The organism is Streptomyces deccanensis, assembly GCF_022385335.1.
Classification (GTDB): domain Bacteria; phylum Actinomycetota; class Actinomycetes; order Streptomycetales; family Streptomycetaceae; genus Streptomyces; species Streptomyces deccanensis.
This window is the reverse complement of the sequence record NZ_CP092431.1, coordinates 7,211,635-7,442,320: the sequence shown is the minus strand read 5'-3', so window position 1 is coordinate 7,442,320 and position 230,686 is coordinate 7,211,635. Positions and strand designations below refer to the sequence as shown.

Genomic DNA, 230,686 nt, shown 5'->3' with positions numbered 1-230,686 from the left:
CGTAGTGAGCCACATCGTCGTCAAGCGCCCACCGCGGGCGCTGCCGAAGGAAGTGCCCACGGACGAGGTCGTGCTGCAGCCTCCGCCGGAGCTTCCGCGTGGGCAGCAGGAGGGTGCACTCATGCAACTCCTGCCCATGCTCGGCATGGGCGGTTCCGTGGTGTTCTTCTTCAACCCTCAGGCCCAGCCCTTCATGAAGATCATGGGCATGGTGATGGTGGCCTCCACGATCGCCATGGGCGTCGCGATGCTGGTCCGCTACCGCCGCGGCAACCAGGGCCAACTGGCGGACATCCGACGGGACTACCTGCGTTACCTGTCGCAGACCCGGCACCAGGCCATGGACACCGCCAAGGCCCAGCGCGATGCCCAGTACTACCTCCATCCTTCACCGGAGCAGCTGTGGGCCCTGGTCGCCGAGGGCAGCCGGGTGTGGGAGCGGCGCACCGGTGACGAGGACTTCGGGCAGGTGCGCGTGGGCCTCGGCCCGCAGGGTCTGGCCACTCCCCTGATCGCACCGCAGACCGCTCCGGTCGACGAGTTGGAGCCGCTGACCGCCGGGGCCATGCAGCGATTCCTGGCCACGCACAGCACACTTGAGGGCCTGCCGATGGCTGTCTCGCTGCGCGCCTTCTACCACGTGACGATCAGTGGCGAACCCGGCACCGCGCGCGGCACCGCCCGAGCGGTCACGGCCTGCCTCGCGGCGCTGCACTCATCCGAGGACCTGGTCATCGCGGTCGCCACCGGGCGGGAGGCGGCGCCCGCGTGGGAATGGGCGAAGTGGCTGCCCCACACGCAGAAGCGGGGCGTCACGGACGGCGCGGGCAGCATGCGTCTGATCACCACCGATCCGATGGAACTGGAGGACCGGCTGACCGACGTCCTCCAGGGCCGCCCGCGTTTCCACCCCGCCGCTCCGCCGGTCTCCGAGCAACCGCACCTGGTCGTCCTGCTCGACGGTGTCTCACTGCCGCCCGCTTCTTTGTTGGCCAGTCCCGAAGGCCTGCAGAGCGTGACGGTCATCGAGATCGTCCCCGGTGACCTCAGTTCCGGGCGCGGCGACCTCTCGATCATCGTGCAGCCCAAGGAACTGCGTCTGGAGTCGGCGCACGGCATGGTCTACGAGGGCACCCCGGACGTCCTGTCGTACGAGGCCGCCGAAGCTCTTGCCCGACAACTGGCGCCGCTGCGCATGGCGTCGGGTGGCGATGACGGCGAACCGCTGCTGGCCAACCTGGATTTCACGGAACTGCTGAACCTGGGCGACGCGGCTTCGGTCGACCCACGGCGCACCTGGCGTCCGCGTTCGCAGTCGGAGCGGCTGCGTGTGCCGATCGGCCTCGGCGAGGACGGCCGACCCGTGATGCTCGACCTCAAGGAGGCCGCGCAGGAGGGCATGGGTCCCCACGGCCTCTGCGTCGGCGCGACCGGTTCCGGAAAGTCGGAGCTGCTGCGCACGCTGGTCCTGGGCCTGGCCGTGACCCACTCCTCCGAAACGCTGAACTTCGTCCTGGCGGACTTCAAGGGTGGTGCGACCTTCGCCGGCATGGCGCAGATGCCCCACGTGGCGGCCGTGATCACCAACCTCGCGGACGACCTGACCCTTGTCGACCGCATGGGCGACTCCATCCGCGGTGAGCTGAACCGTCGCCAGGAGCTGCTCCGCGATGCCGGCAACTACGCCAACATCCACGACTACGAGAAGGCCCGCGCCGCCGGCGCCCCGCTGCAGCCCATTCCGTCGCTGGTCCTGGTGATCGACGAGTTCAGCGAACTGCTCACCGCGAAGCCGGACTTCATCGAGATGTTCGTGCAGATCGGCCGTATCGGCCGTTCTCTGGGTGTGCACCTGCTGCTCGCCTCGCAGCGTCTGGAGGAAGGTCGCCTGAGAGGGCTGGAGACCTACCTGTCGTACCGGATCGGTCTGCGGACGTTCTCGGCGGCCGAGTCCCGAGCCGCGATCGGCGTCCCCGACGCGTACGAGCTGCCGAACGTGCCGGGCTCCGGCATCCTGAAGTTCGGTACGGAGGAGATGGTGCGGTTCAAGGCGGCGTACGTCTCCGGTGTGTACCGCACGGGTTCCCAGCAGGCCGTCGTGCCCGGCGGACCGCTCCCGGTCGACCGTCGACCCGTGTTGTTCACCGCGGCCGATGTCCCTGTGCGGTACGCGCCGGTACCGCAGCAGCGCCAGGAAGAGCCCGACGCCCAGCAGGACGACGCGCTCGCCGACACCGTTCTGGACGTGATCGTCCGGCGTCTGGAGGCCCAGGGGCCGGCCGCCCACCAGGTGTGGCTCCCCCCACTGGACAGTCCGCCCTCGCTCGACTCGTTGCTCCCGGGGCTGGCCCCGGTGCCCGGCCGGGGCATGACACAGCCCGGTTACGAGGGTGCCGGTCGGCTCGTCGTCCCGGTCGGCCTCGTCGACAAGCCGTACGAGCAGCGGCGCGAACCGCTCTGGACCGACTTCGGCGGCGCGGCCGGCCACATGCAGGTCCTCGGCGGCCCGCAGTCCGGCAAGTCGACACTGCTGCGCTCGATCATCGCGTCGTTCGCACTCACCCACACCCCTCACGAAGTGCAGTTCTACGGACTCGACTTCGGTGGTGGCGGTCTGTCGACCGTGGCCGACCTGCCGCACGTGGGAGGGGTGGCCTCACGACTGGACCCCGAGAAGGTCCGGCGTACGGTGGCGGAGGTGTACGGCGTCCTGACCCGCCGTGAGGAGTACTTCCGCACCGCGAACATCTCGTCGATCGCCGAGTTCCGTGCGCGCCGTGCACGGGGGGACATCTCAGTGACCGACCAGCCCTGGGGCGACGTCTTCCTCGCCATCGACGGCTGGGGCAATTTCCGTACCGACTACGAGGCGTTGGATCCGGTGATCCTGGACATCGCGGCGCGCGGCCTCGGTTACGGCATCCACCTGATCCTCACCGCCTCGCGCTCCATGGAGGTCCGTTCGAACCTCAAGGATCATCTGATGAACCGCTTGGAATTGCGGCTCGGCGACCCCATGGACTCCGAGTTCGACCGCAAGGTGGCAGCGAACGTTCCCACAGGGGTTCCTGGACGCGGTCAGACACCGCAGAAGCAACACTTCATGGCGGCGGTCCCGCGTATCGACGGTCTGTCCTCCGACACGGACTTGGCGGAGGCGACGGCTGCCCTCGCCTCCGAGGTCGGCCGCCACTGGCAACAGCCTGGCGCTCCCGAAGTCCGCTTGCTGCCGCGGGAGTTCCCGGCATCTCAGCTGCCCCCGGGCAACCGCTTCCCGAACCGCGGTATCTCCTTCGCCCTCGACGAGGACAGCCTCGAGCCGGTGTTCGTCGACTTCGACCAGGACCCGTTCTTCCTCATCTTCGGCGAGAGCGAGTCCGGTAAGTCGAATCTGCTGAAGCTGCTCATCAAGCGTCTCACCGAGCGCTACGACAGCGACAACTGCAAGCTGTTCGTGGTCGACAACCGCCGCTCGCTGCTGGGTGTCACCCCTCCTGCCCATCTGGCGGAGTACATCCCCATGTCGAACCAGATGCAGCACCATATGGACGCCCTGGCCGACCTCATGCAACGCCGCACCCCCACCGCGGAAGTCACACAGGAGCAACTGCGCAACCGCAGCTGGTGGCGGGGCCCGACGGTGTTCGTGATCGTCGACGACTACGACCTGGTGTCCACGTCGAGCGGCAACCCGCTCTCGGGACTCACGGACATGCTTCCGTTCGCCCGTGACGTCGGCGTCCGCTTCATCATCGCCCGCTCCACCGCGGGCGCCGGCCGCGCAGGCTACGAGGCCTTCACCCAGCGCATCAAGGAACTCGGGGCTCAAGGCGTCGTCCTCGCGGGCGACCCGGGCGAGGGCGACCTGCTGGGCGGTGTACGGCCGCGGCCGATGCCGGCGGGGCGCGGCGTGTTCGTGTCTCGGAAGCGGGGGAAGCCGTTGATTCAGGTCGGGTTGACCGAGGATGGGAATGTGTGAGGGGGAGGGACGGACGGGTGTCGGTCTGCTGATCGTCGGTTGAGGCCCTGATCCAACAACGGGGTGGGCGCCTCCCGCGCGCGCCCACCCCGGAACTGCTCCACGAACCTCGTGCTACTGAAGGTAACTCGCTCCCCGCTTGTCACCTTCCATGTAGGTACCACCCGCCGTGGCCACGACGTGACCGATACCCGTGAGGGCGGTGTGGATGTCGGTGGCTTCCTTGTCCCACCTCTTCAGCTTGGCATCGAAGGCGCTCTGGGACTCACCCTCCCAGTACTGCAAGCTGTTCTCGACGAGCCTCTTCAGCTCCTGCAGGTCCTGCTCAAGGTCCCTGGCCTCATTGGCGATTTTGGTCGCCGTGATGTCGAGCGCGTCATAAGTGACGGAAAGTCCGTCGGTGTAGTTACCGGCCATCTCTACCAACCTCGTCTCACTGGTCCGTGCTGATGCGGCCGTAAGTCCGGCCCTGGTGCAAATATCGGCTCAACTCATGGAACTGAAGGGAGAAACCGTCGGGGCACCGTCCTGGAGGTCGATCCTGTTGACCGCCGCGCGCACCTCGTCTTCCTTGCTGTCGACGATGTTGCGCGCCGAGGTCATCGCGTCGATGACCTCGGCAAGGATGTTGCCCATGTTCCGCAGCGATTCGTTGATCTCGAACTGCTTCTTGTCGAACGCGGCTCGGCCGATTCCGTCCCACTGACCGGTCTCCAGGCTGTCGATGATTCCCTGAAGCCTGTGAACACGCGACTTGACGTTCTCGTACTTCGAGAGCATCTGCTTCTGGAGCAGGATTACCGCATCGTTTTCGAGCTTCTGCTTGCCGGCCATGGTCAGCCGTCCTTTCTGTTTCTGCTTGCTGATCCAACTGTCTTGGCTTGAGCCGAACAGCACAGGGCTCGTGACGGCCTTCCACGGCTGTCGATGTCACCTGGCGCGTCGCGCCCGCATTACGGCCAGGCCGACACCACCGATCACGATGGCCGCGGCGGCTGCGCCGAGCGCGATCCAGAGGGTGTTGCTGTCATCGGTCGACTCCGCAGCTGAGCCGGCAGCCGAGGTACCGCCTGTGGAGGGCTCTTCGGGGGCCGGTGATGCGCTTGACGCAGAGGGGGAGGGCGAGGCAGCGGACGCGGAGTCGGCCAGGAGATCTCCGCCATTGTCCTTTGCGAGAGGGTCGACGTCGGCAGAGCCGGCGTCATAGTCCGGGTCCTTGAGAACCATCCGAGGACGGACGAAGCCATAACCTGCGTACTTGCTCGGTTGGTCCTTCGCCCATGTGCGGCCAGCGGTGTCGATCAGGGCGCGGGTGACCTGGTTCACCGTCCAGTCAGGGTGGGCCGACCAGATCAGGGCCGCGGAGGCGGCGGCAATGGCGACTGCGGGACTCGTACCAGACCTGTCGTCGCAGTACGAGCGGAAGGTCGCATCACACCACCCCGGGAAGCCTTCCCCTGGTGCCGAGAGATCCACGTAATTTCCTGACGAGGAGAACTCTGGCACCGTCAGGGTGGGGTCCACTGCCGCGATCCCGAGTACGTACGGGTATGCGGCCGGATAGCCGATCGCGCCTTTGGTCTGCCCCTTGTTACCAACCGAGGCGATCATCAACTTGCCTTTTGAAGCGGCGTACTCGATGGCTTCCTTCTCCTTGGAACTCGGCCCCACCGATCCGAACGACATGCTGATGATCTGCGCGTCAGTGTCGGCTGCCGCCCTGATCGCTTCTATGAGATCAGGGGTCTTCTCCAGTTCCTCCGCCCCGCCCTTCAGTCCCTCAAGCTCAATGCGATACGGAATGATCTTCGCCCCCGGCGCCAACCCCTGCAGGCCTCCGCCTGCTCCCGTACCTGCGATCAATTCGGCCATGGAGGTTCCATGGCCGAGTTGATCGTCCGTAGCGCCGTACGCAACCGACTTGGGTACTTCGTCGACCAGGACCTGCCCCTTCAGGGACGGGGTATCGGCGTTCACCCCGCTGTCGATGACAGCGACCTTGATGCCCTTGCCTGTGCTGACCTTCCACATCTGTTGGGCCTGCATCGTTTCCAGGTACCACTGCTTGGTCTGGGCGTCGTACGCAGCGGCATCAGAGGCGAATCCCACACTCACGGCCGCCAGGGCACCGACCAGCGCACCCACGGCCCGCACACGTCTACCGCAGCGCGATCCGTGGAACATGGCCTGCTCGGCTCGTCGGCTGGTCCCTGACGTCATCGTGTTCCGTGTCCTCGCTCATACTCGGTCAGTTGACGACCGGCGGCACGTCACGCCGCGGCCTGTTGGGCAGGTCGGTCTCTTCGCCTTCGATCCGGTGGTCGAGGCGCCGCGATCCCTGGGTGTTCCCGTCGTCACCGGGCGTCTCGTGGCCAAGGCCGCGCACGAGTCCGGCGCCGCCACGCGTCAGACCGTTACGCTCGGCTCCTGAAACGGAGTTGCGTGCGGTCGGCCTACCCGTGACAGCCTCTGCTGTTCCCGAAATCCCACGAGGGGGTGTCGCACTTGAACTCGGCCTCGCCCTGGTCTCAGGCGCTCCGAAAACCCCACGCTGCCCCGGCCGACCAGTAGCAGGCCGCGAGTTGGCCGCCGTCCCCTCGCCACCGATGACTGTGCCGCGCGGAATTCTCGCACCACCCTTCGCGGAAGCGCCGCCAGTGCCGGTGGGCTGGCCCCCGACAACTCCATTCACACGACCGGCTCCGGTCACAGGACGGCTGGCGGCCTGCGGAGCAGCCGTACCACCGGCTCGCGGCATACCACCGGTGACCGCGCGGCCCATCTGGGACGAATGCGATCCGGGAGCCACGCCTCCGGCAGTGGGCCGTCCGGTCGGCGTGGGTCGCCCCATCTGGTTCGTGGGCCCTTGTCCCGTAGAGCGTCCAGAAGCCGAACTAGGCGAACCGGTCGAACCAGTGCGCCCCTGCGCCGACGCAGGATTACGGAAATTATTCGATCCGCCCAGGTTCCGGCCTGACGTGCCGTTCGAGACCGGTGTTCTTAGGCCACCCTCGAACATGCCCTGCTGGCCGGGAACAGGGGTACCCGATGACGGCGGCATGTGGCCGGTCACGGGTGTAGTCGTGGACGGTGGCAGTGTGCCGACGCTGTCGATGTTGGTACGGACAGGCTCGTCGGGGTTCGTGATCTTACTGGTGACGTCATTGCTGGTGAGCTGGTTGTCGCTTGCAGAGTGCCTGGAGATGTCGCCAGTCGCCTGAGCACCCACGGAAGGTGTTGTCCCGTGGGTGTGTGAGTCTGTACCGGCCGCCGAAGGACCATAATCCACCTGCGGAGCCACGGGCTTGGGAACTCCGACATCAGGCATGGCCGTGAACTCCGGCGTCTTGTCCTTGGCAGGTAGGGAGGCCAGCACCTCTTCGGACACCGCGTAGTACGAGGCCAACCGGTTCATCTGGTTGATCGCCTCTTGACGGTCCTTCTCCACCCGTACGGCTGCCGCGTACTCGCTCTTGTCCGCGACTTTCTCAGCCTCTGTGAAGTGCTCGGGCCGCTTCCGGCTAGCTTCCGCGTCTCGAGACGGCATGGCGCCGCGCACAGACGCAAGGCCCACGGCGGCTGCGGTGATCTGGTCCCCTGCAGTTCCCGCGAAGTCACTCAAGTGGTGCGTGTTGGTGACGAGCGATCTGCCCCACTTGCGGAAGGCATCACCCGATTCTCCGACCCAGTGGACGTTGTCGATGTGGCCTTCGAGTTCGTCAGCTGCCGCCTTGATGGCGTCGCGCGCATCCCACAGCGCCTTGCCTGAGGATTCCAGGTCCTCCGGGTCCGTTCGCTCGACGAGGTCAATCAGTTGATTGAGGTCGAAGTCACGCTTCTCGAAGTCCGTCCGATCCGCGATGGTCCGCCCCAGCGAACTGTCCACGAAGGCCGAGCGCACCATACGGTTGAGCAAGCCACCTTGCGGATGGTCCTCAAGCCCTCGGACAATATCCGTGACGCCGTTCTGCCCTTCGACGCGGTCGACGTCCGCCTCATGCCGTTTGTCAGTCATCGTCACTTCACCATGGTGCGGCTGTCACCGACGCGTTGCTTGCCGTCCTTGGCATCCTGGATCTCCGTGATCTCTCCTTGGATGGCGTAGAACCGCTGTCGCAGTTCCTCCTCAAGGTTGTCGAATCCCCGATGCGCACCCTGAACAGCGATGGCGGTCGCCTCAATCTGCAGATGCAAGGTCTTGGACAGAGACGTGAGCTCTCGATGGACCCGGTTGTACTGCGTGTACAAGCCGTCGGCCTCAGGGAAGACGCCGTCCGCCCCAGCGCTTAGAGAGGTCGCCCTGATGGTCTGAGCGCCCACCTTCGTCGGGTTGCCGGCCGACGTCTCAAGGTCGTGGAGAACCGCATCCACCCGCTTCACGAACTTGTCCAGGGCCTCACCACTGGCCTCCAGGTTCGCCGCCCTGGCCGCCGACACACCCCCCGCCATCTCTGCCGGAAGCACGATGCCCCTCCCCGTTTCCCCACACACCTGTCAGCCCGACCTTGATCGGACTCGGCCAACCACGCACCGTACGATTCGCAAAGCAAGCCGTGCCTCACGGCGCTTTTGCCACTGTAGTCAACCTGCACAACAGGGCCAACAGCGATGTAGGTCAGCCCGGTTACGAGACCGACCGGCTGTCATCCTTTGCCCTTCTTGCCTGTTCACTGTGAACGGGTGCACATGACGGGCCGTGCACCGGCCCCGCGTGGCTCTACCCCATGATGCAGGGCCACCACGGACGACGGCATCACACTGCTTGCGATCTTCATGAGACTCACGCAGGCGGTCAATCGGATCTCCGCGTCAACTCCTGCGTGTCGTAGCCGAAGCGGCACCCAGCCACGGTTCCCCTCGCTCTTCCAGCCGTCACCCGGGTCCCGAGCACACGTCTCCTGCGAACCTTCACGACCGACAATCTACGTACAGTGGACGTGATCCAAACTCACCATGGGCCGGGTTGCTAACTTGACTCGCACCCACACCATCGGAACAGCAGCGTCTGTACCAGACGGTGGCATGAGGAGCGCTGGCCGAGCACACGGGGGAAGGGTCTACCCATGGCATGGGAAGAGTGGGAGCAACTCAAGGCGGAGGCAGCCGAGCGGCAGTCGACGCACATGCAGTTGAACCAGGTCGAGGGTGGTGGGGGCTCCACTGCGCTTCCGGAGAAGTTCGGGGTCCTCAAGGCCAGTCAGACCGATCTGAGCAAGATCGGCAAGATCGCGCACACCCTCTACAACGATCTCTGGGACAAGGCCCGCGTCGCCATCCCCAGCAGTGACTCGGCGGCCGGGGACTTGTCGAAGCAGGGCTTCGCCCTCGGCGCCGGCCTCAAGCATGTGTCGACCCGCTGGGAAGAGCAGCTCAAGTCTCTGAGGGATGCCGTCGCGCACATCTCGAACCACATGCATGTCACCACGAAGCTGCACACCGGGGACGATGGCTTCATCCAACGCCAGATGAGCAGCATCGACGCACTGGACGCAGGATTCGACGAACGCGTCGGAGCACCTGGTGAAAAGAACCGCGCCTACTACCCGGAGGAGAGCAAGAAGAAGGAGTAGCGCGGCTCGGACCGTCGGCGGCATGGCCCACCGCGCCGCCTACCACCGACATCTGCGCCGTAAGCACCCGACGCCTACTCCCCCTGCTTCCCTGCTCTGAGGACGAAACCCGATGCAACTCGACACTCTCCTCCATGCCAGCTTCAAACTGCTCGACGACGCCGTCACCGACTGGTCGACACTCGTCGATCGCCTCGAAGAACTGAAGAAGGACGCCGAAGACGGGCTGCACCAGGCCGCGAACAAGGCCAACTGGGCCGGTATGAACGCCCAGGTCTCCAAAGAGTTCATCGGCAAGACGGCCGGCGAGTTCGCCGATGCCCACACACAGGCCAAAACCATTCACAACATCCTCAGCGACACCCGGGGCGAGCTGAAGGGTTATCACCGGCAGCTGACCGAGGCCATCGACCGCGGACGGAAGAAGAACCTGAAAGTCATCGGGTACGAGGGCGGATTCACAGTCACCTCGGACGTTCCTCCGGAAGGCCGCGCCAAGGCGGACACGGACAACCAGGGGGACATCACCGCGCTTCGCGACGAGGTCCAGGGAATTCTGGACAAAGCCACCCAGAGCGACGACTCGGCAAGTACCGTCCTCCAAGCAATCGCCGATCAGAGCAGGCTGGGCTTCTCGGACGCCAACTACTCCGACCGGGATTCCGCGGCCGCAGCCGTCAAGGCGGCCAAGGAACTGGCGAAGCTCGCGAAGAAGGACCCCGACGACCTGACGGTCAAGGACTTCGACAGGCTCAACGACGGACTCAAGAAGCACGCGAGCGATGCCCTCTTCGGCGAAACGTTCGCGACGACCCTCGGTCCGCAGAAGACTCTTGAGTTCTGGACCGGTGTCACCGACACCAACAGGGGAAACTACGAACTCACCCACAAGCGCCTCGACCAGTTCGACGACCTCCAGCGCAACCTTGGCACCACGCTGGCCCACGCTTCGCAGAGCGACTCCCTGGCCATGACCGACTGGAAGCGCCAGATGATCGACATCGGCGACAAGCCGATCTACGGCACCAGCGGCGGTCCGATGGGCTTCCAGGTCATGAGCAACCTGATGCGAACCGGCAACTACGACGACCAGTTCCTCCACGACTACGGCACCAAGCTCATGGACACCGAGCGCAAGCTCACCGGAAATGGCGAGCACGGGAACGGTGTCTGGCAGCAGATCGGCAGCAGTCCCCAACTGAACCGGATCGGAGAGGACAGCGGCTCCGACCCACTCACGGGTTACTTGAAGGGCCTGTCCAACAGCCCTGCGGCGGCTACCGATTTCTTCAACCAGCAATACGTATCGAAGGACGATCCGGAAAACCCCTTCGAGTGGGACTCCGATGACGAAGACGAATACATGGCCAAAAAGGAGCTATCCAACTTCCAGTACCTTTTTGAGGAACGGGATTGGCCCCAGGAGACGAGTTCCACCGGAGATGATCTCCACACGGGGAAGAACAATCTGGCACTAGCGCTGGAGGCGGCGACCACAGGGCATCCGGCTGGCGAGCTACCGACAGCGGACACACCTGCCCACAATGAAGAACAGACGCGTCTCTTCGAGAGTCTCGTATCATCCATTTCGGATGATGGCGGACGACTTACCGATAATGGCTACATGTCCGACAGTATTGGACAGATCACATCAGAGTATCTCCCGGATATCAATCGGGCAATGACGGACGACTCCGACGAAGACACAAACAAACTTTTCCCTGTCAGTGGTTCATCCGCTGCCCTCAACCATCGGGACGTGACTGCACTACTCATTGCAGTCGGGCAGAACCCTGAAGGTTATGCAGCCGTCGAAGTAGCGAATAAGTCCTACATGGCAAACCTGATGGACTACCACATGAACCCGGACTTGCCGGCAAGTGCCAGATACTCGAAGGACACGCAATTCGCTGTCGAGCAGCTCGCACACGGTTCGGGCGAGGTCTCGGGGACATTGGCCATCGGACGTCAAGAGGCAGTTGCCGGCCCTGCAGACGAGGACGACAAAGCCTACGACCACTCTGTCGCCCAGTGGAAGAACGGTGTCTCAGGTGTCATCGGAACGGGTATTGGCGTTGGCGCGACGTTCGTCGCAAGCCCGGTTGCCGGTGCTGCCGCTGGCGGCCTAGCCAGCACTGTCAGCAGCATGGTCCTCGAGGAGCTTTTCAAGAACGCAGAGGGGCACGCAAAGGAAAATGCTGGATCCACTATGGGAGAGAACTGGGAGAGCGGACTCGAAGAGAACGCGGCCTACACCGAGCGGGCCGCCGAACTCGCGGCCAAGGCCCACGGTCGCACTGACCTTCAGGACATCAGCATCGATGAGAAGGCGCGCACGGCAGCGCAGCAGGGCTTCCGGGACGCGGGTACAAACACCGAGTACATGACACCACACCTCAAGACCGATATCTGACACTATACGAGGAGGGACTCGTCATGTTCCGTCCCCCACCCAACCACCGTGTAGGGATTGTACGAGCTTCAGCCACTCTCGCCGTGATGCTGGCAGTCACCACAGTAATTGCCGCATGCTCAGGCGGAGGCAGAGAGGATGAGAAGAAATACACGGTCCCCAGCACACTCTGCGGAATTTCATTGAAACCTGTTCTACTCGACGCTTTCCTGCCGGGGGGAGACTCCATCTCCGTGAAGCCCGCCTCCCCAAACGGGGGAACGACACGGTGTGACGTGATCGTCGATGGCGCCGTATCAGTTCGACAAATCCAGACATGGTGGAGTACCGGAGAGAGCGCGTCCACTGTCGCTGCCGCCTACGACAAAATGGACGACGGGCAAGTGACCGCTGACAACCGCTTCCTCTACTCGGGTACTGGCGCTGTAGGGAAGACCTCGGCATCTTGTAAGTCATCGGATCATCCCGATCAGAACATGTACGCCGTGATCCAGGTGTTCACTCCCGAACACTCGGACTCCGATGCAATGAAGAAATTGATCACGGCCTACACCAAGGAACTTGAGGACTCCAGTCGATGCAACTGAGGCGGCAGGGCTAGTTTTTGATCAATATGGCAGTACCAGGTCGCCGCAGCGGCGGTTACGCTGCACCAGTGATGGTGGTCCGCGACAAGTGGACCAGTTCGCGGACACCGAGCGGGATGAGTCGGCCGCAGGCAGCCTGGGCGGTGGTGACCAGGCGTGATGGTTGAAAGAACTTCTCTACTCGCCATCTTGCTCCGGCGACTCGAACCAACGCACTGGGGGCAGCGTCGCGCGGGCGGCGGTCTGACGTACTGGGCTGAACTCGGCACGCAGTCACCAGTGTCTGCCCGGTGATCTCGACGACCACTGCCACTGGCGTGTGGCCGCCGGGGTGGGGTGAGTGAGCCGCGTACCAAGGCGACGAGTCAGGGCCCGGGCCCGCCAACCTCACAATTTGCCGGTGATGACTCCACGCCAGGTCCATCCCGCGTCCAGAACGGCGCCCTGCAGAGGGCGTTTCAGCTCGAAGCTGTCGAAGGTGAACGTCTCGTTTGCTTCGAGGCGGCCGTCTTGGCCCCGGCCGAGCGTCCAGCTCTTGGAGACCGTCTGTCCCTGGCCACGTCGGGCCTCGGCCGCGGCGGCCAGTCTGGGCATGTCGCCGACCCAAGTGACCTCGTATTCCTGATCGACGGAACGAACTTCGTTCTTTTCCGGAACTAGGCGCATCCGCACCTGGGAAACCCGACTCACCTGGGTGCGGCCGAAGAAGGTCTGCCAGGCCGGGTCCAGGATGCGCCACTCGGCCACCAGGCCTGGCCCGTCCTCCCGACCGTCCCGGATCACGTAGGGGACGTCAAAGCGGTTGAGGTCGAGCAGGGCCGCGCGCACCTCGGACTCAGATCGCGGGGTAACACCGCTGGCGGGGCGCTTGGTTCCGGTCAGCTTGTCGAAAAGTCCCATGAAGTCAAGCTATCCGGAGTCGGTTTGCCGGTGCACGCGAGGTGGAGGCCAGCACGCCTCGCGGACGCCGAGCGGCAACGGGTAGCGAGGGGCAGCAGCGCTGTCCCACACTTTCGGGCAAAATGGAGTCCTGAGGATCACGTAGTCGTCGAAGTAGAGGGAGTCGCCGGCCTGGTCGGTCCGGTACGTCCAGCCGTCCAAGCCGTCCGTGGCCCCCCGCACCGCCCCGGTCAGCTCGCTGTAGTCCCACGCCGCGTCATCGGGAGACGCCGAAGCTCTCGACAGCCAGGTAGATGCCCATGCCGGCCATCGTGATGAGGGCGATGCGGGCGACGATGAAGGCGGAGTCGGGCAGTTCCTCGGCCGATGGGTTGACGCGGGAGCGCCAGGCGCGTACCCAGTCCGCCTTGACGCAGGCCATGGCCAGAAGTACCACGGACAAAATCAGGCCCAGTACGGTCAGTTGGGTCAGTGCGTCCATGTGTTGCCTCCCAGTCGTCGTTGCTTGCGCCGCGAATCCCGCACCGCCACCGCCGTGCCGCTCAGCCCCGCCACCAGGACGAGGCCGCCTACGGTCACATACGTCGCCAGGCGCGTGTTGCGTTCCTCCGCGGACTCGCCGAAGTGCAGCGGGGTGACCGAGGGTGCCTCGCCCCTGGCTACTCCGCCCTCGGGCTTCGGGCTCTCGACAGGGCGCTCCGGGTCCACGTTAGTGAGCGCGTTGACGGGGTCGACCACTCCCCACCCCACCAAGGGGTCATGACCGGGGATCGAGCGTTCCGCTGTCTGTTCGATCTGGGCGACGACCTGCTGGGCGGTCCAGTCCGGGTACTTGGACTTCAGGAGAGCCGCCACACCGGCAACGTACGGCGCTGAGAAGCTCGTGCCGTTGTCGGAGCAGTGGCCGCCGTCGGGGACTGTGGAGATCATGTCGACGCCTGGGGCCGCGACTCCTACGAATTCCCCTGATTGTGAGAACGGGGCGCGTTCGTTGTTGCGGTCGGAGGACGCCACCGCCAGGACGCCCTTGTACGACGCCGGGTAGGTGACCTTGACGTTGCCGCCCAGGCCGTCGTTGCCGGCCGAGGCGACGACCACGACCTTGTTGTCGAGGGCGTAGTCGACGGCGTCCTCCAGTCTCGCGTCGGGCCGCACGGCGTTGGCCGTGTCCTGCGAGATGTTGATGACATCGGCTCCCACGTCGACGGCGTGACGGACCGACGACGCCAGAGTGAGGGCCGTTCCGTCGCCCTCCGCGTTGTTCTGCTTGATCGGAATGATCTTGGCGTCCGGGGCCAGGCCCACGAAGCCGGTCCCCTTCAGCGGCCGGGCCGCGATGATGCCGGCCACGCGTGTGCCGTGGCCCACTGTGTCGGTGGTGCCCTGGCTGTTGCCGCGGTCGATCTTCTCGCCCTCGGCGTTCTTCGCGGGGAGGTAGTTCGCGCCCTTGGCGGCGTCCACGGCCTCGGCGAGCTGGGGGTTCTTGACATCCACCCCTGTGTCGATCACGGCCACCTGGACGTTCTTCCCCGTGGACAGCGCCCACAGCTCGTCGAGGTTGACGCGTTGCAGCGCCCAGGGACGGCCCGCATAGTCCTTCGACGGGAACGTGCACTGGCCGGCGTCGGCCCAGGCAGTGGTCGAGGGCAGAGCGAGTACCGAGGTGGTGGCGATCAGCGCGATCGCGGCGGCCCGGGCCGTCGGTCTCGTATCCCAGCCGCTCCGGAGCCCCCACGTCTCTGTGTTCCGCCCGATCCGCCCGATCCGCGCGCTCAGCGCCCTCGCGTTCGCCTTCGACATCGCTTCGCTCCCCTCCACCGCGCGTCTACGAACCCTGCGGCTGCCGCGCAGCCGCCTCCGACAGGCGCGGCCCCGTCGGCAGGAACGTCGACCACTGCGCCGGGATGGGAGAGGGCGTCACCTTTTCGTAGCCGAGCCGGGTCTGGGCGATCCTCGCCTCGTTGAGCTCTTCCTCACGCTGCTCGGCCGAGGTGCCGATGCCCTCGTCCCCGGTGGTGCTGTCGCTGTTGGACTGCAGCGCGTAACGCAGGCCCGTGTCCGTGACCAGGAAGACGCCACCCGCCCTCGTCTCAGCGCCCTTGAACTGACGGTAGAGCTGGCCGGAGCCCGGAGTGACATACGCGCTGGAGGAACCGGTCGGCAGTTGAGCCGGGAAGTCGGTGCCCACCCAGGTGGACAGCTTCGTCTTCCCCTTCGAGCCGACCGACAGCAGGACGTTGCAGACGGTGTTGCGGCCCGAGGTGGCACTGGAGCCGTCGTTCACCGTCTTCGGCTTGAACGCCGGCCAGGTCTTGTCCGCCTCGAAGGTCGTACTGTCGGCGACCGCACTGGGGTGGACCTGTTGTGCCTCGCCGGCCTGTCCGACGTCGACGAGGTCCCCGCTGTTGAGCAGCAGCGTGGCGACGAACTCGGAGATCCGGGCCACCTCGCCCTGCAGCACCACGTAGTACTGCATCCGCCGGCCGTCGTATGCCTTGATGACCTCACCGACCTTGTCGTACTGCTCGAGGCCGGTGGAGGCGTTCGCCTTCGTGCCGGGCGTACCGTCGATCTCCGGGATGGAGATCGGGTCGCCCTTGTGCAGGGTGTCGAGCCATTTCTGGGACACGCGCTGCGGGTCTCTGCCCTGGGTGTCGAGGGCCTTGAGCAGTTCGGTGTCGGTCGGGTCGGCCAGCTGGTACGCCGTGCCCCGCGCGTCGACCACGTACTGCGTCTTGCCGTCCGGGCCGACAACGTACATCAGGTCGCCGCCGGAGAGCTTCTCGGCACCTCCCGTCTTGTCGAACTCCTTCTCGGCGAGGACGAAAGCGGCTTTCTGGATGGCGCGGCCACCGTCACCGGGACGCTCGCACACGGCCCAGCGCTTGGCGACCTCCGCCTCGTCGGGGGAGGGGAGACGGTCGGGGGCGTAGGGGATCCCGATCGTGGCACCGTGCGGCGGCTTGCCGCTGTCGAGGATCTCCTCGTCGACGGTGATGATGTCGGCCTTGCCGGGATCCAGGAGCAGTTTGGCCGACGCCATGTTGAGAACCGGATGCAGCTGCTCGCGACCATTCGTCTTCAGCACCACATATCGGGTGGTGGAATCGCTCGCCACGATGACGTGCTCCTCCGCCTTGGCCCAGCCCTTGGGTGCCTTCGGGCTGAAGACACCGATGCCCCCGAACACCGCGAGAATCACCACACCGACGACAGCGCCGGGCCACAGCGCCCGCAGCGGCTTGGGGGCGCCTTCCTCCGAACCCGACGGAGACGGCTGAAGGAAGGATGCGAGCGTACGGCGCTTCGCGAAGGTGTAGGCGTTGAGTTCGTCCCGCCGTGATGCCATCTGTGTCCGCTCTCTCCCCGTGCGGAGCCATGGGGGGAACTGTGAAGATCCGCCCCTGTCCTCAATTGCCTCTGGCGCCCAGGCTGTCAGAGCCGCCCCCTACTATGCCTGTTGCGTGACTGTGCTGATGGCACGGGCAGGGCGCTCAGGTTGTGCAGGGCCCTGAGTGCATGGGTTTTAGGGAGAGTTCGGGGGTTTTGGAGCAATGGCTTCCGCAACACGCGCCCGGTCGCGATCGCAATCGGGGCCGCGATCAGGCGGCACGCTTCGGTCGCGTTCGCGCGGTTCGTCTTCTCCTTCTCCGACAGCGCGGTCGGGAGCGGCGCCTGACGCCGCCGCGTCTTCCCGCGGGTCCGTGTCGCCCCATCTGAGGTCCCACTCGGGGCACGGTGGCTCGTTCGCGGTACAGCGGCTGGTGATGCTGGAGATGGCGGCCGCCCTCGTGGTCGTCGGATGGCTCGTCGGTACGGCCGCGCTCATTCCGGCCGTCGCGGCCGCCGCCGTGCTGGTCGTGCTCGCTCTCGTACGACGCCGCGGACACTCCCTGCCCGAGTGGCTGGGCTCGCTGCTGGCACTGCGGGCCCGTATGCGCAGGGCCGCGAGCACACCGGCTCCTTCGGGGATCGATTCCGGCCTCGCACCTGCCGTTGAGTGTGATCCCAGCCTGCGGACATACAGCTTCCACCGCGGCGACCGTCGCGATCAGCGACCGGTCGGCATGGTGGGCGACGGAGGATTCCTCACCGCGGTGCTCCAACTGGAGTCGGATGCCGGTGCGCTGCGCGCCGAGCGCAGTCGCCGACCACTGCCCGTCGCGCTCGTGCAGGACGTCCTCGAAGTCGACGGAATCCGGCTGGAGTCGGCGCAGATCCTGGTGCACACCCAGCCGGCGCCCGCGCTGCATCTGCCCCAGCAGTCGGTCGTCGTGAGCAATTACGCACCGCTCCAGGCCCAGACCGGCGCTCCGGCGGTGCGCATCATGTGGATAGCGTTGAAACTCGACCCCGAGTCGTGCCCTGAAGCGGTGGCCGCGCGCGGCGGCGGGCTCCGCGGGGCGCAGAAGTGTCTGGTGCGGTCGGCGGAGCACTTGTCCAGTCGACTGACCGGCGCCGGCTTCCGGGCAACTCTGTTGACCGAGGAGGAGCTGACCGCTGCCATCGCCACCTCCGCGTGCGCCAACCCGATGGTGACCGCGCAGGCCGCACAGACCGGGCGTGACGAGGCACCACAGCGGCGGACCGAGGAGTCCAGCCGCAGCTGGCGCTGTGACAACCGTCGGCACACCACGTACTGGGTGCGCCGCTGGCCGCAACTGGGCGGCTCCGGCACCTCCCTGGCACAGTTGGTGGCGCATCTGACCGCGGTTCCCGCGCTGGCGACGACCTTCAGTCTGACGCTGGCCAAGGGAGGCCGGAAAGACGTCACCCTTGCGGGTCACCTTCGCATCACCGGTCGCAGCAATCAGGAGCTGACCGACGCGCGGCGCGAGTTGGAGCATGCCGCGCGTCAGGCGCGGACCGGGCTCGTGCGTCTGGACCGTGAACAACTCCCCGGCGTTCTCGCCACCCTGCCGCTCGGAGGTACCCGCTGATGGCCATGAGGGCATCGGCATCGCCGTCGTCCGCGTCCGCACCGGAAGGCACTCCGGAGGTCACGGGCCTCGGACAGCGACTGCGCACCGGGTTCGGGCTGTTGGGTCCCCGGCACCCGCGCCACACACTGCCCGTGGAACAGGTGGGGGCACTCTCGCTGCCCATCGGAGACGACGGTGTGGTGGTGGGTGTCAACCAACAGGGCCAGCCCGCCGTTCTCGGGATCAACCGCCCTACCCCGTTCGACGTCGTCCTCATCGGCGGTCTGTGGACGGCCCAGGTCCTGGCACTCCGCGCGGCGGCGACGGGGGCGCGTGTTGCCGTGGAGACGGGACGGGCACAGGCCTGGATGCCGCTGGTGCACGCCGTGGGCGGCGGTCAGAACGGCCTGGCCGTGTACGACGTGGGGCGGGTGCCGCCCCAGGGCGCGTCGGCGGGCACACCGGTGTTGGTGGTGCGTGACTGCGGCATGCGACCGCCCCGCGGACGCGTGGCATCAGCACCCTGGCAGTCCGTACTCACACTTCTTCCCTATCTGAGTCCGGTCGCGCCGCGGTTGATGCGCCAGGCTCGTCTCGTGGGTGTACAGCGGGTGTCGCCGGACGAGGCCACGGAGATCGGGCGAGTGATAGCGCTGCCGCACCCCGAGATCCGGTCTCTGCCCGGACTGCAGGACGGCATCACGCTGTGGTGCACGGAGCGGGACCGGCAGTACGTGATGACCCAGGCCACCGACGCGGAGACCGGTCTCCTGGGCGGAGCACGTCGCGTGGACTGAGCCGTCCGAACGGGGACGAGCCCGGCAGTGAAGATCAGGCAGGGGCATATATCTAAGTTGACACACGATCAAGGCAATTGGGCGCTTCGCGGAGCCGGTCTGGAGAGGCGGGCCTGCTGTGCCCGCGGTTGCGATGATTAGGCTGGGGTACAGCACGTCGCGAGTTGCCCGCGATCGGGTGGTACGGGCTGTGCGGCATGGCCCGGGGCCCGAGGGGGGATCAGCCCGGCGAATCGGACGACAGGAACGGTCGCCCCAGCACGGCATGAGGGTGCTCGACCACACCAGGAGGAATTGTGAGCAGCGATCGGGACGGGATGCGCGGGGGATGGGCCACACCCGACGATGACCAGCCCGACGCGGAGTCCGCCGTCGAGGCGACGGGCGAGTTCACCATCGACTACGCGCCGCCTGCCTGGTACACGCAGAACGCGTCGTCAGGAGGGTCGGCTTCAGGACCCGGTACGGGTACGGGTACGGATCCCCAGACCGGGGCGGGGACGGAACCCGGGGCCCCGTCGGCCGCCGGGGGCGTTCCGGGTGGTGCGCATCAAGCCCCGCCCTGGCCCCCCGTGGCTGCCGCGCCCGAGGCCGGTGCGGAGAGCGGGGACATCGAGAGTGGCGCGACCATGCGGATCTCCGCCGCCGCGTTGAAGCGGGAGATCTCGGGTGCAGATGCGGATGCGGTCGAGGGTGGCTCGGCCGAGTCTGCGGGTGCGGGTGCTCCCGCGCAGCCCGGGGATACTTCCGACGCCGAGGCTGCGCAGGGTGCGCAGGGCGGCGCTGCTCAGGACGGCGACGGTGACGCCGCTGCCACTGCGGACGGTGCGGCTGCTCTGGCTGCTTCCGGCGAGGCCGGATCCGGGGCCGAGGCCGCTGGGGCCGAACCGTCAGTCGTCGGCAGCGCCCCGGACTCCGCTTCCGGCGAGACTGAGCCGACGGGAACGGTCCCGCAGGATGCCGCGTCGCAGCAGGGTTCCGTCCCGCAGGACACCGTGTCCCAGGGGGATGACGCACCTCAGAACGCCGTAGCGCAGGACGCTTCGCCGCAGGGCGTGACGAGCGAGGACATCCAGATCGACGAGGCCGCCTCCTCGGCCGCAGCGCCTGAGCCGGGTGCGCCTCAGCCCGGTGCGCCCCAGGACGCCCCGCCCGCTCCGGGCGCCCCCGATGGTGCGCCGCAAGGGGCCTCCGCCTGGACTCCCCCGCCGGTGCCGCACAGTGCGATTCCGCCGTTGCCGCCCGAGTTCCAGCTCGCGGCGCCTGTCGCGCCCGAGTCGGCGACGCAGTGGCCGCCGTCCGTGCCGTCGGCCGAAGCGGGGCAGGTGACTCCCGGGACGCCCGAGCAGCAGGCTGCGCCCGCGCAGGGGGGACAACCGGCCGTGCCTCCACAGCCGCCGGTCCACCCGCAGGTTCCGCAGAGTGCCCCGGCGGCTTGGGGCGCGCCGATCGACGCCGCGCCAGGCGCCCCCGTCGGGCCGCCCCCTGCGGCTGCCGTTTCTGCGCCCGGCGAGCCCGTCACCCCTGGCGTAACCGGCGCGCCGGAAGTTCCCGTCGCCTCCAACATGCCCGACGCCCCAGGCACGCCCGCAACACCCGGAACCGACAGTGCTCCGAGCGAGCCCGCCGCAACGGGCGCCCCCGACGCCACCGGTGCCCCGGGCCCCTCTGCTGCGCCCACGGTGCCCCCGGCACCCGACGTGCCCGCCTCTCCTGACGCACCCCATTCCGCCCCCGCCACCCCCGGCCCGACGCCTCCGCAGGGACTACCGGCGGCGCCCCCGCAGGACTCCGGCCTCCCCTCACCGGCTGGCTACGGCTTCCCGCCCGCAAGCGCGCCCGTGCCCCCACAGGCACCCATCCCCCAGCAGAGCGGCTACGGCTTCCCCCAACCCCCGGCCCAGCCCGGCCACCCGGGCCAGCCGGCCGCCGCCCAGCCCGTCGCGCCGCAGCCGCCGCACCCCGCCCCCGGTTACGGCTTCCCGCCCGCAAGCGCGCCCGTCCCCCCGCAGGCACCCATCCCCCAGCAGAGCGGCTACGGCTTCCCCCAACCCCCAGCCCAGCCGGGACAGGCGGGACAGCCGGGACAGGCGGGACAGCCGGCCCAGCAGGCGACTCCCGGCGCGCCCGTACCTCAGCAGCAGGGCTACGGCTTCCCTCAAGGGCCGCCCCAGCCCGGCCCCCAGTACCCCACGGCCCCCCAGCCCGGCTACGGGTTCCCGCCAGCAGGAGCCCCGGGCGCTCCGGCGCCGACCCCGCCGGGGCCGCCCAACTCCCCTGCGCCGCAAGGCGGTTATGGGTTCCCCCAGCCCCCGGCCCAGCCGGGGCACCCCGGTCACCCCGGGCAGCCGGGCCACCCCGGGCAGCCCCACGCCCCCTTCCCCGCGCAGCCCGGGCAGCCCGGAGGCCCTGGGCAGCCCGCCCACTCCGGCCAGCCGGAGCACCCCGGTCAACCTCACCCCCCCTTCCCCGGCCAACCCGGGCAGCAGGCTCAGCCCGGCGCGCAGCCCCACCCCTCCGCCCCCGTCGACCCCCGCACCGGCGCCGCCTGGCCGCAGCCCGTGCAGCACGATCACCGGCAGCCCACCAACCCGGGTGTGGCGCCGCTCGGTTACACCGCGGCCGTCGAGCTGTCCTCCGACCGGCTGCTGAACAGCAAGAAGCAGAAGCAGAAGAGCAGCCGTCCGGCCTCCGGAGGCGGGCTCTTCAAGCTGGGCGGGAAGAAGGAGGAGGCCGAGCGGCAGCGGAAGCTGGAGCTGATCAGGACGCCGGTGCTGTCCTGCTACCGCATCGCGGTCATCAGCCTCAAGGGCGGCGTGGGCAAGACCACGACCACCACTGCCCTCGGCTCGACCCTCGCCACCGAGCGGCAGGACAAGATCCTCGCGATCGACGCCAACCCGGACGCCGGCACGCTCGGCCGTCGTGTGCGGCGCGAGACCGGGGCCACCATCCGTGACCTCGTCCAGGCGATCCCGTACCTCAACTCGTACATGGACATCAGGCGGTTCACCTCGCAGGCGGCCTCCGGACTGGAGATCATCGCCAACGACGTCGACCCCGCCGTCTCCACGACGTTCAACGACGAGGACTACCGGCGCGCGATCGACATTCTCGGCAAGCAGTACCCGATCATCCTCACCGACTCGGGCACCGGTCTGCTCTACAGCGCGATGCGTGGGGTGCTCGACCTGGCCGATCAGCTGATCATCATCTCGACGCCGTCCGTGGACGGTGCGAGCAGCGCCAGTACGACCCTGGACTGGCTCTCCGCGCACGGGTACCAGGACCTGGTGGCCCGGTCCCTCACGGTCATCTCGGGAGTGCGCGAGACCGGCAAGATGATCAAGGTGGAGGACATCGTCTCCCACTTCGAGACGCGCTGCCGAGGGGTCGTGGTCGTGCCGTTCGACGAACACCTCTCCGCGGGCGCCGAGTTGGACCTCGACATGATGCGACCGAAGGTGCGGGAGGCGTACTTCACGCTCGCCGCGATGGTCGCCGAGGACATCGCCCGGCACCAGCAGTCGCACGGCCTGTGGACGTCGGACGGCAACCCGCCACCGGTCGTCGCCCCGCCGATGCCGGGTCAGCAGACACCGGGTCAGCCCTATCCGCCGCAGCAGCAACAGGGCCAGCCGTACCCGCCGCAGCAGGGCCAGCAGCCCTACCCCGGCCAGCCCCAGCCCTACCCGGGTCAGCCGGCCCCCGGTCAGGCCCCGGGGCCCTACGGCCAGCCCGGCCAGCCCGGCCAGCCCGGCCCGGGCCAGCCGTACCCGCCGCAGCAGGGGCAGCAGCCCTACCCGCCGGCACCGCCGCAGCAGTAACCGCACGACGAGACGGCTGAGGGCCCGTACCGTTCACGGATCGTGGACGGTACGGGCCCTCTGCCGTGCTTCGGGCACATACGGACGGATGCCTCAGGGCCCGGCGGCTACGGACGCGTCCAAGACCCGGCGGCTACTGCGCCTCGTGCGCCCCGATCAGCTCCCGGCACTTCTTGACGTCCTCGCCCATCGCGACGAGGAGCGCCTCCAACGAGTCGAACTTCGCCTGGCCGCGCACGAAGGCGAGGAAGTCGACGGCGACGTGGAGGCCGTAGAGGTCGAGGCCGACGCGGTCGATGGCGTACGCCTCGACCGTGCGCTCGGTGCCGTCGAACTGCGGGTTGGTGCCGACGGAGATCGCGGCGGGCATGGCCTCGCCGGCGACGTGCAGCCAGCCGGCGTAGACGCCGTCGGCGGGGATCGCGGTGTGCGGGAGCGTCTCGACGTTGGCCGTCGGGAAGCCCAGCTCACGGCCGCGCTGGGCGCCGCGTACGACGACGCCCTCGACGCGGTGCGGACGGCCGAGGATCTCGCCCGCTCCCTCGACATCACCCTCGCCGACCAGCCGCCGGGTCAGCGTCGAGGAGAACGGCTGACCGCCGCCCGCCTCGCCGGTGACGAACAGGTCGACCACCTCGACGTCGAAGTCGTACGTCTTGCCCTGCTCGGCCAGGAACGCCACGTCCCCGGCCGCCTTGTGTCCGAAGCGGAAGTTGGGGCCCTCGACGACGGCCTTGGCGTGCAGCTTGTCGACCAGCACCTTGACGACGAAGTCGGCCGGGGACAGCCGTGAGAACTCCGTCGTGAAGGGCAGGATCAGGACCGCGTCCACACCCAGCTCGGCCATCAGTTCGGCGCGGCGGTGGTGCGGGGCGAGTAGCGGGGGGTGTGTGCCGGGGCGCACGACCTCGCTGGGGTGCGGGTCGAAGGTGACGGCGACGGAGGGAACGCCCAGCTCACGCGCGCGTTCCACGGCGTGCCGGAGGATCAGCTGGTGCCCGCGGTGCACCCCGTCGTAGGAACCGATGGTGACGACGCTGCGCCCCCAGTCCTCGGGGATGTCCTCCAAGCCACGCCAGCGCTGCACTGTGACCGCTCCTCGTCGAACCCGTGTCCGTATTGACGCCTTACCTTGCGCAGGTCTAAGGGTGCCATGCCCGGTGCTCTCCGCCCGCATCGGCATCCGGCCTGTGACCGGGAGCACGGATCCCGGCCCGCGACCCCGTAGGAGCTTCCCTGCTCACGCGGGCACCCGCACGCCCGGCAACCCCGCCAGGTTCTCGATCATCCGACGCGTGCTGGGGCCGACCACCGCCGCCCATTCCTGGGGCGTGCCATTGAGCCACCCAGCCACCAGCTCCGCGAAACCGGGCACGTGGCGGGCCAGGTCGACGAGCGCCCAGTCGAATCGGGTGGCGCCTTCGGGCGTACGGACGAGCAGCAGGCCGATCCGGTGGACCAGCACCCGGACGGCCGCGCCCCTCCCCCCGCCCGCGCCCTCACCCTCGCTCGAACCCGCCCTATCCGTCGTGCCCGCGACGACCGCCCGCAGCAGGGCGTCCAGAACGGACGGGTCCCGCTCGGTCGCCATCAGCAGGTCGAGCAGTTCGCGCCGCAGCGGGCCGGAGACGGGGGTTCCGGGCTCGGCGAAGACGGCCGCGAGGGCCGCGCGCACCTGGACGGGACCGTCGACGATGAGGCCGCTGACCAGCGGAAACAGTACGGCGCGGGTGCCCGGGCCGTGTTCCAGTCTGCGGTCGACGTACACCGCGACGTGCCCGGCCACCTCGGGGCGCTGTGCGACGACCTCCCGTACGAGGGTGGTGACGCGGCGCGCGAGGCCGGGCGTGGTGACCTCGGCGAGCGTACGCAGGGCCTCTCCGTCCGAGCCCTCGGCGCCCGGCGTGCGCAGCCGCGCGCGGAAGGCGTCCAGGACCGGGTCCGGGTCGGTGGCGAGAGCGGTGACCACGGCGCTCGCGGGCAGCTGCGGGTCACCGGCCGCGAAGCGTTCCAGCGCCTGCGGCAGATACCGCTGCCTGGTCAGCGGATCCCGTACGAGCAGGGCGAGCGCGCCACTGTGCAGGGTGACGTCGGCGGGGCGGCCCAGGAGGGCGAGTGCCGCGTAGCGCAGGAGCTCACGGTCGGCGTCCGTGCGCACGTGCGGAGCGGTCCGCAGCGCGTACGCGAGCCCCGCGACGCGCCGGGCCGGACGGTCGTCGTGCGCCCAGCGGTCGACGGCCCGGCACACCGCGGAAGGCTCCTCCTCGGACAGTACGGCGAGGAGCTCGTCGCCACGTCGGTGCGCGCTGTCGACGAGTGCCTCGGTCAGCTCGTCCAGGGCGGAGCGGCGATGGGTGTGCAGCAGCGCCTGCGCGGCCGTCGCCACGGTGGCGTCCGGGGTCGCGACCAAGGGGGTGTCGTCGGGGAACCAGCGGGTGAGCAGCGGTTGTACGGCGGCGGGGTCGGCCGCGAGCAGCCGGGAGACCGCATCCAGATAGCGGGGCCCCTCGCCGGTGGCGGGGTCGGCCACGACCAGGCGTCGCAGCAGGTCGAACCGTTCCGCCTCGGGCAGGGGCAGCGAGGCCCAGAAGTCCGGCCCGAACTCGGCCGGCACGCCTCGGCCCTGGGCCCGCCAGGCGCCGATCCGTTCGGTGAGGAACCGCAGCACCCTGGTGTACGGCGTCGCGTCGGGCACCCGGAGCAGGACCTCGGCCAGGAGACGGGTGGCCCACCAGGTGGGGTCGTCGGGGGCCGGGGTGCCCGGGGGCAGCAGGGCGTCCAGGGCGTCGAGCAACTCCTCCAGGCGTCCGGCGAGTTCGGTGGGGCCCTGCTGCCGGCCGAGGAGGAGCAGGGCGTGGACGACGGGGCCGATACGGTGGCGGGGCACGGGGAGGTTGCGGGTGGCCCGGCGGGCCTGCCTGCGCACGCGGGCCTCCGAGGGCATCGTGCCCCAGCCCCGCCGTGACTCGGCCTGGGCGACCCAGCCGTGGTGCACCAGCGCGTGCAGGGCGGCGTCGAGGTCCAGGTGTGCGCCCTGGATCCAGTCGGCGAGTTCCTCGTGGGCGAAGCGGTAGCCGTCGCCGGCCGGGACGAGCAGGCCCTCGGTGAGCACGGCGGAGGCCCAGCCGGTGGTGCCGCCGAGCCGCCGTCCCGGCACGGGGCCCCAGGGGAAGACGGCTTCGAACGCCGCCCGGTCCAACTCCCCCTGCCCGGGGCCGAGACACCGCCGGGCGGCCTCGTGCACCTGCCCCGACACCTGCGCCGCCAGCCGCCGCACGGCCGCCCCTCGCACCCCGTTCACCGCGGCAAGCCGCACGGCGACCCGCAGACACATCAGATCCAGATAGCCCCCCAACACGTCGTCCCTCCCGGGGCGGGCCGAGGAGGTGGGGGGTGAGGTGGGGGCGCCGGAGGGGTGTGGGGTTGGGCCGGAGGCGGGCGTAGCCGGGCCAGGGGCATGTGGGGTGGGGCCGGAGGCATGCGCAGCGGAGCCAGCGGCATGCGCAGCAGCACCGGAAGCATGCGCAGCAGAGCCGGAGGCATGCGGGGTGGGACCGGAGGCATGCGCAGCAGAGCCGGAGGCATGCGGGGTGGGACCGGAGGCATGCGCAGCACAGCCAGAAGTGTGCGTACTGCCAGAAGCGTGCGCAGCACAGCCCGCGGCATGCGCAGCGGAGCCGGAAGCGTGTGGGGCGGGGTCGGAAGCGTGCGCAGCGGGGCCGGAGGTGTAGGCGGTCGTCGTCGGGTGCTTGGGCTGCGGGGGCTCGGCGGCCGAGCGTGGGGGGCGGAGGCGGTGGTACGCGGAATCGGTCGGGTCCTGGGTGTCCGGGCCAAGGCCGTCGGCCTGAACCCGGGGCTCCGGCTCTTCGTCGGGCCCCGTGGTCCGTGCGGCCGTCCCGGTCAGGTGCTCGTCCGGTGGTCCGGCGGAGGCGGCGTCCTCGTCGGGCCCGCCGTGCGAGGGGGTCGGCAGGGCCGCTCGGATCTCGGACAGGAGGCGCAGGGTGAGGGGGTGGCGGGCGTCCGCGGCGGTGAGCGCGTCCTCGGGGATGCCGTACCGCAGGCGGGCCCGCCGGGCCTCGCTCTCGGTCAGGTCGCCCAGGCGCACACAGGCGGGCAGCAGCTGCTCCTGCGCGCCGGGAGCCTCCCCGTGCAGCAGCTCCGCGGGGAAGTGCGCCCCGGCCCGCTCCCAGTACTCGGCGCGGCAGGCCACCACGAGCCGGGCTCCGTTCGCGCGCAGCCATTCGACCGTGCCCGCGGTCCACTCGGCCAGTCGGTGCGCGAGCGTCGGCGGCATCTCCTCGGGCCCGTCGAGCAGCAACAGCAGCGGGCGTCCCTCCGCCCCCGCGAGCCGCGCGAGCCGCTCCGGCCGGATGTCCCCCAACTCACCCTGGTAGCGACCGGGCAGGCACGGCCGTTCGACCCCGGCCGCCCCCTCTCCCGCAACCCCTGCCGAGGAGCCCTCACCGCCGTGGGCACCCGCGGACGCGGCGAAGGCGGCCGAGAAGTCCGACGCGGCCCACCCGCCCGACGCGGCGAACCCGTCCTCCACCCCGCCCCCGGCGGTCCCGACCGATCCCGGCGGCCCATCCGTCCCGGTGGCCCACCTCGCGTCAGCGGAACCGGCGGCGCGTCCGGCACGCCCAGACCCGCCCCACCCACCGGCGTCGCCCGGATCCGGCGAAGCGCCCCACTCCCCCGAACTCCCCGCGCCCGACCCCGCCGCCGATGCCACTGATGCCGCCGATGCCGACGCGGAGGCCGCCACGATCCGTCCCGCCCGTTCCAGGGCGCGTCGGGCCGCGTCCGCCACGGAGGTGTCGGCGGAGAGGAGGTCGGCGCCGCGGAGCCAGAGCGTGGGGGCGGGGGCGGAGCCCCGGCCGCGTCGGGCGGCGAGGGCGGCCAGTTCCGTCGTACGGCCGCTGCCGGGCGGGCCGACGAGACCGAGAACGGTGGCGGGACCCTCGGCGAAGGCGGTGAACTCCCGTACGACGTCGACTCGTTCGACGGGATCGGCGCCGGCCGCCGCCACGGCCCCGGCACCGGCGCCCGGCCCGTCCGAGCCCACCGTCGTGGCCGTGAGCTCCAGCACCCCCGCCAGGTTCAGATCCGTCCCGTACGCCGGTACGGTCGCCGCGTTGCGTGCGAGCAGTTCGGCCAGTGGCTGTTCGGCCCGCCAGCCGCGCAGGGGCACGGCGAAGCCGGTGGCCCGGTGCTGTGCCTCCAGGGCGGTGCCGAGGACGCCCAGTACGGCGCCCGTGGTCATGTCGAGCACGGGTCCCCCGGCCGCGCCCCCGCCCAGCCGGAGCGCCTCGCTCCCGGCGGTGCCGATCGCCAACTCCAGGGCGCCGCGCAGCAGATGGAAGCCGTCGGTCGCGGTGTACGTGACGTCCGCCGTGCCCAGGACCCGTGCCTCGCGCCAGCCGCCGGCCGCGATACGGACGTACGCGCCCGTCTCGACCTCGTCCCGCAAGGCGAAGGGCAGCGGGTCCACGCACAGGCCCTGGGTGCGGATGAGCGCGAGATCGAGGGCGGGCAGCGGGGTGACCGCGTCGGACGTCACCACGCAGACACGGTCGCCGGTGGCGTGCACCACGATCCGGGCCAGCCCGTCCACCGCCTCGTGGCTGGTGACGACCGTGCCGTGGTGGTCGGCGACGAAGCCCGTGCCGCGTGGTCGTCCCGCCAGGTCGCCGACCCGCACCAGGACTTCGTCCCGCGCCGCCCGGCGGCCGTCGTCGGTCGCCCGACGGCCCCGTACCACCATGTCCTGACCTCCCCGTCGTACCTGTGTTCCGACGGTAGGCACGTGAAGATCAGCGGAACAGATCACGTGGCGAACGCGCCCCCTTCCGCTCCCTCGGTTCACTCCGAGCGCCTGCACGTAGGGGTGAATAGCCCCGAGCAGATGGATACACCTCTGGGTGGGGGAACCGAGGGGGGACCGTGGAGCGGCGGGAACAGCTACCCCGTGACCGCCGCTCCACGCTCCGCCGGGTCGAGCCGTGGGGTGCCGGGTGCCTACGTCACCGGCCCGGCCAAGGGCTGCGCCCCTGAGCCCCGCCTGACAACTCAGGTCTTCGCGCTGGGTTCTGCGGGTGCGGGTCGTGCGCGGCTGATCGCGCAGTTCCCTGCGCCCCTGGAAAACCCGCAGTTGCCCGCGCCCCTGAAATACCCGCAGCGCCCATCGCCCACAAAGCCCGCAGGGCCCCGCGCGCTCGAATGCCCGCAGAGCCCCCTGGAACCCAGCCGAAGTCAGCCGGAAGTCAGCCGAAGACGGCCAGGCTCTTCGCCTTGCCCTTGTGGCTTTCGACCAGGGCCAGGAAGCGGCCCGTGGGGTCGAAGACGGCGGTGGCACCCTGGTCCGTGTACTCCTCCGGCATGTCCAGGCGGACTCCGTTCAGCAGGAGCCGAGCGCGCTTGTCATCCACGTCCCAGCGGGGGAACGCGGCCGCGGCGGCGTCGGCGACCGGCATGACGGTCAACTCCTCCTGGAGCTGGTCGAGGGTCCGCGCGGAGTCCAGCTTGTAGGGGCCGACGCGCGTGCGGCGCAGCGCCGTGAGGTGGCCGCCGACTCCGAGGCCCGCGCCCAGATCACGGGCGAGGGCCCGGATGTACGTCCCGGAGGAGCACACCACCGACACCACCAGGTCGAGAACGGGGGTGCCGTCCTCGGCGACGCCCTCGCGGACGTCGTACACGGCGAAGGAGGAGATGGTCACGGGCCGGGCGGGGATCTCGAAGTCCTCGCCGTCGCGGGCCCGTTTGTACGACCGCACGCCGTCGATCTTGATGGCGCTGACCTTGGACGGCACCTGCATGATCCGGCCGGTCAGCTCGGCCACACCGGCGTCGACCGCGTCCCGGGTGACCTTCGACGCGTCGACCGACGCCGTGATCTCGCCCTCGGCGTCGTCGGTGACCGTCGTCTGCCCGAGCCGGATGGTGCCGAGGTACTCCTTCTCCGTGAGCGCGAGGTGACCGAGGAGCTTGGTCGCCTTCTCCACCCCCAGGACGAGCACGCCGGTGGCCATCGGGTCGAGCGTCCCCGCGTGCCCGACCCGCCGGGTCCGGGCGATGCCCCGCATCTTGGCGACGACATCGTGCGAAGTGAAGCCCGACGGCTTGTCGACGATGACAAGGCCGTCGGGCGTGGTGTTCTGGCGCTGCTGGGTCATTCGGCGGCGGCATCCTCGTCGGCGGCGGCGTCGTCGTCCTCGCCCGGCTTGCGGTACGGGTCGGCCTCGCCGGCGTACTTGGCACCCGAGGCGCTCTCGCGCACCTGGGCGTCCGAGGCCCGCGCCTTGTCGAGGAGGTCGTCGATGGTCTTGGCGGTGTCCGGGAGGGCGTCGGCCACGAAGGTGAGCGTCGGCGTGAACTTCACACCGGCGGCACGGCCGACCTCGGAACGGAGGACGCCCTTGGCGCTCTCCAGCCCCGCGGCGGCGGCCGCCCGCTCCTCGTCGTCCCCGTACACCGTGTAGAAGACGGTCGCCTCCCGCAGGTCCCCGGTGACCCGGGTGTCCGTGATGGTGACGTGGGAGCCGAGCCGCGGGTCCTTGATCCCGCGCAGCAGCTTCTGGGCCACCACCTCTCGGATGAGGTCCGCCAGCCTCTTGGCACGCGCGTTGTCGGCCACTGGTCCGTCTCCTAGCTCGTTCTGCGTGACTACTGCTTGTTCAACTGTCCCCGCGCCGCCGCTTCAGTCGTCGTCGCCGTGCAGGCGCCGCCGTACCGACAGCAGCTCCACCTCGGGACGTGCGGCGACCAGCCGTTCGCACCGGTCCAGTACGTCGGTCAGGTGCCCCGTGTCGCCGGAGACCACGGCCAGGCCGATCACGGCCCTGCGGTGCAGATCCATATGGTCGACCTCCGCCACGCTCACCGCGAACTTGCGGTGGAGCTCGGCCACGATGGGGCGGACGACGGAGCGCTTCTCCTTCAGTGACCGTACGTCGCCGAGGAGGAGATCGAAGGACAGAGTCCCCACGTACATGTGTGTATCCGGTTCACCCGCCGGTACGGGATAGATGGCCCACCCGTAGGCCGGGCGGCAACATCAGAACCGTACATCGAAGCCGGTGGGGGCTCGACAGGATTTGTGTGGCCCCCGCCGCCCCTACCCGTCCCATCCTGAAGGGGCTGCGCCCCTTCGACCCCCAGACGTCCGTCCGGGGGGCTTCTCGCGCAGTTCCCCGCGCCCCTGAAAGGCCTGCGGCCATTTCATGGGGCACGGGGAACCGGGCGAGAACGGCCACACCGGCCGGGGGTGCCGTTCGGCGCCCCCGGCCGGTGTGGACCACCGGCTTACGCCCGCGGCTTCTCGCGCATCTCGTACGTCGCGATGACGTCGTCGACCTTGATGTCGTTGAAGTTTCCGAGGTTGATACCACCCTCGAAGCCTTCGCGGATCTCGGTGACGTCGTCCTTGAAGCGACGCAGACCGGAGATGGTGAGGTTCTCCGCGATGACCTTGCCGTCGCGGACGAGGCGCGCCTTGGTGTTGCGCTTGACCTCGCCCGAGCGGACCAGGACACCGGCGATGTTGCCCAGCTTGGACGACTTGAAGACCTCGCGGATCTCCGCCGTGCCGAGCTCGACCTCCTCGTACTCCGGCTTGAGCATGCCCTTGAGGGCCGCCTCGATCTCCTCGATGGCCTGGTAGATCACCGAGTAGTACCGGACGTCCACGCCCTCGCGCTCGGCCATCTGCGCGGCACGACCGGCCGCGCGGACGTTGAAGCCGATCACGATGGCGTCGGAGCCCATCGCCAGGTCGATGTCGGACTCCGTGACCGCACCCACGCCGCGGTGCAGGACGCGGATGTCGACCTCTTCGCCGACGTCGAGCTGGAGCAGCGAGGACTCGAGGGCCTCCACCGAACCGGACGCGTCGCCCTTGATGATGAGGTTGAGTTCCTGCACCAGACCGGCCTTGAGCGCCTCGTCCAGGTTCTCCAGGGAGAACCGGACGCCGCGCCGGGCGAAGTTGGCGTTGCGCTCGCGCGCCGCCCGCTTCTCGGCGATCTGACGGGCCGTACGGTCCTCGTCGACGACCAGGAAGTTGTCGCCGGCGCCCGGGACGTTGGTGAGACCCAGGACCAGGACGGGGGTCGACGGACCCGCTTCCTCGACGTTGTTGCCGTTGTCGTCGAGCATCGCCCGGACTCGGCCGTACGCGTCGCCGACCACCATCGTGTCGCCGATGCGCAGCGTGCCGCGCTGGACGAGGACAGTGGAGACCGCACCGCGGCCACGGTCGAGGTGGGACTCGATCGCGATGCCCTGCGCGTCCTGCTCCGGGTTGGCCCGCAGGTCGAGCGAGGCGTCCGCGGTCAGGACCACGGCCTCCAGCAGCTGGTCGATGTTGAGACCCTGCTTGGCGGAGATGTCGACGAACATCGTGTCGCCGCCGTACTCCTCGGCCACGAGGCCGTACTCGGTCAGCTGACCGCGCACCTTGGTCGGGTCGGCGCCCTCGACGTCGATCTTGTTGACCGCGACGACGATCGGGACGTCGGCCGCCTTGGCGTGGTTGAGCGCCTCGACCGTCTGCGGCATGACGCCGTCGTTGGCCGCGACGACCAGGATCGCGATGTCGGTCGACTTCGCACCACGGGCACGCATGGCGGTGAACGCCTCGTGACCCGGGGTGTCGATGAAGGTGATCTTGCGCACTTCGTCGTTGACCTGGGTGGCGACCTGGTACGCACCGATGTGCTGCGTGATACCGCCGGCCTCGCCCGCGACGACGTTCGTCTTGCGGATGGTGTCCAGCAGTCGGGTCTTACCGTGGTCGACGTGACCCATGACGGTCACGACCGGCGGACGCGCGACGAGGAACTCCTCGCCACCCTCGTCCTCGCCGAACTCGATGTCGAAGGACTCGAGCAGCTCGCGGTCCTCCTCCTCCGGGCTGACGATCTCGACGACGTAGTTCATCTCGCCGGCGAGCAGCTGGAGGGTCTCGTCGGAGACGGACTGCGTGGCAGTGACCATCTCGCCGAGGTTCATCATCACGGCGACGAGCGACGCCGGGTTGGCGTTGATCTTCTCCGCGAAGTCGGTGAGGGACGCACCGCGCGACAGGCGGACGGACTGTCCGTTGCCGCGAGGCAGCATCACGCCGCCGACCGACGGGGCCTGCATGGCCTCGTACTCCTGGCGCCTCTGCCGCTTCGACTTGCGACCGCGACGCGCGGGACCACCGGGACGGCCGAAGGCGCCCTGCGTGCCACCACGGGCACCGGGACCACCGGGACGGCCACCGAAGCCGGGACGGCCACCGCCGCCGGCACCCGGACCACCGGGACGACCGGCGAAGCCGCCACCGCCACCGGGAGCACCGGGACGACCGGCGAAACCGCCACCGCCGCCGCCACCCGGACGACCGGCGAAACCGCCGCCGCCACCCGGACGACCGCCGCCGCCACCACCGGGACGACCGCCGCCACCGGGACCGCGGCCACCGGGGCCACCGCCTCCGGGACGCGGGCCGGCAGCCGGACGCTGCGGCATCATGCCGGGGTTCGGACGGGGGCCACCGGGGCCACCGCCGGGACGGGGACCGCCGCCCTGCGGACGGGGCATGCCGCCCGGGGTCGGACGGGCGCCGCCCGGAGCCTGCGGACGGGGACCGCCGCCGGCACCCTGCGGACGGGGCGCCTGGCCGGGAGCCGCGGGACGCGGACCGCCCTGGGCGCCACCGGGGCCACCCGGGCCGCCGTGTCCACCGGGTCGAGGCGCGCCGCCGGGACGGGGGCCCTGCGGGCGACCCATGCCGGTGGAGCCACCGGAGGTGAAGGGGTTGTTACCGGGACGCGGACCCGCGGGACGGGCACCGCCCGGCTTGGGCGCACCGGCACCGCCGGGACGCTGGCCGCCGGGGCGCGGGGCCTGGCCGCCACGCTCCTGGCCGCGGTCCTGACCGGGACCACCGGGACGCTGCTGGCCACCCGGACGCGGCGCACCCGGGCCGGGGCGAGCGCCCGGACGCGGAGACGACGAGGGGGCGGCCGGAGCCGACGGGGGCGCCGACGGGGGCGCCTGGAACTCGGGCACGCTCGGGGCCGGGGAGGCCGGAGCGGGCTTCGGCGTCGGCGGCTTGGGGCCGGGCGTCGGGCGCGGACCCGGGGCCGGAGCGGCGGGCCGCTCGGCGGCGGGCGGCTTCGGCGCGGCCGGGCCGGGACGAGGCGCGGCCGGGCGTGCGGCCTGCGCGGGAGAAGGGGCCGCCGGACGGGCCGGGGCGGCCTTGCGCGGGGCGGGCTTGCCGCCGCCGCTGCCCTGCTGGAGGGCGTCAGTCAGTTTGCGTACAACGGGCGCCTCGATCGTCGAGGACGCCGAACGGACGAATTCACCGAGCTCCTGGAGCTTGGCCATGACGACCTTGCTCTCAACCCCGAACTCCTTGGCGAGTTCGTATACCCGGACCTTAGCCACTTCGCTCCTTTTTAGGTCCGGGTGCGTCCGGACCGTCGCTACTTCATGGGCGTACTCATCGCGTGCTCATCGAGTGCTCATCGCAATCTCGACCTACTTCCAACTCGCGGGGTACCAGGGCCGCACGGAGGCTCCGTGCGACACGTCTTACGGTGTTGCCTGCTCGGCAACTGTTGTCTGCTCCACGTATCGGCGCAACGCCTTTGTGTCGAGCGCTCCCGGGGCGCGCAGCGCCCGCGTGAACGCCCGGCGGCGTACGCCCAGGTCGAGACAGACCTGAACGGGGTGTACGTACGCACCCCGGCCGGGCAGCGTACCGCGAGGATCGGGGACGCATTCGTCCTCGATCGCCACGACGCGCAGCAGTTCGGTCTTGGCCGCTCGCTGCCTGCACCCCACACAGGTGCGTTCAGGGCATGCGCGGGCACGCGTCCGGCCAGACACTGCTAAGTCTACCTCCCCGCAGCGACCTCACCCCTTTGGGGCAAGAATCGAACACTTGCCGCGCATATAACTGACGTGATCTAAGCGACCTGCGGCTTGGATCTATTCCCCGCCTGCTCCGACGCCGGCTTCGGCACCTACTCCGACGGCTGTTCGGTGTCCGGTCGGATGTCGATCCGCCAGCCGGTGAGACGGGCGGCGAGGCGGGCGTTCTGGCCCTCCTTGCCGATCGCCAGCGACAGCTGGTAGTCGGGCACCGTCACGCGCGCGGAGCGGGCCGCGAGGTCCACCACGTCGACCTTGGAGACCCGGGCCGGGGAGAGGGCGTTCGCCACCATCTCGGCCGGGTCGTCCGACCAGTCGACGATGTCGATCTTCTCGCCGTTCAGCTCGCCCATGACGTTGCGCACCCGGCCGCCCATCGGGCCGATGCAGGCGCCCTTGGCGTTCAGGCCGCTGCGGGTGGAGCGGACGGCGATCTTGGTGCGGTGCCCCGCCTCGCGCGCGATGGCGGCGATCTCGACGGACCCGTCGGCGATCTCCGGCACCTCCAGGGCGAAGAGCTTCTTCACCAGATTGGGGTGCGTGCGGGAGAGCGTCACGGACGGACCGCGCACGCCCTTCGCCACCCGTACGACGTACGACCTGAGCCGCATGCCGTGCTGGTAGGTCTCGCCGGGGACCTGCTCCTGCACGGGCAGGATGGCCTCCAGCTTGCCGATGTCGACGAGCACGTTCTTCGGGTCGCGGCCCTGCTGGACGACACCGGTGACGATGTCGCCCTCGCGTCCGGCGTACTCGCCGAGCGTGGCGTCGTCCTCGGCGTCCCGCAGTCGCTGCAGGATCACCTGTTTGGCGGTGGTGGCGGCGATACGCCCGAAGTCCGACGGGGTGTCGTCGAACGCGCGTGCCTCCTGCCCCTCCTCCAGGTCCTCGGGGTCCTCCTTCGCCCACACGGTCACATGGCCGGTCTCCCGGTTGAGCTCCACGCGCGCGTGGCGGCGGCTTCCCTCGGTGCGGTGGTAGGCGATGAGGAGGGCCGCCTCGATCGCCTCGACGAGCAGGTCGAAGGAGATCTCCTTCTCCCGCACCAAGCCCCTGAGGGCACTCATGTCGATGTCCACGGCTACGCCTCCTCCTCTTCCGTCATGTCCTTCTGGTCCTTCGTGTTCTTGCGGTTGAACTCGACCTGGACGCGGGCTCTGTCGATCTCCGCGAAGGCGAGCCGGCGGGTGGTGGCCTTGCGGCCCTTCACGCCGGGCACTTCGAGGTCGAGGCCGTCGTCGTCCACGGTCAGGATTCTGGCGATGAGTTCCCCGTCCTCGCGGAGCGCGAACTTCACCAGACGGTCCACGGCACGGCGGTAGTGACGGTGCTCGGTGAGGGCGCGCTCGGCGCCCGGCGTCCCGACTTCCAGGGTGTACTCCGCCTGGCCCATCGCGTCCGTCTCGTCCAGCTTGGCCGAGAGGGCGCGGCTGACGTCGGCGACGGTGTCCAGATCCGCGCCCTCGTCCGAGTCGACGACCACCCGCAGCACCCGCTTGCGTCCGACCGAGTCCACTGCGATCTCTTCGAGATCCAGGCCCTGGGAGCGTACGAGCGGTTCCAGCAGTTCTCGCAGCCTCTCGCTCTGGGTGGTGCTCATCCGGGTGACTCCTCGGCCGCGTGTGCTGTTGTGGGTAGGGCGCGTGTCAGGTCAAAGGGTAGCCGCTCCGCTGGGGTGTTGCCGTCCACGAGTTCCCCGCGACCCCGGGGCAGGTCCTAGCGGGGTACAGCGCGTTTCACGGGTACGGTGATCGCACCGCTTCTTTGTTCGTACGACCCCCCGAGGACGTCTGCTGTGTCGTTCAGCCTGTCGTCGCGTGCCCTGTCGGGGCCGCGCAGAAGGAGTTTGCTCGTCGGGGCCGCCGGTGCGGGGCTGCTCGCGGGGTGCTCGTCCGGGGGCGGGGGGTCCGACGGCGGGAGCGGCGCGTCGCGGGTGGAGCGGGCACGCGCGCGGGTGGCGCGGGACAGCGAGAGGCTCGCGGCGCGGTACGACCTCGTGATCGCCGCCCATCCGGACCTGTCCGCGCTGCTCTCGCCGCTGCGGGCGGAGGTCGTACGGCACGCCGAGGCGTTCGGGGGCGCGAAGGGGGCGGGCAAGGCGGGCGCGAGCGCGGGGAGCGCGGACAGGGGGAGCGCGGACGAGGAGAGCGCGGGCGACGGGAGCTCTTCTCCGTCCGGTTCGCCCTCTGCGTCCGCATCGGCTTCGGTCTCCCCCGTGCCCGACGACCCCGGGGCCGCCCTCGCCGAGCTGGCCGCCGCCGAGCGGGCCCTCGCCGACGAGCGGGCCAAGGCGTTGCTGCGGGTGCCGGGTGAGGTGGCGCGGCTGATGGCCTCGGTGGCGGCGTCGGGTGCGGGGCACGCGTACGTGTTGACGGAGGGAGCGAAGTGAGCAGCGGGGAGCTGAAGGCGGTCCAGGCGGCGCTCGGGGCCGAGCACGCCGCCGTGTACGGCTACGGCGTCGTCGGCGGGAAGATCGGCGAGGCGCGGCAGCGCGAGGCCCGGGAGGCGTACGACGCGCACCGGGCCCGCCGGGACGCGCTCGCCCGGGCGGTACGGGATCTGGGCGGCAAGCCCGCCGTGGCGGCCGCCGGGTACGCGTTGCCCTTCCGGGTGGTCGATTCCGAGTCCGCCGTACGGCTCGCCGCGGAGCTGGAGGAGCGCGTGGCCGGCGTGTACTCCGATCTCGTGCGGGCGGCCGAGGGCGAGCGGCGCGCCACGGCCGCCGAGGCGCTGCGGGAGGCGGCGGTGCGGGCGGTGCGGTGGCGGGGCGGAAGCGTAGCCTTCCCTGGTCTCGCCGAGCGGACGGCCGCCGCCGGCCCGTCGGCGACACCACACACCTGATCACGGCCCTCATCACGCTCCGGAAGGGAACGGCTCGCCCATGGCTCGCATGGCTTTCGAGGACTTCGAACCGCCGCGGCGGCTGGTGCGAGCGCTCGCCGAGACCCGTCGGCCGGAGGGTGGTGACGGCGTCGGCGAGTGGCTGGAAAACCTTCCCGGGCTGCTTCAACAGGCCGTGGATCTACGCGAGTTGACCGTGGAGCGGGTGCAGGCACCCGGTGGCCGCAGCAGTCTCGTACTCCTGGTGCGGATGATCGACGACACGCCTGCCGTGCTCAAGCTGGCGCCCGGACGGGCCCGGCCGGAGGCCGAGCGGGCGGCCCTCGCGCACTGGGACGGGCGGGGCGCGGTGCACCTGCTCAACCCCGGGGACAGCCAGGGTGTGCTGCTGCTGGAGCGGCTGCGTCCCGATCTGTCGGTGCGGACGCTGCCCGAGGCGAAGGCGCTGCTGGAGGCGGCCGCGACCCTGCGACGGCTGTGGGTCGAGCCGCCCGAGGCGCATGTCTTCGAGACCGTCGCCGAGCGGACGGAGCGGCAGGCGGAGGCCCTGCGGGCGGGCGCCGAGGAGGACTCCGAGGTGCGGGGGCTGGTCGACGCTGCCCTCGGGGTCCGTGCGGAACTGCTGGATTCCGCGCCCGAGGAACGCTTGCTGCACGGGACGTTCCGGCAGAGCAAGGTGCTGGCCGGGGAGCGGTTGCCGTGGCTGGCGGTGGGGCCGGACCCGGTGGTGGGCGAGTGCGCGTTCGATCTGGCGCGTCTGGTGCGGGACCGGGTGGAGGATCTGATCGCCTCGCCCTCGGGGGCGGCGATCACTCGGCGGCGGGTGAAGAAGTTGGCCGAGTCGCTCGAGGTGGATCAGGAGCGGCTGCGGGGGTGGACGCTGTTCCGGGCCGTGGAGTCGGGGGTACGGGCGCGCCGCGTGGGGCGGCCCAGGGACGCGGAGTTGTTGCTGGAGTTCGCCGACTGGCTTTGACCCGGGCGGATGAGGGCTGATTCTCCAGAGGATCTCGTCGCTCATGCGCTGGGCTCCGCTGCCGGAGGCGGGTCCGCTCGCGGTGCCCGGGAGGGCCAGCCCGGTGTCGTGACGACCGTGCCCTCATGGGTGACCAGACGGGCCGGGAGGCCGAGGCGGGAGAGCCGGCGGACCGCGCTCTCGCCCTTCACCAGGGCCGCCGTGGAGGCGGCGTTGGCGTCGGCGCAGGTGGCGGCGGCGACCGAGACGGTGCGCCAGGGGGTCGTGGCCGGTCGGCCCGTGCGGGGGTCGACGATGTGGTGGAGGTGGTGGTCGCCGCGGCGCCGGCGGCGGGCGGTGGTGCCGGAGGTGGCGAGGCCGCCGCTGCGGATGCCGACCGTGACGTACGTGCCGTGCTCGGGGAGTCGCTCGACCGGGGCCATGTCGTCCTGCACGCGGATGCGCCAGCCGCCGGCCGGGGGTTCGCCCGCCACGGCCGTGTCGCCGCCGAGGCTGACCAGGATGCCGCAGCCGGCCGCCCGGGCCAGCGTGCGCGCCGCCCTGTCTGCGGCCCAGGCCTTGGCCGTGGCGCCCAGGTCGAGGCGGACGCCGGGCGGGAGGGTCACCGTGTTCGTGGCGCGGTCCAGGTCGACCTGGCTCCAGCCCGGCACACGTCGCACCGCGAGGCGTACGGGGCGGTCGTCCTCCTGGACCAGGGTGAAGTCACGGTCGTAGCCGAGTGCCTCCGTCGCCGAGCCGACCGTGGGGTCCACCGCGCCGTCCGTGGCGCGGGCGGCGCGCAGGGCCACCGCCAGGGCCTCGGCCAGCAGCGGGCTGACCCGCACGGGTCGGCCTTCGGCCGTGTTGAGCGCCGTCAGCTCCGAGTCCTCGCGGAAACGGCTGCACGCGGCGTCGACCTCGGCCAGGTGCCGGGCCAGGAGCAGATTGCAGGAGTCGAGCAGGGCCGGGTCCGTGGTGACCAGGCGGACGGTCGTCCCGAGGGCCCGCCAGTCGGCGGCGGCCGTGGAGCGCGATGGCGTCGTCGGCACGGTCGTCACGACGCCCCCGAGGTCGAGTCGGCCGAGTCGTCGCCCGTGATGGACGACATGCCGTCGGAGGAGGACCGGAGGTCCGAGGAGGAGTCCGTGCTGATGCCCGTGCCCGTGCTCGTGGCGGTGTCGCCGGTCGTCGTCGACGACGTCGAACTCGTGCCGCTGCCGCTCGCGGTGGTGGCCGTGTCCGCCTGCACCGTGCCGATCAGCGCGAACATGCCGGCGGCCGCCGCGAGCGTCACCGCCGCCGCGGTGGCCGCCGTACGCCGGGCGCCTCTGCGGATGCCCGCGACGGCACCTCGTCCTCTGGGCGTCATGACCGTTCCCCTCCGTAGTGACGTTCTGTCACGCCCTACGGTCGGGGAACGGTCTGAGAGAAATCTGTGAGGCGGCTATACGCCCCGGAAGAACTCTCTGAGGGTTTCCTTCAGGCGGTGGTGAGGCGGGCGATCGCCTCGTCGACCGTCAGTTCCTCACGCTCACCGGTGCGGCGGTCCTTCAGCTCCAGGACCCCCTCGGCGGAACGGCGGCCGGCGACCAGGATCTTCGGTACGCCGATCAGCTCCGAGTCGGTGAACTTCACGCCCGGGGAGACGCCCGCGCGGTCGTCGACCAGGACGCGGAGGCCGGCCGCCCGCAGCTTCTCGGAGACGTCGAGGGCCAGTTCGGTCTGGAGGGCCTTGCCGGCCGCGACGACGTGGACGTCGGCCGGGGCGACCTCGGCGGGCCAGCACAGGCCCTTGTCGTCGGCGGACTGCTCGGCGAGGGCGGCGACCGCGCGGGAGACGCCGATGCCGTACGAACCCATGGTGACGCGGACGGGCTTGCCGTTCTGGCCGAGGACGTCGAGCTTGAGGGCGTCGGCGTACTTGCGGCCGAGCTGGAAGATGTGGCCGATCTCGATGGCGCGGTCCAGCTTGAGGCCGGTACCGCAGTTGGGGCAGGGGTCGCCCTCCTGGACCACCACGACGTCGACGTACTCGCCGACCTCGAAGTCGCGGCCCGCGACGACGTTCTTGGCGTGCGTGCCGGGCTTGTTGGCGCCCGTGATCCAGGCGGTGCCCGGGGCGACGCGCGGGTCGGCGATGTAGGTGACCTTCTCGCCGAGGCCCTGCGGGCCGACGTAGCCGCGGACCAGGTCGGGGCGGCCGGCGAAGTCCGCCTCGGTGACCATCTCGACGACCGCCGGGGCGAAGTGCGCCTCGACCTTGCCCATGTCGACCTCGCGGTCGCCGGGGACGCCGACGGCGACGATCTCGCCGTCGACCTTCACGAGGAGGTTCTTCAGGGTGGCGGAGGCCTCGACGCCGAGGTGCGCGGCGAGGGTCTCGATGGCCGGGGTGTCCGGGGTCGGGATCTCCTCGAGGGCGGGCACGCCGTCGGCGTCCACCGGCTTCAACTCGAACGTGATGGCCTCGGTGTTGGCCGCGAAGTCGCACGCCGGGCAGTCCGCGAAGGTGTCCTCGCCGGCGCCGGCCGGGGCCAGGAACTCCTCCGACTTCGAGCCGCCCATCGCGCCCGCCGTGGCGGCGCAGATGCGGTAGTCGAGGCCGAGGCGCTCGAACACCTTCTGGTACGCCTGGCGGTGCAGGGCGTACGACTGGGCCAGGCCCTCGTCCTCGGTGTCGAAGGAGTAGGAGTCCTTCATCAGGAACTCACGGCCGCGCAGGATGCCGGCGCGGGGGCGGGCCTCGTCACGGAACTTCGTCTGGATCTGGTAGAGGATCACCGGCAGGTCCTTGTAGGAGGACGCCTGGTCCTTCACGATCAGCGTGAAGATCTCCTCGTGGGTGGGGCCGAGGAGGTAGTCGCCGCCCTTGCGGTCCTTCAGGCGGAACAGCTCCGGGCCGTACTCGTCCCAGCGGCCCGTCGCCTCGTAGGGCTCCTTCGGCAGCAGCGCGGGGAGCAGCACCTCCTGGGCGCCGATCGCGTCCATCTCCTCGCGGACGATGCGCTCCACGTTGGCGAGGACCTTCTTGCCGAGCGGCAGCCAGGTCCACACGCCGGCCGCCGTGCGGCGCACGTAACCGGCGCGGACGAGGAGTTTGTGGCTGAGCACCTCGGCGTCCGCGGGGTCGTCGCGCAGCGTCTTCGCCATCAACTGGGACATGCGCTGGACCGGTGCGTTCGCCATGGCTTCTCGTACTCCTGCCGGGATCGGGTGATGGCAGGAGGTTAGCCGGGGGGCGGGGGCCCGTGGAAATCCGGTGGTGGCGGAGGGGGGCGGCGGGTCGGCTATCGGCGCCGCAGGGGCAGGGGGGCGCCCATCACCGCGTACGGCTTGGGGGCGCTGGGGAAGACGACCCGGCGGGCGAGGTCGGTGTAGCCGAGGGAGTGGTAGAGGCCGCGGGCCGGGCTGTCGACGTCGATCGCGGAGAGGATCGAACGGGGTTCGACGGCGCTGTCGGTGATGGTGGTGATGAGGGCGCGGCCGATGCCGTGGTTCTGGTGGCGGGGGTGGACGTGCAGTTCGGTGATGACGAAGGAGTCGTCCAGCCAGTGGTCGTGGCCGAGGGCGCGGAGGTAGGGCTCGACGACGGTGGACCACCAGTGGGTGCGGTCGTTGGGCATGCCGTAGACGAAGCCGACGAGTCGGCCTCCGGTCGTCGCGCCGAGGGCTCTGGCCCCCGGGTAGGTCATGTGGCGGAGGACGATCTGGCGGCGGACGGCCACCTCGTCCGGGCCCAGGCCGAAGGCTACGGCTTGCACTGCCAGGGCCTCGTCTACGTGGGCGGAGAGGTCCAAGGGGCCGATGACGAGGTCCATGTTGCGGATGCTACAGGGGGGTTCTGGGTGTCTGCGGGGTGCGGGCTGGATGTGGCTGGTCGCGCAGTTCCCCGCGCCCCTTTTGGGGCGCGCACCTTGCCCGGCGTGCAGAAGCGGAGCCCTCCGCGGCCGAACCTCAGAACAGCACGCTCATGAAGGCGCCCACCTCTTGGAAGCCCACCCTCTGGTACGTGCGCCGCGCCGCCGTGTTGAAGTCGTTGACGTAGAGGCTGACCAAGGGGGCCACGTCGGCCAGGGCGTAGCGGAGGACCGCTGCCATGCCGGGGGCCGCGAGGCCCTGGCCCCGGTACTCGGGGGCGACCCAGACGCCCTGGATCTGGCAGGCCTGGGGGGTGGCGGCGCCGATCTCGGCCTTGAAGACGACGCGGCCGTCGGCGTCGAGGCGGGCGAAGGAGCGGCCGGAGCCCACGAGTTCGGCGACCCGGGCCTGGTAGAGGAGTCCGCCGTCGCCGGCCAGCGGGGAGACGCCGACCTCCTCGGTGAACATCGCGACGCACGCCGGCATGATCGTGTCCATCTCGTCCTTGCGGATCCGGCGGACGTACGGGTCGGGGGTGACCTCTGCGGGGTCGGGCAGCCGGTCGGTGACCATGAGGGGCTGGTGCGAGCGGATCTCACGGGCCGGGCCCCAGCTGGGTTCGAGGAGGCGCCAGAGCTGGGCGGTGGGTTCGGCGGGGCCGACGACCGAGGAGCAGCGGCGGCCGGCCCGGCGGGCGCGGTCGGCGAAGGCGCGCACGGCGCGGGGGGTGGCGCAGATGGGGACGAGGTTGGCGCCGGCGTAGCAGAGGGAGGTCAGGGCGCCGTCCTCGTACCAGCCCCACATCTCGCCGCCCAGCCGCCACGGGTCCAGCCCGGCGACCTGGACGCGGGAGGTCACGAAGGCGTTCGCGACGGGGTCTCGGTCCAGGACGGCGAGTGCGGCGTCCAGGTCACTCGGTTCGAGGACCCTGGTGGTGGTCTGGGTCAACACGTGCGGGGGCCTCACCCTGGGGTCTGCGCTGGTCTTGGCACGATACCCTGCCGGGCTGTGCGGGGGCGCCTCAGAACTCGGGGGCTCCTGTGCGTTGGCGGGTGCGGGTGCGTCGTGGCTTGTCGCGCAGTTCCCCGCGCCCCTGAAGACGGCCCTGTCGGGCCGATCTTCAGAAGACGCCGAGTTCTCCTCAGCCCGCCACCGCCACCGTCGGTTCGCCCGAGGTGACGCCGTCCGCCTCCATCTGTTCGGCGATCTTCATCGCTTCCTCGATGAGGGTCTCGACGATCTTGGACTCGGGGACGGTCTTGATGACCTCGCCCTTGACGAAGATCTGGCCCTTGCCGTTGCCGGAGGCGACGCCGAGGTCGGCCTCGCGGGCCTCGCCGGGGCCGTTGACGACGCAGCCCATGACGGCGACGCGGAGGGGGACCTCCATGCCGGTGAGGCCGGCGGTGACCTCTTCGGCGAGCTTGTAGACGTCGACCTGGGCGCGGCCGCAGGAGGGGCAGGAGACGATCTCGAGGCGGCGCGGCTTGAGGTTCAGCGACTCCAGGATCTGGTTGCCGACCTTGATCTCCTCGACCGGCGGGGCCGAGAGGGAGACGCGGATGGTGTCACCGATGCCCTCGGAGAGGAGCGCGCCGAAGGCCACCGCCGACTTGATGGTGCCCTGGAAGGCGGGGCCCGCCTCGGTGACGCCGAGGTGGAGGGGGTAGTCGCACTGGGCGGCGAGCTGGCGGTAGGCGTTGACCATGACGACCGGGTCGTTGTGCTTGACCGAGATCTTGATGTCGCGGAAGCCGTGCTCCTCGAAGAGGGACGCCTCCCAGAGGGCGGACTCGACGAGCGCCTCGGGGGTGGCCTTGCCGTACTTCTGGAGGAGGCGGCGGTCGAGGGAGCCGGCGTTGACACCGATGCGGATCGGGGTGCCGTGGTCGTTCGCCGCCTGGGCGATCTCCTTGACCTTGTCGTCGAACTGCTTGATGTTGCCCGGGTTGACGCGGACCGCGGCGCAGCCGGCCTCGATCGCGGCGAAGACGTACTTCGGCTGGAAGTGGATGTCGGCGATGACCGGGATCTGCGACTTCTTGGCGATCACCGGGAGGGCGTCGGCGTCGTCCTGCGTGGGGCAGGCGACGCGGACGATCTGGCAGCCGGAGGCCGTCAGCTCGGCGATCTGCTGCAGCGTGGCGCCGATGTCCGACGTACGGGTGGTGGTCATCGACTGGACCGACACCGGGGCGTCCCCGCCGACCGCGACGGACCCGACCTGGATCTGCCGGCTCTTGCGGCGCTCGGCGAGCTTGGTCGGAACGGACGGCATGCCGAGAGAAATCGCAGTCATCTGCTGTGCAACCCCAAGTTGTGGATCAGGATCGGGTCCCGGTACGGGCGGGCTCCAGGCTTCGAGATTACGGCACCGGCGGGCACCCGAGCACATCACCGTCCCCGGCGGCCGGGCTCCACCGTGTGAGTGTGCCCGGCCGCCGTGAACGTCGGATGACTACGAGATGCGCACCGGGTTCACGAGGTCCGCGATCAGCACCAGGAGGGTGAAGCAGACGAAGATGCCGGCCACGACGTAGGCGACGGGCATCAGCTTCGCCACGTCGAACGGGCCGGGGTCGGGCCGGCGGAGCACCTTGGCCGCGTTGCGGCGCAGCGACTCCCACAGAGCGCCCGCGATGTGGCCGCCGTCGAGCGGCAGGAGCGGAAGCATGTTGAACAGGAAGAGGGAGAGGTTGAAGCCGGCCAGCAGGATGAGGAAGCTGGCGAGCTGCTGGGTGGCGGGGATGTCCATGGTGAAGATCTCGCCGCCGACGCGGGCCGCGCCGACCACGCCCATGGGCGAGTCGGCCTCGCGCTCGCCGTCGCCGAAGGTGGCGTCCCACAGGGCGGGGACCTTGGCGGGCAGGGAGAGCAGGGACTCGACGCCGTTCTCCATCATGTCGCCCATGCGGTCGACGGACTCGCCGAAGGAGAGCGGGACGATGCCGGAGGCGGGGGTGAAGCCGAACCAGCCGGCGGAGACGTACTTGTCGGCGACGTAGCCGCCGTTGCCGTCGGTCTTGCTGACCTGGTTCTTCACCAGGGTGGCGGTGAGGTCGAGTTCCTTGCCGTCGCGGTCGACGGTGACGGTGACCTGCTTGCCGGGGTTGGAGCGGATGTCGGACTGCAGGGCGGCCCAGTCGTCGACGGGATCGCCGTTGAACGCGACGATCTTGTCGCCGGGCTTCAGGCCCGCGGCCTTGGCGGGGGCCTCCTCGTCGCCGGTCCGGCACTTGGAGCGGTTCTCGCTGGCCTCGATGACACAGTCGGAGACCTTGCTGACCGTGGTCGTCTGGGTCTGCGCGCCGAACGTCATCATCACGCCGACGAAGATCACGACGGCCAGGACCAGGTTCATGAAGGGCCCGGCGAACATCACGATGACGCGCTTCCAGGGCTTGCGCGTGTAGAAGAGCCGCTTCTCGTCGCCCGGCTGGAGTTCCTCGAAGGAGGCCGCGCGGGCGTCCTCGATCATCACGCGCCACGGGGAGGTCGAGCGGCTCTCGATCCGGCCGTCCTCGCCGGGCGGGATCATGCCGATCATGCGGATGTAGCCGCCGAGCGGGATCGCCTTGACGCCGTACTCGGTCTCGCCCTTCTTCTTCGACCAGAGGGTGGGTCCGAAGCCCACCATGAACTGGGGCACGCGGACGCCGAAGAGCTTGGCGGTGGAGAAGTGGCCCAGCTCGTGCCACGCGATCGAGAACGCCAGGCCGATCACGAAGACCACTATGCCGAGGATGAACATCAGGGTCGTCATGCACGGGCCTCCGCGGTCGTCCGCTCGGTGGGTTTGCCGGTCGAGATGGTCGATGTGGTCAGCTCACGGGCCCTGGCGCGCGCCCAGGTCTCCGCTTCGAGGACGTCCGCCACGGTGAGGGAAGTTCCCGCCGCGGGGGTGCCGTGCTCCTCGACGACCCGTGTGACGGTCTCCATGATCGCGTCGAACCTGAGGCCGCCGTGCAGGAACGCGTCGACGCACTCCTCGTTCGCCGCATTGAACACCGCGGGGGCGGTGCCCGCGAGCTCGCCCACGTGCCGGGCGAGCCCTACGGACGGGAACGCGTCGTTGTCGAGGGGGAAGAACTCCCAGGTGGACGCCTTGGTCCAGTCGAAGGCGGGCGCGGCGTCGGGGACGCGCTGCGGCCAGCCGAGGCCGATGGCGATGGGGCCGCGCATGTCGGGGGGCGTCGCCTGGGCCATCGTCGATCCGTCCGTGAACTCAACCATCGAGTGGACATACGACTGGGGGTGCACGACGACCTCAATGCGGTCGAAGGGAATGTCGTAGAGGAGGTGCGCCTCGATGACCTCCAGGCCCTTGTTGACGAGGGTCGCGGAGTTCACGGTGATGACCGGGCCCATGGCCCAGGTGGGGTGCGCGAGCGCGTCGGCGGGCGTCACATCGGCCAGTTCCGCCTTCGTACGGCCGCGGAAGGGGCCCCCGGAGGCGGTGACGACGAGCTTGCGTACGTCGGCGCGGGTACCGGAGGCGAGGGCCTGGAAGAGGGCGGCGTGCTCGGAGTCGACCGGGATGATCTGGCCCGGCTTCGCCACGGCCTTCACCAGCGGGCCGCCGACGATGAGCGACTCCTTGTTGGCGAGCGCGAGGGTGCGGCCGGCTTCCAGGGCCGCGAGGGTCGGGGCGAGGCCGATGGAGCCGGTGATGCCGTTGAGCACGGTGTGGCAGGTGGAGGCGGCGAGGTGGGTGGCGGCGTCCGGGCCGGCGAGGATCTCGGGCAGCGGCTCCGCGGTGCCGTACGCCGTGGCCAGGGCCTCACGCAGGGCCGGTACGGCGTCCTCGCGGGCGACGGCGACGGTCCGCACCCGCAGGCGGTGCGCCTGCTCGGCCAGCAGCTCCACCCGCCCTCCGGCGGCGGAGAGCCCGGTGACGCGGAAGCGGTCCGGGTTGCGCAGGACGAGGTCGATGGCCTGGGTGCCGATCGATCCGGTCGATCCGAGGATCACTACGTCCCGTACGCCGTCGACCGGGTCGTAGACGAGATGCGGATCGGCGAGAGGGGCTGGACTGTCGCTCATCCCCCCATTGTGGCCGCATCCGCTGTCCGTCAGGACCGCGCGTCCCCCTGATGACCCGCTTCGTGCCGTCTGTGATTGACGGGGCTGTTTCTCCGTTTGTGAAGCACGCGTGAAGAAGGGGTGATATGACTTCTGACCGGTTGATCCGATAGTCCGATCAACCGACCTGAACGAGGACCCTGGGGGGATCCATGCACAAGCGCATACGCGCCGCCCTGCCCGCGCTCGCCGGAGCGGTGGCCCTGACCGGCACGCTGCTGAGCAGCCCGGCCGAGGCGGCGGGGGGTGTGGTCATCTACCGCGTGTACTTCGACAGCCCGGGCAAGGACACGCGGTCCACCACGAGCCTCAACGGCGAGTGGGTGCAGATCAAGAACACGAGTTCGTCGGCGATCTCGCTCAAGGGCTGGGTGCTGAAGGACCTCGACAACCACAAGTACACGTTCCCGAACATCAAGATCGGGGCGAAGAAGTACATCAAGGTCCGCACGGGGTCGGGGACGGACACGACCGCGACGAAGTACCAGAACCGCAAGGCCTATGTCTGGAACAACACCAGCGACACGGCGAAGCTGACGAAGGCGAACGGGTCGAAGGTGGACTCCTGTTCGTGGACGACCCGGGACGCCAGCGACAAGTACTGCTAGGGACGAGGACCGCGTCCGGCTACTTGACCAGCCGGAAGGCGGGGTGCCCGACCCAGGCCCGCAGGAACTCCGCCGTTCCCAGCGCCATCCAGTCCGCGAACCCCAACATCCCTGGAAGGCCGGCGACGGCCGACTCCTGCCCGTCCAGCAGCTCGACCTTGGCCACGCCCCCGATGACGTCCATGACAGCGGCGGTCAGCAGAGCCGTGGCCACGTGGTCGATCTCGCGATTGCAGCAGGCGCTGACATTGACGGCATGAGTCGGCCTGAAGCCGAGGAGGGCCTCCACCTCGGGCTCGTCCGCGTGCTCAGCCTCGAAGGTGCTCTCGTCGCCGACACCCGGCCCCATCAAGTAGACCAGGAAGGGCCGGCCCCAGTCCTCGCGCTGCGGATTGAACCCCACCAGGGCCGTGAGCTTTTCGTCCGCGGGGGCGTCGCCGAGGAGGGGAAGGGGGAACGGCTTCCGCCAGTCCTCCTCTCGGCTGTCCTCGACGCCCAGTCGCCCTGCGGGCACGTTGACGTCGAAGAACCCGGGCCGCTTCTCCGCGAAGTGGGTGGAGAGCCCCACCATCAGCTCGCGGAAATCCCCCAGCCGAGCCGGGGAGAGCGGCTCCGCCAAATCGATCACCAACGTCGGGCCGGACATGCTGGGAGCCTAGTTGTTCGACACAGCCCCGCGCCCCTGGAGACGGCCCTGCGGGCCGGTCTTCAGGGGCGCTGTCCGGGGTCAGCGGATGCGGCGGTGGACGTTCTCCTTCTCGCTTTCGCCGGGGGTCGCGTCCGCGATCCAGGGGCCCTCGCCCGAGGGGTCGATGACGCCCTGCTCCAGCCATGCGTAGGCGCCACCGAGGACGCCCTTGACGACCTTGTGGTCGATGTCGTCGGTGTTGGTCCACAGGCGGCCGAAGAGTTCCTCGACGCGGATGCGGGACTGGCGGCAGAAGGTGTCGGCCAGTTGGTAGGCCTCGCGGCCGTGGTCGGTGGTGGTGCGCAGCAGTTCCGCCCGGACGACGGCCGCGCTCATCGCGAAGAGTTCCGCGCCGATGTCGACGATCCGGCCCAGGAAGCCCTGCTTGGTCTCCATCCGGCCCTGCCAGCGGGACATGGCGTAGAACGTGGAACGGGCCAGCTTGCGGGCGCCCCGTTCGACGTAGCGCAGGTGCGCGGCCAGGTCGGGGTGGCCCGCCGGGTGGAAGTCGCCGTAGGTGCGCGGGAGTTGGCCCGGTCCCGCGACCAGCTTGGGCAGCCACTTGGCGTAGAAGACGCCCGCGTTCGCGCCCGCCTTCGCCTTGTCGGAGAGGGACTTGTCCGGGTCGATGAGGTCGCCGGCCACGGTGAGGTGGGCGTCGACGGCCTCGCGCGCGATCAGCAGGTGCATGATCTCCGTGGAGCCCTCGAAGATCCGGTTGATGCGGAGGTCCCGCAGGATCTGCTCGGCGGGGACGGCCCGTTCGCCGCGCGCCCGGAGGGAGTCCGCGGTCTCGAAGCCCCGGCCGCCGCGGATCTGGACCAGCTCGTCGGCGATCTTCCAGCCCATCTCGGAGGCGAAGAGCTTCGCGAGGGCGCCCTCGATGCGGATGTCGTTGCGGTCCTCGTCGGCCATCTGGGAGGAGAGGTCCAGGACGGCTTCGAGGGCGAAGGTGGTCGCCGCGATGAAGGAGATCTTCTGGCCGACCGCCTCGTGGTGGGCGACCGGCTTGCCCCACTGCTCACGGGCCGCCGACCACTCGCGGGCGATCTTCAGGCACCACTTGCCGGCGGCCACGCAGGACGCGGGCAGGGAGAGACGGCCCGTGTTGAGGGTGGTCAGGGCGATCTTCAGACCCGCGCCCTCGGGGCCGATGCGGTTCGCGGCGGGGACCCGGACCTGGTGGAAGCGCGTGACGCCGTTCTCGATGCCGCGCAGGCCCATGAAGGCGTTGCGGTTCTCGACGGTGACGCCGGGTGAGTCGGACTCGACGACGAAGGCCGTGATGCCGCCCTTGTGGCCTTCCGACCTGGGCACGCGTGCCATGACGACCAGGAGGTCGGCGACCACGCCGTTCGTCGTCCACAGCTTCACGCCGTCGAGGATGTAGTCGTCGCCGTCGGGGACCGCCGAGGTGGCCAGTCGGGCGGGGTCGGAGCCGACGTCGGGCTCGGTGAGGAGGAAGGCGCTGATGTCGGTGCGGGCGCAGCGCGGGAGGAACTTCTCCTTCTGCTCGGGGGTGCCGAACAGTTTCAGCGGCTGCGGTACGCCGATCGACTGATGCGCCGAGAGCAGGACGCCGATCGCCGGGCTGGCCGAGCCGACCAGGGCCAGCGCCTTGTTGTAGTACACCTGGGTGAGGCCGAGACCGCCGTACTTGGGGTCGATCTTCATGCCGAGGGCGCCGAGTTCCTTGAGCCCGTTGATGACCTCGTCGGGGATGCGGGCCTCGCGCTCGATCAGCGCCCCGTCGACCTTGGTCTCGCAGAACGCGCGGAGCTTGGTCAGGAACTGCTCGCCGCGCCGGACGGCCTCGTCCGTGGGGAGCGGGTGGGGGTGGATGAGGTCGAGGCGGAACCGGCCCAGGAACAGTTCCTTGGCGAAACTGGGCTTGCGCCAGGCCTGCTCCCGGGCGGCCTCCGCCACCTGGCGGGCCTCACGTTCGGTGACGACGGGCTTCTTGAGGGGTGGGGCGGACATGAGGCTCACCTCGCCGCGAATCGGGATCTTGTACCGGATGGGTACCTGAATGGTTACCGATGGGTGCTACTCGATCGTTGGTACCCGATCCGGGGTGACCCCGCCACCCCTCGCGTCCGCGATCGGCTCCCCTCCGCGCCCTCCGTACCCCTTCGAGCCCCTCCGCGCTCAGCCGATGTCCACCGCGTACGCCTTCGTGTCCAGGCGCCCGGTACCCTTGAAGACCTCGGTGCCCGCCTCGATGCCGGAGACGTACTTGTCGTTGCTCAGCAGCTTGCGGCGGACGAGTGCCTGGGTGAAGTCGTCGAGGTTCAGGTTCGCCTTGGTGGTGTTGGTGCGGCGGACGAAGGAGAACACCTTCCAGCCGATGTCACCGGTGTAGATGTCCCACATGGCCCCGCCGAGGCTGACGCTGCCGTACTTGGTGCCGAGGGGGCCCGCGCCGCCCTGCCGGTTGAGCCAGATCATGACCTCGTCGGTGGGCTGGTCCTGCCAGTCGGCGGTGTTCTTGGAGTGCAGCCACAGGTCGTAGGCGACGTTCATGGTGCCGGGGTTCGAGCTGACCGAGAACTCCCAGCTGGTCCGCACCGGCTTGCGGTCGCCGACCCGGACGGGCAGCTGGGTCGCCGCCTTGTCGGTCTTCCAGCCCCAGTGCCAGCCGAGCACGCTGCTCGCGTACGACTTCACGTCGTGGTCCTTGCCGGCGCCGCTGTTGGCCAGGCTGTAGCTGGTGCCCCACGAGATGGTCGAGCCCGAGCGGGAGTTGTCCCAGACGCACTGGGTGCCGGTGGCCTTCTCGCGGTTCCAGACGTTGTTGTTCACGTAGTACTTGCCGAGCGTGATCGTGTCGAAGTCCGTGCACTTCTTGGCCTCCTCCCCCGCCATCGCCACGGTCACGGAGGCCCCGACGGCGAGAGCGGTGACGACGGCCGCGCCGATCTTGGCGGTACGGGTCAGGCGGGGGCGACGGTGTCGCATGGGGTTCCTTCCGGGGGCGGCGCGGTTACGGGTGCTGGTCGCCGCCGGACCCTCCTGAAGTTGCCGCCGAGTCCTAAACTGGGGGCGACAAGAGCGCCCGGAAGGGGCGCGGGGAACTGCGCGAGAAACCCCACGGACCCGCAGTCGCCACCCCCCACACCCCCACCACCCCTCGGGCGCACGGCGAATAATCGAAGCGCTTCGACAACCTATGGACACCCACTCAGCGCCGAGCTACTGTCGAGCCACCCTCACTCGCCCTTGTTCAGAGATAGCGCGCTGTCGAAGCGCTTAAACACGCTTGGAGAGCTGGATGGTCACCCTCGCCGAGGTCGCCCAGCACGCCGGAGTCTCGGCGAGCACGGTGAGCTATGTCCTCAGCGGCAAGCGGTCCATCTCCGCCGGCACCCGGCAGCGGGTCGAACGGAGCATCCAGGAGCTCGGCTACCACCCGAACGCGGGGGCCCGCGCCCTGGCGAGCAACAAGTCGAACATCGTCGCCCTGATGGTCCCACTGCGTACCGACATGTACGTCCCGGTGATGATGGAGATCGCCATCGCGGTGGCCACCACGGCTCGTACGTACGGCTACGACGTCCTGCTGCTCACCGGTGAGGAGGGCCCGGACGCGGTGCGACGGGTCACGGGCAGCGGGCTCGCCGACGCGATGATCCTGATGGACGTGGAACTCGACGACGAGCGGCTGCCGCTGCTGCGCGGCACCGACCAGCCGTCGGTACTCATCGGACTGCCGGCCGACACCAGCGGTCTGACCTGCGTCGACCTCGACTTCGGGGCGACGGGCGCGCTCTGCGTGGAGCACCTGGCGATGCTCGGCCACCGCGACATCGCGGTCATCGGCGAGGCGCCCGCGGTGTACGAACGGCACACCGGGTTCGCCGAGCGCACCCTCGACGGACTGCGCTCCCGTGCGCGGGAGCTGGGTCTGCGGGTCCTGCACCGCCCCTGCGAGGGCGGCTACGACGCGATGGCCGCGACCCTGGCCCGGATCTTCGACGAACGGCCCGGCACCACGGGGATCGTCGTGCAGAACGAGTCCGCGGTGGAGCCGCTGCTCGCGCTGCTGCGGCAGCAGGGGCGCGCGGTGCCGGAGGACGTCTCGGTGATCGCGGTCTGCCCGGACCAGGTCGCCGTGCAGGCCTCGGTGCGGCTGACGTCCGTGGCCATCCCCGCCCAGGAGATGGGCCGCCGTGCCGTGGAGCAGCTGGTCGCCAAGCTGGAGGGCCGGGACACCGACGAAGTGGTGCTCCTCGCCCCCGAGTTGACGGTCCGCGCGAGCACGGGGCCGCTGTCCCACACCGGCTGAGCCGACGTCGTACCCGAGCCGGGGCCGTCCGCAGGCCATCGCCCACCGACCGCGCCGTACGGAAGCCGCCGTACGGCCCCCTCTCCTCGCCCCCCCTTCTCCCTCTGCTCGCTTCTCGCTCTCCACCCGCCTTCCTTCACTCCTCCCTTCCAGGAGACCTCTCGTGAATCAGCCTGCCGAGAACCAGACCCCGACGGGTGCGGTCAGCCTCGCCCAGTCCTCCCCCACCGTCGGCACGTTCCGTGAGCGGGACGGTGCCCTGGAGTGGAGCGGACGTCAGGAGACCCTGCGGATCGAGCCCTGGGGCCCGGACGCGGTCCGGGTCCGCGCCCGCCTCGGCGGCCCGGTGCTCGACGGGCTGCCGGGCGCCCTGCTCGACGAGGCCGAGTCCACCGAGAGCAGCGTCAAGATCGAGGACGGGCTGGGGCGGCTGACCGTGGGCGCGCTCACCGTCGAGGTGGACGCGGAGGGTCTGGTCCGCTACAGCCGTACGGCTGACGGGAGCGAGCTGCTGTCGGAGGCCCGCGCCCACTTCTGGTGGCCGGGCTCGCGCCTCTACACGGCCGTCGGCAACGGCTACCACCGCCTGGAGCAGCGGTTCGCCGCGTACGACGACGAGAAGCTGTACGGCCTCGGGCAGCACCAGCACGGGCGGCTCGACCAGAAGGGGCTGGTGCTGGACCTGGTGCAGCGCAACGCGGAGGTCGGCATCCCGGTCCTGACCTCCAGCCGCGGCTACACGCTGCTGTGGAACAACCCGGCGATCGGCCGTGTCGAGCTGGCCGGGAACGGCACCCGCTGGGTGGCGGACTCGGCCCGGCAGATCGACTACTGGATCACCGCGGGCGATCCGGCCGCCGCGCAGCGCCGCTACAGCGCGGCGACGGGCCGTACGCCGATGCTGCCGGAGTGGGCGGCCGGGTTCTGGCAGTGCAAGCTGCGCTACCGCACCCAGGACGAACTCCTCGCGGTGGCACGGGAGTACAAGCGGCGGGGCCTGCCCATCGACGTCATCGTGTGCGACTTCTTCCACTGGACGCATCTGGGCGAGTGGAAGTTCGACCTGAACGAGTGGCCCGATCCGGCGGCCATGGTCCGTGAACTGGACGAGCTGGGCATCAAGTTGGTGGTGTCCGTGTGGCCGTCGGTGTCGCCGCTGAGCGAGAACCACCCCGTGATGGAGCAGCGCGGGTACTTCATCGGGACGCAGTACGGCCCGATGGCGCACGCCGACTGGCCGGACAAGGAGGTCGCGTCGACGGTCCAGGTCGCGTTCTACGACGCGACGAACCCGGAGGCGCGGGAGTTCGTGTGGTCGCGGGTGAAGGAGAACTACCTCGACCGGTACGGCATCAACGCGTTCTGGCTGGACGCCTGCGAGCCGGAGCTCAAGCCGGGCTTCCAGGAGAACCTGCGCTACTGGGCGGGGCCCGGTCTGGAGGTCGGCAACATCTACCCGGCCGAGAGCGCGCGCACCTTCTACGAGGGGCTGCGGGCGGCCGGCGAGGAGGAGATCGTCTCCCTGAACCGTTCGGCGTGGGCAGGCAGTCAGCGGTGGGGGGCCGCGCTGTGGTCCGGTGACATCGGGACCGACTTCCCGACCCTGCGGCGGCAGATCGCGGCGGGGCTCAACACGGCGTTGTCCGGCATCCCGTGGTGGAACACGGACATCGGCGGCTTCCACGGGGGCGACCCCGACGATCCGGCGTACCGCGAGGTGATGGTCCGCTGGTTCCAGTTCGGGGCGTTCTCGCCGCTGATGCGGCTGCACGGGTTCCGGGAGCCCGGGATGCCGCTGGGACCGGACATGACCGGCGGGCCCAACGAGGTGTGGTCCTACGGGGAGGAGGCCGGGGCGATCCTGGAGGCGTACCTGCGGCTGCGGGAGCGGTTGAAGCCGTATGTGCTGCGGGTGATGCGGGAGGCCCACGAGGAGGGGTTGCCGGTGATGCGGCCGATCTTCCTGGAGTTCCCCGAGGACGAGCGGGCCTGGTCCGTGGACGACGCGTATCTGTTCGGCCGGGACGTGCTGGTGGCGCCGGTGCTGGAGGCGGGGGCACGGCGATGGACGGCCTACCTTCCGGCGGGGGCACGGTGGACGGACGCGTGGACCGGGGAGACGTACGAGGGGGGTACGGCCGTGACGGTGGATGCCCCGCTGGAACGGATCCCGGTGTTCCTGCGGGACGGGGTGTCCTTGCCGATCGTGGAGTAGCGCGCCTGTGGGGGCCGGGCGGGAGTGCGGGGGGCGACGCCGTCGACGGCGCCCCTGGCGCCCCGGTCTACGCTATGGCGCCACGGCCATCCCATGATCTTCAGGGGGTGTGCGCGACCCCCGAGTGAGTGGAGATGACAGAGGATGAGCAGCCGTACGGGAGACTCCCGCGCCGTGCGCGGGGGGCGGCCTGGTCGTGGGGGCGGGCCCGCGCGTAGACCGGTTCATCGGACGCGTACGACGATACGTACCACCGGCGGATACGGCGGGTATGACGGGCGCGGGGGGTACGTCGAGGCGCCGAGGGCCGTGCCGGCGCCCTCGGAGCCGGTCGCGCCCCGGGGTTTCCTGCCAGGGCCCGCGCGGCACATCGCGGTGTGGAGCGCGCTCACCCTGCTGGTGACGGGTGTCGTCTACGTGGCCGTGTGGATCTGTGTGACGTTCCAGACGGCGGTCACGCCCCTGTTGATCGCGCTGCTGGGCACGGCGTTGCTCGGCCCGCTGTACCGGCGGCTGGTGGCGATGCGGTTCAACAAGTCCCTCGCCGCCGGGCTGACCTGCGCGGCCGTGCTCGTGGTGATGGGCGGGGCCGCGTACATCGTGGTGGCCGCGCTGATCGACACCGGTGACCAGATCATCTCCTCCCTCAGGGACGCGGCGAAGTCGCTCAGCGAGGAGTTCGGGGCGGCGGGGACGTCGTTGGACGACCTCGCGAAGAACGCCAAGGAACTGCTGTCGAAGTTCGGCGGCACCGCGGCCTCCGGGGTGCTCACCGGGGTCAGCGCGGTCGGTGGGTTCGTGGCCAGCGCGGTCCTGGCGATGCTGCTGATGTTCTTCTTCCTGCGCGACTCCGACAAGGCCGTCGCGTCCCTGCACTCGCTCGCGCCGCGCGGCACCGGGGACACCCTGGAGGTCATGGCCCGGCGCGCGTTCCGGGCGATCGAGGGCTATATGCGCGGGACGACGCTCATCGCCTTCATCGACGGTGCCCTGATCGCCATCGGCCTGCTGATCCTTCAGGTGCCGGGCGCCATAGGGCTCGGCGCACTGGTGTTCGTCGGCGCGTACATCCCGTACCTCGGAGCGTTCCTCTCCGGCGCGGTGGCGATCCTCGTCGCGTTCGCGGACCGGGGCCTGGTGACGGCGCTGTGGGCGGTCGGGGTCGTCTTCGCGGTGCAGCTGATCGAGGGGAACGTGCTGCAGCCGATGATCCACAGCCGGACCGTGCAGATGCATCCGGCGGCGATCCTGCTGGCCCTGACGGCGGGGGCGTCCATCGCCGGCATCCTCGGCATGCTGCTGGCGGTGCCGCTCGTCGCGGCGGCCACCGGGGTGCTGTCGGAGCTGCGGGCGCGGTACGGGGACGGGCAGGGGGCGACGGTCCCGGCGGAATAGGCACGACGTCACGGTCCCGGGGCCCGCGGCGGGTACCGGGACCGTCGGCGGACGCGCACGACGACACGATCCGGAACCGTCGGCGGACGCACGGCGACACGATCCGGGGACCACTCCCCGTTTATGCTGGGGGTCCCAGCCGGTCCGACGAGACGCGCGCCGTCCGTCGCTCCCCCGGAAAGGACACACCTGTGCCCTCCACGCCGTCAGCCCTCGCCCTGGCCAATCTCTTACTCCGGCCCACGCTGCGTTCCCGTCGCGATCCGGACCGGGTCCTCGCGCGGATCCTCGACCGGGCCGGGTGGGCGGAGGGCGACGAGGAGTTCGTGGACGGCTTCCGGTTCCTGCTGCGCGAGTGGGCGCGGGACCCGGGCCTGTCCCCGGTCGGCTGGCAGTCGGCGCAGGCCCACACCCGCCGGCATCTCACCAACCGGGCCCGGATCCGGCGGCTGATCGCCGAGAACCCGGCCATCGAGGAGGAGCCCGTCGAACGCCCGGTGTTCGTGGTGGGGCTGCCGCGCACGGCCACGACGCTCACCCACGGCGTTCTCTCCCTCTCGGACGACCATCGCTGCCCGCGGCTGTGGGAGTTGCTCGCCCCCGGCCTCGAACCGTCGCCCGAGCAGCGGCGCAAGGCGATCACGTCGGCGCGCCGGATGCTCGACGGCACCCATCGGCTCGCTCCGCGTTTCCGTGAGATCCACCCCATGACCGCCGAGGGCCCCGAGGAGGACACGTTCCTGCTGCCGCACGCCCTGGTGCCGCTGTCCCAGGCACAGCTTCCGGGCTACCACGCCTGGCACTTCCAGCGGGACTTCGTCCCCGACTACCGCCACCTCAAGCAGGCGTTCCAGGTGCTCCAGTACGGACGTCCGCGCCGCCGCTGGATCCTGAAGTCCCCCTTCCACACCGGCAACCTCGACGCTCTGTACTCCGTGTTCCCGGACGCCACGCTGGTGTGGACGCACCGTGATCCGGTGACCGCCGTCGCCTCGTTCTGCAGCCTGGTCGAGGTGGGCATGGTCCTCTCGCGCCGCACGGTCGACCCGCACCACCTCGGCGCCACCTGGCTGGACCTGCTGAGCCGGTCGGTACGGCGGGGCCTCGCCGCCCGTGCCGACCTCCCCCGCGAGGCGGTGGTGGACGTGCCGTACTCCTCGCTCGGCACCGACCCGGCCGCGGGCGCCCCGAAGCTGTACGCGGCCATCGGCGCCCGCTGGACGGAGGCCGACGCCGCCCGGCTCCCGGCGGCCGCCGCCCACTCCAGGGGCAGCCGGCCGCACCGCTACGACCTGGCCCGCTACGGTCTGACCCGCGAGGGCGTCGAGGCCGAGTTCACGGAGTACAACGCGCTGCGGGCCGAGGTCGACCGGGCCTGAGGACCGTGGACACGCCGGGCCTCGGCCACCGACGAGGGGAGGCTCCCCCTCCGGCGGCCGAGGCCCGGTGTCCGGCCTAGCCGACGACCCGGCCCACCTCGATCCGGTCGATGTTCGGCGCCCAGGCGCCCGCGTTGCCGAAGGTCACCTTGTTGGCCCCCTTCTTCAGGTCGACGGGGACGCCCACGGTCCAGTAGTCGTCCCAGCCCCAGGTGTTCTTGAAGGTGACCGTGCGCGGTTCGCCGTCCCCGACCGTGATGTCCGCCGTGCGGGACATGATGTCGGTGTTGTAGGCGTGGCCGTTGTCGCGGCGGTCGTTGTGCGCGTAGTGGACGACCAGGACGTAGCGGCCCGAGGTGGGGGCGTTCACCGTGAACTCGGCCGTGCTGTCCGCGCTGTTGCCGAGCCAGCCGATGTACGAACCGGCGGAGGCGTACGCGGAGTCGACGAGCTTGGCCCCGCCGGCGAGCGTGGCCGTGGCCCCCTCGTACGTCAGGACCCCGGTGGTCGAACCGGCGCCCGTGACGTCGAGGGCGCGGACGGCGGTGTGCTTGGCGGTCGCGGTGATCCGGTTGTTGCCCGCGACCAGGTAGAGCCGCAGCGGCCGGTCGGGCACCGCCGCCACCGACTGACCATGCAGGGCGAGCCGCACGGGCGCCGACGCCCGGGGCACCACCCGGTAGTAGCCGTCGCGGGGGGCGTAGACGTCGAAGACGGCCTTGTCGCCGGAGCGCAGCACGAGCGCGCCGGTGCCGACACCGGCCGAGGAGGTGTAGTCGTACGACGGCCTGCCGCTGATGTCGGCGAGCGTGGCCTCGTAGGAGGCGGCGGGTTCGGCGGTGCGGGCGGTGAGGTCGATCCGGTCGAGGGTGACCTCGGTGGCGCCCTTGGCCAGCGTCAACTGGTGGGTGCCGGCCGAGAGGTGGACGGTGAGGTCCTTCTTGGCGCGGTAGGTCCAGTTCTCCGTGGAGGGGTAGGTGACCGTGACCGGTTCGCCGCCGTCGACGGAGAGTTTCTGGGTGGCCGGGGTCCCGGACTGGTTGCCGTACAGGATCGCCAGGTCGTACGTGCCGTCCTCGGGGACCGACACGGTGAAGTCGACCTTGCTGCCGGGCTGGTTGAGCGAGCCGACGTCCTTGGTGCCGGAGGCGGCGTAGCCGTTGGCGTTGCTCACCGTGCCCTGGGTGTAGACCCTGCCGTCGGTGATGGCGGCGTCCTCGGCCTCGTAGGAGGCGGTCCAGGGGACGGCGGGCGCGGTCGGGGTGCCGGTGCCGCCCGGGGTGAGGACGACGCGGTAGGCCGACATCTTGTGCAGGCCGCGCAGCGGGACGGTGACCGTGCCGTCGTCCGCGATCTTCACCTTCGTCCGGGACAGGACGCGCGGGGCGGCGTGCTGTCCCTCGTAGCCGGACCAGGCGGCCTCGGCGACGGTCGCGGTGACCGTGCGTCCGAAGAGGGAGCGGGGGACCTTCTGGACCACGACGTCCGTGTCACCGGCGGAGCCGCCCAGCAGGACCTGGGCCTGACGGCGGGAGGTGTCGAGGGAGGCGAGGCCCTGGAGGGTGTCGATCGTGTTGGCCTGCGGCGGGGTGACCTTGACGGTGTTCCCGGTCAGGCCCGCGTACCAACGGAACAGCCACCAGCCGCCGTTGGGGATGTTGGAGCGGACGACGTTGCCGTCCATGTTGCCGGCCGCGTCCCAGTAGGCCTGGTTGGCGTACACCTTGTTGCGCTCGAACATCGAGACCCACTGGACCAGTTGGCCGGGGACGGAGAGGTCGCGGCGGTTGGCGTACTCGTCGATGTTGATCTTCAGCGGGGCTATGCCGGCCGCGCGCTCCAGGGCGCGGTAGTCGTCGTAGTGGGCCTGGAAGTCGCGCAGGGAGCCGGAGCCCAGTTCGTGCCAGGTCATCACCTGGGGCAGGACGTTCTCGCGCTTGGCGAAGGCGAGGAAGTCCCGCAGCAGGCGGGTGTGGTAGGCGGCCTCGTTGGGGCCGGCGATCCGGGCGTCGGGGTCGATGGCGCGGATGCGCTGGTAGACCGTCTTCCAGTCGCGGAAGAAGCGGTCCCGGTTGATCTCGTACTGGGCCTGGTCGGCGACATCGAGCTTGTACCAGATCTGGTCGGGCTCGTTGAACGGGATGTAGACGAAGCGGTCGCCGTTCGGGTCCGCCGACACCTCCTTGACGATCTTGTCGACCTTGGGGAGGTAGTCGTCGATGCCGAGATCCTCGTAGGGCCACTTGGCGTAGATGTCCTGCATCATCACGTTGATCTCGCCGCCGCCGTTGCGGAAGAACGACTTGGAGACGGTGAGCGCGTCGCCGTTGGGGTGCTGGGCGCCGCCCTCCGGCTTCTGCGAGATGCTGGTGATCTTCAGCGGTGCGAGGACCGCGTCGCTGGGCACGCCGTCGTCGCTGAGCCCGTACAGCGCGCCGTTGGCGCCCCGCATCACCGGGCCCTCGGAGGCCGAGAGGTCGACGGTGAGGCGCTGCGGGTCGGCGGCCGCTGCCGCGGCCGATCCGGTGGCGGGGAGGGTGCTGCCTGCCATGGCGGTGACTCCAAGTAGTGCTGTGACCAGGGCGGTTCTGGTACGGGCTCGCAGGGGGGTGCTCGTACCGGTGTGGGGGCTCACGCTGCTGGACCTCCGGTCATTTGACGGCTCCACTGGTGATTCCGGACACGATCTTTCGCTGGCCGACGAGGAAGACGGCGACCATCGGCAGGCTCATCACCACGACGTACGCGAAGACGAGATGCCAGTTGTTGAGGTAGAGCTGGGCGCTCGCGACCTTGTAGAGGTTGAGCGGGAGGGTCGCCCGGTCGCCGCCGCCGAGGACGAAGAAGGCGTAGAAGATGTCGCTCCAGGCGTAGAGCATCACCATGATCGTCGCGGTGGCGATGACCGGCCGGAGGAGCGGGAGGACGATCCGCGCGAAGATCCGCAGCGGCTTCGCCCCGTCGATCCGGGCCGCCTCCTCCAGCTCCATCGGGATGGCGCGGATGAACCCCGTCATGAAGAAGATCGAGGTGGAGAGGTACATCCCGGTGTAGACGGCGATCATTCCGGGCCGGGTGCCCGCCAGGCCGAGCTGCCGCAACTCCATCACGATGGTTATGACCGCGGGCGGCAGCAGCAGTCCGCTGATGCACAACGCGTACGCCGCCGAGACGAGCCTCGACTTCCGGCGGGCGAAGACCCAGGCGGCGCCCGCGCCGAGGATCAGCACGAGGACCACCGAAGGGACCACGACCAGCAGCGAGTTGAGCAGTCCGCGCAGCATCTCGCCCTGGGCGACGGCGTCCTCGTAGTTGGCGCCCGGCTGCCAGTGTGCCGGCGGGTCCAGGTTCGGCTCGATGGCCTCCGCCTGCGGCTTGGCGGAGGTGACGAGGACCAGCCACAGGGGGACGCCGACGGCGAGCCCGGCGAGCAGGACGACGAGGGCCGGGCGGCCGTAGCGCCACATCGCGCTCACAGCAGCTGCTCCCTTCGGCGCAACCCGATGACCAGCGGAATCGCGACAGCCACCACGATCAGGAAGAGGACGAGACTCATCGCCGAGGCCTGCGCGTACAGGCCCTGGCCGAAGATCCGGAACATGTAGATGTTGAAGACCTCGGTGGAGGCGGCCGGGCCGCCGCCGGTGGTGGCCTGCACGATGTCGAAGGTGTTCATCGAACCGATGAGCGCCGTGGTGACGTTGAAGGTGAGGGCCGGAGCGAGCATCGGCCAGCGCACCGACCAGAACGTCCGCCAGGGCCCGGCCCCGTCCATCCGGGCGGCTTCGAGCATGTCGCCGGGGATGCCCTTCAGGCCCGCCAGATAGATCAGCATCGACAGGCCCATCCACTTCCAGCCGTGGACGAGGGTGACGATCACGAGCGTCCAGGTAGTCGAGCCCAGCCAGGGGATGTCCGTGCCGAGCGTCGAGTTGACGGCGCCGTCCTGGTCGAGGAGCGCCTGGAAGACATAGCCCGTGGCGAGGGCCGAGATGAGCACCGGCAGGAAGAAGACGGCACGGAAGAACCGGTTGAAGCGGGTGTCGTCCTCCAGCAGCAGCGCCAGCACCAGCCCGAAGGCGTTCTGGAAGACGGCGGCGAGCAGCGCGTACAGCAGGGTGGTGCGGATCGCGCGGACCAGGGTGCCGTCGTCGGCGATGGTCGTGAAGTTGTCGAGGCCCGTGAAGGCGATGTCCGGGTGGTACGAGGACCAGTTGGTGAACGGGTAGTAGAAGTTGAGCAGGTTGGGCACCAGGAAGAAGCCCGCGAAGACGACGATCGCGGGGAGCGCGAACCACCAGGGGTGGTGCACGGCGGCGCGGGGCAGCCGCCCCACGCCCTTGGGTGCGCCCGGCGCGGGCGCCTGCTTGCGCGCGCTGCGTACGACTGTGTCCGCCATGGTTAGAAACCGGGCGCGCCCTGGGCCTTGGCCACCTGCGCGAACTGGTCCTGGATGGCCTGGGCGACCTGCTGCGGGCTCTTCTTGTCGAAGAGCATGTCGGCGAGGTAGAGGTGGGTGTCGGGCGCGACGATCGCCTTGGCCTGGAAGACGCCGATGGCCATGGGCAGGGCCGCGACCTGCGCCTTCGACGCCTCCGGCAGGCCGTCCGGGGTGGGCACGGAGGGCTGCACGGACGGGATCTTCATCGCCTTGATGTAGTCGGGGTAGTCGGGGCCGAGCCAGAAGGCGAGGAACTGGCGGGCCGCGTTCTGCCGCTTCTCGTCACCGGTCTTGAAGGCGACGACACCGTTGGTCTGGTCGGGCGAGTACAGGCCGGTGGCCGCCGAGTTGGCGACCGGGAACCACCCGATCCGCTCGTCGATCTCCTCCGTGGAGTACTTGGCCTGCAACTGGCTCTGGAAGGACGTGACGTTGAGGACCATGCCGGCCTCGCCCTTCCACAGCGCGTCGGCCTGCCCCGTGAAGGTCCCGGTCCGATAGTTCTTCTGGGCGAGCCCCGCGTCGAGCAGCTTCTCCTTGTACTTCTTGATCGCGCCGACGACGACCGGGTCGGTCCACTTCTCCTTGTCGGCGTTGAGATCCGTCCACCACTGCTGGTCGAGGTCGGTGAGCTGGACCTGCATCTGCCACTGCAGGGGCCATTTGTCGCCGCCGGCCTCGTAGAAGGCGGCCGCGTCGGTGCCGTCGACGACCTTGTGGCCGAGGGCGAGCAACTCGTCGTAGGACTTCGGGAAGTCCTTCTCCCCGATGCCGGCCTTCCTGAAGACGTCCTTGTTGTAGTAGACGCCGAGCATGGCGGGGCTGGTGACGATGGCCGCGTACCGCTTGCCGTCGATGACCCCGAGCGACTTCTCCGTGTCGCCGAGCTTGGAGACCCATTCCTCGCCGTCGAGGGTGAGCAGGTTCTGCTGCGGCTGGATGAAGGGGAGCGTGGAGACGGAGGGCTGCCAGAACATCAGGTCGGGGCGGTCGCCGGAGGCCAGTTTGGTCGGCACGTTCGACTCGTAGGGGTCCGGGACGGCCTGGGTCTCCACCTCGGCGCCGGTGGCCTTCTCGAAGGCGTCGATGACCTGGCGGGGCGCGGTGACCGTGTTCTGCGCGGTCCACATGGTCAGCTTCACACCGTCGAGCCGGGCGGTGGGATCGACCGCCGTCCGCTTCGGGTCCGAGTCCGCGCCGGAGGTCCCCGCCGTGGGATCGCTGCACGCGGTGGCGGCCAGGCCGAGGGCACATATGAGGGCCAGCGTCGGGAGAGCTCTTGTCTTCATCGCGTGCCTTTCGAGAACAGGTGGTTCAGGGCAGGGCAGGATGCGGAACAGCTGTGCTGGTGCGGGGAGTTCGGTTGGCGTGTTCTTGGACTGTGCGGAGGCGGCCGGGGTTCAGGGCCTGACGGGCGGTGGTCCCGCGCTCTCCCGCAGCACCAGTTCGGGGACGGAGACCGGGTGCGGGGCGATCTGCGCGGACTCCTCGACGACCCCGTGCAGCAGGGCGAACGCGGCCCGGCCGAGGCCGGTGAAGTCCAGCCGCACCGTCGTGAGGGACGGGGTCAGATAGGCCGAGTGCGGAGCGTCGTCGAAGCCGGCGACGCTGACGTCCCCGGGCACGGACCGTCCGGCCTCGTGGAGCGCGCGCAGCACACCGAGCGCGAGGTCGTCGTTGCCGCAGAGGATCGCCGTGACCGCCGGGTCCCCGGCCAGTCGCAGGCCGGCCGCGTGACCGCCCGCCGGGCCCCAACTCCCCTGCACCGGACGGGGTTCGGGCGCGCCGGCCTCCTTGAGCGCCTGCAGCCAGCCGCTGGTCCGGGCACTGGTCCGCCGGGTGCTCGACGGGATCGCGACGTAGTGCACGGTCTCGTGGCCGAGCGACAGGAGGTGGCGGGTCGCCTCGTAGGCGGCCTCGCGGTCGTCGGTCCACACCCAGGGGCGGTCGCCGCCGGGCGGGGCCGTGGGCGTCTCCACCACGCCCACGACCGGCAGTTCGGCGGGCACGGCACCGAGGGCCGCGACTCCGGCCGGATCGTAGGCGATCACGATGAGGCCGCCGCCCGCGTCCGCCGCCCGCTGCACCTCGGCGGCGACCGCGGTCTCGTCCGCCGATTCGAGGACACCGATGCCGACCGCGTACGACGCCGCCCGCGCCGCCTCCTCGATGCCCTGGAGGATCGACGCGTAGCCGTAGTGCGTGGTGTTCGCGGTCAGTACGGTCACGGCCCGGCTGCGCCCGCTGGCCAGCGCGAGCGCGGTGGCGTTGCGCCGGAAGCCCAGCTCTTCGATGGCCGCGAGCACGCGTTCCCGCGTGGACGGCTTGACGCTGGGGTGGTCGTTGATCACCCGCGAGACCGTCTGGTACGAGACCCCGGCGGCCGTCGCGACGTCCCGGATGCTCGCCGGGCGCCTTGTGTGACCGGTCACATTCATGCCAGGATTGTGACCGGTCACACAGCGGGCGTCAAGAGAACGTAACGATGGATTCACACGGGCGCGGTCGGTTTCGGGGGCGGGTGCGGGTGCGGGTGCCTCCGGCTGGGGCGGCGCGCGGACGGGGCGGCCCGGGGCGGCTCGGCTCGGGACAGCTCAGCAGGGCTCGGAACGGAACGGCCGCGAACGGCTCAGGAGGGGAAGCGACGTGGACTCGGGTGCGGGCGACTTGGGTGAAGGCGGTGCGGTGGGTGGTGTGTCGGGTGGGTCGGAGGGCGGACCGGCAGGTGGATCGGTGGGCGGTGCGGTGGGTGGTCCGGTGGGTGGCGTGACCGGTGAGCCGGAGGGCGGATCGGTGCGTGGTGCGGTGGGTGGCGTCGCCGGTGAGCCGAAGGGCGGATCGGTGGGTGGCGTGATCGGTGGTTCGGGTGGTGTCGGCCGCGCGGGGGCGTCCTTCACCTGGGGGCATCCGGGCATCGCGAGCGTGTTCGCGACGGCCTCGGACGGGACGCTGCGGCTGGTGCGGCTCGGGCCTTCCGGTGACACCGTGGATCCCGAGACCGCGCTGCCGCTCGTCGAGTTGACCGCCTTCGGGCACGGCAGCGGCTGGTCCGGGCCGCGGTTCACGGGGACGGCCTTCGGGGCGCGGCTCGTGTACCGGGGGCACTGTGAGGGTGACGGCGCGGGTGGGGGCGACTGGGCGCGGCTGACCGTCGAACTCCACGACCCCGCCACCGGGTTGACCGCGTTCGTCGAGCTGTCCTCCCCCGCCGGGGTGCCTGTTCTCCGCTCCCGGGTGCGGCTGCGCAACGACGGGGCCGAGCCGCTCGTCGTGCAGTCCGTCAGCAGCCTTCTGCTCGGGGGGTTGCCCTCCCCCGACCTCCTGGATGTGCACCGGGCACGCAACGACTGGCTCGCGGAGTGCCGTTGGTACGCCGAGCCGCTGCGGGCGACGGTCGCCGACATCAGCGTCGACGCCCATCAGCACGACAGCCGGGCGGCACTCGCCCTCACCGGGCGCGGGAGTTGGCCCAGCGACGGGCACCTGGCGATGGGGGCGCTCACGGAGCGGGATGGCCGCCGGGACCGGGGCGCGGCCCCCACGGAGGGCGGCGGCGGCCGGGGTCGGGCCTGGGTCTGGCAGGTGGAGTCGCCTGCCGGGTGGCGCTGGGACCTGGGGGAACGCGCGCGCGGCACGTATCTCGCGCTCAACGGGCCCACGGACGCGGAGCACCAGTGGCGGGTGCGGCTCGCGCCGGGCGACACGTTCACGACCGTGGCGGCGGCGCTCGCGCTCGGGTCGGGAGGCGGGTCGGGGCTCGATGAGGCGTGGGCGGCGCTGACCGCGTACCGGCGGGCCGTCCGGCGTCCCCATCCCGACCACGACACGCTTCCCGTCGTCTTCAACGACTACATGAACACCTTGATGGGCGACCCGACCACGGCGAAGCTGCTGCCGCTGATCGACGCGGCGGCTGACGCGGGCGCGGAGTACTTCTGCATCGACTCCGGCTGGTACGACGACACGGTGGACGGCGGCTGGTGGGACAGCGTCGGCGCGTGGCTGCCGTCGGCACGTCGGTTCCCGCCGGGGGGCGTGGACGGCGGGATGGCGCGAGAGGCCGGGGCCGGGGCCGGAACGGAACCCGAACCCGAGCCCGGCACCGGACCCGAGGCCTGGGCCGGAACCGAAGCCGACACCGAACCCGAAACGTGGGCCGGAGCCGAACCCGAGGCCAACACCGAACCCGAGGCCGGAACGGAAGCCGAGGCCGGCACCGAACCCGGGGCGTGGGCCGGAGCCGATGTCGGGGCCGGAGCCGCGGCCGGAACTCAAGCCGAGGCCGGCGCCGGAGCCGAGGCCGGAACGGAAGCCGAGGCCGGCGCCGGAGCCGAGGTCGGAACCGACCCCGAGGCCCGCTCAGCCACCCCCTCCGACAGCGGGATCCGGGCCGTGTTGGACCGGATTCGGGAGCGTGGCATGGTTCCCGGGCTCTGGCTGGAGCCCGAGGTCGTCGGTGTGCGCAGTGCGGTCGCGGCGGAGCTGCCGCCGGAGGCCTTCTTCCGGCGTGACGGGGTGCGGCTGGCCGAGCAGGGTCGTCACCAGCTCGACCTGCGCCACCCGGCGGCCCGTGCCCACCTCGACAAGACGGTGGACCGGCTCGTCGGGGACTGGGGCGTGGGCTACCTCAAGCTCGACTACAACATCGTGATCGACCCCGGTACGACCGCCCCCGGCGACCTCTCCCCCGGCGCCGGCCTGCTGGGGCACGCCCGCGCGTACCTGGACTGGCTCTCCGGCGTCCTGGACCGCTACCCGCACCTCGTCGTCGAGAACTGCGCCTCCGGCGGTATGCGCATGGACGGCGCCACCCTGGCCGTGGCCCAGCTCCAGTCCACCAGCGACCAGCAGGACCCCCTCCGCTACCCCCCGATCGCCGCCGCCGCGCCCACGGCGGTCCCCCCGGAACAGGGCGCCGTCTGGGCCTACCCGCAGCCCGAGTACGAGGACGACCTGATCGCCTTCACCCTCGGCGGCGCCCTTCTCGGCCGTATCCACCTGTCGGGACACCTGGACCGCATGACGGAGCGTCAACTCGCCCTCGTACGCGAGGCGGTGGGCACGTACAAGTCCATCCGCGGCGATCTGGCGCGGGCCGTGCCGTTCTGGCCGCTGGGCCTGCCGGGCTGGACGGACGCGTGGTCGGCTCTGGGGCTGCGGGTCCCCGAGGGGCACGGGCCGACGTACCTGTCGGTGTGGCGGCGGGGTGGCGAGCCCGAAGTGCGGCTCTCCGTAGGGCACTTGGCGGCCTCGGACGCCCCCGTGCGCACGGAGATCCTGCACCCGTCCACGGCGCGCGCGGACTCAGCGGCGTCCTGGGACCCCACTACCGGCGAACTGCGGGTGTGGGTGCCGCGCACCCCCGGCGTGCTGCTGATCCGTCTGACCCCGGAGGACGCGACCGGGGCCTGACACGATCCGAGCCGGTGCCGCGTGGGGGCGGCACCGGCTCGGACTCGTACGCGGACCGGCTACGGCTCACCGGTCCCGGCAGGTCAACTGCTGCTGACCGTCAGGTTGTTGGTGGTGAAGTCCAGACCGCCGGAGGACGAGGTCACCTCGAAGCCGAACTGCACGTCACCGATGGTCTCGTTGCCCATCCAGCCCTTGGTGTCCTTGATCCACTTGAGGATGGGGAGGATCTGGACCGTGCCGGAGTTCGAGTCCGAGGTGCGCAGGAACGAGAAGACCTCGTTGGCGCCGTTGCTGCCCTTGTAGACGCTCCAGGTGTGACCGCCGAGCGTCACATTGCCCTGTGAGGTGCCGAGCGGGCCGACGGCCCCGTTGTAGTTGACCCAGAGCATGATCTCGTAGTCGTAGTCCGTGTCCCAGATGTCGTACGAGGTGTTGTACGCGCCCGAGGACGGGACGGTGACGTTGTAGCTGCTGTTGAGCGAGCCGAGCGAGGTGATCGTCTTGTTGATCACCTTCTTGGAGTTGGGGTACGACTTGATGCCGCCGGTGTTGGGGTGGTTGGCCCAGACTCCCCAGTTCGTACCGGAGTTGGCCCAGATGCACTGGCTGCCGGCGCCGGAGCCCCAGATGTTGTTGTAGAGCGTGTAGCCGTTCAGGCTGGTGTTGCCCCACTGGTCGCAGGAGTTCCAGACGGCGGCCGAGGCGGGGGCGGAGGCGAGTCCGATCGTTGCGCCGAGCGCGAGCGCGGGGGCGAGCAGGGCCTTGCCGATCCGGCCCAGGGTGCGGGTGCGTGTGCGGGTGCGTGTTGCCATGGGTGTCGGTTCCTTCCATGGGTGGGGGGAAATGCGGGGTGGGGAGCTACCGCGGCCTCGTGGGGAGGCCACGGTCTTCTCCGGCGCCGAGGCCGATCGCCGCGGACGTTCGTCCGACCGCTCGTCCGACCACTCGTGCGACCGTCCGTCCGATCGTTCGTCCGGCCGCTGCGTACGGCCGGCGCCGGGGGAAGTCATGGTCACGGCTTCAGTACCGCCACGCCGTACCGGCCGAGCGCCAGCGATCCGGTGACGGTCGCCCCCGTCAGCAGGTCGCGATGGGTGCCGGGCACGTCGACGGTGACCTCGTCGCGGCCGTGGTTGAGCACGAACAGCACATCGCCTCTCCGTACCGCCTCGACCCCGCCGGGCAGTCCGTCCAGGACCGGCCGCACCCCGGCGTCGGCCGCGACCCGACCCAACAGGGCGCGTAGTTCGGCCGGTTCGGGCAGCGTGGAGACGTACCAGGCACGCCCCTTCCGCAACACCGCCGGGAAGCCGTCGAGTTCGCCGCCCTTGTAGGGCACGACCTCGTCCGCGTCCGCCGTCTCGATCTCCTCGGACCACAGGGTGCCCCGGAAGACGCCCCGGGGGCCGTCGCACTCGACCTCCTCCCCCGCGTCCAGGGGCCACCACTCGTGCAGGGTGCGGATGCCGAAGAGGTCGCGGAGCCGGGCGTCCATGCCGCCGGGGCGTATCCGGTCGTCCTCGTCGGCGACCCCGGTCAGGAAGCCGCTGACGAGGGTGCCGCCGCCCCGCACATACGCGAGGAGGTTGTCGACGGCCGCGTCCGTGAGGAGGTAGAGCTGCGGGACGACGACGAGCCGGTGGGCGGAGAGATCGTGCTCGGGGTGCGCGAAGGCCGTGGTGAGGTTCGCCTCCCAGAGGGCGCGGTGCCAGGCCCGTACGACCTGGGGAAGATCGACCTCGGACGACAGTCGGCCGTCCTGGGCACCGGCCCACCAGGAGTTCCAGTCGAACAGCACCGCGATGTCGGCTTCGATGTGACGGCCAGCCAGTTCTTGGCCGACGGCGGCGAGTTCCCGGCCGAGCCGTCTCACCTCCTGGTAGGTGCGGCCGTGCTCGCCCGCGTGACCGACCATGCCGGAGTGGAACTTCTCCGCGCCCTGCCGGGACTGCCGCCACTGGAAGTAGCAGACGGCGTCCGCGCCCCGGGCGACGGCCTGGAAGGACCACAGCCGGTTGAGTCCACGGGGTTTGGGGTGGTTGACGCCACGCCAGTTGACCGGTCCGGCGGCCTGCTCCATCAGCATCCACGGGCCGCCGCCCGCCTGGGAGCGGGTCATGTCCTGGACCAGGGCTCCGTGCTGCGCGCCGAGCGGGTCACGGGGGTCCGGATAGAGGTCGACCGAGACGACGTCCTCCTCCTCGGCCCACCGCCACGCGTCCTGCCCCACCCACATCGGCATGAAGTTGGTGGTGACCGGTACGTGCGGGGTGCGCCGGCGGACGATGTCGCGCTCCATGACGTAGCACTCCAGGAGCATGTCGCTCGTGAAGCGTTTGAAGTCGAGCACATGGCTCGGGTTCTTCATGTAATGGGCGAGGCGCGGTGGGAGGATCTCGTGCCACCCGTCGTAGCCCTGGCTCCAGAAGGCCGTGCCCCAGGCCTCGTTGAGCGCGTCGAGGGTCCCGTACCTCCGCTGGAGCCACGTCCGGAAGGTCCGCGCCGCCTCGTCGCCGTAGTCGTAGGTGCAGTACTCGTTGTTGATGTGCCACATGGTGAGGGCCGGGTGGTCGCCGTAGCGGGCGGCGAGGTCCTCGGTGATGGCGGCGGCGTACCGGCGATAGGTCTCGCTGGAGTGCGAGAAGTGCTGGCGGGAGCCCCACCACTCGATCTGGCCGTTCTCGTCGCGCGGCAGGGTCTCGGGGTGGAGGCGCCCCATCCACGGCGGTGGGGAGGAGGTGGGCGTGGCGAGGACGACCCCGATGCCGTGCTCGTGCATGAGGTCCATCAGCCGGTCCAGCCAGCCGAACTCCCGTGCTCCTGGCCGGGGTTCGAGCTTGGCCCAGGAGAAGACCCCGAGGGTGACGGTGTTGACGCCGGCCTCCTTCATGAGGCGTACGTCCTCCTGCCACACCTCCTCGGGCCACTGTTCGGGGTTGTAGTCGCCGCCGAAGAGGATCCGGCCGCGGGTGGCGTCGGCCAGGCTCGGCCGTGTGGGACCGGCCATCAGACCGGGTCCCCGTACTGGATGCCGCGCCCGTTCGTCGCCAGGTAGACGCGGCCGTACACGCGCGGGTCACCCACGATGACCTCGCCGGTCCAGCCCCACTGGTGGGCGTCGTCGTTGATACGGATCCAGGTCTTCGCGCCGTCGTCGGAGCGATGGACGGCGGTGATGGACCCGGTCGAGCCGACCTGGTAGATCGCCGGGTAGTCGGCGCCGTCGGCGGCCTTGCCGAAGCCGAGGGTGTACGAGGCCCAGCAGCTGTCGATCTTCGAGAAGCCGGCCCCGCCGTCGGTGGACCGGTACAGCCCGTTCGTCTTCGCGCTCAGCCAGAGGTCCCCGGTGCGGCCGGGCGCCGCGACCAGCTTGAACTGACTGTCGCCCTTGGGCAGTCCGGTCGCCCGGGCCGTGAAGGTGACACCGCTGTCCGTGCTGGCGTACAGCGTTCCCGTGTCGGTGTCGTAGGCGTAGAAGCGCGTGGGGTCGGCCGGGTCGGCGACCGGTGTGGCGCCCTTCGGGAAGGAGGCGATCTCGGTCCAGGTCGCCCCGTTGTCGGCGGAGCGGTGGGCCGCGTACTTCGTGCCGTCCCAGTGCACGAAGGACCACAGCAGCACGCTGCCGTCGGCGTTGGTGGCGATCGGCCCGGGTGCGTCCTTGGCGATGGCGGGCTGGGCCGCGAAGGGCGCCCAGGTACGGCCCCCGTCGTGGGAGTGGGCCCCGTTTCCGTGGTCGCCCCAGCCGGTGCGGACCACGTACGACGGCTTCGTCGAGGCCTGTGCCAGCCCCGTCGCCGATCCGAAGACGGGGTTCGACGCCATGCCGCGCGACGGTGACGCCGTGAGGCGTTCGTGGTACATCGTGCCGATGTCACCTGAGCCGCTCAGCAGATGCGCCTGCCCGGTCGGAGGCGAGATCAGCTGACGCACGGACGTCTCCTCCAGCCCCCGGATCTGCGGCGCCCAGCGCTTCAGGTCGCGGGTGCCGTAGAGGGTCGCTCCGGTGCCGTAGACGACGTGCTCGGAGTCGAACGGGTCGAGGGCCAGCGCCTGGATCCACCAGCCGAACTTGGGCTTGTCGGCACCCCACTTGAGATACGGGGTCTCGGAGACGTCGAGGACGGCGGAGTCCTTGAGCGACGTCCAGGTGCGGCCGCCGTCCGTGGACCGGAAGAGGGTGTCGATCTCGGCCCAGCGGTTGTTGGTGGAGACGACCACCGTGCCCGGGCGGCGGGCGTCGACGGCGACGCCGCCGTAGCCGAAGCTGTCGGTGCCGCCGTCGGTCGTGGTGCCGCCGGGCTTCACCGGGGTCACCTCGGTCCACCTGCCCGTGGTGGTGCGGAGCTTGTGCACACTGCCGTCGGACTGGCCGTTGGGGCCGGGGGCGTCGGCGTACGTCACGTACAGCTCGCGGGTGTGCCGGTCGTACGCGGCGCGGATCGGGACCTTGGCGGAGGTGCCGCTCGGCTGCCCGGGGACGGCCTCCCAGGTGGTGCCGTCGGCCGTGCGGTACAGGTTCTTGCCGGCGGAGGTGCCGTCGCCGTCGCCCCAGCCGGCGTAGAGGGTGCGGCCCGCGGCGACGAGGAGGGTGACGCCCTGCCCGGTGGCGCTGGGGGTCGCCGGGAAGCCGGTCGCCACCGCCCAGGTGGCGCCCCGGTCCGTCGACCTGAGCAGGCCGTCGTGTCGGGTGCCCAGCCACAGGGTGTCGCTGTCGCGCGGGTCGACGAGGAGACGCTCGCCGGCGCCCCGGCCGTCCTCGTTGGCGCCGAGCTTCACGGTGAGGTCGGTGCGGGTCCAGGTGGCGCCGCGGTCGTCGGAACGGAGGACCGCGCCGTTCCCGGCCCAGGGCTGGGCGTAGGTGCCGAGGGCGAGGTAGACGCGGTTCGGGTGGGCGGGGTCGAGGGCGATGGCCTCCACGCCGGTGAGGTTCCAGTCGTCCCAGCCGAGGTGGTCGGTCAGCGGGGTCCAGCGGGCCTTGCGGTCGTCCCAGCGGTAGGCGCCGCCGATGTCGGTGCGGGCGTAGGCGAGACCGGGTCTCGCCGGGTGGAAGAGGACGCCGGTGACGAATCCGGTGCCGCCGATCACCGCGTTGCGCCAACGGTAGCCTCCGGCGGACTTGCCGGTTCGGGGCCCGGCGTGGGGCTCCGCCGCGTGGGCCGGGGTGGCGAGGGCGGGCAGGGTGGTGAGGGCGGCGGTGGCGGAGGTCGCGGCGAGTACGGTGCGGCGGCTGGGGTGGGGGGTGGGGCGGGGGGTGCGCATGGGATACCTCGTTCGTACGGGGAGGGCGTGGGTGGGCGCCTGATGACTCGGTGGGTTCGGTGCGATGGCGAGTGCGGCGCGGTGGGGCTTCTCGCGCGGTTCCCCGCGCCCCTTAAGGGCCTACGGCCCTTTCGGCCCGAAAAGCACGGGGCGCAGCCCCTGCTTTTCAGGGGCGCGGGGAACTGCGCGAGAAGCCCCACCGGGCCCGCAGCCGCCGACGCACCCGCACCCCCGAGTCCATGGGCGCCCCGGTCAACCCTTGACCGCGCCGGTCAGCATGCCCTTCTTGAAGTGCTTCTGGACGAAGGGGGAGAGCACGGCGACGGGCAGGAGGGCCATGACCATGACCGCCATCTGGATGGCGAGCGGCGAGAGTTGACCGGTGTTGATCTGGGCGGAGAGGCCGACCGGCCGTTCCTGTTTCTGAACCAGCTGGATCATGACGTTCTGCAGCGGCATCATGTCCTGGTCGGTCAGGTAGATGGACGCGTTGAACCAGGCGCTCCAGTAACCGACCGCGTAGAAGAGGGCGATGACCGCGAGGACCGCCCTCGACAGCGGCATCACGATCTTCCACAGGATGCGCCAGTCACCGGCGCCGTCGATGCGCGCGCTGTCGATGAGTTCCGGCGAGATGCCCATGAAGAACGAACGCAGAACCAGGATGTTGAAGACGCTCACCGCGCTGGGGAGGATCAGCGCGAGGTAGGTGTCGGTCAGGCCCAGGGCCTGGACCAGGAGGTACGTCGGGATCAGGCCCGCGCCGAAGAACATCGTGGCGAGCAGGGTCATCAGGATCCAGCGGTGGCCGAGGGAGCCGACCCGGGACAGGCCGTAGGCGCACAGCACCGAGACGGTCATGCTGAACAGCGTGCCGACGAGGGTGATGCCGACGCTGACCAGCGCGGCCTTCTGGACCTGGCCGCCGCTGAGGAGTTCCTGGTAGGCGATGAAGGTGACGCCCTTGGGGATGACGACCAGGCCGCCCGCCTCGTCGATGGTCTTCTTCGTCTGGAGGCTGGTGACGATGACGATCCACAGGGGGAAGAGGATCGCGAAGCAGGCGAAGCCCAAGGCGATGCCCTTGCCCGCGAGACCCGCCTTCGCGGGTTCCTCCTCCCAGACGGGGCGGGGCGGAGCGGCCCAGCGATTCGGCTTCCGCGCCGGGGGCCGCCGCCGGTCGGCCGCCTCCGCCGTCTTGTCGAGGAGTGCGCTCATTTCTTGTACACCCCCTGCTCACCCATGAGATGGGCGACCTTGTTGGCGGTCAGGACCAGTGCGAGGCCGACGACGCCCTTGACGAGTCCCGCGGCGGCGGCGTAGCTGAAGTCCTGGTTGCGGATGCCGTTCCACCACACGTAGGTGTCGAGGACTTCCGAGGCGTCGACGCCCACCGCCTGCCGTTGGAGCAGCAGTTGTTCGAAGCCGACGGTCAGGGCGTCGCCGACGCGCAGCACCAGCAGCAGGGCGATCACCGGGCGCAGGGCGGGCAGGGTGATGTGCCACATGCGCCGCCAGCGGCCCGCACCGTCCATCGCGGCGGCCTCGTAGAGGTCGTGGGAGACGGAGGAGAGCGCGGCGAGGAAGACGATGATGCCCCAGCCCGCGTCCTTCCAGATCATCTCGACCGTGACCAGGTACTTGAAGATCTCCGGGTTGGTCATCAGGTCGAAGCCGTCGTAGCCGTGCTGCCGGAGGGTCTGCGCGATGACGCCGGCCCCGCCGAAGATCTGCATGAACACGGTGACGACGAGGACCCAGGAGAAGAAGTGCGGCAAGTACATGATCGCCTGGGCGACCGCCCGGATCCGGGGCCTGACGATGCTGTTGATGAGCAGCGCGAGCAGGATCGGGATGGGGAAGAACAGCACGAGCTGGAGGAAGAACAGCACGAACGTGTTCTGCACCGCGTGCCAGAAGGCCGAGTCCGCGAAGATCCTCTCGAACTGCTCGAGGCCGATCCAGGGGCTCTGGAAGATGGCGACGAAGCCGTTCTCACTGAGATAGGGGTCGTAGTCCTGGAAGGCGACCACATTGCCGAGGATCGGTATGTAGTTGAAGACCACGATCAGCAGGACGGCCGGCAGCGTCATGAGGATCAGCGTGCGGTCACGCCGGAGTCTGAGGCGCAGACTCAGCTTGCCCGCTCGTGCGCCGGCCGCGGGCCGGGGCCCGGTGGCGTCCCCGGGAGCCGCCGGGGTCTCCTCGGGGGTGTCGGCCTCGGCCCTGGACCGGGGCACCGTGCTGTGGGACACGGCCTTCTCCTTGCCCTCGCCCCTGGTCAGTTCGCCGAGCCGGTGTCGTCGAGCAGCTTCTTGTACCAGTCGCGCAGGTCGTCGCCGCCCTTGCTCTTCCAGTCGGCCACTGCCTGCTGCATGTCGCTGATCTTCTTGCGGCCGCGCACGATGTCGTCCTCCAACTGCTCGAAGTTGTCGGCGAGGTTGGCCCAGCGGTTGGGCTCGGTGACGGTCAGACCGAAGAAGGAGGTCTTCTTGGTGAAGGCGCCCATGCGCTGCTGCCACTCGACGATGCCCTTGGTGACCTCGGGGAAGTCGGGGTAGGCGACGTACGGGGCGGGGTTGCCCGTGTAGTCGTAGGCGCCGTTGACCTCGTTGACGCCCTGTGTGGTCTTGACCGGCAGGCCCTTCTTGATGTCGTAGTCCGTGCCCTCGACGCCGTAGGCGGTGAGCATGAACTCCTTGGTGCCGTAGGGCGCGGCGCAGTAGTTGCAGAGGGCGAGGAAGTCCTTGATCTGCTGCTTGGTGGCCTTCTTGCTGATGAAGGTGAAGATGTTGGCCGGCTGGACCGCCCACAGGGTGGGGTCGCCGCCGTCGGGGCCGAAGATGTCGAACGCGGCCATGTCGAAGCCGCTGTTCTGTGTGGCCTGTTCGGAGACGGAGCCCCACCAGCCGGAGATGTTCCCGTTGAAGACCAGGGACTGACCGGAGGTGAAGCGGTTGCGGGCGTCGCCGCCCGCCTTGCCGGAGACCGCGTCCGGGTGAACCACTTTGGCCGCGTAGAGCTTGCGCGTCCACTCCAGCGCCTCGAGGAACTCCTCGGTCTCGACGCGGTTGACGAGCTTGCCGTCGACCATGTTCCACCACAGCGCCTTGTCGCTGCCGGGGAAGACGCCGTAGATGTTGAACGCCGTCCACTTCATGTCGTCGCAGGCCCACACCTTCGACTTGGCGTCGGTGGCCTCCTTCGCCCAGGACAGGAACTCGTCGGGGCTGGTCGGGACGGTGTAGCCCTTCTTCTCGAAGATGTCCCTGCGGTACATGGGCGCGATGTCGGTGACGTACGGGGCGGGGAACGGGACCGCGCGCAGCTGGCCGCCGAAGATGCCGCGCTGCCAGGCCTCGCTGGGGACGGCCGCGAGGTTCGGGTAGTCCTTGACCTTGTCCCCGGACAGGTACGGGCCGAGATCGGCGAACTTGGCGTTGATGGCGCTCGGTATCTTGCCCATCAGGTTCCAGCCGGGTACGACCACGACGTCCGGGATGTCGCTGGAGGCGAGGACCGCGCCGAGCTTCTGGTCGTAGGTGACGCCGTCCTGGTTCTGCCAGGTGACGTCGACGCCGACGGCCTCGTTCATCGCCGTGTAGTACGGGTTGTCGCCCTTGGGCGGGGTGCCCCAGAACGGCGACATCACCTTGAGCTTGCCGCCGCTGCCGAGCTTCTTCGGGACCGAGGTCTTGAGGTCGGCGGTCGCGATCGCCTTGGTGAAGCCGGCGGGCGCGCCGTTCTTCGCCGGGATGTCGGGCGCCACCACGTTCGACGCGACGAACGCGGGGAGGATCTTCTTCGCGTCCTTGCCCGACGTGGCGCCCTCCTTGCGGCCCTCCTGCGAGCCGCCGCAGGCGGACAGCAGCGGCACGCCCCCCGCCACTGCGGCGGTGACGACCGCCGTGGAGGCGAGGAAGCTTCTCCGGCTGGGCGCGGCGGAGGTGGCGGAGTTCGGCGTCATTGCGTCAACCCTTCATGGCGCACACCAGGACACCCGGCGGTGGCCGTCGGCTGCGGTGTCTGAGTGGAACTGGCTGTGCTGAAGCGGGTGAACCCTCGAGCGGCGGAGGGAGGTGAGCACGCGAAGCGTTGCCCTCCACAGTCGAAGCGCTTCGATGTTGCTGCGAGGTTAAGTGAACGACCGGGGGTGCACAAGGGTCGATTCCTAGATTCCTCAACGGTGTGGACGACCGGAACAACGCCCTCCGACCTTCGGTGTCGTGGCCTGTATGACGGTGGGGAAACGGATCTGTTGCGCCTTGGTCTCTTGACACCCACCCCACGGTCGAATGAGCATCGAAGCGCTTCGAAAGCGCCTCGCCGCTCCACCGCAAAGGGATCCCCAACGTGACCGCACAGACGACGCCCACGCCGCCTTTCCGCGATCCGCAGCTGCCGCTCGCGAAGCGCATCGACTATCTGCTCCAGCGGCTCACCCTGGACGAGAGGATCGCGTTCCTGCACCAGTTCGCCCCCGCCGTCGACCGACTCGGGGTGGCTGCCTTCCGCACCGGCCAGGAGGCCCTGCACGGCGTGGCCTGGATGGGCCCCGCGACGGTCTTCCCCCAGGCGGTGGGCCTCGGCGCGACCTGGAACGACGACCTCGTGCGCCGCGTCGGCGAGGCCGTGTCCACCGAGGTCCGCGCGATGCGGGCCCGCGACGACCGCGTCGGCCTCAACGTCTGGTCCCCCACGGTCAATCTGCTGCGCCACCCGCTGTGGGGCCGCAACGAGGAGGGCTACTCCGAGGACCCGAAGCTGACCTCGGCGATCGCCACCGCGTACACCCGCGGCCTGCGCGGCGACCACCCCACGTACTGGCGCACGGCCCCCGTGCTCAAACACTGGCTGGCGCACAACAACGAGACCGACCGCTCCACCACCTCCTCCTCGGTCCGCCCGCGCGTCCTGCACGAGTACGACCTGCGCGCCTTCCGCGAGACCGTCGAGGCGGGCGCCGTCGCCGGCGTCATGCCCGCGTACAACCTGGTCAACGGCCGCCCCAACCACGTCTCGCCCTACCTGGCCGAGCAGTTGCGCCGCTGGACCGAGGAGCCGCTGCTGGTCTGCTCGGACGCGGGCGCGCCGTCGAACCTCGTCGACTCCGAGCACTACTTCGACACCCACGAGGAGGCGACCGCCGCCTCGCTGCGCGCCGGGGTCGACAGCTTCACCGACCACGGCACGGAGAGCTCGACGATGACCGGCCGCATCAAGGGCGCGCTGGACAAGGGCCTGTTGACCGAGGAGGACATCGACGAGGCGGTCCGCCGCCAGCTCTCGGTCCGCTTCCGCCTCGGCGAGTTCGACGCCGACAGCGACCCGTACGCCGGCCTCACGGACTTCGACACCCCGGCCCACCGGGCCCTCGCCCGGGAGGCCGCCGAGCAGGCGGTCGTCCTGCTGAAGAACGAGGGCGACCTGCTGCCGCTCGCGGCCGACACCCGGATCGCCGTCGTCGGGCTGCTCGCCGACGAGTGCAAACTCGACTGGTACAGCGGCACCCTCCTCCACCGCTCCACTCCACTCGAAGGCCTGTACGACCGCTTCGGTGCCGAACGCGTGACGTTCGCGGAGGGCGTGGACCGCGTACGCCTGAGGGCGCTGTCCACCGGCGCGTTCGTCGCCGTGCCCGAGGCCGCCGGCGCCGACGACGAGGTACGGGGCGCGGAGGGCGCGCTCGACCCGGCGCTCCTGGCCGGCCGCACCGACCTGCCACCGCTCACCACGGACGCGGACGGCACCGAACTGGCCCTCGTCGACTGGGGCGGGGGCGTCCTCACCTTCCGCGCCCCCGACGGCCGTTACCTCTCGGTCGCCGAGGACGGGTACCTGCGCGCGTCGGCGGATCAGCCGGGCGGCTGGATCGTCCAGGAGACGTTCAGCCTGGAGCCCTCCGGATCCCACGGGAACGGTCACCTCCTCAAGCACGCAGGGACAGGCCGGTACGTCACTGTCGGCGCCGACGGTGTGAAGGTTGCCGACGAGAACCCGGAAATCTTCGAGATCATGGTGGTCCAGCCCGGTGAGGAGGCCGTCACCAGGGTCGCCGCCGAGGCCGACGTGGTCCTCGTCGTCGCGGGCAACGACCCGCACATCAACGGCCGCGAGACCGAGGACCGCACCGGCCTCGCGCTCCCCGCCCACCAGGAGCGCCTGCTGCGCGCCGCCCGCGCCGCCAACCCGAACACCGCGCTGGTGCTGGTCTCGGCCTATCCGTACGCGGTCGACCCCGCCGACCTGCCCGCCGTCCTGTGGACCGCGCACGGCGGCCAGGCCGCGGGCACCGCCCTGGCCCGCGTCCTCGCCGGCGACGTCTCCCCCGCCGGCCGCCTCCCGCAGACCTGGTACGCCGCCGACGCGGACCTCCCCGACCTCCTCGACTACGACGTGATCGGCGGCCGTCAGACGTACCTCTACTTCGAGGGCACCCCGCTCTTCCCGTTCGGCCACGGCCTGTCGTACTCGGAGTTCGCGTACGGAAACCTGGTCGCCCGCACGGGTGATGGCGCCCTGACGGTCTCCTTCACCGTCACCAACACGGGGGCGGTGACCGCCGACGAGGTCGCCCAGCTGTACGTCCGCGCCGTGGACCCGTCGGTCCCGCGCCCCCGCCGCGAGCTGGTCGGCCACCGCCGGGTCACTCTCGCCCCCGGCGCCTCGACGGAGCTGACCTTCCGACTCCCGCTGTCCGTCCTGGAGTTCTGGGACGTGGCCCACGGCACCTGGCACCTGGAGCCCGGCGCGTACGAACTCCTCGCCGGCGCGTCGAGCGAGGACATCCGCCTCCGTACGACCGTCGCCGTCGAGGGCGAGCCCGTGGCTCCGCGACCGGTCGTCACGCACGGCCTGGACGCGGCGGACTTCGACGAACAGCGCGGCACGGAGATCGTCGACCGCGCCAAGGTGTCGGGCGACGCCGTGACCCCGACGGGCGGCGGCTCCGGTGAACTGATCTTCCGCAACTGCGACTTCGGCGCGGGGATCACGTCCGTCGAGGTGGAGGTGTCCGGGTCGGGCACCGTCGAGTTCTTCCTGGTCGGCGGCCCGGTCCTCGCGACACTGACGCCGGAACGCCCCACCGGCGACCCGTACGCCTACACCACGCCGCGCACCGACGTGTCGGCCGCCGGCGTGCACGACGTCCACCTGAGGCTGCGCGGCCCACTGCGGCTGGCGCACGTCGGCTTCTCCGGTTGAGGGTCCGGAAGCAGGCCGACGCACAGAAGGGGCCCGGCACCGGAAGGCATCGGTGCCGGGCCCCTTCATCCCGGGATCTGCCCCCAGGCTATCTGAAAACGGTTATCAGAAGCTAGGGGTGGGACGGGAAGGTCTCAATGAGGCGTCAGAGCTGGATCCCCGTCAGGACCATGACCCGCTCGTAGGTGTAGTCGTCCATCGCGAACCTCACGCCCTCGCGCCCCACTCCGGACTGCTTCACGCCGCCGTACGGCATCTGGTCGGCGCGGTAGGAGGGCACGTCGCCGATGATCACGCCGCCGACCTCCAGCGCGCGGTGGGCGCGGAAGGCGGTCTGCAGGTCATGGGTGAAAACGCCCGCCTGGAGGCCGTACTTGGAGTCGTTGACGGCGGCGAAGGCCTCGGCCTCCCCGTCCACCTTCCGTACGGTGAGAACGGGCCCGAAGACCTCCTCGCAGGAGAGGGTCACGTCGGCGGGTACGTCGGCCAGGACGGTCGGCGCGTACGTGGCGCCGTCCCGCTTGCCGCCGGTGAGGAGGGAGGCCCCGGCGTCGACCGCCTCCCGGACCCACGTCTCGACCCTCTTGGCGGCGTTCTCGTCGACCAGCGGCCCGACGTCGGTGGCGCCGTCGGACGGGTCACCGGTCACCTGGGCCTCGACCGCGGCGACGATGCGCGGCAGCAGCCGGTCGTACACGGACGCGTCCACGATCACCCGCTGCACGGAGATGCAGGACTGGCCGCCCTGGTAGTTCGAGAAGGTCGCGATGCGGGTGGCGGCCCAGTCGAGGTCCGCGTCGGAGGCGTAGTCGGCGAGGACGACGGCCGCGCCGTTGCCGCCGAGCTCCAGCGTGCAGTGCTTGCGCGGCACCGAGTCCATGATCGCGTAGCCGACCTTCTCGGAGCCGGTGAACGAGATCACGGGGAGCCGCTCGTCCTGGACGAGGGCGGGCATGCGGTCGTTGGCGACGGGGAGGATGCTCCAGGAGCCGGCCGGAAGGACAGTCCCGGCTCCCGCGCCGGCCGTACCGGCCGCGCCCGCCGCGTGGGCCTCTGCCTCGGCGAGCAGTTCTCCGATGATCAGACCCGAGAGAGGGGTGGCCGGGGCGGGCTTCAGGATGATCGGCACACCGGCGGCGATCGCGGGGGCGATCTTGTGCGCGCAGAGGTTCAGCGGGAAGTTGAAGGGCGCGATGCCGAGGACGGCGCCCTTGGGGAAGCGGCGCGTGAGGGCCAGTCGCCCCTGACCGCCGAGGTCGGTGTCGAGCCGCTGCGCCTCGCCGCCGTTGAACCGCCGGGCCTCCTCGGCCGCGAACCGGAACACCGAGACGGCCCGGCCGACCTCGCCGCGCGCCCACTTGATCGGCTTGCCGTTCTCGGCGGAGATCAGTTGCGCGATCTCCTCGGTCCGCTCGACCAGACGCCTGCTGACCCGGTCCAGGACCGCGGCCCGCACGTGCGCCGGCGTCGCCGCGAGCTCGTCCCGCACGGCGTACGCGGCAGCCACGGCCTCCTCGACCTGCTCGTCCGTCGGCACGCTCACCCTGCCGACCGACCGGCCGTCCCAGGGCGACGTCACATCGAACGTGCTCTCACCGGTGGCCTGACGGCCCGCGAGCCAGAAGGCGTGAGTGGCGGTCATAGTCGTTCCCGGCCCTTCGCATAAATGACACATCGACGTCCGCTCCACGGTAGGGCCGCGACGACGAGGGGTCGCTTGTCCGGCACGTATGAGTACGGCCGGGGGCTGCGCCAGATTGGACGAGTTCGGGACCGGGGCCCAGCCGGCATCGACCCGTGGGCTCAATCGGCGCGTGGGCTCAGGCGAGGGCCGCCACCAGCAGGGTGAAGGCGGCGACGATGACGGCCACGCGGGCGTAGTGGAAGCGGTCCCAGCGGTTCATCTGCGCTTTCCAGTCCTCGGGGCGGTTCTCGGGCGTCCAGGTCCTGCCCCGGTTGTTGATCGGGACGAGCAGCAGCAGCGACATGATCACGCTGACGATCAGCAGCCCGCCCGCGGTGACCACCAGGCCCGTGCCGTCGCCCTGCCGTCCGGCCACGGCCCAGACCCCGACGAGGACGAGCGAGGTGATGTACCAGACGGGCATCACCGCACCCAGCATCCGCCCCCCGTGGGCACGGCCGAGCACCACGCTGTCGTCGGGGAGCGCGTTGAGGATCGGGTTGATGACGAAGGCGACCGAGAACTCCACCCCCACCATCAGTCCGATGACGACGGTGGTGACCACCTCAAGTGCGTCGAGCATGACGGACCCTCCAGGAATCTAGCGGCGCTAGCTGATGTGGCAACGCTAGTACTGCTGCCGCTCGATTGTCTAGCGGTGCTAGGATCGCGTCATGTCGGTACAGGAACGCAAGGAGCGCGAGCGGGCGGGCCGCGAGCGCCTCATCGTGGCCACGGCCCGTGAACTCGCCGAGCAGCAGGGCTGGGACGCGGTCACCACCCGCCGGCTCGCCGAGCGCATCGAATACAGCCAGCCCGTCCTCTACAGCCACTTCCGCGGCAAGCGCGAGATCATCGGGGCCGTCGCCCTGGAAGGGGCCGCCGAGATGGCCACGGCGCTGCGGGCCGCGACCTCAGCCGTAGCCTCCGACGCGCCCTCCACCGCGGACGGCCCCCGCACCCGCGTCACCGCCCTGGCCCGCGCGTACCTCGACTTCGCCGAGCGCAACCCGGCGGTCTACGACGCCATGTTCCGGCTCGACGGCGGCCTGGCGTTCGCCCACGAGGACACCCCCGAGCCGCTGAAGGACGCCTTCGCCGCCCTGCTGGAGAACCTGGACGAGGTCGCCGGGGACGGCGTCCACCCGGGACTGTTCACCGAGGTGTTCTGGGCGGCCCTGCACGGGCTGGCCACCCTCACCCGCGCACGACGTCTCCCCCCGGAGGACACCGAACGCAGAGTGGCCCTCCTGGTGGAGCGACTCCCCGTGCTCTGACCCGACACTTCAGCGCCCAGCACCCAGCACCCAGCACCCAGCACCCAGCAGGCACACGGCCGCACCTCTCGGACGGGCGCGGTCTACTCCCCCGCCGCGGCCGTCGCCTTCAGGGCCAGCCACAGCTCCATCCGCACGTCCGGATCGTCCAGCGAGCGGCCGAGGATCTCCTCCACCCGGCGCATCCGGTAGCGCAGCGTGTGCCGGTGCACCCCCAGGTCCGCGGCGGCCGCGTCCCACTGTCCGTGGCGCGACAACCACGCCCGCAGCGAGGCGACCAGATCCCCCCGCCCCGTCGCGTCGTGCTCCCGCAGCGGACGGAGCAGGCTGTCGGCGAAGGCCCGCACGGCGTCGTCCCCGAGCAGCGGCAGCACGGACCCCGCCGCCAGTTCCTCGTGCTCGACCAGGCAACGCCCCCGGCGCCGAGCGACGGACAGCGCCTGCTCGGCCTGCTTGTACGCCGCGGCGGCCGCTATCGGCCCCGCCGGCGCGGACAGCCCGACGACGAGCTCCTCCTCCTCGACCGAGCCCACGGCGGAGGCGGACGCGGAAGCGGACCCGCCGGCGGACACCGGGTCCCGCCCCGCCGCCCGAGCCGTCTCCAACGCCGCCGCGAACTCCCCGCACGCGGCGACCGCCGCACCCCCGTCCACGGCGAGCACGACGAGGCGCTCCCCGTCGGGCACCACGAGCACCGCCTCCCCGGCGCGCGCCGCGGCCGCCTCCACCACCTCGACGAGCTGTCCGAGCAGTTCCCCACCCGAGTCACCACCGGCGGCCGCGCCCGCGGCGGCCCGTACGACATCGGCGGCCACGCCCGCAGCCGCACCCCCCGCCCCGGAGGCACGGGCCCCTTCCCTGCCCCCGCCGACGACTGCGGCGCGAGCCCCTTCCCCGGCCACCCCCTCCACGGACACCGCCGTACTCACCGCCCCCACCGCCCCCTCCATCCGCGCCCGCGCGGCCGAAGCCGAGGCCGCCTCCGCGAGGATCAGCCGGAACGGGGCGTCCAGGAGGTCCCCGTACAGATCCCCGGCGACGGCACGCGCGTGGTCGCACTCCCCGGCCAGCAGCATGCGCAGCACCGCCGCGCCGATCCGCTGCTCGGCGGCGTGCAACGAGCCCGACCGTTCCGTCGTGAGGGTGAGGAGGGCGATCGCGGAGTGGACGGCGTACCGCTCGGCCGTACCGAGAGCCGCCGCCGTGCCGACGGCGAGCGCCGCGCGGGCCCGGCGGCCGGTGCCGAGGGAGTGCAGTTCGACGCGGTCCTCGCCGCCGACGACCGCGCTGGCCGGAGCGGGCCGGTCGCGCAGCCGTTCGGCATCGGCGACGAGCCGCCCGGCCCGCCGCTCCGCCCACTCGGGCGCCACCGCGACGACCGCGCCGGAGGCGTCGTACAGGGCCGCCCACCCGTCGACCTGCCCCGCGAGCGCGCCCAGCAGCCCTTCGGGCCCGGCGGTCAACGCCTGCCTGGTGAGTTCCCGCTGCGCCGCGAAGCCCGCCGTCACCGCCCGGTACTGCTCGGCGGAGATCGCGGCCGACACCGCCTTGCTGATGGCGAGGAAGGGCGTGCGCCGGGGCACTTCCAACAGGGGCAGCCCCTCCCCCTCGGCCGCGTCGACGAGCGCCTCGGGGATGTCCTCGTAGTGCACCCCGACGGCGAACCCGAGCCCGACGACCCCGGCCCCCACCAGCCTCCGTACATAGCGCCGCATCGCCTCCGGATCCTCCGCGTCCAGCTTCAACGCGGTGATCAGCAGCAGCTCCCCGCCCTCCATGTACGGCACGGGGTCCGCGAGCTCGCTGGCGTGCGCCCAGCGCACCGGCACGTCGAGGCGGTCCTCGCCCGCCCGCACGGTCAGCTTGAGCGCGGAGTGGTGGACGAGCGAGGCGAGCGTCGGGGGCATGGGACCTTCAGGTCGACGACGGGGGTGGGGGAGTGGGGCGGGGCCAGGGACAGGCAGACGCCTCTTGGCCGCCGCGTATGAACGGCCTGTCCCGATTCTGCCTCACCGTACGATCACAAGTCCCACGCACCGCACACCGAATGGCTCAAATCGAACGCCGCCCCGACGCCCTCAAGACGCCCTCCGACGCGCCCCGCTCAGCCCCGCAGGTCCACCAGCAACGGCGGCGCGTGCTCGCCCCGCACGTTCGTCAGCGACAGCACCGCGTGCCCCGGCGGCACCCCGTGCGCCAGTTCGGACGCGGACCACCGCTCCCGCTCCACCTGCCGTACGGTCACGGCCCGCGCGGTGGGGGCGTGGCCGGTCATGACCCGGCGCAGCGCGTGCCAGGCCTTGCCCGCCGGGGAGTCGGCGATGATCTGCCGGTCGGTGACGTCCCGGGCCTCGGTCCACTCCTTGCCCCACACCTCGGCGAAGTCCTGCCCGTCCCACGGGGTGAGCCCGGACAGTGCCATCCGGCAGCCGGTCGCGCCGAGCAGCGGACCGCGCAACGGCCCGGGCACGTCGTCGAGGGTGCGCAGGGTGAGGACCGCCCCCGCGTTGGTGGACCGCAGCCGCTGGATGCCGCGCACGGCCTCCGGTGTGACGGCCCCCGTGGCGTCGTCCAGCACGAGGCAGGCGAACAGCGACTTGTCCTCCCGTACCGCGACGCTCGCGGTGAACTGCGCGAGCACCAGCCGCGCCAGGATGCGCGAGGCGTCGGCGTGACCGCGCTCGGGGAGGTCGATCCGGACCCGTACGGGGTGGTCGAGGGCCCGCAGGGAGAAGGGCCGGGACTGGCCGGAGGTGTCGAAGAATGCGGCGAAGGCGGGCCGGTCGAGCAGGGCGACCCGGTCCGCCAGGACGCTCCCGAGGTCCCCGGGGTGCCCGAGCTGGCGTTCGCGCGCGTCCAGCTCCCGCAGCAGCGACTCCTGCCCGGCGTCCTGGAGGGCCGCGCGCAGCTCGGCCAGCGGGCCGGGGGCGCCGTCCAGCAGCTGCCGCAGCTGCGGCACCGACGGGAAGCGTCCGTGCACCGCACGGAACGGGCCGAGCAGCTGGGCGAGGACCGTGGTGGAGCGCCGGCTGTCGCCGCCGGGGTGCGGGTCGGCGAGATCGCCGACGAGCGCCTCGGCGAGCACGGCCGCCGCCTCGTCGGGATCGGTGGTCCCGCCGTAGAGGTCGAGGTCGTACACGGACTCCGGGTTGCCGATCCGCACGACGACGTCGTACGCGTCGGCCGGCCCCAGCCCCGCGCCCGCCGCCCCCACGACCACCACCGCGGCCCGCCCGGCGAGCGCGTGCAGACACAGCGACTCGGCGACGGGCCAGACGACACTGCCCGTCTTGCCCGACCCGGCGGGCCCGACGGCCAGCAGCGACGTGCCGAGCAGCTCGGGGCCCAGGGCCAGGCCCGTGCCGCGGTAGGCGTACGGGTTGCGCGGGTCGTCGACGGTGCCGCCCAGGCGGACCTGCCCGGTGACCAGGTCGTGCTTGGCCAGCCGGGCGGGCAGGTCCCGCTCTCCGGAGGGGTGCAGGCACGCGGCCGCCCCGTCCTTCAGCACGGCGCCGGTGAACGTCGCCAGACTGTGCCGGCCGCTGCGTACGCCCTGCCACGCACGCATGATCCGCGCGTGGTCCACGTCCCGCATCAGCCCGGCCCCCGCCTCGGCCACCAGCCGCTCCGCGGCTTCCCCGGCCCCGGCCTCCCGAAGCTGATTCCACTGGGCGGGGTCGTCCTGCGGCGGCGGTACGACCTGCCGTTCCCTCGGCTGCCGGAAGCGCGGGGCGCCGTACCGGCGCCAGACCTCGCCCCAGCGGCCGAGGCGGCCCACACCGATCATGATCGCGACGGCGACGACCGCGTACCAGACGTAGCTGAGGACCACGGCGGAGTAGGAGTGGGCCGGCGCCCAGGAGTCCGGGATCATCGCGTAGAGCGGCACCAGCCACCAGCCGCCGAGGTAGCCGTTCCAGAGCAGGGACCAGATCAGCCAGCCGACGAGGAAGGCGATCAGGGCGCCGCCGAGCAACTGCCGGGCGGGGACGGTCTCCGGCTCCTCCGCAGGCCGCGGCCGGTGCCCGAAGCGCCACACTCCGGGCGCCGCGTCGGGCCGGGGCGTCCGCAGCCAGGACAGAAAGGCGTTCCCGTCCGGCCTGGGCGGAACCCCCGGCGCACCTGGCGCGCCCGGAGCCCCCGCGGGCATCGGCGGCACGGGAGGCACCGTCGGCATCTCCGGCGACCCCGCCGGACGCGGCACAGGATTCGCATGTGTGCCCCGCGCGTCCCGCGTCCCGTCGCTGTTCATCGCGCTTGCCCCCTGACCAGCCGTTCCGTCCACCATCAGCGAGCCAATCTAACGCTCCCGCATGGGGAGTTCACCGTTTACGCGGCCGGGTGGACCCGTGTGCTCACCGTATTACGCGGCCGGGCGCACACCCGTGCCACCGTTCCTCCATGTCCAACCCGGACAAGACGAACACCAGACAACGCCCACATGGAGCATGCCCAGCCACTGGCCCCCGCCCTAGCCTGCGAGAAAGGAAGCCACGTCGTCCGCACCACCCCAGGAGCCCCACATGAGCGCACTTCCCCAGGAGCGCCGCGTAGTCACCGCCATCCCCGGACCGAAGTCCCAGGAACTGCAGGCTCGTCGTGTCGCCGCCGTCGCGGCGGGCGTGGGGTCGGTGCTGCCCGTGTTCACCGCGCGCGCGGGCGGCGGCATCATCGAGGACGTCGACGGCAACCGGCTGATCGACTTCGGCTCGGGCATCGCCGTCACCAGCGTCGGCGCGAGCGCGGAGGCCGTGGTCCGCCGCGCGACCGCCCAGCTCCAGGACTTCACGCACACCTGTTTCATGGTCACCCCGTACGAGGGGTACGTCGCGGTCGCCGAGGCCCTCGCCGAGCTCACCCCGGGCGACCACGCCAAGAAGTCCGCGCTGTTCAACAGCGGCGCCGAGGCCGTCGAGAACGCGGTGAAGATCGCCCGGTCGTACACCAAGCGCCAGGCCGTGGTCGTGTTCGACCACGGCTACCACGGCCGCACCAACCTCACCATGGCGCTGACGGCGAAGAACATGCCGTACAAGCACGGCTTCGGCCCGTTCGCGCCCGAGGTGTACCGCGTGCCCGTGGCGTACGGCTACCGCTGGCCGACCGGTCCCGAGAACGCGGGCCCGGAGGCCGCCGCGCAGGCGATCGACCAGATCGCCAAGCAGGTCGGCGCCGAGAACGTGGCCGCGATCATCATCGAGCCGGTGCTCGGCGAGGGCGGCTTCATCGAGCCGGCCAAGGGCTTCCTGCCCGCGATCCGCGAGTTCGCCTCCGCCAACGGCATCGTCTTCGTCGCCGACGAGATCCAGTCCGGCTTCTGCCGCACCGGCCAGTGGTTCGCGTGCGAGGACGAGGGCATCGTCCCGGACCTGATCACCACCGCCAAGGGCATCGCCGGCGGTCTCCCCCTCGCCGCCGTCACCGGCCGCGCGGAGATCATGGACGCCGCGCACGCGGGCGGCCTGGGCGGCACCTACGGCGGCAACCCCGTCGCCTGCGCGGGCGCCCTCGGCTCGATCGAGACGATGAAGGAGCTCGACCTCAACACCCGGGCGAAGAGCATCGAGGCGACGATGAAGGCGCGCCTCACCGCCATGGCCGAGAAGTTCGACGTCATCGGTGACATCCGCGGCCGGGGCGCCATGATCGCCATCGAGCTGGTCAAGGACCGTACGACCAAGGAGCCGAACCCGGAGGCGACCGCCGCGCTGGCCAAGGCCTGCCACCAGGAGGGGCTGCTGGTCCTGACCTGTGGCACCTACGGCAACGTCCTGCGTTTCCTGCCGCCGCTCGTGATCGGCGACGACCTCCTGGGCGAGGGTCTCGACATCATCGAGCAGGCGTTCACCCGTATCTGACACACGTCCGGGACCGCCGGACGTGTGTGCGAGCACCCTGTCACGCAGGGCGCTCGCATACGGAACCCCCCACCCGTCCCCGGCGTCCCACGCTTCCTAGGAGGCGCGGCGGAACCGGAATCCCATCCCGGATTCCGGTCCCTGTGGACAAGCGTCAGAGCGCGTGAAGAAGGTGTGCAAGGTGCATGTCGGGTCGCGATTCCGCCTGTCGTCGCGGCGCTCCCTGCCGTAGGTTCTGACGCAGATGAGAGATACACCCCGCCCACAGGGGACTGTGGGTGACACCGGGTCGGGGCCTCCCCAGCTTCGCCCTGGTCGTGCCCTCGCGCACACACCCGGAGCTTCCGGCTCCGGATCTCCTCACCGATCGGATGGCCGCCCGCCCCAAACCCCCCGGGGCGTGCGGCACACCGATCCGGACGGCCGTCCTCGAACCACCCCCCCTGTTCGAGGACGGCCGACCACCCCCTCGGGCCGCAGCGTCGCTCTCCTCCTTCTCGGCGGCGCCCCGGCCCTTCTCTTCGCGCTGATCACCTGGCAGGTCCTCGCGCGCGGCCCGCTGGCCCGTCTGGACGAACGCCTCAGCGACTCCCTCGTGCACCGGGGCGCCCCCACGCAGTTCCTGGCCGACCTCGGCAACATCACGGTCGCCGTCCCGGTTCTCGCCCTGGTGCTCCTGTTCGTCGCGTGGCGCACGCGTACCACCGGTCGGGACCACTGGTGGGGGCCCTCCGCCGCCGCGGCCCTCCTCATGGCCCTGGTGCCTCTCTGGGTCGTCCCGCTGAAGGAGCTCGTCGCCCGGTCCGGCCCGCCGATCATGGGACCCGGCACGGGTTTCTACCCCTCCGGTCACACCGCGACCGCCGCCGTCGCGTACGGCGCCGCCGTCCTGCTCCTGCGGCCCTGGCTGCGCGGCGTGCTTGTGCGCCGCGCGGTCGTCGTCCTCGCGGTCGTCGTGAACATCGGGGTCGGCTTCGGCCTGGTGCGCCAGGGTTACCACTGGCCGCTCGACGTGGTCGCGAGCTGGTGCGTGTGCGCGCTGCTGCTCTCCTCGCTGTGGTTCGGGGTGCGGCGCCGCCACGGATGACGTTCGTCGGCGACCTCCGCCGGCGCCTGTTCGATGTCCGCTGCCGCGTCGGCCGCACGGGCGGCCGACGAGAGCGCGGTGCGGCCGGGGGACGGCCGCGCGTCACGAGACGGGGTGATGGGCCCCGGCTACCGGTCCTCGTCCCTCGCCAGGTTCGCCGCCGCCTCGTGCATCGCCAGTTCGAGGAGGGCCGGGTCGGTGAGGGTGCCGCTGCCGTCCGGCGGGATCAGCCAGCGGACACCGCCGGTCTGCCGGCCCGGGTACGGCACCACGATCCAGGTGCCGCCGCCCGCGCTGCGCACCCCCGTGCCCAGCCACCGGGTCGCCGTGCCCGGCGGCACGAAGAACCCCATGCGGTCGTCGCCGAAGTCGACGAGCACGGGCCCGGGTTGATCGATGATGCGGGTCAGGACGTCGAGCGTGGGATAGCCGAGTTCGCCCGGCAGGATCAGTACGTCCCAGGCCCTGCCGGCCGGCAGCAGGGCGACCCCCAGGGGGTTGCGCTCCCACTCCCAGCGGCAGGCCTCGGGATCCGGTGACACGGATGCCAGCCACTCGACCGCCGTCTTGGCCCCAGTCATGACAGGGACCTTCCTCTCTCTAGAGCTCCTGCGGACGCGGTTTCGCGTCAGGAGCACAGACAGAGGTTCCGGCCGGGCATTACGCGGGTTCCGACCACTTCTTGGTGGTGAATGGCGTAACGCGGTCCGACAGGCGTACGCCTGTTGATCACGAGTACGCCCGCACGCCCCGTCGACCGCGGTTTCCGGTCCCCGCGTCCTCAGCTGTCGAAGCCCAGCCCCAGCCGGTCCATGGCCTTCAGCCACAGGTTGCGGCGGCCCGCGTGGGAGTCGGCCCGGGCCAGGGACCACTTGGTGAGGGCGATGCCCGTCCAGGCGAACGGCTCCGGCGGGAAGGGCAGCGGCTTCTTGCGCACCATCTCCAGTTCGGTGCGCTCCGTGCGCTCCCCCGCGAGGAGGTCCAGCATGACGTCCGCGCCGAACCGGGTGGCGCCCACGCCGAGCCCGGTGTAGCCGGCCGCGTAGGCGACTCTGCCCTGGTGGGCGGTGCCGAAGAACGCGGAGAAGCGCGAGCAGGTGTCGATGGCGCCGCCCCAGGCGTGGGTGAACCGGACGCCCTCCAGCTGCGGGAAACAGGTGAAGAAATGCCCGGCGAGCTTGGCGTAGGTCTCCGGCCGGTCGTCGTACTCGGCGCGCACCCGGCCGCCGTACGGGTAGACCGCGTCGTAGCCGCCCCAGAGGATCCGGTTGTCGGCGCTGAGCCGGAAGTAGTGGAACTGGTTGGCCGAGTCGCCGAGCCCCTGCCGGTTCTTCCAGCCGATCGACGCGAGCTGCTCGGCGGTGAGCGGCTCGGTCATCAGGGCGTAGTCGTAGACGGGGACGGTGTACGCGCGGACGCGCCTGACCAGGCTGGGGAAGATGTTGGTGCCGAGCGCCACCTGCCGGGTACGGACCTGGCCGTAGGGGGTGCGGACGGCCATCCCGGTGCCGTACGCCTTCAGGTTCAGCGCGGGCGTGTGCTCGTAGACCCGGACGCCGAGGTGCAGACAGGCGCGCTTGAGGCCCCAGGCGAGTTTGGCGGGGTGCAGCATGGCCACGCCCCGGCGGTCGTACAGGCCGGCCTCGAAGGTGGGTGAGGCGACCTGGTCGCGGACGGCGTCGGCGTCCAGGAACTCGATGCCGTCGGCGAGTCCCTTGCGGGCGAGTTCGTCGTACCAGTCGCGCAGCTCCCAGGCCTGGTACGGCTCGGTGGCGACGTCGATCTCGCCGGTGCGTTCGAAGTCGCAGTCCAGGCCGTGGCGGGCGACCGCCGCCTCGATCTCGTCGAGGTTGCGGGCGCCCAGTTCCTCCAGCTTGTGGATCTCGTCCGGCCAGCGGGCGAGGCCGTTGGCCAGGCCGTGGGTGAGCGAGGCGGCGCAGAAGCCGCCGTTGCGGCCGGAGGCGGCCCAGCCCACCTCGCGGCCTTCCAGCAGGACGACGTCCCGTCCCGGGTCGCGCTCCTTGGCGTTCAGCGCGGTCCACAGTCCGCTGTAGCCGCCGCCGACGACCAACAGGTCGCAGGTCTCGGCGCCGGTGAGCGCGGGCTCGGGGTGGGGCTTGCCCGGGTCTTCGAGCCAGTACGGGACCGGCTGTGCGTCGGAGAGAGACTTTGTCCAACGGTTCATGGCGCTTGGGGCCATGATTTCAACTCCCTACAGAGTTATCGGAAGTTACGCCTTCTGGCGCTTTCTGCGGTGGGTGACGGCCATTCCGGCCACCACGAACAGTACGGCGACGAGGAACATGGCCGTACCGATGACATTGATCTGGACGGGTGTGCCGCGTTGCGCCGAACCCCAGACGAACATGGGGAAGGTGACGGTCGAGCCCGCGTTGAAATTGGTGATGATGAAATCGTCGAAGGAGAGCGCGAAGGCGAGCAGCGCGCCCGCCACGATTCCGGGTGCGGCGATCGGCAGGGTGACCCGGACGAAGGTCTGGACGGGCCCCGCGTAGAGATCGCGCGCGGCCTCCTCCAGCCTCGGGTCCATCGACATCACGCGTGCCTTGACGGCGACCACGACGAAGCTGAGGCAGAACATGATGTGCGCGATGAGGATCGTCCAGAAGCCCAGCTGAGCACCCAGATTGAGGAACAGGGTGAGCAGCGAGGCGGCCATCACGACCTCGGGCATCGCCATCGGGAGGAAGATCAGCGAGTTGACGGCGCCGCGCGCGCGGAAGCGGTACCGCACCAGGGCGAAGGCGATCAACGTGCCGAGGACGGTGGCGCCGAGGGTCGCCCAGGCGGCCAGTTGGAGGCTGAGCGAGAGCGAGCCGCACAGGTCGGCGACCCCGCACGGGTCGGTCCAGGCGGCGGTGGAGAATTCCTGCCACTCGTAGTTGAAACGGCCCTTGGGCTGATTGAAGGAGAAGACCGTGACGACGATGTTCGGCAGGAGGAGATATCCGAGCGTCAGCAGTCCCGCGATGACGACGAGCCGGTGCTTGAGCCAATTGACGAAGGCCATTTAAACCAGATCCTCCGTCCCGGACTTACGGATGTAGACCGTGACCATGAGGAGGATCGCGGCCATGAGGATGAAGGAGAGCGCCGCCGCCGTCGGATAGTCGAGGATCCGCAGGAACTGGCTCTGGATGACGTTTCCGATCATCTGGGTGTTGGTGGAGCCGAGGAGTTCGGCGTTCACGTAGTCGCCGCTGGCCGGGATGAAGGTCAGCAGGGTCCCGGAGACGACACCCGGCATGGAGAGCGGGAAGGTGACCTTGCGGAAGGTGGTGAACGGCTTGGCGTACAGGTCGCCGGCCGCCTCGTGCAGCCGTCCGTCGATGCGTTCGAGGGAGGTGTAGAGCGGCAGGATCATGAACGGCAGGAAGTTGTACGTGAGGCCGCAGACCACGGCGAGCGGTGTGGCGAGCACGCGGTCCCCGGCGGTGAGGCCGAGCCAGCTGGTGACGTCCAGGACGTGCAGCGTGTTGAGGGCGCCGACGACCGGGCCGCCGTCCGACAGGATCGTCTTCCAGGCGAGGGTGCGGATCAGGAAGCTGGTGAAGAAGGGCGCGATCACCAGGATCAGGATCAGATTGCGCCAGCGGCCGGCCCGGAAGGCGATCAGGTACGCCAGCGGATAGCCGAGCAGCAGGCACAGGACCGTCGCCGTGCCCGCGTAGAGCACCGAGCGCAGGGCTTGCGGGTAGTACTCGCTCAGCGCGTCCCAGTACGTCGCGAAGTGCCAGGTGACCTGGTAGCCCTCCTCCAGGGAGCCCGTCTGCACGGACGTGGAGGCCTGGTAGACCATCGGCATCGCGAAGAAGACCAGCAGCCAGATCAGACCGGGCGCGAGCAGCAGGTACGGCGTCCAGCGGCCCCTCTTGCGGGGCGGCTTGCCGGTGGCCGGGACGGGTGCGAGGGGTGGGGGCGGTGGTGCCTCGGCCTCGGTGAGGGTTCCGGTCGACATCAGACGGCCGCCCCCTCGTCCACGCCCGCGTCGATGTCCTGGGCGGCGTCCAGGCCGAACGTGTGCGCGGGGCTCCAGTGCAGGACGACGTCGGCGCCGGGGACGAGCCGGGTGTCGCGGTCGATGTTCTGCGCGTAGACCTCGAACTCGGGGCAGACCGAGCCGTCGATCACGTACTGCGTCGAGACGCCGATGAAGCTGGTCGCGGCGATCCGGCCGGTGACGCGGTTGCGGCCGACCGGGATCTCCCCGGCGTCGTCCGCGTGGGTGAGGGTGATCTTCTCGGGGCGTACGCCGACGAGGACCTTGCCGCCGGTCCGGGTGGGCGCGGAACATCGCGCCTCGGGCAGGACGAGCTTGCTGTCACCCGCCTTCACGACGATCTCCTCGCCGCTCGTGGAGTCGACCTCGGCCTCTATGAGGTTGGAGGTGCCGAGGAAGTTGGCGACGAACGTGGTCCGCGGGTTCTCGTACAGATCGGTGGGCGAGCCGAGTTGCTCGACGCGGCCGCCGTTCATCACGGCGACCGTGTCGGCCATGGTCATGGCCTCCTCCTGGTCGTGCGTGACATGGATGAAGGTGATGCCGACCTCGGTCTGGATGCGCTTGAGCTCCAGCTGCATCTGGCGGCGCAGCTTGAGGTCGAGGGCGCCGAGCGGCTCGTCGAGGAGGAGCACCTTGGGGTGGTTGATGAGGGCGCGGGCGACGGCGACGCGCTGCTGCTGGCCGCCGGAGAGCTGGTGCGGCTTCTTGCGGGCCTGCTCGCCGAGCTGCACCAGTTCCAGCATCTCCTCGACCTGCTTCTTCACGCTCTTGATGCCGCGCCGGCGCAGGCCGAAGGCGACGTTCTCGAAGATGTCGAGGTGCGGGAAGAGGGCGTACGACTGGAAGACGGTGTTCACCGGCCGCTTGTACGGGGGCAGGTTCGTCACGTCCTGGTCGCCGAGCCGGACGCTTCCGCAGGAAGGTTCCTCCAGGCCGGCGATCATGCGCAGGGTGGTGGTCTTGCCGCAGCCGGAGGCGCCGAGCAGGGCGAAGAAGGAACCTTCCGGCACGGTCAGGTCGAGCGGGTGCACGGCGGTGAAGGAGCCGTAGGTCTTGCCGATGCCGGAGAGGCGGACGTCACCGCTGCCGTGCTCCGTCGTCTTCTTGCTGGTCATCGTCCTTCTCACGCCCCTGTCAGCTTCGCGAACTTCTCTTCGTACGCCGTCTCTTCCTTCTGGCTGAGGGAGCGGAAGGCGTGGGACTTGGCTGCCATGGCCGCGTCGGGAATGATCAGCGGGTTGTTCGCCGCGTCCTGGTCGATCTTGGCCAGCTCCGCCCGCACACCGTCGACCGGGCACACGTAGTTGATGTACGCGGCGAGTTCGGCGGCCGGCTTCGGCTCGTAGTAGTAGTCGATGAGCCGTTCGGCGTTGGTCTTGTGCCGGGCCTTGTTCGGGATCAGCAGGTTGTCGGTCGAGGTCATGTAGCCGCTGTCGGGGATGACGAAGTCGACGTCGGGGCTGTCGGCCTTGAGCTGGACGACGTCACCGGCCCAGGCGATACAGGCCGCGAAGTCGCCCTTGGTGAGGTCCGAGGTGTAGTCGTTGCCGGTGAAGCGGCGTATCTGGCCCTTGTCCACGGCCTTCTGGAGGCGGGCGATCGCCGCGTCGTAGTCGTCGTCGGAGAACTTCGCCGGGTCCTTGCCCATGTCGAGCAGGGTCATCCCGACGCTGTCGCGCATCTCGGAGAGGAAGCCGACGCGCCCCTTGAGCTTGGGGTTGTCGAGCATGTCGGAGACGGACCTCACCTCCTCGCCGTCCAGGGCCTTGCGGTTGAAGGCGATGACGGTCGAGATGCCCTGCCAGGGATACGAGTAGGCCCGCCCCGGGTCCCAGTCCGGGTCGCGGAACTGCTGGGAGAGGTTCGTGAAGGCGTGCGGCAGGTTGGACGCGTCCAGTTTCTGCACCCATCCGAAGCGGATCAGCCGGGCGGCGAGCCAGTCGGTGACGCAGATGAGGTCGCGTCCGGTGTCCTGGCCGGCGGCGAGCTGCGGCTTGATCTTGCCGAAGAAGTCGACGTTGTCGTTGATGTCCTCGGTGTACTTGACCTTGATGCCGGTGCGGCGGGTGAACTGGTCCAGGCTGGGATGGCGCTTGCCGCTGTCGTCGACGTCCATGTACTCGGTCCAGTTGGAGAAGTTGACCTCCTTCTCCTTGGCCGAGTGGTCCTCGGACGAGCCGCCCGAGGTGCTCTTGGCCGCGGGGATGCCGCAGGCGCTGAGCGCCCCGAGCCCGCCGACCGCGAGTGCGCCGCCCGTTCCGGCGCGCAGCAGTGAACGGCGGCTGAGCGCGGCCCTGCCGTGGGTGAGGCTGCGCCGCACGGCGGCCACCTGGGCCGGTGAGAGGCGGTCGGGCTCGTACTGCTCCATGCGCGTGGTGCCCTTTCGGAGGTGCCCTTTCGGGAGGGTGGGCGGGACCGGCCGGGGGTCGGGCGGCCGGTCCCCGGGCTGACTAGCGGTCCCCGAAGATCGTGCGGTGCCAGTCCTTCCTGGCGATCGCCGTATTGTCGAACATGACGTGCTTGATCTGGGTGTACTCCTCGAACGAGTACGTGGACATGTCCTTGCCGAAGCCGGAGGCCTTGTAGCCGCCGTGCGGCATCTCGCTGATGATCGGGATGTGGTCGTTGACCCACACGCACCCGGCCTTGATCTCCCGGGTGGCACGGCCCGTCCGGTAGACGTCCCGGCTCCAGGCGGAGGCGGCGAGGCCGTACGGGGTGTCGTTCGCGAGGCGGATGCCCTCGTCGTCGCTGTCGAACGGCAGGACCACGAGCACCGGGCCGAAGATCTCCGCCTGGACGATCTCGCTGTCCTGCGCGGCGTCCGCGATCAGCGTGGGCCGATAGAAAGCGCCGCTCTCCAACTCGCCCCCGGGCGCCTCACCACCGGTGACCACGCGCGCGTACGCGCGTGCCCGCTCGACGAACCCGGCGACCCGGTCGCGCTGCGCGTGCGAGATCAGCGGGCCCAGGTCGGTGCCCGGGGCGAAGGGGTCGCCGAGCCGGACGGTCTCCATCAGGGCGGCCGTCCGCGCGACGAACTCCTCGTACAGGGGCCGCTGCACGTACGCGCGCGTGGCGGCCGTGCAGTCCTGGCCGGTGTTGATGAGGGAGCCCGCGACCGCGCCGTGGACGGCGGCCTCCAGGTCGGCGTCGTCGAAGACCACGAACGGTGCCTTGCCGCCGAGCTCCAGATGGATGCGCTTGACGGTGGCGGTGGCGACCTCGGCGACGCGCTTGCCGACGGCCGTGGACCCGGTGAAGGAGGTCATGACCACATCGGGATGGCCGACGAGGTGTTCACCGGCCTCCCTGCCGGTGCCGGTGACGATGTTGATCACACCGTCGGGGATGCCGGCGTCCGTGGCGGCCTGCGCGAAGAGCAGCGAGGTGAGCGGGGTCAGCTCGGCGGGCTTCAGGACGATCGTGTTGCCCGCGGCGATCGCCGGGAGGATCTTCCACGCGGCCATCTGGAGCGGGTAGTTCCAGGGCGCGACGGACCCGACGACCCCGATGGGCTCCCGGCGTACGTACGAGGTGTGGTCCCCGGAGTACTCGCCGGCCGACTGGCCCTGGAGGTGGCGGGCGGCACCCGCGAAGAAAGCGGTGTTGTCGATGGTGCCGGGTACGTCGAACTCGCGCGTCAGTTTGAGCGGCTTGCCGCACTGCAGGGACTCGGCCCGCGCGAACTCCTCCGCCCGGTCGGCCAGGACCGCGGCGAAACGGTGCAGCGCGTCCGACCGCTCGCCGGGCGTGGTGGCCGCCCAGCCGGGGAACGCCGCGCCTGCGGCGGCGACGGCCGCGTCCACGTCGTCGCGGCCGGCCAGCTCGTAGGTGAGGACGTCGTCGCCGGTCGCGGGGTCGACGACCGTGTGGGTGCGGCCCGATGTTCCCTTGGTCGGGCGGCCGGCGATGAACTGCGCGCCGACCGCGAAGCGGTCCTGTGCGGGGAATCGGTCCGGGGTGGCGGTGCCCGGGTTCTGCATGTCGCTCTCCTCCGCCGGTGCCCCCTCTGTCCTCGAGGGCGGGTGGCGTAGCTCCAGCTCGATTTGAGTGCCGATCCTGACAGAGCCATGCGGCGCCAACAAGTGATTCCGTTGTTGCCTTTTGGTTACGCGACGGAATCTGTCGACCAGGTGTCCAGTCGACACAGGAAATCGAGGACGGTGTGTCAGTGGTGCCTGCCAGACTCGTCGGCATGGAGAAGATCGATTCTTGGGACACGCTGACGGAAGCGGTCCGCGCGGGGGCGAGGGTCAAGTACCTGCACTTCTGGGGTCACCGTCCCCTGCCGGACGGCCGGATCGGCGCGAGTTGTCTGAGCCAGTGGTGGCCGTCGCCGTTCACGGTGGACGGCGTGGAGTACGCGACGGCGGAGCACTGGATGATGGCCTCGAAGGCCCGTCTCTTCGGGGATCCGGAAGCGGAGCGCAAGGCGGTGGCCGCGTCGAGCCCCGCGCAGGCCAAGAAGGTCGGACGGCTGGTGCGCGGCTTCGACGACGCCCTGTGGCAGCGGGAGCGCTTCGGCGTCGTCGTCGAGGGCAGCGTCCACAAGTTCGCCGCCCACGCCGACCTGCGGGCGTTCCTGCTGGGCACGGGCGGCCGCGTGCTCGTCGAGGCCAGCCCCGTCGACCGGATCTGGGGCATCGGCCTCGCGGCGGACGACGAGCGCGCGATGGACCCCGCGCGGTGGCGGGGCCCCAATCTGTTGGGGTTCGCGCTGATGGCGGCGCGGGAGCGACTGGCCGGCGGGGGCGCCGTCCGGGGGTGACACGGCGGTGAGCGGGCGACTGCGGGTGCGTTGTGGCTGGTCGCGCAGTTCCCCGCGCCCCTTCGGGCGCGCCACCCTTCGGAGCGCGTTCTCCCAGAGCTACAGGGCGACTTCTCCCCTCGGCAGCACCAGGGACAGTGACGTGGAGTAGCCGTCGTCGAAGGGGTCGGTGTCCGAGTCGAAGTCGTCGTTCTCGGCCGCCAGGACGAGGAGGACGACGAAGCCGATGCCGAGCAGGATGCCGACGACTCCGCAGATGATCCCGGCCAGCGCGTGCCCGGGGTTCGTCGCCTCGCCCCGGCGCGCCTTGGCCCGTCCGATGAAGCCGAAGATCATGGCCATGACCCCCAACAGGATCGCCAGCGGCCAGAGGCAGAAGAACACGGCGGCGCAGATACCGAGCACCATCGCCGCGATCCCCATGCCGTTGCTCGGCGGCGGCGCCAACAGGGGCCAGGCGTAGCCCGCGCCCGGAGCGGGATAGCCGGCGCCGGGGTGCGCGTGGACACCGGGGTACGCCGGGTGCGGGGAGTAGCCGTACGGGACCTGCCCCGGACCTTCGGGACCGATGGGCGGAGGGGGAACGGCCGCACCGGGGGTCGCGTAGGGCGCGGCGGCCGCGGGCGGCGGGTAGGACGCGTGAGGTGCGCCGGGCGCGGGCGGGGCGAACGGGTTGGGGGCGGACGCCGTCGCAGGCTGCTGCCGGTCACCCGGGGGTGCGAACGCCCCCGGGCCCGCCCAGGGCTGCGGCGCGGGGGTCGGCGTGTGCGCGGGGCTGCCATGGGCCGGGGTGTCGGCCGGTGCGGCCCAGGGGTCGTGCGGGGCCTGAGGCGCGGGGGCGACGGAAGCGGTCGGCTCGCTCGGGACGCTCGGCTTGTCGAGGGCGACCGTCGGGGTCGGTGTCCCAGCGGGCGCCTCGGCGAGCGTCGGGGTCGGTATCGCGTCCTCGGGCTGCGGGACGGCGTCCGGCGCGGTCGTCAGGGGCACTCCGTCGGCCACCGTCAGCAGTTCCGCACTGTCACTCGACGGCGACGGCGACGGCGACGGCGACGGCGACGGCGACGGCGACGGGGCAGAGTCCTCGGTCACCGTGGGGAGCGTCGTACCGTCCACCACCGTCAGCGGCACGGCGTCGTCGATCATCGTCGGGAGCTCGGCACCGTCGACCACCGTCAGCGGGGCGGCGTCATCGGTCACCGTCGGGAGGGTGGCGCCGTCGACCACCGTCGGCGACAGCTCGGCGTCGCCCTGTGGGGGTGCCCACCGGCCCGGCCGTGGGGCGTTGGGTGTGTCCGGAATCGGTGCCTCGTCGGCTGACATGAGCGGGTCCCCCTGTGACGTTCCGTGCCGTTCTGCGTCGCTTTTCCGTCGTACGCGAGCAGCTGTACGTTCGGTCATGCTAAGGCCCGGGGATCGACGTGCGGACGGCCGCCTACGATGATCCCCGAGTCATCGATCAGCCGATCACCCGCGTCCCCCGCGGCGGACCACGGTCCTGGGCGGACGCCGTTCCCGGGGAGGAACCTTGACCGACCACCGCACCGCGCAGGGCGTGCCCCTGAGCCCCGCCGTCGCCGACACCGCCGCCGCTCCCGGCACCCGCGATCTGCACGCCTTCATCGCCGGTCTGCCCAAGGCCGAACTGCACGTGCACCACGTCGGCTCCGCCTCCCCCCGTATCGTCTCGGAACTGGCCGCCCGCCACCCCGACTCCCAGGTGCCCACGGACCCCGAGGCGCTCGCGGACTACTTCTCGTTCACGGACTTCGCCCACTTCATCCAGGTATATCTGTCCGTCGTCGACCTGATCCGCACCCCGGAGGACGTCCGGCTGCTGACGTTCGAGGTGGCGCGGGACCTCGCCCGGCAGCAGGTGCGCTACGCCGAGCTGACCGTCACGCCGTACTCCTCCACCCGTCGCGGGATCGAGGAGCGGGCCTTCATGGACGCGATCGAGGACGCCCGGAAAGCGGCGGAGGCCGAGTTCGGGACCGTGCTGCGGTGGTGCTTCGACGTTCCCGGCGAGGCGGGGACGGCCGCGGCCGACGAGACCCTGCGGCTCGCCACCGAGGACCGGCTGCGGCCGGAGGGGCTGGTGTCGTTCGGGCTCGGCGGGCCCGAGGTCGGAGTGCCGAGGCCGCAGTTCAAGCCGCACTTCGACCGGGCGATCGCGGCCGGCCTGCACTCCGTGCCGCACGCCGGCGAGACCACAGGGCCCGAGACGATCTGGGACGCGCTCAACGAATTGCGCGCGGAGCGCATCGGCCACGGCACCAGCGCGGCCCGCGACCCGAAGCTGCTGGCCCATCTCGCCGAGCGGCGGATCCCCCTGGAGGTCTGCCCGACCTCGAACATAGCGACCCGGGCGGTCCGCACCCTCGACGAGCACCCCATCAAGGAGTTCGTGCGGGCCGGCGTGCTGGTCACCGTCAACTCCGACGACCCCCCGATGTTCGGCACCGACCTGAACACCGAGTACGCGGTCGCCGCGCGCCTCCTCGACCTCGACGAGCAGGGCGTGGCCGCGCTCGCCAGGAACGCCGTGGACGCGTCCTTCCTCGACGAGCCCGGCAAGGCCCGGGTGACCGCCGAGATCGACACCTACACCTCGGCCTGGCTGACCCCCTGACCCGATCGGCACCAAGAAACCATCACATGCGCACCGTGACCGCCGTCGCCCATCGCGGCGCCCCCTACCACCACCGTGAGAACACGCTCGACTCCCTGCGGGCCGGGCTCGAACTGGGTGCGGACGCCGTCGAGTTCGACGTACGCACGACCCGTGACGGGGTGCCGGTCCTGCTCCACGACTCGACGCTGAACCGGCTCTGGGAGGTGGACCGGCCGCTGGCCGCGCTCTCCGCCGCGGAGCTGCGCGGGCTGACGGCCGACGGGGTGCCGACGCTGGCCGACGCGCTGCTCGCCACCGGGGGCAGCCGCGTCATGGTGGACCTGCCCGGTGCGGTGAACCCCCGGGCGGTGCGGCAGATCCTCGGCGTCGTACGGGAGTGCGATGCCGAGGACCGGGTCTACTACAGCGCCGACCCGCGGACCGTGCTGGCCGTCCGCGCCGCCGCCCCCGCGGCCGAGCTCGCCCTCACCTGGAAGACCTCCGCGCCACCGCGTCCCGCCCTCCTCGACGCGATCCGGCCGCGCTGGCTGAACTACCGCTTCGGCCTCCTCACCCGCCCCTTGGCGGAGCGCGTCCACCGGGACGGCTACCTCCTGTCCGCCTGGACCCCGGACACCCGACGCTCCATGCGCCGCCTGCTCTCCTGGGGCGTCGACTCGATCACCACCAACCGGATCGACGCCCTGTGCACCCTCAGGGCCACCGGTGAGGTGCGTCCGGCCCGTTGAGGGAGCGGGGGGCCACGCGATCAGCGGCCCGCCCCCGCCCCCGCCGGCACGGACGCGGCTACACCTCGGACCGCTGGGGCACGGTCGCCGCGTCCTTCGGCTTCTCGCGGGTGACGTACTGCGGCACCGGCGCCGAGTCCTTGCCGTCGTCGCGGACGAGGCCGTAGCGGATGGCCCCCCGCTCGGGTCCGACGGTGATGTCCTCGGTGACGGCGTCCCAACTGGAGGGCGCCACGGTGATGCCGTAGTCGGCGCCGCGTTCGTTCTGAACGAGGGTGACCGTGCCGTCGAGGTAGAAGTACTCGTTCTGCCACATCTGTTGGGTGCCGTCGGGCAGGACGGTGTAGCCGGTGTCGGGGCCGCCCATGCCCGAGGTCTTCCCGTCGGCGGAGGTCGGGTCGTCCATGCGGCGGCCGCCGCCCGAGGCGACGTGGAAGAGCTTGCCGTCGAGGCCGGTCCAGGCCGGCATGACCAGACCGCCCGGCCGGTACTGGGGCGAGATCTGCCAGCGCACCAGGACGTACCCCTGTCCCGTGAACGTCACCTGGTTGCCGCGGTGGTTCATCACGGTCCGCGCGCCACCGCTGCTGGTGATGCCGGACTCGGGCCGCCGAGGGAGGGCCGCGGGCGGGGTGTCCGGGTCCGGTGCCGCGTCCGCCACGTCGACGACGGTGCCGTACAGGTCCCGCGGAGCCTTCTTCTTCGTGGCCGACGGGGAGGCCGAGGGCGAGGGGGACGACGACAGCGAGGAGGGCGACGGGGGCCGGGGCACCGGAGCCGCGGGGCCACGGGCCGTGCTCATCGCCGACGGGGCTGCCTGCGCCGGCCGGTCGACCGGGGGTTGCGTCACGACGTACGCGCCCCCGGCGACGATCGTCGCGCCGGCCGAGACAGCGACGACCGGCTTGGTGAGGAGGCCGATCACCTTGGCGGACCAACCCACGGAGGCGGTCGCCGCGGTCGCCGCCACGGCCGTCTTGCCGCCGAACGCCAGGGACAGCGTGAAGCCGACGGGGACGGGGACCAGGGCGAGCCCGACGAGGAGGCGTTCGGCGGGGACGACGACCTCGCCGGGGCGGCCGTGACCGTCGCAGCGGGCGCAGCCCCGGATGTGCCGGGCGATGCGCTTGCGCCACACCGAGTCGGGCTGTCCGCTCCAGCGCGCGGTGACGCGTCCCAGGTCGGAGCAGGAGGAGTCGAGGGCGCGGACGATGCCGCGCGCGGTCTCCAGCCGGGCCTTCATCCGCTGGACGCGTACGGCGGCGTGCTGCCGGCTGATGCCGACGGCGGCGGCCAGTTCGCGTCGGGTGAGTTCGCCCGCGACCTCCAGCCACCACAGCGACAACAGCTGCCGGTCCTCGTCGTCGAGCCAGCGGACCGCTTCCGCGACCTCCTTGCGTTGTCCCTCCAACTGCAGCCGCAGCACGGTCAGTTCGGCGAAGTCGGCGGCATCGTGGGCGTCGTGGTCGTCGAGCTGGTCGGCGGTGCGGCGGCGGGCCCGGTCCCGTATCTGCCGCATCGCGATCGCGACCAGCCAGGACCGGAAGCTGTCCGGATCACGCAGCGTGTCGAGGTTGCCGACGGCGCGCAGCATGGTCTCCTGCACGACGTCGTCGACGTCGGCGTGGCCGTTGAGGGCCCGGCCGACGATGTTGTAGACGAGCGGCAACCAGCCCTCGACCAGCTCGTCGAGGGCGCGCCGGTCCCCCGCCTGCGCGGCCGCGATGGTGGAGCGCCACTGCCGCCCGTCCACGTACGTCCCCTTCGGTCCCGCTGGGCTCACCCTGTTCACTCGGCTGTGTTCCGTACCTTCTCAGCCATCGCTCCGACATGGGGAACCTCCGAGGCGGAGATCACACCGCGCACACTGCTCATACGGCTCGCTCCTGTATGTGGGGAGACAGGGGTGCCTAGGGAGACGGTGTGGAGGCGGCGGGGATAACAGTTTTCCGGTCCCATCCGCCGGTGAGGGCCTCCAGCCGCTTGATCCGCCGCCACACGACGTACAGCGGGATCACCCCGAGGACGCCGAACGACATGTCGATCACGGTCCACCAGAAGGGGATGTCCCGGATCGGCCCGCAGATCAGGGCCAGCGGGATGATCCCCGCGCAGGCGATCATGCCGAACTCGATGACCCAGATGTTGCGGACCGGGTCGCGGTAGGGGCCGTAGAAGGACACCGCGATCACCAGGTGCGCGAAGGCCAGCCAGTCCGTGCCGTACAGGAGGAAGGGGTACTCGGCGTCGGCTTGGTCGAGCCCCGCCCGTACGCGCTCGATCCACTCGACGAGCGCCGGCAGGTACTCCCCGACGGACAGCGACCGCAACAACTCCTCGGTCCAGCGCAGCTCGTGGACCAGGGGGAAGGCCGTGGCGCCGCTCAGCACCAGACAGACCACGAAGAAGACCAGCCACGCACGGATGCCCTTCAGCAGGGCGGCTCTGTCGCTCATGAGGTGAGCGTACGCCCCCACTTGAACGTGTTCAAAAGTGGGGCCCGGCACAGATGCCGGGCCCCTCGGGAAACGCGTCGGACCGTCAGCCGCCGGGGATCGAGCGGATCGCGGCAATGTCGAACTGCAGGCGCACCTTCTCGCTCACCATGGCGCCGCCCTCCGCGAGCCGTTGGTTGTAGGTGAGGCCCCATTCGGAACGATTGATGGTGGTGGTTCCGTCGAAACCGACCCGCTCGTATCCGAACGGGTCCATGACGTGCCCTATGTAGGTGAGTTCCAGATCGACGGGGCGGGTGATGCTCTTGATCGTGAGTTCACCGGCCATGCGGTAGACATCGTTGCCGACGAGCCGCACCGCGGTGCTGACGAAACGCATACGCGGATAAGTCGCGGCATCCAGGAAATCGCGGCCCATCAGATGGGCGTCGCGTTGTTCCACACCGGTGTCGACGGAGGTGGTGGACAGCACTATCTCGGCGCGTGAACGCGAGGGATCGCGGCCGTCGAAATAGAGGCGGCTCTGATATTCGGTGAACGCCCCGCGCACGGTCGTGACCAGGGCGTGCCGGACGGAGAAACCGATACGACTGTGCGCCGCGTCGATCATCCATTCGCCGGTCAGCATCGCGAGGGCGGGGTCGGTCGTGCCGTCGGGAGCGAATGCCGCGGACTCGTGGGGGAGTTGCGCGGCTGTGGGGGCTGCCGGGCGGCGCAGGGACGCAGCACGGGTGAACAGGTTCATGATTCACGTAACTACGGCACGGCGGGGTGTGCCGCAACCCTTTGTCGGCGGATCCGTCAGGCCCGAATCGACCCCGAAAAGCCGATAAAACGCCACCGCGCGATAGACAGTTGCATTATCTCCACAGGGCCGTCACGAATGTCCCGCCGCAATTCGCCCCGGAACGCCCCGAAGAGAAACGGAGTCGTACGGAGTGGCCACGGCGTGCCCGTCGCGCGGAGTCAGGTCGTGCTCCTCGGCAGCAGTCCACGGGCGAGGGTGTCGCGGGCGGCCTCCAGGTGCCGGCCGGCCCGCGCGAGCGAGACCTCGTGGTGACCGGGGAACAGCGCGTCCACATCAAGGGCGGCCAGCCGGTGCAGACTGGCCGCGTACTCGGGGACCCGGCAGTCGTGCAGGTTCTGGAGCGAGATGCGGCCCCCGGTGAAGACACAGTCCCCGGAGAAGAGAGCCTGGTGGCCGGGCGTGCGCAGGTGATAGCAGAGGTGGCCGTCGGCATGACCGGGCGTCGCGACGGCACGCAGGACCACGCCGCCGCCGAGGTCGATCTCCGCGCCGTCGGGCAGGGCCTCGACCCGGGGGCAGGGGGCGAAGGTGTAGTCGGCCGGGTAGTACCCCGACGCCTTCCCCCGGTCCAGGCTGACGCCCGCCTCGTCGCCCGCCGCGATCCACCCCCTGGCCTCGGCACCGGCCAGCACGCGCAGCCCGGGCAGCCGTTCGGCGAGCGCGGCGGCTCCGCCCGCGTGGTCGGCGTGGCCGTGGGTGAGGAGGAGATGCCGGGGGTCGGCGCCGGTGGCACGCACGGCCCGCACGATCGCCTCGGCGGACCATCCGGCTCCGGCGTCCACCAGCGCGCTGTGCCGGGTGCCCCGCACCAGATAGACATGGCAGTCCAGCGGGTCGCTGAGATCGAATCCGTACGCTCCGCTGGCGACGAGCGTGACATGGTCGGTCAGCCGCATGACGGCCCTCCTGCGTTCGACACCGACGAGGACGACGGGGGCGAGGACGACGACGCGGACGAGGCGGCCGCCGTCCCCGCCCTCTCCAACGCCGGCACCACCCCGAAGTGACCCGTCAGCCCCCGGCACGCTCCCCGCTCGCCCCGGCGCCCCCGGGCGCGCCCCACCGCTCCCCCGACTCGCCGGCGCCCGCCCTACAGACCCACGATCCCGTTCCACCGGCGCGCGAACTCACGGCGTTCCCCGGACGTGATGTCCCGGGCGACGGCGAGCCGGGCGCGCATGGCATCGTCCGGGAAGATCAGGGGGTCCTCGGCGAGGGCGGCGGTCTCCTCGTCCTTGGCGGAGGCCAGGACGTCGCGGGCCGCCGGGACGGGGCAGACGTAGTTGACCCAGGCCGCGAGTTCGGCGGCCACCTCGGGGTCGTAGTAGTGGTCGACCAGGCGCTCGGCGCTGGTCTTGTGGCGGGCGAGGTTGGGGATCATCAGGGACTCGGACCAGAGCTCGGCGCCCTCCTCGGGAACGACGAACCGGATGTCCGGGTCGTCGGCCTGGAGTTGGATGACGTCCCCGGAGTAGGCCTGGCAGGCGAGGACGTCCCCACTGGAGAGGTCCTTGATGTAGTCGTTGCCCGTGAAGCGGCGGATGTGGCCGCGCCGGACGCGGGAGGCGACCTGGTCGCAGACGGTGTGGAAGTCGTCCGCCGTCCAGCGCGTGACATCGACACCGTTGCCCTGCATCAGCAGCGCGAACGCCTCGTCCAGACCGGAGAGCAGGGTGACCCGCCCCTTGAGGTCGTCCGCCCACAGGTCGGCGACCCGGCGTATCTCGCGGCCCACCCTCCGCCGGTTGTACGCGATACCGGTGATCCCCGACTGCCAGGGCACGGTGAAGGCCCGGCCGGGGTCGAAGGCGGGCGACCGGAGCTGCGGATCCAGATGGCGGCTGACGTTCGGCTGCCGGGCCCGGTCCATCTCCTGCACCCATCCGAGCCGTACGAACCGGGCGCACATCCAGTCGCTGACGACCACGAGGTCACGGCCGGTCTGCTGGTGGTTCATCAGCGCCGGGCTGATCTTGCCGAAGAACTCGTCGTTGTCGTTGATCTCCTCGACGTAGTCGACGGCGATCCCGGTGCGCTCCTCGAACGCCTCCAGGGTCGGCCGCCGGGTGTCGTCCTCGTCGTCCGTGTCGATGTAGAGGGGCCAGTTCGACCAGCTCAGCCGCTTGTCGCGGGCCGAGAGATCGACCCCGGCCCGGTCGCCCGGCGCCACGTAGGCGGCGGGCACACCGCACCCGGTCAGCACACCGAGAGACGCGGCCGCGCCCAGCAGGGAGCGACGCGTCAACACGGGGACCCCCGCGCCCTGATGGGCCGAAGGCAGCCCAAAAGGGGCGCGGGGAACGGCGCGACCAGCCACAACCAACCCTCAGCCGTCGACGAACCCTCAGTCCAACGACGTCATCACGTGCTTGATCCGCGTGTAGTCGTCGAACCCGTATCCCGACAGGTCCTTGCCGTACCCGGACTTCTTGAACCCGCCGTGCGGCATCTCGGCGACCAGCGGGATGTGCGTGTTGATCCACACACACCCGAAGTCCAGCGCCTTCGACATCCGCATGGCCCGCCCGTGGTCCTTCGTCCACACCGACGAGGCCAGCGCGTACTCCACGCCGTTCGCCCACTCGACGGCCTGTCCCTCGTCGGAGAAGGACTGCACGGTGATGACCGGCCCGAAGACCTCCCGCTGGATGATCTCGTCGTCCTGCTTCAGCCCGGAGACGACGGTCGGCGCGTAGAAGTACCCCTTCTCGCCGACCTGGTGGCCACCGGCCTCGACCTTGGCGTGGGCCGGCAGCCGCTCGATGAACCCGGCGACCTGCTTGAGCTGGTTGGGGTTGTTCAGCGGACCGAAGAGCACGTCCTCGTCGTCCGGCTGCCCAGTCTTCGTCTCGGCCGCCGCCTTGGCGAGCGCCGCCACGAACTCGTCGTGGATGCCCTCCTGGACGAGGACCCGGGTCGCGGCCGTACAGTCCTGCCCGGCGTTGAAGAAGCCCGCCACCGAGATGTCCTCGACGGCCTTGGCGATGTCGGTGTCGGCGAAGACGACGACCGGCGCCTTGCCGCCCAGCTCCAGGTGGACCCGCTTGAGGTCCTTGGACGCGGACTCGGCGACGGACATACCGGCCCGCACGGACCCGGTGATGGACGCCATGGCCGGGATCGGGTGCTCGACCATCAGCCGGCCGGTGTCACGGTCGCCGGTGATCACGTTGAAGACGCCCTTGGGCAGGATCGACCCGATGATCTCGGCGATCAGGACGGTCGACGCGGGCGTGGTGTCCGACGGCTTCAGCACGACGGTGTTGCCCGCGGCGATCGCCGGCGCGAACTTCCACACGGCCATCATCATCGGGTAGTTCCAGGGCGCGACCTGGGCACAGACGCCGACCGGCTCGCGGCGCACGATCGAGGTCATGCCCTCCATGTACTCGCCGGCCGAGCGCCCCTCCAGCATCCGCGCGGCGCCCGCGAAGAAGCGGATCTGGTCCACCATCGGCGGGATCTCCTCGGAGCGGGTCAGCCCGATCGGCTTGCCCGTGTTCTCCACCTCGGCCGCGATCAGCTCCTCGGCCCGCTCCTCGAAGGCGTCGGCGATCTTCAGCAGGGCCTTCTGGCGCTCGGCCGGGGTCGTGTCCCGCCAGCCCGGGAACGCGGCCTCGGCGGCGGCCATCGCCGCGTCGACGTCGGCCTGTCCGGACAGCGGCGCGGTCGCGTAGGCCTCGCCCGTCGCGGGGTTGACCACCTCGGTGGTCCGTCCGTCGACGGCGTCACGGAATTCACCATCGATGTAGTTGCGCAGACGACGCAGCTCGGTGCTCACTGCCGGCCCTCCAGGTTGGGTGTCCAGGTTGGGGTGTCCATCCTTTGAGACACCACCCTAATCCGCCACCCCACGTTTTCAACACCCCTGACACCTCGCTGACTGCGAAATCCGCAAGCTACGACCTCGTAAACAACGAATTTCATCGGTTGAGGCTTGCGGAACTGTCGAGACGTCGTGCACAGTGAGGCCGTGGCCAGTCGAAGCGCAGACCCGAAGGACTCCAGGGACTCCCGGGAGCCCAGGAACGGCACTCCTCAGTTGGACGCCGTCTCCCTCGCCATCGTCGAGCAGCTGCAGGAGGACGGCCGACGGCCGTACGCCGCGATCGGCAAGGCCGTCGGCCTCTCCGAGGCGGCGGTGCGCCAGCGCGTGCAGAAGCTGCTCGACCAGGGCGTGATGCAGATCGTCGCCGTCACGGACCCGCTCACCGTGGGCTTCCGGCGCCAGGCGATGCTCGGCATCCACGTCGACGGCGACCTGGATCCGGTGGCGGACGCGCTGACGGCCATGTCGGAGGTGGAGTACCTCGTGATCACCGCCGGCTCCTTCGACCTGCTGGCGGAGATCGTCTGCGAGGACGACGACCACCTCCTGGAGGTCATCAACAAGCGCATCCGGACCCTGCCCGGCGTGCGATCGACGGAGAGCTTCGTCTATCTCAAGCTCAAGAAGCAGACCTACATGTGGGGAACCCGATAACCGTGAGGACGCGATGACCGTGAGCCCCAAGGACCTCAGCCAGACCGCGTACGACCACCTGTGGATGCACTTCACCCGCATGTCCTCGTACGAGAACTCCCCGGTCCCCACCATCGTCCGGGGCGAGGGCACGTACATCTACGACGACAAGGGCAAGCGGTACCTCGACGGTCTCGCCGGTCTCTTCGTGGTCCAGGCGGGCCACGGCCGCACCGAGCTCGCGGAGACCGCGTTCAAGCAGGCGCAGGAGCTGGCCTTCTTCCCGGTGTGGTCGTACGCCCACCCGAAGGCCGTCGAACTGGCGGAACGTATCGCCTCCCACGCGCCCGGCGATCTGAACAAGGTCTTCTTCACCACCGGCGGCGGCGAGGCGGTCGAGACCGCGTGGAAGCTCGCCAAGCAGTACTTCAAGCTCCAGGGCAAGCCGACCAAGTACAAGGTCATCTCCCGCGCCGTCGCCTACCACGGCACCCCGCAGGGCGCCCTGTCCATCACCGGCCTGCCGGCCCTGAAGGCCCCCTTCGAGCCGCTGGTGCCGGGCGCGCACAAGGTCCCGAACACCAACATCTACCGCGCCCCGATCCACGGCGACGACCCGGAGGCCTTCGGCCGCTGGGCCGCCGACCAGATCGAGCAGCAGATCCTCTTCGAGGGCCCCGAGACGGTCGCGGCCGTCTTCCTGGAGCCGGTGCAGAACGCGGGCGGCTGCTTCCCGCCGCCGCCCGGCTACTTCCGGCGGGTCCGCGAGATCTGCGACCAGTACGACGTGCTGCTGGTGTCGGACGAGGTCATCTGCGCCTTCGGCCGGCTCGGCACGATGTTCGCCTGCGACAAGTTCGGCTACGTCCCCGACATGATCACCTGCGCCAAGGGCATGACCTCGGGCTACTCCCCGATCGGCGCCTGCGTCGTCTCGGACCGCATAGCCGAGCCCTTCTACAAGGGCGACAACACCTTCCTGCACGGCTACACCTTCGGCGGCCACCCCGTCTCCGCGGCCGTCGGCCTCGCCAACCTCGACCTGTTCGAGCGCGAGAAGCTCAACCAGCACGTCCTCGACAACGAGGCGGCCTTCCGGTCCACGCTGGAGAAGCTCCACGACCTGCCGATCGTCGGCGACGTCCGCGGCAACGGCTACTTCTACGGAATCGAGCTGGTCAAGGACAAGGCGACGAAGGAGAGCTTCGACGACGACGAGACCGAGCGGATCCTCTACGGCTTCCTGTCGAAGAAGCTGTTCGAGAACGGCCTCTACTGCCGTGCCGATGACCGCGGCGACCCGGTCGTCCAGCTCGCCCCGCCGCTGATCTCCGACCAGTCGACCTTCGACGAGATCGAGCAGATCCTGCGCGCGACGCTGACGGAGGCGTGGACGCTGCTGTAGTCACGGCACCGAGGCACCGATGCTCTGCGGCGACAAGGCCCTCCGGCGACGAGCCCGTCGGCGGCCGCACGTGACGGCCTTTCAAACGGCCCGGGACGCCCCCATCCGAGTGAGATGGGGGCGTCCCGGGCCGCGTGCTGTCCGCCCCCTGCCGCCCCGACTCCCTAGCGTGCCCCTGTAACCGATCGGCCCTGCCTTCGTTCCCCCGGACGGGGGGCTCCCCCGGCAATCCTGATCCGAACCGAGGTGTACGCCCATGGTGGCCCCGCCGGACAACGACGTGCTCTGGGCACGTGGTCTGACCTATGCGCACGACGGCTCGCCCGCCCTGCACGGTGTGTCGATGGGGGTCCGGGAGGGCGAGATCATCGCCGTCACCGGCCCGCGCGGCAGCGGCAAGACCACGCTCCTGCGGTGCCTGTCCGGACAGCTGCGGCCCCAGCGGGGAGAGGTCTGGTTCAACAGCGTCCCCGTGCACACGATGGGCGCGCACGCCCGGGAACGGCTGCGCCTCGACCGCTTCGGGTGGATCGACCCCGAGCCGGTCCTCGTCCCCGAGCTGAACGCCTGGGAGAACACCGCCCTGCCCCTGCTGCTGCGCGGCACCGGCCGGCGGGCCGCCAAGGCCGCCGCCCTGGAGTGGCTGGAGCGCCTCGACATCCGCGACACGGCCCGCAAGCGCCCGCACGCGCTCCTGCAGTCGGAGCGCCAGCGCGTGGTGGTGGCCCGCGCCCTGGTCTGCGCCCCCACGGTCCTCTTCGCGGACGAACCGACCGCGCCGCTCCACCGCGCCGAACACACCCACGTCCTGCGCACCCTCACCACGGCGGCGCGTTCCCACCAGATCACGGTCGTCCTCGCCACCCACGACCCCGAGACGGCGGCTCTCGCGGACCGTACGGTGTCCCTCCTGGACGGCCGCCACGTGAGGACGGTCCACCTGCCCGCCGCCGCGGAGTCCGTGCCCCGTGCCCCCGCCGACCGGCCCCGCCACCCCGGCACCCCAGGGACGGACCCCGGCACCCCGATCGACGCGAGCCTCCCCACCCCGGAGACGCCGGCCGACACCGCGCCCGAAGCCGCACCGCCCACCCCTGCGGAGGCGGACCGCCCCGCACCCCGAGAGCCCCGGCCGACCACCCCGGAAGGGGGCGCCTCCCCAGCCCGGGAAGCCCGCTCCACAGCCGCCGAGGCGGGCCGTCCCGCAGCCGAGGACCACTCCCGAACACCCGCCGACGAAGAGACCCAGCAGCCTGCCGGAACCGCCGCCCGACCGGCCCCCACCACGGAAGTGGGTCGCCCCGCGGCCGAAGGCGAAGCACGGCCACCCAGTGGCGGGCAGGGCCACCAACCCGCCGAAGCCGACGGTGAGCCGGCCGGGGAGCACTCCGCCGCCGCAGACGGGGAAGGCCGGGCAGCGTGCTCGCTCTCCGTCTAGCCCGCCGGGCCCACCCCGTGGTCCAGCTCCGCCGGCTTCTCGTGGCCGCGGCCGCCGGCGGCACCGGCTTCCTGCTGCTCTGCGCCCTCGGGCACGCCATGGCCCACCCCCAGGCCCCGTCCGGCTCGGTGCTCCGCCTGGCCTGGTGCGCGGCGCCCGCCGCCGCCACTGTGTACTTCGCGGTGACGGTGGCCCGCACCGACCCCGGCACGCGCCCCCGCCCCGGCCTCTCCGCGATCGGCCTCGGCCCCGGTCGGCTCATGGCCATCTCCGCGGTCACCACGGCCCTGTCCACCGTCCTCGGCTCCCTCCTCGCGCTTCTCTTCTTCCTCCACCTGCGCGGCGACCTCACCGGCCTGCCCTTCGACGGCGCTGCCACCGACGTCCTCGCCGCCGGCCGCCCCCTCCCCCTCCCGGCCGCCCTGACCCTCCTCGCCCTCGTCCCGGCCGTCGCCTCCGTCACCACCGCGCTCGTCCTGCGCCCCAAGGACACCGGGGCCAGGCCCACCGGCCCCCGGACCCGCTTCATGGCGTACGACACCTTCGCGATCGCCCGCCGCACCGCGCCCCCGGCGGGCGCCACGAGGTACGAGGAAGAGACCGACGAGGAGGAGCCCGACTCGGAGGGCGCGACCGCCTCCGAGGCTGCCCGGACGTCGCCGGAACCACCGGCTCCGCGCCCCGCCCCCGGCGGCCTCCCCTGGGGCGTCGCCGTACTGGCCGTGGGCCTCGCCTTCGAGACCTACGCAGGCCAGTCGAACGACGGCTCCGGCCTCACCCTCCCCGGCGGCTTCGCCGACAGCCCCGCGGGTGTCCTGGGCGGCTGGCTGCTCACCGCACTCGGGCTGATCCTCACCGGGCCCGGCCTCACCCACCTCACCGGGCGCCTGCTCCAGTCCGTACGCCCCGGCGCGCTGCGCCTCCTCTCCGGGCGCGTGCTGCAGGCAGAGGCCCGGGGCATCGGGCGCCCGCTCGGCGTGGTGTGCGCGGTGGCCTCCGGCGCGTACGCCATGGTGACCCTCGCCTCCGGCACGCGCCCCACCGTGGGCCCGCTCACCCTGCTGGGGGCGCTCGTGGTGGCCGGCTGCGCCGTGCTCACGCTCGCGACAGCCGCCGTCGAGGCCCGGCGGGCGCACGCGGACACCACGGCCGCGCTGGTGCGCTTGGGGGCGCCCCGCGCGTTGCCCCGGCAGGCGGCCCTGCTCCGCGCGGGCGCCCTGCTCGCCGTGTTCGGCCCCCTGACCTGGACGATCGCCCACCTGGCGGCGCTCCCGCTGGCCGCCTGAAAACTCGTACGAAAAAAGTTCGCGCGCGGCGATGAGTTTCGCGTGGGCCCTCGGTCTACCCCTCCGAACAGACCGGAACGCATACGACGGATACGGGAGAGACCTCGCCATGTACCAGCAGATGATCTTCGTGAACCTGCCCGTGAACGACCTCGACGCCTCGAAGAAGTTCTTCACGGAGCTCGGCTACTCGCTCAACCCGCAGTTCAGCGACGAGAACGCGGCCTCCGTCGTGATCAGCGACACCATCGTGGCGATGCTCCTCACCAAGCCGTTCTACGCGACCTTCACCACGAAGGAGATCGCGGACGCCACGAAGACCAGCCAGGTGATGCTCTGTCTGAGTGCCGAGAGCCGCGAGAAGGTCGACGAGCTGGTCGAGAAGGCGGTCGCCGCCGGCGGCACCGCCTCGGACAAGGTCCAGGAGATGGACTTCATGTACGGCCGCGCCTTCGACGACCTCGACGGTCACACCTGGGAGGTCGTGTGGATGGACCCGTCGGCGATCGAGGGCTGAGGACCCCGCTCGTCCACCGCGTACCCCCGCGCCCGTAAGGGGCGCGGGGAACTGCGCGAGCACCCCCCGCTCACCCGCAGCCGCCCACCACAGTCGCCCCACCCCCCAAAGGCGCCCGGCCCACCCCATAGGCGCCCGGCCCGCCCAGCGGAGCGCAATAGCATGGGCGAGGTGCAGACGATGCCCGCCCACGCGGCCCACCACGACGACCACGAGATAGAGACGATCGAGGAGTTCGACGCGACCGTCTCCGCGCGCGGCACCCTCGCCGGATTCAGGGTCCAGGCCGTCGATCTGACGGACCGTACGCGCGAACTGCTCGCCACCGACACGGCGGAAGCCGTCTTCCTCGGCTGCCCGATGCGACCGGAGGCGGCGGCGAAGATACGCGCGGACGGCGCCCTGGTCTTCCCGCCCGTCCCCGGTCTGCCGTTCGACCCGTACCGGGGACTGCTCTACTCCCCCGACGAACTCTTCGCGTCCCTGTCCGACGGCGGCTACGAGGCCACGCCCGACGCCCTCGCGTACGCCTGGTTCCAGCGCACCAAGGCCGACCGCGACGTCTACGCCTCCATGCTGCGCGCCGTCCACGACGACTCCGTCTCGGACGCCCTCGACGAACTCCTCTCCGGTGCCCGGGTGGTGGGCGTGATGGGCGGCCACGCGATGGCACGCGGCACCGAGGCGTACGAGGGCGCCGCCCGCCTCGGCCGCACCCTGGCCCGCTCGGGCCTCACGGTCGCCACCGGCGGCGGTCCGGGCGCGATGGAGGCGGCGAACCTGGGCGCCTACGCGGCCCCGTACGACGACGCGATGCTCACCGAGTCACTGCGACTGCTGGCAAAGGCACCGAAGTTCACGCCCTCGATCACCGACTGGGCGAGCGCCGCCTTCGAGGTGCGCACCCGCTGGCCGAGGGGCGGCACCTCCGTCGGCATCCCCACCTGGTTCTACGGCCACGAGCCGCCGAACCCGTTCGCGTCGCACATCGCCAAGTACTTCGCCAACGCCACCCGCGAGGACGGCCTCCTCGCCCGCTCCGGCGCCGGTGTCGTCTTCCTGCCCGGGGCCGCCGGAACCGTGCAGGAGATCTTCGATAACGCGACCCCCAACTACTACGAGTCGCGCGGCGAACCGACCCCCATGGTCCTCGTGGACCGGGCCCACTGGACGGAGCGGCTGCCGACCTGGCCGCTGCTGCGGTCGCTGGCGCGAGGCCGTTCGATGGAGGCCCGGATAGCCCTAGTCGACCGGATCGAGGAGGCGCCGGAGGCCCTGGCACGACTCGGCGACCGTCCAAACACTTCTTCGGATTGACATGACTTATGGCGCGCTTATAAACCTGTGAGGCACATGGGGAAGCCGCTCCCCCGGCGGCCCTCCGTCACCCCCACTCCCCTGTGCTTCCCGTGAAGGGCAAACGTGTCCATATCTCCCCGTAGCGCGCGGACTTCGCGCTCCATCGGTGTTGCTTTCGCCTCCGTCGCACTCGTGCTCGGTGTCGCGGGCAACGCCATGGCATGCAGCATCAAGGACTTCTCCGCCGTCGCCGAGTGCGACGGCGACAAGGGCGTCATCCGGGTGACCGACGTGGACCCGCTGGGCGTCAAGGCCGAGATCACGGTCTACCTGGAGAACAACGGGGCCGACCTGCGCATGGTCGGCAGCCGGACGATCAAGGACTCCACCGCCAAGGGTGTCACCGTCACCTTCGACGAGGACTGGGAGCCGAACGCCGAGTACCGCATTCACGTCGAGGCGAAGGACTACGTCGACGAGGACCTGCCGATCCTGGTGGCCCCCGCCGACGCCTGCACGGCCGAAGCCATCACCCCGCCGGCCGTGTCCGAGGCCCCGGGGAAGTCCACCGACGACAAGGGCAAGGAAAAGGAGAAGGACAAGGGCAAGGGCAAGGGCAAGGAGACGGGGCAGGAGAAGGGGCAGGACGAGGGCGAGCCGTCCCGGACCAAGACGGACCCCACGCCGTCCACCTCCGAGGGCACCGTCCCCGCGGGTTCGAACGGCGACAACGCCCCCTCCCCCGAGGGTGACTCGGGCCTCGCCGAGACCGGTGGCGACTCCCACACCGGCACCATCGCCGGTGCCGCGGCCGCCCTGGTCGCCCTCGGCGCCGGTGCCGTGTACTACAGCACGCGGCGGCGTGGAGCCTCCACCCGCTGACCCCTGTCCGTCAGGACCGTGGCCCGTACCCCTCACCACGGGGTGCGGGCCATGCGCTGTTCCTGGCGCGCACCGCGGGGGTACGGGCGGGGTGCATCGTTCCCGAAAGACCGTAGGCCTTTCAGGGGCGCGGGGAACTGCGCGAGAAGCCCCACCGGACCCGCACCCGCACGCCGCCCCACAGACCTCCGCCGCCCATCGCGCCGGGAGCGCTCACCCGAACGTGGCCCGCTCCAGCCAGAAGTCCAGCAGCTCCCGCTCCCCCAGCACCTCCAACTTCCCACCGTCCGGCGGCAGTCGGCGATAAAAGGCGAGTAGCACCTCCGTGAGCGGGCCGCGCAGCGCCACCGTCGCCTTTTCATGGCCGCGCCACCAGCGCACCACGTCCTCGGTCAGCTCGATCAGCCACTCGGCGTCGACCTCAGGGGACGCGTCGGTGGCGTGGAGGTGGATGCTCCGCCCCGGGCCGCGCAGTTCGGCCGCCTCGTCGTGCGGCATGGTCCGCTGCACGAACTCGACGATCTCCAGCCACTCGTCGATCGCGTCGGCGGCGATCTCCGGCGCCACCTCGACCGCCCGTCCGACGGTGAGCGCGGCATCGGCCCCGTGGACGACCAGCTCGTGCGCCATCCGGCGGGCCCAGAACCCCGCGCTGTGCTCCCATCCCCACGACCAGACGGACGCCTCGGGGCCCGCCTCACGCAGTGCCGCCACGGTCATCGCACCGCTCTCCGCGAGCCACGCGTCCAGCGCCGCCGGGTCCCCCTGCCGCTCCGGACCCTCGTGGAGCGGGACGTCCGTCTCGGGGACCTCCTCCTTCGCCCGGGTCCGTACGTTCAGTTCGACCCAGCGCAGGGCGCCTCCGGTGTGCCGCAGCAACTGTTCCAGCGACCAGTCGGGGCACATCGGCACGGTCGCCGACAGATCGGCCCCGGAGGTCACGAGGTCCCGCAACTTCCGTACCTGGAGCTCGATCTCGGCACAGTAGCGCTCATGCCGTGCCCGGGGTTCTTGCGTAAGCATCGCCATGGTGCCGCACCTTATGCGGCGGGACCGGCTCCCAGCACCACGATTTCGGCTTCGTCGAAGCTCACACCGACGTCCTCCCCGGGCTCCGGCGCGTCCCGCAGCGCGCACGCCGCCTCCAGTCGCGGCGCGCCCTCCGGCTGGAGGTGCAGGGCGACATGCGTGCCCCGGAACGTGCGCGCGGCCACCGTGCAGCGCAGCCCGCCGGCCGCGTCCACCAGCCGTACGCCGGCGGGCCGCACGAGCAGCGCGCACGCCCCCTGCGGCGAGCCCTCCGGCACCGGCACCTTGCCCCACACCGTCTCCGCCGCCTGCCCGGTCACCGTCGCCTCCACCACGTTGTCGAAGCCGAGGAAGCGGGCCACGAACTCGTCCACGGGCCGCCGCCACACCTCGAGCGGCGTACCGGACTGGGCAATCCGCCCGTCCCGCATCACCACCACCCGGTCGGCCAGCGCGAACGCCTCGCCCTGATCGTGCGTGACCGCCAGCACGGTCGTCCCCAACTCCCCGAACAGTCCCCGGAGTTCGACGACCAGACGCTCCCGCAGCGACCGGTCCAGCTGGCCGAGGGGCTCGTCGAGCATCAGCAGCCGGGGGCTCGGCGCGAGGGCTCGCGCCAGCGCGACCCGCTGCTGCTCACCGCCGGACAGCTCACCGACAGGCCGCCGCCCGGCCCCGGGCAGTCCCACCAGCTCCAGCAACTCCCGTACGCGTAGGGCCCGTTCGTCCTTCGTCGCGCCGTGCATACGGGGCCCGAAAGCGACGTTGCCGGCCACGTCCCGCTGGGGGAAGAGCTGGTGGTCCTGGAACATCAGACCGATACCCCGCTTGTGGGCGGGCACGCCGCGCTGGTCCCGCCCGTCGAGCGACACCCGTCCGTCGTCGAGGGGTTGCAGCCCGGCGACCACCCGCAGCAGCGTCGACTTGCCGCTGCCGCTGGGCCCCAGCACACACACGATCTCGTACTCGGCGACCTCCAGATCGACCCCGTCGAGCACGGGCCGACCGTCGAACCGTACGGTCGCGCCCTCCAGCCTGAGCAACATCAGAACTCCCCCGTGCGATCGGTACGGAGGCGCTCCAGCACCAGCAGGGCCACCGCGCACACCACCATCAGAATCGTCGAAAGGGCCATCGCCTGGCCGTAGTTGAGCTCACCGGGCCGTCCGAGCAGCCGTGCCACGGCGACCGGCAGCGTCGGGTTGTCGGCGCGCGCGATGAACACGGTCGCCCCGAACTCCCCGAGCGAGACGGCGAAGGCGAACCCGGCCGCGACCAGCGACGCCCGCCGCACCATGGGCAGATCGACCTCGCGCCACACCCGCCACGGCGACGCCCCGAGCACGGCCGCGGCCTCCCGCAGCCGTTCGTCCACCGCGCGGAGCACGGGCAGCATGATCCGTACGACGAAGGGCACGCCGACCAAGGCCTGGGCGAGCGGTACCAGGATCCAGGACGACCGCAGGTCCAGCGGCGGCTCGTCCAGTGCGATCAGGAACCCGAAGCCGACCGTCACCGCGGACACCCCGAGCGGCAGCATCAGCAGCGCGTCGAAGCCCCGGACGAGCCGTCCGGCGCGCCGGGTGAGCGCGGCGGCGGCGAGTCCGCCGACGAGCAGGGCGATGACGGTCGCGGCGGCCGCGTAGCGGAGCGAGTTCCCGACGGCCTCGATCGGCGGGACCAGGAAGATCCCGCTCTCGTCGCTGGTCAGCGCCTTGTAGGAGCCGAAGTCTGGTACGTCTAGCGACCGCTCCACCAGCACGCCCAACGGCAGCAGGATCAGTACGACGACGGTCGCGAGGACCGCGCCCAGCAGGGTCCACTGCCCGGCCCCGCGCGGCCGTCGGGCGGTGAGCGAGGCGTCCACCAGGCGCAGCGCGGTCTCCCGCCGCCGTACGGTCCACGCGTGCACGGCGAGGATCAGCCCGACCGCGGCGAACTGCACCAGCGTCAGCACGGCGGCGGTGGTCAGGTCGAAGATCTCCGAGGTCTGGCGGTAGATCTCGACTTCGAGCGTGGAGAAGGTCGGCCCGCCGAGGATCTGCACCACCCCGAACGAGGTGAAGGTGAAGAGGAAGACCATCAGCGCGGCGGCGGCCACGGCGGGCGCGAGAGCGGGGAGGGTCACCTTGCGCCAGGCCGCGAGCGGGGAAGCGCCGAGCATCCGCGCGGCTTCCTCCTGCCGGGGGTCGAGCTGAGCCCAGAGGCCGCCGACGGTCCGTACGACGACCGCGTAGTTGAAGAACACATGAGCGAGGAGAATCGCCCAGACCGTCGTGTCGAGCCGTACGCCCCACAGCTCGTCGAAGAGCCCGCCGCGCCCGACCAGTGCCAGGAAAGCCGTTCCGACGACCACGGTCGGCAGGACGAACGGCACGGTCACGACCGCCCGCAGGAGCTCCTTGCCCCTGAAATCGAAGCGCGCGAACACATAAGCGCCGGGGAGCGCGATCGCCAGCGTGAGCGCGGTCGAGACGAGCGCCTGCCAGGTGGTGAACCACAGCACGTGCCGGATCCCCGGGTCCCCCAGCACCTCCCCGATCCGCCCGAGGTCCCAGCTCCCGTCGGCCTTCAGCCCCCGGACGACGATCGCCGCAACGGGATGGGCGAAGAACAGCCCGAAGAAGACGACGGGCACCACCATGAGCCCGAGCCGGGCCGCGCTCCCCGACCGGCCGGAACCCGGTCGGCCGGGGCCGCGAGGTCGACGGGACCGCCGCGGCGCGGCCACGGCGGTCCCCGCGGCGTCGGCCTCTGTGGTCCCGGCGTCGGCCTCTGTGGTCCCGGCCGGCACGGCGGCCTCGTCTACTTCAGTACGAGCGAGGTCCACGACTTGACCCACTGGTCACGGTTCTCGGCGATCTTCTCCGGTGCCATGGTCTCGGGGTCCTTCGCCGCGGGCCCGTACTCGGTGAACTCGGCGGGCACGGACGCCCCCTCGACCACCGGGTACACGAACATGTTGAGCGGCATGTCCTCCTGGAACCGCTTCGAGATCAGGAAGTCGATCAGCGCCTTGCCGCCCTCGGCGTTCTTCGCGTTGCTCAGCAGCCCCGCGAACTCGATCTGCCGGAAGCAGGTGCCCTCGGCGACGCCGGTCGGCGCGGTCTTGGGCCGCGGGTCCGCGTAGACGACCTCGGCGGGCGGCGAGGACGCGTACGACACGACGAGCGGCCGGTCACCACCGGCCTTCTTGCCGTCCGTCGACCCGGAGAACTCCTGGTAGTACGCCTGCTCCCAGCCGTCGACGACCTTCACACCGTTGGCCTTGAGCTTCTCCCAGTAGCCCTCCCAGCCGCCGTCGCCGAACTCGGCGGCCGAACCGAGCAGGAATCCGAGCCCCGGCGAGGAGGTGGAGGCGTTCTCGGTGACGAGCAGATCCTTGTACTCGGGCTTGATCAGATCGGCGTAGGTCCTGGGCGGCTCGATCTTCTTCTCGCTGAAGTACGCCTTGTCGTAGTTGACGCAGATGTCACCGGAGTCGATGGGCGTCACCCGGTGCTCGTCCTTGTCCACCTGGTACTCGGCGCCGACCTTGTCGAGCCCCTTCGCCTCGTACGGCTGGAAGAGGCCGTTGTCGAGCGCGCGGGAGAGCAGGGTGTTGTCGACGCCGAAGAAGACGTCGCCCTGCGGGTTGTCCTTGGTCAGGATGGCCTGGTTGACGGCCTGCCCCGCGTCCCCGCTCTTGAGGATCTTGACGTTGTACCCGGACTCCTTCTCGAACGCCTTCAGCACGTCCTTGGAGTAGGCGAAGGAGCCGTGGCTGACGAGGGTGACGGTCTTGGAGCCGCTGGAGCCGGTGGAGTCCGAGGACGAGCCGCACGCGGACAGGGTGACGAGCCCGAGGCCGACGGCCGCGGCGACGAACGTTCTGATGTGCACTGGATTCCTCCTGGAGTGACCAGGAAGAGACGCGGCCCTGCCCGGGACCCTCGGCGACTCCGAAGGCTCCCGGGCAGGGCGCAACAGCTTGAGTGATGACCGAACTTCCTACCCAGAATGACCTGGGCGAGGTTCAGAGGGTCTGCGGCCCGGATGCCGCACTCTCAGCGCTGTGGCGCTCCCCTGTCGGAATATGAAGATGTGTACGGAGGTCAGCGTACCCCGTGGCCGGATTCCGACTCCTGGCGGTGGCCTCCAGCCGACCCTCCGGCTACCGCTCGGTGGCCGCCAGCTGACCGCACGCCCCGTCGATCTCCTGCCCCCGGGTGTCCCGGACGGTCACCGGCACGCCGTGGGCGGCGATGGCTTCCACGAACGCCTTCTCGTCCTCGGGCCGCGACGCGGTCCACTTCGAACCCGGCGTCGGGTTCAGCGGGATCAGGTTCACATGGACCGGCTTGCCCTTGAGCAGCCGCCCCAGTCGGTCACCGCGCCACGCCTGGTCGTTGATGTCCCGGATCAGCGCGTACTCGATGGACAGCCGACGCCCGGACCTGGCCGCGTACTCCCACCCGGCGTCCAGGACCTCGCGCACCTTCCACCGGGTGTTCACGGGGACGAGCGTGTCACGCAGTTCGTCGTCCGGGGCGTGCAGGGAGATGGCGAGCCGGCACTTGAAGCCCTCGTCGGAGAACCGGTGGATGGCGGGCACCAGCCCGACCGTCGACACGGTGATCCCGCGCTGCGACAGCCCGAGCCCGTCCGGCTCCGGATCGGTGAGCCGGCGGATGGCCCCGACGACCCGGTTGTAGTTGGCGAGCGGCTCGCCCATCCCCATGAAGACGATGTTGGAGAGCCGCGCGGGCCCGCCGGGGATCTCCCCGTCCCTGAGCGCCCGCATCCCGTCGACGATCTGATGGACGATCTCGGCGGTGGACAGGTTCCGGTCGAGCCCGGCCTGCCCGGTGGCACAGAACGGGCAGTTCATCCCGCAGCCGGCCTGCGAGCTGATGCACATGGTGACCCGGTCCGGGTACCGCATCAGCACCGACTCGACGAGCGTCCCGTCGAACAGCCGCCACAGCGTCTTCCGCGTGGTCTCCTGGTCCGTCGACAGATGCCGTACGACCGTCATCAGCTCCGGAAGCAACGCCTCCTGGAGCTTCGTCCGCGCACCGGCGGGGATGTCGGTCCACTGCTCCGGGTCGTGCGCGTACCGCGCGAAGTAGTGCTGCGACAGCTGCTTGGCGCGAAACGGCTTCTCCCCGATCGCGGCAACAGCCTCCTTCCGCTCCACAGGCGAAAGATCAGCAAGATGCCGCGGCGGCTTCTTGGCTCCGCGGGGGGCGACGAATGTGAGTTCTCCGGGCTTAGGCATGGCTCAACCAGTGTCGCAGATCGAATCGTGTGACCCGTCCCCGTCAGGAAACCGGTGGATCGCGCGCGGTTCCCCGCCCCCGGAGAACCGCGCGGGCCCCCGTCCCGGAGAACCAGGACGAGGGCCCGCGTGCGGCGTGGGCGGGGTGGCGGTCGGTCAGCCGGATCCCACGAACAGCACCAGCAGCAGCCACACCACGGGTGCCGTCGGCAGGAGGGAGTCCAGGCGGTCCATGATGCCGCCGTGGCCCGGCAGGAGCGTGCCCATGTCCTTGATGCCGAGGTCCCGCTTGATCATGGACTCGCCGAGGTCGCCCAGCGTGGCGCTGGCCGCGACGGCGAGACCGAGGAGCAGGCCCTGCCACCAGGCGCCGTCGTCGATGACGAACTGCATGAGCAGCGCGCCCGCGACCATGGCGAAGGCGATCGCGCCGAGCAGCCCCTCGCGGGTCTTGCCGGGGCTGATGCGGGGTGCGAGCTTGTGTCTGCCGAAGCGCCAGCCGACGGCGTACGCCCCCGTGTCGCTGACGATGGTCAGGACCAGATACAGCAGGACCCGCTGCGGCCCGTCGTCGGCGGTGAGCATGAGCGCGACGAACGTGGCCAGGAACGGCACGTAGAAGGCCGCGAAGACCCCCGCCGTGACGTCCTTGAGGTAGTTCTCCGGCGGTTCGGTCATCCGCCAGACCAGGACGGCGAGCGCCGTGAGCGCCATGGCCACCCAGGCCCCCTCGGGCCCGCGGACGTACCCGGCGACGACCATCGCGGCCCCGCCGACCGCGAGCGGTACGAGCGGCGCCTTGATGCCCTTGCGTTCCTGCAGGCGCGAGGTGAGCTCCCACAGCCCGACCACCACGGCGACCGCTATCACGCCGACGAACGCGGCCTTGACGATGAACAGGGACGCGACGATGACAGCCCCGAGCGCGACGCCGACCCCTATGGCGGCACCCAGGTCACGGCCCGCGCTCTTCTTCTGCGGGGCGGGCTGTGGGGCGTCGGGCATGGGCTCCGGCTTCTGCGGCGCAGCCCCGGGGGGCTGCGCCGACGGCATCTCGTCGCGGAACGGGGGGCCGGCCTGCCGAGCGGCCCCCCGGTCGTCGTCCTGGTTCCCGCCATGCGCGGGTACATCGGGCACGATGGGCATGGGGCGAGTCTGCTGGGCCTCAGGCGCATCGTACGGGGGACCCGCCGGGGCATGCCCCTGGACAGGTCCCCGGTCGGTCGGCGCCCAGTACCCGGCTTGTGGCGGCGCCCCCCAGGAAGAGTCGTTCATCAGACCTCGAGGAGCTCCGCTTCCTTGTGCTTGAGCAGCTCGTCCACCTGGGCCACGTACTTCGCGGTGGTGTCGTCGAGCTCCTTCTCCGCACGGCGGCCCTCGTCCTCGCCGACCTCGCCGTCCTTGACGAGCTTGTCGATCGCGTCCTTGGCCTTGCGACGGACCGAGCGGATGGACACCTTGGAGTCCTCCGCCTTGCTCTTGGCGACCTTGATGTAGTCGCGGCGGCGCTCCTCGGTCAGCTCGGGGAACACCACCCGGATGATGTTGCCGTCGTTGCTCGGGTTGACGCCGAGGTCGGAGTCGCGGATCGCCTGCTCGATGTTGCGCAGGGCGGTCTTGTCGAACGGGGTCACCACGGCCATGCGCGGCTCCGGCACCGAGAACGAGGCGAGCTGGTTGATCGGCGTCAGCGCGCCGTAGTAGTCGGCCACGATCTTGTTGAACATCGCCGGGTGCGCACGACCGGTGCGGATCGCGGCGAAGTCGTCCTTGGCGACCACGACGGCCTTCTCCATCTTCTCCTCGGCCTCGAGGAGGGTCTCTTCGATCACCACTTGCTCCTGCGTGTCTTGAGTAGGCCCGGCAGCTGTTCTTGGTCATGTCGGCGGCCGGCTGCGTCGCGTCTTGTTCCTGCACGGTTCCCGACCGGCAGGACATTGTCCATCCCCCGGTCAGGCTCCGTCCCCCGGGCAGGGGAAGGACCCGGTCAGGCCCGGCTTCCCTGATCACCCACGAGAGTGCCGATCTTCTCACCCTTGACGGCCCGCGCGATATTGCCCTCCTTGAGAAGCTCGAACACGAGGATCGGGAGCTTGTTGTCACGGCAGAGCGTGATCGCGGTGGCGTCGGCGACCTTCAACTCGCGGGTGATGACCTCGCCGTAGCCGAGGGAGTCGAACTTGACCGCGTCCGGGTTGGTCTTGGGGTCGGAGTCGTAGACCCCGTCCACACCGTTCTTGCCCATCAGCAGCGCCTCGGCGTCGATCTCCAGGGCGCGCTGGGCGGCGGTGGTGTCGGTGGAGAAGTAGGGCATCCCCATACCGGCGCCGAAGATGACCACACGGCCCTTCTCCAGGTGGCGCACGGCGCGCAGCGGGATGTACGGCTCGGCGACCTGGCCCATGGTGATGGCGGTCTGGACGCGGCTGTCGATGCCCTCCTTCTCCAGGAAGTCCTGGAGGGCGAGGCAGTTCATGACCGTGCCGAGCATGCCCATGTAGTCGGAGCGGGCCCGGTCCATGCCGCGCTGCTGGAGTTCGGCGCCGCGGAAGAAGTTGCCGCCGCCGATGACGACGGCGATCTCCGCGCCGTCGCGTACGACCGCCGCGATCTCCCGGGCGATCGCGTGCACCACGTCGGGGTCGACGCCGAGGCCACCGCCCCCGGAGAACGCCTCTCCGGACAGCTTCAGCAGAAACCGGCCGCTCAATTTGCCGTCGTCGCTCTTCTGGGGCTTGGTGGTCATGGGATCTCGCCTCTTCACGTGTCGCACATACGAAGAAGGCCATTGCCGGTGGGGTGGTGTTCGCATCCCATGCGCGGCAATGGCCTCCTCGTCAGATCTGCTGTCGTCCGTATCGCGTCACGCGCGCACGGGGCGGCGTACGCGAACGACTGCACTCGACCCTATCGGGGCCGGGCGCTGGTCGCGTAACGGACTCAGATGCCGACCTTGATGCGCGTGAAGCGCTTCAGGGTGACACCGGCCTCGTCCAGGACCTTCTGGACGGACTTCTTGTTGTCCAGCGCGTAGGGCTGGCCGAGCAGCGTGGCGTCCTTGAAGAAGCCGTTGAGGCGACCCTCGACGATCTTCGGCAGGGCGGCCTCGGGCTTGCCCTCGGCGCGGGTGGTCTCCTCGGCGACGCGGCGCTCGGACTCGACGACCTCGGCCGGCACGTCCTCCTTGGAGAGGTACTTCGGCGCGAAGGCGGCGATGTGCTGGGCGATGCCCTTGGCGAGGTCGGCGTCGGCCTTGTCCAGCTCGACCAGGACACCGATCTGCGGGGGCAGGTCGGGCATGGTGCGGTGCATGTAGGCGAAGACGAAGCCGTCGGCGAACTGCGCGAAGCGGTCGAGGACGATCTTCTCGCCGAGGTTGGCGTTGGCCTCGTCGACGTACGCCTGGACGGTCTTGCCGGCCTCGATCTCGGAGGCGAGCAGGGCGTCGAGGTCGGCCGGGGAGGTCGCGGCGACGTGGGCGGCGATGGCGTTCGCGGCGGCCTGGAACTTCTCGCCCTTGGCGACGAAGTCCGTCTCGCACTTCAGCTCGACGAGGACACCGGAGGTGTTGTCGTCGGCGATGACGGAGACCACGGCGCCGTTCTCGGCGGAGCGGCCCTCGCGCTTGGCGACGCCCTTCTGGCCCTTGATGCGCAGGGCCTCGACGGCCTTGTCGACGTTGCCCTCGGCCTCGTCCAGCGCCTTCTTGCAGTCCATCATGCCGGCGCCGGTGAGCTCGCGGAGCTTCTTGACGTCGGCGGCGGTGTAGTTCGCCATGATCTGTGAATCTCTTCTCGGAGTTCGAAGTCTCGAAGTCGGCGTCCGCCGCCGCTCGTTGGGCGGGCGCCCGCCGAAGATCTACGGGCTGTGGGTGAACGGCGGGTGGCGTGCTCGACGCCACCCGCCGTCATCCCGACAGCTCTACGACCGTGGAGGTCAGGCCTGCTCGGCGTCCGCGGCCGGAGCCTCGGCGGCCGGGGCCTCCTCGGCGGCGGGAGTCTCGGCAGCGGCCTCGGCCGGAGCCTCAGCAGGGGCCTCGGCGGCAGCCGGGGCCTCAGCGGCGGCCGGAGCCTCGTCGGCCTTCTTCTCGCCCTCGAGCAGGTCGCGCTCCCAGGCGGCCAGCGGCTCGCCGGCGGCCTTGTCGCCCTTGCCCTCGGTGGCGACACGGGAGCGGGAGATGAGACCCTCGGCGACCGCGTCCGCGATCACACGGGTGAGCAGCGTGACGGAGCGGATCGCGTCGTCGTTGCCGGGGATCTTGTAGTCGACCTCGTCGGGGTCGCAGTTGGTGTCGAGGATGGCGACGACCGGGATGTTGAGCTTCCGGGCCTCGCCGACCGCGATGTGCTCCTTCTTGGTGTCCACGATCCAGACGGCGCTGGGCACCTTCTGCATCTCGCGGATACCGCCGAGGGTCTTCTCCAACTTGGCCTTCTCACGCGAGAGGACCAGGAGCTCCTTCTTGGTCAGACCCGACGCCGCGACGTCCTCGAAGTCGATCTGCTCGAGCTCCTTGAGGCGCTGCAGACGCTTGTAGACGGTCGAGAAGTTGGTGAGCATGCCGCCCAGCCAGCGCTGGTTGACGTAGGGCATGCCGACGCGGGTGGCCTGCTCGGCGATGGCCTCCTGCGCCTGCTTCTTCGTGCCGACGAACATGACCGTGCCGCCGTGGGCGACGGTCTCCTTGACGAACTCGTAGGCGCGGTCGATGTACGACAGCGACTGGAGCAGGTCGATGATGTAGATGCCGTTGCGCTCGGTGAAGATGAAGCGCTTCATCTTCGGGTTCCAGCGACGGGTCTGGTGACCGAAGTGGACGCCGCTCTCCAGCAGCTCCCGCATCGTGACGACGGCCATGGCCGTTCTCCTTGAATTTCTCGGTTGTGCCGCGAGAACCGGACGGCTCCCGCGCCTGACGCCCGCTATGCGCCGTTGCCGCGAAGGACCGAGGGGCGCTGATACGGACCGTCCGACGAATCTGACGGACCTCGTACCGGGGCGTGCGAAGTCGACCCGGTGACCCGGATCGCCACCAGAAGTGTACGGGACCCGGGAGGCCCCGGGTGACGCCGATATCCACAACCGACGAGTACTCCACAGATCCCGGCCATGATCGCGCCACTCGCGGGACGCTTTCCCCATGTCGGACGAGATGCCCCACGGGGCCCCACCCCCACGACGTGGCCGCGCGTGGCCGGCGCTGCTGCTGTGCCTGATGTCGGCGCTCCTGCTCACGGCCTGGACGACGTCACCCCGCGCGGCCCCGGGACAGGACGCCGCCCCCGCACCGCCTGCGGCCGAGGGCCCCGTTCCGGCCGTGGCCCGCGTCTGGCCCGTCGGCCTGCGCCCGCTGGTGGCGCGGGTCTGGGAACCCCCGCCGACCCCCTATGCCCGGGGCCACCGGGGCGTCGACCTCGCCGCGCCGCCGGGCTCCCCGGTCCGCGCGGTGGCCCCGGGCCGCGTCGTGTTCGCGGGCCGGGTGGCGGGCCGGGGCGTCGTCTCGATCGAGCTGACCGGCACCGGCGACCCGCCCCTGCGCACGACCTACGAACCGGTCCGGACCTCGGTGAAGAAGGGCGACGAGGTGACGGCGGGCACCCCTCTGGGCACCCTGGCGGCCGCCCCTTCCCACTGCCCGACGGCGTGCCTCCACTGGGGACTGCGCAGAGGGGACACCTATCTCGACCCACTCGCGTTGCTACCGCCCTGGCTCCTGCGCAGGGGCCCGTCACGCCTGCTGCCGGTGCCCGAGTAACCGCGCCGCCTGCTCCCACGCGGAGGCCCGATGCCGGGCACCCGCGGCCTCAGCCCCGCACACCCCGCAGCGCCATGGCCACAGCCGCCTCGGTGATCGCGGTGGGGTCCTCGGCGGCGCCCAGCTCGATACGCCGCACAGCCGCGTCCACGACCCCCTGCAACAGCATCGCCCCCAGCCGGGGTTCCGCCTGTCCGAGGTCCGCCAACGCCTCCACGATCATCGCGACGAGCCCACCGTGCGCGGCCCGGATCTTCTCTCGCGCGCCGGCGTCCAGCTCGCTCGCCGAGATAGCCACCACGGCCCGGTGCCGCCGGTCCCCGACCAGCTCCAGCTGCTTGCGGACGTACGCCTCGACCTTGCCGTCGGGCCGTTCGACCGCGGCCATCGCCGCCTCGACCTCCGCCGCCCACACGGGAAAGTCGACCTCGCACAGCTCCTCGACCACGGCGGCCCGCGACCGGAAGTACTCGTACACGGACGACCGCGCCAGCCCCGTACGCTCGGCGAGCGCGGGGAACGTGAGCGCCTCCGTCCCACCCTCGGACAGCAGCGAGCGAGCCGCGTCCAGCAGGGCGGCTCGCTGCATCGACCTGTGCTCGGCCACGGAGGCCGCTCGAATCCTTGGCACGTCATCCACTGTACGGACGGACCGCGACCGACGGGAGTGCCTTCCCCGACGAGCCGTGTCGACGCCGGAACGGGTCAGCGGGTCAGCGGGTCAGCGGGTCAACGGGTCAACGGGTCAACGGCCGAAACTCGCCAGCTTCGCCCGCAGCTGCAGCACCGACTTCGTATGGATCTGGCTCACCCGGCTCTCGGTGACCCCCAGCACGTTCCCGATCTCCGCGAGGGTGAGCCCCTCGTAGTAGTAGAGCGTGACGACGGTCTTCTCCCGCTCGGGCAGCGTGTTGATGGCCCGCGCCAGGAAGCGGCGCAGCTCCCGGTCCTCGGCGACCTCGACCGGGTTGTCCGCGGCGGTGTCCTCCAGCGTGTCCATCAGGCTCAGACGGTCGCCGCCCTCGCCCCCGACATGCAGCAGCTCCTCCAGCGCCACCACGTTGGCCAGTGACAACTGGCTGAAGACCGCGTGGAGTTCGTCGACCGCGATACCCATCTCGGCGGCGACCTCACCCTCGCTCGGGGTGCGTCTGAGCCGCGACTCCAGCGTGGCGTAGGCCCGCTCGACGTTGCGGGCCTTCTGCCGCACCGACCGGGGGATCCAGTCCAGCGCGCGCAGTTCGTCGATCATGGCGCCCCGGATCCGGGTGATCGCGTACGTCTCGAACTTGATCTCCCGGTCGATGTCGAACTTCTCGATCGCGTCGATGAGCCCGAAGACCCCGGAGGAGACGAAGTCCGCCTGCTCGACGTTGGTCGGCAGGCCGACGCTCACCCGGCCCGCCACGTACTTCACCAGCGGTGAATAGTGCAGGATCAGCTGCTCGCGCAGCCGGTCGTCGCCCGTCGTCTTGTACGTCCGCCACAGCTCGTCGAGTGTCGAGGGGGCGGGTGGGCGCACGGTGCCGCGAGCGGCGGTGGGTACCGCCGCCCGGTCAGACCCGGAGGTGTGCTGGGGCATTCGTCGCCTTGTGCCGTTCTGCCGTGAACTGGGGGTGCCTGGGTGAGCTGTCGGTCTGATGTCGAGTTGCCTGTCCTGAGTCGGAATCCTCGTGAGCGTAGCGTGACTGAGGAGTCGCAGTGCGCGAAGGCCGAGGGATCGCCGGTGCGCAGATACGTTCCGCTGGACGTCCCCCCGGGGCGCGGGAATCGCGCTGTGTGACCGCTCCGGTGCGTCAACTGCCGGAAACGGCAAGGCCGTCGGCGTTCCCCCGGACGGCCGAACACCCGCCGTCAACCCGACCTCCGATCGGGCGAGACGGAGATCATCGCCTGGCGTGTCAACTTCCAGCCGTCGCCGTGTCGTTCGACGTAACCGAGTGCGCGCAGTTCGTACAGCCTCCCGACCGCGTCGTCCACGGTCGTGCCCGCGCCGCGGGCGATCTCGTCGGGGGGCGCGGCGCCCCGCCCCGGCAGTGCGGCCAGCACCTGCCGCGCTCCGGGTTCCAGCAGGTCACGGGGGAGAACGGGACCTCGACGGTCGGGCGCCAGCTCTCCCATGTCACCCACCAGCTCGACGACTTCGGCGGCGTCGGACACGAGGACGGCCTCGCCCCGCAGCAGGTCGTGCACTCCGGCCGAGAGCGCCGAGGTGGCGGGGCCCGGCACCCCCATGGTGAACCGGCCCAGCCGCTGTGCCGCCCGCGCCGTGACCAGGGCGCCGCTGCGGTGGGCCGCCTCCACGACCACGGTGCCCCTGGTCAGCGCGGCGATGACCCGGTTGCGCAGGATGAACCGGCTCGGCGTCGGGTGTTCCCCCGGCGGCAACTCCCCCACCACGAGCCCCTGTTCCGCGATCCTGCCGATCAGCTGGACATGGCCCCGGGGATACGGCCGGTCCACCCCGCAGGCCAGCACGGCGACGGTCGCTCCACCGACACCGAGCACGCCGCGGTGCGCGGCGCCGTCCACGCCGTACGCTCCCCCGGACACCACCACCCAGCCCCGCTCGGCCAGCCCCGCGCCCAGTGCGGCGGCCATGTGCGCCCCGTACTCCGTACAGGCCCGCGCCCCCACGACGGCCACGGACCGCAACGCCCACATCCGCACGTTCGCCGTCCCCCGCACCCACAACCCCACGGGCCGCCCGTCCCCGAGATCATCAAGCTGCCCGGGCCACTCCCCGTCACCGGGGACGAGAAACCGGACGCCGGCGTCCCGCGCCTGGGCGAGGTCGCTTGCGGGATCGGCACGTCCGGCTCGGGCGCACAGGCCCGCCCACCGCTTCGCGGAGGCCTTCGGCAGCGGTCGCCCGCCCCCGGAGACTCTCCGCACCACCTCTCGGGCTCCGAACTCCCGCAGCCACCGCCCGCCGAGTTCGTCGCCCGGTTCGAGGACCCGGGCCAGGAAGGCCCGGTCGAGCCGCTCACCATCCGGCGCCTCTGCGTCGTCCGTCATGGCGCGCCCACCGACGAACCACACGCCTCGGCCATCACGTCAGCGCGCCGATCGCCATCGGCACCCCGCGCGGGACGCCGGTGCGCAGTTGCAGGCCCAGGTTGACGTCCGTCGCGTCGGGGCGGTCATGGCCGACGAGATCAGCGATGGTCCAGGCGACGCGGAGCACCCGGTCCAGGCCGCGCGCGGTCAGTACACCCCGCTCCAGGCAGCGCTCGGCCTCGTCCATCGCGCCCGGGGCCGCGTGCCACCGGCTGCGCAGTTCGCGCCCCGGGACTTCGCTGTTCGTCCGCCAGGGAGTGCCCAGGAGGCGTTCGGCCGCTCGTTCCCTCGCGGAGCGCACGCGGTCGGCCACCGTCGCCGTGGACTCGCCCCGGGCCCCACGCCTGGTGAGCTCGGTCCGAGTGACCCGGTCGACCTCGACCCGCAGGTCGACCCTGTCCAGCAGCGGCCCGGAGAGTCGGGCCTGATACCGGCGGATCGAGGCGGGCGGGCACTCGCACAGGTCGTCCGTCCGGGAGAAGCGACCACAAGGACAGGGGTTCGCGGCGAGGACCATCAAGAACTTCGCCGGGAATCGGACCACTCCCGCACTGCGCGCGATCACCACATGCCCCGCCTCCAGCGGCTGCCGCAGGGCGTCCAGGGCCTGGCTGCTGAACTCAGGGGTCTCGTCGAGGAAGAGCACCCCTCGGTGGGCGAGGGACACCGCTCCGGGCCGTGCGATGCCCTGACCACCGCCCACCAGGGACTGCATCGTGGCCGAGTGGTGAGGGGCGCAGTAGGGCGCGTCGTCGACCAGGGGCTTGCCCACGGGCAGCAGACCGGCGATCGAGTGGACCGCCGTGACCTCCAGCGACTCCTCCCTGGCCAGCTTCGGCAGGATGGTCGGCAGCCGCTCGGCGAGCATCGTCTTGCCCGCTCCCGGCGGCCCTTCCAGGAAGAGGTGATGTCCACCGGCCGCGGCGACCTCCACGGCGGTTCGGGCCGCCAGCTGGCCGACGACATCGGAGAGGTCGTGGCCGTGGTCCTGCTGGGCGGCTCCCGCCGTGTGCATGCCGGTGGCCGCGCCCGTGCCCGGCAGGCGGAGTCCCGCCATGAGCGGATCGGGACGTCCCTCGTCGGGCTCCTCGTCCGGCACGGGTTCATCCGCGAGCACGGCGATCAGTTGCCGCAGCGTGCGTACACCCAGTACCGAGACACCTGGCACCAGCGACGCCTCCGCGGCTGCGCACTCCGGCACCACCACCTGCTCGTATCCGGCCTCGGCGGCGGCCAGCACCGCGGGCAGGATGCCCCGGACCGGCCGGACCCGGCCGTCGAGTCCCAGCTCTCCGATCATCACGATGTCGGAGAGCACCCGCGGATCGATCCGCTCGGAGGCCCCCAGTACCGCGCAGGCCACCGCCAGGTCGAAGCCGCTGCCGGCTTTCGGCACCGACGCCGGACTGAGCCCCACCGTCAACTTCTTCTGCGGCCATTCGGCGCCCGAATTGACCACCGCCGCCCTGACCCGGTCCTTGCTCTCCGTCAGGCTCTTGTCCGGCAGGCCGACCAGTGTGAAGGCCGCCACGCCCGGTTCCAGGTCGGCCTGGACCTCGACGACGACTCCCTCGACTCCGACGAGGGCCACGGAGCACGTGCGGGCGAATCCCATCAGGCCACCCCCCGTACGTGCTCCACGACGGGGGCGCCGCGGTCGGGGAGGACGACACCGACGACGTCGATGCGGACGCCGCCCGGCGGGCTCCCTCCGTGTTCCTGGAGCCAGCGTTCGGCGAGGCCCCGCAGTCGTTCGGCCTTGGTCGTCGTGACGGCCGCCATGGGGTGTTCGAAGGGGCCCGCCCTGCGGGTCTTCACCTCGCAGACGACCAGCGCGTCCCCGTCCCGGGCCACGATGTCGATCTCGCCGGCCCTGCCGCCGCGCCAGTTGCGCTCCAGGACCGTCATCCCGGCCGCGACCAGCCGCCGCGCGGCCAGTTCCTCGCCGTACTTGCCGAGCGCGCCTCGCGCGTTGTTGCCTCGTGCCTCGCTCATGTCGGCACCACCTCCGGCGCCAACACTGAGGGCAGCTCAGCCCGCTATTGGATCTTGGTGGACAAGCAGCCGATTGTGGATAACTTCATCACCCACACGAAGGACGACCCGGCTCACCCGCTCATCGGGCTCAGCTGCCCGGCAGCTCCAGATCGCTCTTGTTCAGCTCCTCGATGTTCACGTCCTTGAACGTGAGCACCCGCACCTGCTTCACGAACCGAGCCGGCCGGTACATGTCCCACACCCAGGCGTCCGCCATAGACACCTCGAAGAACACCTCACCCTGGACCGAGTGCACCTGCATCTCATAGTCATTGGTGAGATAGAAACGCCGCTCGGTCTCGATCACGTATTTGAACAGACCGACGACATCGCGGTACTCCCGGTAGAGCTTCAGCTCCATCTCGGTCTCGTACTTCTCGAGGTCCTCGGCGCTCATGGCATGTTCCCCTTCAGCCGTGCGATCCCACCATTGTGCGCCAGTCCCGCGAGCCCCTAGACAATTTCGGTGTCGAGGACCACGGGTCTGGCCGGGGGACCCTCGTCGAGCAGTGTGCGAAGCAGTTCGGCGAGTCTGGTCGGGTACACCGTCTCATGCGTCCGGGCCAGTTCCCCGCACGTCCACCAGCGTGCTCCGGCCACACTGCGGCGTTCCAGCTCCGTGAGGCCCGCCGCGACGGGCGCCGCCTGGTGCGTATCGGGGGTCCGGGCGAGGTAGTACCACTCGTCCTGGTCCCAGCGGCGTCCGGCGAAGGGGAAGGAGCACATCCGCCGCCAGAGCACGGGGCCGAGTTCCACGTCCGTGATCCCGGTCTCCTCCACGAGCTCCCGCAGGGCGGCCTCCTCGCGGGTCTCCGCGCCCTCCACACCGCCGCCGGGCGTGAACCACCAGTCGTCGGCGGGATCGTCCGGCTCGTGCCCGTGGAGCAGCAGGATGCGGTCCTGCGGATCCAGCAGGATCACACGGGCCACCTTGCGCAGCCCACCCTCGTACGTGTCCCCGTACGCGTCCACGCTCGCGTTCGCACCCCCGTACGAGTCCGCGTTCGTGTCCCCGTCCGCGCCCTCAGGCGACACCGGCCGGCTCCGCCCGCGTCGTACGGCCGCGTCCGCCGAGCCGCTTGGCGACGGGGCCGTAGGCCGCGCCGCCCAGCACGAGCACCATGCCCACGACCAGCGCGGCGGTGATCAGCCGCAGCGGGCCCGGAGAGGAGAGCGCGCCCAGCTTCTCGAAGCCCGTGGGGCGGGCCAGCATGCCGTCCATGGGCCAGACGACGGCGTCCACGCGCGCGTCCACATGGCTGCGCGGCACCGTGCCGTTGCCGGCCTCCGTGAGGTGGGCGGTGGAGTCCAGGGACCCGCTGCGCTCGTCACCGAGGAGGAACAGCCGGCCCTTGGGGACGGTGATCTCCGGGATGCCGGTCAGCTCGGCCTGCTGGCCCTCGGGGAGGTACCCCTCGTCGATCTGCTTGCCGTTGACGGTCAGCTTGCCGTCGGTGCAGCAGGCGACCGTGTCCCCGCCCACCGCGACGACCCGCTTGACCATGGGGGCGTTGCCCCAGGTCTCCTGCCGGAAGACCACGACGTCACCGCGCTTGATCTCGGAGCCGTCCACCCGCTCGGCGAGTATGCGGTCCCCGGAGGTGATCGTGGGGGACATCGAGTCGGTCGGCACGGTGTAGGGCGCGTAGGCCACCGCGCCCCAGAGGAAGCCGCCCAGGAAGAGCACACAGCCGAGGGCCACGGCCAGTCCCGACAGCTTGCTGCCGAGCCGTCCGTGGCCCTCGTCCGTACGACTTGTGGTCCCGCTCATCCCAGTGCTCCCCCAGGTCGGAGAATCGACCGTCCGGGGCCCCGTGCGGGCCGCGGAAGATCGGCGATCTGGGACGGCACCCTACCCGGCGGTACCCGTGCCAGAAACCCTCGGGCTTTCGGTGGCCAGAAGGCGGCGCCTGCGCCACAGCACCAACGGCACCGCGCCCGCGAGGCCGAGCGCGCCGGGGGCGGCGGCGCTCAGGTTCTGGTCGAAGGTGTCGGGGATCGGCAGCGTGGACCAGCGGGTGGGCGGCCAGGCGACCACGATGGCGCGGCCCACGACCTGGCTCACCGGGACCATGCCCTTGTTGCTGTCGTTCTGGTGGTAGCGGGAGTCCAGCGAGTTCTGCCGGTGGTCACCCATGACCCAGATTTTGCCCTCGGGCACCTTCACCTTGAACTGACCGCCGGTGTCGTCGACGGTGCAGGGGGTGTTGCCCGGGTACACGTACGGCTCGTTCAGCGCCTTGCCGTTGACCTTGAGCGGGCCGGTGCCCTTGCACTCCACGGTGTCGCCGGCCACGCCGACGACGCGCTTGATGAGGTCCTTCTCCTCGGCGGACGGCATCAGGCCGATCCAGCCGAGGACCCGCTGCACGGCGTTGGGCTCCAGGGTGGGCTCGCCGTCCAGCCAGCCGTCGGGGTCGTGGAAGACGACGACCTCGCCGCGCTCGGGCTCCGAGCCGAACCACGGGGTGAGCTTGTCGACCAGGACCCGGTCGCCCTCCTGCAGGGTGTTCTGCATCGAGTCGGAGGGGATGGAGAACGCCTGCACCAGGAACGTCTTGATCAGCAGCGCGAGGACCAGAGCGATACCGATCAGGATCGGCAGCTCCTTCCAGAAGGAGCGCTGCTTCTTCCTGGGCCGCTCGTTCTGATCGCCGTCGCCGTCGTCGGCCGAGGTCCGGGCGTCGTTCTCGCCGTCCGCCGCGTCGCCGTCCGGGGAGTCACTCCCGGAGCCGGCGGGACCCTCGGAACGCACGGCGTTCTCCACGTCCTCCACGTTCTCCGCGGCCGGGGAAGCCGCCTCGTCGGATCGCTCCGGCCGTTCTTCGGAACCACCGTGTCCGGACCGTGCGCCGACCGCCAAATCCCCCACATCCACTCCTCACTCCGTACCGCCGCCCGCGCCACAGCCGGTGCAGGCCCACCACTCCCATAACGAGCGGGAGTTCCGCAGGGGTCGGGAGGGGGATCAATCCGTTTCGATCCGCGGAGGCCACCCTATGCGAAGCGCCGAGGGCGACGGGCGACCCGCTCGGCACGGCGGAGAACGTGTCAGGCTCCTCCAACTGCCCCCAGTGGCCCACCGGCCAGGCGATGACGACGGCCCGGCCGACGACGGAGTCCTCCGGCACCGTACCGCCGAACTGGGCCGTCTTCGAATCGTCCGACTGATGGGCGCGCGAGTCGGCGGAGTTCTCCCGGTGATCACCCATCACCCAGAGGCGGCCCTGCGGCACGGTCACCTGGAACCGCTGGGTCGAGGGCTGGTTGCCGGGATGGATGTACGCCGTCTCGTCCAGGGGCATGCCGTTGACGGTGACGCGGCCCTGGGTGTCACAGCACTTGACGGTGTCACCGCCGACCGCGACGACGCGCTTGATCAGGTCCTTCTCGTCGTCGGAGGGGAGAAGGCCGATGAACTGCAGGCCTTCCTTTATCTGCTTGATGACGATCGGGTCCTCGGCGCTGACCGTCGTCTGCTCGTCCTCCAGCCAGCCGCCCGGGTCCTTGAAGACGACGACGTCCCCACGGGTGGGTTTGGAGCCGAACCAGGGCGTGAGCTTGTCGACCAGGACGCGGTCGCCGATCTGGATCGTCTGCTCCATGGAGCCCGACGGGATCACGAACGCCTGGACGAGGAAGGTCTTCAGGACGAGGGCTATGAGGACGGCGACACCGACGAGGAGCGGGATCTCCTTGACCGCGGAGCGACGCCTGCGCCGCTTGATCTTCCGGGCGAGCTTGCGCCGCTCGACCCGGCTCGGCCGGGCGGCACCGCCGGACCGCCGCGAACCGGTGGGCAGCAGGTTGGCGGCCGCGGTGGCGGGAGGCGCACCGCGGGGTTTGCCGCGGTTACCCATGCGCACCGCCGGCGGCGGGCACGCGCGCGTACGCGCCGGGGCGGTCCAGACGCGTCCAGTGGTCGGCGGGCCAGGCGATCCACTCGGCCCGGCCGATCACGGAGTCGAGGGGGACCATGCCGCCGCCGGGGGACCCGAGATGGTCACGGGAGTCACTGGAGTCACTGCGGTGGTCGCCGAGGAGGAACAGTCTGCCCTCGGGGACGACCACGTCGAAGGGGACGTTCGACGGGCTGTCGCCCGGGTACAGAAACGACGACTCGTCGACCCACCGGCCGTTCACCTCAAGCCTCCCCTCCTGGTCGCAGCAGACCACCCGGTCTCCCCCCACGCCGACAACGCGCTTGACGTAGTCGGCGTTCCCGAAGTAGCCGGTGCCGTCGAACACGACGACGTCACCGCGCTGCGGCTCAGATCCGAAACGGTACGCCAACTTATTTACGAGAACGCGGTCCCCGATCCTCAATGAGTCGGCCATGGAGCTGCTGGGAATCTGGAACGGCTGCAGCACGAAGTTGCTGAGGAGCGCCAGAAAAAGCAGGCAGATCAGCACGGTCAGGGTGTATCTCCCACCCGGTACCCGTGCGGTGGTCCGGTCCACCCATGCGAAACGCGACCGCTCCCCCGCCCCTTCTGTGTCGGAGATCTCCTCGGAGACCTCGACGCCGGAAGGGCGGGGGGAACGGTCGCGCTCCACGTGCTGCTGTGCTTCGGTGTCCATCGGGGCCAGATGCTATCCGGCCCCGATGTGACGACCTCTGGTGACTCGACGCGCGATCAGTTGTCGCGCTTCTCCTTGATCTTCGCCGCCTTGCCGCGCAGCTCGCGCAGGTAGTACAGCTTGGCGCGACGGACGTCACCGCGGGTGACGAGCTCGATCTTCTCGACGATCGGGGTGTGCACCGGGAAGGTGCGCTCGACGCCGACGGAGAACGAGACCTTGCGGACCGTGAAGGTCTCGCGGACACCGGCGCCCTGGCGACGGATGACCACGCCCTTGAACTGCTGCACACGGGAGCGGTTGCCCTCGATGACGCGCACGTGGACGTTGACGGTGTCACCCGGGCGGAAGGCCGGGATGTCGCTCCGCAGCGACGCGGAGTCGAGGGAGTCGAGCAGGTGAGACATGTCGTCTGCTTTCTTCGCCCATGCCACAGGTCATAGGCGGGAGCTAGGTGTTTCGAGAGGATGCTGTCCGGGTCGGGGCGGGCGTCGTGTCCCCCTGTGGCAGGGGCGCGCGCCGGACGACGCACAACAGCGGCCTATTCTTCCACGCCCTCCGGCCGCCGCCAAAATCGGCCGTACGGTTCACCCTCCGGGTCCGGGGCCCAGCCCAGGATGGAGAGCATCTCGCGGTCCTTCTTGTCGAAGGCCTTGGGGTCGCAACGCTCGATGAGGTCGGGCCGGTTGGCGGCCGTACGCTTCAGCGCCTCGTCCCGCCGCCAGCGCGCGATCTTGCCGTGGTGGCCGCTGAGCAGCACCTCGGGGATGTCCCGGCCGCGCCACTCGGGGGGCTTGGTGTAGACCGGCCCCTCCAGGAGGTTGGCCATGGCGCCGGGCGCGAAGGAGTCGTCGCGGTGGGACTCGGCGTTGCCGAGGACGCCGGGCAGCAGCCGCGCCACGGCCTCGGTGACGACGAGGACGGCCGCCTCGCCGCCGGCGAGGACGTAGTCGCCGATGGAGACCTCGTACACCGGCATGCGGGTGGCGTACTCGTCGATCACGCGCCGGTCGATGCCCTCGTAGCGCGCCGGCGTGAAGACCAGCCAGGGGCGCTCGGAGAGTTCGACGGCCAGCGCCTGGGTGAAGGGGCGGCCGCTGGGGGTGGGGACGATGAGCGCGGGCCGCGCGGATCCCGTCTCGTATCCCTGGGCCAGCACGTCGTCGAGGGCGTCGCCCCAGGGGTCGGTCTTCATGACCATGCCGGGGCCGCCGCCGTACGGGGTGTCGTCGACGGTGTTGTGCCGGTCGTACGTCCATTGCCGCAGGTCATGGACGTGCACCTGCAGCTGTCCCCGCGCGCGGGCCTTGCCGACGAGGGAGACGTTCAGGGGTTCGAGGTACTCGGGGAAGATCGTGACGACGTCGAGCCGCATCAGCCCTTGTCCTCCGCGTCCGCCGAGTCCTCGGCGTCCCGCGAGGAGGCGATCTCGGCCTGGTCGTCGATCAGACCGGGCGGCGGGTCGATGACCGCCTTCTGCTCCGCCAGGTCGATCTCGGTGACGATCTCCTCGACGAACGGGATCATCACCTCGCTGCCGTCGGGCCGTTCGACGATGAACAGGTCCTGGGAGGGGAGGTGCGAGATCTCGGTGATCCGACCGACCGCGACGCCGTCCTTGGTGACCACGTCCAGGTCCATCAACTGGTGGTCGTAGTACTCGTCCTCTTCCTCCGGCAGTTCCTCCGGGTCCACCTCGGCGATCAGCAGGGTGTTGCGGAGGGCCTCGGCGGCGTTGCGGTCCCGGACGCCCTCGAAGCGCAGGAGCAGCCGGCCGCTGTGGACCCGGCCGGCCTCGATGGTCAGGGGGCCCGTCGAGGCGGGGTCCGTGAGGAGGACGGCGCCGGGGCCGAGCCGGAGTTCCGGTTCGTCGGTGCGGACCTCGACGGTGACCTCGCCCTTGATGCCGTGGGCGCGGCCGATCCGTGCGACTACGAGCTGCACTGTGCTCGATCTCCTGTCATGCGACTCATACAACTCATACGGCTCATGCGGCTCATGCGGCTCATGCGGCTCATGCGGCTCATGCGGCTCATGCGGCTCATGCGGCTCATACGACTACCACGCGCAGAACGCATACGACTACGGGCCGGGGACGGCCAGTGGCCCTCCCCGGCCCGAGCCGGTGCTGCGAATCTTCGTCAGCGGACGTGGTCCACGTCGACGAGGTCGACACGGACTCCGCGGCCGCCGATGGCACCCACGACGGTACGCAGGGCGCGGGCGGTACGGCCGTTGCGGCCGATCACCTTGCCGAGGTCGTCAGGGTGGACCCGGACCTCGAGTACGCGCCCCCGGCGCAGGTTGCGCGAGGCGACCTGCACGTCGTCGGGGTAGTCGACGATGCCCTTGACGAGGTGCTCGAGAGCCTCCTCGAGCATGCTCAGGCCTCGGTCGACTCGGACTCGGCGGCAGCCTCGTCCTTCTTCTCGGCCTTCTTCTTCTGGGTGATCGCCTCACCCTTGCCCTCGTCGTCGCCGCCCAGGGCCTCGAAGGAGGGGCGGGAGGACTTCGGCTGAGCCACGAGGAGCGGCGCCGGAGCGGGCTCGCCCTTGAACTTCTGCCAGTCGCCGGTCTTCTTCAGAATGGCGAGCACGGGCTCGGTCGGCTGCGCGCCGACACCCAGCCAGTACGCGACGCGCTCCTCGTCGACCTCGATGACCGACGGGTTGTACGTCGGGTGGTACTTGCCGATCTCCTCGATCGCACGGCCGTCACGACGGGTGCGGGAGTCGGCGACGACGATGCGGTAGTGAGGCGAACGGATCTTGCCCAGACGCTTCAGCTTGATCTTGACTGCCACGGGAGTGGGTTCTCCTGGATTTGACGTGGTTGGGCACGGCGAGAATGCCGCGTGGGGTTGCGGTACCCGAGTGCCCGATGGACGCGTCAGCCGGAGGAGAGAGGGGTCCTGTGCGACTGTCGAGTACAGCTAGCCATTGTGCCACATCCGGGGGTTCACCTCCGACCCGGGCTGCGCGGAGCCATGCCGAAGCGGCACCCGGCGCCGGGGAGGTCGCTCACCGGCGCTGACCGGGTGCCGCCTGCCTGCATCCCCTCCCCCAGGGGCACGACTGCCCGCAGCGAGGGCGGACCGGCGACCGCGAGCGGATACGGCTGCCACGAGCAGCCGTCGGTTCAGCTCGCCGTCTTCTCGGCTCGCCCTCGTCTCACGCCGCGCCCACTACCTCCGGGATCCGGAAGGGCTTGCCGCAGCCGCCGCAGACGATGGGGGCCTGGGCGAGTACGGACGGGACCACGCGGACGTTGCGGCCGCAGTCGCAGACGGCCTTGACGCGGACGCCGCCACCGGAGGAGCCGTGGCGGGCGGCCGGGCCCCGGAAGCTGCGGGCCGTGTCCGCGGAGGTCGCCGCGGTGTGGGCCTTCAGGGCGCGCTGCAGTCTCTCGATGGTCGGGCGGTAGCGACGCTTGGCCTCGGGGTTGAGCGTGACCAGCGAGAAACCGCTGCTGGGATGCGGTTCCTCGGGGTGGTCGAGGCCGAGCTCCTCGGCGATCGCGAGGAATCTGCGGTTGTGGTACCGGCCGGCGCGGGAGGTGTCGCGGACCCCGCGCGCGGCGGCGATGCCATGGACTGCCTCATGGAGCAGTCGCTCGAAGGAGAGTTCGTGACCGCAAGCGGACGACGACTCTCCGATCAGGGACTCGGGAGCGGCAAGATCCGGCAGCTCGGGGTGGTGCCGTTGGATGTCGGCCCACGCCTGTGCCAGCTCTGCGGCGAGAACAGGTGGTGTCTGTGTCGTGCTCACGTAATGACAACGAGCCTGAGTGCCGCTGTGTTCCGATTCCGGGCCATCCCAAATAATTTGCACGTACCCGTCAGTTGCCACTAGTGCGTCCTGACGAGGGCGGGTGCGCTGATCTGCGGAGAAGCCTCACAGCTCGCCACAAGGCGGTACGTAGTAACACGTACGCCCCAGCGCGTAGACGAGGTCCGCGCGCCGGGGCACCTGGGTTCGGCAGATGCGCAAGGGACGATTCGGTCGCTCTCCCGGCGGAACGGAGTGCTCTAGTAAGCGCGCGCCACGACGGCGACGTTACCGGGTGCGTCATAGGAGTCGGGCACCGACCCGTCCTCGGCGACCAGACACCTTACGGTCACCGCGTGCTCCCCGAGCCTGTTCTCGCCGTCCTCGCCCAGCGTCGACCAGGGGATCCGCGCCCAGCCGCCGGCGGTGGCCGCCTCGATCGCCTCGTCGAGGGTGGACACCTCGGTCGTGCGGGACTCGCGCCGCTCGCGCGACTGCCTCAGCAGGAGCGCCTGGTCCTCCTCCAGGACGGTGGGGAGCAGGTGCACGAGCGAGTCGAGCGCGACCGGCTCCTTGCCGCCCGGGATGCGGCGGACGAGCATCGCGGTGCCGTTCTCCAGGTCACGGGGGCCGACCTCGATGCGCACGGGGACGCCCTTCAGCTCCCAGTCGACGGCGCGGCGGCCGAACGGGACGTCCGTGCGGTCGTCCACCCGCACGCGGACGCCCGCCGCCTTCAGCCGGGCACCGAGCTCGCGGACCTTGGCCAGAACCGCGTCGTCCCCCTTGATCGCGACCACGACGGCCTGGACCTGGGCCAGCCGGGGCGGCACCCGGAGGCCGTGGTCGTCGCCGTGCATCATCACGAGGGCGCCGATCATGCGGGTGGTGGAGCCCCAGGAGGTCTGCCAGACGAGTTCCTGCGTGCCGTCCTTCGACAGGTAGCGGGTGTTGAAGGCCTTGGCGAAGTTCTGGCCCAGTTCGTGACTGGTGGCCATCTGGAGGGCTTTTCCGTCGCCCATCATGCCTTCGAGCGTGAGGGTGTTGATGGCGCCCGCGAAGCGCTCCTTGACGGTCTTGCGGCCGGGGACGACGTCCATCGCCAGGACGTTCACCATGAAGTCCTCGTAGACCTCCCGGTGGATGTGCGCGGCGAAGTCGCGCGCCTCCTCGTACGTCGCGTGCGCCGTGTGGCCCTCCTGCCAGAGGAATTCGCTCGTGCGGAGGAAGAGCCGGGGACGCAGTTCCCAACGGACCACGTTAGCCCACTGGTTGATCAGCAGCGGAAGGTCGCGGTAGCTCTGGACCCACTTCGAGAAGGAGGCATTGATGATCATCTCGGAGGTGGGGCGGACGACGGCGGGCTCTTCGAGTTCCTTGCCGCCGCCGTGTGTCACCACGGCCAGCTCGGGCGCGAAGCCCTCGACGTGCTCGGCCTCCCGGGTGAGGTAGGACTGCGGGATCAGGAGCGGGAAGTACGCGTTCTGCGTGCCCGTCTCCTTGATCCGGGCGTCCATCTCCTGCTGCATCCGCTCCCACAGCCCGTACCCGTACGGTCGGATGACCATGGTGCCGCGCACCGGACCGTTCTCCGCCAGCTCGGCCTTGGTGATCAGATCCTGGTACCAGCGCGGGAAGTCGTCCGCGCGGGGCGTGAGTACGGGTGCCTTTGCCATGGCGGAATGGTACGGGGGCATATTGCGACGATGTGAATTCTTTTTTCCTTCCCTGGACAGTTCGCAAACCGGTGTCCGCGACCCCTGGACGAGTCGCCGAGTGCGGAGTTACCTGGCATACGGGGGGAGTGCGAGCGCGCACTGCCACGGGGGCCAGGAAATCCGGCAACGGCAACTCACGGCGGATTGGGGCGCTTTCGATATGACACCTACGCTCGTGCGGCAGCAACTGCCTCGCGCGGGGACCGCACCCCGCGTGGACCGGTGTGCACGCGCGCGTGACTGGGCGGAGATCCAGGAACGGATGCTGGTACCGCTGTACGAGGCCGTGTACCGACGGCTCGACGTCGGTACCGGGACCCGACTGCTCGGCCTCGGCTGCGGTTCGGGGCTCGCGCTGCTGATGGCGGCGGGGCGGGGAGCCTCGGTCACCGGCATCGACTCGGCGGCACCGGAGAGAACGGCACTGGCGCGGGAGCGGCTGCGGCCGGAGTCCTGGGGCACGCGCGCGAGCGCCGTCACCCGGGTCCTCGAAGGTGACCCCGAGGACATGACCCACGGGCCCGGTGAACCGCTCTACAACCTGGTGACCGCCTTCGAGCCGATCGGCTGTCTGGCCGGTGACTCGGAGGGGCTCGGTGAACTGCTCGCCGCGGCGACCCCGCTGGCGGAACGCGGCACCCCCGTAGTCCTCGCCGGCTGGGGCCCACCGGAGCGCTGCACCACGTCCGCCGTGCTCCGCGTGGCCACCAAGCTCGCCGATCCCCTGCGCAGCGCCGGCAGTTGGCGCCCGGCGCTGCGCGACGACCTGGAGGAGGTCGCTCAGCGGGCGGGCCTGAAGCCGGACGGCTCGGGACGCGTGGCCTGCCCCTTCGGGTACGCCAACGTGGACAACGCCGTGCGGGGGCTGCTGTCGACCGGTCTGTTCGACGCGGCGATCGGGGCCACCGACCAGGAGCAGGTGGACAAGGAACTGGCCGAGGCGTTGCATCCGCACCGCCGCCGGGACGGGACGGTCTGGATGCCGAACGTGTTCCGCTACCTCATCGCGCGGACACCCTGAGAAGGTCCTCGCGGCATCTTCCGGTGCGGGTGTGAACGGTGTTGTGAATGGTGTGAAGAAAGCGGGCCAGCAGCGCTTTCTCTTGGCCAAGTGCCCTGCCGCGCGCCTAACCTGACGCATCGTCCAGGGGAACAACACATCCGCGTACGGGAGTTGCCAGCGGGAGCACCACGAGCGACACCACACCTTGCCGTCACGCACACGGCATCCGGCGCCGCGCGCCCGGCCACACCCCCCGGCCGGTCACGCGGCGCCGCTGTTCGTCCCCGCGGAATCGCGGAATCGGGGAATCGCGGTCAGCCCATGAACTTCTTGAACTCGTCCGGCAGCTCGAAGTCCTGAGCGCCCTGCTGGCCCGGCAGTCCGAGGGCACCGCCCTGGGCCGCGGCGGCCCGGCGGGCGGCCTCCTCCTGCTCCTGCTGCTTGCGCTTCATCGGGTTGCCCGAGCGCTGCTTGCCCTTGGCCTGCTTGGGCTGCTTCTTGCTCCGGCCGGGACCGCCACCCATGCCGGGCATACCCGGCATCCCGGGCATGCCGCCGCCCTGGGCCATGCGGGACATCATCTTGCGGGCCTCGAAGAACCGCTCGACGAGGTTCTTCACCGCGCTGACCTCGACACCGGAGCCCTTGGCGATACGGGCGCGGCGCGAGCCGTTGATGATGGTCGGCTCCTGGCGCTCGGCCGGGGTCATCGACTTGATGATCGCGGCCGTGCGGTCGACGTCGCGCTCGTCGATGTTGTTGATCTGGTCCTTGATCTGCCCCATGCCGGGCAGCATGCCGAGCAGCTTGCTGATGCTGCCCATCTTCCTGACCTGCTCCATCTGGGCCAGGAAGTCGTCGAGCGTGAAGTCCTGCCCCTTCTTGGACGCCAGCTTGGAGGCCATCTTGGCGGCCTCTTCCTGGCTGAAGGTCTTCTCCGCCTGCTCGATCAGGGTGAGCAGGTCACCCATGTCGAGGATGCGGGAGGCCATCCGGTCGGGGTGGAAGGCGTCGAACTCGTCGAGCTTCTCGCCGTTCGACGCGAACATGATCGGCTTGCCGGTGACCGAGGCGATCGACAGGGCGGCACCACCGCGGGCGTCACCGTCGAGCTTGGAGAGGACGACGCCGTCGAAGCCGACGCCGTCGCGGAAGGCCTCCGCCGTGTTGACGGCGTCCTGACCGATCATCGCGTCGACGACGAAGAGGATCTCGTCCGGGGAGACGGCGTCCCGGATGTCCGCCGCCTGCTGCATCATCTCCTGGTCGATACCGAGGCGGCCGGCCGTGTCGACGACCACGATGTCGTGGACCTTCGACTTCGCGAACTCGATGGAGTCCTTGGCGACCTTGACCGGGTCGCCCACGCCGTTGCCCGGCTCCGGCGCGTAGACCGCGACACCCGCGCGCTCGGCGACCACGCTGAGCTGGTTCACGGCGTTCGGGCGCTGGAGGTCACAGGCGACGAGGAGCGGCGAGTGGCCCTGCTCCTTCAGCCAGCGGCCCAGCTTGCCCGCGAGGGTCGTCTTACCGGCACCCTGGAGACCCGCGAGCATGATCACGGTCGGCGGCTGCTTGGCGAAGCGCAGACGACGGGTCTCGCCGCCGAGGATCCCGACCAGTTCCTCGTTGACGATCTTGAGGACCTGCTGGGCGGGGTTGAGCGCCTTGGAGACCTCGGCGCCGAGCGCGCGCTCCTTGACGTTCTTGATGAAAGCCCGGACGACCGGCAGCGCGACGTCCGCTTCGAGCAGCGCGATGCGGATCTCGCGCGCCGTGGCGTCGATGTCCGCCTCGGACAGGCGCCCCTTGCCGCGCAGGTTCTTGAAAGTCGCTGAGAGGCGATCGGAGAGCGTATCGAACACGGCGGTGTCGGTCCTCGGAGTCGGGGGCAGGGTGGGCTGCCCTCCAGGGTATCTGTCTGGGTGTGGTCGGGTCTCCACCCCTGTGGATAGTGACGGCGGAGCCCGGCCGCGTCGGGTACGGCACCTGACGGTCCCGTACCCGACGTGCTCAGCCGCGCAGCGTCTCCTCCAGCTTGCGCGCCACCGACGCCGCCTCGTCGGCCGGCAGCGGCGCCCCCTTCGGTCCGGTGACGTAGAAAGCGTCCACCGCGTTGGCGCCCAGCGTGCTGACGTGCGCGCTGCGGACCCGTACGTGCGCGTCCTCCAGCGCCCGCCCGATCCGGTGCAGCAGTCCGGGCGCGTCCTGGGCACGGACCTCGATGACCGTGGCGTGCCGGGAGGCCGCCGCGGCCACCGTGACGCGCGGCGGGGGCGCGACCACGCCCCGCCGCCGGGGGTAGGCCGCGTCCCGCTCGGCGAGCCGCCCGGTGATGTCCAGGGAGCCGTCGAGCGCCCGTACGAGGTCGGCGCGGAGCCGGGCGGCCTGCGGCAGCGAGCCGTACTCCGCGGCCACCCGCCAGTTCAGCAGCAGGACCGAGCCCTCGACGCCGTCCGGGAGGTCGAAGGTCCGCAGTTCGGCCGTGCGCACGGTGAGCCGGTGCATGGCTAGCACACCGGCGACCGCGGGCAGGACACCCGCCTGGTCGGGCACGGCGATGAGGAGTTCCACCCCGAGCGGCTCGGGGTCGGCCTTCTCGTCCTTCTCCCCGGAGGCGGCGCCGATGTCGTCGGGGCGCGCGCGCAGCGACAGCACCGGCCCGCCCGTGCGGAACGCCTCGATGGCGAGCCGCTCCTGCTCGGCGCTGGTCTCGCCGGGCTCCGGCTCCTCCGGCTCGTCGCCGGCGAACAGCGCGTCGACCCGCTGGACCAGTTCGGTCACGAGCGAGGCCCGCCACGCCGACCAGGCGGCGGGCCCGGTGGCCAGCGCGTCCGCCTCGGTCAGCGCGTGCAGCAGTTCGAGTGTGCCCGGCGATCGGACGGCGTCGGCCACGGACCGCACGGTGGCCGGATCCTCCAGGTCACGCCGGGTGGCCGTGTCGACGAGCAGCAGATGGTGGCGTACGAGGGTGGAGAGGACCGCCACGTCCTCACGGTCGAAGCCGATCCTGGCGGCCACGTCCTTGACGATGATCTCGCCGGCGACGGAGTGGTCGCCGGGCCAGCCCTTGCCGATGTCGTGGAGCAGCGCGGCGACGAGCAGGAGGTCGGGACGGTGGACCCGGCGGGTCATCTCGGAGGCCTGGACCGCGGTCTCGATGAGGTGCCGGTCGACGGTCCAGATGTGCACGGCGTTGCGCTGCGGCCGGCAGCGCACCCGCTCCCAGTCGGGCAGCAGGTGGGTGATGAGGCCTTCGGCCTCCAGCGCCTCCCAGACGTCGACGGTCGGACGCCCGGAGCCCAGCAGGGTGACGAGTTGCTCGCGCGCCTCCGCGGGCCAGGGCGTGGGCAGCGGCCGGGCGGTGGCCGCGAGACGGCGTACGGCGTGCAGGGACAGCGGCAGTCCGGCCTGGGCGGCAGCGGCGGCGGCGCGCAGGGGCAGGACGGGGTCCCGGTCGGGCTTGGCGGCCCGTGCGAGCACGACCTCGCCGTCCTGCTCGACCACGCCCTCGGCCAGCGGCGACCGCTCGGGGGCGGGCTTGCCGCCGCCCAGCATGGCGCGCAGCCGGGGCCGCACGGCGCGCGACCGCAGCACGCGCCCCACCTCACGCCAGGTCACATCACTGGCGTACGAGATGACGCGCGCCGCCTCGTACACCTGGCGCAGCAAGGTGTCGGCGTCCAGCAGTCCCAGCTCGGCGGCGACCTGGTCCTGTTCCTGGAGCGCGAGCCGGTCGGTCGCGCGCCCGGTGGTGAGATGGAGCGCGTCCCGTACGTCGAGGAGGCGGCGCCGGGCGTCCGCGAGTCCCTCGCGCGGGGCGTCCGCGAGCCAGGAGGCGGCGACGGCGCGCAGGGCGGTGGCGTCGCGCAATCCGCCGCGCGCCTCCTTGAGGTCGGGTTCCAGCAGGTACTGCAGTTCCCCCTGCCGCTCGGCCCGCTCGGCGCACAGCTCCTGCAGCTCCGGCAGGCGTTTGGGCGCCTGGTTGCGCCAGTCGGCGAGGACGGAGGTCCGCAAGCCGGCGGTCAGGCCCAGGTCACCGGCGATGTGCCGGGCGTCCAGCAGCCCGAGCTGCACCTTGAGGTCCTCGCCGGCGGTCTTGCGGGCCTCGGCGGGGGTGCGCACGGAGTGGTCGAGGGCCAGCCCCAGGTCCCACACGGGGTACCAGATGCGGTCGGCCAGTGCGGCCACCGCCGCGTCGTCGGACCCGTCGTGCAGGAGCAGCAGGTCCAGGTCGCTGCGGGGCGAGAGCTCGCCGCGCCCGTATCCCCCGACGGCCACGAGGGAGACCCCGCGCTGCTCGGCGGCCCCGGCTCCGAAGAGGCCGGCCAGCCAGTCGTCGGTCAGCTCGGAGAGGGCCGAACGGCGCGGCGGCCCGGACTGCGCCCCCTCCTGGAGGAGGCGCAGCCGGGCCGCCGCATAGCCGCTGGGTCCCGAGTCCTCTGCATCCGTACGTACGTCCGTACTCGTCACCCAGTGACTCCTGTTCTTCTCTTCGGTCAGAGCGCGTCCGGGCCGCGCTCGCCGGTCCGGACCCGTACGGCCGTCTCGACCGGGAGGGACCAGACCTTGCCGTCACCGATCTTGCCGGTGCGGGCGGCCTTGACGATGACGTCGATCAGCTGTTCGGCGTCGTCGTCCTCGGCCAGAACCTCGATCCGGATCTTGGGAACCAGGTCGACCGTGTACTCGGCGCCGCGGTACACCTCGGTGTGTCCCCGCTGCCGACCGTACCCACTGGCCTCGGTCACCGTAAGTCCGTGCACCCCGAAGGCCTGCAGGGCTTCCTTGATCTCGTCGAGCCGGTGCGGCTTGACGACCGCGGTGATCAGCTTCATGCCTCGACCTTCTTGCTCTCAGTGGCGGCAGCGACGCTGCTCGTGGTGCTGGAGGAGATGTGCGAACCGGCGGCCGAGCTGAAGTCGTACGCGGTCTCGGCGTGCAGGGCCTGGTCGACACCGGTGACCTCGTCCTCCTCGGACGCCCGGAAGCCGATCGTCTTCTGGATGGCGAAGGCGATGAGCCAGGTCACCACGAAGGTGTAGCCGATGACGGAGAAGGCACCGGTGGCCTGCTTGCCGAACTGGTCCCAGCCGCCCGCCTCGGTGGCGAGGAAGCCGACCATCAGGGTGCCGATGACACCGCCGACCAGGTGGACGCCCACGACGTCGAGGGAGTCGTCGTAGCCGAGCTTGTACTTGAGGCTGACGGCCCAGGAGCAGACCGCGCCGGCGACGACACCGATCAGGATGGCGCCGAAGGCGTTGACGTGACCGCCGGACGGGGTGATCGCGACGAGACCCGCGACGGCGCCGGAGCAGGCCCCGAGGGTGGTGAACGCACCGTGGCGGATGCGCTCGTAGATCAGCCAGCCGATGATGGCCGCGGCGGTGGCGATCTGCGTGTTGATGGCCATGCGGGCGGTGGTGCCGTCGACACCGAGCCAGGAACCGGCGTTGAAGCCGAACCAGCCGAACCAGAGCAGGGCGGTGCCGATCAGGACCAGCGGCAGGCTGTGCGGCCGCATCGGGTCCTTCTTGAAGCCGATCCGCTTGCCCACGACGAGGACCGCGGCGAGCGCGCCGATACCGGCGTTGATGTGGACCGCCGTACCACCGGCGAAGTCGATGACGCCCATGTCGAAGAGCCAGCCGCCCGGCGCCCAGACCCAGTGCGCGACCGGGAAGTACGCGAGGGTGACCCAGAGCGCGACGAAGATCATCCAGGCGCTGAACTTGACGCGGTCGGCGAGCGCGCCGCTCATCAGGGCCGGGGTGATCACCGCGAACAGCATCTGGAAGAGGATGAACGAGAACGCGGCGATCTTGTGCGGCTCGCCCTTGGCGTTGGTGGCGAAGCTGTCGACCGTGCTCGTGATGTCGATGCCCTTGAGACCGATGGCGTCGAGGTTGCCGATGACGTGGCCGACGTCACCGCTGAACGCGAGCGAGTAGCCGTACAGCACCCACAGGATGCTGACGATGCCCAGCGAGATGAAGGACATCATCAGCATGTTCAGCACGCTCTTGGCACGGACCATGCCGCCGTAGAAGAGCGCCAGGCCCGGCGTCATCACCATGACGAGCGCCGCACTGATCAATACGAATCCGGTATCTGTGCCGTTCAATGCCGGTATCTCCTCGTGGTCGGAACGGCCCGTGCGGATGCGGAAGCTGGGGAGCTATCGGGGAGGGCCGACTGTGCTGAGGAGACTGACGCAGCACCGTTTCGCCGGGAGTTTGGAAATGTTTCCCGGAGGTGACGAAGGCCCCCATCACGTTACAGACAGGTGAAACGTGAATGGCGGAGGACGCATCCCGTGTGGGGCCCAGCCTCTGTGGGGCCCTCGACGGATAACGGTTTCGTATCCGATGGAACTTCCGGGGGAGTCTCCGGTGCGACGCCCCGAACGGACCGACCGCGGCAGGCCATCCGATGACCTGGCATGGGGGAGCCGAGTCGGGCAGTTCGGGATGGCCGGCCGCGGCCGGCGTGGAGGGGCCCCGGCGGTGCGCCGGGCCGGGTCAGACCGCTTCGGCGGTCTCCGGGAGGTGGACGGCGAGCTGGTCGGTGAGGTCGACGACCTCGGCGAGACCACCGAAATCGCGTACGGCCGTGTCGACCGTCTTGCGGATGCGGGTGTTGACCCGCTCGGAGCGGACCTTGCGGGCCACGTCCATGGCCTCCTTGGCCATGGCGACCCCCTGCTCGGGCTCACGCTGGAGCAGGTGCACGGTGGCCATGCCGATGAGGTTCAGCGCGTACGACCGCTGGTGTTCGGTGTCCGTGGCGAAGAGCTCGACGGCCCGGCGCATCACAGGCTCGGCGAGGGAGGCGTAGGTCGGGCTGCGGCCGGCGACATAGGCGAGGTCGCGGTAGGAGTGGCTGTTCTCGCCGTGCAGTTCGGCCTCGTTGAAGAAGCGGATCCAGTCGGGGTCCGGGTCGTCCCACTCCTCGGCGTCCGCGAAGACATCCTCGGCCATCCGCACGGCCCGTTTGCACTTGCCGGGCTGGCCCATGTTGGCGTAGGCGCGGGCCTCCATCGCATACAGCATCGACTGGGTGCGGGGGCTCGCGCAGTCACGGCTGCCGTACTGGGCGAGATGGATCAGTTCGAGCGCGTCGTCGGGGCGGCCGAGGTGGATCATCTGGCGGCTCATGCTGGACAGGACGTACGAACCGAGGGGCTTGTCGCCCGCCTCCTTGGCCGCGTGCAGGGCGAGGACGAAGTACTTCTGGGCGGTCGGCTGGAGCCCGATGTCGTAGCTCATCCAGCCGGCCAGTTCGGCCAGTTCGGCGGCGACCTTGAACAGCCTCCGGGTGGTGGCCTCGGGCTGCGGCTCCTGGAGGAGGTCGGTCACCTCGTGCAGCTGGCCGACGACCGCCTTGCGGCGCAGACCGCCGCCGCACTGGGCGTCCCACTGCCGGAACATCACGGTCGTGGATTCGAGGAGGTCCAGCTCCGGCTGGGAGAGCCGGCCGGCGCGGCGGGCGACGGGCGACGGCTCGGGCTCGGCGCGCGGGGCGGGGGGTGCGGGGACGAGCCAGCGCTGCATCGGCTCGATGAGGGCCGGGCCCGCGGAGAGGGCGAGCGAGCTCCCGAGGAAGCCGCGCCGCGCCAGCATCAGGTCGCTGCGCGAGAACTCGCTGATCAGCGCCACGGTCTGCGGGCCCGTCCAGGGCAGGTCGACACCGGAGACGGACGGGGACTGGTGGGCCGCGCGCAGCCCCAGGTCCTCCACGGCGACGACACAGCCGAACCGCTCGGAGAACAGCTCGGACAGGATCCGCGGGATCGGCTCGCGCGGGTTCTCCCCGTCGAGCCACCGTCGTACGCGGGAGGTGTCGGTGGAGATGTGGTTGGCGCCGAGCTGGCGGGCCCGGCGGTTCACCTGCCGGGCGAGCTCGCCCTTGGACCAGCCGCTGCGGACGAACCACGAACCGAGCAGTTCGTTCGGGCGCTTCTCAGCGTTCGTGCCACTTCCGCCGTTGCCGCCCACTGGAACGCCCCCATCCCTGAAACCACTTGTGCGCTGTGTGCGCCAAGCCCTACCAGAATGCCGGTTACCACGCCGTACGTCCGACCTTCGTCACCCATCGAACGGAAAGACGACTTGCCTCCGGCATACCCACGAGCGTGTACGTCCCCAGACCCCGTGCACTCAAAGTAATCCTACGATCACGCGTCCGGCCACGGCGATTCCAGAAACGCCACCATTCGCCACCCCTTCGAATGAACTAACGGTCGCTCGTCCGCGATTCACTTGACACATGACGGCCGGGAGCGGGCGGAGCGATGCATTCAGGGGCGCGCGTCGCCGACCGCACCACCCGTGGTGCCGTGGTGCGCCGCCCGCGCGGAAGCAGAGCGTCGCATGACGACTCCGTCGCGTAACCACCCGCGCGCTGGACCCGTTGGAGGGGGCATGGGCTTCACGATCGGCGGCATCCGGGAGATGCGATCCGGCACGCGTCGACGCGGCCGTACCTCGGAGTGCACGGCCGTGGCCGAGTTCACCGGCCTCTGGGGATGGGACGTCGTCCCCGGCGCGCGGACGGCTTCGGGCGCGTGCTCGTGCGGCAGGACCACCTGCTCCGCGCCCGGCGCGCATCCCCTCGGCTTCGCGCCTCCCGTCCGCGCCGGAGCGACGCTCGACGAGGTGACCGAGGCCTGGGCCGAGTTCCCCGGCGCCTCCGTGATGCTGCCGGTGGGCCGCTCGTTCGACGTGATCGAGGTCGCCGAGTCGGCCGGGCGACACGCCGTGGCCCGCCTGGAACGCATGGGCCTCCCCGTCGGCCCCGTGATCGCCACCCCCGAGGGCCGCGCCCACTTCTTCGTCGCCCCCGGCGCCGCAGCCGAGCTGCCCTCCCTGCTCTACCGCATGGGCTGGGACGACCCCTCCGCCCTGGACCTGCGCGGTCTCGGCCCCGGCACCCATGTCACCGCCCCGCCGTCCGACCGCGGCGGCCTCGGCCCGGTCCGCTGGCTCCGCTCCCCCGCGCTCGACTCGGCGACCAGGCCACCGGCCGCGCGACTGCTGCTGGGCACCCTGGCCTATGTGGCGCACCGGTCCCGGGCCTGACCCCGGCCGCTGCCCGCACAGCGAAGCGCCCGTCCCCGACTGCACCTCGGGGGCGGGCGCTTCTCCGCTACCACTTCCGAAATTTCGGAGGCTCCTGCGGCCTGTCAGTCGCCGATGAGCGCATCCACGAACGCCTCGGGCTCGAACGGCGCCAGGTCGTCCGCTCCCTCTCCCAGGCCGACGAGCTTCACGGGCACCCCCAGCTCGCGCTGCACGGCGATCACGATGCCGCCCTTGGCGGTGCCGTCGAGCTTGGTGAGGACGATGCCGGTGATGTCGACGACCTCGGCGAAGACCCGCGCCTGGACGAGACCGTTCTGACCGGTGGTGGCGTCGAGGACGAGCAGGATCTCGTCCAGCGGCGCGTGCTTCTCGACGACGCGCTTGACCTTGCCGAGCTCGTCCATGAGGCCGGTCTTGGTGTGCAGCCGGCCGGCGGTGTCGATGAGGACGACGTCGGCGCCCTCCTCGATGCCCTCCTTGACCGCGTCGAAGGCGATCGACGCCGGGTCGCCGCCCTCGGGACCGCGCACGGTACGGGCACCGACGCGCTCGCCCCAGGTCTGGAGCTGGTCGGCGGCCGCGGCACGGAAGGTGTCGGCGGCGCCGAGGACGACGTTCTTGCCGTCGGCGACGAGGACGCGCGCGAGCTTGCCGGTGGTCGTGGTCTTGCCGGTGCCGTTGACGCCGACGACCATCACGATGCCCGGGGTGTCGAGCGGCGACTCGGTGTGGACCGCGCGGTCGAACTCGGGGACGAGGATCTTCAGCAGCTCCTCGCGCAGCAGCGTGCGCAGCTCCGCCGGGGTGCGGGTGCCGAGCACCTTCACCCGCTCGCGCAGCCGTTCGACCAGCTCCTGGGTGGGCTGGACGCCCACGTCGGCGGTGAGGAGGGTGTCCTCGATCTCCTCCCAGGTGTCGTCGTCGAGGTGCTCGCGCGAGAGCAGCGTGAGCAGCCCCTTGCCCAGCGCGTTCTGGGAGCGGGAGAGCCGGGCGCGCAGCCGTACCAGACGGCCGGCGGTCGGTTCGGGGATCTCGATCTCGGGGGCGGCGGGCGGTTCCGCGACGGCCACGGGCGCCGACGCCGAACCGTCGGGGAGATCCACCTCCTCGATCGTCCGGCGCGGTTCGTCGCGCGGCGTCTCGGCCTCGTCGCCGACGTGCGGCTCGGCCGGGGGGGCGGTGATGTCGGGTGTCGTGGGGGGAGCCGGGGGCAGCGGCTTCTTCCTGCGGCTGCCTACGACGAGCCCGCCCAGCACGCCGAGCACGACCACGGCGATGACTACAGCAAGGATGAGTTCCATAACGGGACCAGTATGCGGGACCGGTCCCCGACGCGTTCGATCGCCGTACGGGGGGACACGGCTCTTCCACACCCCTGGCTACCTGACGAACCGTCAGCTAACGTCCCCCTTCACAGCCGCCCGAAGGGGGTCCCCATGCCCGTCACGGTCGTCCGTTTCAATCTGGTCGAGCCCGGCGCCACGCCCAGCTCGCTGCGGGCCCGCTACCGGGCCGCCGTCGAGATGGCCGCGTACGCCGACGAGCAGGGCATCGCCACCGTGCAGACGGAGGAGCACCACGGAGTCGAGAACAACTGGCTGCCGTCGCCGTTCGTCTTCGCGGGGGCGGTGTTCGGGGCCACGCGGCGGATCGCGGTCACCGTGTCGGCGATGATCGGGCCGCTGCACGATCCGCTGCGGCTGGCGGAGGACATCGCCGTACTGGATCTGGTGAGCGGCGGGCGGCTGGTGACCGTGGCCGGGATCGGGTACCGGCCGGAGGAGTACGCGCAGTTCGACGTGGAGTGGGAGAGGCGCGGCACGCTGCAGGACGAGGTGCTGGAGACGCTGCTCCGGGCGTGGACGGGCGAGCCGTTCGCCTACCGGGGGCGCACGGTCCGGGTCACCCCGCGTCCGGGCACCGAGCCCCATCCGCTGCTGCTGGTCGGCGGTTCCTCCAGGGCGGCCGCGCGCCGGGCGGCACGTCTGGGACTCCCCTTCTTCCCGAGCGCGCATCTGCCGGAGCTGGAGTCGTACTACAAGGAGCGGCTCGTGGAGTACGGCACGGAGGGCTGGACGATGATGCCCGCCGCCGAGACGCCGCTGCTGCACGTCGCGGAGGATCCGGACCGGGCGTGGGCCGAGTACGGCGGCCACTTCCTGCACGAGGCGCGGACGTACGCCTCCTGGCAGTCGGCCGGCATCCGGTCGGCCGTGCGGTCGGGGGCGTCGACGGTGGCGGAGCTGCGCGCGGAGGGCGTGTACCGGATCGTCACGCCGGACGAGTGCGTGGCGCTGGGCCTGGACAACTACGTCCTGCATCCGCTGGCCGGCGGGATGCCCCTCGAGGAGGGGTGGCGGGGTCTGCGCCTGTTCGCCGAGCGGGTACTGCCGCGCCTCGCCGGCTGACCTTCGCCCACCCCGGCGAACCGCTGCCCCGGCCCGCTCGGCGGTCGGGCCGGGACGGCGGTGAGGTTCGAGACTCCCCCTAGCCCATCTCCTCCAGCGCCTTGCCCTTCGTCTCCTTCACGAACTTCCAGACGAACGGGATGGAGAGCGCGGCGAAGACCGTGTAGATCACGTACGTGACGGAGAGGTTCCAGTCGGCCAGGGACGGGAAGCTCGCGGTGATGGCCCAGTTGGCGATCCACTGGGCGGAGGCCGCGACGCCGAGGGCCGCGGCGCGGATCCGGTTGGGGAACATCTCGCCGAGCATGACCCAGACGACGACGCCCCAGGAGAGGGCGAAGAAGAGGACGAAGACATGGGCGGCGATCAGGGCGACCCAGCCCTGGGTGGCGGGGAGCTTGCCGTCGACGAGGTCGTAGGAGAAGGCCCAGGCTTCGAGGGCGAGGCCGATGACCATGCCGACGGAGCCGATGAGGGCGAGCGGCTTGCGGCCGATCCGGTCGACGAAGATCATCGCGATGACGGTGCCGACGATGTTGATGATCGAGGTCGTGAAGGAGTAGAAGAACGACTCGCTGGGGTCGACGCCCACGGACTGCCACAGCGTCGCGGAGTAGTAGAAGGCGACGTTGATGCCCACGAACTGCTGGAAGACCGACAGGCCGATGCCGATCCAGACGATCGGCTTGAAGAGGAAGCTGCCGCCGAGCAGGTCCTTGAAGGTCGACTTGTCCTCGCGCCGCATGGCCGACTCGATCTCGGCCACCCGGGCGTCCAGGTCGACGTCGTCGCCCTCGACCTCGGCAAGCACCTCACGGGCGCGCTCGTGCTTGCCGACGGAGATCAGGAAGCGCGGGGACTCGGGGATCGCGAAGGAGAGCAGGCCGTAGAGCACGGCCGGGACGACCATGACGCCGAGCATGATCTGCCAGGCCTCCAGGCCGAGCAGTTCACCGCGCTGGTCGCCGTCGGCGGCGTTGAGGATGCCCCAGTTGACGAGCTGGGAGACGGCGATGCCGACGACGATCGCGGCCTGCTGGAACGAGCCGAGGCGGCCCCGGTAGGCGGGCGGGGCGACCTCGGCGATGTAGGCGGGGCCGATGACGGACGCCATGCCGATGGCGAAGCCGCCGACGGTCCGCCAGAAGGCGAGGTCCCAGAGCGCGAAGGGGAGCGCGGAACCGACGGCGCTGACCGTGAAGAGGGCGGCCGCGATCTGCATGCACCGGATGCGGCCGATGCGGTCGGCTATCCGTCCCGCGGTGGCCGCCCCGACGGCGCAGCCGATGAGGGCGACGGCGATGACCTGTGCCAGGGCCGTGGAGCCGATGTCGTAGCGGTGGCGGATGGCCTCGACGGCGCCGTTGATCACGGCGCTGTCGTAGCCGAAGAGGAAGCCGCCCATCGCGGCCGCCGCCGCGATGAAGATCACGTGCGAGAGATGGTCGGGCTGGGCGCCGCGAGCTCCTGCCCTGGGCTGCGCTGTGCTGGTCACGTCTGTACTCCTCGGCGGGCACGTCGCCGATGTCGGGGGAACGGGCCTGATGATCTGCTGGACCAGCCCCGCCTACCCGCGCTCGGAATCGCCTAACGCAGCCGCTGGCTGATCACCTTCGAGACACCGTCGCCCTGCATCGACACGCCGTACAGCGCGTCGGCGACCTCCATGGTCCGCTTCTGGTGGGTGATCACGATCAGCTGCGACGCCTCCTGCAGCTCCTGCATGATCCGGATCAGCCGCTGGAGGTTGGTGTCGTCGAGCGCCGCCTCGACCTCGTCCATCACATAGAACGGGCTGGGCCGCGCCTTGAAGATCGACACCAGCATGGCGACGGCGGTCAGCGAACGCTCCCCGCCGGAGAGCAGGGACAGCCGCTTGACCTTCTTGCCCGGCGGCCTGGCCTCGACGTCGACGCCGGTGGTGAGCATGTTGTCCGGGTCGGTGAGGATCAGCCGTCCCTCGCCTCCCGGGAAGAGCCGGCCGAACACCCCCTCGAACTCCCGTGCGGTGTCCCAGTACGCCTCGGTGAAGACCTGCTCGACCCGCTCGTCGACCTCCTTCACCACCTGCAGCAGATCGGCGCGGGTCTTCTTCAGGTCCTCCAGCTGCTCGCTGAGGAACTTGTGCCGCTCCTCCAGCGCCGCGAACTCCTCCAGCGCCAGCGGATTGACCTTGCCGAGCTGCTGGTACGCCCGCTCGGCCGCCCTGAGCCGCTTCTCCTGCTCGGCCCGGTGGAACGTCTTCGGCTGGTTGCGGGGATGCTCCGGGTCCTCCGGCAGCTCCTCCCCCTCCGCCGGCGGCGACGGCGGGACCAGCTGGTCGGGTCCGTACTCCGCGATCAGCCCCTCCGGTTCGACGCCCAGCTCCTCCAGCGCCTTGGTCTCCAGCTGCTCGATCCGCATCCGCTTCTCGGCACCGAGCACCTCGCCCCGGTGGACGGAGTCGGTCAGCTTGTCCAGCTCCGCCTTGAGCTCACGCCCCTCGCCACGAGCCTGCCCGAGTTCCTGCTCGCGGCGTGCCTTGGCCGCGTCGGCGGCGGTGCGTTCCCGCTCCGCGCGCCCGAGGGAGACCTCGACGTGGCGGAGCAGCTGCCGGGCGCCGGAGGCGACGGCCTCGGCCACGGCCGCCTCGTGCCGCAGCCGTGCCCTGCGCTGTTCGGCTCGCGCCCGCGCCTCGCGCTCGGCGCGCGCGGCGCGGTCGAGCGAATCCGCGCGCCCCGCGAGCCCCTTGACCCGCTCCTCGTGCGTCCGCACCTGGAGGCGGGCCTCCATCTCGGTCTGCCGCGCGTTGGCCCCGTCCGCCGCGAGCCGATCCCGTACGAAGGTGTCCGGCTCCTCCTCGACGGGCATCTCCTCGGCCACCGCGAGCCGTTCGGCCAGCTCCTCGGCGTCCTGTACGGCCTTGTCGAGCGCCTCCTGGGCGCGTGCGGCGGCGGCCGTGGACCGCTCGGCCTCCCCGGCGGCGCCTCGCGCCTGCCCGGCCAGCCGCCCGAGCTGCTGGGCGACGGCGGACTTCTCCCGCTCGCCCGCCCGGCGCCGCTCCCCCAGCTCCTCCACGGTTCCGGCCCGCTCGCGGCGCAGCTCGACCGCGTTCTGCTGGGCCTCGGCCAACTCCTCGCACCGTACGGCCAGTTCCTCCAGCTCGGCCGCCGCCTCGTCGACGGCGGCCTGCACCTCCAGCAGGCTCGGTGCCCCGGCCGAGCCGCCGTGGGCGAAGTGGGCTCCGAGCAGGTCGCCCTCGGCGGTGACCGCGGTGAGGTCGGGGCGCGCGTAGACGAGGGCCTCGGCGTCTTCGAGGGTGTCCACGACGACGATGCGGTGGAGGAGGCGGCGGACTGCGGGGGTGAGGTCGGAGGGGGCTCGGACCAGGTCCGCGGCGAAGTATGCGGGAGGGGATGCAGGGAGGGGGTGCCTGTCGTCCGTGGGTCCGTCGTGGCTGGTCACGCCGTTCCCCACGCCCCTTGGCGAGGCGGAGGTCAGGTCTTCGGGCGCCCCTGCCAGCAGCAGGGCCGCCCGGCCCGCGTCCTGTTTGCGCAGCAGGCGGATGGCCTCGGCGGCGGAGGCCGGGCTCGTCACGGCGATCGCGTCGGCGGCCGCGCCGAAGGCCGCCGCCAGTGCGACCTCGTGCCCCGGGGTCACCGTCAGGAGCTCGGCGGCCGGACCCAGCAACCCCCCGAGCCGGTCCTTCGCACCGAGCAGCGCGCCCGTGCCGTCCTTGCGGCGCAGGCCCAGGGCGAGGGCTTCGTGGCGGGCCTGAGTGGCGGCGCGGCGGCGTTCGGCTGTGGTCGTGGCCTCGCGGGCGGCGGCGAGGGCGGCCTCGGCCTCGGCCAGGGCGCGCTTCGCGGCGTCGTGCTGTTCGGCCAGGTCGGAGTCGTCGGCGTCGAGGTGGTCGACCTCGGCCTTGAGCGCCTCGTACTCCTCCTGCGCCGCGGCGGCGCGTTCGCGTGCCTCGTCACGGGCGGCGGCGAGGCGGTCGATCTCGGACTGGGCCGAGGCCGCCCGGGAGCGGGCGGCGTTGACCTGTCCGCCCAGGCGGGCGAGGCTCTCGCGGCGGTCGGCGATGGAACGGGCGACGTCCTTCAGCCGGCGTTCCTCGACCATCAGTTCGCGCTCCAGCTCGGCGCGGTGCTCGACCGTGTCCTCCAGGGCCCGCTCGGCCGCCTCCAGAGCCGCTTCGAGTTCGGCCTCCTGTTCGCGGATGCGGGCCGCCTCGCGCTCCATGTCCTCCGGGTCACGGCCGCGCCGCTCCTCGGGGGGCGCGGAGGTGGCGCTCTTGACCCGGGCGTCCGCCAGGGAGATCGTGCCGCGCACCCGTTCGGCGAGCTGCGACAGCTCGTACCAGGTCTCCTGGGCGCGCTGGAGGCGCGGAGCGAGCCGGCGCACCTCCCCCTCCAGCTGGGCCTCCCGCTGGAGCGCCTTCTTCAGCTCGCTCTCGGCGGCCTCCTTGCGCTGCTTCAGCGCGGCCTCGTCGGCGACCTCCGTACGGAGCGCCGCGTGGAGGCGTACGAGATCGTCGGCGAGCAGGCGCAGGCGTGCGTCGCGCAGGTCGGCCTGGATGACGGCGGCCCGGCGGGCGACGGCGGCCTGGCGGCCCAGCGGCTTGAGCTGGCGGCGGAGTTCGTCGGTGAGGTCCTGGACGCGGGCCAGGTTGGCCTGCATGGCGTCCAGTTTCCGGAGCGCCTTCTCCTTGCGCTTGCGGTGCTTGAGGACCCCGGCGGCCTCCTCGATGAAGGCGCGGCGGCCCATGGGGTCGGCGTGCAGGACGGAGTCGAGCTGGCCCTGGCCGACGATGACGTGCATCTCGCGGCCGATGCCGGAGTCGGAGAGCAGGTCCTGGATGTCGAGGAGTCGGCAGGTGTCGCCGTTGATCTGGTACTCGCTGCCGCCGTTGCGGAACATGATCCGCGTGATCGTGACCTCGGAGTACTCGATGGGGAGGGCCCCGTCGGAGTTGTCGATGGTCAGGGACACCTCCGCGCGGCCGAGCGGGGGACGCCCGGTGGTGCCGGCGAAGATGACGTCCTCCATCTTTCCGCCGCGCAGCGACTTGGCGCCCTGTTCGCCCATGACCCAGCTGAGCGCGTCCACGACGTTGGACTTGCCCGAACCGTTGGGCCCGACGACGCACGTGATGCCCGGTTCGAACCGGAGCGTGGTCGCCGAGGCGAACGATTTGAACCCTCGGAGGGTCAGGGCCTTGAGGTGCACGGCGCTGGACTCTACCTTCCGGCCTTGTCTCACTCCATGAACGCGCGGTTTCGCCCATGAACGTGCAGGGCACATCAGACGTTAAAGAGGGTGAGGTGGGTTCGGGGGCCGGGGACCGAGGCGGGGCTCGGAACAACTTGGGACAGAAAGAAGGGACGCCTCGAGAGAAGGCGTCCCTTGCAGATCTGACAACTTAGCGGTTGATACGGGCAGCCCAACCACTGCTGTCTGTCGTGCTGCGATGCAGTGATCAGGTGAGCGCAGGCTCCGCCTGGCGTGCGTCGAGCTCCATGAGCGAGTCGTGAGAAGCGGCAGCCGTCAGCGCGTCGTTCTCCGCCTGGATGCGTCCGAGCTCGGATTCCAGGTCCTGGACACGCTGCTGGAGCCGTCGCATCTCGGCGAGGAGTCGCGGGTCGGAGCCGCCGACGTAACCGAGAAGCGCCTTTGCCATGATGGATGGTCCTCCACACTGAGTGACCGACCGAAGCGGTGTGGGTCGTGAGGGAAACGCACCCGCGATGCTTGGCACTGTTGAGTTTTTGCTGCCGTCTTCATGCCAAACAGCTAAGGTGCGCGGGGTTGCTTTTAGCGTCTCACCAAAAAGTTTGACGGTCAACACGATCACGCCCCGCAATGGCGGGCATCCCACTGCCGCGCGGCCCCGAACGGGCGACGCTGCGGCGTTTCCGGGACCTCTCCTGGCCGGCGGAGCGAGGGGATCATCCTTTCGTCGGAGCCTGCCACGACAAACGCGTCTTGGCAATCACCTGCACATTTCTGGTTTGTGCATGCTCCTGGCATATGCCGGTGGCGCTCCCCTCCGCTCTCGCCCGGCTCCTCACGCCCGGCGGATCAGCGGATGGCGAAGCCCTCGTACCCCCCTCGCGGTGTGTCCCAGATCTCGGTCACACCCACCACGCGCCCGGGCGTGTCGTCACTCTGGAGCCACTCCAGCAGCCCCTGGCACGCCTCGCGCGGGCCCTCGGCGACCACCTGGACCCGTCCGTCGGCCAAATTGAGAGCAAAACCACTCAGGCCGCCGATCTCCAGGGCCCTGGCCCGGGTGAACCAGCGGAAACCCACACCTTGCACCCGTCCACGCACCCAGGCGACCAGCCGTACATCCTCGCTCATGCCTGCACGCTAACGGGCCAATGTCTCCTGGGTCTCTCCCTCCCCTGGCGCCATGCTGTACCGTCCCGACCCAATGAATCTCATATGAAACTCACTCCTTCGTGTGAGATTCGTGAAGAACACGATCACAACGTTGACGGACTCCCCAACGTTGACCGCAGGACACCGCAAGGACGAGGAAGGCCAAGACATGGGACGCCACCGACGCTCCGCCGCCGGCCGCGCCGCCAGGGGGGGCCGCGCCGCCGGGGTCACTGACCGAGGCTTCGTCTCCGATGAGCCGCACTACGGTCCGGAGAACCTGTACGGGTTCGCCGAGTTCCTGGAGGCCGACGCCAAGGCCTCCGCGCGGAGCGGTGGCTCGCGCCGCCGCAAGAAGAAGACCGTGACGCCCGTGAAGACCGGTCTCCTCGGTGTCTCCGCCGCCGTCGCCCTCGGCACCGTCGCGGTGGCCACCGGGGTCCTGCCGGGCGGCGACCAGTACACGATCAGTGGCGGCAACGCCAACGAGACGGTGGTCCCCGCCGGCTCGCCGACGGGTGCGCCCATCCAGCAGGGTGGTACGGACGGCGCCGCGCAGGAACAGCGCGAGGACGAGTCCACCAGCCGCGACGCCCAGCGCGAGGCCTCTCCTACGACCCCGGCCCCCTCGACCACGCCGTCCGAGAAGAAGCCCGCCGAGGAGGCGGACAAGGTCCCCGGCTCGCAGAAGACCAAGACGCCCTCCGAGAAGCCCACCAAGGAGAAGGAGAAGGGCAAGGAGAAGGACACCACTTCTCCGGCGGAGCTCTCCTCCGAGACCCAGGCCGAGGCCGCGGTCCTCCTGCTGGTCAACGAGGAGCGGGCCAAGGCGGGCTGCCAGCCGGTGGCGGCCAACAGCGACCTGGCGAAGCTGGCCGAGGCGTTCAGCGAGGACATGGCCCTGCGCGGCTTCTTCGACCACACCGACCCCGACGGCTCGGACCCCTGGGACCGCGCGGCCGCCCTCGGGATCACCGGCCTCGGCGGCGAGAACATCGCCCGCGGCCAGGCCACCGCCGAAGCGGTCATGGAGGCCTGGATGAACAGCCCCGGCCACCGGGCGAACATCCTGAACTGCGACTTCAAGACCCTCGGAGTCGGCGTCGTCCTGGGCGACGGCGGCCCGTGGTGGACGCAGGATTTCGGCTACTGAGACGACCTCGCTAACCAACAGTTAGTGCAATCTTCTGGCTAGCGCTGTGCCGGAGTATCCTCGGGGTATGGAATCAGCCGCGCAGACCGCTGTGACGCCCGCGCGGGCCCTCGCGGGCACGGACGCCGTGAACGTCGACGAGTTCGCCTTCGACGTGTTCGCCAGGAACTGTCCTTCCCGGGGCACCCTGGAGCACGTCACGGGCCGTTGGGGCGTCCTCACGATGGGCGCGCTGCACGAGAGCTCGCTCCGCTTCAACGAGCTGCGGCGCCGCGTCGACGGCGTCAGCGAGAAGATGCTCTCCCAGACGCTGCACGCCCTGGAGCGCGACGGCCTGGTCCACCGCGACGCGCAGCCCACCAACCCGCCCCGCGTCGACTACAGCCTCACTCCGCTCGGCCGCGAGGTCTCCGAGCGCCTGCTGGCCCTCATCACCTGTGTGGAGGACCGCATGGAGGAGGTGCTCCGGTCCCGCGAGCGCTACGACGCGACGCGCGGCGCCCGCTGACACGTCGGGCAGAAGTAGCTGGACCGGTTCATCCACGGCCGCCGCCGCATGGGCGTGGCACAGCGGCGGCACGGCAGCCCCTCACGGCCGTACGCGTCCAGGGACCGGTCGAAGTACCCCGACTCGCCGTTCACGTTGACGTAGAGGCTGTCGAAGCTGGTGCCGCCCACCGCGAGGGCCGCGTTCATCACATCCCGTACGTGGCCCAGGAGTTCGGTGGTGCGCGGGCGGGTGAAACCGGCGGTGGGGCGCTCGTAGTGGATCCTCGCCCGCCAGAGCGCCTCGTCCGCGTAGATGTTGCCGACCCCGCTGATCAACGACTGGTCGAGCAGGGCCCGTTTGATCGTCGTACGCTTCCGCCGCAGTGCCTGGTGGAAGGCCTCGGCGTCGAACTGCGGGTCGAGGGGGTCGCGGGCGATGTGCGCGATGACGTCCGGCAGACCGTCGGAGGTGGTGTCGTGCAACGACAGTCCCCCGAAGGTGCGTTGGTCGACGAAGCGCAGTTCGGTGGCGAGGTCGTCCGCGAAGCGGACACGGATCCTGAGGTGCTTCTCGTCGACCGCGTCGTGCGGCTGCACGAGCAGCTGGCCGCTCATGCCGAGGTGCGCGAGAACGGCGATCCCGGTGTCCTCCACGGGCAGCCACAGGTACTTCCCACGCCGGCTGGGCTCACCGATGCGGTGCCCCTTGAGCCGGTGCGCGAAGTCCTCCGGGCCGGCCAGGTGACGGCGGATCGCCCGGGGATGCAGCACCTCGACGTCGGCGACGGTGCGGTGCGCCACCCAGCGTTCCAGACCGCGTCGGACGACCTCGACCTCGGGCAGTTCGGGCACGGGGTCCTCCGGGGGTTGAGCGGGGGGCGTGAAGGGGTGAGGTCGGGGGGTGGGTGCGGGTCCGGTGGGGCTTCTCGCGCAGTTCCCCGCGCCCCGTAAGGGCCTACGGCCCTTTCGGGCCGAAAAAGCACGGGGCGCAGCCTCTGCTTTTCAGGGGCGCGGGGAACTGCGCGACCAGCCCCCACACACCCGCACCTGACAACGCGCCGAAGCCGCCCCCTCGTCCCCTCGCGGGGCTTCGGGGGCGGCAGCCCTCGGCGTCACGCCGGGGCGGTGTCCGAAGGTGTGTCCGCGGTGTCGTCGGCGGCGGCCGCGGCCACGGCCTCGGCCGCCGCCGCCTTCGCCCGCTCGTCCGCCGCGGCGCGGATCGCACGCCAGGCGGACTCGGCCGCCTGCTGCTCCGCTTCCTTCTTGCTGCGGCCGGTGCCGGTGCCGTACGAGACGCCTCCGACGCGGGCGGCAGCTGTGAAGGTCTTCTCGTGGTCGGGGCCGGTCTCCGTGACCAGGTACTCGGGCACGCCGAGCCCCTCGGTCGCGGTGAGCTCCTGGAGACTGGTCTTCCAGTCCAGGCCGGCTCCGAGGTTCGAGGACTTCTCGATCAACGGGTCGAACAGGCGGTGCACCAGCTCCGCCGCGGAGTCGAGCCCCTGGTCGAGATAGACCGCACCGATCACCGCTTCGAGGGTGTCGGCGAGGATGGATGCCTTGTCCCGGCCGCCTGTGCCCTCTTCACCCCGGCCGAGCCGGATGAAGGAGCCGAGGTCGAGCCCGCGGCCCACCTCCGCCAGCGCACGAGAGTTGACCACCGCGGCCCGCAGCTTGGCCAGTTGGCCTTCGGGCAGGTCGGGGTGGGTGCGGTACAGCGTGTCCGTGACCACGAGGCCGAGGACGGAGTCCCCGAGGAACTCCAGGCGCTCGTTGGTGGGCAGACCGCCGTTCTCGTACGCGTACGAACGGTGCGTCAGCGCACGCACCAGAAGGGCGGACTCGAGCTGGTAGCCGAGCCGCCCTTCCAGAAGCGTGTGGGACGAGGCTGTGTTCTCCGCCTTTTTCTTGGCGTTGGTCTCCGCCTTGGCGTCAGACATAGAGCCTCTCACCAGCCGCTCAGACCTCGAGGACCTGGCGCTTGTTGTAGGTGCCGCAAGACGGGCACGCGATGTGCTGCAGCTTGGGCTCGTGGCAGCGCTCGCACGCAACCAGGGTGGGGACCGCAGCCTTCCACTGCGACCGGCGGTGGCGCGTGTTGCTGCGCGACATCTTCCGCTTCGGAACAGCCACGGCTACTTCTCCTGCTTCTCGTCGACACCGGAATCGGCGCCGCTCATCTCGTCCTTCTCGCCGTCTTCGAGTGAACCGGCGAGTCCCTGCAGTGCCGCCCAACGGATGTCGACGGCGTCGTGGTGGTGGTCCGGGTCGTCCGCGAGCCGGGCTCCGCACTCGGAGCACAGGCCGGGGCAGTCGTCCTGGCACACCGGCTGCATCGGCAGTGCGAGCACCACCGCATCGCGCAGCACGGGTTCGAGGTCGAACAGGCCGTCCTCGATGAAGAGCCTGTCCTCGTCTTCCTCGGCGTCGTCGGCCGGCTCCGCCTTGGGGCGGCCCCGGTCGTCGGCGTCAGGGTACGAGAACATCTCCTGGAAGTCCGCTTCGAGCTCCAGCTCCAGCGGCTCCAGACACCTTACGCACTCCCCCTTGGCCCGTGCACGGGCGGTGCCTGTGACAAGCACACCTTCCATGACCGACTCCAGACGGAGTCCGAGTTCCACCGGCGCGCCTTCCGGCACTCCGATCACTCCGTGGATCCCGAGATCCTTGGGAGCGTCGATCTCGCGGGTCAGGCGCTGCAGCGCGCCAGGACGCCGCCCCAGCTCGTGTGTGTCGAACACGAGAGGGTTGCGGTGGTCGAGGCGGGCGTTCAGGGCCATTCCTGCTTTCGATCTTGAAACTCGAGAACACCGCCCTTCGATGATCCCGGGCAGCGTTGATCGCGGACGTACACGCGACCGAAGAGCCAGGATACTGGACCTTTCGCTATCGGCCCAATCCGCTGTCAGCGGCCCTGCTCGTAGCGGCGCAACTGCTCCGCCGTGATCATGGTGGTGTCGAAGAGGCTGGTCTCGTCGAGCGTGTTCCCCTGCGGCTGCGCGTACCCCTGGTGCCCCTGCTGGTCCTGGTGCCCCTGGGGGCCCTGCTGCCCCTGGTTCGGGTCGTACGCGGGCTGCTGCGGGTAGCCGGCCGCGTACGGGTCGGCCTGCTGGTAGCCGTAGGGGTCGGCGGCCTGCTGGGGCTGGGCGTACTGCTGCTGGTAGCCGTAGGGGTCCTGCTGGTACGCCGTCGCCCCGTAGGAGTCCTGCTGCTGCCCGTACGAGGGCTGCTCCGGCAGGGACGGGGACTGGGAGGCGGGGGTGTCGGCCAGCTCGGCGAGGCCGGCCAGGTAGTCGGCGTCGCTGGTGGGCTGCGGGGAGGTGCCGTCGTCGTTCAGGGCGAGGGCGCCGAGGTCGTCGGTGGCGATCCGGCCGTGCAGCTTCTGCCGGCCGCGGCCGACGGCCTCCAGGGTCTTGGCGAGGACCGCCTCGAAGGCGCCGAGCTTGGCGTCCACGTAGGCGTCGGCGTCCTTGCGCAGGGTCTCGGGGTCGTGGCTGCGCTCGGGGGCGTCCTCGTCCTCGTAGCCCTGCTCGTCGAGGCCGGGACCCGTGCCCAGGAGCTTCTCGCGGCCACGGCCCACCGAACCGAGGGTCTTGGTGAGGACGACCTCGAAGTTGGCGAGCTTGGAGTCGACGTACTCGTCGGCCTCGGCGCGGACCTCCTCGGCCTCCCGGCGGGCCTCGCCGAGGATGCGGTCGGCCTCGTTCTGGGAGCGGCGGGCGACCTCGGTGTCGGAGATCAGGGAGCCGCGCTCGGCGTGCGCGTTCGCGACGATCCGCTCGGCCTCCTGGCGGGCCCGCTCGACCATGTGGTCGCGGTCGCCGATCAGCTCCCGCGCCTGGGCGAGGGAGTCGGGCAGGGCCGCGCGCAGTTCGTCGAGCAGGGAGAGCAGTTCGGCGCGGTTGACCACGCACGAGGCCGACATGGGCATGGATCGGGCGCCGGAGACCACCGAGACGATCTCGTCGAGCTTCTTCTGCACGTCCACCGTGTGGTCCACCGTGTGCTCGCCACTCTCTACAGCTGTGTTGGAGACGGTCGGGTCGACTGTACGGCCAGCGGGGGACGTTCGTCCGCTCAGTCCCGCTTCAGTCGCTCGGCCAGCGCTTCGAGGACCAGCGGGGGCACCAGGTGGGAGACGTCGCCGCCCCAGGTGGCGACCTCCTTGACCAGGGAGGACGACAGGAAGCTGTAGGTGGGGTTGGTGGGCACGAAGAGGGTCTCCACGCCCGACAGGCCGATGTTCATCTGGGCCATCTGCAGCTCGTAGTCGAAGTCGCTGACCGCGCGCAGGCCCTTGACGATGGCCGGGATGTCGCGCTGCTTGCAGAAGTCGACCAGCAGTCCGTGGAAGGCCTCCACCCGTACGTTCGCGTACTCGGCGGTGACCTGGCGGATCAGCTCGATCCGCTCGTCGACCTCGAAGAGGCCCTTCTTGGACTTGTTGATCATCACCGCGACATAGACCTCGTCGTACAACTTGGAGGCGCGGCCAATGATGTCGAGGTGTCCGTTGGTGATGGGGTCGAACGACCCGGGACAGACGGCACGGCGCACTTGGGATCCCTCGCTCTCCGGTCCGGTCATCGTGCGTCTTCGCACGTAGAGGCGGCGCGACCGTACCAAAACGTTCCCTCGCCGTAGCGACGGGCCCTGATGGCTTCGAAACCGGTCGGCCAGGCGAATTCACCGCCTCTGGTGCTGCGCTCCACGGTGACGAGGGCTTCGTCGCCGAGCCAGCCCCCGGTACGGAGTGTGAGCAGGATCTCCCGAAGATCGTCGTCCGAGACGGCGTACGGGGGGTCCAGGAAGACGAGGTCGTACGGCTCGGCCGGCGCCGGGCCCTGGATGATCTGTTCGGCTTTGCCCGGTCTCACCTCGGCGCCGGGCAGGCCGAGCGATCGGACGTTGTCGCGGATCGTTCTCGCGGCGCGGGCGTCGGCCTCCACGAGCAGGGTGTGGCCCGCGCCTCTGGAGAGGGCCTCCAGGCCCACGGCGCCGGAGCCGGCGTACAGGTCGAGGACCCGTTCGCCGTGGAGGGGGCCGCCGAGGAGGGACTGCCAGGTGGAGAAGAGGCCCTCCCGGGCGCGGTCGGAGGTGGGGCGGGTGCCGTTGCCCGGCGGGACGGCGAGGCGGCGTCCGCCGGCGGCGCCGGCGATCACGCGGGTCATCTTCGGGTCCTTGTGGCAGGGGGCGGCTACGGGTCCAGTCTGGCAGGTGGAGGAGGGAGAGGGCGCCTGGTGGGGTGCGTCCGATTGTCGTGGGCGACTGCGGGTCCGTGGGGGTTGCTCGCGCAGTTCCCCGCGCCCCTGAAGGGCGCGGGGACCCTCGGCCCCTTGTTGCCTGCTGCGGGCGCGGCCGACCCTCAGCTCGGGGGCGCCGGTCCTCAGCCCTTGTCCAGGTACTGCTCCCTCTCCTCGTCCAACAGGGCGTCCAGGGCTGTCCGTAGCGCCGGGAGGTGCTCCAGGTCCGGGTCGGCCGCGACCACCGCCGCCGCTTCCTCCCTCGCCTCCGCGATGATCTCCTCGTCGTCGATGACGGTGAGCATGCGGAGGCTGGTGCGGGCGCCGGACTGGGCCTGACCGAGGACATCGCCCTCGCGGCGTTGTTCGAGGTCGATGCGGGAGAGTTCGAAGCCGTCGAGGGTGGAGGCGACGGCGCCCAGGCGCTGGCGGGCGGCGCTGGCCTCGGGCATCTCGGTGACGAGGAGGCAGAGCCCGGCGGCGGAGCCCCGGCCCACCCGGCCGCGGAGCTGGTGCAGCTGGGAGACACCGAAGCGGTCGGCGTCCATGATCACCATGGCGGTGGCGTTCGGGACGTTCACGCCGACCTCGATGACCGTGGTGGCGACCAGGACCTGGGTCTCGCCGGCGGCGAAGCGGCGCATGACCGCGTCCTTGTCGTCGGGGTGCATCCTGCCGTGCAGGACCTCGACCCTCAGGCCCTGGAGAGGGCCCTTGGCGAGCTGGTCGGCGACGTCGAGGACGGCGAGCGGGGGGCGCTTCTCGGCCTCGTCCTCCGGGGACTTCCTGGCCTTCTTCGGGTCGCCGGGCTCGTCGACGTCGTCGCCGATGCGCGGGCAGACGACGTACGCCTGGTGGCCGTTCGCCACCTCCTCGCGGACGCGTTCCCAGGCGCGGGCGAGGAAGTGGGGCTTGTCGGCGGCCGGGACGACATGGCTGGCGATGGGTGAGCGGCCGGCGGGGAGCTGGTCCAGGACCGAGGTCTCCAGGTCGCCGAAGACGGTCATGGCGACCGTGCGCGGGATGGGCGTGGCCGTCATGACGAGGAGGTGCGGCGGCTGTTTGCCCTTGCCGCGCAGGGCGTCGCGCTGCTCGACGCCGAAGCGGTGCTGCTCGTCCACGACGACCAGGCCCAGGTCGTGGAACTGGACCTTGTCCTCGATCAGCGCGTGCGTGCCGATGGCGATGCCGGCCTCGCCGGTGACCAGGTCCAGCAGCGCCTGGCGACGGGCGGCCGCGCCCATCGAGCCGGTGAGCAGCACCACCTTGGTGGCGTGCTCGGCGCCGCCCAGCATCCCGCCCTCGGCCAGCTCCCCCATCATCTCCGTCACCGACCGGTGGTGCTGCTGAGCAAGCACCTCGGTGGGCGCGAGCATGGCCGCCTGCCCACCCGCGTCGACGACGGCGAGCATGGCTCGGAGGGCCACCATGGTCTTACCGCTTCCGACCTCGCCCTGGAGCAGCCGGTGCATCGGGTGTTCGGTGGCCAGGTCGTCGAAGATCTCCTTGGAGACCTTTTGCTGGCCCTCTGTGAGGGTGAAGGGGAGGCGGGCGTCGAAGGCGGTGAGGAGGCCTTCGGGGGCGGGGCGGCGGGCGACGGCGGGGAGCTGGGCGTCGGCGTGGCGGCGGCGGGCGAGGGCGACTTGGAGGACGAAGGCCTCGTCCCACTTGAGGCGGTCGCGGGCGCTGTCCCGGTCGGCCTTGGTCTGGGGACGGTGGATCTTCAAGAGGGCCTCGGGGAGCGAGACCAGGCCGCGGCCCGCCCGCAACGACTCGGGCAGGGGGTCCACGGCCTCCTGGGCGCTCGGGAGGACCGTCTGGACCGCCTTGGCGATCTTCCAGGACTCCAGCTTGGCGGTGGCCGGGTAGATCGGGATGAGGGCGCCGGCCCAGGTGTCGACGGTCTCCGTGTCGTCGTCGCCGCGCAGCAGTTCGTAGGCCGGGTGGGCGAGTTGGAGGCGGCGGTTGAAGACGGAGACCTTGCCGGCGAAGAGGGCGCGGGTGCCGGGGAGGAGGTCCTTGTGGGGTTTGTGCACGCCGTTGCCGAAGAAGACGAGCTGGAGGCGGCCGCTGCCGTCGGTGATGGTGACTTCGAGGCGCTGGCCCTTGCCGCGGGGGGCCTTGGCGGAGGCGAAGCTGTGCAGGCGGGCGTCGGCGACCTGGGCGACCACCGTGACGTGCTCGTCCATCGGCAGGTCGGCGAGGTGGGTGAGCTGGCCGCGCTCCTCGTATCTGCGGGGGTAGTGGTGCAGCAGATCGCCGACGGTGTGCAGGCCGAGGTGCTCGGCCATCACCTTCGCGGTGGCGGCGCCGAGCGTGTTCTTGAGCGGTTCTTCGAGCGCGGGCACGAGATCCATTGCACACCACGCCACTGACAATCCCGTATACGTCCTTGAAATCCGCTGGTCAGGCGGGTCGTTCGCGCCTAGGATGACGCACTCCCGGGCCCAGCACTCGGGCCCTGCCTCCTCCGTCCGCGGTCACCGTCCGACGGGACCGCCCGACCCCGCCGCCGTCGCCAGAATCCCTCTCCACCGGCGCTGCGACGATGGATTCAATGACCTCACAGTCATCCCAGGCACCCCAGACTCCTCAGGCATCCCAGTCGCCTCACACGTTCCAGGTCGATCTGCGTGGCCTGGTGGACCTGCTCTCGCACCACCTGTACTCCAGTCCGAAGGTCTACCTGCGCGAACTGCTGCAGAACGCGGTGGACGCGATCACCGCGCGCCGCGCCGAGCAGTCCGACGCGCCCGCCCGGGTACGGCTGTTCGCCGAGGGCGGCACGCTGCGGGTGGAGGACTCGGGCATCGGGCTCACCGAGGCCGATGTGCACAACCTCCTCGCCACGATCGGCCGCAGCTCCAAGCGCGACGACGGGGGCATCCAGGAGGTCCGCTCGGACTTCCTGGGGCAGTTCGGCATCGGTTTGCTCGCCTGTTTCGTGGTCGCCGAGCGCATCCGGGTGGTCAGCCGCAGCGCCCGTACCCCGGACGCGCCACCGGTGGAGTGGACGGCCGCCGACGACGGCTCGTACACCGTGCGGACGCTGCCCGACGAGGCGCGTCCCGAGCCGGGCACCACCGTGCATCTGGTCGCGCGGCCCGGTGCGGCCGAGTGGCTCTCCCCCGCGCGCGTGCTGACCCTGGCGCGGGACTTCGGGTCGCTGCTGCCGTACGACGTCCGGGTGGGCGACGAGGCGGTCACCGATCTGCCGGCGCCCTGGGACCGGGCGTACCCCTCGCCCGCGGGCCGGCGGGTGGCGCTGGCCCGGCACTGTCACGCCCTGTTCGGGTTCACGCCGCTGGACTCCATAGAGCTGGACGTGCCGCTGGCCGGGATCCGGGGCGTCGCGTACGTCCTGCCGACGGCCGTCAGCCCGGCACAGCGGGCGAGCCACCGGGTGCATCTGAAGGGCATGCTGCTCACCGAGCGGGCCGAACAGTTGCTCCCCGACTGGGCGTTCTTCGTGCGCTGCGTCCTCGACACGGACAGCCTGCGGCCCACGGCGTCGCGGGAGGCGCTGTACGAGGACGAGACGCTGGCGGCCGTGCGGGAGGCGCTCGGGGAGCGGATCCGGAGCTGGCTCACGGGGCTCGCCGCGGGTGATCCGGAGCGGCTGGCGGCCTTCCTGTCGGTGCACTACCTGGGCGTGAAGTCGCTGGCCCGGCACGACAGGGAGATGCTGCGCACGATGCTGCCGTGGCTGCCCTTCGAGACGACCGACGGACGGCTGTCCCTGGAGGAGTTCGCGCAGCGGCACCAGGTGGTGCACTTCACGCGGACGGTCGAGGAGTACCGGCAGGTCGCGCCGATCGCGTCCGCGCAGGGCGTCGGGGTCGTCAACGGCGGCTACACGTACGACAGCGAGCTGGTCGAGGCGTTGCCGTCGGTGCGTCCGGGGACGGTGGTCGCCGAGCTGGACGCCGACACGGTGACCGCGCACCTGGACGTGCTGGACCCGGACGACGAGCTGGCGCTGGCGGGCTTCCTCTCGGCCGCGCGGGCGAAGCTCGACCCCCTGGGCTGTGACGTGGTGCTGCGGGCCTTCCATCCGCTGTCGGTGCCCGCGCTGCACCTGGACGACCGGTCCGCCCGGCACGAGCAGGCCCGTGCGGAGGCGGAGGAGCAGGCCGACGACCTGTGGGCGGGCATCCTCGGTTCACTGCGGGGCAGCGCCCCGCGCGCGCGGCTGGTGCTCAACCATCTCAACCCGCTGATCCGGCGGATCAGTTCCCTGTCCGACCGGGAGCTGATCGGGACGGCCACGGAGTCCCTGTACGGGCAGGCCCTGCTGATGGCCCAGCGGCCGCTCAGGCCGGCGGACTCGGCGCTCCTGAACCGCGCCTTCATCGGCCTGCTGGAGTGGGCCACGCACACCGAGCCGGGGTCCGGCCCAGGTCATGGGTCCGGTCCGGGCTTCGGGGAGGGTGGTCGCCGGTGAGTGACGTCGTGGACTCCATGGACTTCGACGAGCTGCGTCGGGCCATGGCGGAGAACTACGAGCAGCCGGAGGGTCCGGCGCGCAACGCGCGCGCGGAGCGGCTGCTCGCCGAGGCCGAGAAGCTGAACGTGCCCCTCGCCGTGATCGAGGCGCTCGGGCACCAGCTGAAGGTCTACAACTACAGCTCCGAGAAGGCGAAGATGTTCGTCCCCTTCGCGCGTCTGCTGCGCATGTGGGACGAACGGCCGGAGGACTTCGACGAGTACGAGGTCCACTCCCTGCACTGGGTGTTCAAGTGGATGTCGGCCGGCATGCTGAACCAGCCGCACATCCCGCTGGCCTCCATCGAGAAGTGGCTCGGCGAGATGGAGCACCGCTACCGGCTCGCCGGGCACTCGGAACGGGCCGTGCGCAGCGCCGAGTTCAGTGTGGCCGCGCACATCGGCGACCTGGAGCGGGCCGAGCGGGCGTACGGGGCGTGGCTGGCCACCGACCGGGACACGATGGCCGACTGTCACGCGTGCGAGCTGCACGGGCAGGGCTGGTGGCGGGCGCGGCGGCGCGAGGACGCCGAGGCGCTGGAGCTGTGGGCACCGGTCCTGGCGGGCGAGTACACCTGCGCCCACGAGCCGCACACCGTCCTGGCGTCCTCGCTGGTGCCGCTGCTGCGCCTGGGGCGCCCGGACGAGGCCCGCGCGCACCATCTGCGGGGTTTCCGGCTGGTGCGGGCCATGGAGAGCATGCGGGGCGCGTACGCGGACCACGTGGAGTTCTGCGCCCTGACCGGGAACGAGGCGCGCGGTCTGGAGCTGCTGGCCGAGCGTCCGGCGTACTTCACGGATTCCGGGGACCCGCGCAGCAAGCTGGACTTCCTGAGCGTGGTGGCCCTGCTGATGGACCGTCTCACGGCGCGCGGGCTGGGCGAGCAGACCGTCCCCGGTCCCGCCGGCCGCGCGTGGACCGCCGGCGAACTGGCCTCCCACGCGCGCGAGGAGGCCCTTTCGCTGGCCGCGCTCTTCGACGCGCGCAACGGCACGGCGTACGTCAGCACCCATGTGCGGGAGCGGATGGACCAGCGCCCCCTGCTGGACCGGCTGCCGCTGGGGGTGCGGGCGCAGCGGGCCGCGGTGACGGTGCCCGCGCCCCGGAAGCCCGCCGTGGAGGAGATGGCGACCACCGCGGCCCCGGAGGGCCTGCCCGGCCTCCTCGCCGAGGCGCGGCGGCTCTCCGCGTCCCTGCATCCCGGTTCCGTCGAAGCGTGGGCCGCCGTGGCACGCGCCGCCGACACCGAGGGCGCGGAGCTGGACGCCTGGGACCGCGCGGAGATCGTCGACCACGAGGCGATCGGCCTCGGGCCGGAGGGCCTCCCCCTCTTCGAACGCGCGGCCGAGATGTACGAGGCGGCCGGCGACCCCGGTGAGGCACTGGCGGCACGCACGCGCGGGGCGAACGTCCACGCCCTCACGGGCCGGGTGGATGCCGCCGTGGAGCTGATCTCCGAGCCGTATGAGCGGATCCTCGCCCTCTGGTCGAGCGGCGGGACGGGTGCGAGGCAGACGGCGTCCGTGCTGGTGGGGCGGGCGCGGATACTCCTGCGGCGGATGCACGAGGCCGACGACACCGACACCGGCGCGGTGGCCCTGGCCGAGGCCGCCGTGCGGGAGCTGGCGGACTTCGTCGAGCCGCGTCGCGCGGAGGACGTACGGCTGGCCTCGCGGGCCGCGGAGGCGCGGGCGATGCTCGGGGAGCTGGCCGCGCACGGCGGGGACGCGGCGGCCGCCGCCGAGCTGTTCGCGGAGGCCGCGGAACGGTACGTGGCGGCCGGGCTGCCGTGGTTCGCGGTGCAGTACGAGGCGCGGCTCGCCGGGCTGGCCCAGCACCTGGGGGATCTGGAGACCGCAGAGCGGGCGGCCAGGGCGGCGTTGGAGCACGGCGGGACGGAGCTGGAGCCGGTGGGCCACGCCCAGCTGCGCCTTCAGCTGGCGGAGCTGCTGGGCGCCGGGGAGCGGGTCGAGGAGGCCGCCGGGCACGCCCTGGAGGCGGCGCACTGGGCCGACGAGGCGGGCGAGGGTCCGACGCTCGGCGCCTGGGCCCGGCATCTGCTCGGCGGGTTCCTGTTGCGGCTGGGGCGGTGGGCGGAGGCGGCCGAGGTGCTGGAGTCGGCGCTCCCGGATCTCACGGCCGAGACGCACGGGGACGGGGCGGTCGCGCAGACCCTGTGGTGGCTCGGCGACTGCCACACCGAGCTGGGCGAGCATCGGGAGGCGGCGGAACGGTGGCTGCGGGCCGCCGACATCGCCCGGCACTGGCCCGAGCAGCGCGACCACGCCATGCTCGCCCATCTCGCCGCCGAGGCGCTCGCGCGGGCGGGGCTGCCCGCCGACGCCGACCGGGCGTATGCGCGCGCGGTCGACCTCTGGGGCGAACTGGGCAACGTCCACGGGTACGTGCGGGCCTTGCGGGCGCGGGCGTGGTACGCGGCGCGGGAGAGCCGTGAAGGAGCGGGGCCCTCGGCCCTGGACGCGGCCCGGGAGCTGATGGGGGACGCGGTGGTGGGCTGCGAGGCGGCGCTGTCCGACGTCGCCGGCGAGGAGCACCGGCGGCGGATCGTCGCGGAGCTCGGCGAGACGTACCGGCAGTTCGGCGACCTGCTCGCCCGGTCGGTGGCCGAGGACGCGGAACTCGCCTCGTTCGGGCCGGTGTTCGAGGAGGCGCTGGGGTTCGTGGAGCGGGCGGTGTCGGTGTACGGGTCGCTGGGGCCGGACTTCCTGGACGCGCGGACCGCCGCGGAGTTGGCGGCGGGGTGGTTGGAGGTGGACCTCCGGCGGGGTGCGGCGGCTGCCGAGCGGGCGCGGGGTGTGCTGGCCGTGTTCGCCGACGGGGGTGACGGCGACGAGACGGTGGTGGCTCGGCGGGGGGAGGCGGAGCGGTTGTTGGAGGCGGCGGGGCGGGGCTGAGCGACGCGGCAGGGCGCACCCCGGGTTGCTGCGCCCCCGCCGCCCCTACCCGTCCCGTCCCAGGGGCTGCGCCCCTTCGACCCCGCCGTCCGCCCGGTGGGGCTTCTCGCGCAGTTCCCCGCGCCCCTGAAAGGCCTGCGGCCATTTCATCGGGGCGCGGAAAATCCCTACTCCACGCCGATCAGCAACAACGCCCCCTGACGGCCCCCCCGATACACCACCGTGTCCACCGCCAGATACCCCTCCCGCACCCGGTTCTCCACGTGCTCCACGACATCCGCGGGAGCACCGTCCCCCAGCACCAGCGTGACCATCTCGCCGCCGGCCGCCAGCATCCGGTCGACCACCGCCGCCGCGGTCGCCGTGACATCCGTCCCGATGACGGCGACGTCCCCGTCGACGAGCCCCAGGACGTCGCCGGCCTGACAGATGCCGGCCATGGTCCAGGACTGGCGCTCGGCGATGACGACCTCGGCGTACCGGGTGGCACCGGCGGCGGAGGTCATCGAGACGACGTCCTCGTCGAAGCGGCGTTCGGGTTCGTGCACGGCGAGGGCGGCGATGCCCTGGACGGCGGAGCGGGTGGGGATGAGGGCGACCCGGACGCCCTCGGCGCGGGCCTGCTCGGCGGCGGCCGCCGCCGTGTGCCGCAGATCCGCGTCGTTGGGCAGCAGTACCACCTCGCGCGCGTGCGCACGCCGTACGGCCTCCACGAGCTCCCCGCTGGCGGGCGGCTCCCCGGGCCGGGCCAGCACCGTGGTCGCGCCGGCCTCGGCGTAGAGCCCGGCCAGCCCCTCCCCCGGCACGACGGCCACGACGGCCCGCCCGGCACGCTCGCGCGGCTGCCGCCCGGCCTCACCGGTCATATGGGCGTCCTCCGCCCCGAAGTGGGTGATCCGGATCCGGTACGGCCGCCCGGCCTCGACCCCGGCCTCCACGGCGGCGCCCGCGTCGTCGACGTGCACATGGACGTTCCACAGGCCGTCCCCACCGACCACGACGAGGGAGTCCCCGAGTTCGTCCAGGCGCCCGCGCAGGCGGGCCACCGCGGTGTCGTCCGCCTCCAGGAGGTAGATCACCTCGAAGGCCGGGCCGCCCGCTTCCGGCCGGTCGTCCCCGTCGCACACCTCCGCCGCGGCCTCGCCGACGGCCTCGGCGACGGCCACGCGCGTGTGCACGGCGGGAACGGCCACCGTCCTCGGTGTCTCTCCCGTGAACGTCTCCACCAGCGCCGCCAGCACCGCCACCAGCCCTCGTCCGCCGGCGTCCACGACGCCGGCGCGAGCCAGGGCGGCCAGCTGGGCGGGGGTCGCCGCCAGGGCCCGGCCGGCGCCCTCGTAGGCCGCACGGGCGACGGTCCCGCAGTCGTCCTCGGCGTCGCCGGCCGCGTCTGCGGCGGCGGAGGCGACCGTGAGGACGGTGCCTTCGACGGGGTGCGCGACGGCGTCACGGGCGGAGTCGGCGGCGTGCCGCAGGGCGAGCCGCAGCCCCCGGCCGTCGGTGCGGGGTGCCTCCCCGTCGTCGGCGAGGACCTGGGCCATGCCGCGCAGGAGCTGGGCGAGGATCGTCCCGGAGTTCCCCCGGGCGCCGATCAGCGCGCCGTGCGCCATGGCCCGCGCGGCCTCGGCGAGCGTGGGCTGCCCCGCACCGAGGGGCTGCCCCGTTCCGGCGGACGGGCCCGCACCGACGGACGGGCCCGCCGTCGCATGGCCGGCGAACACCGCCTCGACCGCCGCCGCGGCCGACTCCATCGTCAGGTAGAGGTTGGTGCCGGTGTCGCCGTCGGCCACCGGGTACACGTTGATGGAGTCGATCTCCTCGCGCGCGCGTCCCAGTGCCGCCAGCGCGAGTCCGCACCAGGTGCGCACCGCGAGAGCATCGAAGAATGTCTGCGGCACCTGCGGCACCTGCGCCTCCTTGAGCTGCTGGGACTGGGACGCAGAGTAGACCTTGGAGGGGTGTCCACCGGAAGGGGGCGGGGCAGGGCTGCTGAGCAGCCATGGTAGTTTCGTTGTACTGGCGCAGTCGTTGTATGCTGCTCCGGTTGCCCGATCCAGATCGGGCCAAATCCCCTGGCAACGCCACTCAGATCTCTGATCCTGCGATCTCGATCCCGGCCTGCCGGGATCCACCGTAAGTGCATCTGAAGTCTTTGGAGTGACCCGTGGCTGCCAACTGCGACGTCTGCGGCAAGGGGCCGGGCTTCGGCAACAACATCTCGCACTCGCACCGCCGTACGTCCCGTCGCTGGAACCCGAACATCCAGCGCGTCCGTACCGTGGTGGGCGGGACGCCGAAGCGCGTGAACGCTTGCACCTCGTGCATCAAGGCCGGCAAGGTCTCGCGCTGACGCACAGCTAAGCGCGCGGCCACTGCTGGTTCGCTGCATAGAGCCGGTCCACCTGGAGTGGACCGGCTTTTTGCCGTCCCTGACACACCGCGGATCAAACCGGCCGAGCACCTCGCCCGAGGGCCCAGCCATGGTCCACGGGTCCGATCCCCCCGCCGAGCGCGAACCCGGCGGCGATCGCCCCGGTGACGTACTCCTTGGCGGCGGCCACGGCCTCCGGGACGGTCCGTCCCCGGGCGAGGTGCGAGGCGATCGCGGAGGCGAGGGTGCAGCCCGTGCCGTGGGTGTGCCGGTTGTCATACCTGGGGGCCCTCAGCCAATGCTCCTCGGAGCCGTCGGTGAGCAGATCTACGGCTTCCCCGGGGAGATGGCCGCCCTTGATCAGGGCCCAGCGCGGCCCGTACGCCAGCACGGCGGCGGCCGCCTCCCGCATCCCGGTCTCCGATTCGACCCGGACACCGGTGAGTTGGGTCACCTCGTCGAGGTTCGGCGTCGCCACGGTGGCCACCGGCAGCAGTCGCGTCCGTACGGAGTCGAGGGCGGAGGCGGCCAGCAGCGGGTCTCCGTGCTTGGAGACGCCGACCGGGTCGACGACGACCGGCGCGTCCGTGGCGGCGAGCAACTCGGCGACGGCCTCGACGAGTTCGGCGGAGGCGAGCATGCCGGTCTTGACCGCCTGGACGCCGATGTCGTCGACGACACTGCGGTACTGGGCGCGCACCGCCTCCACCGGAAGCTCCCAAGCCCCCTGCACACCGAGGGAGTTCTGCGCGGTGACGGCCGTGACGACGCTCATGCCGTGCACCCCGAGCGCGAGCATCGTCTTCAGGTCGGCCTGGATCCCGGCCCCGCCTCCGGAGTCGGACCCGGCCACGGTGAGGACCCGCGGCGGCGCCCCGCCGGTCGCCGGGCTCATGACTCGATGTCCCCGAAGTGGTCCCAGCCGCCCTTGCTGGTCCAGGGCGCCCCGTCCACGGTGACCTGCGGCAAGGCGGAGGGGTTGAGGACCTCGCCGATCACCTTCCAGCGCGCGGGCAGCTTCACGTCCTGCGGGAAGGTGGCGACGATCGCGTGGTCCTCACCCCCGGTAAGCACCCACTGGAGGGGGTCGACGCCGACGGCCTGACCGATGTCGTGCATCTGGGTGGGGATGTCGATCGCGCCGGAGCGGATGTCGATCCGGCATTTGCTCGCCTCGGCGATGTGCCCCAGGTCCGCGATCAGCCCGTCGCTGACGTCGCACATCGCGGTCGCGCCGAGGGAGGCCGCCGCCGGGCCCGCGTGGTACGGCGGCTCGGGGCGCCGGTGGGCCTCCACGAAGGCGCGCGGCGAGCGGAAGCCCCGGGAGAGCACCGCGTGCCCGGCTGCGGACCAGCCGAGCCAGCCGGTGACGGCCACGACGTCCCCGGGCTGGGCTCCGCCCCTGGTCACGGGCTCGTGGTTGCGCAGATCGCCGAGTGCGGTGATCGAGATCATGATGGTGTCGCCGCGGACGACGTCACCGCCGACCACGGACGCGCCGGCGACCTGGCACTCGTCGCGCAGGCCGTCCATCAGCTCGGTGGCCCAGGTCACCGGCAGGTCGACGGGCGCGACCAGGCCGAGCAGCAGCGCGGTGGGCACGGCACCCATGGCGGCGATGTCCGCGAGGTTCTGCGCGGCGGCCTTGCGTCCCACGTCGTACGCCGTGGACCAGTCGCGCCGGAAGTGCCGCCCCTCCAGGAGGAGGTCGGTGCTCGCCACGACCCTGCGGTCCGGCGCCGCCACCACGGCGGCGTCGTCGCCGGGGCCGACCCGGACCGCCGGGGTGGTGGTGAGCCGGGAGGTGAGCTCCCTGATGAGCCCGAACTCCCCCAGCTCTCCCACGGTGCCCTTCATCGTCGTATCGCCCCTTCTCGTGCCGCTTCCAGTGTCACTCGCGCCCGGTCGCGGGCCGTTGTCGTCCTCGGTACGGTCGAGTGGACCGTCAACTTCCGTCGCCCCCGCACCCCGGTGCGTGCGGCGCGGCCTCCGGGGGTCTCCCCCTGGTGCTCGGCGACGCGATACCGTGGCGTTCCTTTTCCCGACATGATCCACATGATCCTCGTGGCCGCCCTGGAGGTTCCGTGGTACAGGCGTACATCCTGATCCAGACGGAGGTCGGCAAAGCGTCGACCGTCGCCGACACGATCAGCAAGCTCCCTGGGGTCATCCAGGCCGAGGACGTGACGGGCCCGTACGACGTCATCGTGCGCGCCCAGGCCGACACCGTCGACGACCTCGGCCGGCTGGTGGTCGCGAAGGTCCAGCAAGTGGACGGGATCACCCGCACCCTGACCTGCCCGGTCGTTCACCTGTAGCCCCCGTCTACCCTTGCCCGGTGAACTCGTTCCGTCACCGGCGCCACGCTCGTCTCGGGCTGCCCGTCCTGGCCGTTGCGTTGATCGCCGTCGCGGGCTGCTCCTCAGCAGACGACAGCGGCTCGGCGGCGGTTCCCAGCCCGGGGGCCGCCGCCGCGAAACTGTGCCGGAACCTGGACGAGGTGCTGCCGCGGAAGGTGGACGGTCTCGACCGCCGGGATCCTCAGCCCGCGTCGTCGCTGACGGCGGGCTGGGGCGACGCGGTGATCATACTGCGCTGCGGGGTGCCCCAGCCGCCCAAGATGGTCGACCCCGGGGTGGCGGAGGGGCGGGACGCCGACGCGGTGGCCGGGGCCGTCGACGGGGTGGACTGGCTGATGGAGAAGCGGGACGGGGGCGCTTACCGCTTCACGACCGCCAATCGGTCCGTGTACGTGGAGGTGTCCGTGACGGCCGAGCGGGCCGCGGAGGATACTTCGCCGATCCTCGTCGGGCTGGCGCCTGCCATCAAGAAGGCGGTTCCCGAAGGGGTCGCCTCCTGAGGGGTTGCCTCAGGAGGCCGTCAGGAGACTGCGCGTCGGATCGTGGCTGGTCGCGCAGTTCCCCGCGCCCCTCGGAAAGGGGCTGCGCCCCATTCCGAAGGCGTCTCAGCGCAGGCCCGTCGAGCGGTGCAGGGCGGCCTGGATCAGGCGGTCCACCAGCTCGCCGTACTCGACGCCGCTCGCCTTCCACATCGCCGGGTACATCGAGATCGGCGTGAAGCCGGGAAGCGTGTTGATCTCGTTGATGACGAAGTCGCCGTCCTCCGTGAGGAAGAAGTCGGCGCGGACCAGGCCCTCGCAGGAGGCCGCCTCGAAGGCGTCGACCGCGAGCCGCTGGACCTCGGCGGTCTCCTCCGGGGTCAGCGGGGCCGGGACGATGCCGGGCGTCGAGTCGATGTACTTGGCCTCGAAGTCGTAGTACGCGTGCGCCTCGGGCGGCGGGATCTCGGCGGGGACGGAGGCGCGCGGGCCGTCCTCGAACTCCAGGACGCCGCACTCGATCTCCCGGCCGCGCAGCGCCGCCTCAACCAGGATCTTCGGGTCGTGGCGCTGGGCCTCGGCGATCGCCTCGTCGAGGCCGTCGAGGTCGTCGACCTTGGTGATGCCGATGGAGGAGCCCGCGCGGGCGGGCTTCACGAAGAGGGGCCAGCCGTGCTCACCGGCGAAGTCGATGATCTTCTTGCGGGCGGCGGACTCGTCGAGCTGCCACTCGCGCGGCCGGATCACCACGTACGGGCCGACCTTGAGCCCGAACGAGGTGAACACCCGCTTCATGTACTCCTTGTCCTGGCCGACGGCCGAGGCGAGGACACCCGAGCCGACGTACGGGACGCCGGAGAGCTCCAGGAGGCCCTGGAGGGTGCCGTCCTCGCCGTACGGGCCGTGCAGGACGGGAAAGACGACGTCGACCTCGCCGAGGGCCTTGGGCACCGAACCGGGCTCGCTGTAGACGACTTCGCGGTTGGCGGGGTCGACGGGCAGGATCACGCCGCCCTCCCGGGACTCGGCGAGTTCGTCGACGGTCGGCGTACGGCGGTCGGTGATCGCCATCCGCTCCGGTTCGTCGGCGGTGAGCGCCCAACGGCCGTCCCGCGTGATGCCGATCGGCAGGACGTCGTACTTCGTCCGGTCGATGGCACGCAGTACGGCGCCGGCCGTGACCACGGAGATCCCGTGTTCCGAGCTGCGGCCGCCGAAGACGACGGCCACGCGCGGCTTGCGGGACGGCTGCTCAGGGCTCTGGGGGAGGTTCTCGCTGCTCATATCGCGACGAGAGTACCCGGTGGTAGGGCGCGAGTCAGTGCCCGAACGGTCGCTTTCGCTCAGCGTCGCTCCGGCTTGGCGCTGCGCGACATCATCTCCTTGAGCGCCACGACCGGCGGCTTGCCGTCGTGGACGATGTCGACGACGGTCTCGGTGATGGGCATGTCGACGCCGTGCCGACGGGCCAAGTCCAGTACGGACTCACAGGACTTGACGCCCTCGGCGGTCTGCTTGGTGACCGCGATGGTCTCCTGCAGGGTCATGCCCTTGCCGAGGTTGGTGCCGAAGGTGTGGTTGCGGGAGAGCGGCGAGGAACAGGTCGCCACGAGGTCGCCGAGGCCCGCGAGTCCGGAGAACGTGAGCGGGTCGGCGCCCATCGCGAGACCGAGCCGGGTCGTCTCCGCGAGACCGCGGGTGATGAGCGATCCCTTGGCGTTGTCGCCGAGGCCCATGCCGTCCGCGATGCCGACGGCGAGCCCGATGACGTTCTTCACCGCGCCGCCCAGCTCGCAGCCGACGACGTCGGTGTTGGTGTACGGGCGGAAGTACGGCGTGTGGCAGGCGGTCTGGAGCTTCTGGGCGACCGCCTCGTCGGTGCAGGCGACCACGGAGGCGGCCGGCATGCGGGAGGCGATCTCCCGTGCCAGGTTGGGCCCGGAGACGACGGCGACGCGCTCCTGACCCACCTTGGCGACATCCTCGATCACCTCGCTCATCCGCATGGCGGAACCGAGTTCGACGCCTTTCATCAGCGAGACGAGGACGGTGCCGGGGGCCAGCAGGGGCACCCACGCGGCGAGGTTGGCGCGCAAGGTCTGGGACGGGACGGACAGGACGGTGAAATCGGCGTCGGCGGCGGCCTCGGCCGGGTCGGTGGTGGCCCGCACGTTCTGCGGGAGTTCCAGGCCCGGCAGGTAGTCGCTGTTGGTCCGAGTGGAGTTGATCGCCTCCGCGACCTCCGGGCGGCGCGCCCACAAGGTGACCTCGCACCCGGCGTCGGCGAGCACCGTACCGAAGGCCGTTCCCCATGAACCGGCGCTGAACACGGCCGCCTTGACCGGCTTGCTCACTTGCCCTGCCCCTCTTCCTGATGTTCCTGGGCCCGCTGGACCGTGCTGTGCTGTTGCCGCTTCCCATTGTCGAGGACGGCCCGGGCGTTCCTGCGCCGCTGCTCGATCCGCTCCCGCTTGGGGTCGTACGGCGTCGCGGGGGCCTTCTCGCCGCGGATCTCCTCCAGCTGGCGGGTGATGGCGGCCATGATGACCTCCGTCGCGTCCTTCAGCAGGTCGGGGCTCATCTCCCGGCCGTAGAAGCGGGAGAGGTCGACGGGCGGGCCCGCGAGGACGTGATGGGTCTTGCGCGGCAGGAGGTGGGGCTTCTTGGCGTACGGCGGCAGGAGTTCGTTGGCGCCCCACTGCGCGACCGGGATCACCGGGCACCTGGTCTGCAGGGCGACCCGCGCGGCACCGGTCTTGCCGGTCATGGGCCAGCCGTCCGGGTCGCGGGTGAGGGTGCCCTCGGGGTAGAAGGCGACGCACTCGCCGCGCTCCACGGCGTCGATCGCGGCCCGGAAGGCGCTCAGCGCGTCGGTGCTCTCGCGATAGACGGGGATCTGGCCGGTGCCGCGCATGACGGCGCCGACGAATCCCTTGCCGAAGAGACCGCTCTTCGCGAGAAATCGCGGAACCCGGCCGCTGTTGTACTGATAATGGGCGTACGCAAAGGGATCGACATGCGAATTGTGGTTCACGGCAGTGATAAATCCACCCTCGGCCGGAATGTTCTCCATTCCACGCCAGTCCCGCTTGATCAGCACCACCAGGGGTGGTTTGGCGATCACCGCGGCGAGGCGGTACCAGAAGCCGATTCTCCGGCGGGGCACGCGGACACCTTCCTCTAGGACTTCCCAGGGCCTGTTCCGGGGGCCCGGAGCCGCACAAGTGTCGCCCCGGGCTGCCGGTCTGTCGAGAACACCGTACGCCCCGCCCTGCGGCCGTCCATTGCGCCCAGGTGACAATGGCCGCGACAAGAGAGGGACGGAACACCCGTGCAGTGGACCCTGGTCGTACCCCTGAAGCCCCTGGCGCGGGCCAAGAGCAGGCTCTCGGACACCGCCCACGACGGGGTGCGCCCCGGTCTGGCCCTCGCCTTCGCGCAGGACACGGTGGCCGCGGCCCTGGCCGCCGCGGCGGTCCGGGGTGTGGTGGTGGTCACGGACGACCCGCTCGCCTCGCGCGAGCTGGCGGCCCTGGGCGCCCGCACCGTCCCCGAGGATGCCCGCGAGGGCTCCCAGGACGGCCTGAACGCCGCTCTGCGGCACGCGGCGGCCGTCGTACGCGATGTACGCCCGCAAAGCCCCGTGGCAGCCCTGAACGCGGACCTGCCCGCTCTGCGGCCCGGGGAATTGACCCGCGTACTGGACGCGGCCGCCGAATTCCCCCGCTCTTTCCTCCCCGACGCGGCCGGCACCGGTACGACGCTGCTCGCCGCGAGCCCCGGTCATGACCTCTCCCCCGTCTTCGGCCCCGACTCCCGCCGACGCCACCGCGACTCCGGCGCCGCGGAGCTCGCTCTCACCGGCGTCGACTCCGTACGCCAGGACGTCGACACCGGGGACGACCTGCGCGCCGCCCTCGGCCTCGGGGTCGGCCCCCGTACGGCCGCGGCGGCCGCGCGCCTGCTGATCCCCGGCCAGTAGGCTGCGGCCATGCAGGCCACCGCGTACACCTACGACCCCGCCACCCGCACCGGCCAGGTCCTCCTCGACGACGGCACCCCGCTCCCCTTCGACGCCCCGGCCTTCGACGCGGGCGCCCTGCGCCTGCTGCGCCCGGGCCAGCGCGTGAGGATCGAGACGGACGGCGAGGGCGAGGCCCTGCGCATCACGCTGATCACCCTGCAGACGTTCTGAACGAACTCTCAACACGCCGCGGGCCGGGCTCCAAGTAACAGGGAGCCCGGCCCGGTGCGTGTGAGTACCCGGCGTTCTAAGCCTGACGCGCGGCCGTCTTCTTCGCGGTCGTCTTGCGAGCCGTCGACTTCGCGGCCGGGGCCCGCTTGGCGGTGGCCTTCTTGGCCGGGGCCTTCTTCGCCGCGGTCTTCTTCGCCGTCGCCGTCGTCTTCTTGGCGGTCGTCTTCTTCGCCGCCGCGGACTTGGTCGTGGCCTTCTTCGCGGTCGTCTTCTTCGCCGTGGTCTTCTTCGCGGCGGCCGTCGTCTTCTTGGCGGCGGCCGTGGTCTTGCGGGCGGTCGTCTTCTTCGCGGTGGTCTTCTTCGCCGCCGCCTTCTTGACCGTCGCCGAAGCGCCACCGCTCAGGCTGCCCTTGGGCGCCTTCTTGACCGCGACCTCGCCACCACGGGGAAGCTTCTTCGAGCCGCTCACCAGGTCCTTGAAACCCTGGCCCGCGCGGAACCTCGGTACGGAGGTCTTCTTGACCCGAACCCGCTCACCCGTCTGCGGGTTGCGGGCGTAACGGGCCGGCCGGTCGACCTTCTCGAACGAACCGAAGCCGGTGACCGACACCCGGTCCCCGCCGACGACCGCGCGGACGATGGCGTCCAGAACGGCGTCGACCGCGTCGGCGGCCTGCTGACGCCCGCCGACCTTGTCCGCAATCGCTTCTACGAGCTGCGCCTTGTTCACGTCTTCCCCTTCGGAGACATCGCCCGAACGATAGTGTTCAAGCTTTTTCGCACGTTAGGCAGATATATACCGCAAATCAAACACGAAACGGGCTTATCACCCTTGTGCCGCAACGAACTCGGACGGTCATGGAGTTCCTTCAGCGTTCCTCTGCGGGCATTCGCCCCTCGTCGAGGTCCGTCGTGAAGCTCTCCAGCCGCCTTGCCGCGTCGGCGAGATCGTGCTTGGCCACGGCCGTAATGACCAGCAGCTTCCGGGTCAGCGCCATGCGTACGCCCTCCGGGACTTGCAGTGCGCGCACCCTTGCGTGCGCTTCCTTGAGTTGGCCCGCGACCGCCGCATAGAGCTCGAGTTGGCCGTCGTGTTCCATGCACAGATTGTGCCATCTGGGGCGAGTTGTCGCCTGCGCAGGGGGCAACTGCCGTCTCCCCGGGGCCCTGGGAGCACCCCGGGCAGATGCCACACCATGATGCGCGTACCCCGGCAATCACCTTTGTAACTAGGGGAGTTGAAACCTTTCTGCACATGACTTCGAAGGTGCCCGGACCCGGACATGGAGGTACCCCCAACCGTGCACGATTGGGGGTACCTGGGGGTGTCGCGGTGGCTGGAATCCGCCTTGCGCGGACCGCCCGAGAGGGGGTCCGCGCCGACGGATCAGACCTTCAGCGTCCTCGGCTTGTACGAGGGGCGCTTGGCCTCGTACGCGGCGATGTCGGCCTCGTTCTGGAGGGTGATGGAGATGTCGTCGAGGCCGTTCAGCAGCCGCCAGCGGGAGTTCTCGTCCAGCTCGAAGGAGGCGGTGATGCCCTCGGCGCGCACCTCGCGGGCCTGGAGGTCGACGGTGATCTCGGCCTCGGGGTCGTTCTCCGTGAGCTGCTGGAGCGCGTCCACGATCTTCTGCTCCAGGACGACCGTGAGCAGGCCGTTCTTGAGCGAGTTGCCGCGGAAGATGTCGGCGAAGCGGGAGGAGATGACGGCCTTGAAGCCGTAGTTCTGCAGCGCCCACACCGCGTGCTCACGGGAGGATCCGGTGCCGAAGTCGGGGCCGGCGACCAGGACGGTGGCACCCTTGCGCTCGGGCTGGTTGAGGATGAAGGTCTCGTCCTTGCGCCAGGCCTCGAACAGCCCGTCCTCGAAGCCGTCCCTGGTCACCTTCTTGAGCCAGTGGGCGGGGATGATCTGGTCGGTGTCGACGTTGCTGCGGCGCAGCGGGACGGCCCGGCCGGTGTGCGTGGTGAATGCTTCCATGGCTGTTCAGACTCCAGCGGGCGCGGGGGCGGTGGCGTCGGTCAGGTCGGCGGGGGACGCCAGATGGCCGAGGACGGCCGTCGCGGCGGCGACCTGCGGGGAGACCAGGTGGGTACGGCCGCCCTTGCCCTGCCTGCCCTCGAAGTTGCGGTTGGAGGTGGACGCGGAGCGCTCACCGGGGGCCAGCTGGTCGGGGTTCATGCCCAGACACATCGAGCAGCCCGCGTGCCGCCACTCGGCGCCGGCCTCCTTGAAGACGACGTCCAGGCCCTCGGAGACGGCCTGCAGACCGACCCGCGCGGAGCCGGGGACGACCAGCATCCGTACGCCGTCGGCGACTTTGCGGCCCTTGACCAGCTCGGCGGCGGCGCGCAGGTCCTCGATGCGGCCGTTGGTGCACGAACCTACGAAGACGGTGTCCACCTTGATGGAGCGCAGCGGCTGGCCGGCCTCCAACCCCATGTACTCCAGGGCCTTTTCGGCGGCCAGGCGCTCCGAAGCGTCCTCGTACGAAGCCGGGTCGGGGACCGAGGCCGAAAGCGGCGCGCCCTGGCCGGGGTTGGTGCCCCAGGTCACGAACGGCGACAGGGAGGCGCCGTCGATGATCACCTCGGCGTCGAACTCGGCGTCGTCGTCCGTCTTCAGCGTCTTCCAGTACGCGACGGCCGCGTCCCAGTCCTCGCCCTCAGGGGCGTGCGGGCGACCCTTGAGGTAGTCGAAGGTGGTCTGGTCGGGGGCGATCATGCCCGCGCGGGCACCGGCCTCGATCGACATGTTGCAGATGGTCATGCGGGCCTCCATCGAGAGTTTCTCGATGGCTTCGCCCCGGTACTCCAGGACATAGCCCTGGCCGCCGCCCGTACCGATCTTGGCGATGATCGCCAGGATCAGGTCCTTGGCGGTGACGCCCTCGGCGAGCTCGCCCTCGACCGTGATCGCCATGGTCTTGGGGCGGACCAGCGGCAGCGTCTGCGTGGCCAGCACGTGCTCCACCTGGGAGGTGCCGATACCGAACGCCAGACCGCCGAAGGCACCGTGCGTCGAGGTGTGGGAGTCACCGCAGACGACCGTCATGCCGGGCTGGGTCAGACCCAGCTGCGGGCCGACGACGTGCACGACACCCTGCTCGACGTCGCCCAGCGGGTGCAGACGCACACCGAACTCGGCGGCGTTCGCGCGCAGCGTCTCCAGCTGGACACGGGAGACCGGGTCCGCGATGGGCTTGTCGATGTCGAGGGTGGGGGTGTTGTGGTCCTCGGTCGCGATGGTCAGGTCGAGCCGGCGAACCTTCCGCCCGCTCTTGCGGAGACCGTCGAAGGCCTGGGGGCTGGTCACCTCGTGCAGCAGGTGCAGATCGATGAAGAGGAGGTCGGGCTCGCCCTCGGCGCGCCGGACGACATGGTCGTCCCAGACCTTCTCCGCGAGTGTCCTACCCATCGCTTTCCCTCCGGCCGACGCGACAGCGCGCCGACCCAACTAGAGATCTCGGAGGTGGCGAGCGCGCGAATCCCCTCGTGGCGCGCGCCGGCCGCCGGGCTCGTCGGTCCGCGAGCCGTTGTTGTTCTGCTTCCAGAGTGGCAAGGTCCACGCGAAATTGAACTTGCGTTTCACAGAGTGAGACGCGAGTATCGTTGCATGGACAACAGTAGCGGCGTCGGCGTTCTGGACAAGGCGGCCCTGGTCCTGAGCGCTCTGGAGTCCGGTCCGGCCACCCTCGCGGGTCTGGTCGGCGCCACCGGACTCGCACGGCCCACGGCCCACCGCCTGGCCGTGGCTCTGGAACACCACCGCATGGTGGCACGCGACATGCAGGGCCGTTTCATCCTCGGCCCCCGGCTGGCCGAGCTGGCCGCGGCCGCCGGCGAGGACCGCCTCCTCGCGACGGCGGGCCCGGTGCTCACCCATCTACGGGACGTGACGGGCGAGAGCGCGCAGCTCTATCGCCGCCAGGGCGACATGCGCATCTGCGTCGCCGCGGCGGAGCGCCTGTCCGGCCTGCGGGACACGGTCCCGGTCGGTTCGACCCTCACCATGAAGGCCGGCTCCTCGGCCCAGATCCTGATGGCCTGGGAGGAGCCCGAGCGCCTGCACCGCGGTCTGCAGGGCGCCCGTTTCACCGCCACCGCCCTCTCGGGTGTGCGGCGCCGGGGCTGGGCCCAGTCCATCGGTGAGCGGGAGCCGGGCGTGGCCTCGGTCTCCGCCCCGGTGCGCGGGCCGTCGAACCGTGTGGTCGCCGCGGTCTCCGTCTCCGGCCCCATCGAGCGGCTGACCCGCCACCCCGGCCGTATGCACGCCCAGGCGGTGATCGACGCCGCGGGCCGCCTCTCGGAGGCCCTGCGCCGCACCGGCTGATCCCTCGAAGCGTCCGTCCCACCACGAAGAAGGCCTGCCTCAACGCCGCGGCAGGCCTTCTCTCGTGTCACCGAACTCATGGGCCCGTGCGCCGAGTTGGACATGACGAAGGCCCTCCACCAGAGGTGGAGGGCCTTCGTCGGACGTACCCCCGACCGGATTCGAACCGGCGCTACCGCCTTGAGAGGGCGGCGTGCTAGGCCGCTACACAACGGGGGCGTGGAGCCTGCAAGCGTTCAGTACTGGACCGCTGCAGGTCCGAGCTGGTCTACCTGGACTCGAACCAAGACTAACTGAACCAGAATCAGTCGTGCTGCCAATTACACCATAGACCAATGTGGTTTAGACCAGTCAGTACCCCCGACCGGATTCGAACCGGCGCTACCGCCTTGAGAGGGCGGCGTGCTAGGCCGCTACACAACGGGGGCCCTAGCGATCCTGCATCGATGGTGACGGGAGCTACCCTGGCCACCTTCGCGGGAAGGATCTGTACCCCCGACCGGATTCGAACCGGCGCTACTGCCTTGAGAGGGCAGCGTGCTAGGCCGCTACACAACGGGGGCTTCGCGGAATTGATCTCCGCCTGCAGATGAGCTCTGCGAGCTGGCCTACCTGGACTCGAACCAAGACTAACTGAACCAGAATCAGTCGTGCTGCCAATTACACCATAGGCCACTGGAACGCAAGCCCCGAAGGGGATCTTGTTCTAGCTTGCTCCGTCGGTTCCGGCCTTTCGGCCCGCTCCCCGGCGGCGCAGAAAGAACATTACCCGAAGGTGGACGGCGCTCCAAAACGGGTATCGGAGCCGAGGATCGCGGGGAGTTCGGCGAGGGTGACGATCCGGTGCGGCCCGACCGGCGGGTCGACGGTCGCGTGGAGATCGCCGCGGTCGATCCAGACGGACAGCAGACCGGCGTCGGCGGCGCCGCGGCCGTCGATCTCCGGGTGATCGCCCACGTACGCCACCTCGCGCGGAGGCAGGTCCAGGGCCTCGCAGGCCACGTGGAACGCCTCGGCGGCCGGCTTGTGGACACCCAGTTGCTCGGCGCACAGCACCGTCTCGAAGCGGTCCCACACGCCGAGGGCGCGCAGCTTGCGCTCCTGGACGGGGAGGCTGGAGTTGGACAGGACCGCGTGCCGGTGGCTGGCAGCGAGGGCGTCGAGCACGGGCAGGACGTCCGGGAAGAGGGACCAGGCGCGCTCGTAGTGCGCGACGTACCGCTCGAACCAGGCGTCCGCCTCCGGGTCGGTCAGCGGTTCGCCGAGGAAGTCCCGGACGCGGTCGCGCCGGGTGGCCTCCCAGTCGCCCTCGCCGGCCGCGTAGCGCCGCCAGTGCAGGCTGGTGAGGTCCTTCCAGCGTGTGATCGCCTCGTCGACGGAGTCGTATCCGTGGAGGAGCCCCTCGACGCCCAAGTGGGCGCGCATTCCGGCGCGGTCGGCCGCGGTGTAGTCGAAAAGGGTGTCGTCGACGTCCCAGAGCACGGCCTTGATGTTCATGGAACCGACCGTAACCCGAGGTCGGCCGCCGTGTCCGGGGGATGCCGAAGGGGCGGCACCCGGAATCCCGGATGCCGCCCCTCACGTACCGTGCGTCACGCGGCGAGCTTCGCCAGGGCCGCGTCGATCCGTGCCAGCGTCTTCTCCTTGCCCAGGATCTCCAGGGACTCGAAGAGGGGGAGGCCGACCGTGCGGCCGGTGACGGCGACGCGGACGGGGGCCTGGGCCTTGCCGAGCTTCAGGCCGTGGGCCTCGCCGGCGGCCAGGACGGCATCCTTCAGGGACTCGGCCGAGGTCCAGTCGGCGGACTCCAGCTTCTCGCGGGCCGTGCGGAGCAAAGCGTCGGAGCCCTCCTTCATGGCCTTGGCCCAGCTGGCCTCGTCCTCGGCCGGCTCCGGCAGGAACAGGAAGTCCACGTTCTCCGTGATCTCCGAGAGGACCTTGAGCCGAGTCTGCGCGTGCGGGGCGATGGCCTCCCATTTGGCCTCGTCGAAGTCCTCCGGCGCCCAGGGGGCGAAGGGGGCCCTCAGCCACGGGGCGCAGCGCTCGGTGAACTCCTTCACATCCAGCAGGCGGATGTGGTCGGCGTTGATCGCCTCGGCCTTCTTCAGGTCGAAGCGGGCCGGGTTGGGGTTCACGTCGGCGATGTCGAAGGCGGCGACCATCTCCTCGATCGTGAAGATGTCCTTGTCGGCGGAGAGCGACCAGCCGAGGAGGGAGAGGTAGTTGAGCAGGCCCTCGGGGAGGAAGCCGCGCTCGCGGTAGAGGTTGAGAGACGACTGCGGGTCGCGCTTCGACAGCTTCTTGTTGCCCTCGCCCATCACGTACGGCAGGTGCCCGAAGGACGGGACCTCCTTGGCGATGCCCAGTTCGATCAGCGCCTTGTAGAGGGCGATCTGCCGGGGCGTGGAGGAGAGCAGGTCCTCGCCGCGCAGGACGTGGGTGATCTCCATCAGGGCGTCGTCGACGGGGTTGACGAGCGTGTAGAGCGGGGCGCCGTTGGCGCGGACGATGCCGTAGTCCGGCACGTTCTCCGGGGTGAAGGTCAGCTCGCCGCGGACCAGGTCCGTGAAGGTGATCGTCTCGTCGGGCATCCGGAAGCGGACGATCGGCTCACGGCCCTCGGCCTCGTACTGGGCGAGCTGCTCGGGCGTGACCTCGCGGCACTTGCCGTCGTAGCCGGAGGGCTTCCCGGCGGCGCGGGCGGCGTCGCGGCGCTCCTCCAGCTCGGAGGCGGTGCAGTAGCAGGAGTAGGCGTGGCCGGCCTCCTTGAGCTTCTCGGCCACCTCCTGGTACGTCTCCATGCGCTGCGACTGGCGGTACGGCGCGTGCGGGCCGCCGACCTCGGGGCCCTCGTCCCAGGTGAAGCCCAGCCAGCGCAGCGAGTCCAGGAGCTGCTCGTAGGACTCCTCGGAGTCGCGGGCCGCGTCGGTGTCCTCGATGCGGAAGACGAACGTGCCGCCGGTGTGGCGGGCGAACGCCCAGTTGAACAGGGCCGTGCGGACCAGACCCACATGGGGGTTGCCGGTCGGGGACGGACAGAAACGTACGCGGACGGAGCCGTTAGCCACGCTTGATCACCTTGTTGGTGAGAGTGCCGATGCCTTCGATGGTGACGGCGACCTCGTCGCCGACGTTGAGGGGGCCGACCCCTGCCGGGGTGCCCGTGAGGATGACGTCGCCGGGGAGCAGTGTCATGGCCTCGGTGATGTTGACGATCAGGTCCTCGATGGAGTTGATCATCTCGCTCGTCCGGCCGAGCTGGCGTTGTGCGCCGTTGACGGTGAGCTGGATGGTCAGGTCGCCCGGGTCGAGGTCGGTCTCCACCCAGGGGCCCAGCGGGCAGGCGGTGTCGAAGCCCTTGGCGCGGGCCCACTGCTTCTCGCGCTTCTGGACGTCGCGGGCGGTGACGTCGTTGGCGCAGGTGTAGCCGAAGATCACGTCCTTGACGCGTTCGCGCGGGACCTCGCGGCACATCCGGCCGATGACGACGGCCAGCTCGGCCTCGTGGTGGAGGTCCTCGGAGAACGAGGGGTACTGGATCTCGTCGCCCGGGCCGATCACCGAGGTGGCGGGCTTGAAGAAGGCGAACGGGGCGTCGGGGACCTCGTTGCCCAGCTCGCGGGCGTGCTCGGCGTAGTTGCGGCCGAAGGCCACGACCTTGTTGGGGAGCACCGGCGGCAGCAGCCTGACCTTGTTGACCGGGACCTTCGTACCGGAGAGCTCGAAGTCCGCGAACGGGATGCCCTTGATGATGTCGAGGACGAGCTCGTCCGGCTTGTCGCCCTCGACCGCGCCGAAGGCTACGTTCCCGTCGATGGAGAACCTGGCGATGCGCACGGGATGCTTGCGCCCCTTAAGTGAGCTGGCTGGAGTCTGACGGTCCAGGCTAACGCGGGGCAGGGGGCCGGCCTCGCGCATATCGAGTGCGGCGGGCATGGGGAAGGGCGCCCGGCTCGTGCCGGGCGCCCTTCCACGGAGTCCTCACCGGAATCCGCCGTTTCTTCACCGGAACCGGCTTGAGTGATCGGCGGATTCCGCGCGTACTTGACCGTGCAACTACTCCGCCGCCTGGACCGGGATCGTCATCAGGACCGTGCGGCGGGGGTTGGCGGTCACGGAGGGGAGGTCGACGGAGTGCTCCTGCTCCGGCGTGCGCAGGTCCTCGGCGTCTTCGAGGTGGGCCAGGGTCGTGCGCCGGGGGTTGGCTATCGTGCGGAACATCGTCGTCGTCTTCACTGTTGTCCTGGACCTCGTCGTGTACGGGCGCCGGGCGGGCCGCAAGGGCCGTCCCACAAGCGCGGGTTGTCGGATTCGCCATCCCTGTAAAGCGTCAGGCTAAACATCCGATTCCCGGGTCAAGTCGTGAAGAAGGCATGATCGGCGTGTGAGTTTGCTCACTCAGTCATGGGTAAAACGGGCAATCCAGGCCATCAACCCGCCCCCTCGAAACGGACATTAAGCACCTGAAGCCCGCATTCCGCTCCTGATCATGGCGACTGGGACACCCTGCTCCCACCCCTGGATCGCACGGGTATGTCCCCAATAAGCGGAAACACCCCCCACGCCCGGTGACGCGGTCCTCACATGCTGTCACAGTGAACAGACCGTTACCCATTGGCCTTGTTGGAGATCCGGCACTGTGCTGGAATTCCACGGACCGCCGCAGGATCGTGCCGGCGCGCAGAGGCGCAAGAACAAAGCGCCTGGCGGCGGTGGAAGGGGGAGCCAGCGCCGGTCACTCACGACCACCAATTGGGGACGTATTCAGGGCGCCCCCGAAGACGCCGACACCGTCCCGCCGTTCACGCGGTGGGGCGCCTGGTCCAGAGGTTGCGACGCTAGTGCAGGGACGTTTCAAGAGGGATGGCAGCGCTTCGGCGGAGCCGGAGCCACACATCGGAACCGGCAACGGTTCCTCCCCCCAGCACGCCCAGAACCCGGGTCCGGCGGAGATCGGCGACGGCGGGGAGCGCTCCGGGCGCCCCGGCGCGTCAGTTGCTCCCGTGCCACCCGGCAAACCCAAGGGCGGCACCAAGACGGGCACCGGAAGCGGCTCCCGAATAGCCCTGCGCAACTGGCGCATCTCGACCCGTCTCGTGTCGCTGCTCGCGCTCCCCGTGGTGGCGGCGACCTCGCTCGGTGCCCTACGTATCGGCGACAACGTGGACGACATCCAGCAGCTCGACAACATGCGGCTGCTGACCGACATGACGAAGCAGGCGACCGAGCTCGCCGCAGCGCTCCAGCAGGAGCGCGACCTGTCCGCCGGTCCCCTCGCCCACGGTCTGGACGCCACCGACTTCACCGTCAAGGGCACCCGCGAGAAGACGGACCAGGCCCGCATCCAGTTCACGGACGCCACCCAGGCCGCCGAGACCGCGAACACCACGGCGAAGATGCCCGGCGTCCGCGACAGCCTCGTCCGGGTGGTGCGCGAGCTCTACAACCTCAGCAGCATCCGCAAGAACGCCTACGTGGACCCCAAGAACTCCACGCAGACGGTCGAGGCCTACCACCGCCTGATCTCCCAGCTGCTGGACCTGTCCACGGACATGGCCGAGGCCACCAGCAACCCGGACATGATCAAGCGGACCCGTGCCCTGGCGGCCTTCTCCTCCGCCAAGGAGTACGCCTCCATCCAGCGCGCGGTCATCGCGGCGGCACTGCCCGCCACCGACGACAAGGCCGGCAAGCTCTCCGAGAACGACCGTCTCTACGCGAACTCGGCCCTGTCGAACGAGGAGTCGGACCGCAGCACCTTCTCCGACATCTACGGATCCGGTGCCGAGGAACTGACCAAGCCGATCGACGACGCGAGCCCCACCATCGAGGCCGCCGACGTCTACGCGGACCGGGTGCTCGCCAGCGCCGGCGGTCTGGGCGGTCAGGACAACCGCTCGTACAAGGACTGGACCGACGACTCCTCTGCCAAGATCGAGCAGATGAAAAAGATCGAGGGTTCGCTCCTGGAGGAGATGGAGCAGACCGCTCGTAACCTGCGCGCCGACGCCGAGCAAGAGGCGATCATCTCCGGTGCGCTGATCCTGCTCGTCCTCGGTGTCTCCCTGGTCGGCGCCTTCGTCGTGGCCCGGTCCATGATCCGCTCGCTGCGGCGCCTCCAGGACACCGCGACCAAGGTCGCCCAGGAGCGGCTGCCCGAGCTGGTCAAGCAGCTGTCGGAGTCGGACCCGCAGGACGTCGACACCTCCGTCGAGTCGGTCGGTGTGCACTCCCGGGACGAGATCGGCCAGGTGGCCGCGGCCTTCGACGACGTGCACCGCGAGGCCGTCCGCCTCGCCGCCGAGCAGGCCCTCCTGCGGGGCAACGTCAACGCGATGTTCACCAACCTCTCGCGCCGCTCCCAGGGCCTCATCCAGCGTCAGCTGTCGCTCATCTCCGAACTGGAGTCCCGCGAGGCCGACCCGGACCAGCTGTCCTCCCTCTTCAAGCTCGACCACCTCGCCACCCGCATGCGCCGTAACGGTGAGAACCTCCTCGTCCTCGCCGGTGAGGAGCCCGGCCGCCGCTGGACCCGTCCGGTCCCGCTGGTCGACGTGCTCCGCGCCGCCGCGTCCGAGGTGGAGCAGTACGAGCGCATCGAGCTGGCCTCCGTGCCGACGACCGAGGTCGCCGGCCGCGTGGTCAACGACCTCGTGCACCTGCTCGCCGAGCTGCTGGAGAACGCCACCTCGTTCTCCTCGCCGCAGACCAAGGTCAAGGTCACCGGTCACGCCCTGCCCGACGGCCGGGTGCTGATCGAGATCCACGACACCGGTATCGGCCTCTCCCCCGAGGACCTCGCGGCGATCAACGAGCGGCTCGCATCGCCGCCCACCGTGGACGTGTCGGTCTCCCGCCGCATGGGTCTGTTCGTGGTCGGTCGTCTGTCGCAGCGCCACGGCATCCGTATCCAGCTGCGTCCGTCCGACTCGGGCGGTACGACGGCGCTCGTCATGCTTCCCGTCGACGTGGCGCAGGGCAACAAGAAGCCCACCCCGGGCAAGCCCGGCCAGGGCGCCCCGTCCACCGGTGGCCCCGCCGCCGCGCAGGCCGCGGCCGGTGCCGCCGCCGCGCGTCGCCAGGCGGGCAACCAGTCGGGTCCGCCGCTCGGCGGCCCCTCCGCCGGTGGCGGGCTGCTGGGCGGCGCCCCGCAGCGTGGGCAGGTCGGTGCGGGCCAGGGTCCGCGGGCCGCGCTGCCCGGCAACCCCAGCGGTCCGGGCGGCTTCGGCAACCCCGGCGGCCCGCGTGGGCCCCAGGGTGGTCCGCCGGTGCCCCCGCAGGGCGGCCGGCCGGCTCCGGCGGGCGCCGGTGCCGGTGGGTTCGGCGGCGGTCAGGCGCCGGGTGCCCCGCAGGGTCTGCAGGCGGCCGGGACCGGTGGTCCTGGCGGCTTCGAGAGCTTCGACGACTCCGGGCGCCAGGGCGGCTTCCCGACCGGCTCGGGCCTGCGCCCGGCCGGCGGTCCCGGTGACACCGGCGCGGGACGGCCGGGCGGCGCCGACAACGGCCCGGGTGCCGTGCCGCCGAAGCAGGGCAAGGAACGTTCCGGCAGGCGGCGCCCGCAGCTGCCCGGCCGCGGTGGCCCGCGCGCCGAGCTGCCCGGTGGCAACGCCCCCGCGCGGCCGAGCTGGAGCGACGACAACGCGCAGCCGCCGGTGCCGCGCGCCTCGCTGGACGCCCCGCGCGGCCACGAGGAGCAGCCGGACGTCACCGCGCCGATGCCGCGCGTGGACCCCCACCAGGCTCCGGGTTCGTCCAACGACTTCCCGCCCCCGCAGGGCGACTTCGACAGCCGGCGTCCCGGTGCGGGCACACCGCAGAACGGCACCGGCTCCTACGTCCGCTCCGACGTGTTCGGCGGGGCCGGTGCTCCGCCGGCGCCCACCGGTCCGTCCCGCGGCGCCCCGCAGGACCCGTCGTCCACCGGCCAGTTCGCCACGCCGGGCTACGACGGCTCCGGCACGGGCCAGTTCCCGGCTCCGGGTCGGCAGAACCCGCAGGACACCGGCCAGTTCGCCGCGCCCGGCCGGCCGAACGGCCAGGGCACCGGGCAGTTCGGTGGCCAGGGCAGGCAGAACCCGCAGGACACCGGACAGTTCGAGCGGCCGCAGGTCAACGGGGAGAGCTACGGCGCGCCCCGCCCGCCGGTGCCGCCGCAGCGTCCCCCGGTGCCCCCGCAGCGTCCCGCGCGCCCGCAGGAGCCGGAGGCACTGCCCCCGGCCACGGGCCCGATGGACGGCCGTACCCCGCTGTACGACACGCTGGAGACCAACTGGTTCCACGGTCAGGGCGGCCAGAACGGCCAGCAGCAGGGCAACGGTTCCGCGCCGCAGCAGCACACCGCTCCGGCTCCCCAGACTCCGGCCGCTCCCCAGCGTCCGGCGGCTCCCGCCGCGCCGGCTTCCCCCACCTGGCGCAGCACACCCAACGACGACCTGGTCCGCCAGGCCGAACGAGCCCGTCAGCCCTCGGCAGGCGGGGTCACCACCTCCGGCCTGCCGCGCCGGGTCCCGCGCGCCAACCTCGTGCCGGGCACGGCTCAGCAGCAACAGCACCAAACCGGTCCGCAGGTCTCGCGTTCGCCTGACGACGTACGCGGCCGGCTGACCAATCTCCGTCGGGGCATCGCGCAGGGTCGACAGGCCGGTACGGGCCAGACCGGCAGCTTCCCGAGCCCCACTCACCAGCAGGAGCGTTAGTTGAGCCAGATGAGCCAAGCGGCACAGAACCTCAACTGGTTGATCACCAACTTCGTGGACAACACCCCCGGGGTGTCCCACACCGTCGTCGTGTCCGCCGACGGTCTTCTTCTGGCGATGTCGGAGGGCTTTCCGCGCGACCGTGCCGATCAGCTCGCGGCCGTCGCCTCCGGGCTCACCTCGCTCACGGCCGGGGCGTCCCGGATCTTCGAGGGCGGGGACGTGGCCCAGACGGTGGTCGAGATGGAGCGCGGGTTCCTCTTCCTGATGTCCGTCTCCGACGGATCGTCCCTGGCCGTCCTCGCCCACCCCGAGTGCGACATCGGCCTGGTCGGTTACGAGATGGCGCTGCTCGTCGACCGCGCGGGCGCCGTGCTCACGCCCGACCTGCGCGCCGAACTCCAAGGCAGTTTGCTCCACTGACGCCTGCGGATCCACAGAACTCACCAAACCACCGTCCGGCCGACACAGTCCCCCCACCGGCCCCCGTCAGACGGCACGACTGACCGACCTGCTGTCCCGCTCGGAGGATCAATGACCCCGCCCACCGCTCCTCACGATCCGTACGCAGAGCCGTACGGAGACGAGGGCGACCAGCCGCTGGTACGGCCGTACGCCATGACCGGTGGCCGGACGCGGCCGCGTTACCAGCTCGCCCTCGAGGCGCTGATCAGCACGACGGCAGACCCCGCGCACCTGATGGGGCTGCTCCCCGAGCACCAGCGGATCTGCCACCTGTGCCACGAGGTGAAGTCGGTGGCCGAGGTGTCGGCCCTGCTGTCCATGCCGCTCGGTGTGGCCCGGATCCTGGTCGCGGACCTCGCCGAGGCCGGACTGGTCGCGATCCATCAGCCCGGTGGCGACGAGAACGCCGGTGGCGCGCCGGACGTGACTCTGCTGGAAAGGGTGCTCAGTGGACTTCGGAAGCTCTGAAGCGGGACGGGCCACCACCTCCGCGAAGATCGTGGTGGCGGGCGGTTTCGGCGTGGGCAAGACCACGTTCGTCGGGGCCGTCTCGGAGATCAACCCGCTGCGTACCGAGGCCGTCATGACGTCCGCGTCCGCGGGCATCGACGACCTCACCCACACCGGGGACAAGACGACCACCACGGTCGCCATGGACTTCGGCCGCATCACCCTCGACCAGGACCTGATCCTGTACCTGTTCGGCACCCCCGGTCAGGACCGCTTCTGGTTCATGTGGGACGACCTGGTCCGCGGTGCCATCGGCGCCGTGGTGCTGGTGGACACCCGGCGTCTGGCCGACTGCTTCCCGGCCGTCGACTACTTCGAGAACAGCGGCCTGCCGTTCGTCATCGCCCTCAACGGCTTCGACGGGCACCAGCCCTACACGCCCGACGAGGTGCGTGAGGCGCTCCAGATCGGGCCCGACACCCCGATCATCACGACGGACGCCCGCCACCGCGCGGACGCCAAATCGGCCCTGATCACCTTGGTCGAGCACGCGCTCATGGCGCGGCTGCGCTAGGAAACAGGGCCGAAGCACCCCGACCGGTCCCAAAAACAGGACCCAAGTCCACAACGTCATACGGTAGTTGTCGTAGTTACACCGGAGCCGGCTGTGTCCTTTGACACGGTCGGCCTCGGTGTTCATAACGTTTCGACAGAGAAATAGGGTGGTACGACCACGCGTCGCGGTCGATCGGTGCCGCTGCGCTCACAATGGCCCCGCTTTTTGCCGGGGCTCGCTCTTTATGACCGTTTTATCTGGGACTTACATCACGCGGAATCGTTGCCTCCCAGTGTTTGGAAGTCCTCAGCGTGACGTGCTGGAATGCCTGAACTGCCCATTAGTCAAAGACGTACTAGGGCGTGGAGTCACCCGCGGCACGACGTAGGTGCCGGCGCCGAGAGGTTGTTGGTCGAGTGAGGCGAAGCAAGAAAGGTCCCGAGCCGTCGGCGCGGGGCAACTTCACCCCGCCGCCGCGCGGAGCGGCACCCGCACAAGTGACCGGACCGGAGCCGACGGCAGTTCCCGCGCCCAGCGGCAGTCGTCTCTCCCCCCGCAACTGGCGTGTACCCACCCGCCTGAACGCGATTCTCCTCATACCCGTGCTGGTCGGCCTGGTCATGGGCGGCTTCCAGGTGAAGGGCTCGATCGACACCTGGCAGGAGGCCAAGGACGCCGAGAAGGTCGCCAAGATCGTGGCCGCCGCCGGTATCTACGCCGAGGCGCTGCTCAACGAGCGTGACCTCTCCGCCCAGCCCCTGCTGGAGGGCAACCGGGACAGCGACGTCGTCAAGGACGCCCGCGCCTTCACCGACGAGAAGGCCGACGCCTTCCACGCGGAGGTCGTCGGGATGCCCGCCGGGCAGGGCCTGGAGCGCCGTCTGCGTCTGGTGGAGGAGGCCGAGCCGCAGCTGGAGAAGATCCGGCAGACCGCCTTCACCCGCGCCGCCGACCCGGTGCAGACCGAAGAGGGTTACGTCGCCGTCGAGCACCTGCTGATGGAGTTCTCCAACGAGCTCGGTCTCGGCACCGGCAACGTCACCGCGTACGGCCGTACCGTCTACGCGATCGCCCTCGCCAAGGGCGCCGCCTCGCTGCAGCGCTCGATCGGCACCCACCTGCTGGTCCGCCCGAGCGAGGACGAGCAGATCTTCCGCCAGCAGATCACCGCGTTCACCTCGTACGCCTACCTGGAGAACGTCGCCGTCCAGGAGTTCGTCTCCGGTGGCACCGAGGCCGACGCCGCGCGGCTCGAGTCGGTCATGGCGCAGAAGACCGAAGAGGGCAAGAAGCAGGCGGCCGAGGCCGCCGCGAAGAACCCGGACTACGTCGCGCCGCCGGACACCATGCTGAAGATGATCCAGGCGATCGGCAGCGGTGCCTCCCGCGAGGACCTCGCCAAGCAGGGTGTCACCTACCAGAACTGGATGGCGGCCTCCACGCTGAAGTTCGAGGGCTACAGCGAGGTCGAGACCGAGCTGATCAACCGCGCGGTGTCCGAGGCCGGCCAGATCGCCTCCGACGCCCAGCGCGACGCCTACATCAACGGCGCCATCGTCATCGTCGCCCTGCTCGCCGCGTTCATCATCGCCGGGATCATGGCCCGCCAGATGAGCCGCTCGATGCGCCAGCTGCGCAACGCCGCCTTCGGCATCGCCGAGCAGCGTCTGCCGATGCTGGTCGACCAGCTCTCGCGCACCGACCCCGGCCGGGTCGACACCCGGGTGGCACCGATCCCGATCACCTCCACGGACGAGATCGGCGAAGTCGCCCGCGCCTTCGACCAGGTCCACCGCGAGGCCGTCCGCCTCGCCGCCGAGCAGGCCCTGCTGCGGGGCAACATCAACGCGATCTTCACCAACCTCTCGCGCCGCAACCAGTCGCTGATCGAGGGCCAGCTGACCCTGATCACCGACCTGGAGAACAACGAGGCCGACCCGGACCAGCTGGAGAACCTCTTCAAGCTGGACCACCTGGCGACCCGTATGCGCCGCAACGGCGAGAACCTCCTGGTCCTCGCCGGCGAGGAGCCCGGCCGCCGCTGGGACCAGCCGGTGCCGCTGATCGACGTGCTGCGCGCCGCCTCCTCCGAGGTGGAGCAGTACGAGCGCATCGAGCTCTCCGGTGTCCCGGAGGCCGAGATCCACGGCCGCGCCGTGACCGACCTCGTGCACCTGCTCGCCGAGCTCCTGGAGAACGCCACCACGTTCTCCTCCCCGCAGACCAAGGTCCGCGTCACCGCGACCCGTCTCCCCGACGGCCGCGTGATGATCGAGATCCACGACAAGGGCATCGGCCTCACCGCCGAGGACTTCGCGGACATCAACCACAAGCTGGCCAACCCGCCGACCGTGGACGCCGCGATCTCGCAGCGCATGGGTCTGTTCGTGGTCGGCCGGCTGTCCGACCGGCACGGCATCCGGGTCCAGCTCCGCCCCTCGGGCGAGCAGGCCGGTACGACCTCGCTGGTCATGCTCCCCGACGTCATCACCCACGGTGGCGGTGGCGAGCAGCACCAGCCGGGGGCCGACGAGTTCACGGTCTCGCAGATCATCCCGGAGCAGCAGCACTCGTTCCAGCAGCCGGGCGTCGCCCCGATGCGGACCGCCGCCGAGCTGGGCTTCGACGACAGCCGGTACGAGGTTCCGGACGACCTCCGTGACCTGGACCCCGTGGGCCGTTCCCTGATGCGCGAGGAGCGCCGCGCTGCCCTGGAGTCCCAGGCGCACCAGAACCCGCAGCTGCCCGCCGCCGAGGCGCCGCGCTACGGCGACGACTTCCAGTCGGCCGAACCGTCCTACGACAACGGCGCGACCGCGTACGCGGACCCGCAGCGGTCGTACGACCAGCAGACGGCGTACGAGGAGCCGCAGCAACCGTCGTACGACGAGGCGTACTTCGGCCAGGGCAACGGCATGGCGAACGGGAACGGGCACCTCCCGGGCGGGAACGACACGTTCTCCGCTACCGGCGGTTACCCCGAGCCGGCGTATGCGGAGTCCGTCCAAGAGGACCACGCGGCGGCCGCCGCGCACGCCCCGGAGACGTACTCGGGCTTCGAAGAGCCGTCCTATCAGGACGACTGGCCGCAGCAGCAGGACTACCAGAGCTCGTACCGCTCCGAGTACGCTCCGGAACCGGAATCCACGCAGGCCGCTGACGTGAAGGAGCCTGACCGCGTAGGCTTCGACCGTCCGGGATCCACCCCTTCCGCCGGCCACGCGCTGACCGACGCCGGCCTGCCCCGCCGCGGCTCCACCGCGAGCGCGGGCGGCTCGAGCGCGGGCGCCGTGAACGGACGGCAGGAAGTGGCCCAGGACCAGCCGACGGCCGGGGGACCGAACGGCGACTGGCGCTCGGACAACGACGCGCGCTGGCAGCAGGCCTCCCAGCTGAAGAAGCCCAAGGCGGGCGGGGTCACCTCCTCCGGCCTGCCTCGGCGGGTACCCAAGGCCAACCTGGTCGAGGGAGCCGCCAAGACGACCCCGCAGGGAGGTCCACAGATCTCCCGCGCTCCCGAGGACGTCCGGGGCAGGCTGAGCAACCTGCGCCGGGGTGTCCAGCGTGGGCGCAACGCAGGCAGTGAAACGAACGGCCAGGGCTTCGGTCCTGACAGCACCTACAACCAGGAGCGTTAGTGTGAGCCCGATGAGCCAGGCGGCACAGAACCTGAACTGGTTGATCACCAATTTCGTGGACAACACCCCCGGGGTGTCGCACACGGTGGTGGTCTCCGCCGACGGACTCCTTCTGGCGATGTCCGAAGGGTTTCCCCGCGACCGTGCCGACCAGCTGGCGGCCGTCGCGTCGGGTCTGACCTCTCTGACCGCGGGTGCCTCCCGCATTTTCGAAGGTGGCAGCGTCAATCAGACGGTTGTGGAGATGGAGCGGGGATTCCTGTTCATCATGTCCATTTCCGACGGTTCCTCGCTCGCCGTTCTCGCACATCCGGAAGCCGACATCGGCCTCATCGGGTACGAGATGGCCCTTCTGGTGGACCGTGCCGGCACGGTCCTGACGCCCGATCTTCGTGCGGAGCTCCAGGGCAGCCTGCTCAACTAACAGTCAGACCGTGCGTTTTGACGTCCCGGGGCCGTAAGGTTTCGGGACGCGGCTTCCAATGAGCCATGGATGCCAGCACAGTCGGAGGAGGAGAGAACGTGGCAACACCCCCAGGCGGTTCATCGTCGGGCAACTGGTCCTACCCTGGCCAGGGGCCGGGCCAGGGTGACCAGAACCGGTACAACTTCCCCTCCGCACCGAGCCGCCAGCAGCCGTACGCACCGCAGGGCCCCGGCCCCTCGCCGTACGACCAGCCGCCGGCGCCGCGCATCCAGCCCGTGCAGCCGCAGCGCCGCACCCCGGAGCCGTCGCCCGCCGGGGCAGCACACAACCCCCTGGTGCGCCCGTACGCCATGACGGGCGGCCGCACCAGGCCGCGCTACCAGCTCGCCATCGAGGCACTGGTGCACACCACCGCGCAGCCGCACCAGATGCAGGGCCAGTTGCCCGAGCATCAGCGGATCTGCAACCTCTGCCGAGAGATCAAGTCGGTCGCCGAGATCTCGGCGCTGCTGACCATCCCCCTCGGCGTGGCCAGGATCCTCGTCGCCGACTTGGCGGAGGCGGGCCTGGTCGCCATCCATCAGCCCGGCGGCGACGAGAACGCCGGCGGCCAGCCAGACGTGACACTGCTCGAAAGGGTGCTCAGTGGACTTCGCAAGCTCTAGCGGCGGTCCTTCCCGCTCCACCACCTCGGCGAAGATCGTGGTGGCGGGTGGCTTCGGCGTGGGCAAGACCACGTTCGTCGGGGCCGTCTCGGAGATCAACCCGCTGCGTACCGAGGCCGTCATGACGTCCGCGTCCGCGGGCATCGACGACCTCACCCACACCGGGGACAAGACGACCACCACGGTCGCCATGGACTTCGGCCGCATCACCCTCGACCAGGACCTGATCCTGTACCTGTTCGGCACCCCCGGTCAGGACCGCTTCTGGTTCATGTGGGACGACCTCGTGCGTGGCGCGATCGGCGCGATCGTGCTGGTCGACACCCGGCGTCTCGCCGACTGTTTCCCGGCCGTCGACTACTTCGAGAACAGCGGGCTCCCGTTCGTCATCGCGCTCAACGGCTTCGACGGCCAGCAGCCGTACAACCCGGACGAAGTCCGGGAGGCCCTGCAGATCGGTCCGGACACCCCGATCATCACGACGGACGCCCGCCACCGCTCGGACGCGAAGTCGGCCCTGATCACCCTTGTGGAGCATGCGCTGATGGCACGGCTCCGGTAGCCACCGAGGTCATGAACAGGGACCCCTTCCTTTGCGGGAGGGGTCCCTGTTCGTTGTCGGGTGCGGGTGGGTGGGGGCTGGTCGCGCAGTTCCCCGCGCCCCTGAAAGGCCTCCGGCCATTCCATAGGGGCGCGGGGAACTGCGCGAGAAGCCCCACCGGACCCGCACCCGACGACGCACGCGAAGGGCCCCCTCCCTGAAGGAAAGGGGCCCTTTCGAGCCAAGGCTCAGCGCCAGCTGTGCGGCGCCCGGAACCCCGGCTCGCGCTCCAGGCGGCGCCACCCCGCGCGGAGGCGGCCCCGGTGGGCCGGCAGGGTCTCGGTCGGCTGCGCGGCCGCGCGGGCCAGCAGCAGCGCGGTGATCGCGGCCACTTCCTCCGGCTCGGCGTGGCCCTTCTCGACGCGAATATCAGGCAGCTTCATGGGTTCAGTCTCCGTGGATGAGGTTTCCGCAGGGGTACCGCGAAGGAACCGTCGGGTTACTGCGGCGGGTTGCCGTGCTTGCGGGACGGCAGGTCCGCGTGCTTGGTGTGGAGCATCGCGAGGGAGCGGATGAGGACCGCGCGGGTGTCCGCGGGGTCGATCACGTCGTCCACGAGGCCACGCTCGGCCGCGTAGTACGGGTGCATCAGCTCGGCCTTGTACTCCTTGACCATCCGGACCCGCATCGCCTCCGGGTCCTCGGCCTCGGCGATCTGGCGCCGGAAGATGACGTTCGCGGCACCTTCGGCGCCCATGACGGCGATCTCGTTGGTCGGCCACGCGTACGTCAGGTCCGCGCCGATGGACTGGCTGTCCATCACGATGTAGGCACCTCCGTACGCCTTGCGCAGGATCAGGGAGATCCGGGGCACGGTCGCGTTGCAGTAGGCGTACAGCAGCTTCGCGCCGTGGCGGATGATTCCACCGTGCTCCTGGTCGACGCCCGGGAGGAAGCCGGGTACGTCCAGGAGAGTGACGATCGGGATGTTGAAGGCGTCGCACATCTGCACGAAGCGCGCGGCTTTCTCGCTGGCCTCGATGTCGAGGACGCCCGCGAGGGACTGCGGCTGGTTGGCGACGATGCCGACCACCTGGCCGTCGAGCCGGCCCAGGGCGCAGATGATGTTGCGGGCCCAGCGCTCGTGGACCTCCAGGTAGTCGCCGTCGTCGACGATCTCCTCGATGACCTTGGTCATGTCGTACGGCCGGTTGCCGTCGGCCGGGACCAGGTCGAGGAGGACGTCGCTGCGGCGGTCGGCGGCGTCGGAGGCCTCGACGCGCGGCGGGTTCTCGCGGTTGTTCTGCGGGAGCATCGACAGGAGGTAGCGCACCTCGGCGATGCAGGTCTCCTCGTCGTCGTACGCGAAGTGCGCGACGCCGCTGGTCTCGGCGTGCACGTCCGCGCCGCCGAGGCCGTTCTGGGTGATCTCCTCGCCGGTGACCGCCTTGACGACGTCCGGTCCGGTGATGAACATCTGCGAGGTCTCGCGGACCATGAAGACGAAGTCGGTGAGGGCGGGGCTGTAGGCCGCGCCGCCCGCGCAGGGGCCGAGCATCACCGAGATCTGCGGGATGACGCCCGAGGCCCTGGTGTTGCGCTGGAAGATGCCGCCGTAGCCGGCCAGCGCCGAGACGCCCTCCTGGATACGGGCGCCCGCGCCGTCGTTGAGCGAGACCAGCGGGGCACCGGCCGCGATGGCCATGTCCATGATCTTGTGGATCTTCGTGGCGTGGGCCTCGCCGAGGGCGCCGCCGAAGATGCGGAAGTCATGGGCGTAGACGAAGACCGTACGGCCCTCCACCGTGCCCCAGCCGGTGACGACACCGTCGGTGTACGGCTTCTTGGCCTCCAGACCGAAGCCGGTGGCCCGGTGCCGGCGCAGCTGCTCGACCTCGTTGAAGGAGCCCGGGTCCAGCAGCAGCTCGATGCGCTCCCGGGAGGTCAGCTTGCCCTTGGCGTGCTGCGCCTCGGTCGCCTTCTCGCTGGGGCCGGCCAACGCCTGGGCACGGATCTCGTGCAGTTCGGCCACTCGCCCGCGCGCGTCCGTCGGCTCACCCGGTGCCTCATCCAAAACGGTCATGTAGTGACCTTACGAAGCCGAGCGAGGAAAGCGGTCCGTCGACTCCGTACAGTCTCCGGCGTGTTTTCCTGGTACCCCTGAACAGAACCTCGTCGGCATGCAGTCGAACCGACTGCTCAGGGGGTGTGGGGCTTGTAGGGGTCTCACAAAGGCGGGTCGGTCCGGTCAGGCGAGAGTCAGGTCACAGGTGTGGGTGGCGCAGGCCGTGCCGGGGGTGACGCGGAGCCGCAGGCGTCCCGGTGTCGACTCCAGCACCTCGACCGTGTCGTCCGCCCGGCCCACCCCGCGGAACGGGCCGTGCCAGGTGATCTCCATCGGCTCGCCCGTGCGCGGTGGTTCGCTCACGCAGAGGGTAGCGGTCCTCCCCCGGCGGCGGACCAGCACGCTCGCCCCGGCGGAGGCGGTCAGCGGGCCCACCGTACCGGGCCGCCAGAAGTTCGCGCAGAACAGTCCCAGCGAGGGGACGTGGACGGCCTGGCACGCGCTGTCGTTGGCGAAGATCGACAACCAGCGCGGGTCGGCGGCACGGGCCTCGACGGCGTGGCGGGACGCCCCGGGCATGAGCAGATAGGCGTAGCCGGCGTTCACCGGATCGGTGCCGTGGTCCAGCCAGAGGGTCTGCCAGCGCCGGGTGCGGCGTTCGGTCGTACCGCCGGTGTTGATGTCGGACCAGGCGCCGGTGCGGTCCTCGCGGAGGGTGCGCAGGGCGCCGTCCGTCCGCGCCTCAGGGAAGACCCAGCCGCCGTGGCCCGCCAGGTGTGCCCAGCGTCGGCCCCGTAGCAGGGCCTGGGGTGCCGCGGCGGCGGTCTCCCCCAGGTTCCGGTTGTCGACCACCGTCTCCACCGGCACCCCGTCCGCGCAGCTGATCCCCGCCCCGAGGCAGATGACGGCGTCCGCGACGCAGAACCACGACTTGTGGGCGCGGAGGGTGGAGCCGAGGCCCGCGAGGTGCTGTCCGACGGCCGCGTACTCGCCGTCGGTCGTCCCGCCGACCCAGCGGACCGGGGGCTTCGGGGCGCCCCATTCGCCGCCCTCCCGGTCGGCGAGCCGCCGGGTGGAGACGGTGGTGCCGGGGAGGCGGTACCAGTCGACGGTGGGCCAGAACCAGTTCGTGTACTGGTCGCCGTGCCCGTCGGCCCACCACAGGGTCGTTCCCGAACCGGTGTGCCAGCCGCGCGGGTTCTCGCCGTTGCCGCACTCGTAGTGGGCGATGCGGTCGGAGGCCATGGCGATGTTCACCGTGAAGGCGGGCCGGCGGTGGACGGCTCTGTCCATGGCCGGGAAGAGGCGGTGGCCGACGGGTTCGGGCGCGGCGGCGACCGGGGAGGCGGCGACGGCGTGCAGCCGGGCCAGGTCCGCGACACCGAACTGGCGCGCCGTGAGGATCGGTGTCACCGTGTCGCGTTCGATCCACCCCTTGATCCGCCCGTGCCACCGCTCGCGCTCGGCGGCGGAGGCGCCGAGCGCGAGGAGCGCGATCGCGGCGATGAGGCCGTGCCCGTGGAAGTGGTCGCCGCGCAGGAGGTGCCGGTCGTCGCCCTTGAGGTAACCCCGGCTGATGGCACGGCCGTTGACGCTGTCCATCACCAACCCGTCGAGGATGAGCGGCGCGTAGGCCCGCTCCACGGCGTCGAGCACGGTCTGCCGGTTCGGATCGGTGACCGCCCAGCTCGACCCGGCCAGCAGTGCGAGGAGCCTGCCCAGTCCGTCGAGCATGACCTGGCCGTACGTGCCCGAGTAGGCGACCCAGGTGTGCTGCACGAACGAGCCGTCGGCGTAGAGGCCGTCGCCCCGGGTGACGTACGGGAAGACGGGCGAGAGGGCGTCACGGGCGAGGGCGATCTTCTCGGGGGCGCGGCCGAGGATGCCGCGCAGGGCGACGGAGCGGCAGAGGTCGACGCGGTTGGCGCCGGTGGAGGTGCCGGTGTAGTCGCGGAGCAGCGCGTCGGGGATGAAGTGGTCGATCGCCGCGCAGGCGGCGGCTCGGCGGACGGGGGTCAGCTCGTCGTACAGGGCGGCGACGATGTCCAGCAGGAGGCGGGGGCTGCCGATCTGCCACTCCCACCAGTTGCCGTAGCGGGTGGTGCCGGGGTGGTAGACGGTCATGGCGAGGTGGTCGAGGCCGCGCAGGACGTCCGCGAGGAGGGCCGGGTCGCCGGTACGGCCGGTGCCGGGCTGGGCGTACGCCTGGGCCATGGTCCACAGGCGGCTGTAGCTCTGGGTGATTCCGGCGGGCGGGTCGAAGGGGTGGCCCGGCCAGAGGGAGTTCGCGGTGGGGGCCATGGCCGCGCGGAAGGCATGGGCGAGGTCGCCGGTCTCGCGCAGGCGGGTGGCGTAGGGCTCGGCGGCGGGGTCGTAGCCGTCGCCGAGCGCGATGGCGAGCCAGCGGTGTCGGAGGGCGTCGTACTCGTCGTCGGCGACGTGCGCGGCGGCGGCCGCCGCTGTGGGGTCGGGTGCGGTCGTCGTCGCCAGGGTCGCGGCGAGGAGCAGGACGGTGCGGCGTGTGGGGGGCATGCCCATGCCGTGTACCACCCGGGCGTCGCCGGATCAACAACGCGTGACATGTCGATCACCGATTCGACACGGTTGAAATTTGAACGGAATAGGTCTACGGTAGGCCGTGTTCAGTTCGTTGAACATTGAACGACATCACTCAAGGAGCACGTCATGGGCATCTTCGGCCGCAACAACTCGACCACCGAGACCGCCGGCACCCCGGCGACCGTCTCCGCGGTGAACCCCGAACTCGCCGCGCTGACCGGCGACTACGCGATCGACGCGTCCCACACCACGATCGGCTTCACGGCCCGCCACGCCATGGTCACCAACGTCAAGGGCGCCTTCCTCGACTTCTCCGGCAGCCTGCACCTGGACGGCACGGACCCGACCCGGTCCACCGCCTCCATCGACGTCAAGATGGAGAGCATCGACACCGGCAACGCCGACCGTGACGGTCACCTGAAGAGCGCGGACTTCTTCAAGACGGAGGAGTTCCCGACGATGACCTTCCGCTCCACGAAGGCGGAGGCCCTCGGTGGCGACGACTACCGCATCACCGGCGATCTCTCCATCCTCGGCACGACCAAGCCCCTCACCATCGACCTGGAGTTCAACGGCGCCGCCAAGGACCCCTTCGGCAACGAGCGCGTCGGCTTCGAGGGCAAGGCGGAGATCCTGCGCTCCGAGTGGGGCCTGACGTGGAACGCGGCGCTGGAGACGGGTGGCGTCCTGGTGTCGGACAAGATCAAGCTCACCTTCGACATCTCGGCCATCCGCAACGCGTGACCCCGTCGGCGGCGACGCCGCGCCGTCCCGACACACCGCCGAGCGCCCTCGCCCTTCGCCTGCCTCCCGGGCAGGAGGGCGAGGGCTCGGCATGTCCGCACACGGGCGCCCGGCTCGACGCGCGCGGGGCGACGCCGGGACGCTGACTCCTCCCCGACGTCGCGCTGGGAGAGAACCTGGCTGGTTCGTGCCTCTTGTGTGGGGGGTTTCGGCGTTCTCATAATCCTGCAACAGAAATTGACCTGGGCATGCCATCAAAGGTGATTTCCTGTCGCTCTTTTGGCATGCCCACGTCATATCTGCGTCATGTCTGCGGTTGTCAACCCCCCACGGAAGGCATCACGTTGAAGCGACTCATCACCGCTCTGAAGAGATGTGCGGCTGTCGGTGCCGCCGCGCTCGCGATCGCCAGCCTGCAGCCCGTGTCGGCGGCGACGGCCGCGCCGGCGCCGGTGGTCGGCGGAACGCGGGCCGCGCAGGGCGAGTTCCCGTTCATGGTCCGGTTGTCGATGGGCTGTGGCGGCTCGCTGTACACGCAGCAGATCGTCCTCACGGCCGCGCACTGCGTCGGCGCGACCGGCAACAACACCAGCATCACGGCCACGGCCGGTGTCGTGGACCTCCAGAGCACCAGCGGCCGGGTCCAGGTCCGCTCGACCAAGGTGTACCGGGCCCCCGGCTACAACGGCGACGGCAAGGACTGGGCGCTCATCAAGCTCGCCTCGCCCATCAACCTCCCGACGCTGAAGATCGCCAACACCACCGCGTACAACTCCGGCACCTTCACCGTCGCCGGCTGGGGCGCGGCCACCCAGGGCGGCGCGCAGCAGCGTTACATGCTCAAGGCCACCGTGCCGTTCGTGAGCGACGCGACCTGCCGTTCCTACAGCGGCTACAGCGGGCTCATCGCCGGCGAGGAGATCTGCGCCGGTTACGCGGCGGGCGGCGTCGACACCTGCCAGGGCGACTCCGGCGGTCCGATGTTCCGCCGGGACAACGCCAACCAGTGGATCCAGGTCGGCATCGTCAGCTGGGGCATAGGCTGCGCCCAGCCCAACGCCCCAGGTGTCTACACCGAGGTGTCCACCTTCGCGTCCCAGATCGCGTCGGCCGCGGCCACGCTCTGAGCGACGCCCCGCAGCACTCCGTACGACGTCCACGGGCCCGGCGGCTCCCAGCGCCGGGCCCGTGTCCGTGCCCACGGCCGGCCCGGGGCGGGCGAGGGCGTCAGAAACCTCCGCCGAAGTCTCCGCCGCCCCCGAAGTCCCCGCCCCCGCCGAAGTCGCCGCCTCCGTAGTCCCCGCCGCCGAAACCGCCGCTGAAGTCGTCCGTGTCGAAGTCACCGCCCGAGACGTCGCCACCTCCGTAGCCGGAGGCCGCGCCGAAGTCGCCGTACCCGGCGCCGTACATGGCCGCGTACGAGGGGGTGGCCATCATGCTGCCGAGCATGGTGCCGACGAGGAGGCCGGGGAGGATGCCGCCGCCGAAGTAGCCGCCCGCCCAGGGACCGTAGGCCGGGCCGGCGTCCCAGTAGGGGCGGCGGGCGCCGGACACCGTCTCCACCTCGCGGATCATGGGGTCCTGGCCGTCGGCGAGACGGGCCTCGTCGGCGGCGCAGACCGGCACCTCGCGCGCGGTGCCAGCGCCCGGGGTCCACAGGACGTCCGCGACCGACGGCCCGTGGCGCGGGTCGAAGAAGCAGGGGGCCCGGCGCTCCGGCAGGGGCCGGCCCTCCCTGCGGGCGGCGAGCTGGGCCAGGGAGAAGCGGCCGTCCTCCAGGGTCTGGGTGACCGCGCGGACCTCCTCGGGACGGGTGGCCGCCGCCATGAGGGACTTGGCCTTCTCGTAGGCGTCCAGGGCCCGTTCGTAGTCGGCGCGCATCGCGTCGTCGGCGCCCGCCTCGGCGGGGTGGAAGTCCAGGCGCTCCAGTTCCTCGCCGAAGGCCGTGATGTCCTCGTCCACCACCACGGCGAGCTTGGCCAGCGCCTCGCGGCGTTCCTCCTCCTTGCGGCGGCGGTTCCGGCGGACCAGCGCGTACGCGCCGACGCCGCCCGCCACCACCACCGCGCCCGCCGCGGCCAGGGCGCCGGCGTCCACGCCGGCGTCGGAGCCTTCGCTCCAGCTCGACGGGGCCGTGCCGCCCGGGTTGCTGCGCAGGGCGTCGTCCACGAAGTCGTTGAGCTGGGCCTTCGGGTCGCCGGCGCCCTGGACCGCCGTGACCAGGTTGGCGACGGCCTCCTGACTCAGCACACTGCTGTCGGCGCGGGCGTCGAAGCGGTCGCCGAGGCGGACGGCGTAGAGGCCGGTGACGCCCGTCTCGGTGCGCAGGTTCTGGAAGAGGTTCTCGGTCGGGTAGCCGGCCGGGAGGACCGCCACGAAGATCGGCTCGTCCGCGTCCTCGATCTTGTCCGAGAGGGCCTCGGCGTCCGCCGAGGAGAGCAGGTCGGTGGCGGCCGGGTCGACGTAGACGGGGTCCTCGCGCAGGGCCGCGGCCACTGTGGACAGGTCGGTGGCCGCGTGTGCGCTCGGCGCACCGACCGACAGCACCGCCAGGGCCGCCGCGGCGAGCGGCGCGATCAGCAGGCGGATGAGGAGACGACGTCGACCCGGTACGCCTTTCATACCTTCGAAGCTACCTCCATCGCCGCGAAAACGGACGATTCGATCAACGGGTCCCGTGAGTGCCTGGGTGCCGGTGACGCTGACCGTGACGGTGAGGGTGCTCGATTCGTGACGTGATGGCAGTCGACTGTCGACTTGGGTGGGCGTCGGGACGGCTGTACAACCGTTCGGGAGGGTGCGGGTCAGGTGGTGCGACAAGGGGACGGGGGCGAACGGGATGCTGCGGAGAGTTCTCGGCGTGGTCGGGGCGCTGGCGGCGGTGGTGGTGCTGAGCGGTTGCGGTCCGGAAGTCCTGCCGCTGGCCGCCGTGGCGGTGGACGGTGACGGGACGCCGCGCGTGCTGGTGCGGCCGTGCGGCGACGACACCTACGAGGCGCCGACGGTCGAGGGCTGGGCGGGCTCCTACAAGGAGAAGCCCGGTGCGGACGAGGCGGACACCACGGTCTGGGCGACGACCGGGGCGTGGTCGGGGGACGTGGAGTTCCCGCTCTTCTCGCCGCCGGCGGCGTGGCGGGCCGAGGCGAGGGGGGAGCAGCGGGTGCTGCCGGGGCACACCTACGAGTTCGCCTTCTTCGGCCACACCGACGACTACGCCAACGGGGCGGTCAGCTTCACGGCGGCCGATCTGGGGCGGCTGGAGCGGGGGGACGTGTGGGCCGACGGCCGGGTGATGGATGCGGAGGAGTTCGAGGAGCTGGCCGAGGGGGCGTGCTGACGGCTCCGCCGGGGGCGGGGTACGGGGTGGGGTTCTCGGGGTGCGTCGTCGGGTGCGGGTGGGTGGGGGCTGGTCGCGCAGTTCCCCGCGCCCCTCAAAAAGCAGGGGCTGCGCCCCGTGCTTTTTGACGAAGGGGCCGAAGGCCTCCTTCAGGGGCGCGGGGAACTGCGCGACCAGCCCCCACCGAACCCGCACCCGGCAACGCACCCCCACCCACCCCGGGCCTACTCCGCCGGCTCCACCCCCGCGCGGAGCAACCCGTACGTGTACGCGTCCTCCAGCGCCTGCCAGCTCGCGGCGATGACGTTCTCGGCGACCCCGACCGTGGACCACTCCCCCGTTCCGTCCGTCGTGGAGATGAGGACCCGCGTCGTGGAGTTCGTGCCGTGCTTGCCCTCCAGGATGCGGACCTTGTAGTCGACCAGCTCCAGCTTGGCGAGCTGGGGGTAGATCTTCTCCAGGGCGACGCGCAGGGCGCGGTCGAGCGCGTTCACCGGCCCGTTGCCCTCCGCCGTGGCGACGATGCGCTCGCTCTTGGCCCACAGCTTGACGGTGGCCTCGTTGGCGTGGCTGCCGTCGGGGCGGTCCTCGACGATGGCCCGCCAGGACTCCGTGCGGAAGTAGCGCTGCGGCTTGCCCGCGACCTCGTCGCGCAGCAGGATCTCGAAGCTGGCGTCGGCGGCCTCGTAGGTGTAGCCCTTCAGCTCGCGCTCCTTGACGCGCTCGACGACCCGGCCGACCAGCTCGCGGTCGTCGCCGAGGTCGACACCCAGCTCCTTGCCCTTGAGTTCGATGGAGGCGCGGCCCGCCATGTCGGAGACCAGCATCCGCATGGTGTTGCCGACCTGCTCGGGGTCGATGTGCTGGTACAGGTCCGGGTCGACCTTGATCGCGGAGGCGTGCAGGCCCGCCTTGTGCGCGAAGGCGGAGACACCGACGTACGGCTGGTGGGTGGAGGGGGTGAGGTTGACGACCTCGGCGATCGCGTGCGAGATCCGCGTCATCTCGCGCAGGGCGCCCTCGGGGAGGACCTTCTTGCCGTACTTCAGCTCCAGCGCGGCGACCACGGGGAACAGGTTGGAGTTGCCGACGCGCTCGCCGTAGCCGTTGGCGGTGCACTGGACGTGGGTCGCGCCGGCGTCGACGGCGGCCAGGGTGTTGGCGACCGCGCAGCCGGTGTCGTCCTGGGCGTGGATGCCGAGACGGGCGCCGGTGTCGGCCAGGACGGTGGAGACGACGGCCTGGACCTGCGCCGGGAGCATGCCGCCGTTGGTGTCGCAGAGGATCACCACGTCGGCGCCGGCCTCGGCGGCGGTACGGACGACGGCCTTCGCGTACTCGGGGTTGGCGCGGTAGCCGTCGAAGAAGTGCTCGCAGTCGACGAAGACCCGGCGGTCCTGGGAACGGAGGTACGACACCGTGTCGCGCACCATCTCCAGGTTCTCGTCGAGGGTGGTGCGCAGGGCGAGTTCCACATGACGGTCGTGGGACTTCGCGACCAGGGTGATCACCGGGGCGCCGGAGTCGAGCAGGGCGTTGACCTGCGGGTCCTCGCTCGCCTTGCCGCCCGCTCGGCGGGTGGCGCCGAACGCGACCAGTTGGGCGTGCTTGAAGTCGATCTCCTTGCGCGCCCGGGCGAAGAACTCGGTGTCGCGCGGGTTCGCGCCGGGCCAGCCGCCCTCGATGAAGCCGACGCCGAAGTCGTCCAGGTGCCGTGCGATGGCCAGCTTGTCCGCGACCGTGAGGTTGATGCCCTCGCGCTGGGCGCCGTCGCGCAGGGTGGTGTCGAAGACGTGGAACGAGTCGTCCAGTGCGCTGGTTTCCGTCATGGTGTCAAGGCTCCTGCTGTTGGATCCCGCTGGATCTCGGTCTGTACCGGAATGACCGGCTCCACCGCCCCCAATGGTCCCTCGCGCTGCGCTCCCGGCTGAAGGTGGGCCAGAAAAGCGAAAAACCCCTCGCGGGTGCGAGAGGTCTGCGCGCGGGTCGAGGACGACGGTGTCCGCCCGTACCTGGTCGTACGTGGCGGTCACTGCGGACCGGCGCGCCTGCTGCCAATAATCATGGCGAACGAGAGCACGGGGGCAGTCTGGCACAGACCGTTCCCGTGCTCACCGTCCGTCTCAGGATGCGAACAGCGCGCTGATCATGTCGGTGCCGGCGTGCGCGCGGATCACCGCGACCGTGACGGGCGGCCGGGTGACGCGGCAGGGCCGCCGCGGACGGGTCGTCCGGGGCGGCCCTGAGGGGAGTCGCGGTGGGTGTCAGCCCAGTTCGTGCATCCAGCCGTGCTTGTCCTCGACCGTGCCGCGCTGGATGTTCAGCAGCGCGTCGCGGAGCTTGAGGGTGACGGGGCCGGGCTCTCCGCCGGACTGCTGCCAGGCGGCGCCGGTGCGCTTGACCGTGCCGACGGGGGTGATGACGGCGGCCGTACCGCAGGCGAAGACCTCGGTGAGGGCGCCGCTCTCGGAGTCGGCCTGCCACTGGTCGATGGAGATCCGGCCCTCCTCGGCGGCGTAGCCGAGGTCGGCGGCGACCGTCAGCAGGGAGTCACGGGTGACGCCCTCCAGGATGGAGCCGGTGAGGGAGGGGGTGACGATGCGGTCGCCGTACACGAAGTACAGGTTCATGCCGCCGAGTTCCTCGACCCACTTGCGCTCGACCGCGTCGAGGTAGCAGACCTGGGCGCAGCCCTCGGCCGCCGCCTCGGCCTGGGCGAGGAGGGAGGCGGCGTAGTTGCCGCCGGTCTTGGCGTCACCCATGCCGCCGGGGACGGCGCGGACGTGGTCCTCGGAGACCCAGATGGAGACGGGCTTCACGCCACCGGGGAAGTAGGCGCCGGCCGGGGAGGCGATGACCAGGAAGAGGTACTCGCCCGCCGGCTTGACGCCCAGGCCGACCTCGGTGGCGATCATGAAGGGGCGCAGGTAGAGGGACTCCTCGCCGCCGTGGGCCGGGACCCAGGCCTGGTCCTGCCGCACCAGCGCGTCACAGGCCTCGATGAACGTCTCGACCGGCAGCTCCGGCATGCCGAGCCGGCGGGCGGAGGCCTGGAAGCGCCGGGCGTTCTTCTCCGGGCGGAAGGTGGCGACGGAGCCGTCCGGCTGACGGTAGGCCTTCAGGCCCTCGAAGATCTCCTGGGCGTAGTGCAGGACCATGGTGGCCGGGTCCAGGGAGAGCGGCGCGTACGGAACGAGCTGGCCGTCGTGCCAGCCGCGGCCCTCGGTCCACTTGATGACGACCATGTGGTCGGTGAAGTGGCGGCCGAAGCCGGGGTCGGCCAGGATCGCCTCGCGCTGCGCGTCGGAAAGTGGCGAGGCCGAGGGCTTGAGCTCGATCGTGGGCGTCGTCATGAGTGGTTGTCCTTCACCGGTTGTGTGTGACGGGCCGCGCTCACGTCCGCACTGCCGGTGGCGAGTCCTAGGACGTCCGAGCATTGCCTCATTCGGCGGCTCCGCGTTCGATTATCGCAAGCGGAGTCGGCGGACGAAAACGGCGTGATTGCGACCCGGGGATGATGGTGACACCCGGCGGGACCCTGGGGAAGTCATACGGAAGCCGCCGGGTGCTGATGCGACCCGGCGGCTTTCGAGAGATTCGAGTGAGCGCGGCGGGTCAGCCGGCTACTCGTACGGCGAGGGCGTCGCCGATCTCGGCCGTCGAACGGGCGGGCTTGCCGACGCGCTCCGCGAGGTCGGCGGAGACGGCCTCCTCGATACGGGCGGCCTCGCCCTCGTAGCCGAGGTGACGCAGGAGCAGCGCGACGGACAGGACCGTGGCGGAGGGGTCGGCCTTGCCCTGGCCGGCGATGTCCGGGGCCGAGCCGTGCACGGGCTCGAACATGGACGGGAACTCGCCGGAGGGGTTGATGTTGCCGGAGGCCGCGACGCCGATGCCGCCGGAGACGGCCGCGGCGAGGTCGGTGATGATGTCGCCGAAGAGGTTGTCGGTGACGATCACGTCGAACCGGGCGGGGTCGGTGACCAGGTAGATCGTGGCCGCGTCGACGTGGATGTAGTCGGTGGTGACCTCGGGGAACTCCTCGGCCACCTTGTTGAAGATGTTCGTCCACAGGTGACCGGCGAAGGTCAGCACGTTGTTCTTGTGGACGAGGGTGAGCTTCTTGCGCGGGCGGGCCTGGGCGCGGGCGAACGCGTCTCGCACGACCCGCTCGACACCGAACGCCGTGTTGACGGAGACCTCGGTGGCGACCTCGTGCTCGGTGCCCTTGCGGATGGTGCCGCCGTTTCCGGTGTACGGACCCTCGGTGCCCTCGCGGACCACGACGAAGTCGATCTCGGGCTGACCGGCGAGCGGGGTGGCGACACCGGGGAGCAGCTTCGACGGGCGCAGGTTCACGTGGTGGTCGAAGGCGAAGCGGAGCTTGAGCAGGAAGCCGCGCTCCAGGACCCCGGAGGGGACGCTCGGGTCGCCGATCGCGCCGAGCAGGATCGCGTCGTGCTTCTTCAGCGCGTCGAGGTCGGCGTCGGTGAGGGTCTCACCGGTGGCGTGGTAGCGCTGGGCGCCGAAGTCGTACTCCTTGGTCTCCAGCTTCACATCCTGCGGAAGGACGGCGGAGAGGACCTTGAGCCCCTGGGCCACGACTTCCTGACCGATGCCGTCACCGGGGATCACTGCGAGATTGAGGCTGCGAGACATGACGGCACCGTACTCCTTGTCCCACGGGATGACATGGGCTGTCCGCGATACGGACGGCTTCCTCGACGGCGACACGGACGCGCCATCGGGTGAGGCTGCCCACACGTCACCACGCGTTCACCCGTACGGGGGGCGGGCGTTGGGATTCACTGGGAAGTTCGACAGCATGGATATACCCGACTTCGGCATCCCGCCGCAGCTCGCGCGCCGGATGAGCATGGCCGAGCAGCACGAGTACCTGCGTACGAAGCTGTCGCGGCGCCGCACCCTGGTGACGGCGGGCTCGCTGGCGGCGGGCGGACTGCTGACCGCCTGCGGCGGTTCCGATTCGTCGGCCTCACCGAACGCGACGACCTCGACCCCGTCGCCCGCCACCTCCAAGGCGCCCGGTTCCGTGGTCACCCCCTTCGGCCGTCATCTGGCGTTCGGCGCCGATCCGAAGACCCAGATGCGGGTCTCCTGGCAGGTGCCGCTCGCGGTGAAGAAGCCTTATCTGCGGGTGGGGTTGAAGCCCGAGGAGCTGACCCGGAAGGTCGAGGCGGAGGTCCGTGACCTGCACACGCCGGGGGTCGAGGGCGTGCGCCTGGAGCTGGAGCAGTACTACCTGCACGCCGCCCTGGACGGTTTGCGCCCGGGCACGACGTACTACTACGGCGTCGGCCACGAGGGCTTCGATCCGGCCGCCCCGGCCCACCGTTTCACGATCGGCACCTTCCGCACGGCGCCCGCCGCGCCGGAGAAGTTCGTGTTCACCGCGTTCGGCGATCAGGGCGTCGGCAAGGCCGCGGCGGCGAACGACAACCTGATCGTCCGCCAGAAACCCGCCTTCCACCTCCACGCCGGCGACATCTGCTACGCCAACGGCAATGGCAAGGGTGTGGAGGCGGACGGCTACGACCCGGGGTTCTGGGACCTGTTCCTCAAGCAGAACGAGCCGGTGGCCAGGTCCGTGCCGTGGATGGTGACGACCGGCAACCACGACATGGAGGCCTGGTACTCACCGGACGGCTACGGCGGTCAGCTCGCCCGCTGGTCCCTCCCGGACAACGGCTTCGATCCCCGGTCGGCGCCGGGGGTGTACGCGTTCACCTACGGCAACGTCGGCTTCGTGGCGCTGGACGCGAACGACGTGTCGTACGAGATCCCCGCCAACCTCGGTTACTCGGGCGGCCGGCAGACCCAGTGGCTGGACCGGAAGCTGGGGGAGCTGAGGGCCGCGAAGGGCGTCGACTTCATCGTCGTCTTCTTCCACCACTGCGCCTACTCGACGTCCGCGCACGCCTCCGACGGCGGTGTCCGTGACGCGTGGCTGCCGCTGTTCACCAAGCACCAGGTGGACCTGGTGGTCAACGGCCACAACCACGTCTACGAACGGACCGACGCCATCAAGGACGGCGAGGTCGGCAGGCCGGTACCCGTCGGCGCGTCCACCGACCCGACCCGGGACGGCATCGTGTACGTCACGGCGGGCGGCGGCGGGCGCGATCTGTACGGCTTCCCGTCCGGCGTGAAGGAGAGCTACGAGGGGCACGTCACCCGTCACGACGCCGTCGAGACGTTCGAGTGGACGAAGTCCCGCAGGTCGAAGGCGGAGACGGTGGAGTGGTCGCGGGTGCGCTACCGGGGGTTCTCGCTGCTCTCGGTGGAGGTGGAGAGCGGCGCGCGACCGGCCCTGAAGGTGTCGGCGCTGGCGCAGAACGGCGACCGCGTCGACCACTTCGAGGTGCGGCGCGGCGCGTGAGTCCACTTCGGGGCGCGGCGCGGCCGTAGGCGTCCACCTACGGCCGCGCCGCACTCCCTGAGGTGCGGCTCCCGGCTGACGGGGCGCTCAGTGCCCGGTGGAGCCGCCGTTGTCCCGGCGGTCGAGGGCGCGCTGCAGGGCGGCCGCGGCGTTCTTGCGGTCGGACTCGGTGGTCCGGGAAACGTGACGGACTCGGCGGCGGACGGTCGTCTCGGCCATGGGGAATCGACTCCTTCGAGGCAATCCGGAGTACGGAAACGGGAGGGTTACGAGACGCCGGATGGGGCGGGGAGCGGGGCCGCAGGGGTTGCCTGCCTAGGGCTCCGGCTCACGACCGCCATTCGCTGGATCGAGCGAGACGTTCGGCTCCTACAAAGCTAGGTGAGCGCGGCGCATCTGTCTCTACAAGTAGTCGGACTTCCTACTATCTGAGACGGTGGAATGGGTCACACCCCGCTGACCTGCGATTTCTTTGATCTCGCGCCGAACGCGGCGGCGCCCGGCCCCTCCGAGACGGAGGAGGCCGGGCGCCGCTGGACGGTGGCCGGTGTCAGCCCATGTGCGGGTACGTGTAGTCGGTCGGCGGGACCAGGGTCTCCTTGATGGCGCGGGTCAGGGTCCAGCGCATCAGGTTCTGCGGGGCGCCGGCCTTGTCGTTGGTGCCGGAGGCACGGCCGCCGCCGAAGGGCTGCTGGCCGACGACGGCGCCGGTGGACTTGTCGTTGACGTAGAAGTTGCCGGCCGCGTAGCGGAGCTTGTCCATCGTGTACGCGGTGGCCGCGCGGTCGCCCGAGATGACCGAACCGGTCAGGGCGTAGGCCGACACCGACTCCATCTGGGTCAGCATCTCCTCGTAGCGGTCGTCCTCGTAGACGTGCACGGCGAGGAACGGGCCGAAGTACTCGGTGGTGAAGACCTCGTTCTCCGGGTCGGTGCACTCGACGACGGTCGGGCGGACGAAGTAGCCGACCGAGTCGTCGTAGCTGCCGCCCGCGACGATCGTGCAGGTCGGGTCGGACTTGGCGCGGTCGATGGCGGCCTTGTTCTTGGCGAAGGAGCGCTCGTCGATGACGGCGCCGATGAAGTTGGACAGGTCGGTGACGTCGCCCATGGTCAGGTACTCGACCTCGGCGGCGAACTCCTCCTTGAAGCCGGAGTTCCAGATCGACGCGGGGATGTAGGCCCGGGAGGTCGCCGAGCACTTCTGGCCCTGGTACTCGAAGGCGCCGCGGGTGAGGGCGGTCTTGAGCACGGCGCGGTCGGCGCTCGGGTGCGCGACCACGAAGTCCTTGCCGCCGGTCTCGCCGACGAGGCGCGGGTACGACCGGTACTTCTCGATGTTGGCGCCGACCGTCTTCCACAGGTACTGGAAGGTCTTGGTCGAGCCGGTGAAGTGGATGCCGGCGAGGTCGCGGTGCTCCAGGGCGACCTTGCTCACCTCGATGCCGTCGCCGGTGACGAGGTTGATGACGCCCTTGGGCAGGCCCGCCTCCTCCAGCAGGCGCATGAGCAGGACGGCGGCGTGGGTCTGCGTCGGGGACGGCTTCCACACCACCACGTTGCCCATCAGCGCCGGGGCGGTCGGCAGGTTGCCCGCGATGGCCGTGAAGTTGAACGGCGTGATCGCGTAGACGAAGCCCTCCAGCGGGCGGTGGTCGAGGCGGTTCCAGACGCCCGGCGAGTTGGCCGGGGGCTGCTCGGCGAGCAGGTCACGGGCGTACTTGACGTTGAAGCGCCAGAAGTCGACCAGTTCGCAGGGACAGTCGATCTCGGCCTGCTGGGCGGTCTTCGACTGGCCGAGCATGGTGGAGGCGGCCAGCGTCTCGCGCCAGGGGCCGGCGAGGAGGTCGGCGGCGCGCAGGATGATCGCGGCGCGGTCGTCGAAGGACATCGCGCGCCAGGCGGGCGCGGCGGCGAGGGCCGCGTCGATGGCGTCCTGGGCGTCCTGCCCGGTGGCGTTGGCGTAGGTGCCGAGGCGGGCCTTGTGGTTGTGCGGCTGCACCACGTCGAAGCGGTCGCCGCCGCCCATCCGCTTCTCGCCGCCGATGGTCATCGGCAGGTCGATCGGGTTCTCCGCCAGTTCCTTCAGCTTGACCTCCAGCCGGGCGCGCTCGGGCGAGCCGGGGGCGTAGCCGTGCACCGGCTCGTTGACGGGGGTGGGGACCTGGGTCACAGCGTCCATGGGTTCCGTAACTCCTTACTGAGCGGTGTGTGCGAGCCGTTGTGTGGGGCTCAGCCCTTGCTGACCATGGCGCGGAGGAAGAACCGCAGGTTGGCGGGCTTCTCCGCGAGGCGGCGCATGAAATAGCCGTACCAGTCCGTGCCGTACGCGGTGTAGACCCGCATCCGGTGGCCTTCGGCGGCGAGCCGCAGATGCTCGTCGCCGCGGATGCCGTACAGCATCTGGAACTCGTACTCGTCGAGCTTGCGTCCGGCGCGGTGGGCGAGTTCCTGGGTGATGGAGATGAGGCGCGGGTCGTGGGACCCGATCATCGGGTACCCCTCCCCCTCCATGAGGATCTTCAGGACGCGGACGTACGCCTTGTCGATCTCGGCCTTCTGCTGGAACGCCACGTGGGCGGGCTCCTTGTAGGCGCCCTTCACCAGCCGCACCCGGCTGCCGTTCTCGGCCAGGCGGCGGGCGTCGGCCTCGGTGCGGAAGAGGTAGGCCTGGATGACGCAGCCGGTCTGCGGGAAGTCCCGGCGCAGCTCGTCGTGGATGGCGAACATCGAGTCGAGGGTGGTGTGGTCCTCGGCGTCGAGCGTGACGGTCGTCCCGATCGCGGCGGCGGCCTCGACGACCGGGCGGACGTTGGCGAGGGCCAGCTCGTGGCCGCCGTCGAGGGCCTGGCCGAAGAGGGAGAGCTTCACGGACATCTCGGCGCGCTCGCCGAGATCCAGCTCCTTCAGCCGGTCGATCAGCTCCAGATAGGCGTCGCGGGCGGCGGTGGCCTGCTCCGGTCGGGTGATGTCCTCGCCGACGACGTCCATCGTGACGTCGAGACCGCGGCCGGTGAGCTCGCGGATGACGGGGACGATGTCGTCGACGCGTTCACCGGGGATGAAGCGGTCGACGACCTGCTTGGTCACGGGCGCCGCCGAGATCAGGCGTCGTATCCGGTCGCTGCGCGACGCGGCGAGAATCACGGGACCCAGCACGGGGCACCTCCACATACCAGCAGATAGAACCACCGTGAAACCTAAGGATCCCCCCGTTCCCCGACCATCGACAGCTGTCACGCATTCGTGCCGCAGATCTCAGACAGATGTATGAAGGCGGGTCGGTGCGGGAGAATGCGTGGGTGACGTCGGAATCCGCATCGCCGCACTCGCTGGGTGGCTACCAGGACCTCGTCGACGAGATCTCCGCGCTGCTCGGTGCCCCGGCGACGCTGGAGAACCGCGACTTCGAGCTGATCGCCTTCGGCGCCTACGACAGCGAGGGCGAGCTCGATCCGTCGGCTCTCGACCCGGTCCGCACCCGCTCGATCCTGACCCGCCGCTCGACGACGGCGGTACGGGAGTGGTTCGAGGGCTTCGGCATCACTCGGGCGACCGGCCCGGTCCGGATCCCGCCGACCCCGGAGGCGGGGGTGCTCCGGGGCCGGGTCTGCCTCCCGGTACGCCATCGGGGGGTCGTCCTCGGGTACGTCTGGCTCCTGGACGGCGACCCGGGCCCGACCGACGCCCAGCTGTCCGCCGCCATGACGGTGACCTCCCGCATCGGCGCCCTCCTCGCGGACGAGGCCCAGGCCGGCGCCGATCTCACCCGCGAACTGCGCGCGGTCCTCGCCGCCGAGCGCGACTGGGAGCGCGACATGGCCGTGGCGGAGCTGCGCGCGGCCCTCGGCCCCCGCGGCGACGGCGTCCACACGCTGGTGTGCGTGGCCCCCTGGCCGTCCCCCGACCCGGACGACGCCCCTTCCTTCCGTACGGTGCCGGGGGCGACCGCGCTGTGCACGGTGCCGTGGGGCGCGGCGGGCCAGAGCCTGGCCCTGCTGGTACGGCTGCGCTCCGCCGACGTACCGGCGCCGGCGCTCACCGCCGCCGCCCGGCTGCTGGAACGCGCGGGCGCGCACGCGGCGGCGGGTGTCTCGGGGGCCCGAGCGGGCCTCGCCGAACTGGGCACCGACTGGCGGGAGGCCTCGGCTGCGGCCCGGGCGGCGCTGGCGGAGCCGCGGCTGGGCCCGATCGCCGAGTGGCGCTCCATCGGCCCGTACCGGCTGCTGACCGCGCTGCCTCCCGGCCTTCCCCATGACCCGGCCGTCCGCGCCCTCCTCACCCCCGCCCACCGTGAACTCGCCCACACCGCCGAGGTCTTCCTCGACCACGCGGGCCAAGCCGGGCGGACGGCGGCCGAGTTGGGCATCCACCGGCAGACCCTCTACTACCGTCTCTCCCGCGTCGAACAGCTCACGGGTCTGCGCCTGACCGACGGCGAGGACCGGCTGCTGCTGCACATGGCACTGAAGGGCGCGCGGCTGTGAGGTCTTTGGTGCGCGTCCACGAGGCCTTTGGCGGGCGTCGGCTCACCCCGGGACAGCCGGTGGGCGTCAACTCGCCGAGGAGAGCGGGAACAGCGCGCTGAGGCGGGGCAGACGGCGGTGCGACTCCTCGTCGTCGCAGGCGTCCCAGCGTTCACCGGCCGGGTCCCCCGACTCGGGGTCGTCGCCGCCGAGTTCGTCCATGGCGTCGTAGAAGTCCTCCTCCGTACGCCCCGAGAGGTGTGCGTAGGCCCGCGCGGCCACATAGTCCAACTCCTCCCAGTCCAGCCACTCCTCCTCGTCCCAGAGCTGCGGCGAGCGGCCCGCGAGCTGTCGCACCCCGGGCACGTCGGCCAAGGAGTCAGGGTCTCGGACGGCCCGGTCGAACCCGTCCCGGCCCAGACCGACCAGCCAGAGGCGGAAGTAGAAGAAGCTGTCGTCCGAGCACCAGCCCATGATCCGGTCGGCGGCGCCCCACAGGTCCCAGGTGAGCGAGGGGGCCAACACGCGGTCCAGGATCGTCTGGAACCGCAGTATCTCGGCCTCCGGCCGGCCCGCCAGCCGCCCGCGCAGCCACTCCGACCGCTCGTCGGGGTCCCGCGTCGCCCGTCGGCAGCCCTCGATCACGTCCCAGAAGGTCTCGTCGTCCACGGCCCCACCATGGCAGGGGGCACTGACAATGCCCTCCGGCCTGCGTGTTCGGGGTCGGGTGGCGGCATCGTGGTGGCGCAAAACCGCGCTTCTGAAAATGATTGTCATCGTGTTACGGTCAGGCACGTTGAATCTTTGACCACGCCTTTACTCGGAGTGTCCCGTGCGCGTCCCGGCCCGTTTCGTCCCGCTCACCGCGGTCACCACCGCGACCTCCGCCCTGCTCACGGGCTGCTTCTCGGCAACGGGCCCCGAGGAGGCCGGGAGCGAGGGCAAGCGGATACGGATCGCGATGATGCTGCCGCCCCGCTCGGGCCTGTCGCCGCTCTCCGACGACGCGTTCAAGCTGTCCCGCTGGTCGACCGCGGAGACCCTGGTGAAGCTGAACGCGGAGGGCGACGCGCAGCCCGCGCTCGCCACCGAGTGGAAGCGCTCGGGCAAGAAGTGGACGTTCACGATCCGGAAGGGCGTGACGTTCCACGACGGTACGAAGCTGACGGGTGAGGCCGTCGTCAACTCCCTCACCGAGGCGGCCACCGCCTCCCCCAAGCCCCGCATCCTCGACGGCGTGGAGCTCACCGCGAAGGCCGACGGCGACACCGTCACCGTCACCACGGCGGTCGAGGACCCGCTGGTCCCGCAGCGCCTCAGCTCGCCGCAGCTGTCGATCCTCGCGGCGAAGGCGTACGAGGGGAAGACGGTGAACCCGCTCGGCGCCGGCACCGGCCCCTTCGAGCTGACCGAGGTCAACGGCACCGCCTCCGCCGCCCTCGACCGCTACGACGACTACTGGGGCGGCAAGGCCAAGGCCCCCGGGATCGACGTGAAGTACGTGCCGGACGGCACCGCCCGCGCGGCCTCCCTGCGCAGCGGCGAGGCCGACATCGTCGAGGCGGTCCCGGTGTCGCAGGCCGCCGTGCTCGACCAGGACCTGATCACCGAGGTCCCGATGCCTCGCACCAACACCCTCTATCTGAACACCGAGAAGGGCGTGTTCAAGGACGCCTCGCTGCGCGCCGCCGCCCGCGAGGCCGTCGACGCCGAGTCGATCGTGAAGGGCGTGTACGAGGGGCGTGCGGACGTCGCCGAGGGGCTCCTCGGGCCCGCGCTCCCGTGGGCCGCCGAACTGCGGTCACCGGTGAAGCGCGCCGAAGCGGGGGACCCGGACGGCCAGTCCATCACCATCGGCACGTTCACCGACCGCGCCGAGCTGCCCGAGGTCGCCGCCACGCTGCAACAGCAGCTGCAGAAGGCCGGGTTCAAGGTGAAGCTCGACGTGCGCGAGTACGCCAACATCGAGTCCGACGCGCTCGCGGGCGAGTTCGACGCGTTCATCCTCTCCCGGGCGACCGTCCTCGACTCCGGTGACCCGGCCGCGTACCTCTACAGCGACTTCGCCTCCGACGGCTCCTTCAACATCGCCCAGCTCGCGGACAAGACCGTGGACACCGCCCTCGACCGGGCCTCCGACACCGCCGCCGGTGACGCCCGCCGCCGGGCCGTGATCGACGCCGAGGCCGCCGTCCTCACCACCGACGCGGCCGTGCCGATGCTGCACGAGCGCGTCATCCAGGGCGACGCGTCCGGAGTCGTGGACGCGGCCCACGACCCGCGCGAGCGGGAACTGGTCACGGCCGACACCTACGTCAAGTGAGCACGCCCACAGACGCACCGACCGCAGGCGAACCGACCGCAGGCTCATCGGCGGCCGGGGCACGCGACGCCCGAACCGCCGCCGAGGCGGTCGGAGCCGTTCGGTGGGCTCGTGGGGCCGGAGCAAGCGGGACCGGGTGGGGGCGGCGCCTCGTCGGGGCGCTGGTCGGGGCCACCGGGCTGACCCGCCTCCTCTGTCTCCTCGCCGCGCTGACCGCCGTCGGTCTGCTGCCGTGGCTGTCCGGCCGTGACCCCGCGCTGACCGTGCTGCGCGCCCGGTCGGCCGAGCAGGAGGCGACGCCCGAGGCGCTGGCCGCGATCCGCGAGGACCTGGGCCTCGGCGCGGGCCCCCTTTCCCTGTTGGGGCGTTGGGCCGCCGGACTGCTGCGCGGCGACCTCGGCACGTCATGGGTGTCGGGCACGGACGTCCTGCCCTCGGTGGTCTCCGGCCTCCAGGTCTCCCTCGGCCTGATGGGCACCGCCTTCGCCGTCGCCCTCCTGCTGGCCTGCGCACTGGTCGCCCCGGTGCTCCTGCGGGGCCGGGGGTCGGCCGGCGCGTTCGCCGCGATGCTCGCCGCCGTCCCCGAGTTCCTGCTGGCCACGGTGGCGCTGCTGGTCTGCGGGGTCTGGCTGGGCTGGCTGCCCACGTCAGGCTGGGCGGGCCCGGAGTACCTCGTGCTGCCCGCGATCGCCCTCGGTGTCCCGGCCGGCGGTCTGCTGGGCCGCCTGGTCGCGGACGCGCTGCCCGCCGTGCTCGACGAACGCTGGGTGGAGCTGTGGCGCGGCGCGGGCGTGAGCCGGGCCCGGGTCTCGGCGGCCGCGCTGCGCCGCGTACTGCCGCCCCTGGTACCGCAGTTCGGCATGGCCGCCGTCGGCCTGACCGGCGGCGCGGTCGCCGTGGAGATGGTGTTCGCGGTGCCCGGCATCGGCCGTACCGCACTGGGCGCGGCCAAGTCCCAGGACATCCCCCTCCTCCAGGGCGCGGTCCTCGCCCTCCTCGCCCTGGGCCTGGTCGCGGGCGCCCTGGCCACCCTCGCCCGGCGGCGGCTCCTCGGCCCGGCCCTGCGCGACGCGGGCCTCACCCTGCCGCCGGCCCGCCCGGTCCGCGTCCACCCCGCGATCCCGCTGACCCTGGCGGCCGTCCTCCTGGTCACCGTGGGCTGGGGTCTGCTGCGCGACCCGTACGCCGTGGACACCACCGCCCGTCTCTTCCCGCCGTCCTGGGCGCACCCGCTCGGCACGGACGGGCTCGGCCGTGACGTCCTGGCCCGCCTCGGCCACGGTGCGGCCACCACGGTCGGCACGGCGGCGGCGGTCTGCGCCCTGAGCCTCCTCGTCTCCCTGGCCCTCGGCTTCCTGCCCCGGGTCGCGGCGGGCGCGGCGGACATCGCCAACGCGCTGCCTCCGGTGATCGTCGGCATCCTCGTCGCCGCGGTGGCCGGCCCCGGCACGGGCGGCGCGGCCCTCGCCGTGGCCCTGATCTCCTGGCCCGCCCTGTCCGCGCACGCGGCGGCGCTGGTGCAGGAGGTCCGCGCGTCCGCGTTCCTGACCGCCCAGCGGGCGATCGGCGCGAGCCCGTGGTGGATCCTCACCCGGCACGTCCTCCCGTCGGTCGCCGCCCCCGTCGCCCGGCACGCCGTCCTGCGCCTCCCGGGCATCGCCCTGGCCCTCGCCTCCCTCGGCTTCCTGGGCCTCGGAGCCCAACCACCCACCCCGGAGTGGGGGTTGCTCCTCGACGAGTCACGTGCCTACGTCGAACGCGCGCCGTGGGCGGCCCTGGCACCGGCGGTCGCCCTGGCCCTGCTGGCGGGCCTCGCGGTGTCGGGGGCGGCGTACGCGCAATCACGGACGGCCCGCCCCACGCGGAAACCCGGTCGGGCCCACAGGGCGAAGGGGAGCACATCCGTTGAAGTCACAGCAGAGGTCCGACGTGCCACCGAAGTCTGAACCGCCCCAGAGGTCCGACGTGCCGCCTACGTCGGATGGGCCGCCGCCGTCAGATGGACCGCACCCGTCAGACGGGCCGCCGCCGTCGTCGGGGCCGCACCCGTCAGATGGGCCGCCCAGGTCCGGCGCGGCGCCGACCTCCGACCTGCCGCCGGACTCCGA

189 protein-coding genes, 5 tRNA genes and 2 pseudogenes are annotated in these 230,686 nt (G+C 70.8%); 61 read left to right on the top strand and 135 right to left on the bottom strand.

The annotated features are described in order from the left end of the window. The first annotated feature begins 4 nt into the window (after window positions 1-4). Window positions 5-3,979: a type VII secretion protein EccCa gene (gene eccCa / locus L3078_RS33065; protein WP_239757581.1), complete on the top strand. Its 3,975-nt coding sequence runs from the start codon at window positions 5-7 to the stop codon at window positions 3,977-3,979. Window positions 3,980-4,093: 114 nt separating this feature from the next. Here eccCa and L3078_RS33060 read toward each other — a convergent pair whose 3' ends face one another. From L3078_RS33060 to L3078_RS33040, 5 genes are all read right to left on the bottom strand, one after another. Further along, on the bottom strand, window positions 4,094-4,396 hold the full coding sequence (locus L3078_RS33060) for a WXG100 family type VII secretion target (protein WP_037691669.1): 303 nt from the start codon (window positions 4,394-4,396) through the stop codon (window positions 4,094-4,096). 69 nt (window positions 4,397-4,465) lie between these two features. After that, complete coding sequence (locus L3078_RS33055; RefSeq protein WP_239757580.1) at window positions 4,466-4,813, bottom strand: WXG100 family type VII secretion target; 348 nt, start codon at window positions 4,811-4,813, stop codon at window positions 4,466-4,468. Window positions 4,814-4,909: 96 nt separating this feature from the next. Then, entirely contained in the window at window positions 4,910-6,133 is a 1,224-nt protein-coding gene (locus tag L3078_RS33050; protein WP_338059538.1) for a S8 family serine peptidase, read from the bottom strand. Window positions 6,134-6,227: 94 nt separating this feature from the next. Then, window positions 6,228-7,994, bottom strand: coding sequence for a WXG100 family type VII secretion target (locus L3078_RS33045; protein ID WP_239760553.1), 1,767 nt, complete (start codon window positions 7,992-7,994; stop codon window positions 6,228-6,230). A gap of 2 nt (window positions 7,995-7,996) precedes the next feature. Then, a complete protein-coding gene (locus L3078_RS33040; protein ID WP_239757579.1) occupies window positions 7,997-8,443 on the bottom strand; it encodes a hypothetical protein in 447 nt (148 codons plus the stop codon). 599 nt (window positions 8,444-9,042) lie between these two features. Between L3078_RS33040 and L3078_RS33035 the strand changes: the two genes are divergently transcribed. The 3 genes from L3078_RS33035 to L3078_RS33025 all read left to right on the top strand — a co-directional run bounded on the left by L3078_RS33035 (window position 9,043) and on the right by L3078_RS33025 (window position 12,549). Next, the gene (locus tag L3078_RS33035; RefSeq protein WP_239757578.1) at window positions 9,043-9,549 is read left to right on the top strand and encodes a hypothetical protein; all 507 of its coding nucleotides are present in this window, start codon (window positions 9,043-9,045) and stop codon (window positions 9,547-9,549) included. A gap of 112 nt (window positions 9,550-9,661) precedes the next feature. Next, window positions 9,662-11,962, top strand: a complete 2,301-nt coding sequence (locus L3078_RS33030) for a hypothetical protein (RefSeq protein ID WP_239757577.1) — start codon at window positions 9,662-9,664, stop codon at window positions 11,960-11,962. A gap of 86 nt (window positions 11,963-12,048) precedes the next feature. Beyond that, the gene (locus tag L3078_RS33025; RefSeq protein ID WP_239757576.1) at window positions 12,049-12,549 is read left to right on the top strand and encodes a hypothetical protein; all 501 of its coding nucleotides are present in this window, start codon (window positions 12,049-12,051) and stop codon (window positions 12,547-12,549) included. 387 nt (window positions 12,550-12,936) lie between these two features. Here L3078_RS33025 and L3078_RS33020 read toward each other — a convergent pair whose 3' ends face one another. The 4 genes from L3078_RS33020 to eccB all read right to left on the bottom strand — a co-directional run bounded on the left by L3078_RS33020 (window position 12,937) and on the right by eccB (window position 16,798). After that, window positions 12,937-13,449: a hypothetical protein gene (locus L3078_RS33020; protein ID WP_239757575.1), complete on the bottom strand. Its 513-nt coding sequence runs from the start codon at window positions 13,447-13,449 to the stop codon at window positions 12,937-12,939. A gap of 256 nt (window positions 13,450-13,705) precedes the next feature. Beyond that, window positions 13,706-13,930 (bottom strand): hypothetical protein, encoded by a 225-nt coding sequence (locus tag L3078_RS33015; RefSeq protein ID WP_239757574.1) that lies wholly within the window; start codon window positions 13,928-13,930, stop codon window positions 13,706-13,708. After that, complete coding sequence (gene mycP / locus L3078_RS33010; protein ID WP_239757573.1) at window positions 13,918-15,249, bottom strand: type VII secretion-associated serine protease mycosin; 1,332 nt, start codon at window positions 15,247-15,249, stop codon at window positions 13,918-13,920. Before mycP ends, L3078_RS33015 begins: the two co-directional genes overlap by 13 nt. Window positions 15,250-15,274: 25 nt before the next feature. Continuing rightward, a complete protein-coding gene (gene eccB, locus L3078_RS33005) occupies window positions 15,275-16,798 on the bottom strand; it encodes a type VII secretion protein EccB (RefSeq protein ID WP_239757572.1) in 1,524 nt (507 codons plus the stop codon). A 205-nt stretch (window positions 16,799-17,003) separates the two neighbouring features. Between eccB and eccE the strand changes: the two genes are divergently transcribed. From eccE to L3078_RS44995, 3 genes and pseudogenes are all read left to right on the top strand, one after another. Next, window positions 17,004-18,389, top strand: coding sequence for a type VII secretion protein EccE (gene eccE / locus L3078_RS33000; RefSeq protein ID WP_239757571.1), 1,386 nt, complete (start codon window positions 17,004-17,006; stop codon window positions 18,387-18,389). 5 nt (window positions 18,390-18,394) lie between these two features. Beyond that, window positions 18,395-19,168, top strand: a complete 774-nt coding sequence (locus L3078_RS32995; protein ID WP_239757570.1) for a hypothetical protein — start codon at window positions 18,395-18,397, stop codon at window positions 19,166-19,168. A 317-nt stretch (window positions 19,169-19,485) separates the two neighbouring features. Continuing rightward, window positions 19,486-19,548: pseudogene (locus L3078_RS44995) on the top strand (hypothetical protein); the annotation flags it as partial. A 510-nt stretch (window positions 19,549-20,058) separates the two neighbouring features. Here L3078_RS44995 and L3078_RS44990 read toward each other — a convergent pair. Beyond that, the gene (locus L3078_RS44990; RefSeq protein ID WP_239760764.1) at window positions 20,059-20,352 is read right to left on the bottom strand and encodes a hypothetical protein; all 294 of its coding nucleotides are present in this window, start codon (window positions 20,350-20,352) and stop codon (window positions 20,059-20,061) included. On the opposite strand from L3078_RS44990, the gene L3078_RS32985 reads away from it, so the two are divergent. Further along, on the top strand, window positions 20,239-22,995 hold the full coding sequence (locus tag L3078_RS32985) for a MinD/ParA family ATP-binding protein (protein WP_239760552.1): 2,757 nt from the start codon (window positions 20,239-20,241) through the stop codon (window positions 22,993-22,995). The two genes, L3078_RS44990 and L3078_RS32985, sit on opposite strands and share 114 nt — an antisense overlap. Window positions 22,996-23,128: 133 nt before the next feature. Here the strand turns inward: L3078_RS32985 and L3078_RS32980 are convergent, their stop codons facing one another. From L3078_RS32980 to rimP, 9 genes are all read right to left on the bottom strand, one after another. Beyond that, window positions 23,129-24,082: a bifunctional riboflavin kinase/FAD synthetase gene (locus L3078_RS32980; protein ID WP_239757569.1), complete on the bottom strand. Its 954-nt coding sequence runs from the start codon at window positions 24,080-24,082 to the stop codon at window positions 23,129-23,131. 153 nt (window positions 24,083-24,235) lie between these two features. Next, window positions 24,236-28,759 carry a trypsin-like peptidase domain-containing protein gene (locus tag L3078_RS32975; protein ID WP_239757568.1) on the bottom strand — a complete coding sequence of 1,508 codons (4,524 nt, stop codon included), beginning with the start codon at window positions 28,757-28,759 and terminating at the stop codon, window positions 24,236-24,238. 499 nt (window positions 28,760-29,258) lie between these two features. Next, entirely contained in the window at window positions 29,259-30,170 is a 912-nt protein-coding gene (gene truB / locus L3078_RS32970) for a tRNA pseudouridine(55) synthase TruB (protein ID WP_239757567.1), read from the bottom strand. Further along, a complete protein-coding gene (rbfA, locus tag L3078_RS32965; RefSeq protein ID WP_239757566.1) occupies window positions 30,167-30,631 on the bottom strand; it encodes a 30S ribosome-binding factor RbfA in 465 nt (154 codons plus the stop codon). The genes truB and rbfA overlap by 4 nt, the downstream gene beginning before the upstream one ends. Before the next feature lie 63 nt (window positions 30,632-30,694). Then, window positions 30,695-30,988 (bottom strand): DUF503 domain-containing protein, encoded by a 294-nt coding sequence (locus L3078_RS32960; RefSeq protein WP_152172010.1) that lies wholly within the window; start codon window positions 30,986-30,988, stop codon window positions 30,695-30,697. A gap of 311 nt (window positions 30,989-31,299) precedes the next feature. Beyond that, window positions 31,300-34,431 (bottom strand): translation initiation factor IF-2, encoded by a 3,132-nt coding sequence (gene infB, locus L3078_RS32955; protein WP_239757565.1) that lies wholly within the window; start codon window positions 34,429-34,431, stop codon window positions 31,300-31,302. A gap of 147 nt (window positions 34,432-34,578) precedes the next feature. Beyond that, window positions 34,579-34,875 carry a YlxR family protein gene (locus L3078_RS32950; RefSeq protein ID WP_177261914.1) on the bottom strand — a complete coding sequence of 99 codons (297 nt, stop codon included), beginning with the start codon at window positions 34,873-34,875 and terminating at the stop codon, window positions 34,579-34,581. A gap of 137 nt (window positions 34,876-35,012) precedes the next feature. Then, a complete protein-coding gene (gene nusA, locus L3078_RS32945) occupies window positions 35,013-35,999 on the bottom strand; it encodes a transcription termination factor NusA (protein WP_033527005.1) in 987 nt (328 codons plus the stop codon). A gap of 2 nt (window positions 36,000-36,001) precedes the next feature. After that, window positions 36,002-36,520: a ribosome maturation factor RimP gene (rimP, locus tag L3078_RS32940; protein ID WP_239757564.1), complete on the bottom strand. Its 519-nt coding sequence runs from the start codon at window positions 36,518-36,520 to the stop codon at window positions 36,002-36,004. Between the two features lie 246 nt (window positions 36,521-36,766). On the opposite strand from rimP, the gene L3078_RS32935 reads away from it, so the two are divergent. The 3 genes from L3078_RS32935 to L3078_RS32925 are packed head-to-tail and all read left to right on the top strand — an operon-like array spanning window position 36,767 to window position 38,734. Beyond that, window positions 36,767-37,309, top strand: coding sequence for a hypothetical protein (locus tag L3078_RS32935; RefSeq protein ID WP_239760551.1), 543 nt, complete (start codon window positions 36,767-36,769; stop codon window positions 37,307-37,309). Then, complete coding sequence (locus tag L3078_RS32930) at window positions 37,306-37,761, top strand: ferritin-like domain-containing protein (RefSeq protein ID WP_239757563.1); 456 nt, start codon at window positions 37,306-37,308, stop codon at window positions 37,759-37,761. Before L3078_RS32935 ends, L3078_RS32930 begins: the two co-directional genes overlap by 4 nt. A gap of 40 nt (window positions 37,762-37,801) precedes the next feature. After that, a complete protein-coding gene (locus L3078_RS32925) occupies window positions 37,802-38,734 on the top strand; it encodes an aminoglycoside phosphotransferase family protein (protein ID WP_239757562.1) in 933 nt (310 codons plus the stop codon). A 41-nt stretch (window positions 38,735-38,775) separates the two neighbouring features. Here the strand turns inward: L3078_RS32925 and L3078_RS32920 are convergent, their stop codons facing one another. The 8 genes from L3078_RS32920 to dxr all read right to left on the bottom strand — a co-directional run bounded on the left by L3078_RS32920 (window position 38,776) and on the right by dxr (window position 47,614). After that, the gene (locus tag L3078_RS32920; RefSeq protein WP_239757561.1) at window positions 38,776-39,762 is read right to left on the bottom strand and encodes an FAD:protein FMN transferase; all 987 of its coding nucleotides are present in this window, start codon (window positions 39,760-39,762) and stop codon (window positions 38,776-38,778) included. A gap of 5 nt (window positions 39,763-39,767) precedes the next feature. After that, window positions 39,768-40,082, bottom strand: coding sequence for a hypothetical protein (locus L3078_RS32915; protein ID WP_239757560.1), 315 nt, complete (start codon window positions 40,080-40,082; stop codon window positions 39,768-39,770). A 110-nt stretch (window positions 40,083-40,192) separates the two neighbouring features. Next, entirely contained in the window at window positions 40,193-41,899 is a 1,707-nt protein-coding gene (locus L3078_RS32910) for a proline--tRNA ligase (protein WP_239757559.1), read from the bottom strand. A gap of 101 nt (window positions 41,900-42,000) precedes the next feature. Continuing rightward, window positions 42,001-42,531, bottom strand: coding sequence for a GNAT family N-acetyltransferase (locus tag L3078_RS32905; RefSeq protein ID WP_239757558.1), 531 nt, complete (start codon window positions 42,529-42,531; stop codon window positions 42,001-42,003). A 136-nt stretch (window positions 42,532-42,667) separates the two neighbouring features. After that, window positions 42,668-43,522 carry a GNAT family N-acetyltransferase gene (locus tag L3078_RS32900; RefSeq protein ID WP_239757557.1) on the bottom strand — a complete coding sequence of 285 codons (855 nt, stop codon included), beginning with the start codon at window positions 43,520-43,522 and terminating at the stop codon, window positions 42,668-42,670. A 190-nt stretch (window positions 43,523-43,712) separates the two neighbouring features. Continuing rightward, a complete protein-coding gene (gene ispG / locus L3078_RS32895; RefSeq protein ID WP_239757556.1) occupies window positions 43,713-44,870 on the bottom strand; it encodes a flavodoxin-dependent (E)-4-hydroxy-3-methylbut-2-enyl-diphosphate synthase in 1,158 nt (385 codons plus the stop codon). 159 nt (window positions 44,871-45,029) lie between these two features. Next, window positions 45,030-46,334 carry a M50 family metallopeptidase gene (locus L3078_RS32890; RefSeq protein ID WP_239757555.1) on the bottom strand — a complete coding sequence of 435 codons (1,305 nt, stop codon included), beginning with the start codon at window positions 46,332-46,334 and terminating at the stop codon, window positions 45,030-45,032. Next, window positions 46,331-47,614, bottom strand: a complete 1,284-nt coding sequence (dxr, locus tag L3078_RS32885) for a 1-deoxy-D-xylulose-5-phosphate reductoisomerase (protein ID WP_239757554.1) — start codon at window positions 47,612-47,614, stop codon at window positions 46,331-46,333. Before dxr ends, L3078_RS32890 begins: the two co-directional genes overlap by 4 nt. A gap of 191 nt (window positions 47,615-47,805) precedes the next feature. On the opposite strand from dxr, the gene L3078_RS32880 reads away from it, so the two are divergent. Further along, window positions 47,806-48,261, top strand: coding sequence for a lamin tail domain-containing protein (locus tag L3078_RS32880; protein WP_239757553.1), 456 nt, complete (start codon window positions 47,806-47,808; stop codon window positions 48,259-48,261). A 19-nt stretch (window positions 48,262-48,280) separates the two neighbouring features. On the opposite strand, the gene L3078_RS32875 is transcribed toward L3078_RS32880, so the two are convergent. The 3 genes from L3078_RS32875 to L3078_RS32865 all read right to left on the bottom strand — a co-directional run bounded on the left by L3078_RS32875 (window position 48,281) and on the right by L3078_RS32865 (window position 51,907). Then, window positions 48,281-48,907 carry a DUF6368 family protein gene (locus tag L3078_RS32875; RefSeq protein WP_239757552.1) on the bottom strand — a complete coding sequence of 209 codons (627 nt, stop codon included), beginning with the start codon at window positions 48,905-48,907 and terminating at the stop codon, window positions 48,281-48,283. 81 nt (window positions 48,908-48,988) lie between these two features. Then, window positions 48,989-50,929 (bottom strand): acyl-CoA dehydrogenase family protein, encoded by a 1,941-nt coding sequence (locus tag L3078_RS32870; RefSeq protein WP_239757551.1) that lies wholly within the window; start codon window positions 50,927-50,929, stop codon window positions 48,989-48,991. 168 nt (window positions 50,930-51,097) lie between these two features. Next, the gene (locus L3078_RS32865; RefSeq protein ID WP_239757550.1) at window positions 51,098-51,907 is read right to left on the bottom strand and encodes a GH12 family glycosyl hydrolase domain-containing protein; all 810 of its coding nucleotides are present in this window, start codon (window positions 51,905-51,907) and stop codon (window positions 51,098-51,100) included. A gap of 313 nt (window positions 51,908-52,220) precedes the next feature. Between L3078_RS32865 and L3078_RS32860 the strand changes: the two genes are divergently transcribed. The 4 genes from L3078_RS32860 (at window position 52,221) to L3078_RS32845 (ending at window position 58,223) form a co-directional block, all read left to right on the top strand. Further along, on the top strand, window positions 52,221-53,234 hold the full coding sequence (locus L3078_RS32860) for a LacI family DNA-binding transcriptional regulator (RefSeq protein WP_239757549.1): 1,014 nt from the start codon (window positions 52,221-52,223) through the stop codon (window positions 53,232-53,234). 163 nt (window positions 53,235-53,397) lie between these two features. Continuing rightward, complete coding sequence (locus L3078_RS32855; RefSeq protein WP_239757548.1) at window positions 53,398-55,449, top strand: glycoside hydrolase family 31 protein; 2,052 nt, start codon at window positions 53,398-53,400, stop codon at window positions 55,447-55,449. A 144-nt stretch (window positions 55,450-55,593) separates the two neighbouring features. Further along, window positions 55,594-56,844, top strand: coding sequence for an AI-2E family transporter (locus L3078_RS32850; protein ID WP_420864127.1), 1,251 nt, complete (start codon window positions 55,594-55,596; stop codon window positions 56,842-56,844). A 191-nt stretch (window positions 56,845-57,035) separates the two neighbouring features. Beyond that, window positions 57,036-58,223 (top strand): sulfotransferase family protein, encoded by a 1,188-nt coding sequence (locus L3078_RS32845; protein WP_239757546.1) that lies wholly within the window; start codon window positions 57,036-57,038, stop codon window positions 58,221-58,223. A 76-nt stretch (window positions 58,224-58,299) separates the two neighbouring features. Here the strand turns inward: L3078_RS32845 and L3078_RS32840 are convergent, their stop codons facing one another. The 5 genes from L3078_RS32840 to L3078_RS32820 form a co-directional block, all read right to left on the bottom strand. Beyond that, window positions 58,300-60,774, bottom strand: a complete 2,475-nt coding sequence (locus L3078_RS32840; protein ID WP_239757545.1) for a carbohydrate-binding protein — start codon at window positions 60,772-60,774, stop codon at window positions 58,300-58,302. A 100-nt stretch (window positions 60,775-60,874) separates the two neighbouring features. Then, complete coding sequence (locus tag L3078_RS32835) at window positions 60,875-61,690, bottom strand: carbohydrate ABC transporter permease (protein ID WP_239760550.1); 816 nt, start codon at window positions 61,688-61,690, stop codon at window positions 60,875-60,877. A gap of 5 nt (window positions 61,691-61,695) precedes the next feature. Continuing rightward, a complete protein-coding gene (locus L3078_RS32830; protein WP_239757544.1) occupies window positions 61,696-62,622 on the bottom strand; it encodes a carbohydrate ABC transporter permease in 927 nt (308 codons plus the stop codon). Between the two features lie 2 nt (window positions 62,623-62,624). After that, a complete protein-coding gene (locus L3078_RS32825; RefSeq protein ID WP_239757543.1) occupies window positions 62,625-63,953 on the bottom strand; it encodes an ABC transporter substrate-binding protein in 1,329 nt (442 codons plus the stop codon). A gap of 111 nt (window positions 63,954-64,064) precedes the next feature. Next, the gene (locus tag L3078_RS32820; protein WP_239757542.1) at window positions 64,065-65,102 is read right to left on the bottom strand and encodes a LacI family DNA-binding transcriptional regulator; all 1,038 of its coding nucleotides are present in this window, start codon (window positions 65,100-65,102) and stop codon (window positions 64,065-64,067) included. Window positions 65,103-65,514: 412 nt separating this feature from the next. Here L3078_RS32820 and L3078_RS32815 point away from each other — a divergent pair, with 412 nt between their 5' ends. Beyond that, the gene (locus L3078_RS32815; RefSeq protein WP_239760549.1) at window positions 65,515-68,076 is read left to right on the top strand and encodes an alpha-galactosidase; all 2,562 of its coding nucleotides are present in this window, start codon (window positions 65,515-65,517) and stop codon (window positions 68,074-68,076) included. 83 nt (window positions 68,077-68,159) lie between these two features. Here L3078_RS32815 and L3078_RS32810 read toward each other — a convergent pair whose 3' ends face one another. The 6 genes from L3078_RS32810 to L3078_RS32785 all read right to left on the bottom strand — a co-directional run bounded on the left by L3078_RS32810 (window position 68,160) and on the right by L3078_RS32785 (window position 77,305). Further along, window positions 68,160-68,891 carry a glycoside hydrolase family 12 protein gene (locus L3078_RS32810; protein ID WP_239757541.1) on the bottom strand — a complete coding sequence of 244 codons (732 nt, stop codon included), beginning with the start codon at window positions 68,889-68,891 and terminating at the stop codon, window positions 68,160-68,162. 200 nt (window positions 68,892-69,091) lie between these two features. Further along, on the bottom strand, window positions 69,092-71,086 hold the full coding sequence (locus L3078_RS32805; RefSeq protein WP_239757540.1) for a beta-galactosidase: 1,995 nt from the start codon (window positions 71,084-71,086) through the stop codon (window positions 69,092-69,094). Further along, window positions 71,086-73,338 carry a sialidase family protein gene (locus L3078_RS32800; protein WP_239757539.1) on the bottom strand — a complete coding sequence of 751 codons (2,253 nt, stop codon included), beginning with the start codon at window positions 73,336-73,338 and terminating at the stop codon, window positions 71,086-71,088. Before L3078_RS32800 ends, L3078_RS32805 begins: the two co-directional genes overlap by 1 nt. A gap of 252 nt (window positions 73,339-73,590) precedes the next feature. Next, on the bottom strand, window positions 73,591-74,556 hold the full coding sequence (locus L3078_RS32795) for a carbohydrate ABC transporter permease (RefSeq protein ID WP_239757538.1): 966 nt from the start codon (window positions 74,554-74,556) through the stop codon (window positions 73,591-73,593). Beyond that, window positions 74,553-75,593: an ABC transporter permease gene (locus L3078_RS32790; RefSeq protein ID WP_239757537.1), complete on the bottom strand. Its 1,041-nt coding sequence runs from the start codon at window positions 75,591-75,593 to the stop codon at window positions 74,553-74,555. The genes L3078_RS32795 and L3078_RS32790 overlap by 4 nt, the downstream gene beginning before the upstream one ends. A gap of 26 nt (window positions 75,594-75,619) precedes the next feature. Further along, a complete protein-coding gene (locus L3078_RS32785; protein ID WP_239757536.1) occupies window positions 75,620-77,305 on the bottom strand; it encodes an extracellular solute-binding protein in 1,686 nt (561 codons plus the stop codon). A gap of 386 nt (window positions 77,306-77,691) precedes the next feature. Here L3078_RS32785 and L3078_RS32780 point away from each other — a divergent pair, with 386 nt between their 5' ends. After that, window positions 77,692-80,544 carry a glycoside hydrolase family 3 C-terminal domain-containing protein gene (locus L3078_RS32780; RefSeq protein ID WP_239757535.1) on the top strand — a complete coding sequence of 951 codons (2,853 nt, stop codon included), beginning with the start codon at window positions 77,692-77,694 and terminating at the stop codon, window positions 80,542-80,544. Between the two features lie 145 nt (window positions 80,545-80,689). On the opposite strand, the gene L3078_RS32775 is transcribed toward L3078_RS32780, so the two are convergent. Further along, window positions 80,690-82,186 carry an aldehyde dehydrogenase family protein gene (locus L3078_RS32775; RefSeq protein WP_239757534.1) on the bottom strand — a complete coding sequence of 499 codons (1,497 nt, stop codon included), beginning with the start codon at window positions 82,184-82,186 and terminating at the stop codon, window positions 80,690-80,692. 178 nt (window positions 82,187-82,364) lie between these two features. Further along, the gene (locus tag L3078_RS32770; RefSeq protein WP_239757533.1) at window positions 82,365-82,811 is read right to left on the bottom strand and encodes an anthrone oxygenase family protein; all 447 of its coding nucleotides are present in this window, start codon (window positions 82,809-82,811) and stop codon (window positions 82,365-82,367) included. Between the two features lie 91 nt (window positions 82,812-82,902). Here L3078_RS32770 and L3078_RS32765 point away from each other — a divergent pair, with 91 nt between their 5' ends. Further along, the gene (locus L3078_RS32765; protein WP_239757532.1) at window positions 82,903-83,505 is read left to right on the top strand and encodes a TetR/AcrR family transcriptional regulator; all 603 of its coding nucleotides are present in this window, start codon (window positions 82,903-82,905) and stop codon (window positions 83,503-83,505) included. 83 nt (window positions 83,506-83,588) lie between these two features. Here L3078_RS32765 and L3078_RS32760 read toward each other — a convergent pair whose 3' ends face one another. Together L3078_RS32760 and L3078_RS32755 are read right to left on the bottom strand one after the other, a co-directional pair. Then, window positions 83,589-85,412 carry a PucR family transcriptional regulator gene (locus tag L3078_RS32760; protein WP_239757531.1) on the bottom strand — a complete coding sequence of 608 codons (1,824 nt, stop codon included), beginning with the start codon at window positions 85,410-85,412 and terminating at the stop codon, window positions 83,589-83,591. 197 nt (window positions 85,413-85,609) lie between these two features. Beyond that, the gene (locus L3078_RS32755) at window positions 85,610-87,757 is read right to left on the bottom strand and encodes an ATP-binding protein (RefSeq protein ID WP_239757530.1); all 2,148 of its coding nucleotides are present in this window, start codon (window positions 87,755-87,757) and stop codon (window positions 85,610-85,612) included. Between the two features lie 271 nt (window positions 87,758-88,028). Between L3078_RS32755 and gabT the strand changes: the two genes are divergently transcribed. Then, entirely contained in the window at window positions 88,029-89,363 is a 1,335-nt protein-coding gene (gene gabT, locus L3078_RS32750; RefSeq protein ID WP_239757529.1) for a 4-aminobutyrate--2-oxoglutarate transaminase, read from the top strand. A 400-nt stretch (window positions 89,364-89,763) separates the two neighbouring features. Next, window positions 89,764-90,450: a phosphatase PAP2 family protein gene (locus tag L3078_RS32745; RefSeq protein WP_239757528.1), complete on the top strand. Its 687-nt coding sequence runs from the start codon at window positions 89,764-89,766 to the stop codon at window positions 90,448-90,450. A 128-nt stretch (window positions 90,451-90,578) separates the two neighbouring features. On the opposite strand, the gene L3078_RS32740 is transcribed toward L3078_RS32745, so the two are convergent. The 7 genes from L3078_RS32740 to L3078_RS32710 form a co-directional block, all read right to left on the bottom strand. Next, a complete protein-coding gene (locus L3078_RS32740) occupies window positions 90,579-91,031 on the bottom strand; it encodes a hypothetical protein (protein ID WP_086800168.1) in 453 nt (150 codons plus the stop codon). 200 nt (window positions 91,032-91,231) lie between these two features. Next, window positions 91,232-92,650 (bottom strand): NAD(P)/FAD-dependent oxidoreductase, encoded by a 1,419-nt coding sequence (locus L3078_RS32735; RefSeq protein ID WP_239757527.1) that lies wholly within the window; start codon window positions 92,648-92,650, stop codon window positions 91,232-91,234. A 30-nt stretch (window positions 92,651-92,680) separates the two neighbouring features. Further along, on the bottom strand, window positions 92,681-93,481 hold the full coding sequence (locus L3078_RS32730) for an ABC transporter permease (protein ID WP_239757526.1): 801 nt from the start codon (window positions 93,479-93,481) through the stop codon (window positions 92,681-92,683). Beyond that, window positions 93,482-94,429 (bottom strand): ABC transporter permease, encoded by a 948-nt coding sequence (locus tag L3078_RS32725; RefSeq protein ID WP_239757525.1) that lies wholly within the window; start codon window positions 94,427-94,429, stop codon window positions 93,482-93,484. Next, window positions 94,429-95,589, bottom strand: a complete 1,161-nt coding sequence (locus L3078_RS32720) for an ABC transporter ATP-binding protein (RefSeq protein ID WP_239757524.1) — start codon at window positions 95,587-95,589, stop codon at window positions 94,429-94,431. The genes L3078_RS32725 and L3078_RS32720 overlap by 1 nt, the downstream gene beginning before the upstream one ends. 8 nt (window positions 95,590-95,597) lie before the next feature. After that, a complete protein-coding gene (locus tag L3078_RS32715) occupies window positions 95,598-96,842 on the bottom strand; it encodes a polyamine ABC transporter substrate-binding protein (RefSeq protein WP_239757523.1) in 1,245 nt (414 codons plus the stop codon). Between the two features lie 82 nt (window positions 96,843-96,924). Beyond that, window positions 96,925-98,460 (bottom strand): gamma-aminobutyraldehyde dehydrogenase, encoded by a 1,536-nt coding sequence (locus L3078_RS32710; RefSeq protein WP_239757522.1) that lies wholly within the window; start codon window positions 98,458-98,460, stop codon window positions 96,925-96,927. 212 nt (window positions 98,461-98,672) lie between these two features. Between L3078_RS32710 and L3078_RS32705 the strand changes: the two genes are divergently transcribed. Then, complete coding sequence (locus tag L3078_RS32705) at window positions 98,673-99,245, top strand: NADAR family protein (protein ID WP_239757521.1); 573 nt, start codon at window positions 98,673-98,675, stop codon at window positions 99,243-99,245. A gap of 99 nt (window positions 99,246-99,344) precedes the next feature. Here L3078_RS32705 and L3078_RS32700 read toward each other — a convergent pair whose 3' ends face one another. Next, on the bottom strand, window positions 99,345-100,565 hold the full coding sequence (locus L3078_RS32700) for a DUF4190 domain-containing protein (RefSeq protein ID WP_239757520.1): 1,221 nt from the start codon (window positions 100,563-100,565) through the stop codon (window positions 99,345-99,347). Between the two features lie 205 nt (window positions 100,566-100,770). Here L3078_RS32700 and L3078_RS32695 point away from each other — a divergent pair, with 205 nt between their 5' ends. Together L3078_RS32695 and L3078_RS32690 are read left to right on the top strand one after the other, a co-directional pair. Next, window positions 100,771-101,874 (top strand): adenosine deaminase, encoded by a 1,104-nt coding sequence (locus L3078_RS32695; protein ID WP_420864126.1) that lies wholly within the window; start codon window positions 100,771-100,773, stop codon window positions 101,872-101,874. A 26-nt stretch (window positions 101,875-101,900) separates the two neighbouring features. Further along, window positions 101,901-102,605, top strand: a complete 705-nt coding sequence (locus tag L3078_RS32690; protein WP_239757519.1) for a glycerophosphodiester phosphodiesterase — start codon at window positions 101,901-101,903, stop codon at window positions 102,603-102,605. A gap of 58 nt (window positions 102,606-102,663) precedes the next feature. On the opposite strand, the gene L3078_RS32685 is transcribed toward L3078_RS32690, so the two are convergent. The 4 genes from L3078_RS32685 to L3078_RS32670 all read right to left on the bottom strand — a co-directional run bounded on the left by L3078_RS32685 (window position 102,664) and on the right by L3078_RS32670 (window position 106,765). Beyond that, a complete protein-coding gene (locus L3078_RS32685; protein ID WP_239757518.1) occupies window positions 102,664-104,358 on the bottom strand; it encodes a sigma-70 family RNA polymerase sigma factor in 1,695 nt (564 codons plus the stop codon). Between the two features lie 157 nt (window positions 104,359-104,515). Further along, window positions 104,516-105,061 (bottom strand): hypothetical protein, encoded by a 546-nt coding sequence (locus L3078_RS32680; RefSeq protein ID WP_239757517.1) that lies wholly within the window; start codon window positions 105,059-105,061, stop codon window positions 104,516-104,518. A gap of 85 nt (window positions 105,062-105,146) precedes the next feature. Then, the gene (locus L3078_RS32675; protein WP_239757516.1) at window positions 105,147-105,806 is read right to left on the bottom strand and encodes a YceI family protein; all 660 of its coding nucleotides are present in this window, start codon (window positions 105,804-105,806) and stop codon (window positions 105,147-105,149) included. Between the two features lie 221 nt (window positions 105,807-106,027). Then, entirely contained in the window at window positions 106,028-106,765 is a 738-nt protein-coding gene (locus L3078_RS32670) for an MBL fold metallo-hydrolase (protein ID WP_239757515.1), read from the bottom strand. On the opposite strand from L3078_RS32670, the gene L3078_RS44675 reads away from it, so the two are divergent. Further along, window positions 106,748-106,876 carry a hypothetical protein gene (locus L3078_RS44675; RefSeq protein WP_275593184.1) on the top strand — a complete coding sequence of 43 codons (129 nt, stop codon included), beginning with the start codon at window positions 106,748-106,750 and terminating at the stop codon, window positions 106,874-106,876. The genes L3078_RS32670 and L3078_RS44675 overlap by 18 nt on opposite strands. An 83-nt stretch (window positions 106,877-106,959) precedes the next feature. Here L3078_RS44675 and L3078_RS32665 read toward each other — a convergent pair whose 3' ends face one another. Both L3078_RS32665 and L3078_RS32660 read right to left on the bottom strand, forming a co-directional pair. After that, on the bottom strand, window positions 106,960-108,117 hold the full coding sequence (locus tag L3078_RS32665; protein ID WP_239757514.1) for an ABC transporter substrate-binding protein: 1,158 nt from the start codon (window positions 108,115-108,117) through the stop codon (window positions 106,960-106,962). Between the two features lie 96 nt (window positions 108,118-108,213). Beyond that, the gene (locus L3078_RS32660; RefSeq protein WP_239757513.1) at window positions 108,214-109,650 is read right to left on the bottom strand and encodes a gamma-aminobutyraldehyde dehydrogenase; all 1,437 of its coding nucleotides are present in this window, start codon (window positions 109,648-109,650) and stop codon (window positions 108,214-108,216) included. Between the two features lie 177 nt (window positions 109,651-109,827). On the opposite strand from L3078_RS32660, the gene L3078_RS32655 reads away from it, so the two are divergent. The 7 genes and pseudogenes from L3078_RS32655 (at window position 109,828) to L3078_RS32625 (ending at window position 117,158) form a co-directional block, all read left to right on the top strand. Further along, complete coding sequence (locus L3078_RS32655; protein WP_239757512.1) at window positions 109,828-110,352, top strand: Lrp/AsnC family transcriptional regulator; 525 nt, start codon at window positions 109,828-109,830, stop codon at window positions 110,350-110,352. Window positions 110,353-110,365: 13 nt separating this feature from the next. Beyond that, entirely contained in the window at window positions 110,366-111,736 is a 1,371-nt protein-coding gene (locus L3078_RS32650) for an aspartate aminotransferase family protein (RefSeq protein ID WP_239757511.1), read from the top strand. Window positions 111,737-111,992: 256 nt separating this feature from the next. After that, window positions 111,993-112,709, top strand: a pseudogene (locus tag L3078_RS32645) (ABC transporter ATP-binding protein); the annotation flags it as partial. A gap of 446 nt (window positions 112,710-113,155) precedes the next feature. Further along, complete coding sequence (locus L3078_RS32640) at window positions 113,156-114,460, top strand: hypothetical protein (protein ID WP_239757510.1); 1,305 nt, start codon at window positions 113,156-113,158, stop codon at window positions 114,458-114,460. A 109-nt stretch (window positions 114,461-114,569) separates the two neighbouring features. Continuing rightward, window positions 114,570-114,977, top strand: coding sequence for a VOC family protein (locus L3078_RS32635; protein ID WP_239757509.1), 408 nt, complete (start codon window positions 114,570-114,572; stop codon window positions 114,975-114,977). 171 nt (window positions 114,978-115,148) lie between these two features. Next, window positions 115,149-116,294 carry an LOG family protein gene (locus L3078_RS32630; protein WP_239760547.1) on the top strand — a complete coding sequence of 382 codons (1,146 nt, stop codon included), beginning with the start codon at window positions 115,149-115,151 and terminating at the stop codon, window positions 116,292-116,294. Between the two features lie 105 nt (window positions 116,295-116,399). Then, complete coding sequence (locus L3078_RS32625; protein ID WP_239757508.1) at window positions 116,400-117,158, top strand: LAETG motif-containing sortase-dependent surface protein; 759 nt, start codon at window positions 116,400-116,402, stop codon at window positions 117,156-117,158. A 213-nt stretch (window positions 117,159-117,371) separates the two neighbouring features. On the opposite strand, the gene L3078_RS32620 is transcribed toward L3078_RS32625, so the two are convergent. From L3078_RS32620 to rpsB, 10 genes are all read right to left on the bottom strand, one after another. Then, window positions 117,372-118,187 carry a maleylpyruvate isomerase family mycothiol-dependent enzyme gene (locus L3078_RS32620; protein ID WP_239757507.1) on the bottom strand — a complete coding sequence of 272 codons (816 nt, stop codon included), beginning with the start codon at window positions 118,185-118,187 and terminating at the stop codon, window positions 117,372-117,374. 11 nt (window positions 118,188-118,198) lie between these two features. Continuing rightward, window positions 118,199-119,233: an ABC transporter ATP-binding protein gene (locus L3078_RS32615; RefSeq protein WP_239757506.1), complete on the bottom strand. Its 1,035-nt coding sequence runs from the start codon at window positions 119,231-119,233 to the stop codon at window positions 118,199-118,201. Further along, a complete protein-coding gene (locus L3078_RS32610; RefSeq protein WP_239757505.1) occupies window positions 119,233-120,831 on the bottom strand; it encodes an ABC transporter permease in 1,599 nt (532 codons plus the stop codon). Before L3078_RS32610 ends, L3078_RS32615 begins: the two co-directional genes overlap by 1 nt. 161 nt (window positions 120,832-120,992) lie before the next feature. Then, window positions 120,993-122,069 carry a thiamine ABC transporter substrate-binding protein gene (locus L3078_RS32605; protein WP_239757504.1) on the bottom strand — a complete coding sequence of 359 codons (1,077 nt, stop codon included), beginning with the start codon at window positions 122,067-122,069 and terminating at the stop codon, window positions 120,993-120,995. 271 nt (window positions 122,070-122,340) lie between these two features. Further along, window positions 122,341-123,447 (bottom strand): dual-specificity RNA methyltransferase RlmN, encoded by a 1,107-nt coding sequence (gene rlmN / locus L3078_RS32600; RefSeq protein ID WP_239757503.1) that lies wholly within the window; start codon window positions 123,445-123,447, stop codon window positions 122,341-122,343. Window positions 123,448-123,603: 156 nt separating this feature from the next. Further along, complete coding sequence (locus L3078_RS32595; protein WP_239757502.1) at window positions 123,604-124,722, bottom strand: phosphatidate cytidylyltransferase; 1,119 nt, start codon at window positions 124,720-124,722, stop codon at window positions 123,604-123,606. Continuing rightward, complete coding sequence (frr, locus tag L3078_RS32590) at window positions 124,722-125,279, bottom strand: ribosome recycling factor (RefSeq protein WP_045561444.1); 558 nt, start codon at window positions 125,277-125,279, stop codon at window positions 124,722-124,724. The genes L3078_RS32595 and frr overlap by 1 nt, the downstream gene beginning before the upstream one ends. A 155-nt stretch (window positions 125,280-125,434) precedes the next feature. Next, window positions 125,435-126,193: a UMP kinase gene (gene pyrH / locus L3078_RS32585; protein WP_045561445.1), complete on the bottom strand. Its 759-nt coding sequence runs from the start codon at window positions 126,191-126,193 to the stop codon at window positions 125,435-125,437. Window positions 126,194-126,387: 194 nt separating this feature from the next. Beyond that, window positions 126,388-127,224 (bottom strand): translation elongation factor Ts, encoded by an 837-nt coding sequence (tsf, locus tag L3078_RS32580; protein WP_239757501.1) that lies wholly within the window; start codon window positions 127,222-127,224, stop codon window positions 126,388-126,390. A 159-nt stretch (window positions 127,225-127,383) separates the two neighbouring features. Beyond that, on the bottom strand, window positions 127,384-128,304 hold the full coding sequence (gene rpsB / locus L3078_RS32575; protein ID WP_239757500.1) for a 30S ribosomal protein S2: 921 nt from the start codon (window positions 128,302-128,304) through the stop codon (window positions 127,384-127,386). A gap of 283 nt (window positions 128,305-128,587) precedes the next feature. On the opposite strand from rpsB, the gene L3078_RS32570 reads away from it, so the two are divergent. Continuing rightward, window positions 128,588-129,202, top strand: a complete 615-nt coding sequence (locus L3078_RS32570; protein WP_239757499.1) for a murein hydrolase activator EnvC family protein — start codon at window positions 128,588-128,590, stop codon at window positions 129,200-129,202. Between the two features lie 49 nt (window positions 129,203-129,251). Here the strand turns inward: L3078_RS32570 and L3078_RS32565 are convergent, their stop codons facing one another. The 18 genes from L3078_RS32565 to proS form a co-directional block, all read right to left on the bottom strand. Then, window positions 129,252-129,809 carry a TetR/AcrR family transcriptional regulator gene (locus L3078_RS32565; RefSeq protein ID WP_239760546.1) on the bottom strand — a complete coding sequence of 186 codons (558 nt, stop codon included), beginning with the start codon at window positions 129,807-129,809 and terminating at the stop codon, window positions 129,252-129,254. A 138-nt stretch (window positions 129,810-129,947) separates the two neighbouring features. Then, entirely contained in the window at window positions 129,948-130,784 is an 837-nt protein-coding gene (gene whiG / locus L3078_RS32560; RefSeq protein WP_239757498.1) for an RNA polymerase sigma factor WhiG, read from the bottom strand. Between the two features lie 272 nt (window positions 130,785-131,056). Then, window positions 131,057-132,220 (bottom strand): DNA-processing protein DprA, encoded by a 1,164-nt coding sequence (gene dprA / locus L3078_RS32555; RefSeq protein ID WP_239757497.1) that lies wholly within the window; start codon window positions 132,218-132,220, stop codon window positions 131,057-131,059. A gap of 34 nt (window positions 132,221-132,254) precedes the next feature. Beyond that, on the bottom strand, window positions 132,255-133,877 hold the full coding sequence (locus L3078_RS32550) for a YifB family Mg chelatase-like AAA ATPase (RefSeq protein ID WP_239757496.1): 1,623 nt from the start codon (window positions 133,875-133,877) through the stop codon (window positions 132,255-132,257). Further along, a complete protein-coding gene (locus L3078_RS32545; protein WP_239757495.1) occupies window positions 133,877-134,257 on the bottom strand; it encodes a YraN family protein in 381 nt (126 codons plus the stop codon). The genes L3078_RS32550 and L3078_RS32545 overlap by 1 nt, the downstream gene beginning before the upstream one ends. Before the next feature lie 130 nt (window positions 134,258-134,387). Beyond that, window positions 134,388-134,696 carry a DUF2469 domain-containing protein gene (locus L3078_RS32540; protein ID WP_005311352.1) on the bottom strand — a complete coding sequence of 103 codons (309 nt, stop codon included), beginning with the start codon at window positions 134,694-134,696 and terminating at the stop codon, window positions 134,388-134,390. Window positions 134,697-134,752: 56 nt separating this feature from the next. Further along, entirely contained in the window at window positions 134,753-135,271 is a 519-nt protein-coding gene (locus tag L3078_RS32535; protein WP_239760545.1) for an NUDIX hydrolase, read from the bottom strand. Window positions 135,272-135,323: 52 nt separating this feature from the next. After that, window positions 135,324-136,070, bottom strand: a complete 747-nt coding sequence (gene lepB, locus L3078_RS32530) for a signal peptidase I (protein ID WP_239757494.1) — start codon at window positions 136,068-136,070, stop codon at window positions 135,324-135,326. An 81-nt stretch (window positions 136,071-136,151) separates the two neighbouring features. Beyond that, window positions 136,152-137,054 carry a signal peptidase I gene (lepB, locus tag L3078_RS32525; RefSeq protein ID WP_239757493.1) on the bottom strand — a complete coding sequence of 301 codons (903 nt, stop codon included), beginning with the start codon at window positions 137,052-137,054 and terminating at the stop codon, window positions 136,152-136,154. After that, the gene (gene lepB / locus L3078_RS32520; protein WP_239757492.1) at window positions 137,020-138,159 is read right to left on the bottom strand and encodes a signal peptidase I; all 1,140 of its coding nucleotides are present in this window, start codon (window positions 138,157-138,159) and stop codon (window positions 137,020-137,022) included. Before lepB (L3078_RS32520) ends, lepB (L3078_RS32525) begins: the two co-directional genes overlap by 35 nt. Continuing rightward, on the bottom strand, window positions 138,152-138,880 hold the full coding sequence (gene lepB, locus L3078_RS32515; protein ID WP_239757491.1) for a signal peptidase I: 729 nt from the start codon (window positions 138,878-138,880) through the stop codon (window positions 138,152-138,154). The genes lepB (L3078_RS32520) and lepB (L3078_RS32515) overlap by 8 nt, the downstream gene beginning before the upstream one ends. 56 nt (window positions 138,881-138,936) lie before the next feature. After that, the gene (gene rplS, locus L3078_RS32510; RefSeq protein ID WP_033526928.1) at window positions 138,937-139,287 is read right to left on the bottom strand and encodes a 50S ribosomal protein L19; all 351 of its coding nucleotides are present in this window, start codon (window positions 139,285-139,287) and stop codon (window positions 138,937-138,939) included. A gap of 134 nt (window positions 139,288-139,421) precedes the next feature. Continuing rightward, window positions 139,422-140,255, bottom strand: coding sequence for a tRNA (guanosine(37)-N1)-methyltransferase TrmD (gene trmD / locus L3078_RS32505; RefSeq protein WP_239757490.1), 834 nt, complete (start codon window positions 140,253-140,255; stop codon window positions 139,422-139,424). Next, on the bottom strand, window positions 140,255-140,824 hold the full coding sequence (gene rimM / locus L3078_RS32500) for a ribosome maturation factor RimM (protein ID WP_239757489.1): 570 nt from the start codon (window positions 140,822-140,824) through the stop codon (window positions 140,255-140,257). Before rimM ends, trmD begins: the two co-directional genes overlap by 1 nt. Before the next feature lie 197 nt (window positions 140,825-141,021). Next, a complete protein-coding gene (locus L3078_RS32495) occupies window positions 141,022-141,261 on the bottom strand; it encodes an RNA-binding protein (protein WP_033526925.1) in 240 nt (79 codons plus the stop codon). 2 nt (window positions 141,262-141,263) lie between these two features. Further along, window positions 141,264-141,683 (bottom strand): 30S ribosomal protein S16, encoded by a 420-nt coding sequence (gene rpsP / locus L3078_RS32490; protein WP_220646336.1) that lies wholly within the window; start codon window positions 141,681-141,683, stop codon window positions 141,264-141,266. Between the two features lie 367 nt (window positions 141,684-142,050). Further along, window positions 142,051-142,647 carry a hypothetical protein gene (locus L3078_RS32485; protein WP_239757488.1) on the bottom strand — a complete coding sequence of 199 codons (597 nt, stop codon included), beginning with the start codon at window positions 142,645-142,647 and terminating at the stop codon, window positions 142,051-142,053. Window positions 142,648-142,907: 260 nt separating this feature from the next. Continuing rightward, entirely contained in the window at window positions 142,908-144,323 is a 1,416-nt protein-coding gene (proS, locus tag L3078_RS32480; RefSeq protein WP_239757487.1) for a proline--tRNA ligase, read from the bottom strand. A gap of 304 nt (window positions 144,324-144,627) precedes the next feature. Between proS and L3078_RS32475 the strand changes: the two genes are divergently transcribed. Continuing rightward, on the top strand, window positions 144,628-145,386 hold the full coding sequence (locus L3078_RS32475) for an SAM-dependent methyltransferase (RefSeq protein WP_239757486.1): 759 nt from the start codon (window positions 144,628-144,630) through the stop codon (window positions 145,384-145,386). A 296-nt stretch (window positions 145,387-145,682) separates the two neighbouring features. On the opposite strand, the gene ffh is transcribed toward L3078_RS32475, so the two are convergent. The 5 genes from ffh to nsdA all read right to left on the bottom strand — a co-directional run bounded on the left by ffh (window position 145,683) and on the right by nsdA (window position 153,368). Continuing rightward, window positions 145,683-147,233, bottom strand: a complete 1,551-nt coding sequence (gene ffh / locus L3078_RS32470) for a signal recognition particle protein (RefSeq protein WP_239757485.1) — start codon at window positions 147,231-147,233, stop codon at window positions 145,683-145,685. Window positions 147,234-147,381: 148 nt separating this feature from the next. Next, window positions 147,382-149,841, bottom strand: a complete 2,460-nt coding sequence (locus tag L3078_RS32465) for a [protein-PII] uridylyltransferase (protein WP_239757484.1) — start codon at window positions 149,839-149,841, stop codon at window positions 147,382-147,384. A gap of 26 nt (window positions 149,842-149,867) precedes the next feature. Further along, window positions 149,868-150,206 (bottom strand): P-II family nitrogen regulator, encoded by a 339-nt coding sequence (locus L3078_RS32460; protein ID WP_003997576.1) that lies wholly within the window; start codon window positions 150,204-150,206, stop codon window positions 149,868-149,870. After that, the gene (locus L3078_RS32455; RefSeq protein ID WP_239757483.1) at window positions 150,203-151,495 is read right to left on the bottom strand and encodes an ammonium transporter; all 1,293 of its coding nucleotides are present in this window, start codon (window positions 151,493-151,495) and stop codon (window positions 150,203-150,205) included. Before L3078_RS32455 ends, L3078_RS32460 begins: the two co-directional genes overlap by 4 nt. Before the next feature lie 397 nt (window positions 151,496-151,892). Continuing rightward, window positions 151,893-153,368 (bottom strand): transcriptional repressor NsdA, encoded by a 1,476-nt coding sequence (gene nsdA / locus L3078_RS32450; protein ID WP_239757482.1) that lies wholly within the window; start codon window positions 153,366-153,368, stop codon window positions 151,893-151,895. Between the two features lie 426 nt (window positions 153,369-153,794). Between nsdA and L3078_RS32445 the strand changes: the two genes are divergently transcribed. Further along, a complete protein-coding gene (locus L3078_RS32445; protein WP_239757481.1) occupies window positions 153,795-154,451 on the top strand; it encodes a bifunctional DNA primase/polymerase in 657 nt (218 codons plus the stop codon). A 104-nt stretch (window positions 154,452-154,555) separates the two neighbouring features. On the opposite strand, the gene ftsY is transcribed toward L3078_RS32445, so the two are convergent. Continuing rightward, the gene (gene ftsY, locus L3078_RS32440) at window positions 154,556-155,755 is read right to left on the bottom strand and encodes a signal recognition particle-docking protein FtsY (protein ID WP_239757480.1); all 1,200 of its coding nucleotides are present in this window, start codon (window positions 155,753-155,755) and stop codon (window positions 154,556-154,558) included. 135 nt (window positions 155,756-155,890) lie between these two features. On the opposite strand from ftsY, the gene L3078_RS32435 reads away from it, so the two are divergent. Continuing rightward, the gene (locus L3078_RS32435) at window positions 155,891-156,862 is read left to right on the top strand and encodes an LLM class flavin-dependent oxidoreductase (protein WP_239757479.1); all 972 of its coding nucleotides are present in this window, start codon (window positions 155,891-155,893) and stop codon (window positions 156,860-156,862) included. Window positions 156,863-156,941: 79 nt separating this feature from the next. Here L3078_RS32435 and L3078_RS32430 read toward each other — a convergent pair whose 3' ends face one another. The 4 genes from L3078_RS32430 to L3078_RS32415 form a co-directional block, all read right to left on the bottom strand. Then, window positions 156,942-158,357 carry a sugar porter family MFS transporter gene (locus L3078_RS32430; RefSeq protein WP_239757478.1) on the bottom strand — a complete coding sequence of 472 codons (1,416 nt, stop codon included), beginning with the start codon at window positions 158,355-158,357 and terminating at the stop codon, window positions 156,942-156,944. 92 nt (window positions 158,358-158,449) lie between these two features. Further along, window positions 158,450-162,070, bottom strand: coding sequence for a chromosome segregation protein SMC (gene smc, locus L3078_RS32425; RefSeq protein WP_239757477.1), 3,621 nt, complete (start codon window positions 162,068-162,070; stop codon window positions 158,450-158,452). 250 nt (window positions 162,071-162,320) lie between these two features. After that, window positions 162,321-162,521 (bottom strand): hypothetical protein, encoded by a 201-nt coding sequence (locus L3078_RS32420; protein ID WP_005479841.1) that lies wholly within the window; start codon window positions 162,519-162,521, stop codon window positions 162,321-162,323. A 401-nt stretch (window positions 162,522-162,922) separates the two neighbouring features. Further along, entirely contained in the window at window positions 162,923-163,204 is a 282-nt protein-coding gene (locus tag L3078_RS32415; RefSeq protein WP_239757476.1) for an acylphosphatase, read from the bottom strand. 190 nt (window positions 163,205-163,394) lie between these two features. Here L3078_RS32415 and L3078_RS32410 point away from each other — a divergent pair, with 190 nt between their 5' ends. Both L3078_RS32410 and L3078_RS32405 read left to right on the top strand, forming a co-directional pair. After that, entirely contained in the window at window positions 163,395-164,378 is a 984-nt protein-coding gene (locus tag L3078_RS32410) for a CAP domain-containing protein (RefSeq protein WP_239757475.1), read from the top strand. Between the two features lie 67 nt (window positions 164,379-164,445). After that, window positions 164,446-164,886: a winged helix-turn-helix transcriptional regulator gene (locus L3078_RS32405; protein WP_239757474.1), complete on the top strand. Its 441-nt coding sequence runs from the start codon at window positions 164,446-164,448 to the stop codon at window positions 164,884-164,886. Here the strand turns inward: L3078_RS32405 and mutM are convergent. The 8 genes from mutM to recG all read right to left on the bottom strand — a co-directional run bounded on the left by mutM (window position 164,859) and on the right by recG (window position 172,464). After that, window positions 164,859-165,719 (bottom strand): bifunctional DNA-formamidopyrimidine glycosylase/DNA-(apurinic or apyrimidinic site) lyase, encoded by an 861-nt coding sequence (mutM, locus tag L3078_RS32400; protein ID WP_239757473.1) that lies wholly within the window; start codon window positions 165,717-165,719, stop codon window positions 164,859-164,861. The genes L3078_RS32405 and mutM overlap by 28 nt on opposite strands. 260 nt (window positions 165,720-165,979) lie before the next feature. Further along, window positions 165,980-166,804: a ribonuclease III gene (gene rnc, locus L3078_RS32395; RefSeq protein ID WP_392310299.1), complete on the bottom strand. Its 825-nt coding sequence runs from the start codon at window positions 166,802-166,804 to the stop codon at window positions 165,980-165,982. Window positions 166,805-166,823: 19 nt separating this feature from the next. After that, window positions 166,824-166,997, bottom strand: a complete 174-nt coding sequence (gene rpmF / locus L3078_RS32390; protein WP_007493396.1) for a 50S ribosomal protein L32 — start codon at window positions 166,995-166,997, stop codon at window positions 166,824-166,826. Window positions 166,998-166,999: 2 nt separating this feature from the next. Further along, window positions 167,000-167,644 (bottom strand): YceD family protein, encoded by a 645-nt coding sequence (locus L3078_RS32385; protein WP_239757471.1) that lies wholly within the window; start codon window positions 167,642-167,644, stop codon window positions 167,000-167,002. Window positions 167,645-167,769: 125 nt separating this feature from the next. Next, on the bottom strand, window positions 167,770-168,852 hold the full coding sequence (locus tag L3078_RS32380; protein ID WP_239760544.1) for an ATP synthase subunit B family protein: 1,083 nt from the start codon (window positions 168,850-168,852) through the stop codon (window positions 167,770-167,772). Window positions 168,853-168,941: 89 nt separating this feature from the next. Further along, window positions 168,942-169,421 (bottom strand): pantetheine-phosphate adenylyltransferase, encoded by a 480-nt coding sequence (gene coaD, locus L3078_RS32375; RefSeq protein WP_033526906.1) that lies wholly within the window; start codon window positions 169,419-169,421, stop codon window positions 168,942-168,944. 26 nt (window positions 169,422-169,447) lie between these two features. After that, window positions 169,448-170,161 carry a 16S rRNA (guanine(966)-N(2))-methyltransferase RsmD gene (rsmD, locus tag L3078_RS32370; protein ID WP_275593230.1) on the bottom strand — a complete coding sequence of 238 codons (714 nt, stop codon included), beginning with the start codon at window positions 170,159-170,161 and terminating at the stop codon, window positions 169,448-169,450. Window positions 170,162-170,250: 89 nt separating this feature from the next. Next, the gene (gene recG, locus L3078_RS32365) at window positions 170,251-172,464 is read right to left on the bottom strand and encodes an ATP-dependent DNA helicase RecG (protein WP_239757469.1); all 2,214 of its coding nucleotides are present in this window, start codon (window positions 172,462-172,464) and stop codon (window positions 170,251-170,253) included. A 191-nt stretch (window positions 172,465-172,655) separates the two neighbouring features. Between recG and L3078_RS32360 the strand changes: the two genes are divergently transcribed. Beyond that, window positions 172,656-174,551, top strand: a complete 1,896-nt coding sequence (locus L3078_RS32360) for an HSP90 family protein (protein ID WP_239757468.1) — start codon at window positions 172,656-172,658, stop codon at window positions 174,549-174,551. Window positions 174,552-174,568: 17 nt separating this feature from the next. Next, complete coding sequence (locus L3078_RS32355) at window positions 174,569-177,508, top strand: tetratricopeptide repeat protein (RefSeq protein ID WP_239760543.1); 2,940 nt, start codon at window positions 174,569-174,571, stop codon at window positions 177,506-177,508. Window positions 177,509-177,675: 167 nt separating this feature from the next. Here L3078_RS32355 and L3078_RS32350 read toward each other — a convergent pair whose 3' ends face one another. Further along, a complete protein-coding gene (locus tag L3078_RS32350) occupies window positions 177,676-179,415 on the bottom strand; it encodes a DAK2 domain-containing protein (protein ID WP_239757467.1) in 1,740 nt (579 codons plus the stop codon). 257 nt (window positions 179,416-179,672) lie between these two features. Between L3078_RS32350 and rpmB the strand changes: the two genes are divergently transcribed. After that, window positions 179,673-179,858: a 50S ribosomal protein L28 gene (gene rpmB, locus L3078_RS32345; RefSeq protein WP_003993230.1), complete on the top strand. Its 186-nt coding sequence runs from the start codon at window positions 179,673-179,675 to the stop codon at window positions 179,856-179,858. 94 nt (window positions 179,859-179,952) lie between these two features. Here the strand turns inward: rpmB and thiD are convergent, their stop codons facing one another. Together thiD and L3078_RS32335 are read right to left on the bottom strand one after the other, a co-directional pair. Next, window positions 179,953-180,774: a bifunctional hydroxymethylpyrimidine kinase/phosphomethylpyrimidine kinase gene (gene thiD, locus L3078_RS32340; RefSeq protein WP_239757466.1), complete on the bottom strand. Its 822-nt coding sequence runs from the start codon at window positions 180,772-180,774 to the stop codon at window positions 179,953-179,955. Next, the gene (locus L3078_RS32335) at window positions 180,771-181,736 is read right to left on the bottom strand and encodes a thiamine-phosphate kinase (RefSeq protein WP_239757465.1); all 966 of its coding nucleotides are present in this window, start codon (window positions 181,734-181,736) and stop codon (window positions 180,771-180,773) included. The genes thiD and L3078_RS32335 overlap by 4 nt, the downstream gene beginning before the upstream one ends. Before the next feature lie 227 nt (window positions 181,737-181,963). Between L3078_RS32335 and L3078_RS32330 the strand changes: the two genes are divergently transcribed. Further along, window positions 181,964-182,197, top strand: a complete 234-nt coding sequence (locus L3078_RS32330; protein WP_033526900.1) for an Lrp/AsnC family transcriptional regulator — start codon at window positions 181,964-181,966, stop codon at window positions 182,195-182,197. Between the two features lie 20 nt (window positions 182,198-182,217). Then, entirely contained in the window at window positions 182,218-182,739 is a 522-nt protein-coding gene (locus tag L3078_RS32325) for a DUF3515 domain-containing protein (RefSeq protein WP_239757464.1), read from the top strand. 105 nt (window positions 182,740-182,844) lie between these two features. On the opposite strand, the gene L3078_RS32320 is transcribed toward L3078_RS32325, so the two are convergent. The 3 genes from L3078_RS32320 to L3078_RS32310 are packed head-to-tail and all read right to left on the bottom strand — an operon-like array spanning window position 182,845 to window position 185,884. Beyond that, window positions 182,845-184,002, bottom strand: a complete 1,158-nt coding sequence (locus L3078_RS32320) for a D-alanine--D-alanine ligase family protein (protein ID WP_239757463.1) — start codon at window positions 184,000-184,002, stop codon at window positions 182,845-182,847. A 59-nt stretch (window positions 184,003-184,061) separates the two neighbouring features. Beyond that, entirely contained in the window at window positions 184,062-185,072 is a 1,011-nt protein-coding gene (locus L3078_RS32315) for an NAD(P)H-dependent glycerol-3-phosphate dehydrogenase (protein ID WP_239757462.1), read from the bottom strand. Then, a complete protein-coding gene (locus L3078_RS32310; RefSeq protein WP_239757461.1) occupies window positions 185,069-185,884 on the bottom strand; it encodes a lysophospholipid acyltransferase family protein in 816 nt (271 codons plus the stop codon). Before L3078_RS32310 ends, L3078_RS32315 begins: the two co-directional genes overlap by 4 nt. 165 nt (window positions 185,885-186,049) lie before the next feature. Here L3078_RS32310 and cofC point away from each other — a divergent pair, with 165 nt between their 5' ends. Both cofC and L3078_RS32300 read left to right on the top strand, forming a co-directional pair. Further along, on the top strand, window positions 186,050-186,700 hold the full coding sequence (cofC, locus tag L3078_RS32305; protein ID WP_239757460.1) for a 2-phospho-L-lactate guanylyltransferase: 651 nt from the start codon (window positions 186,050-186,052) through the stop codon (window positions 186,698-186,700). Window positions 186,701-186,709: 9 nt separating this feature from the next. Next, a complete protein-coding gene (locus L3078_RS32300) occupies window positions 186,710-186,913 on the top strand; it encodes a hypothetical protein (RefSeq protein ID WP_239757459.1) in 204 nt (67 codons plus the stop codon). Between the two features lie 76 nt (window positions 186,914-186,989). On the opposite strand, the gene L3078_RS32295 is transcribed toward L3078_RS32300, so the two are convergent. The 4 genes from L3078_RS32295 to leuC all read right to left on the bottom strand — a co-directional run bounded on the left by L3078_RS32295 (window position 186,990) and on the right by leuC (window position 190,331). Further along, window positions 186,990-187,643, bottom strand: a complete 654-nt coding sequence (locus L3078_RS32295) for an HU family DNA-binding protein (protein ID WP_239757458.1) — start codon at window positions 187,641-187,643, stop codon at window positions 186,990-186,992. A gap of 139 nt (window positions 187,644-187,782) precedes the next feature. Next, entirely contained in the window at window positions 187,783-188,013 is a 231-nt protein-coding gene (locus tag L3078_RS32290) for an SCO5555 family protein (protein ID WP_239757457.1), read from the bottom strand. A gap of 287 nt (window positions 188,014-188,300) precedes the next feature. Beyond that, a complete protein-coding gene (leuD, locus tag L3078_RS32285; protein ID WP_239757456.1) occupies window positions 188,301-188,894 on the bottom strand; it encodes a 3-isopropylmalate dehydratase small subunit in 594 nt (197 codons plus the stop codon). Window positions 188,895-188,900: 6 nt separating this feature from the next. Then, window positions 188,901-190,331 carry a 3-isopropylmalate dehydratase large subunit gene (gene leuC / locus L3078_RS32280; RefSeq protein ID WP_239757455.1) on the bottom strand — a complete coding sequence of 477 codons (1,431 nt, stop codon included), beginning with the start codon at window positions 190,329-190,331 and terminating at the stop codon, window positions 188,901-188,903. 198 nt (window positions 190,332-190,529) lie between these two features. Between leuC and ndgR the strand changes: the two genes are divergently transcribed. Further along, complete coding sequence (gene ndgR, locus L3078_RS32275; RefSeq protein WP_020270051.1) at window positions 190,530-191,246, top strand: IclR family transcriptional regulator NdgR; 717 nt, start codon at window positions 190,530-190,532, stop codon at window positions 191,244-191,246. Window positions 191,247-191,392: 146 nt separating this feature from the next. On the opposite strand, the gene L3078_RS32270 is transcribed toward ndgR, so the two are convergent. From L3078_RS32270 to L3078_RS32230, 9 genes are all read right to left on the bottom strand, one after another. Next, window positions 191,393-191,465 (bottom strand) — tRNA-Glu (locus tag L3078_RS32270). Window positions 191,466-191,509: 44 nt separating this feature from the next. After that, window positions 191,510-191,581: transfer RNA gene (locus L3078_RS32265), tRNA-Gln, on the bottom strand. Window positions 191,582-191,601: 20 nt separating this feature from the next. After that, window positions 191,602-191,674: transfer RNA gene (locus tag L3078_RS32260), tRNA-Glu, on the bottom strand. A gap of 62 nt (window positions 191,675-191,736) precedes the next feature. Then, a tRNA-Glu gene (locus tag L3078_RS32255) sits at window positions 191,737-191,809 on the bottom strand. 40 nt (window positions 191,810-191,849) lie between these two features. Then, window positions 191,850-191,921 (bottom strand) — tRNA-Gln (locus L3078_RS32250). Between the two features lie 90 nt (window positions 191,922-192,011). Continuing rightward, window positions 192,012-192,743, bottom strand: coding sequence for an HAD family hydrolase (locus L3078_RS32245; RefSeq protein WP_239757454.1), 732 nt, complete (start codon window positions 192,741-192,743; stop codon window positions 192,012-192,014). A 95-nt stretch (window positions 192,744-192,838) separates the two neighbouring features. Beyond that, window positions 192,839-194,314: a glutamate--tRNA ligase gene (gene gltX, locus L3078_RS32240; RefSeq protein WP_239757453.1), complete on the bottom strand. Its 1,476-nt coding sequence runs from the start codon at window positions 194,312-194,314 to the stop codon at window positions 192,839-192,841. After that, window positions 194,307-195,083 carry a fumarylacetoacetate hydrolase family protein gene (locus L3078_RS32235; RefSeq protein ID WP_239757452.1) on the bottom strand — a complete coding sequence of 259 codons (777 nt, stop codon included), beginning with the start codon at window positions 195,081-195,083 and terminating at the stop codon, window positions 194,307-194,309. The genes gltX and L3078_RS32235 overlap by 8 nt, the downstream gene beginning before the upstream one ends. A 219-nt stretch (window positions 195,084-195,302) precedes the next feature. Continuing rightward, window positions 195,303-195,482 (bottom strand): hypothetical protein, encoded by a 180-nt coding sequence (locus tag L3078_RS32230; RefSeq protein ID WP_239757451.1) that lies wholly within the window; start codon window positions 195,480-195,482, stop codon window positions 195,303-195,305. Window positions 195,483-196,087: 605 nt separating this feature from the next. On the opposite strand from L3078_RS32230, the gene L3078_RS32225 reads away from it, so the two are divergent. The 8 genes from L3078_RS32225 (at window position 196,088) to L3078_RS32190 (ending at window position 206,705) form a co-directional block, all read left to right on the top strand. Beyond that, the gene (locus tag L3078_RS32225; protein WP_239757450.1) at window positions 196,088-199,942 is read left to right on the top strand and encodes a sensor histidine kinase; all 3,855 of its coding nucleotides are present in this window, start codon (window positions 196,088-196,090) and stop codon (window positions 199,940-199,942) included. Window positions 199,943-199,951: 9 nt separating this feature from the next. Next, window positions 199,952-200,365, top strand: coding sequence for a roadblock/LC7 domain-containing protein (locus L3078_RS32220; RefSeq protein WP_005479910.1), 414 nt, complete (start codon window positions 199,952-199,954; stop codon window positions 200,363-200,365). A 111-nt stretch (window positions 200,366-200,476) separates the two neighbouring features. Continuing rightward, entirely contained in the window at window positions 200,477-200,875 is a 399-nt protein-coding gene (locus tag L3078_RS32215) for a DUF742 domain-containing protein (RefSeq protein WP_009314205.1), read from the top strand. Next, window positions 200,856-201,431: a GTP-binding protein gene (locus L3078_RS32210; protein ID WP_239757449.1), complete on the top strand. Its 576-nt coding sequence runs from the start codon at window positions 200,856-200,858 to the stop codon at window positions 201,429-201,431. Before L3078_RS32215 ends, L3078_RS32210 begins: the two co-directional genes overlap by 20 nt. A gap of 398 nt (window positions 201,432-201,829) precedes the next feature. Then, window positions 201,830-205,051 carry a sensor histidine kinase gene (locus L3078_RS32205; RefSeq protein ID WP_239757448.1) on the top strand — a complete coding sequence of 1,074 codons (3,222 nt, stop codon included), beginning with the start codon at window positions 201,830-201,832 and terminating at the stop codon, window positions 205,049-205,051. Window positions 205,052-205,061: 10 nt separating this feature from the next. Beyond that, complete coding sequence (locus L3078_RS32200; protein WP_004983065.1) at window positions 205,062-205,475, top strand: roadblock/LC7 domain-containing protein; 414 nt, start codon at window positions 205,062-205,064, stop codon at window positions 205,473-205,475. Between the two features lie 98 nt (window positions 205,476-205,573). Then, on the top strand, window positions 205,574-206,143 hold the full coding sequence (locus L3078_RS32195) for a DUF742 domain-containing protein (RefSeq protein WP_239757447.1): 570 nt from the start codon (window positions 205,574-205,576) through the stop codon (window positions 206,141-206,143). Further along, entirely contained in the window at window positions 206,124-206,705 is a 582-nt protein-coding gene (locus L3078_RS32190; protein ID WP_013000463.1) for a GTP-binding protein, read from the top strand. Before L3078_RS32195 ends, L3078_RS32190 begins: the two co-directional genes overlap by 20 nt. A gap of 227 nt (window positions 206,706-206,932) precedes the next feature. On the opposite strand, the gene L3078_RS32185 is transcribed toward L3078_RS32190, so the two are convergent. The 3 genes from L3078_RS32185 to L3078_RS32175 all read right to left on the bottom strand — a co-directional run bounded on the left by L3078_RS32185 (window position 206,933) and on the right by L3078_RS32175 (window position 211,287). Beyond that, the gene (locus L3078_RS32185) at window positions 206,933-207,127 is read right to left on the bottom strand and encodes an acyl-CoA carboxylase epsilon subunit (protein ID WP_045561501.1); all 195 of its coding nucleotides are present in this window, start codon (window positions 207,125-207,127) and stop codon (window positions 206,933-206,935) included. A gap of 56 nt (window positions 207,128-207,183) precedes the next feature. Then, a complete protein-coding gene (locus L3078_RS32180) occupies window positions 207,184-208,767 on the bottom strand; it encodes an acyl-CoA carboxylase subunit beta (protein ID WP_239757446.1) in 1,584 nt (527 codons plus the stop codon). A gap of 165 nt (window positions 208,768-208,932) precedes the next feature. Further along, window positions 208,933-211,287, bottom strand: coding sequence for a polysaccharide lyase 8 family protein (locus L3078_RS32175; RefSeq protein WP_239757445.1), 2,355 nt, complete (start codon window positions 211,285-211,287; stop codon window positions 208,933-208,935). Window positions 211,288-211,434: 147 nt separating this feature from the next. Here L3078_RS32175 and L3078_RS32170 point away from each other — a divergent pair, with 147 nt between their 5' ends. Next, entirely contained in the window at window positions 211,435-212,052 is a 618-nt protein-coding gene (locus L3078_RS32170; RefSeq protein WP_239757444.1) for a YceI family protein, read from the top strand. A gap of 344 nt (window positions 212,053-212,396) precedes the next feature. After that, window positions 212,397-213,179, top strand: coding sequence for a serine protease (locus L3078_RS32165; protein ID WP_239757443.1), 783 nt, complete (start codon window positions 212,397-212,399; stop codon window positions 213,177-213,179). Between the two features lie 100 nt (window positions 213,180-213,279). Here the strand turns inward: L3078_RS32165 and L3078_RS32160 are convergent, their stop codons facing one another. After that, the gene (locus tag L3078_RS32160; RefSeq protein WP_239757442.1) at window positions 213,280-214,674 is read right to left on the bottom strand and encodes a hypothetical protein; all 1,395 of its coding nucleotides are present in this window, start codon (window positions 214,672-214,674) and stop codon (window positions 213,280-213,282) included. Between the two features lie 217 nt (window positions 214,675-214,891). On the opposite strand from L3078_RS32160, the gene L3078_RS32155 reads away from it, so the two are divergent. After that, window positions 214,892-215,389, top strand: a complete 498-nt coding sequence (locus L3078_RS32155) for a hypothetical protein (protein ID WP_239757441.1) — start codon at window positions 214,892-214,894, stop codon at window positions 215,387-215,389. Between the two features lie 224 nt (window positions 215,390-215,613). Here the strand turns inward: L3078_RS32155 and cimA are convergent, their stop codons facing one another. The 3 genes from cimA to L3078_RS32140 all read right to left on the bottom strand — a co-directional run bounded on the left by cimA (window position 215,614) and on the right by L3078_RS32140 (window position 220,048). Then, window positions 215,614-217,218, bottom strand: coding sequence for a citramalate synthase (gene cimA / locus L3078_RS32150; protein ID WP_239757440.1), 1,605 nt, complete (start codon window positions 217,216-217,218; stop codon window positions 215,614-215,616). Between the two features lie 435 nt (window positions 217,219-217,653). Beyond that, window positions 217,654-218,742: a branched-chain amino acid aminotransferase gene (locus L3078_RS32145; RefSeq protein ID WP_239757439.1), complete on the bottom strand. Its 1,089-nt coding sequence runs from the start codon at window positions 218,740-218,742 to the stop codon at window positions 217,654-217,656. A 262-nt stretch (window positions 218,743-219,004) separates the two neighbouring features. Beyond that, window positions 219,005-220,048 (bottom strand): 3-isopropylmalate dehydrogenase, encoded by a 1,044-nt coding sequence (locus L3078_RS32140; protein ID WP_239757438.1) that lies wholly within the window; start codon window positions 220,046-220,048, stop codon window positions 219,005-219,007. A gap of 166 nt (window positions 220,049-220,214) precedes the next feature. Between L3078_RS32140 and L3078_RS32135 the strand changes: the two genes are divergently transcribed. Beyond that, window positions 220,215-221,789, top strand: a complete 1,575-nt coding sequence (locus L3078_RS32135) for a purple acid phosphatase family protein (RefSeq protein ID WP_239757437.1) — start codon at window positions 220,215-220,217, stop codon at window positions 221,787-221,789. A gap of 87 nt (window positions 221,790-221,876) precedes the next feature. Here the strand turns inward: L3078_RS32135 and L3078_RS44670 are convergent, their stop codons facing one another. The 3 genes from L3078_RS44670 to L3078_RS32125 form a co-directional block, all read right to left on the bottom strand. Beyond that, a complete protein-coding gene (locus L3078_RS44670) occupies window positions 221,877-222,008 on the bottom strand; it encodes a hypothetical protein (RefSeq protein WP_005479955.1) in 132 nt (43 codons plus the stop codon). A gap of 331 nt (window positions 222,009-222,339) precedes the next feature. Then, window positions 222,340-223,971, bottom strand: coding sequence for an L-glutamate gamma-semialdehyde dehydrogenase (pruA, locus tag L3078_RS32130; RefSeq protein ID WP_239757436.1), 1,632 nt, complete (start codon window positions 223,969-223,971; stop codon window positions 222,340-222,342). A gap of 50 nt (window positions 223,972-224,021) precedes the next feature. After that, complete coding sequence (locus L3078_RS32125; protein ID WP_239757435.1) at window positions 224,022-224,948, bottom strand: proline dehydrogenase family protein; 927 nt, start codon at window positions 224,946-224,948, stop codon at window positions 224,022-224,024. Between the two features lie 107 nt (window positions 224,949-225,055). Between L3078_RS32125 and L3078_RS32120 the strand changes: the two genes are divergently transcribed. Continuing rightward, complete coding sequence (locus tag L3078_RS32120; RefSeq protein ID WP_239757434.1) at window positions 225,056-226,276, top strand: PucR family transcriptional regulator; 1,221 nt, start codon at window positions 225,056-225,058, stop codon at window positions 226,274-226,276. A gap of 66 nt (window positions 226,277-226,342) precedes the next feature. Here the strand turns inward: L3078_RS32120 and L3078_RS32115 are convergent, their stop codons facing one another. Further along, a complete protein-coding gene (locus L3078_RS32115; RefSeq protein ID WP_239757433.1) occupies window positions 226,343-226,924 on the bottom strand; it encodes a DUF4240 domain-containing protein in 582 nt (193 codons plus the stop codon). Between the two features lie 163 nt (window positions 226,925-227,087). Here L3078_RS32115 and L3078_RS32110 point away from each other — a divergent pair, with 163 nt between their 5' ends. Next, the gene (locus L3078_RS32110) at window positions 227,088-228,578 is read left to right on the top strand and encodes an ABC transporter substrate-binding protein (RefSeq protein ID WP_239757432.1); all 1,491 of its coding nucleotides are present in this window, start codon (window positions 227,088-227,090) and stop codon (window positions 228,576-228,578) included. A 161-nt stretch (window positions 228,579-228,739) separates the two neighbouring features. Continuing rightward, a complete protein-coding gene (locus L3078_RS32105; RefSeq protein WP_239760542.1) occupies window positions 228,740-230,524 on the top strand; it encodes an ABC transporter permease subunit in 1,785 nt (594 codons plus the stop codon). Window positions 230,525-230,686: the final 162 nt, after the last annotated feature.

Coding starts and splice junctions, on each gene's coding strand:
- L3078_RS33060 (WP_037691669.1), bottom strand. CDS start 4,396: ATGGCCGGTAACTACACCGACGGACTTTCCGTCACTTATGACGCGCTC.
- L3078_RS33055 (WP_239757580.1), bottom strand. CDS start 4,813: ATGGCCGGCAAGCAGAAGCTCGAAAACGATGCGGTAATCCTGCTCCAG.
- L3078_RS33045 (WP_239760553.1), bottom strand. CDS start 7,994: ATGACTGACAAACGGCATGAGGCGGACGTCGACCGCGTCGAAGGGCAG.
- L3078_RS33035 (WP_239757578.1), top strand. CDS start 9,043: ATGGCATGGGAAGAGTGGGAGCAACTCAAGGCGGAGGCAGCCGAGCGG.
- L3078_RS33030 (WP_239757577.1), top strand. CDS start 9,662: ATGCAACTCGACACTCTCCTCCATGCCAGCTTCAAACTGCTCGACGAC.
- L3078_RS33025 (WP_239757576.1), top strand. CDS start 12,049: ATGCTGGCAGTCACCACAGTAATTGCCGCATGCTCAGGCGGAGGCAGA.
- L3078_RS33020 (WP_239757575.1), bottom strand. CDS start 13,449: ATGGGACTTTTCGACAAGCTGACCGGAACCAAGCGCCCCGCCAGCGGT.
- L3078_RS33015 (WP_239757574.1), bottom strand. CDS start 13,930: ATGGACGCACTGACCCAACTGACCGTACTGGGCCTGATTTTGTCCGTG.
- mycP (WP_239757573.1), bottom strand. CDS start 15,249: ATGTCGAAGGCGAACGCGAGGGCGCTGAGCGCGCGGATCGGGCGGATC.
- eccB (WP_239757572.1), bottom strand. CDS start 16,798: ATGGCATCACGGCGGGACGAACTCAACGCCTACACCTTCGCGAAGCGC.
- eccE (WP_239757571.1), top strand. CDS start 17,004: ATGGCTTCCGCAACACGCGCCCGGTCGCGATCGCAATCGGGGCCGCGA.
- L3078_RS32995 (WP_239757570.1), top strand. CDS start 18,395: ATGAGGGCATCGGCATCGCCGTCGTCCGCGTCCGCACCGGAAGGCACT.
- L3078_RS32975 (WP_239757568.1), bottom strand. CDS start 28,759: ATGGTGGTACGGGGCCGTCGGGCGACCGACGACGGCCGCCGGGCGGCG.
- truB (WP_239757567.1), bottom strand. CDS start 30,170: ATGACCCAGCAGCGCCAGAACACCACGCCCGACGGCCTTGTCATCGTC.
- L3078_RS32960 (WP_152172010.1), bottom strand. CDS start 30,988: ATGTACGTGGGGACTCTGTCCTTCGATCTCCTCCTCGGCGACGTACGG.
- rimP (WP_239757564.1), bottom strand. CDS start 36,520: ATGAGCACCACCCAGAGCGAGAGGCTGCGAGAACTGCTGGAACCGCTC.
- L3078_RS32925 (WP_239757562.1), top strand. CDS start 37,802: ATGGCTCGCATGGCTTTCGAGGACTTCGAACCGCCGCGGCGGCTGGTG.
- L3078_RS32915 (WP_239757560.1), bottom strand. CDS start 40,082: ATGACGCCCAGAGGACGAGGTGCCGTCGCGGGCATCCGCAGAGGCGCC.
- L3078_RS32910 (WP_239757559.1), bottom strand. CDS start 41,899: ATGGCGAACGCACCGGTCCAGCGCATGTCCCAGTTGATGGCGAAGACG.
- L3078_RS32905 (WP_239757558.1), bottom strand. CDS start 42,531: ATGGACCTCGTCATCGGCCCCTTGGACCTCTCCGCCCACGTAGACGAG.
- ispG (WP_239757556.1), bottom strand. CDS start 44,870: ATGACTGCGATTTCTCTCGGCATGCCGTCCGTTCCGACCAAGCTCGCC.
- L3078_RS32890 (WP_239757555.1), bottom strand. CDS start 46,334: ATGACGACCCTGATGTTCATCCTCGGCATAGTGGTCTTCGTGATCGGC.
- dxr (WP_239757554.1), bottom strand. CDS start 47,614: ATGAGCGACAGTCCAGCCCCTCTCGCCGATCCGCATCTCGTCTACGAC.
- L3078_RS32880 (WP_239757553.1), top strand. CDS start 47,806: ATGCACAAGCGCATACGCGCCGCCCTGCCCGCGCTCGCCGGAGCGGTG.
- L3078_RS32875 (WP_239757552.1), bottom strand. CDS start 48,907: ATGTCCGGCCCGACGTTGGTGATCGATTTGGCGGAGCCGCTCTCCCCG.
- L3078_RS32870 (WP_239757551.1), bottom strand. CDS start 50,929: ATGTCCGCCCCACCCCTCAAGAAGCCCGTCGTCACCGAACGTGAGGCC.
- L3078_RS32865 (WP_239757550.1), bottom strand. CDS start 51,907: ATGCGACACCGTCGCCCCCGCCTGACCCGTACCGCCAAGATCGGCGCG.
- L3078_RS32860 (WP_239757549.1), top strand. CDS start 52,221: ATGGTCACCCTCGCCGAGGTCGCCCAGCACGCCGGAGTCTCGGCGAGC.
- L3078_RS32850 (WP_420864127.1), top strand. CDS start 55,594: ATGAGCAGCCGTACGGGAGACTCCCGCGCCGTGCGCGGGGGGCGGCCT.
- L3078_RS32840 (WP_239757545.1), bottom strand. CDS start 60,774: ATGGCAGGCAGCACCCTCCCCGCCACCGGATCGGCCGCGGCAGCGGCC.
- L3078_RS32835 (WP_239760550.1), bottom strand. CDS start 61,690: ATGTGGCGCTACGGCCGCCCGGCCCTCGTCGTCCTGCTCGCCGGGCTC.
- L3078_RS32830 (WP_239757544.1), bottom strand. CDS start 62,622: ATGGCGGACACAGTCGTACGCAGCGCGCGCAAGCAGGCGCCCGCGCCG.
- L3078_RS32825 (WP_239757543.1), bottom strand. CDS start 63,953: ATGAAGACAAGAGCTCTCCCGACGCTGGCCCTCATATGTGCCCTCGGC.
- L3078_RS32820 (WP_239757542.1), bottom strand. CDS start 65,102: ATGAATGTGACCGGTCACACAAGGCGCCCGGCGAGCATCCGGGACGTC.
- L3078_RS32810 (WP_239757541.1), bottom strand. CDS start 68,891: ATGGCAACACGCACCCGCACACGCACCCGCACCCTGGGCCGGATCGGC.
- L3078_RS32805 (WP_239757540.1), bottom strand. CDS start 71,086: ATGGCCGGTCCCACACGGCCGAGCCTGGCCGACGCCACCCGCGGCCGG.
- L3078_RS32800 (WP_239757539.1), bottom strand. CDS start 73,338: ATGCGCACCCCCCGCCCCACCCCCCACCCCAGCCGCCGCACCGTACTC.
- L3078_RS32795 (WP_239757538.1), bottom strand. CDS start 74,556: ATGAGCGCACTCCTCGACAAGACGGCGGAGGCGGCCGACCGGCGGCGG.
- L3078_RS32785 (WP_239757536.1), bottom strand. CDS start 77,305: ATGACGCCGAACTCCGCCACCTCCGCCGCGCCCAGCCGGAGAAGCTTC.
- L3078_RS32775 (WP_239757534.1), bottom strand. CDS start 82,186: ATGACCGCCACTCACGCCTTCTGGCTCGCGGGCCGTCAGGCCACCGGT.
- L3078_RS32770 (WP_239757533.1), bottom strand. CDS start 82,811: ATGCTCGACGCACTTGAGGTGGTCACCACCGTCGTCATCGGACTGATG.
- L3078_RS32765 (WP_239757532.1), top strand. CDS start 82,903: ATGTCGGTACAGGAACGCAAGGAGCGCGAGCGGGCGGGCCGCGAGCGC.
- L3078_RS32760 (WP_239757531.1), bottom strand. CDS start 85,412: ATGCCCCCGACGCTCGCCTCGCTCGTCCACCACTCCGCGCTCAAGCTG.
- L3078_RS32755 (WP_239757530.1), bottom strand. CDS start 87,757: ATGAACAGCGACGGGACGCGGGACGCGCGGGGCACACATGCGAATCCT.
- gabT (WP_239757529.1), top strand. CDS start 88,029: ATGAGCGCACTTCCCCAGGAGCGCCGCGTAGTCACCGCCATCCCCGGA.
- L3078_RS32740 (WP_086800168.1), bottom strand. CDS start 91,031: ATGACTGGGGCCAAGACGGCGGTCGAGTGGCTGGCATCCGTGTCACCG.
- L3078_RS32735 (WP_239757527.1), bottom strand. CDS start 92,650: ATGGCCCCAAGCGCCATGAACCGTTGGACAAAGTCTCTCTCCGACGCA.
- L3078_RS32730 (WP_239757526.1), bottom strand. CDS start 93,481: ATGGCCTTCGTCAATTGGCTCAAGCACCGGCTCGTCGTCATCGCGGGA.
- L3078_RS32725 (WP_239757525.1), bottom strand. CDS start 94,429: ATGTCGACCGGAACCCTCACCGAGGCCGAGGCACCACCGCCCCCACCC.
- L3078_RS32720 (WP_239757524.1), bottom strand. CDS start 95,589: ATGACCAGCAAGAAGACGACGGAGCACGGCAGCGGTGACGTCCGCCTC.
- L3078_RS32715 (WP_239757523.1), bottom strand. CDS start 96,842: ATGGAGCAGTACGAGCCCGACCGCCTCTCACCGGCCCAGGTGGCCGCC.
- L3078_RS32710 (WP_239757522.1), bottom strand. CDS start 98,460: ATGCAGAACCCGGGCACCGCCACCCCGGACCGATTCCCCGCACAGGAC.
- L3078_RS32705 (WP_239757521.1), top strand. CDS start 98,673: ATGGAGAAGATCGATTCTTGGGACACGCTGACGGAAGCGGTCCGCGCG.
- L3078_RS32700 (WP_239757520.1), bottom strand. CDS start 100,565: ATGTCAGCCGACGAGGCACCGATTCCGGACACACCCAACGCCCCACGG.
- L3078_RS32690 (WP_239757519.1), top strand. CDS start 101,901: ATGCGCACCGTGACCGCCGTCGCCCATCGCGGCGCCCCCTACCACCAC.
- L3078_RS32680 (WP_239757517.1), bottom strand. CDS start 105,061: ATGAGCGACAGAGCCGCCCTGCTGAAGGGCATCCGTGCGTGGCTGGTC.
- L3078_RS32675 (WP_239757516.1), bottom strand. CDS start 105,806: ATGAACCTGTTCACCCGTGCTGCGTCCCTGCGCCGCCCGGCAGCCCCC.
- L3078_RS44675 (WP_275593184.1), top strand. CDS start 106,748: ATGGTCGGTCAGCCGCATGACGGCCCTCCTGCGTTCGACACCGACGAG.
- L3078_RS32670 (WP_239757515.1), bottom strand. CDS start 106,765: ATGCGGCTGACCGACCATGTCACGCTCGTCGCCAGCGGAGCGTACGGA.
- L3078_RS32650 (WP_239757511.1), top strand. CDS start 110,366: ATGACCGTGAGCCCCAAGGACCTCAGCCAGACCGCGTACGACCACCTG.
- L3078_RS32635 (WP_239757509.1), top strand. CDS start 114,570: ATGTACCAGCAGATGATCTTCGTGAACCTGCCCGTGAACGACCTCGAC.
- L3078_RS32620 (WP_239757507.1), bottom strand. CDS start 118,187: ATGGCGATGCTTACGCAAGAACCCCGGGCACGGCATGAGCGCTACTGT.
- L3078_RS32615 (WP_239757506.1), bottom strand. CDS start 119,233: ATGTTGCTCAGGCTGGAGGGCGCGACCGTACGGTTCGACGGTCGGCCC.
- L3078_RS32610 (WP_239757505.1), bottom strand. CDS start 120,831: ATGGTGGTGCCCGTCGTCTTCTTCGGGCTGTTCTTCGCCCATCCCGTT.
- rlmN (WP_239757503.1), bottom strand. CDS start 123,447: ATGCCTAAGCCCGGAGAACTCACATTCGTCGCCCCCCGCGGAGCCAAG.
- L3078_RS32595 (WP_239757502.1), bottom strand. CDS start 124,722: ATGAACGACTCTTCCTGGGGGGCGCCGCCACAAGCCGGGTACTGGGCG.
- pyrH (WP_045561445.1), bottom strand. CDS start 126,193: ATGACCACCAAGCCCCAGAAGAGCGACGACGGCAAATTGAGCGGCCGG.
- tsf (WP_239757501.1), bottom strand. CDS start 127,224: ATGGCGAACTACACCGCCGCCGACGTCAAGAAGCTCCGCGAGCTCACC.
- rpsB (WP_239757500.1), bottom strand. CDS start 128,304: ATGGCCGTCGTCACGATGCGGGAGCTGCTGGAGAGCGGCGTCCACTTC.
- L3078_RS32570 (WP_239757499.1), top strand. CDS start 128,588: ATGTCGGACGAGATGCCCCACGGGGCCCCACCCCCACGACGTGGCCGC.
- whiG (WP_239757498.1), bottom strand. CDS start 130,784: ATGCCCCAGCACACCTCCGGGTCTGACCGGGCGGCGGTACCCACCGCC.
- dprA (WP_239757497.1), bottom strand. CDS start 132,220: ATGACGGACGACGCAGAGGCGCCGGATGGTGAGCGGCTCGACCGGGCC.
- L3078_RS32550 (WP_239757496.1), bottom strand. CDS start 133,877: ATGGGATTCGCCCGCACGTGCTCCGTGGCCCTCGTCGGAGTCGAGGGA.
- L3078_RS32545 (WP_239757495.1), bottom strand. CDS start 134,257: ATGAGCGAGGCACGAGGCAACAACGCGCGAGGCGCGCTCGGCAAGTAC.
- L3078_RS32540 (WP_005311352.1), bottom strand. CDS start 134,696: ATGAGCGCCGAGGACCTCGAGAAGTACGAGACCGAGATGGAGCTGAAG.
- lepB (WP_239757494.1), bottom strand. CDS start 136,070: ATGAGCGGGACCACAAGTCGTACGGACGAGGGCCACGGACGGCTCGGC.
- lepB (WP_239757492.1), bottom strand. CDS start 138,159: ATGGGTAACCGCGGCAAACCCCGCGGTGCGCCTCCCGCCACCGCGGCC.
- lepB (WP_239757491.1), bottom strand. CDS start 138,880: ATGGACACCGAAGCACAGCAGCACGTGGAGCGCGACCGTTCCCCCCGC.
- rplS (WP_033526928.1), bottom strand. CDS start 139,287: ATGTCTCACCTGCTCGACTCCCTCGACTCCGCGTCGCTGCGGAGCGAC.
- trmD (WP_239757490.1), bottom strand. CDS start 140,255: ATGCGGCTCGACGTCGTCACGATCTTCCCCGAGTACCTCGAACCCCTG.
- L3078_RS32495 (WP_033526925.1), bottom strand. CDS start 141,261: ATGCTCGAGGAGGCTCTCGAGCACCTCGTCAAGGGCATCGTCGACTAC.
- proS (WP_239757487.1), bottom strand. CDS start 144,323: ATGGCAAAGGCACCCGTACTCACGCCCCGCGCGGACGACTTCCCGCGC.
- L3078_RS32475 (WP_239757486.1), top strand. CDS start 144,628: ATGCTGGTACCGCTGTACGAGGCCGTGTACCGACGGCTCGACGTCGGT.
- L3078_RS32460 (WP_003997576.1), bottom strand. CDS start 150,206: ATGAAGCTGATCACCGCGGTCGTCAAGCCGCACCGGCTCGACGAGATC.
- L3078_RS32445 (WP_239757481.1), top strand. CDS start 153,795: ATGGGCTTCACGATCGGCGGCATCCGGGAGATGCGATCCGGCACGCGT.
- ftsY (WP_239757480.1), bottom strand. CDS start 155,755: ATGGAACTCATCCTTGCTGTAGTCATCGCCGTGGTCGTGCTCGGCGTG.
- L3078_RS32435 (WP_239757479.1), top strand. CDS start 155,891: ATGCCCGTCACGGTCGTCCGTTTCAATCTGGTCGAGCCCGGCGCCACG.
- L3078_RS32420 (WP_005479841.1), bottom strand. CDS start 162,521: ATGGCAAAGGCGCTTCTCGGTTACGTCGGCGGCTCCGACCCGCGACTC.
- L3078_RS32415 (WP_239757476.1), bottom strand. CDS start 163,204: ATGAGCGAGGATGTACGGCTGGTCGCCTGGGTGCGTGGACGGGTGCAA.
- L3078_RS32410 (WP_239757475.1), top strand. CDS start 163,395: ATGGGACGCCACCGACGCTCCGCCGCCGGCCGCGCCGCCAGGGGGGGC.
- L3078_RS32405 (WP_239757474.1), top strand. CDS start 164,446: ATGGAATCAGCCGCGCAGACCGCTGTGACGCCCGCGCGGGCCCTCGCG.
- rnc (WP_392310299.1), bottom strand. CDS start 166,804: ATGTCTGACGCCAAGGCGGAGACCAACGCCAAGAAAAAGGCGGAGAAC.
- L3078_RS32385 (WP_239757471.1), bottom strand. CDS start 167,644: ATGGCCCTGAACGCCCGCCTCGACCACCGCAACCCTCTCGTGTTCGAC.
- recG (WP_239757469.1), bottom strand. CDS start 172,464: ATGGATCTCGTGCCCGCGCTCGAAGAACCGCTCAAGAACACGCTCGGC.
- L3078_RS32360 (WP_239757468.1), top strand. CDS start 172,656: ATGGATTCAATGACCTCACAGTCATCCCAGGCACCCCAGACTCCTCAG.
- L3078_RS32355 (WP_239760543.1), top strand. CDS start 174,569: ATGGACTTCGACGAGCTGCGTCGGGCCATGGCGGAGAACTACGAGCAG.
- thiD (WP_239757466.1), bottom strand. CDS start 180,774: ATGAGCCCGGCGACCGGCGGGGCGCCGCCGCGGGTCCTCACCGTGGCC.
- L3078_RS32335 (WP_239757465.1), bottom strand. CDS start 181,736: ATGAAGGGCACCGTGGGAGAGCTGGGGGAGTTCGGGCTCATCAGGGAG.
- L3078_RS32320 (WP_239757463.1), bottom strand. CDS start 184,002: ATGAGCAGCGAGAACCTCCCCCAGAGCCCTGAGCAGCCGTCCCGCAAG.
- L3078_RS32300 (WP_239757459.1), top strand. CDS start 186,710: ATGCAGGCCACCGCGTACACCTACGACCCCGCCACCCGCACCGGCCAG.
- L3078_RS32290 (WP_239757457.1), bottom strand. CDS start 188,013: ATGGAACACGACGGCCAACTCGAGCTCTATGCGGCGGTCGCGGGCCAA.
- leuD (WP_239757456.1), bottom strand. CDS start 188,894: ATGGAAGCATTCACCACGCACACCGGCCGGGCCGTCCCGCTGCGCCGC.
- leuC (WP_239757455.1), bottom strand. CDS start 190,331: ATGGGTAGGACACTCGCGGAGAAGGTCTGGGACGACCATGTCGTCCGG.
- ndgR (WP_020270051.1), top strand. CDS start 190,530: ATGGACAACAGTAGCGGCGTCGGCGTTCTGGACAAGGCGGCCCTGGTC.
- L3078_RS32245 (WP_239757454.1), bottom strand. CDS start 192,743: ATGAACATCAAGGCCGTGCTCTGGGACGTCGACGACACCCTTTTCGAC.
- L3078_RS32220 (WP_005479910.1), top strand. CDS start 199,952: ATGAGCCAAGCGGCACAGAACCTCAACTGGTTGATCACCAACTTCGTG.
- L3078_RS32215 (WP_009314205.1), top strand. CDS start 200,477: ATGACCCCGCCCACCGCTCCTCACGATCCGTACGCAGAGCCGTACGGA.
- L3078_RS32200 (WP_004983065.1), top strand. CDS start 205,062: ATGAGCCAGGCGGCACAGAACCTGAACTGGTTGATCACCAATTTCGTG.
- L3078_RS32185 (WP_045561501.1), bottom strand. CDS start 207,127: ATGAAGCTGCCTGATATTCGCGTCGAGAAGGGCCACGCCGAGCCGGAG.
- L3078_RS32180 (WP_239757446.1), bottom strand. CDS start 208,767: ATGACCGTTTTGGATGAGGCACCGGGTGAGCCGACGGACGCGCGCGGG.
- L3078_RS32175 (WP_239757445.1), bottom strand. CDS start 211,287: ATGGGCATGCCCCCCACACGCCGCACCGTCCTGCTCCTCGCCGCGACC.
- L3078_RS32170 (WP_239757444.1), top strand. CDS start 211,435: ATGGGCATCTTCGGCCGCAACAACTCGACCACCGAGACCGCCGGCACC.
- L3078_RS32160 (WP_239757442.1), bottom strand. CDS start 214,674: ATGAAAGGCGTACCGGGTCGACGTCGTCTCCTCATCCGCCTGCTGATC.
- L3078_RS32155 (WP_239757441.1), top strand. CDS start 214,892: ATGCTGCGGAGAGTTCTCGGCGTGGTCGGGGCGCTGGCGGCGGTGGTG.
- cimA (WP_239757440.1), bottom strand. CDS start 217,218: ATGACGGAAACCAGCGCACTGGACGACTCGTTCCACGTCTTCGACACC.
- L3078_RS32145 (WP_239757439.1), bottom strand. CDS start 218,742: ATGACGACGCCCACGATCGAGCTCAAGCCCTCGGCCTCGCCACTTTCC.
- L3078_RS32140 (WP_239757438.1), bottom strand. CDS start 220,048: ATGTCTCGCAGCCTCAATCTCGCAGTGATCCCCGGTGACGGCATCGGT.
- L3078_RS32135 (WP_239757437.1), top strand. CDS start 220,215: ATGGATATACCCGACTTCGGCATCCCGCCGCAGCTCGCGCGCCGGATG.
- L3078_RS44670 (WP_005479955.1), bottom strand. CDS start 222,008: ATGGCCGAGACGACCGTCCGCCGCCGAGTCCGTCACGTTTCCCGGACC.
- pruA (WP_239757436.1), bottom strand. CDS start 223,971: ATGGACGCTGTGACCCAGGTCCCCACCCCCGTCAACGAGCCGGTGCAC.
- L3078_RS32120 (WP_239757434.1), top strand. CDS start 225,056: ATGTATGAAGGCGGGTCGGTGCGGGAGAATGCGTGGGTGACGTCGGAA.